Annotated in this window: 215 protein-coding genes, 7 tRNA genes, 1 other RNA gene, 1 CRISPR repeat array and 1 riboswitch (1 of these 225 cut by a window edge); of the genes, 90 read left to right on the top strand and 133 right to left on the bottom strand. The window is 54.0% G+C overall.

All coding sequences use genetic code 11. The annotated features are described in order from the left end of the window. Positions 1-407 precede the first annotated feature (407 nt). Positions 408-1,607: a tyrosine--tRNA ligase gene (gene tyrS / locus JFC11_RS10210; RefSeq protein ID WP_198349508.1), complete on the bottom strand. Its 1,200-nt coding sequence runs from the start codon at positions 1,605-1,607 to the stop codon at positions 408-410. 116 nt (positions 1,608-1,723) lie between these two features. On the opposite strand from tyrS, the gene JFC11_RS10215 reads away from it, so the two are divergent. From JFC11_RS10215 to JFC11_RS10250, 7 genes are all read left to right on the top strand, one after another. Continuing rightward, the gene (locus JFC11_RS10215) at positions 1,724-2,866 is read left to right on the top strand and encodes an anhydro-N-acetylmuramic acid kinase (protein WP_095604451.1); all 1,143 of its coding nucleotides are present in this window, start codon (positions 1,724-1,726) and stop codon (positions 2,864-2,866) included. Between the two features lie 177 nt (positions 2,867-3,043). After that, positions 3,044-3,760: a YggS family pyridoxal phosphate-dependent enzyme gene (locus JFC11_RS10225; protein WP_198349509.1), complete on the top strand. Its 717-nt coding sequence runs from the start codon at positions 3,044-3,046 to the stop codon at positions 3,758-3,760. Between the two features lie 80 nt (positions 3,761-3,840). Then, positions 3,841-4,665, top strand: a complete 825-nt coding sequence (gene proC / locus JFC11_RS10230) for a pyrroline-5-carboxylate reductase (RefSeq protein WP_038480772.1) — start codon at positions 3,841-3,843, stop codon at positions 4,663-4,665. 29 nt (positions 4,666-4,694) lie between these two features. Next, positions 4,695-5,288 (top strand): YggT family protein, encoded by a 594-nt coding sequence (locus tag JFC11_RS10235; protein ID WP_038480769.1) that lies wholly within the window; start codon positions 4,695-4,697, stop codon positions 5,286-5,288. 64 nt (positions 5,289-5,352) lie between these two features. Then, positions 5,353-6,549, top strand: coding sequence for a homoserine O-succinyltransferase MetX (metX, locus tag JFC11_RS10240; protein ID WP_038480766.1), 1,197 nt, complete (start codon positions 5,353-5,355; stop codon positions 6,547-6,549). Further along, entirely contained in the window at positions 6,549-7,142 is a 594-nt protein-coding gene (gene metW / locus JFC11_RS10245; RefSeq protein ID WP_038480763.1) for a methionine biosynthesis protein MetW, read from the top strand. Before metX ends, metW begins: the two co-directional genes overlap by 1 nt. A 48-nt stretch (positions 7,143-7,190) precedes the next feature. Continuing rightward, positions 7,191-7,652 (top strand): DUF4426 domain-containing protein, encoded by a 462-nt coding sequence (locus tag JFC11_RS10250; RefSeq protein ID WP_038480760.1) that lies wholly within the window; start codon positions 7,191-7,193, stop codon positions 7,650-7,652. On the opposite strand, the gene sfsA is transcribed toward JFC11_RS10250, so the two are convergent. Together sfsA and JFC11_RS10260 are read right to left on the bottom strand one after the other, a co-directional pair. Then, positions 7,649-8,377, bottom strand: a complete 729-nt coding sequence (gene sfsA, locus JFC11_RS10255) for a DNA/RNA nuclease SfsA (protein ID WP_038480758.1) — start codon at positions 8,375-8,377, stop codon at positions 7,649-7,651. The two genes, JFC11_RS10250 and sfsA, sit on opposite strands and share 4 nt — an antisense overlap. Beyond that, a complete protein-coding gene (locus tag JFC11_RS10260) occupies positions 8,374-9,534 on the bottom strand; it encodes an aminotransferase class I/II-fold pyridoxal phosphate-dependent enzyme (RefSeq protein ID WP_038480755.1) in 1,161 nt (386 codons plus the stop codon). The genes sfsA and JFC11_RS10260 overlap by 4 nt, the downstream gene beginning before the upstream one ends. 186 nt (positions 9,535-9,720) lie before the next feature. Here JFC11_RS10260 and dksA point away from each other — a divergent pair, with 186 nt between their 5' ends. The 11 genes from dksA (at position 9,721) to JFC11_RS10315 (ending at position 22,121) form a co-directional block, all read left to right on the top strand. Beyond that, a complete protein-coding gene (gene dksA, locus JFC11_RS10265; RefSeq protein WP_009723720.1) occupies positions 9,721-10,158 on the top strand; it encodes an RNA polymerase-binding protein DksA in 438 nt (145 codons plus the stop codon). Positions 10,159-10,319: 161 nt separating this feature from the next. Beyond that, on the top strand, positions 10,320-11,219 hold the full coding sequence (gluQRS, locus tag JFC11_RS10270; RefSeq protein ID WP_198349510.1) for a tRNA glutamyl-Q(34) synthetase GluQRS: 900 nt from the start codon (positions 10,320-10,322) through the stop codon (positions 11,217-11,219). 1 nt (position 11,220) lies between these two features. Continuing rightward, the gene (locus JFC11_RS10275) at positions 11,221-11,397 is read left to right on the top strand and encodes a hypothetical protein (protein ID WP_009723722.1); all 177 of its coding nucleotides are present in this window, start codon (positions 11,221-11,223) and stop codon (positions 11,395-11,397) included. Beyond that, positions 11,387-14,332, top strand: coding sequence for an ATP-binding protein (locus JFC11_RS10280; protein ID WP_198349511.1), 2,946 nt, complete (start codon positions 11,387-11,389; stop codon positions 14,330-14,332). Before JFC11_RS10275 ends, JFC11_RS10280 begins: the two co-directional genes overlap by 11 nt. Then, positions 14,310-15,695: a sigma-54-dependent transcriptional regulator gene (locus JFC11_RS10285; RefSeq protein WP_198349512.1), complete on the top strand. Its 1,386-nt coding sequence runs from the start codon at positions 14,310-14,312 to the stop codon at positions 15,693-15,695. The genes JFC11_RS10280 and JFC11_RS10285 overlap by 23 nt, the downstream gene beginning before the upstream one ends. An 891-nt stretch (positions 15,696-16,586) precedes the next feature. Continuing rightward, entirely contained in the window at positions 16,587-17,972 is a 1,386-nt protein-coding gene (pcnB, locus tag JFC11_RS10290) for a polynucleotide adenylyltransferase PcnB (RefSeq protein WP_038480742.1), read from the top strand. A gap of 7 nt (positions 17,973-17,979) precedes the next feature. Further along, a complete protein-coding gene (gene folK / locus JFC11_RS10295; protein WP_038480739.1) occupies positions 17,980-18,501 on the top strand; it encodes a 2-amino-4-hydroxy-6-hydroxymethyldihydropteridine diphosphokinase in 522 nt (173 codons plus the stop codon). Between the two features lie 135 nt (positions 18,502-18,636). Next, entirely contained in the window at positions 18,637-19,428 is a 792-nt protein-coding gene (gene panB / locus JFC11_RS10300; protein ID WP_095604443.1) for a 3-methyl-2-oxobutanoate hydroxymethyltransferase, read from the top strand. 29 nt (positions 19,429-19,457) lie between these two features. Then, positions 19,458-20,327, top strand: coding sequence for a pantoate--beta-alanine ligase (gene panC, locus JFC11_RS10305; RefSeq protein WP_198349513.1), 870 nt, complete (start codon positions 19,458-19,460; stop codon positions 20,325-20,327). 26 nt (positions 20,328-20,353) lie between these two features. After that, positions 20,354-20,734 (top strand): aspartate 1-decarboxylase, encoded by a 381-nt coding sequence (gene panD, locus JFC11_RS10310; protein ID WP_038480729.1) that lies wholly within the window; start codon positions 20,354-20,356, stop codon positions 20,732-20,734. Positions 20,735-20,942: 208 nt separating this feature from the next. After that, positions 20,943-22,121: an acetyl-CoA C-acetyltransferase gene (locus tag JFC11_RS10315; RefSeq protein WP_030074109.1), complete on the top strand. Its 1,179-nt coding sequence runs from the start codon at positions 20,943-20,945 to the stop codon at positions 22,119-22,121. An 86-nt stretch (positions 22,122-22,207) separates the two neighbouring features. Here JFC11_RS10315 and JFC11_RS10320 read toward each other — a convergent pair whose 3' ends face one another. From JFC11_RS10320 to rlmE, 16 genes are all read right to left on the bottom strand, one after another. Continuing rightward, positions 22,208-23,377, bottom strand: a complete 1,170-nt coding sequence (locus JFC11_RS10320; RefSeq protein ID WP_038480722.1) for an MFS transporter — start codon at positions 23,375-23,377, stop codon at positions 22,208-22,210. 88 nt (positions 23,378-23,465) lie between these two features. After that, on the bottom strand, positions 23,466-25,628 hold the full coding sequence (pnp, locus tag JFC11_RS10325; protein WP_038480720.1) for a polyribonucleotide nucleotidyltransferase: 2,163 nt from the start codon (positions 25,626-25,628) through the stop codon (positions 23,466-23,468). Positions 25,629-25,765: 137 nt separating this feature from the next. Continuing rightward, on the bottom strand, positions 25,766-26,035 hold the full coding sequence (rpsO, locus tag JFC11_RS10330; RefSeq protein ID WP_009723734.1) for a 30S ribosomal protein S15: 270 nt from the start codon (positions 26,033-26,035) through the stop codon (positions 25,766-25,768). Between the two features lie 119 nt (positions 26,036-26,154). Beyond that, positions 26,155-27,075 carry a tRNA pseudouridine(55) synthase TruB gene (gene truB, locus JFC11_RS10335; protein ID WP_198349514.1) on the bottom strand — a complete coding sequence of 307 codons (921 nt, stop codon included), beginning with the start codon at positions 27,073-27,075 and terminating at the stop codon, positions 26,155-26,157. Then, on the bottom strand, positions 27,075-27,491 hold the full coding sequence (gene rbfA / locus JFC11_RS10340; RefSeq protein WP_038480714.1) for a 30S ribosome-binding factor RbfA: 417 nt from the start codon (positions 27,489-27,491) through the stop codon (positions 27,075-27,077). Before rbfA ends, truB begins: the two co-directional genes overlap by 1 nt. A 17-nt stretch (positions 27,492-27,508) precedes the next feature. Then, the gene (gene infB / locus JFC11_RS10345) at positions 27,509-30,052 is read right to left on the bottom strand and encodes a translation initiation factor IF-2 (RefSeq protein WP_038480711.1); all 2,544 of its coding nucleotides are present in this window, start codon (positions 30,050-30,052) and stop codon (positions 27,509-27,511) included. Between the two features lie 26 nt (positions 30,053-30,078). Continuing rightward, complete coding sequence (gene nusA, locus JFC11_RS10350) at positions 30,079-31,593, bottom strand: transcription termination factor NusA (RefSeq protein ID WP_009723738.1); 1,515 nt, start codon at positions 31,591-31,593, stop codon at positions 30,079-30,081. 70 nt (positions 31,594-31,663) lie between these two features. Next, positions 31,664-32,125, bottom strand: coding sequence for a ribosome maturation factor RimP (gene rimP / locus JFC11_RS10355; protein WP_030074116.1), 462 nt, complete (start codon positions 32,123-32,125; stop codon positions 31,664-31,666). Between the two features lie 295 nt (positions 32,126-32,420). Next, positions 32,421-32,497 (bottom strand) — tRNA-Met (locus tag JFC11_RS10360). A gap of 164 nt (positions 32,498-32,661) precedes the next feature. Beyond that, positions 32,662-32,748: transfer RNA gene (locus tag JFC11_RS10365), tRNA-Leu, on the bottom strand. A 34-nt stretch (positions 32,749-32,782) separates the two neighbouring features. Further along, positions 32,783-33,142, bottom strand: a complete 360-nt coding sequence (gene secG / locus JFC11_RS10370) for a preprotein translocase subunit SecG (RefSeq protein WP_009723741.1) — start codon at positions 33,140-33,142, stop codon at positions 32,783-32,785. Between the two features lie 4 nt (positions 33,143-33,146). Beyond that, on the bottom strand, positions 33,147-33,896 hold the full coding sequence (tpiA, locus tag JFC11_RS10375) for a triose-phosphate isomerase (RefSeq protein WP_095604440.1): 750 nt from the start codon (positions 33,894-33,896) through the stop codon (positions 33,147-33,149). A 125-nt stretch (positions 33,897-34,021) separates the two neighbouring features. Next, complete coding sequence (glmM, locus tag JFC11_RS10380) at positions 34,022-35,371, bottom strand: phosphoglucosamine mutase (protein ID WP_038480703.1); 1,350 nt, start codon at positions 35,369-35,371, stop codon at positions 34,022-34,024. Continuing rightward, positions 35,368-36,285 carry a dihydropteroate synthase gene (gene folP, locus JFC11_RS10385; protein ID WP_038486484.1) on the bottom strand — a complete coding sequence of 306 codons (918 nt, stop codon included), beginning with the start codon at positions 36,283-36,285 and terminating at the stop codon, positions 35,368-35,370. The genes glmM and folP overlap by 4 nt, the downstream gene beginning before the upstream one ends. A 107-nt stretch (positions 36,286-36,392) precedes the next feature. Beyond that, positions 36,393-38,402, bottom strand: a complete 2,010-nt coding sequence (gene ftsH / locus JFC11_RS10390; protein ID WP_038480700.1) for an ATP-dependent zinc metalloprotease FtsH — start codon at positions 38,400-38,402, stop codon at positions 36,393-36,395. A 244-nt stretch (positions 38,403-38,646) separates the two neighbouring features. Beyond that, positions 38,647-39,294 (bottom strand): 23S rRNA (uridine(2552)-2'-O)-methyltransferase RlmE, encoded by a 648-nt coding sequence (rlmE, locus tag JFC11_RS10395; protein WP_038480697.1) that lies wholly within the window; start codon positions 39,292-39,294, stop codon positions 38,647-38,649. A gap of 114 nt (positions 39,295-39,408) precedes the next feature. Here rlmE and yhbY point away from each other — a divergent pair, with 114 nt between their 5' ends. After that, entirely contained in the window at positions 39,409-39,735 is a 327-nt protein-coding gene (yhbY, locus tag JFC11_RS10400; protein ID WP_038480694.1) for a ribosome assembly RNA-binding protein YhbY, read from the top strand. Positions 39,736-39,859: 124 nt separating this feature from the next. On the opposite strand, the gene greA is transcribed toward yhbY, so the two are convergent. From greA to carA, 3 genes are all read right to left on the bottom strand, one after another. Beyond that, a complete protein-coding gene (greA, locus tag JFC11_RS10405) occupies positions 39,860-40,336 on the bottom strand; it encodes a transcription elongation factor GreA (RefSeq protein ID WP_009723748.1) in 477 nt (158 codons plus the stop codon). Then, complete coding sequence (gene carB / locus JFC11_RS10410; RefSeq protein WP_038480691.1) at positions 40,333-43,563, bottom strand: carbamoyl-phosphate synthase large subunit; 3,231 nt, start codon at positions 43,561-43,563, stop codon at positions 40,333-40,335. Before carB ends, greA begins: the two co-directional genes overlap by 4 nt. Positions 43,564-43,635: 72 nt before the next feature. Then, a complete protein-coding gene (gene carA, locus JFC11_RS10415) occupies positions 43,636-44,781 on the bottom strand; it encodes a glutamine-hydrolyzing carbamoyl-phosphate synthase small subunit (protein ID WP_198349569.1) in 1,146 nt (381 codons plus the stop codon). 578 nt (positions 44,782-45,359) lie between these two features. On the opposite strand from carA, the gene JFC11_RS10420 reads away from it, so the two are divergent. From JFC11_RS10420 to guaD, 4 genes are all read left to right on the top strand, one after another. After that, a complete protein-coding gene (locus JFC11_RS10420) occupies positions 45,360-46,718 on the top strand; it encodes an NCS2 family permease (protein ID WP_083000706.1) in 1,359 nt (452 codons plus the stop codon). Positions 46,719-46,824: 106 nt separating this feature from the next. After that, complete coding sequence (xdhA, locus tag JFC11_RS10425; RefSeq protein ID WP_198349515.1) at positions 46,825-48,309, top strand: xanthine dehydrogenase small subunit; 1,485 nt, start codon at positions 46,825-46,827, stop codon at positions 48,307-48,309. Further along, positions 48,293-50,704, top strand: coding sequence for a xanthine dehydrogenase molybdopterin binding subunit (xdhB, locus tag JFC11_RS10430; protein WP_198349516.1), 2,412 nt, complete (start codon positions 48,293-48,295; stop codon positions 50,702-50,704). Before xdhA ends, xdhB begins: the two co-directional genes overlap by 17 nt. A 35-nt stretch (positions 50,705-50,739) precedes the next feature. Beyond that, a complete protein-coding gene (gene guaD, locus JFC11_RS10435) occupies positions 50,740-52,089 on the top strand; it encodes a guanine deaminase (RefSeq protein WP_051626410.1) in 1,350 nt (449 codons plus the stop codon). Positions 52,090-52,225: 136 nt separating this feature from the next. On the opposite strand, the gene dapB is transcribed toward guaD, so the two are convergent. From dapB to grpE, 6 genes are all read right to left on the bottom strand, one after another. Further along, positions 52,226-53,032 carry a 4-hydroxy-tetrahydrodipicolinate reductase gene (gene dapB, locus JFC11_RS10440; RefSeq protein WP_038480681.1) on the bottom strand — a complete coding sequence of 269 codons (807 nt, stop codon included), beginning with the start codon at positions 53,030-53,032 and terminating at the stop codon, positions 52,226-52,228. 139 nt (positions 53,033-53,171) lie between these two features. Then, entirely contained in the window at positions 53,172-53,453 is a 282-nt protein-coding gene (locus JFC11_RS10445; protein ID WP_038480678.1) for a DUF2218 domain-containing protein, read from the bottom strand. 117 nt (positions 53,454-53,570) lie between these two features. After that, a complete protein-coding gene (locus JFC11_RS10450; RefSeq protein WP_198349517.1) occupies positions 53,571-54,473 on the bottom strand; it encodes a DMT family transporter in 903 nt (300 codons plus the stop codon). 201 nt (positions 54,474-54,674) lie between these two features. Then, positions 54,675-55,829, bottom strand: coding sequence for a molecular chaperone DnaJ (gene dnaJ / locus JFC11_RS10455; protein WP_009723758.1), 1,155 nt, complete (start codon positions 55,827-55,829; stop codon positions 54,675-54,677). 110 nt (positions 55,830-55,939) lie between these two features. Further along, entirely contained in the window at positions 55,940-57,874 is a 1,935-nt protein-coding gene (gene dnaK, locus JFC11_RS10460; protein WP_038480671.1) for a molecular chaperone DnaK, read from the bottom strand. 170 nt (positions 57,875-58,044) lie between these two features. Continuing rightward, entirely contained in the window at positions 58,045-58,674 is a 630-nt protein-coding gene (grpE, locus tag JFC11_RS10465) for a nucleotide exchange factor GrpE (RefSeq protein ID WP_038480668.1), read from the bottom strand. Between the two features lie 201 nt (positions 58,675-58,875). On the opposite strand from grpE, the gene recN reads away from it, so the two are divergent. Further along, the gene (gene recN / locus JFC11_RS10470) at positions 58,876-60,549 is read left to right on the top strand and encodes a DNA repair protein RecN (protein ID WP_095604433.1); all 1,674 of its coding nucleotides are present in this window, start codon (positions 58,876-58,878) and stop codon (positions 60,547-60,549) included. A 111-nt stretch (positions 60,550-60,660) separates the two neighbouring features. On the opposite strand, the gene fur is transcribed toward recN, so the two are convergent. After that, the gene (gene fur, locus JFC11_RS10475) at positions 60,661-61,113 is read right to left on the bottom strand and encodes a ferric iron uptake transcriptional regulator (RefSeq protein WP_009723762.1); all 453 of its coding nucleotides are present in this window, start codon (positions 61,111-61,113) and stop codon (positions 60,661-60,663) included. Between the two features lie 72 nt (positions 61,114-61,185). Between fur and JFC11_RS10480 the strand changes: the two genes are divergently transcribed. Continuing rightward, positions 61,186-61,635 carry an outer membrane protein assembly factor BamE gene (locus JFC11_RS10480; RefSeq protein ID WP_038480662.1) on the top strand — a complete coding sequence of 150 codons (450 nt, stop codon included), beginning with the start codon at positions 61,186-61,188 and terminating at the stop codon, positions 61,633-61,635. Between the two features lie 22 nt (positions 61,636-61,657). Here the strand turns inward: JFC11_RS10480 and JFC11_RS10485 are convergent, their stop codons facing one another. Next, a complete protein-coding gene (locus JFC11_RS10485; RefSeq protein WP_038480658.1) occupies positions 61,658-61,969 on the bottom strand; it encodes an RnfH family protein in 312 nt (103 codons plus the stop codon). Then, positions 61,959-62,393: a type II toxin-antitoxin system RatA family toxin gene (locus JFC11_RS10490; protein WP_038480655.1), complete on the bottom strand. Its 435-nt coding sequence runs from the start codon at positions 62,391-62,393 to the stop codon at positions 61,959-61,961. The genes JFC11_RS10485 and JFC11_RS10490 overlap by 11 nt, the downstream gene beginning before the upstream one ends. A 126-nt stretch (positions 62,394-62,519) precedes the next feature. Between JFC11_RS10490 and smpB the strand changes: the two genes are divergently transcribed. The 3 genes from smpB (at position 62,520) to JFC11_RS10505 (ending at position 64,992) form a co-directional block, all read left to right on the top strand. Continuing rightward, positions 62,520-63,011 carry an SsrA-binding protein SmpB gene (gene smpB / locus JFC11_RS10495; protein ID WP_009723766.1) on the top strand — a complete coding sequence of 164 codons (492 nt, stop codon included), beginning with the start codon at positions 62,520-62,522 and terminating at the stop codon, positions 63,009-63,011. A 45-nt stretch (positions 63,012-63,056) separates the two neighbouring features. Next, positions 63,057-63,435, top strand: a transfer-messenger RNA (tmRNA) gene (ssrA, locus tag JFC11_RS10500). Positions 63,436-63,660: 225 nt separating this feature from the next. Beyond that, positions 63,661-64,992 carry a TonB-dependent receptor gene (locus JFC11_RS10505; protein ID WP_198349518.1) on the top strand — a complete coding sequence of 444 codons (1,332 nt, stop codon included), beginning with the start codon at positions 63,661-63,663 and terminating at the stop codon, positions 64,990-64,992. 83 nt (positions 64,993-65,075) lie between these two features. Here the strand turns inward: JFC11_RS10505 and JFC11_RS10510 are convergent, their stop codons facing one another. From JFC11_RS10510 to ggt, 4 genes are all read right to left on the bottom strand, one after another. After that, positions 65,076-66,338 (bottom strand): NAD(P)/FAD-dependent oxidoreductase, encoded by a 1,263-nt coding sequence (locus JFC11_RS10510; protein ID WP_198349519.1) that lies wholly within the window; start codon positions 66,336-66,338, stop codon positions 65,076-65,078. Between the two features lie 159 nt (positions 66,339-66,497). After that, positions 66,498-68,030 carry a Na+/H+ antiporter NhaC gene (gene nhaC / locus JFC11_RS10515; protein WP_038480646.1) on the bottom strand — a complete coding sequence of 511 codons (1,533 nt, stop codon included), beginning with the start codon at positions 68,028-68,030 and terminating at the stop codon, positions 66,498-66,500. A gap of 484 nt (positions 68,031-68,514) precedes the next feature. Beyond that, positions 68,515-69,456, bottom strand: coding sequence for a sodium-dependent bicarbonate transport family permease (locus JFC11_RS10520; protein WP_038480643.1), 942 nt, complete (start codon positions 69,454-69,456; stop codon positions 68,515-68,517). A gap of 259 nt (positions 69,457-69,715) precedes the next feature. Then, positions 69,716-71,455: a gamma-glutamyltransferase gene (gene ggt / locus JFC11_RS10525; RefSeq protein WP_198349520.1), complete on the bottom strand. Its 1,740-nt coding sequence runs from the start codon at positions 71,453-71,455 to the stop codon at positions 69,716-69,718. 228 nt (positions 71,456-71,683) lie between these two features. Between ggt and JFC11_RS10530 the strand changes: the two genes are divergently transcribed. The 3 genes from JFC11_RS10530 (at position 71,684) to JFC11_RS10540 (ending at position 74,313) form a co-directional block, all read left to right on the top strand. Next, on the top strand, positions 71,684-72,652 hold the full coding sequence (locus JFC11_RS10530; protein WP_095604427.1) for a LysR family transcriptional regulator: 969 nt from the start codon (positions 71,684-71,686) through the stop codon (positions 72,650-72,652). Between the two features lie 100 nt (positions 72,653-72,752). After that, complete coding sequence (locus tag JFC11_RS10535; protein WP_038480638.1) at positions 72,753-73,709, top strand: calcium/sodium antiporter; 957 nt, start codon at positions 72,753-72,755, stop codon at positions 73,707-73,709. A gap of 10 nt (positions 73,710-73,719) precedes the next feature. Then, entirely contained in the window at positions 73,720-74,313 is a 594-nt protein-coding gene (locus tag JFC11_RS10540) for a hypothetical protein (protein WP_198349521.1), read from the top strand. On the opposite strand, the gene JFC11_RS10545 is transcribed toward JFC11_RS10540, so the two are convergent. Both JFC11_RS10545 and JFC11_RS10550 read right to left on the bottom strand, forming a co-directional pair. Continuing rightward, on the bottom strand, positions 74,275-76,077 hold the full coding sequence (locus JFC11_RS10545) for a TRAP transporter permease (RefSeq protein ID WP_198349522.1): 1,803 nt from the start codon (positions 76,075-76,077) through the stop codon (positions 74,275-74,277). The two genes, JFC11_RS10540 and JFC11_RS10545, sit on opposite strands and share 39 nt — an antisense overlap. An 87-nt stretch (positions 76,078-76,164) precedes the next feature. Continuing rightward, entirely contained in the window at positions 76,165-77,142 is a 978-nt protein-coding gene (locus JFC11_RS10550) for a TAXI family TRAP transporter solute-binding subunit (RefSeq protein ID WP_198349523.1), read from the bottom strand. Positions 77,143-77,583: 441 nt separating this feature from the next. Here JFC11_RS10550 and nhaD point away from each other — a divergent pair, with 441 nt between their 5' ends. Next, positions 77,584-79,062: a sodium:proton antiporter NhaD gene (nhaD, locus tag JFC11_RS10555; RefSeq protein ID WP_198349524.1), complete on the top strand. Its 1,479-nt coding sequence runs from the start codon at positions 77,584-77,586 to the stop codon at positions 79,060-79,062. A gap of 59 nt (positions 79,063-79,121) precedes the next feature. On the opposite strand, the gene JFC11_RS10560 is transcribed toward nhaD, so the two are convergent. From JFC11_RS10560 to JFC11_RS10580, 5 genes are all read right to left on the bottom strand, one after another. After that, the gene (locus JFC11_RS10560; RefSeq protein WP_038480623.1) at positions 79,122-81,647 is read right to left on the bottom strand and encodes an EAL domain-containing protein; all 2,526 of its coding nucleotides are present in this window, start codon (positions 81,645-81,647) and stop codon (positions 79,122-79,124) included. Positions 81,648-81,733: 86 nt separating this feature from the next. Beyond that, positions 81,734-82,405 (bottom strand): glutathione S-transferase, encoded by a 672-nt coding sequence (locus tag JFC11_RS10565; RefSeq protein WP_198349525.1) that lies wholly within the window; start codon positions 82,403-82,405, stop codon positions 81,734-81,736. Between the two features lie 232 nt (positions 82,406-82,637). Further along, entirely contained in the window at positions 82,638-83,216 is a 579-nt protein-coding gene (locus tag JFC11_RS10570) for an antibiotic biosynthesis monooxygenase (RefSeq protein WP_095604421.1), read from the bottom strand. 142 nt (positions 83,217-83,358) lie between these two features. After that, a complete protein-coding gene (locus JFC11_RS10575) occupies positions 83,359-83,742 on the bottom strand; it encodes a hypothetical protein (RefSeq protein WP_198349526.1) in 384 nt (127 codons plus the stop codon). Between the two features lie 8 nt (positions 83,743-83,750). Further along, the gene (locus JFC11_RS10580) at positions 83,751-83,978 is read right to left on the bottom strand and encodes a DUF2835 family protein (protein ID WP_084183648.1); all 228 of its coding nucleotides are present in this window, start codon (positions 83,976-83,978) and stop codon (positions 83,751-83,753) included. A 198-nt stretch (positions 83,979-84,176) separates the two neighbouring features. Here JFC11_RS10580 and JFC11_RS10585 point away from each other — a divergent pair, with 198 nt between their 5' ends. Beyond that, entirely contained in the window at positions 84,177-84,710 is a 534-nt protein-coding gene (locus tag JFC11_RS10585) for a putative metalloprotease CJM1_0395 family protein (protein ID WP_370687194.1), read from the top strand. Positions 84,711-84,761: 51 nt separating this feature from the next. On the opposite strand, the gene JFC11_RS10590 is transcribed toward JFC11_RS10585, so the two are convergent. The 11 genes from JFC11_RS10590 to JFC11_RS10640 all read right to left on the bottom strand — a co-directional run bounded on the left by JFC11_RS10590 (position 84,762) and on the right by JFC11_RS10640 (position 95,983). Then, a complete protein-coding gene (locus JFC11_RS10590; protein WP_198349527.1) occupies positions 84,762-85,241 on the bottom strand; it encodes a C40 family peptidase in 480 nt (159 codons plus the stop codon). 113 nt (positions 85,242-85,354) lie between these two features. Continuing rightward, on the bottom strand, positions 85,355-85,984 hold the full coding sequence (locus JFC11_RS10595) for a histidine phosphatase family protein (protein WP_198349528.1): 630 nt from the start codon (positions 85,982-85,984) through the stop codon (positions 85,355-85,357). A gap of 24 nt (positions 85,985-86,008) precedes the next feature. Beyond that, the gene (phnE, locus tag JFC11_RS10600; protein ID WP_198349529.1) at positions 86,009-86,824 is read right to left on the bottom strand and encodes a phosphonate ABC transporter, permease protein PhnE; all 816 of its coding nucleotides are present in this window, start codon (positions 86,822-86,824) and stop codon (positions 86,009-86,011) included. Positions 86,825-86,855: 31 nt separating this feature from the next. After that, positions 86,856-87,683: a phosphonate ABC transporter, permease protein PhnE gene (phnE, locus tag JFC11_RS10605; RefSeq protein WP_095604415.1), complete on the bottom strand. Its 828-nt coding sequence runs from the start codon at positions 87,681-87,683 to the stop codon at positions 86,856-86,858. After that, positions 87,680-88,549, bottom strand: coding sequence for a phosphonate ABC transporter ATP-binding protein (phnC, locus tag JFC11_RS10610; RefSeq protein ID WP_198349530.1), 870 nt, complete (start codon positions 88,547-88,549; stop codon positions 87,680-87,682). Before phnC ends, phnE (JFC11_RS10605) begins: the two co-directional genes overlap by 4 nt. A 91-nt stretch (positions 88,550-88,640) precedes the next feature. Further along, complete coding sequence (phnD, locus tag JFC11_RS10615; protein WP_198349531.1) at positions 88,641-89,618, bottom strand: phosphate/phosphite/phosphonate ABC transporter substrate-binding protein; 978 nt, start codon at positions 89,616-89,618, stop codon at positions 88,641-88,643. Positions 89,619-89,741: 123 nt separating this feature from the next. Then, positions 89,742-91,502 (bottom strand): bifunctional diguanylate cyclase/phosphodiesterase, encoded by a 1,761-nt coding sequence (locus JFC11_RS10620; protein WP_095604413.1) that lies wholly within the window; start codon positions 91,500-91,502, stop codon positions 89,742-89,744. Positions 91,503-91,647: 145 nt separating this feature from the next. Then, a complete protein-coding gene (locus JFC11_RS10625) occupies positions 91,648-93,567 on the bottom strand; it encodes a metallophosphoesterase family protein (RefSeq protein WP_198349532.1) in 1,920 nt (639 codons plus the stop codon). A gap of 33 nt (positions 93,568-93,600) precedes the next feature. Continuing rightward, complete coding sequence (locus JFC11_RS10630) at positions 93,601-94,965, bottom strand: sensor histidine kinase (protein WP_095604412.1); 1,365 nt, start codon at positions 94,963-94,965, stop codon at positions 93,601-93,603. Continuing rightward, positions 94,962-95,636: a winged helix-turn-helix domain-containing protein gene (locus JFC11_RS10635; RefSeq protein WP_038480583.1), complete on the bottom strand. Its 675-nt coding sequence runs from the start codon at positions 95,634-95,636 to the stop codon at positions 94,962-94,964. The genes JFC11_RS10630 and JFC11_RS10635 overlap by 4 nt, the downstream gene beginning before the upstream one ends. 11 nt (positions 95,637-95,647) lie before the next feature. Then, positions 95,648-95,983, bottom strand: coding sequence for a PepSY domain-containing protein (locus JFC11_RS10640; protein ID WP_232482875.1), 336 nt, complete (start codon positions 95,981-95,983; stop codon positions 95,648-95,650). Between the two features lie 208 nt (positions 95,984-96,191). Here JFC11_RS10640 and JFC11_RS10645 point away from each other — a divergent pair, with 208 nt between their 5' ends. Further along, entirely contained in the window at positions 96,192-96,668 is a 477-nt protein-coding gene (locus JFC11_RS10645; protein ID WP_038480578.1) for a PepSY domain-containing protein, read from the top strand. Positions 96,669-96,868: 200 nt separating this feature from the next. Then, on the top strand, positions 96,869-97,876 hold the full coding sequence (locus tag JFC11_RS10650; RefSeq protein ID WP_198349534.1) for a DUF1853 family protein: 1,008 nt from the start codon (positions 96,869-96,871) through the stop codon (positions 97,874-97,876). A 12-nt stretch (positions 97,877-97,888) separates the two neighbouring features. Here the strand turns inward: JFC11_RS10650 and proB are convergent, their stop codons facing one another. The 4 genes from proB to rplU form a co-directional block, all read right to left on the bottom strand. Beyond that, on the bottom strand, positions 97,889-99,049 hold the full coding sequence (proB, locus tag JFC11_RS10655) for a glutamate 5-kinase (protein WP_231658234.1): 1,161 nt from the start codon (positions 99,047-99,049) through the stop codon (positions 97,889-97,891). A gap of 61 nt (positions 99,050-99,110) precedes the next feature. Beyond that, a complete protein-coding gene (gene cgtA, locus JFC11_RS10660) occupies positions 99,111-100,304 on the bottom strand; it encodes an Obg family GTPase CgtA (RefSeq protein WP_038480572.1) in 1,194 nt (397 codons plus the stop codon). A 141-nt stretch (positions 100,305-100,445) separates the two neighbouring features. Further along, a complete protein-coding gene (rpmA, locus tag JFC11_RS10665; protein ID WP_009097313.1) occupies positions 100,446-100,703 on the bottom strand; it encodes a 50S ribosomal protein L27 in 258 nt (85 codons plus the stop codon). A gap of 30 nt (positions 100,704-100,733) precedes the next feature. Next, a complete protein-coding gene (rplU, locus tag JFC11_RS10670) occupies positions 100,734-101,045 on the bottom strand; it encodes a 50S ribosomal protein L21 (protein ID WP_009723801.1) in 312 nt (103 codons plus the stop codon). 285 nt (positions 101,046-101,330) lie between these two features. Here rplU and ispB point away from each other — a divergent pair, with 285 nt between their 5' ends. Next, complete coding sequence (gene ispB / locus JFC11_RS10675) at positions 101,331-102,335, top strand: octaprenyl diphosphate synthase (protein ID WP_198349535.1); 1,005 nt, start codon at positions 101,331-101,333, stop codon at positions 102,333-102,335. A gap of 126 nt (positions 102,336-102,461) precedes the next feature. Continuing rightward, positions 102,462-102,538 (top strand) — tRNA-Pro (locus tag JFC11_RS10680). Between the two features lie 65 nt (positions 102,539-102,603). Here the strand turns inward: JFC11_RS10680 and JFC11_RS10685 are convergent. From JFC11_RS10685 to JFC11_RS10705, 5 genes are all read right to left on the bottom strand, one after another. After that, positions 102,604-103,386: a sulfite exporter TauE/SafE family protein gene (locus JFC11_RS10685; protein WP_198349536.1), complete on the bottom strand. Its 783-nt coding sequence runs from the start codon at positions 103,384-103,386 to the stop codon at positions 102,604-102,606. 16 nt (positions 103,387-103,402) lie between these two features. Then, positions 103,403-105,721 (bottom strand): ATP-dependent DNA helicase, encoded by a 2,319-nt coding sequence (locus JFC11_RS10690; RefSeq protein WP_198349537.1) that lies wholly within the window; start codon positions 105,719-105,721, stop codon positions 103,403-103,405. Then, positions 105,718-107,475: a VRR-NUC domain-containing protein gene (locus JFC11_RS10695; protein WP_198349538.1), complete on the bottom strand. Its 1,758-nt coding sequence runs from the start codon at positions 107,473-107,475 to the stop codon at positions 105,718-105,720. The genes JFC11_RS10690 and JFC11_RS10695 overlap by 4 nt, the downstream gene beginning before the upstream one ends. 32 nt (positions 107,476-107,507) lie before the next feature. Next, complete coding sequence (locus tag JFC11_RS10700) at positions 107,508-107,855, bottom strand: hypothetical protein (RefSeq protein ID WP_038480555.1); 348 nt, start codon at positions 107,853-107,855, stop codon at positions 107,508-107,510. Positions 107,856-108,057: 202 nt separating this feature from the next. After that, the gene (locus tag JFC11_RS10705) at positions 108,058-108,963 is read right to left on the bottom strand and encodes a LysR family transcriptional regulator (RefSeq protein ID WP_095604404.1); all 906 of its coding nucleotides are present in this window, start codon (positions 108,961-108,963) and stop codon (positions 108,058-108,060) included. 110 nt (positions 108,964-109,073) lie between these two features. On the opposite strand from JFC11_RS10705, the gene JFC11_RS10710 reads away from it, so the two are divergent. The 7 genes from JFC11_RS10710 to JFC11_RS10740 all read left to right on the top strand — a co-directional run bounded on the left by JFC11_RS10710 (position 109,074) and on the right by JFC11_RS10740 (position 116,280). Beyond that, complete coding sequence (locus JFC11_RS10710; protein ID WP_038480549.1) at positions 109,074-110,441, top strand: aminotransferase family protein; 1,368 nt, start codon at positions 109,074-109,076, stop codon at positions 110,439-110,441. Beyond that, entirely contained in the window at positions 110,438-111,139 is a 702-nt protein-coding gene (locus tag JFC11_RS10715; protein ID WP_038480546.1) for a CoA transferase subunit A, read from the top strand. Before JFC11_RS10710 ends, JFC11_RS10715 begins: the two co-directional genes overlap by 4 nt. Further along, on the top strand, positions 111,129-111,782 hold the full coding sequence (locus JFC11_RS10720) for a 3-oxoacid CoA-transferase subunit B (RefSeq protein ID WP_095604401.1): 654 nt from the start codon (positions 111,129-111,131) through the stop codon (positions 111,780-111,782). The genes JFC11_RS10715 and JFC11_RS10720 overlap by 11 nt, the downstream gene beginning before the upstream one ends. Next, on the top strand, positions 111,782-113,065 hold the full coding sequence (locus JFC11_RS10725; RefSeq protein WP_198349539.1) for an ArgE/DapE family deacylase: 1,284 nt from the start codon (positions 111,782-111,784) through the stop codon (positions 113,063-113,065). Before JFC11_RS10720 ends, JFC11_RS10725 begins: the two co-directional genes overlap by 1 nt. Then, the gene (locus tag JFC11_RS10730) at positions 113,062-114,249 is read left to right on the top strand and encodes an acetyl-CoA C-acyltransferase (RefSeq protein ID WP_120385909.1); all 1,188 of its coding nucleotides are present in this window, start codon (positions 113,062-113,064) and stop codon (positions 114,247-114,249) included. Before JFC11_RS10725 ends, JFC11_RS10730 begins: the two co-directional genes overlap by 4 nt. Before the next feature lie 62 nt (positions 114,250-114,311). Continuing rightward, positions 114,312-115,790: a Na+/H+ antiporter NhaC gene (nhaC, locus tag JFC11_RS10735; RefSeq protein ID WP_051626408.1), complete on the top strand. Its 1,479-nt coding sequence runs from the start codon at positions 114,312-114,314 to the stop codon at positions 115,788-115,790. Between the two features lie 85 nt (positions 115,791-115,875). Beyond that, on the top strand, positions 115,876-116,280 hold the full coding sequence (locus JFC11_RS10740) for a universal stress protein (protein ID WP_038480531.1): 405 nt from the start codon (positions 115,876-115,878) through the stop codon (positions 116,278-116,280). Positions 116,281-116,306: 26 nt separating this feature from the next. Here the strand turns inward: JFC11_RS10740 and JFC11_RS10745 are convergent, their stop codons facing one another. Both JFC11_RS10745 and JFC11_RS10750 read right to left on the bottom strand, forming a co-directional pair. Then, positions 116,307-116,606: a GIY-YIG nuclease family protein gene (locus JFC11_RS10745; protein WP_038480528.1), complete on the bottom strand. Its 300-nt coding sequence runs from the start codon at positions 116,604-116,606 to the stop codon at positions 116,307-116,309. Next, entirely contained in the window at positions 116,599-117,072 is a 474-nt protein-coding gene (locus tag JFC11_RS10750; protein ID WP_198349540.1) for a YchJ family protein, read from the bottom strand. Before JFC11_RS10750 ends, JFC11_RS10745 begins: the two co-directional genes overlap by 8 nt. Positions 117,073-117,226: 154 nt before the next feature. On the opposite strand from JFC11_RS10750, the gene JFC11_RS10755 reads away from it, so the two are divergent. Beyond that, on the top strand, positions 117,227-117,538 hold the full coding sequence (locus tag JFC11_RS10755; protein WP_030074158.1) for a hypothetical protein: 312 nt from the start codon (positions 117,227-117,229) through the stop codon (positions 117,536-117,538). Between the two features lie 81 nt (positions 117,539-117,619). On the opposite strand, the gene JFC11_RS10760 is transcribed toward JFC11_RS10755, so the two are convergent. Next, complete coding sequence (locus JFC11_RS10760; RefSeq protein WP_198349541.1) at positions 117,620-118,792, bottom strand: multidrug effflux MFS transporter; 1,173 nt, start codon at positions 118,790-118,792, stop codon at positions 117,620-117,622. A 158-nt stretch (positions 118,793-118,950) separates the two neighbouring features. Between JFC11_RS10760 and JFC11_RS10765 the strand changes: the two genes are divergently transcribed. Next, complete coding sequence (locus JFC11_RS10765; RefSeq protein WP_198349542.1) at positions 118,951-119,820, top strand: LysR family transcriptional regulator; 870 nt, start codon at positions 118,951-118,953, stop codon at positions 119,818-119,820. 44 nt (positions 119,821-119,864) lie between these two features. Here JFC11_RS10765 and argE read toward each other — a convergent pair whose 3' ends face one another. Next, positions 119,865-121,034: an acetylornithine deacetylase gene (gene argE / locus JFC11_RS10770; RefSeq protein WP_198349543.1), complete on the bottom strand. Its 1,170-nt coding sequence runs from the start codon at positions 121,032-121,034 to the stop codon at positions 119,865-119,867. Positions 121,035-121,235: 201 nt separating this feature from the next. On the opposite strand from argE, the gene ugpB reads away from it, so the two are divergent. From ugpB to JFC11_RS10800, 6 genes are all read left to right on the top strand, one after another. Beyond that, on the top strand, positions 121,236-122,561 hold the full coding sequence (ugpB, locus tag JFC11_RS10775; RefSeq protein ID WP_038480516.1) for a sn-glycerol-3-phosphate ABC transporter substrate-binding protein UgpB: 1,326 nt from the start codon (positions 121,236-121,238) through the stop codon (positions 122,559-122,561). A gap of 90 nt (positions 122,562-122,651) precedes the next feature. Further along, positions 122,652-123,536 carry a sn-glycerol-3-phosphate ABC transporter permease UgpA gene (ugpA, locus tag JFC11_RS10780; protein WP_038480514.1) on the top strand — a complete coding sequence of 295 codons (885 nt, stop codon included), beginning with the start codon at positions 122,652-122,654 and terminating at the stop codon, positions 123,534-123,536. A gap of 31 nt (positions 123,537-123,567) precedes the next feature. Then, complete coding sequence (gene ugpE, locus JFC11_RS10785) at positions 123,568-124,410, top strand: sn-glycerol-3-phosphate ABC transporter permease UgpE (RefSeq protein WP_198349544.1); 843 nt, start codon at positions 123,568-123,570, stop codon at positions 124,408-124,410. Position 124,411: 1 nt separating this feature from the next. Next, complete coding sequence (locus JFC11_RS10790; RefSeq protein WP_198349545.1) at positions 124,412-125,464, top strand: sn-glycerol-3-phosphate import ATP-binding protein UgpC; 1,053 nt, start codon at positions 124,412-124,414, stop codon at positions 125,462-125,464. Between the two features lie 216 nt (positions 125,465-125,680). Next, positions 125,681-126,049 (top strand): DUF1428 domain-containing protein, encoded by a 369-nt coding sequence (locus tag JFC11_RS10795; RefSeq protein WP_198349546.1) that lies wholly within the window; start codon positions 125,681-125,683, stop codon positions 126,047-126,049. 173 nt (positions 126,050-126,222) lie between these two features. Then, the gene (locus tag JFC11_RS10800; protein ID WP_167457096.1) at positions 126,223-126,363 is read left to right on the top strand and encodes a hypothetical protein; all 141 of its coding nucleotides are present in this window, start codon (positions 126,223-126,225) and stop codon (positions 126,361-126,363) included. Between the two features lie 151 nt (positions 126,364-126,514). On the opposite strand, the gene JFC11_RS10805 is transcribed toward JFC11_RS10800, so the two are convergent. Beyond that, the gene (locus JFC11_RS10805; protein ID WP_198349547.1) at positions 126,515-127,516 is read right to left on the bottom strand and encodes a porin; all 1,002 of its coding nucleotides are present in this window, start codon (positions 127,514-127,516) and stop codon (positions 126,515-126,517) included. A gap of 473 nt (positions 127,517-127,989) precedes the next feature. Between JFC11_RS10805 and JFC11_RS10810 the strand changes: the two genes are divergently transcribed. The 6 genes from JFC11_RS10810 to JFC11_RS10835 all read left to right on the top strand — a co-directional run bounded on the left by JFC11_RS10810 (position 127,990) and on the right by JFC11_RS10835 (position 132,549). Next, a complete protein-coding gene (locus JFC11_RS10810; RefSeq protein ID WP_198349548.1) occupies positions 127,990-129,201 on the top strand; it encodes a glycosyltransferase family 4 protein in 1,212 nt (403 codons plus the stop codon). Further along, complete coding sequence (locus JFC11_RS10815; protein WP_038480499.1) at positions 129,164-129,703, top strand: phosphatase PAP2 family protein; 540 nt, start codon at positions 129,164-129,166, stop codon at positions 129,701-129,703. Before JFC11_RS10810 ends, JFC11_RS10815 begins: the two co-directional genes overlap by 38 nt. A gap of 945 nt (positions 129,704-130,648) precedes the next feature. Then, the gene (locus JFC11_RS10820) at positions 130,649-130,783 is read left to right on the top strand and encodes an entericidin A/B family lipoprotein (RefSeq protein ID WP_038480496.1); all 135 of its coding nucleotides are present in this window, start codon (positions 130,649-130,651) and stop codon (positions 130,781-130,783) included. Positions 130,784-130,788: 5 nt separating this feature from the next. After that, positions 130,789-131,301 carry a YqiA/YcfP family alpha/beta fold hydrolase gene (locus tag JFC11_RS10825; RefSeq protein ID WP_084183770.1) on the top strand — a complete coding sequence of 171 codons (513 nt, stop codon included), beginning with the start codon at positions 130,789-130,791 and terminating at the stop codon, positions 131,299-131,301. A gap of 210 nt (positions 131,302-131,511) precedes the next feature. After that, positions 131,512-131,688: a DUF6435 family protein gene (locus JFC11_RS10830; RefSeq protein ID WP_198349549.1), complete on the top strand. Its 177-nt coding sequence runs from the start codon at positions 131,512-131,514 to the stop codon at positions 131,686-131,688. Positions 131,689-131,700: 12 nt separating this feature from the next. Continuing rightward, a complete protein-coding gene (locus JFC11_RS10835) occupies positions 131,701-132,549 on the top strand; it encodes a ChaN family lipoprotein (protein ID WP_038480490.1) in 849 nt (282 codons plus the stop codon). 79 nt (positions 132,550-132,628) lie between these two features. On the opposite strand, the gene glnG is transcribed toward JFC11_RS10835, so the two are convergent. From glnG to glnA, 3 genes are all read right to left on the bottom strand, one after another. Further along, positions 132,629-134,059, bottom strand: coding sequence for a nitrogen regulation protein NR(I) (gene glnG, locus JFC11_RS10840; RefSeq protein ID WP_038480486.1), 1,431 nt, complete (start codon positions 134,057-134,059; stop codon positions 132,629-132,631). Further along, positions 134,056-135,114: a nitrogen regulation protein NR(II) gene (gene glnL / locus JFC11_RS10845; RefSeq protein WP_038480483.1), complete on the bottom strand. Its 1,059-nt coding sequence runs from the start codon at positions 135,112-135,114 to the stop codon at positions 134,056-134,058. The genes glnG and glnL overlap by 4 nt, the downstream gene beginning before the upstream one ends. A 359-nt stretch (positions 135,115-135,473) precedes the next feature. Further along, positions 135,474-136,880: a glutamate--ammonia ligase gene (gene glnA, locus JFC11_RS10850; protein ID WP_038480480.1), complete on the bottom strand. Its 1,407-nt coding sequence runs from the start codon at positions 136,878-136,880 to the stop codon at positions 135,474-135,476. 471 nt (positions 136,881-137,351) lie between these two features. Between glnA and JFC11_RS10855 the strand changes: the two genes are divergently transcribed. Together JFC11_RS10855 and JFC11_RS10860 are read left to right on the top strand one after the other, a co-directional pair. After that, the gene (locus tag JFC11_RS10855; protein ID WP_095604392.1) at positions 137,352-137,975 is read left to right on the top strand and encodes a hypothetical protein; all 624 of its coding nucleotides are present in this window, start codon (positions 137,352-137,354) and stop codon (positions 137,973-137,975) included. 409 nt (positions 137,976-138,384) lie between these two features. After that, positions 138,385-138,690 (top strand): hypothetical protein, encoded by a 306-nt coding sequence (locus JFC11_RS10860; protein WP_095604389.1) that lies wholly within the window; start codon positions 138,385-138,387, stop codon positions 138,688-138,690. A gap of 78 nt (positions 138,691-138,768) precedes the next feature. Here JFC11_RS10860 and JFC11_RS10865 read toward each other — a convergent pair whose 3' ends face one another. The 7 genes from JFC11_RS10865 to cas1f form a co-directional block, all read right to left on the bottom strand. Then, on the bottom strand, positions 138,769-139,575 hold the full coding sequence (locus JFC11_RS10865; protein WP_198349550.1) for a mechanosensitive ion channel family protein: 807 nt from the start codon (positions 139,573-139,575) through the stop codon (positions 138,769-138,771). Positions 139,576-139,918: 343 nt separating this feature from the next. Then, a CRISPR array of direct repeats spans positions 139,919-146,847; the repeat unit is 28 nt; unit sequence TTTCTGAGCTGCCTGGGCGACAGCGCAC. A 129-nt stretch (positions 146,848-146,976) separates the two neighbouring features. Further along, the gene (cas6f, locus tag JFC11_RS10870) at positions 146,977-147,546 is read right to left on the bottom strand and encodes a type I-F CRISPR-associated endoribonuclease Cas6/Csy4 (protein WP_198349551.1); all 570 of its coding nucleotides are present in this window, start codon (positions 147,544-147,546) and stop codon (positions 146,977-146,979) included. 3 nt (positions 147,547-147,549) lie between these two features. Beyond that, a complete protein-coding gene (gene csy3 / locus JFC11_RS10875; protein ID WP_038480461.1) occupies positions 147,550-148,575 on the bottom strand; it encodes a type I-F CRISPR-associated protein Csy3 in 1,026 nt (341 codons plus the stop codon). 15 nt (positions 148,576-148,590) lie between these two features. Further along, positions 148,591-149,559: a type I-F CRISPR-associated protein Csy2 gene (csy2, locus tag JFC11_RS10880; protein ID WP_198349552.1), complete on the bottom strand. Its 969-nt coding sequence runs from the start codon at positions 149,557-149,559 to the stop codon at positions 148,591-148,593. Beyond that, positions 149,552-150,928 carry a type I-F CRISPR-associated protein Csy1 gene (csy1, locus tag JFC11_RS10885; RefSeq protein WP_038480455.1) on the bottom strand — a complete coding sequence of 459 codons (1,377 nt, stop codon included), beginning with the start codon at positions 150,926-150,928 and terminating at the stop codon, positions 149,552-149,554. The genes csy2 and csy1 overlap by 8 nt, the downstream gene beginning before the upstream one ends. Positions 150,929-151,152: 224 nt before the next feature. Beyond that, positions 151,153-154,497, bottom strand: a complete 3,345-nt coding sequence (cas3f, locus tag JFC11_RS10890; protein ID WP_198349553.1) for a type I-F CRISPR-associated helicase Cas3f — start codon at positions 154,495-154,497, stop codon at positions 151,153-151,155. Then, positions 154,497-155,480 carry a type I-F CRISPR-associated endonuclease Cas1f gene (gene cas1f / locus JFC11_RS10895; RefSeq protein WP_198349554.1) on the bottom strand — a complete coding sequence of 328 codons (984 nt, stop codon included), beginning with the start codon at positions 155,478-155,480 and terminating at the stop codon, positions 154,497-154,499. The genes cas3f and cas1f overlap by 1 nt, the downstream gene beginning before the upstream one ends. Positions 155,481-155,634: 154 nt before the next feature. On the opposite strand from cas1f, the gene JFC11_RS10900 reads away from it, so the two are divergent. From JFC11_RS10900 to JFC11_RS10920, 5 genes are all read left to right on the top strand, one after another. Next, positions 155,635-156,297: a hypothetical protein gene (locus JFC11_RS10900; RefSeq protein ID WP_198349555.1), complete on the top strand. Its 663-nt coding sequence runs from the start codon at positions 155,635-155,637 to the stop codon at positions 156,295-156,297. A gap of 300 nt (positions 156,298-156,597) precedes the next feature. Beyond that, positions 156,598-157,332, top strand: a complete 735-nt coding sequence (locus JFC11_RS10905; protein ID WP_038486467.1) for a metal ABC transporter ATP-binding protein — start codon at positions 156,598-156,600, stop codon at positions 157,330-157,332. Beyond that, positions 157,316-158,206, top strand: coding sequence for a metal ABC transporter permease (locus tag JFC11_RS10910; RefSeq protein WP_009723865.1), 891 nt, complete (start codon positions 157,316-157,318; stop codon positions 158,204-158,206). Before JFC11_RS10905 ends, JFC11_RS10910 begins: the two co-directional genes overlap by 17 nt. A 28-nt stretch (positions 158,207-158,234) precedes the next feature. After that, a complete protein-coding gene (locus JFC11_RS10915) occupies positions 158,235-159,254 on the top strand; it encodes a metal ABC transporter solute-binding protein, Zn/Mn family (RefSeq protein ID WP_120385928.1) in 1,020 nt (339 codons plus the stop codon). A 136-nt stretch (positions 159,255-159,390) separates the two neighbouring features. Then, positions 159,391-160,083 carry a cupin domain-containing protein gene (locus JFC11_RS10920; protein ID WP_120385929.1) on the top strand — a complete coding sequence of 231 codons (693 nt, stop codon included), beginning with the start codon at positions 159,391-159,393 and terminating at the stop codon, positions 160,081-160,083. A 21-nt stretch (positions 160,084-160,104) separates the two neighbouring features. On the opposite strand, the gene JFC11_RS10925 is transcribed toward JFC11_RS10920, so the two are convergent. Together JFC11_RS10925 and gloA are read right to left on the bottom strand one after the other, a co-directional pair. Continuing rightward, a complete protein-coding gene (locus tag JFC11_RS10925; protein WP_038480437.1) occupies positions 160,105-160,470 on the bottom strand; it encodes a DUF6164 family protein in 366 nt (121 codons plus the stop codon). A 1-nt stretch (position 160,471) separates the two neighbouring features. After that, positions 160,472-161,005, bottom strand: a complete 534-nt coding sequence (gene gloA, locus JFC11_RS10930; RefSeq protein ID WP_198349556.1) for a lactoylglutathione lyase — start codon at positions 161,003-161,005, stop codon at positions 160,472-160,474. A gap of 244 nt (positions 161,006-161,249) precedes the next feature. Between gloA and JFC11_RS10935 the strand changes: the two genes are divergently transcribed. From JFC11_RS10935 to JFC11_RS10960, 6 genes are all read left to right on the top strand, one after another. Continuing rightward, the gene (locus tag JFC11_RS10935; protein ID WP_038480431.1) at positions 161,250-161,594 is read left to right on the top strand and encodes a hypothetical protein; all 345 of its coding nucleotides are present in this window, start codon (positions 161,250-161,252) and stop codon (positions 161,592-161,594) included. A gap of 55 nt (positions 161,595-161,649) precedes the next feature. Beyond that, positions 161,650-161,745: riboswitch (TPP riboswitch) on the top strand. Between the two features lie 24 nt (positions 161,746-161,769). Then, complete coding sequence (gene thiM / locus JFC11_RS10940; protein ID WP_038480428.1) at positions 161,770-162,579, top strand: hydroxyethylthiazole kinase; 810 nt, start codon at positions 161,770-161,772, stop codon at positions 162,577-162,579. Next, entirely contained in the window at positions 162,569-163,183 is a 615-nt protein-coding gene (gene thiE / locus JFC11_RS10945) for a thiamine phosphate synthase (protein ID WP_038480426.1), read from the top strand. Before thiM ends, thiE begins: the two co-directional genes overlap by 11 nt. Then, on the top strand, positions 163,180-164,100 hold the full coding sequence (locus JFC11_RS10950; protein ID WP_038480425.1) for a LysR family transcriptional regulator: 921 nt from the start codon (positions 163,180-163,182) through the stop codon (positions 164,098-164,100). Before thiE ends, JFC11_RS10950 begins: the two co-directional genes overlap by 4 nt. Before the next feature lie 91 nt (positions 164,101-164,191). Then, complete coding sequence (locus JFC11_RS10955; RefSeq protein WP_038480423.1) at positions 164,192-164,599, top strand: DoxX family protein; 408 nt, start codon at positions 164,192-164,194, stop codon at positions 164,597-164,599. 71 nt (positions 164,600-164,670) lie between these two features. Next, complete coding sequence (locus JFC11_RS10960; protein ID WP_038480419.1) at positions 164,671-165,408, top strand: DODA-type extradiol aromatic ring-opening family dioxygenase; 738 nt, start codon at positions 164,671-164,673, stop codon at positions 165,406-165,408. Here the strand turns inward: JFC11_RS10960 and trhP are convergent. From trhP to JFC11_RS11205, 49 genes are all read right to left on the bottom strand, one after another. Next, positions 165,401-166,771: a prephenate-dependent tRNA uridine(34) hydroxylase TrhP gene (trhP, locus tag JFC11_RS10965; RefSeq protein ID WP_038480416.1), complete on the bottom strand. Its 1,371-nt coding sequence runs from the start codon at positions 166,769-166,771 to the stop codon at positions 165,401-165,403. The genes JFC11_RS10960 and trhP overlap by 8 nt on opposite strands. Before the next feature lie 171 nt (positions 166,772-166,942). Continuing rightward, the gene (locus JFC11_RS10970; RefSeq protein WP_038480413.1) at positions 166,943-167,818 is read right to left on the bottom strand and encodes a DMT family transporter; all 876 of its coding nucleotides are present in this window, start codon (positions 167,816-167,818) and stop codon (positions 166,943-166,945) included. Positions 167,819-167,921: 103 nt separating this feature from the next. Continuing rightward, entirely contained in the window at positions 167,922-169,346 is a 1,425-nt protein-coding gene (locus JFC11_RS10975) for a serine hydrolase (protein ID WP_193061469.1), read from the bottom strand. Positions 169,347-169,552: 206 nt separating this feature from the next. Next, on the bottom strand, positions 169,553-169,939 hold the full coding sequence (gene rplQ, locus JFC11_RS10980; RefSeq protein ID WP_009723880.1) for a 50S ribosomal protein L17: 387 nt from the start codon (positions 169,937-169,939) through the stop codon (positions 169,553-169,555). Positions 169,940-169,978: 39 nt separating this feature from the next. Next, a complete protein-coding gene (locus tag JFC11_RS10985; RefSeq protein ID WP_009723881.1) occupies positions 169,979-170,974 on the bottom strand; it encodes a DNA-directed RNA polymerase subunit alpha in 996 nt (331 codons plus the stop codon). Between the two features lie 125 nt (positions 170,975-171,099). After that, positions 171,100-171,720, bottom strand: a complete 621-nt coding sequence (gene rpsD, locus JFC11_RS10990) for a 30S ribosomal protein S4 (protein WP_009723882.1) — start codon at positions 171,718-171,720, stop codon at positions 171,100-171,102. Between the two features lie 12 nt (positions 171,721-171,732). Continuing rightward, on the bottom strand, positions 171,733-172,119 hold the full coding sequence (gene rpsK, locus JFC11_RS10995; RefSeq protein WP_009723883.1) for a 30S ribosomal protein S11: 387 nt from the start codon (positions 172,117-172,119) through the stop codon (positions 171,733-171,735). Positions 172,120-172,171: 52 nt separating this feature from the next. Next, positions 172,172-172,528 (bottom strand): 30S ribosomal protein S13, encoded by a 357-nt coding sequence (rpsM, locus tag JFC11_RS11000; protein ID WP_009723884.1) that lies wholly within the window; start codon positions 172,526-172,528, stop codon positions 172,172-172,174. Positions 172,529-172,651: 123 nt separating this feature from the next. Further along, complete coding sequence (gene rpmJ / locus JFC11_RS11005; RefSeq protein WP_009099023.1) at positions 172,652-172,765, bottom strand: 50S ribosomal protein L36; 114 nt, start codon at positions 172,763-172,765, stop codon at positions 172,652-172,654. A gap of 28 nt (positions 172,766-172,793) precedes the next feature. After that, positions 172,794-174,125 carry a preprotein translocase subunit SecY gene (gene secY / locus JFC11_RS11010; RefSeq protein ID WP_038480406.1) on the bottom strand — a complete coding sequence of 444 codons (1,332 nt, stop codon included), beginning with the start codon at positions 174,123-174,125 and terminating at the stop codon, positions 172,794-172,796. Continuing rightward, positions 174,126-174,560 carry a 50S ribosomal protein L15 gene (gene rplO / locus JFC11_RS11015; protein ID WP_038480402.1) on the bottom strand — a complete coding sequence of 145 codons (435 nt, stop codon included), beginning with the start codon at positions 174,558-174,560 and terminating at the stop codon, positions 174,126-174,128. It lies immediately after the preceding gene. Between the two features lie 3 nt (positions 174,561-174,563). Beyond that, entirely contained in the window at positions 174,564-174,746 is a 183-nt protein-coding gene (gene rpmD / locus JFC11_RS11020) for a 50S ribosomal protein L30 (RefSeq protein ID WP_009723888.1), read from the bottom strand. 6 nt (positions 174,747-174,752) lie between these two features. Continuing rightward, complete coding sequence (rpsE, locus tag JFC11_RS11025; RefSeq protein WP_009723889.1) at positions 174,753-175,253, bottom strand: 30S ribosomal protein S5; 501 nt, start codon at positions 175,251-175,253, stop codon at positions 174,753-174,755. Between the two features lie 11 nt (positions 175,254-175,264). Beyond that, complete coding sequence (gene rplR, locus JFC11_RS11030) at positions 175,265-175,615, bottom strand: 50S ribosomal protein L18 (RefSeq protein WP_009723890.1); 351 nt, start codon at positions 175,613-175,615, stop codon at positions 175,265-175,267. A gap of 9 nt (positions 175,616-175,624) precedes the next feature. After that, a complete protein-coding gene (gene rplF, locus JFC11_RS11035) occupies positions 175,625-176,155 on the bottom strand; it encodes a 50S ribosomal protein L6 (protein WP_038480399.1) in 531 nt (176 codons plus the stop codon). 9 nt (positions 176,156-176,164) lie between these two features. Next, entirely contained in the window at positions 176,165-176,557 is a 393-nt protein-coding gene (rpsH, locus tag JFC11_RS11040; RefSeq protein ID WP_009723892.1) for a 30S ribosomal protein S8, read from the bottom strand. Positions 176,558-176,589: 32 nt separating this feature from the next. Next, the gene (rpsN, locus tag JFC11_RS11045; protein WP_009723893.1) at positions 176,590-176,895 is read right to left on the bottom strand and encodes a 30S ribosomal protein S14; all 306 of its coding nucleotides are present in this window, start codon (positions 176,893-176,895) and stop codon (positions 176,590-176,592) included. Between the two features lie 10 nt (positions 176,896-176,905). After that, positions 176,906-177,445 carry a 50S ribosomal protein L5 gene (gene rplE, locus JFC11_RS11050; protein WP_009723894.1) on the bottom strand — a complete coding sequence of 180 codons (540 nt, stop codon included), beginning with the start codon at positions 177,443-177,445 and terminating at the stop codon, positions 176,906-176,908. 18 nt (positions 177,446-177,463) lie between these two features. Next, on the bottom strand, positions 177,464-177,778 hold the full coding sequence (gene rplX, locus JFC11_RS11055; protein ID WP_009723895.1) for a 50S ribosomal protein L24: 315 nt from the start codon (positions 177,776-177,778) through the stop codon (positions 177,464-177,466). 14 nt (positions 177,779-177,792) lie between these two features. Next, positions 177,793-178,164 (bottom strand): 50S ribosomal protein L14, encoded by a 372-nt coding sequence (gene rplN, locus JFC11_RS11060; protein WP_009723896.1) that lies wholly within the window; start codon positions 178,162-178,164, stop codon positions 177,793-177,795. A gap of 50 nt (positions 178,165-178,214) precedes the next feature. Continuing rightward, complete coding sequence (gene rpsQ, locus JFC11_RS11065) at positions 178,215-178,475, bottom strand: 30S ribosomal protein S17 (protein ID WP_009723897.1); 261 nt, start codon at positions 178,473-178,475, stop codon at positions 178,215-178,217. Between the two features lies 1 nt (position 178,476). Then, positions 178,477-178,668 (bottom strand): 50S ribosomal protein L29, encoded by a 192-nt coding sequence (rpmC, locus tag JFC11_RS11070; protein WP_009723898.1) that lies wholly within the window; start codon positions 178,666-178,668, stop codon positions 178,477-178,479. After that, positions 178,668-179,081, bottom strand: coding sequence for a 50S ribosomal protein L16 (gene rplP, locus JFC11_RS11075; protein WP_007112000.1), 414 nt, complete (start codon positions 179,079-179,081; stop codon positions 178,668-178,670). The genes rpmC and rplP overlap by 1 nt, the downstream gene beginning before the upstream one ends. Positions 179,082-179,096: 15 nt before the next feature. Further along, on the bottom strand, positions 179,097-179,801 hold the full coding sequence (gene rpsC, locus JFC11_RS11080; RefSeq protein ID WP_038480389.1) for a 30S ribosomal protein S3: 705 nt from the start codon (positions 179,799-179,801) through the stop codon (positions 179,097-179,099). 11 nt (positions 179,802-179,812) lie between these two features. Beyond that, complete coding sequence (gene rplV / locus JFC11_RS11085; protein WP_038480386.1) at positions 179,813-180,145, bottom strand: 50S ribosomal protein L22; 333 nt, start codon at positions 180,143-180,145, stop codon at positions 179,813-179,815. A gap of 18 nt (positions 180,146-180,163) precedes the next feature. Further along, entirely contained in the window at positions 180,164-180,439 is a 276-nt protein-coding gene (gene rpsS, locus JFC11_RS11090; RefSeq protein ID WP_009098993.1) for a 30S ribosomal protein S19, read from the bottom strand. A 33-nt stretch (positions 180,440-180,472) separates the two neighbouring features. Next, the gene (rplB, locus tag JFC11_RS11095; RefSeq protein WP_009723901.1) at positions 180,473-181,303 is read right to left on the bottom strand and encodes a 50S ribosomal protein L2; all 831 of its coding nucleotides are present in this window, start codon (positions 181,301-181,303) and stop codon (positions 180,473-180,475) included. A gap of 17 nt (positions 181,304-181,320) precedes the next feature. Beyond that, entirely contained in the window at positions 181,321-181,617 is a 297-nt protein-coding gene (gene rplW, locus JFC11_RS11100) for a 50S ribosomal protein L23 (RefSeq protein ID WP_009723902.1), read from the bottom strand. Continuing rightward, positions 181,614-182,219, bottom strand: coding sequence for a 50S ribosomal protein L4 (rplD, locus tag JFC11_RS11105; protein WP_038480381.1), 606 nt, complete (start codon positions 182,217-182,219; stop codon positions 181,614-181,616). Before rplD ends, rplW begins: the two co-directional genes overlap by 4 nt. Before the next feature lie 15 nt (positions 182,220-182,234). Further along, positions 182,235-182,873, bottom strand: coding sequence for a 50S ribosomal protein L3 (rplC, locus tag JFC11_RS11110; RefSeq protein WP_009723904.1), 639 nt, complete (start codon positions 182,871-182,873; stop codon positions 182,235-182,237). A gap of 150 nt (positions 182,874-183,023) precedes the next feature. Next, complete coding sequence (gene rpsJ, locus JFC11_RS11115) at positions 183,024-183,335, bottom strand: 30S ribosomal protein S10 (protein WP_009098983.1); 312 nt, start codon at positions 183,333-183,335, stop codon at positions 183,024-183,026. 159 nt (positions 183,336-183,494) lie between these two features. Then, positions 183,495-184,688 (bottom strand): elongation factor Tu, encoded by a 1,194-nt coding sequence (gene tuf, locus JFC11_RS11120; protein ID WP_038480378.1) that lies wholly within the window; start codon positions 184,686-184,688, stop codon positions 183,495-183,497. A 29-nt stretch (positions 184,689-184,717) separates the two neighbouring features. Continuing rightward, positions 184,718-186,841 (bottom strand): elongation factor G, encoded by a 2,124-nt coding sequence (gene fusA, locus JFC11_RS11125; RefSeq protein ID WP_038480375.1) that lies wholly within the window; start codon positions 186,839-186,841, stop codon positions 184,718-184,720. A gap of 167 nt (positions 186,842-187,008) precedes the next feature. Continuing rightward, complete coding sequence (gene rpsG / locus JFC11_RS11130; RefSeq protein WP_018917738.1) at positions 187,009-187,479, bottom strand: 30S ribosomal protein S7; 471 nt, start codon at positions 187,477-187,479, stop codon at positions 187,009-187,011. 141 nt (positions 187,480-187,620) lie between these two features. Continuing rightward, positions 187,621-187,995 (bottom strand): 30S ribosomal protein S12, encoded by a 375-nt coding sequence (gene rpsL / locus JFC11_RS11135; protein WP_009098973.1) that lies wholly within the window; start codon positions 187,993-187,995, stop codon positions 187,621-187,623. A gap of 198 nt (positions 187,996-188,193) precedes the next feature. Continuing rightward, positions 188,194-192,408, bottom strand: coding sequence for a DNA-directed RNA polymerase subunit beta' (gene rpoC, locus JFC11_RS11140; protein ID WP_095604371.1), 4,215 nt, complete (start codon positions 192,406-192,408; stop codon positions 188,194-188,196). A 10-nt stretch (positions 192,409-192,418) separates the two neighbouring features. After that, the gene (gene rpoB / locus JFC11_RS11145; protein ID WP_038480365.1) at positions 192,419-196,495 is read right to left on the bottom strand and encodes a DNA-directed RNA polymerase subunit beta; all 4,077 of its coding nucleotides are present in this window, start codon (positions 196,493-196,495) and stop codon (positions 192,419-192,421) included. Positions 196,496-196,846: 351 nt separating this feature from the next. Then, entirely contained in the window at positions 196,847-197,218 is a 372-nt protein-coding gene (gene rplL / locus JFC11_RS11150; RefSeq protein WP_038480362.1) for a 50S ribosomal protein L7/L12, read from the bottom strand. Positions 197,219-197,330: 112 nt separating this feature from the next. After that, positions 197,331-197,834, bottom strand: a complete 504-nt coding sequence (gene rplJ / locus JFC11_RS11155) for a 50S ribosomal protein L10 (protein ID WP_009723910.1) — start codon at positions 197,832-197,834, stop codon at positions 197,331-197,333. Between the two features lie 298 nt (positions 197,835-198,132). Next, positions 198,133-198,825, bottom strand: coding sequence for a 50S ribosomal protein L1 (gene rplA / locus JFC11_RS11160; RefSeq protein WP_095604369.1), 693 nt, complete (start codon positions 198,823-198,825; stop codon positions 198,133-198,135). 2 nt (positions 198,826-198,827) lie between these two features. Continuing rightward, positions 198,828-199,259, bottom strand: a complete 432-nt coding sequence (gene rplK / locus JFC11_RS11165; protein WP_009098963.1) for a 50S ribosomal protein L11 — start codon at positions 199,257-199,259, stop codon at positions 198,828-198,830. Positions 199,260-199,382: 123 nt separating this feature from the next. Continuing rightward, positions 199,383-199,916, bottom strand: a complete 534-nt coding sequence (nusG, locus tag JFC11_RS11170) for a transcription termination/antitermination protein NusG (RefSeq protein ID WP_009723912.1) — start codon at positions 199,914-199,916, stop codon at positions 199,383-199,385. An 8-nt stretch (positions 199,917-199,924) separates the two neighbouring features. After that, positions 199,925-200,308 carry a preprotein translocase subunit SecE gene (secE, locus tag JFC11_RS11175; RefSeq protein WP_030074218.1) on the bottom strand — a complete coding sequence of 128 codons (384 nt, stop codon included), beginning with the start codon at positions 200,306-200,308 and terminating at the stop codon, positions 199,925-199,927. Positions 200,309-200,381: 73 nt separating this feature from the next. Continuing rightward, positions 200,382-200,457, bottom strand: a tRNA-Trp gene (locus JFC11_RS11180). A gap of 141 nt (positions 200,458-200,598) precedes the next feature. After that, positions 200,599-200,673: transfer RNA gene (locus tag JFC11_RS11185), tRNA-Thr, on the bottom strand. A gap of 14 nt (positions 200,674-200,687) precedes the next feature. Further along, a tRNA-Gly gene (locus JFC11_RS11190) sits at positions 200,688-200,761 on the bottom strand. Between the two features lie 105 nt (positions 200,762-200,866). After that, positions 200,867-200,950 (bottom strand) — tRNA-Tyr (locus JFC11_RS11195). Between the two features lie 138 nt (positions 200,951-201,088). Continuing rightward, a complete protein-coding gene (locus JFC11_RS11200) occupies positions 201,089-201,928 on the bottom strand; it encodes a type III pantothenate kinase (RefSeq protein ID WP_038480351.1) in 840 nt (279 codons plus the stop codon). Then, positions 201,925-202,908 (bottom strand): biotin--[acetyl-CoA-carboxylase] ligase, encoded by a 984-nt coding sequence (locus JFC11_RS11205; RefSeq protein WP_120385937.1) that lies wholly within the window; start codon positions 202,906-202,908, stop codon positions 201,925-201,927. The genes JFC11_RS11200 and JFC11_RS11205 overlap by 4 nt, the downstream gene beginning before the upstream one ends. Positions 202,909-203,071: 163 nt before the next feature. Between JFC11_RS11205 and typA the strand changes: the two genes are divergently transcribed. The 6 genes from typA (at position 203,072) to JFC11_RS11235 (ending at position 210,623) form a co-directional block, all read left to right on the top strand. Then, positions 203,072-204,898, top strand: a complete 1,827-nt coding sequence (gene typA, locus JFC11_RS11210; protein WP_038480345.1) for a translational GTPase TypA — start codon at positions 203,072-203,074, stop codon at positions 204,896-204,898. Positions 204,899-205,206: 308 nt separating this feature from the next. Next, on the top strand, positions 205,207-206,640 hold the full coding sequence (locus tag JFC11_RS11215) for a sodium-dependent transporter (protein ID WP_120385939.1): 1,434 nt from the start codon (positions 205,207-205,209) through the stop codon (positions 206,638-206,640). A gap of 52 nt (positions 206,641-206,692) precedes the next feature. Beyond that, on the top strand, positions 206,693-207,463 hold the full coding sequence (locus tag JFC11_RS11220) for an ABC transporter ATP-binding protein (RefSeq protein ID WP_030074223.1): 771 nt from the start codon (positions 206,693-206,695) through the stop codon (positions 207,461-207,463). Positions 207,464-207,548: 85 nt separating this feature from the next. Beyond that, positions 207,549-208,277 carry an ABC transporter ATP-binding protein gene (locus JFC11_RS11225; protein WP_030074224.1) on the top strand — a complete coding sequence of 243 codons (729 nt, stop codon included), beginning with the start codon at positions 207,549-207,551 and terminating at the stop codon, positions 208,275-208,277. A gap of 16 nt (positions 208,278-208,293) precedes the next feature. Beyond that, complete coding sequence (locus tag JFC11_RS11230) at positions 208,294-209,298, top strand: branched-chain amino acid ABC transporter permease (protein WP_120385940.1); 1,005 nt, start codon at positions 208,294-208,296, stop codon at positions 209,296-209,298. After that, entirely contained in the window at positions 209,298-210,623 is a 1,326-nt protein-coding gene (locus JFC11_RS11235) for a branched-chain amino acid ABC transporter permease (RefSeq protein ID WP_198349557.1), read from the top strand. Before JFC11_RS11230 ends, JFC11_RS11235 begins: the two co-directional genes overlap by 1 nt. A gap of 108 nt (positions 210,624-210,731) precedes the next feature. Here JFC11_RS11235 and JFC11_RS11240 read toward each other — a convergent pair whose 3' ends face one another. After that, complete coding sequence (locus JFC11_RS11240) at positions 210,732-211,940, bottom strand: ABC transporter substrate-binding protein (protein WP_038480326.1); 1,209 nt, start codon at positions 211,938-211,940, stop codon at positions 210,732-210,734. A 97-nt stretch (positions 211,941-212,037) separates the two neighbouring features. Then, complete coding sequence (locus JFC11_RS11245) at positions 212,038-212,283, bottom strand: hypothetical protein (RefSeq protein WP_038480323.1); 246 nt, start codon at positions 212,281-212,283, stop codon at positions 212,038-212,040. Between the two features lie 66 nt (positions 212,284-212,349). Between JFC11_RS11245 and JFC11_RS11250 the strand changes: the two genes are divergently transcribed. Both JFC11_RS11250 and rapA read left to right on the top strand, forming a co-directional pair. After that, positions 212,350-213,153, top strand: coding sequence for a TlpA disulfide reductase family protein (locus JFC11_RS11250; RefSeq protein ID WP_120385941.1), 804 nt, complete (start codon positions 212,350-212,352; stop codon positions 213,151-213,153). A gap of 114 nt (positions 213,154-213,267) precedes the next feature. Then, complete coding sequence (gene rapA, locus JFC11_RS11255; protein ID WP_038480317.1) at positions 213,268-216,213, top strand: RNA polymerase-associated protein RapA; 2,946 nt, start codon at positions 213,268-213,270, stop codon at positions 216,211-216,213. Between the two features lie 10 nt (positions 216,214-216,223). On the opposite strand, the gene JFC11_RS11260 is transcribed toward rapA, so the two are convergent. Beyond that, on the bottom strand, positions 216,224-217,126 hold the full coding sequence (locus JFC11_RS11260; protein WP_038480314.1) for a TIGR01777 family oxidoreductase: 903 nt from the start codon (positions 217,124-217,126) through the stop codon (positions 216,224-216,226). Between the two features lie 176 nt (positions 217,127-217,302). On the opposite strand from JFC11_RS11260, the gene JFC11_RS11265 reads away from it, so the two are divergent. The 9 genes from JFC11_RS11265 to JFC11_RS11305 all read left to right on the top strand — a co-directional run bounded on the left by JFC11_RS11265 (position 217,303) and on the right by JFC11_RS11305 (position 226,262). Then, on the top strand, positions 217,303-218,367 hold the full coding sequence (locus tag JFC11_RS11265) for an NAD(P)/FAD-dependent oxidoreductase (RefSeq protein WP_038480313.1): 1,065 nt from the start codon (positions 217,303-217,305) through the stop codon (positions 218,365-218,367). Between the two features lie 221 nt (positions 218,368-218,588). Further along, complete coding sequence (locus JFC11_RS11270) at positions 218,589-219,509, top strand: MerR family transcriptional regulator (protein ID WP_174412711.1); 921 nt, start codon at positions 218,589-218,591, stop codon at positions 219,507-219,509. Between the two features lie 43 nt (positions 219,510-219,552). Then, a complete protein-coding gene (gene phrB / locus JFC11_RS11275; protein ID WP_095604359.1) occupies positions 219,553-220,965 on the top strand; it encodes a deoxyribodipyrimidine photo-lyase in 1,413 nt (470 codons plus the stop codon). A 124-nt stretch (positions 220,966-221,089) separates the two neighbouring features. Continuing rightward, positions 221,090-221,521 carry a nuclear transport factor 2 family protein gene (locus JFC11_RS11280; protein ID WP_120385944.1) on the top strand — a complete coding sequence of 144 codons (432 nt, stop codon included), beginning with the start codon at positions 221,090-221,092 and terminating at the stop codon, positions 221,519-221,521. A 58-nt stretch (positions 221,522-221,579) separates the two neighbouring features. Beyond that, complete coding sequence (locus tag JFC11_RS11285; RefSeq protein WP_038480302.1) at positions 221,580-222,365, top strand: SDR family NAD(P)-dependent oxidoreductase; 786 nt, start codon at positions 221,580-221,582, stop codon at positions 222,363-222,365. Continuing rightward, on the top strand, positions 222,362-223,717 hold the full coding sequence (locus tag JFC11_RS11290; protein ID WP_198349558.1) for an NAD(P)/FAD-dependent oxidoreductase: 1,356 nt from the start codon (positions 222,362-222,364) through the stop codon (positions 223,715-223,717). Before JFC11_RS11285 ends, JFC11_RS11290 begins: the two co-directional genes overlap by 4 nt. Continuing rightward, positions 223,714-224,478, top strand: coding sequence for a DUF1365 domain-containing protein (locus JFC11_RS11295; protein WP_038480296.1), 765 nt, complete (start codon positions 223,714-223,716; stop codon positions 224,476-224,478). The genes JFC11_RS11290 and JFC11_RS11295 overlap by 4 nt, the downstream gene beginning before the upstream one ends. Continuing rightward, positions 224,475-225,743 carry an SAM-dependent methyltransferase gene (locus tag JFC11_RS11300; RefSeq protein ID WP_198349559.1) on the top strand — a complete coding sequence of 423 codons (1,269 nt, stop codon included), beginning with the start codon at positions 224,475-224,477 and terminating at the stop codon, positions 225,741-225,743. Before JFC11_RS11295 ends, JFC11_RS11300 begins: the two co-directional genes overlap by 4 nt. After that, positions 225,744-226,262: a DUF2878 family protein gene (locus JFC11_RS11305; protein ID WP_038480290.1), complete on the top strand. Its 519-nt coding sequence runs from the start codon at positions 225,744-225,746 to the stop codon at positions 226,260-226,262. A 28-nt stretch (positions 226,263-226,290) separates the two neighbouring features. Here the strand turns inward: JFC11_RS11305 and JFC11_RS11310 are convergent, their stop codons facing one another. Beyond that, positions 226,291-228,132, bottom strand: coding sequence for a putative bifunctional diguanylate cyclase/phosphodiesterase (locus JFC11_RS11310; protein WP_038480288.1), 1,842 nt, complete (start codon positions 228,130-228,132; stop codon positions 226,291-226,293). Positions 228,133-228,408: 276 nt separating this feature from the next. On the opposite strand from JFC11_RS11310, the gene fabA reads away from it, so the two are divergent. Together fabA and fabB are read left to right on the top strand one after the other, a co-directional pair. Continuing rightward, complete coding sequence (gene fabA, locus JFC11_RS11315) at positions 228,409-228,924, top strand: 3-hydroxyacyl-[acyl-carrier-protein] dehydratase FabA (protein ID WP_038480285.1); 516 nt, start codon at positions 228,409-228,411, stop codon at positions 228,922-228,924. A 12-nt stretch (positions 228,925-228,936) separates the two neighbouring features. Beyond that, positions 228,937-230,154, top strand: coding sequence for a beta-ketoacyl-ACP synthase I (fabB, locus tag JFC11_RS11320; protein ID WP_038480282.1), 1,218 nt, complete (start codon positions 228,937-228,939; stop codon positions 230,152-230,154). 86 nt (positions 230,155-230,240) lie between these two features. Here the strand turns inward: fabB and JFC11_RS11325 are convergent, their stop codons facing one another. Then, on the bottom strand, positions 230,241-230,686 hold the 3' portion of the coding sequence (locus JFC11_RS11325) for a lysophospholipid acyltransferase family protein (protein ID WP_038480279.1). It continues 289 nt past the right edge of the window; the window shows 446 of its 735 coding nt (coding positions 290-735); its start codon lies off the right edge, out of view; the stop codon is at positions 230,241-230,243.

Below are 230,686 nucleotides of genomic sequence, written 5' to 3' on the forward strand. Positions count from 1 at the left end.
TCACCCTCATCGGCAAGCGCCCACATGAATTACCTGATCAAATTGTTAAAGAGCTGTTTTCGCTGCTGAACTTCCGAAGAAGTAACTGGCTAGCCGATGAACTGGCTTGCCTCAGCGAGGAAGGCGTATTCTACGCATTTCCTGATGTTTGTCAATCACTGTTTTGAGTGAGTGAAGCGAGTGAGCGAAGAAAGCGAGATAACGTTGCTTTCTGGCGTGGCTCGTTTCAAAAAGCGCTGAAAGACATCGCAGCGTATTGCTGATGAGTTCCTCTAACTCTCTGACAAACCGAAGGCTTTCACCTTCAATCACCGCTGGTAACGCTGTGCGTCCCCGGCAGCGGATGCGTACTTTACGGATTCGCTGCCGTCTTGGCAAGTAGTTTTTTGAGAAAATTATCAAAAACGTTAGCTAAGCGTCACACGAGCATAACGCTTCTTACCCGCCTGGATAACGTAGGCACTCCCCGTAGCCAGCATCGTGTCTTGGGCAACAACATTCCCATCGACTTTCACACTGCCGTTTTTCAACATGTCTTTGGCTTGCGCACTGTTCTTGGTCAGGCCAGAGCGATTGAGTACTGCTGCGATAGGCGCCTGTTCATTACCTTCGAAATCTACTGCTACTTCAGGCAGGTCTTCCGGTAACTCACCTTCCGCGAGTTGGTTACCCGCCGACTTGTGCGCATTAGCGGCCGCTTCATCACCGTGGTAACGGGCAATCAGCTCACGGGCTAGCTCCATTTTCACGTCACGCGGGTTAGCCCCCGCCTCTACGCTCTGCTTAAGCGCATCGATCTCTTCGTTGGATTTCAAAGAGAGCAGCTCAAAGTAACGCCACATTAAGCTATCGGGCATAGAGACGAGCTTATTGAACATAGAGCCCGGCGCTTCATCGACACCAACATAGTTACCCAATGACTTGGACATTTTCTGCACGCCGTCCAGCCCTTCGAGCAGTGGCATGGTGATCACGACCTGAGGCTCTTGGCCGAAGTGCTTTTGAATTTCTCGGCCCATCAGCAGGTTAAATTTCTGATCGGTCCCGCCCAACTCAACATCCGCCTCAAGCGCGACTGAGTCGTAACCCTGGACGAGCGGGTAGAGAAACTCGTGGATTGCGATAGATTGGTTAGCTTTATAACGCTTTTCAAAATCATCACGCTCAAGCATCCGCGCGACCGTGCTTTGCGCTGCCAACTCAATCATTTTAGCGGCGCTTAATTCACCAAACCATTCGGCGTTAAAGCGCACCTCGGTCTTTTCGGGATCGAGGATTTTAAATACCTGCTCTTTATAGGTTTCGGCATTGGCTTTTACATCGGCCTCGGTGAGCGGTTTACGAGTAATGTTTTTGCCAGTGGGATCACCGATACGACCTGTGAAGTCCCCGATCAGGAAAATAACGGTGTGCCCGAGATCCTGGAACTGGCGCATTTTCGTCAGCAGCACACTATGCCCAAGGTGCAAATCAGGTGCTGTCGGGTCAAACCCTGCTTTAATACGCAGCTTACGGCCAGACGCCAGCTTTTTCTTCAGCTCATCCTCTACCAGGATTTCATGCGTGCCTCGCGACAGTAGCGCTAACGCCTGATCCACCTCACTCATTGCCTCTCTCTCCATGTAATATGTGCCATATAGGCGTCAGATATCGAATAACCGGCGATGTTACCATGCCCTATCGCCTTGGTTGAGCCTTCACTACGTTTTGGATGAGCCGCTTTATGAAAACGCCCCACCCTACCTTACCGTCGTACTATGTTGGCTTAATGTCGGGCACCAGCCTGGACGGCATTGATGCGGCGTTGGTCGCTATAACGCCGCACTCGCCACCTGAGCTCATTGCTACGCATGCGTCGCCAATGCCCCAGTCGCTTCATAACCTACTGCTCAACCTGTGTCATGCCGAGCAAGTGAGCTTCGCAGAGCTGGCAACGGCCGAAAACGAATTTTGCCAGCTACAAGCAAGTGCCGTGAAAACACTACTGGCTCAGCAACAGGTCTCCGCAGCGCAAATTAACGCTATTGGTAGCCATGGACAGACAATTGAGCATGCTCCCGGCGGCCACCAAGGCGGCCCTGCCTATACACTGCAGCTTGATAACCCCAGCCTGTTGGCCGAATTAACCGGCTGCACGGTGGTGGCTGATTTTCGCCGACGAGACTTAGCCGCTGGTGGTCAGGCAGCGCCGCTTGCACCAGCGTTTCATCAAGCCCTTTTTGGTCGCCAGACAAGCGAGCAGCTTGTTTTAAACCTAGGAGGCTTTGCGAACCTGACGTGGCTACCCAGCGATACCAGCACTCCCGCCATTGGCTTTGATACAGGCCCTGCCAATGTGCTGTTAGATGCTTGGTTCTCAAAGCATCACGACGGACGCTTTGACCAAAATGGTACGTGGGCCTCTCGCGGACAGATCGACCAAGCGCTACTAAAACGCTTGCTAAACGAGCCTTTTTTTCATCAACCGCCGCCGCGCAGCACCGGGCGCGAACTATTCCACTTGGCCTGGTTAGAAAACAAGCTAACGGGTAACGAAACTGCTTGCGATGTGCAAACTACGTTAGCGGAACTGACCGCGATAAGCGTTGCCCAGGGTATTCAGCAATTGCCCGCGACCCACGACAGCATGACATTAATTGCCTGCGGCGGCGGAGCACATAACGCCTATTTAATGGCGAGGCTAGCGTCACACTTACCCCATGCAACATTTAAGTCTCCCACCGACTTAGGCTGGCCCGAAGACTGGATTGAAGCAGGCGCTTTTGCTTGGCTTGCCCATCAACGTTTACACGATCTGCCCGGCAACTTACCTTCCGTCACTGGTGCCAGTGGCCCGAGAGTTCTGGGTGGCATTTACGCCTGCTGATTTACGCCAACGCTCCCCATAGTAGGTAGATTAAGTCAACGGCTAACACCATCAGCACGTATCATAGGTAGAAGCCCAGCAGAAAGGTGCCGATCAGATGCATTCTGCTTTGCCGAGAACACCAGCAGTTCGGTAATATCCATCTCTCTTTTCCCAGCAGTGGTAAGGTGCTTGAGTATGACAGACATCGCGCTTCCCGAGTCACTCGCCCAGGCCCGCGAACGCCTGAGTAACGCATTAAAAAAGGCTGAACGCCCACTCGATAGCGCAACGCTGCTAGCCGTTAGTAAAACAAAGCCCGCTTCCATGATTCGCCAAGCCTGGCAGCATGGGCAGCGTGAATTCGGCGAAAACTATCTGCAAGAAGCACTGGAAAAACAAGCCGAACTGGCCGACTTAGACGATATTGTGTGGCATTTTATTGGTCCACTACAGTCCAACAAAACCCGCGCAGTGGCAGAAAGCTTCGCTTGGGTACATAGCGTTGACCGCTTAAAAATAGCCAAACGGCTTAGCGAACAACGCCCGGAACACTTACCACCACTCAACATTTGTTTGCAGGTCAATATTAGCCGCGAAGCTTCTAAGTCGGGCGTCATGCCCGATGAGGTAATGGCACTTGCGAAAGAAGTGGCCGCTCTGCCACGGCTGTGTCTACGTGGACTCATGGCGATTCCGGCCCCAGCTAACAGCCTTGCAGAACAGCGGGCGCCGCTTGCGGCCTTGCGACAACTACTGGAAACCCTTCAGGCAGCGCTACCGGATGCCCCTCTGGATACGCTATCGATGGGGATGAGCGACGATTTAGAAGCCGCTGTTTTAGAGGACGCAACGCTGGTACGTTTAGGAACGGCGATTTTTGGCGCACGCACCACTCAACACGCTACTCAATAACACTGCTAATTGAAGAGCGTAAAGACGACTGACAGCCCATGCTGCCCGATGCAGCTTTTTTACCCAATAAGGATACCCACATGGCGAGCAAGATTACCTTCATTGGTGCAGGCAATATGGCCAGCGCCATTATCGGCGGCCTCATCGATAGTGGTGTGTCTCCTAGCGACATCACTGCCACCGCACCTAATGAAAGCGAGCTAACGCCTTTAGCAGCACGCTTAGGAATTAACACAAACACCGATAATAACGCCGCCGTCGAAGACGCCGACGTGGTCGTACTCGCGGTAAAACCTCAGATTATGCGCAGCGTATGTGAAGCGATGCGGGATAACGTACAACAGCAATCACCGCTGATTATTTCTATCGCGGCAGGCCTCGATGCAGCCACAATTGATCAATGGCTAGGCGGTAATAATGCGCTGGTTCGTTGCATGCCCAACACTCCTTCATTGGTCGGCATCGGCGCCAGCGGCTTATATGCCAATAGCGCGGTGAGTGAGGAGCAACGCACGCTAGCAACACAGCTTATGGAAGCGGTTGGCATTGTGGAGTGGGTTGCAGAAGAGGGCCTGCTTGATGCGGTAACCGCGGTATCCGGCAGTGCGCCAGCTTATTTCTTTCTGATGTTTGAAGCGATGGAAGAAGCCGCTGTCAAACTTGGCTTGCCTGCCGCCACAGCGCGACGCTTGGCTATTCAAACGGCACTGGGCGCCGCCACTATGGCCCAGCGCAGTGACAAAGACCCGGCCACACTCAAACAAAATGTTATGTCGCCAGGCGGCACGACAGAACGTGCTATTCAGCACATGGAAGATGCGCAACTACGCGCCACCATCGCCGACGCCATGCAGGCCTGTGCCCAGCGCGCAGAAGCAATGTCCAAGGAACTTAGCGCCAACTAAATACGCAACTTTGCAATGGAGAGGCAGCAATGGGTAGTCAAGTGGGCAGTGCCGGGTTAATGCTTGTTAACTCGTTAATCAATATTTATTTATTCTTACTGATGCTGCGCTTTTTGCTGCAGGCATCGCGGGCGGATTATTACAACCCGCTTAGCCAATCAGTGGTTAAAATTACCCAGCCTGTTGTAGGGCTATTTCAGGGTTTCTTAGGTCCCGTCGCTGGGCGCTTTGACCTTGCCACGCTGGCCGCGGGCTTTGTGCTGAAAGTGGTTAGCATGTTGGCCATTTTCATGGTGATTGGCGTTGGCATGCCACCTATACCAGGACTACTGATTGCGGGCATTGCGGCACTGGCTAACGCCATATTAAAGATCTATTTCTTTGCCATGATTGTGATGATTATTCTGAGCTGGGTCGCCCCAAATGCTAGCCACCCAGGCGCGCTGTTGGTGATGCAGCTAGTCGAGCCCATTATGGCTCCTGTTCGGAAAGTCATTCCGCCGCTGGGCATGATCGATTTATCACCCATCGTGGTGTTTATTGCGATTAATTTGGTGGATGGCTTAGTAGTGGGGTCCTTGATCCGCGCTGCGGGTATCTCTGGCGCACTGGTTGGGCTGTAACTGCGCAACATTCCCCAGGGCCTCTTTTTAGCAGGATTTATTTTTTGCAGGACTAGCGCTTTCGATGCCTGATTCAGACACTCTCACTTTCGTTGACCGGCCGGCGGACTCCGTTGGCCTCGTCACCCCCCATGTAGCGAAATTTGATACGCCGCTGCCGCTCGCTTGTGGCAAGGTGCTGCCTGAGTACGAGCTTATCTACGAAACCTACGGCACGTTAAACGCTGAGCGTAGTAACGCCGTGTTGATCTGCCATGCGTTATCGGGACACCATCATGCAGCGGGCTATCACGGTGACGAAGACCGCAAACCTGGCTGGTGGGATGCTCATATCGGCCCCGGAAAATCTATCGATACCAACCGTTTTTTTGTGGTATCGCTAAACAATCTGGGCGGCTGCCATGGCAGCACAGGCCCTGTTAGTCACAACCCTGAAACCGGCCGCCAGTGGGGGCCTGATTTCCCCATGGTCACTGTCAGTGACTGGGTAGCCAGCCAAGCGCGTCTGGCCGATCAACTGGGCATTGAGCGTTGGGCCGCAGCAGTGGGCGGTAGCCTGGGTGGTATGCAGGTGCTTCAGTGGACAATGACTTACCCTGAGCGTGTCGCCAATGCGGTAGTGATTGCCGCCACCCCCCGGCTCTCCGCCCAGAACATTGCCTTTAACGAAGTGGCTCGTCAGGCGATTCGCTCTGACCCTGAATTCTTCGGCGGTTGGTATGCAGAGCACGACACGGTCCCCAAGCGTGGTTTGAAACTGGCACGCATGGTGGGCCACATCACCTACCTCTCCGAAGATGCAATGGGCAGTAAATTTGGCCGCGACTTGCGCAGCAACGATTTGAACTTTGGGTTTGATGTCGAGTTCCAGGTTGAGTCTTATTTGCGCTATCAGGGCGATACATTCTCCACCGCCTTTGACGCTAACACCTACCTGCTAATGACCAAGGCCCTTGACTACTTCGATCCCGCAGCCACTCAAGCAGGCGACCTAGCCAGCGCACTAGCACCAGCAAAGTGCCCTTTTCTGGTTGTTAGTTTTACGACTGACTGGCGCTTCCCACCTTCTCGCTCTCGAGAACTCGTCGACGCGCTCACCCGCGCTGGCAAATCGGTTAGCTATGCCAATATCGACTCTCCTCACGGGCATGATGCCTTCTTACTGCCCGAGCCACGTTACCACGCTCTGTTCAGCGCATTTATGACTCGCATAGCCCGAGAGCTGAATATCGAAGAAACAGCCAGGGAGGAGACCCTGTAATGCGTGCGGATCTTGAACTGATTTACGACTGGGTGCCCCAAGGGGCTCACGTGCTGGATTTAGCCTGCGGTGATGGTGCTCTGCTTGAGCGCTTAGCGCAGGAGAAAAATGTTACCGGCTACGGTTTAGAGATCGACCCCGACGGTATTACCCAGTGTGTCGCCAGGGGCGTGAACGTTATTGAGCATAACCTGGATGATGGCTTGGGTAGTTTCTGCGACAACAGCTATGATCAAGTCATTATGACCCAAGCGCTTCAGGCGCTACGCCGCCCAGATAAAATGCTTGATGAAATGTTACGCGTCGCCGAGGAAGGCATTATCACCTTTCCTAATTTTGCTTATTGGCGACACCGAATTCATCTTGGCCTACGTGGCTATATGCCGGTCTCTAAATCTCTACCCCATGCCTGGTATGACACACCCAACATCCACCTTTCTACCTTTAACGACTTCGAGCATCTGTGCCGTGAAAAAGGATTGGTGATTGTTGATCGCGCGGTAGGGGTTGGCGATCACAAAGGGCACTGGACATCCAAGTGGTGGCCCAACTTGTTCGGTGAAATTGCTATTTTTAGAGTGCGCCGTCGCTAATTTATTTTACGTTGACTAGCCATATCGACCCATAAGAGGAGAACTGCCATGGTTTATCGAGCGTTACGCAGAACAACCCTGCTTACTACGCTGCTTTGCTCACTGCTCCTCGCCACACAAGCGGTAGCTGAGCAGTTGGTACGGATAGGCGACTATGAGATCCATTACAGTGCTGTGGCCACCAGCTTCCTCACCCCAGAAGTTGCCCAAGCGCACGGCATTCAGCGCAGCGCAGGTCACGGATTGGTTAATGTAAGCGTACGCGAACGCCAAGAGGACGGCAGCACCCGCGCCGTTAACGCTAGCGTACAAGGCCACGTGACAGGCCTCACCGACGTCCAAGAATCGCTAAGCTTTCGTACTGTGCACGATGGTGATGCCACTTATCACTTGGCCACCTTTGCCCTGCGCCACGACGAGCCCACGCGTTTTAACCTTGACGTTCGCTACGACCGTAATGCCAGCCCTGAGCGGGTCAGCTTTATTCAACGTTTTTATATCGAGCGTTAAATTCGCACCGGTAGCGGTCTTGCTAATCGCACCGCTACCGGAGCTCCTGCCTGCCAATCTAGCGTAATACCGTAAGCCAACACCTCAACTCCAGCATCTACCGCTGCGGCTAGCGCCGCCGCATAGATGGGATCGATGTGGGCCGCTGGGGCTACATCGTGAATACCTTCATGGGCGACACAAAACAGCAGCACGGCCCTTTCGCCCTGCTCGGCCAGCGCGGTTAATGCATGCAAATGCTTGGTGCCCCTCACGCTGACCGAATCAGGAAAATAACCATGTCCATCGGCTTCTTTAAGGGTGACCTGCTTAACTTCAATAAAAACCTCGCCCTTATCAGGATCACTCAGCCGGAAATCGAGCCTTGCGTCACTGATCTTCACTTCCCGCTTGAGCGTTTGATAGCCTGCCAATGGCACAATATCATCGGCTAAAATGGCCTCCTCCACGATGCGGTTGGCGCGACCAGTGTGGACAGAAGCCAGCGCCAAGGCGCCCTCTGACTGTGGCAACTCAATCCATTCCCAGGTCCAGGCCAGCTTGCGCTTGGGATTATCACTCCGTGACAGCCACACTCGACAACCGGGCACATTCACCGCCTTCATTGAGCCCGTGTTGGGGCAATGGGCAACGACTTCCTCGCCACTCTCCAGCCTTACATCGGCTAAAAAGCGCTTATAACGACGCATTAACACCCCAGGCACCAACTCAGGATAGGTCGTCATAGTCGGCTCACGAAACGGCCAATGCGCTCTACGGCCTCCTGCAACCGTTCAACGCTGTTAGTAAAGGCAATGCGCACATGGTGTTCGCCGCCCTCCAGCGCAAAATCAATGCCCGGGGTGATTGCCACGTTCTCCTCAACCAGCAACCGCTCACAGAATGCTTGGCTATCTCGGCTGTAATGAGAAATATCCAACCACAGATAAAAAGCCCCTTGAGGTGGCAGGTCCGGGGCAAGCCCCAACTGCGCTAACCCATCCAACAACACTTGGCGTCGCTGCTTAAGCGTCGATCTACGCGCTTCCAAAATATCTCGACACTCTGGAGTGAAGGCGGCCAACGCCGCATGCTGGGAAGGTGTTGGCGCGGCAAGGAAGACGTTTTGCGCCAGCCTAGTAAGCGGTTCGACGGCATGTTCAGGCGCCACCAACCAGCCCAAGCGCCAGCCTGTCATGCCGAAATATTTAGAGAAGCTATTAACCACGAAGGCCTGGTCGGAAAGCGATGTCGCCGATAGCGGTGCATCGTCATAATTCAAGCCTTGGTAAATCTCATCGACAATCACGTCACCGCCTTTCGCAGCTACCGTGTTGATAACTGCGGTTAGCGCCTCAGCGCCTAACGTATGTCCCGTAGGGTTAGACGGGGAGGCCAGCATGGCTAAACTCGTTTTAGCTTGCCAGTGCTGTTCAATCAACGGCGCCGTTAACTGCCAACCGCTTTGGCGACCCACGGGAATGGCATCAATGTCTGCGCCAGCTAGGGCCATAAAGTGACGATTACACGGATAGTTGGGATCGGCCATCAAAACACGATTGCCTGTTTCGACCAGTAATTGGCTAGCCAGCAGCAGCGCTCCAGAGGCCCCAGGAGTTACCAAAATACGTGAAGGGTCAACGGTGGCATTAAAATGCTCGGCGTAATGTCTTGAAATCGCCTCACGCAGCGACGCTAGGCCTGCCGCAGGTGTATAGCGCGTTTTGCCTGTTGCCAACGCTTGCTGGCCTGCTGCTACAATCGGTGCCGGCGTCGCGAAATCAGGTTCGCCGACCTCTAGGTGAATCACATCGTGGCCTTCGGCCTCTCGAGCTTGGGCCATTTCCAATAAATGCATCACGCGAAAAGGTGCAACGTGATTTACACGTGAATTCCAGGCCATAACGGTTCCTTCACTAAATGGTAGAGAAATCATGACGCAGGTCGTTGAAGGGGCAAGACCATGGTCGAAAATGCGCTATTATGCTTGCATAGCGCGCATTTTTCAGCTAAACAAGCATCCCTTTGGCGTGAGATCGTGACACACGCTCATGGTCGATCAGCAGTCACATACGTAAGGGGCACTCCCATGCCAGTAGCGGAAAAGAAACCGGAAGCGTCCAAGTCCTTCACCCCGTATGAGCCAGCACCGGGCGAAGAGTATATGAACGAGAAGCAGCTCGCGCACTTCCGCCAGCTCCTTCTAGACTGGAAACAAGATCTCATGGAAGAGGTGGATCGTACCGTACGCCACCTACAGGAAGACGCTAATAACTACGCTGACCCCGCTGACCGCGCCACTCAAGAAGAGGGCTTCAGCCTGGAGCTGCGTACTCGGGATCGCGAACGCAAGTTGCTGAAAAAGATTAACGAAACCATCGAAAAAATCGATGAAGACGACTACGGCTTTTGTGAAGCCTGCGGCGTTGAAATCGGCATTCGCCGCCTTGAAGCCCGCCCCACGGCAACGCTATGCGTGGACTGTAAAACGCTGGCAGAGCTTAAAGAAAAACAGCTCGGTGGCTAACCAACGGCGCGAATACGCTACAAGCTGCTAGTTTGTTACAAGCTAAAGCGTCCAACGGGCACCCTTGAGGTGCCCGTTTTTGTTTGTCATCTTGTATTTATCGCTGTACTTATCATCGTAGTTAATCGCTGGCGCTATTTGAACAATTGATTCGGGCTGTCATGACCCATACCACGCACTACCGGGGACGTTTCGCTCCCACACCGTCAGGGCCACTGCATCTTGGCTCGTTAGTGGCCGCCCTAAGCAGCTATTTAGACGCCCGCGCTGCTGGCGGGCAGTGGCTGGTACGCATTGAGGATATCGACCCGCCCCGCTGCCCCGAAGGCGCTGCTGATACAATTCTGCGTCAGCTTGACGCCTTTGGGCTTCATTGGGATGAAGAAGTCCGCTGGCAGCATCACCGTGATGAGGCTTATCAGCAGGCGCTCGATCAACTGGCTGCCCAAGGTTTGGCTTACCCGTGTAGCTGTTCGAGAAAGCAGTGGCAAGCGTTTTCAATCTATCCCGGCTGGTGCCGCGAGAGCGTTCGTGATGCCACAAAGCCGGTTGCCTGGCGGCTGCGCAGCGACCTGGCAAAGCGCCCTATTACTTGGCAGGATCGGCTTTTTGGTTTCCAACAGTTCGACCCTGCCGTTTTGGGCGATGTTGTGCTGAAACGCAAAGATCAGCTTTGGGCCTATCAGCTTGCCGTCATAGTGGATGATGCTGATCAAGGCATTACCGATATTGTGCGCGGTTATGACCTGCTGGATAACACGCCTTGGCAAGGCCAGTTGCAGCAAGCGCTTGGCTTATCAACCCCCAGCTACCTACATTTACCGCTCGTGGTTACTCAAGAGGGTCAAAAGCTTTCTAAGCAAAACCTGGCCCCTGCATTAGCCGCAGACGCCGACGGCATTCGCCAACAGCTGTTTCAAGCACTGCGACTACTCGATCAGGCCCCACCTGACACGCTGGTTCAAGAGCCACCCGAAACACAACTAAACTGGGCAATAGCACACTGGTCTGTTGAAAAGCTTGTCGCTACCACCCACCGCCGCTATCAATCAGAGTTTTAATATGTACGTTTATCGCATACTGCTGTTCTTGGTGTTTGGCGGCTATTTGCTTTCGCCGTTACTGATGGACGGCTGGGGAGATCCAAGCGTTGCCTGGTATCGCCCATTTGCTATTTGGGGCGGTCTGATCGCGCTAACGCTATGGCTTGAGCAAAAAAGGAAGTTAGATGAGCGTTGAGCTTTTAGGAGTAGTACTGCTGGGCCTAGGCTATCTTGCCTTACTGTTTGCCTGCGGCATGGCCGTTGAGCGTGGCTGGGTGCCCGTGCGCATTACGCGCCACCCTATTGTGTACACCCTGGCGCTGGGCGTATACGCCAGCGCGTGGGCAATCTATGGCAGTGTGGAGCTTGCGGCGAAAGCAGGATTTGGCTACCTGGCATATTACCTCGGTGCAGCCGGGGCTTTTCTGCTGGCGCCCGTACTGCTTGTGCCCATACAACGCATTACTCGTACCTACCAGCTCTCTTCACTCGCGGATCTATTTGCGTTTCGCTACCGATCCCGCTGGGCAGGCACTCTGGTAACGCTGATCAGCCTGCTAGCCGTGATGCCGCTGCTGGGCATCCAGGTGCAAACCTTAAGCGATGCGGTCTACTTGCTCACCGGCAGCCGCTATAGCGCGGCGGCCACCCTGCTGTTTTGCGGTGTGATCGCAGGCTGTGCAGTGTTGTTTGGCGCACGCCACAGCCATCGACATCGTCACGATACGCTACTCAGCGTGATTGCTTTTGAATCGATCATTAAACTACTTGCGATGCTTGGGCTAGGTGCCATTGCACTGTGGTGGGTATTTGATGGGCCTCACGGATTACAGCAGTGGTTAGAAGGGCCTGGAGCCGCAGCCCAAGCCGCAACGCCGCAATTTGAGGCTCCCCAATGGCGTACGCTACTACTGCTGTTCTTTGCGGCCGCTTTCATGATGCCGCACCTGTTTCAGATTACCTTTGCAGAAAGCCTTTCTCGTCACACCCTGCTCCAAGCCAGTTGGACATTACCGCTATTTTTGCTACTGATGGCACTGCCAGTACCGTTGATTTGGTGGGCTGCACAATCGATAAACGAGACGGTTCCCGTTGCAGCCTACGCCGCCTTCTTGATGTCAGAGCATTGGTGGGTGGGAGCGCTAGCCTTCATTGGCGGCCTTGCCGCCGCCAGTGGCACCATGATGATGATCGCGCTGGCTCTTTCAGGCATGGTGCTAAACCACGTGGTGCTAGTGGCTCGCCCCCCGGAGGCGCGTAGCGATTTATACGGCTGGCTGCTCTGGCTACGTCGCGGTTTAGTCGTCGCTGTAATTGCGGGCGGGTGGCTATTTGCTGAAAGCGTCGGTCGCTACCATTCGCTAACAAACTTGGGGCTCGCTGCATTTGTAGGCATGGCACAGTGCCTGCCTGGCATGCTGGCGTTGTTATACTGGCCCGGTGCGAACCGCAAGGGCATGATCGCCGGGCTAATGAGCGGCATCATCATTTGGCTGTGGGGCTTATGGTTGCCGCTTTTGCTTGATCTCCCCACACTCTCGCTGCCCCTCACTCCCCTGATGTCTGCGGATGCGCCCATTTGGTATAACGTTACGCTTGTTTCTTTAGCAGTGAATATTTTACTGCTTCTCATTGTGTCGTTATTTACCCGCATCTCAGAAGGAGAACGCTCTGCGGCTGAGGCATGCTCCGTAGATGCGGTCATTCGTTCAAAACGCCTACCACTGGAAGCAGCTACGGCGGGAGACTTCCCTACTTATCTTGCCCAAGCGTTGGGCGATGAAGCTGCCAGCCGTGAAGTTGACCGCGCACTAGCAGCGCTAAACCTGACACCTCAGGAGCGTCGCCCCTATGCATTGCGCCGCTTGCGCGACCGAATCCAGGCGAATCTATCCGGTTTAATGGGGCCTTCCGTTGCGCGAGATATTGTTGATCGTTACTTGCCCTACCGCCACGACGACGCACCGGTCACTGACGATATTCATTTTGTTGAAAGCCGCCTTGAAGCTTACCGCTCTAGGCTCACTGGGTTGGCTCGGGAACTGGATGGCTTGCGCCGCCATCACCGGCAAACGCTAGCCTACTTGCCCGTAGGCTTGTGCGTGCTAGGCGACGATGATGAGCTGTTAATGTGGAATGAGGCGCTTTCATCACTCTCTGGGATTAGCGGCGATAGTGTGATTGGCTCACGCCGAGATAGCCTGCCCCCGCCCTGGCCAAATTTGCTCGGTAGCGTACTCAACGCCAGCCATACGCCGCTGTATAAACAAGCAGTGTCACTACATGGCAAGGATTACTTCCTCACCCTTCACAAAGCGGTGTTAAGCGGACACGACAGCCGTGGCGGCAGCGTGATTTTGGTAGAAGACCATACTGAAATGAAGTGGCTAGAAGAGGAACTTGTCCACGCAGCGCGTTTGGCATCCATAGGGCAACTTGCGGCAGGCGTGGCACATGAAATAGGCAACCCTATCACGGGTATTTCGTCACTGGCCCAAAACTTGCGCTACGATACCGATGACCCAGCGCTGCTGGAAACGGCTGACCAAATTCAACAGTTAACCCAACGAGTCACCAAGATTGTTAACTCGCTGGTCGGTTTTGCCCACGGTGGCCGCCAGACCCTGCCACTGCCGGCATCCCCCGCCTCGCTCTCTACCGTTAGCGAAGATGCGCTGCACTTGATCCATTTAGCGCGCTCGGGGGAGGATGTAAGCTTTACCAATGACTGTCCGGATGACATCGTGGTGCGTGGCGATGCTCAGCGATTAACCCAGGTCATGGTCAACTTACTGAGCAATGCCAAAGACGCTTGCGACGCTCAGGGCACGGTTCATATTGAAGCAGGCAAACAGGCAAGCCATGCTTGGTGGCGAGTCACTGATGATGGCCACGGCATTGACCCAAGCGTGAAGCATCGCCTTTTCGAGCCGTTCACCACGACCAAGCCTGCGGGTCAAGGAACGGGGCTTGGGCTCTCGTTGGCCTACCAAATTATCAATGAGCACCAAGGCAAAATAGAGGTTGCGTCACCACCTCCAGGAAAGCCTCGCGGCACTGCCATCACGCTTTGGCTACCGCTTTACCAACAGGATGATCACCTACCTCATGCCCAGGATACTGATTATTGAAGATGAAGCGATTATTCGCAGCGCTTTAAAGCGTTTACTCGAACGTCACAGCTATACCGTCAGCGAAGCGGGCAGCGCAGAAGAAGCACGTGAGCTGACGCCTAGCGAGTTTGATCTAGTCATTAGCGACCTGCGACTGCCAGGTGATCCTGGCACCGCCCTAATTGAGGCCGCAGCACCCGCGCCGGTACTTATAATGACCAGCTATGCCAGCATGCGTTCGGCAGTCGACGCGCTTAAGCAAGGGGCTGTGGACTATGTTGCTAAACCATTTGATCACACCGAGCTTTTAGAAACCGTCGAACGCATTCTGCATAAGCAGTCGATGCAGCAAGGCACGCCTCCGGATATCACCGATGAAGGAGGTGGGCGTCAAACGATGATCGGCAATTGCACGGCTATGCAGCAGGTTTACACGCGCATTCGCAAAACAGCCCCGGCAGACGTTACCGTGCTGATTCAAGGAGAATCCGGCACAGGTAAAGAGCTCGTAGCTCGGGCCATTCATCAGCAAAGCAAACGCGCCAAAGCACCGCTGATTTGTGTGAATTGCGCGGCAATACCTGAGACGCTGATTGAGTCAGAGCTTTTTGGACATGAGAAAGGAGCGTTTACCGGCGCTAGCGCTGCCCGAACTGGGTTAGTGGAAGCCGCCGACGGTGGCACCCTGTTTTTAGATGAAATCGGCGAGTTACCACTGGATGCCCAAGCACGGCTGTTACGCGTACTCCAGGAAGGTGAAATCCGCAAAATTGGCTCCGTCGAAACACGCCATGTGGACGTTCGCCTGATCGCCGCCACCCATAGGGACTTGCGCGCTCTGTCAAAAAGCGGGGAATTCCGACTAGATCTCTACTATCGCCTCAACGTTATGCAGATTGAATTGCCACCGCTGCGCGACCGTGAAGAAGACGTATTGAAGATAGCCGATATCCTGTTAGATAAAGCCTGCAAACGTCATGATCGCCAAGGGCTTCGTTTGTCACGGGCTTCCCGACAGGACCTACGCGACTACCCTTGGCCTGGTAACGTACGCGAGCTTGAGAATGCACTGGAGAGGGGTGTAATTCTAGCCGAGGGGCATTTGATTCACCCTGACGACCTAGGCCTTGGCCCTGTTACCAACCGACCTCACTCTTCTGCAGGTAACAGCTCCGCACTAGCCAATGAATCGTCAGCGCCGAGTGGCGATGACGACGACCTCTCGCTCGAGGACTATTTTCAGCATTTTGTGCTGGAACATCAGGATCAAATGAGTGAAACCGAGTTGGCCCAAAAACTGGGAATTAGCCGTAAAAATTTATGGGAGAGGCGCCAGCGCCTAGGCATTCCACGTAAAAAAACCGCACGCCGCCCCAATTAGGTGGCGGCAATACCTATGATTAGCCATTCACCACCTCGCCCTCTACGACTAACGTCCAATAGATTGATTTGCATAAGAAATATCCAAAACTTTCCCATCAGCCACTGTTACCTTCCCACACAACACGCCCCAAAAATCCCTTAAAAACGGGTAACACTATGCGTTGCGATTAGTTCCCTGGCATAGCCAATAAATTACAAGCCCATGAAAATAAAAGAATAAAATATGGGTGGCACAGCAAGTGCAACACTACTGGGCAAGAAGAACAAAATGGGCAGCGCGGACGTCGCTAACAAAAACAACATGACACCGCCCCAACCTGAGCCAAAACAAAAACAACAGGGCCAGGCAGAGATCATAGTACTAACAAGAACAACAGGCTTGAGTCTCACGACTTGCTAGCGCTAAGCAGAATAGGCGCAGCGAACAATAACAACAGTCAGCAAGTGCCCAAAAAAGGACGCGACGTACACAAAGAATCTGCTTCCAAACAAAAACAACAGCAGCATGTGTGTACACCCCGGAACCAATAACAACACGCCGGGAGAAAAAGTTCGCGGTTGGATTATTGTTTTGAATACGAGGCGGTCGGAATCAGACTGGTTCTCACGCCTACCGACTGCGGTGCGTATTCAGAGCGATGTGCCATCATGAAGAAAAACAACAGCATGGACGCTGATTGTCTGCTTTATAGGGGAGGCTCTTGTAGCCTCCCCTTTCCGCGTTTAAAGCAGTCGTCTTTTACAAACCCTGCTCCAGTGCTTTGCAAGCCTCAAGGGGTCGGCTACACTCAGCAACTTACCGCTAACCTTGCGGTCATTTTTTCGCTACGTTTCTCGATACTGTTTTCGATAATACTGTTTTCGATACCCTGCGAGTCGATATCGCCGCATGTTTAAAGGATTTACCCGTTTATTACATAGCCCGGGAGAGCACTTGAAATCCCTGCTCGATTCCCCAGAGAGCGCCGCTGATGCGCTCAGTCCCCGTATTATTCCGCGCTCCGAGCACCCTGTTTCTCGTCAGCAAATCAGCGAGGCCGCGTTAAAGGTGCTGTATCGCCTTAATGGCGCTGGATTTGATGCCTTCCTAGTTGGCGGCTGCATTCGTGATGCATTGCTGGGCAAAATGCCGAAAGATTTCGACGTTGCCACGAATGCAACGCCGGAACAGGTGCGCGATCTGTTTCGCAATTCGCGGCTGATTGGTCGGCGTTTTCGCATTGTGCATGTGCGCTTTGGTCGCGAAGTCATTGAAGTTACCACTTTCCGCGGCAAGCCTCAGGACGAGCACGGCGATCATATCGCCCAGCAGTCTGACGATGGTCTGCTATTGCGAGACAATGTGTGGGGCAACATCGAAGAAGACGCTCTACGCCGCGACTTCACCGTGAATGCGCTTTACTACAATATCGCTGACTTCACGATTCATGACTTTGCCAACGGCGCGCGTGATATTGAGTCACGTACGCTGCGACTGATTGGCGACCCCGTTACCCGCTATCGGGAAGACCCAGTACGTATGCTGCGTGCGGTGCGCTTTGCGGCCAAGCTCGATTTCACCATCGAGCCAGCCACTGAAGAGCCGATGTATGATCTAGCGCCGCTGTTACTGCAAATTCCTCCCGCCCGTTTGTTTGATGAAGTACTCAAGCTATTCATGTCGGGACACGGCTTAATTACTTTCCGCTTACTGAGCCATTACAACTTGTTTGGCATGCTGTTCCCCGAAGCGGAAGAAGCCATGGCGGATGCTGCTTGGGCCGAAGATCTGATTGAGCAAGCGCTCACTAACACCGATAAGCGCATTGCGGAAGGCCGGCCAGTTACGCCAGCCTTTCTGCTAGCCGCCTTTTTGTGGGCGCCAGTGGCACACCGTCAAGCCGAGCTTGAGCGCGAAGGCATGCCCGCAATTCCAGCGCTGCAAACTGCCGCCCAGCAGGTAGTCACTCGCCAGTTACAGCATATTTCGATTCCCAAACGCTTTGGCATGCCGATGCGCGATATTTGGGAACTACAGGCACGCCTTCCTCTGCGCCGTGGCAAACGGGCATTTCAAACCCGCGAACACCCACGCTTCCGAGCCGCCTACGATTTGCTGCTGTTGCGTGAACAAGCAGGTGAAATACCGCGTGGCTTAGGCGATTGGTGGAATGCCTTCCAGCAAGGTGATGAGCACGAGCAACTTCGGCTGCTGCAAAAAGTGGGAAGTGATCCGGCAAGCCAGGGGGACCGTCGACGTAAAAAACGACGCAAACCACGTAAAACAGAGCAGTAAGAACACAATGTCACTTGCTTATATTGGTCTAGGTAGCAATCTGGATGACCCCGTCAGCCACATTCGCCAAGCCCTACGAGAACTGGACACACTGCCTCTTTGCCAGTTGGTGGCCCAGTCGTCCCTATACGCTACACGGCCAATAGGGCCACAGGACCAGCCTGACTTCATTAACGCCGTGGCCGCCCTTGAAACTACGCTTTCTCCGCTGGCACTACTGGACCAGCTTCAAGGGCTAGAGCAACGCCACCGCCGTCGGCGATTGCGCCACTGGGGGCCGCGCACGCTGGATTTAGATCTGCTGCTTTACAATCAAGACACGATCGCGCGCCCTAGGCTTCAGGTTCCTCATCCCCATATGCATGAACGCGCCTTTGTATTAGCGCCTCTTGAAGAACTGGTGTCTGCTACTCAATTAGAGCCAATAGTGCTTTATCAACAGCCGCTTGCTGAGTGGCTGAAGCAGCTTGAGCAAAGTGGGATACAACGGTTAGACAATCCAAATGCTACCGTGACTGCTACCGTCTGACACAAATCTCGACACCAAGCCCCCATTCAGGTAACAATTGCCAGTTACGCCACTTCACGCTTGCAAGGATGCAACGTTAATAATGGTCGGCTGCCCACGTTGCATCGGCCCACTTAGAAACTACGAGAGCACGCCATGAAAACCGTCACCCTGAGCACTCTGCAGGCGTATAAGCGCGCCGGCGAAACGTTCAGTTGCCTGACCGCTTACGATGCCTCTTTTGCCCATGCCGCCAGCGCTGCAGGCGTTGATGTTCTGCTAGTCGGCGATTCCCTAGGCATGGTCTTACAAGGGCACACTAGTACGCTTCCCGTGACTATGGAAGATATTTGCTACCACACACGCTGCACGGCGCGTGGTAAAGGCCATAGCCTGTTGATGGTGGACTTGCCGTTTATGAGCAACGCCACTACAGAGCGCATGCTAGAAGATTCTGCCGCATTGATGCGTGCTGGCGCTGAACTGGTAAAAGTCGAAGGCGAAGCATGGATGGCCGACGGTATCCGTGAGATGACCCGCCGCGGCGTTCCGGTATGCGCCCACCTTGGGTTAACACCGCAAACGGTCTACCAGCTAGGTGGTTATAAAGTGCAAGGCCGCGAAGCCGCCCAGGCCGAACAAATTATCAATGATGCCAAAGTGCTCGTTGAGGCAGGTGCTTCCGTGATTTTGCTGGAGTGTGTACCAGCCAGTCTTGGCAAAGCGGTAACTGAAGCCTTAGACGTCCCAGTGATTGGTATCGGCGCAGGCCCTGATACCGATGGCCAAATTCTAGTCATGCACGACGTGCTAGGCGTTACTCATGGCCGCACGCCGCGCTTCGTCAAGAATTTCATGGCTGATGCTGAAAGCATTCAAAGCGCATTTGCACACTACCATGAAGCGGTTAAAACCCGTATTTTCCCAGCCGCTGAGCACTGTTTTTAAGCGCCAACTGGAACGACCACGGCCCCTTTATGCGCACTTTACGAGATATCAACGAATTACGTAGCACGCTCCGCGAATACCGCCAGCGTGGCCAACGCATTGCCTTAGTGCCCACCATGGGCAACCTGCATCAAGGCCACTTGGCGCTTGTGGCCAATGCTCGTCAGCACGCTGACGTCGTCATTTCAAGCCTGTTCGTGAACCCAATGCAGTTCGGTCCCGGGGAAGACCTGGACGCCTACCCACGGACGCTCGAGGCAGACCAAGCGCAGTTGACCGATGCTGGCTGCGATATTCTCTTCGCCCCCACCGTCAGCGCGCTTTACCCCAATGGCCTGGCTGCCCAGACTCTCGTGCATGTCCCCGACGTAGGTGAAGGGTTGTGCGGAGGCTCGCGCCCTGGGCACTTTGATGGCGTTTCTACCGTGGTCAGCATGCTATTTAATCTGGTGCAGCCGGATGTAGCTTGCTTCGGTGAAAAAGATTACCAGCAACTTGCGGTCATTCGTAAGCTGGTGAGTGATCTACACATGCCTATCGAGATTATCGGCGTACCGATTGTGCGCGCTGATGACGGCCTAGCGCTCTCCTCTCGTAATGGTTATTTAAGTGCGTCTGAGCGCGCAAAAGCCCCCATGCTATATCGCACCTTATGCGAGCTACGCGATGCGTTAGAGCGCGGCACCTCCATCGAAGAGGTACTACAACAGGGTAAAACGGCACTGTATGATGCTGGCTTTACGCCTGACTACCTTGAGCTACGTGACGCAACGCTTGCTCCTGTGAGCAGCTCGACACGCAGTGCCGTGCTACTAGCAGCGGCTAAGCTAGGCCCCGCTCGACTTATTGACAACATCAGCGTGCAGCTCCCAGACGCTGCCACTGACACTAGCGCGTAAGCTAGTTTCGCTATTTAGGAGTTTCTATGCACACGATTATGCTTAAAGCCAAGCTGCATATGGCTCGCGTTACCCACGCGGTACTCAATTACGAAGGTTCCTGTGCTATCGACGGGGAATTGCTGGATATGGCCGGTATTCGCGAAAACGAGCAAATCCAGATCTATAACGTGGAAAACGGCGAGCGCTTCACTACCTACGCGATTCGTGGAGAAGAAGGCTCTCGGCTAATCTCCATCAATGGTGCAGCCGCGCATTTAGCCTCACCGGGGCATCGGATTATTATTTGTAGTTACGCTCACTACTCCGAAGCAGAGCTTGAAAAGCATCAGCCTGCGCTTGTCTATCTGCAAGAAGGCAATCACGTTAGCCACACCAGCAATGCGATTCCTGTCCAATTAGCGTAAGCCAAGCAGTTGAGTAAGCAGCTATTTAACGGGCCGTTTTACGGCCCGTTTTTATTTGCCTAAAAAAGCGTATTGCCGCAATGCACAACCTTCCCCTATGCTGATAGATAAGTTCGACACAACATGCTAACAACAATGGAGAGTCCGCTTCCCCTGAAGCCTCTGTCCTCACTCGGAACGTTGCGTTACTTACCCAAGGAGTCATCATATGCAAGACGTGGTTATTGTCGCCGCTCGCCGCACCGCCGTAGGAAGCTTTGGTGGATCACTCGCTGGCATTCCTGCTAGCGATTTAGGTGCATTGGTTATTAAAGACATTCTCGCCTCTACCGGCGTTGCCCCAGAGCAAATTGATGAAGTGTTGCTAGGCCAAGTGCTGACAGCTGGCGTAGGCCAAAACCCTGCGCGCCAGGCGGCTATCAAAGCTGGTCTGCCTGATGCCGTTCCAGCCATGACGATCAACAAGGTATGCGGCTCAGGCCTCAAGGCCCTGCACTTGGCTACCCAGGCCATCCGTTGCGGTGACGCCAGCGTTATTCTGGCAGGTGGACAGGAAAACATGTCTGCGTCCCCCCACATCCTGCCTAACTCGCGTAACGGTCAGCGCATGGGCGACTGGAAAGCGATTGATTCCATGGTTCACGATGGCCTGTGGGATGCATTCAACAACTATCACATGGGTATTACCGCGGAAAACCTAGCGGAAAAATACAGTATCACTCGCGAAGCGATGGACGAGTTCGCGGCGGCCTCTCAGCAAAAAGCAGCGCAAGCTATCAGAGATGGTAAATTCAAAGGCCAGATCGTTCCTGTGGAAATTCCGCAGCGCAAAGGCGATCCAGTGGTGTTTGATACGGATGAGAACCCACGGGAAGTTACCGCTGAGAAGCTAGGTGGTATGCGCCCCGCGTTCAAGAAAGACGGCACCGTTACCGCCGGTAACGCCTCCTCCTTAAACGATGGCGCTGCAGTGGTGATGCTTTGCTCAGCAGAAAAAGCCAAAGAACTTGGCTTAGAGCCACTGGCGCGTATTGCCGCTTACTCTAACGCTGGCGTTGACCCAGCAATTATGGGCATTGGCCCAGCTCCGGCCACCCGCCGCTGCCTCGAAAAAGCGGGCTGGAGCCTGGACGACCTTGACCTAGTAGAAGCTAACGAAGCATTCGCTGCTCAAGCGCTTTCAGTCAACAAAGAGTTGGGCTGGGATGTCAGCAAAGTGAACGTGAATGGCGGTGCTATTGCACTAGGCCACCCGATCGGTGCTTCTGGCTGTCGTATTTTGGTTAGCTTACTGCATGAAATGATTGCGCGTGATGCTAAGAAAGGCCTAGCCACCCTGTGTATCGGCGGCGGCCAAGGCGTCGCACTGGCGATTGAGCGCCCTTAACCACTTTTTCAATACGGTTAAACGTCATGCCCCCGCTACTTAGCGGGGGCATTTTTGTTAGCTTATTTTTACGGCTTTTTTAAGGACTAGCGACGCTTCTCCCCTACAATGCTCGAAGGCGTTCGCCATACCAGTAAAGCCCCGAGCAAAAACAGCACTGATGCCGCCCACATAGCAATCGGCAGGCTAGTGCCATCAACGATACGTCCACCAAACATGGCTCCTAAACCAATTGACATATTAAAGGTAAAGGCCATCAGCGCGGTAGCAGCCTCGGTATTAGGTGCCGTACGTATAATCCAGGTTTGAATACTTACTGATACGCTGCCAAAAACAGCCCCCCATACCATTAGCAGCAGTACGCCGCTGGTAGGTTGAACTCCCAGTAGCGGGAAAATAGCCACAACTAACAGTAACAAGCTAGGAATGGCCAGCACCGCCCGATAAGGGTGACGCCCAGCAAAGATACCTGCCGCGATATTACCTAAAATCCCGGCCGCCCCATATAGCAACAACAAACTGCCAACATGACGCTGAGCCACGCCACTAATCTCCTGCAGAATGGGGCTAATAAAGGTATAAGCAGCAAAGTGCCCAATTACGACAAAGCCAGTGGTTAACACCGCGACACGCACGCCGCGATTGCTAAACTGCTGCGCTAACATACGCAACCGTACCGGCTCTCTTGGCGGCAGTGGCGGTAGCCAACACCATAGTGCAATGGAGGTTAAAAGACTCAGCCCTCCTAGCGCACCAAACGCCACCCGCCAGTTGCTCAGGTCCCCAAGCAGCGTGCCTAACGGCACCCCCAATACTGACGCAGCGGCCACACCACCGAAAATAATCGTCATGGCCTTGGCAACTTGATCGCTGGGCACCAGCCTTGGGGCAATACTGCCCGCAATGGCCCAAAACCCACCGATACTAATGCCCACCAACACACGGGCTGCCAGTAGTAACCCAAAATTGCTGGCCACTGCTGAAAGCGCGCTGCCAATCACCATCACAATCATCATCACCGTGAGCATAATGCGTCTATCTAGACGGCCTACCGCGACCGGCAACAGAGGCGCTGAGAAAGCGGCAACAACTCCCGGCACGGTCACCATAAGGCCCGCCATACCTGGTGTGACACCCATTGACGACGCCACCTGGGACAATAACCCTATAGGCAGTTGCTCAGCTGTCACCAATAAAAAAATGCCGATCATCACGGCCACTACCGCCCACCAACGCGGCGCTTGCTCCTTCTCCATGTTCTCTTCTCTTTTCCTATACTGCCTATAAAACGACACCGCCCCCGCAACTGAAAGCTGCGGGGGCGGCCGTTACGTCTACATCGCTTTAGTTAGCGACGTCCGCCTCGGCAGCGGCAAAAGCTGCTTTCTCTTCCTCGGTGATCTCTTTGATTGAGAGTTTCACACGATTGCGGTTGTCGATATCCAATACTTTCACAATCACATCATCGCCTTCATTTAAGAAGTCGCGCACGTTGTTAACGCGCTCGGCAACAATTTGCGATATGTGAACCAAGCCGTCGGTACCCGGCATGATATTAACGAAAGCGCCAAAGTCCGCAATGCGAACTACTTTACCGTTATAAAGCTTACCAATTTCCGCCTCTGCGGTAATTGCCAGCACGGTATCGATCGCTTTTTTGGCTGCGGCTTTATCTTCGGCGTAGATGCGCACGGTGCCATCATCATCTAGATCAATAGAAGCGCCGGTATCTTCGCAAATTTTACGAATCGTCGCGCCGCCTTTACCGATCACATCACGAATCTTGTCCGGATCAATTTTGATTGTCGCCATAGACGGAGCATTCTCCGACACATCGGTACGACTTTGACTGATCACGTCGTTCATCTGAGCAAGGATACTGAGGCGAGCATCATGAGCCTGCTGCAGCGCTTTCTCCATGATCTCTTCATTGATGCCTTCAATCTTAATGTCCATCTGTAGAGCAGTAACGCCCTCTTCAGAACCGGCAACTTTGAAGTCCATATCGCCCAGGTGATCTTCGTCACCCAGGATATCGGTCAATACCGCATAGCCGTCTTCATCTTTCACCAAGCCCATGGCAATACCTGCCACCGGTGCTTTTAATGGTACACCAGCATCCATCAGCGCGAGCGAGGAGCCGCACACTGACGCCATGGAGCTAGAACCGTTAGATTCGGTGATTTCCGATACCACACGGATGGTATAGGGGAAAACGTCTTCTGACGGCAGCATCGCTTGAACGCCACGGCGTGCTAAACGGCCATGGCCAATTTCGCGACGCTTCGGGCCGCCCATAAAGCCGGCTTCACCAACACAGTAAGGAGGGAAGTTGTAGTGCAGCATAAAGCGGTCTTTACGCTCACCTTCCAGGGACTCGATCAGCTGCGAATCGCGCAGGGTGCCCAAGGTAGCAATGGCGATGGCCTGAGTTTCACCACGGGTAAATACTGCCGAACCGTGTGTCTTAGGCAGTACACCCACCTCAATCGCTAGAGGACGTACAGTGGCATTGTCGCGTCCATCGATACGGGGCTCGCCTTTTACGACACGAGAGCGTACAACGCGCTTTTCAAGGCCAGCAAACGCACCTTTCACGTCATCTTTGCTGAACTTACCTTCTACTTCTTCGCCTTCAGCAGTGGCCAACTGTGCAACCGCTTCATCTTTCAGCGCTGACAGCGCATCTTGACGAGCCATTTTGTCAGTAATGCGATAAGCATCACCTACCTTGGCTTCAAAGGCATCGGCCATGGCCGTTTTCAGTGCTACATTTTCTTGAGCAGGCTGCCAATCCCAACGCGGTTTGCCAGCTTCAGCGACCAGCTCTTTAATCGCGCTAACGGCTACCTGCATTTCTTGGTGACCAAACAGCACGGCACCAAGCATTTCGTCTTCAAGCAGTTCCTGAGCTTCCGACTCCACCATCAATACGGCGTTTTCGGTACCGGCAACAACCATGTCCAGCTCTGAGGTAGTCAGCTCTTCAACGGTTGGGTTTAGGAAGTAGCCCTGCTCTTCATTAAAGCCCACGCGTGCCGCGCCAATCGGGCCGTTGAACGGCACACCAGCAATACCCAGCGCTGCCGAGGTGCCCAGTAGGGCTGCGATATCAGGGTCATGATTACGATCAGTCGACAGAACAGTACAGATAACCTGCACTTCGTTCATAAACCCTTTAGGAAATAGCGGACGGATCGGACGATCAATCAGACGTGAGGTAAGGGTTTCTTTCTCAGTAGGACGCCCTTCGCGCTTAAAGAAGCCGCCGGGGATCTTGCCCACTGCGTAGGTTTTCTCTTGGTAGTGTACCGAGAGTGGGAAGAAAGGCTGATTGGGGTTTGCTTCTTTTTTAGCCACAACCGTACACAGTACGACGGTTTCATCCATGGTCACCATAACGGCGCCAGTGGCTTGGCGAGCAATACGCCCAGTTTCTAGGGTGACGGTGCTACGACCGTATTGAAACGTTTTTTTTACCGGATTCACGGCGACTTCCTTTAACATTAATATCTACTTGTCTTTTCGCTTGGGTCGTTTTGACTCGCCACCATTCTAGGCGCTGTGGCGCCATACGGCTACCAGAAACAAAAAAACGGGCAGCCCACAAGGGGCTGCCCGTTTTTGATCGTTGCCGTTAACGCTTAACGACGCAGACCTAAACGCTGAATCAGAGACTGATAGCGTTCAAAATCTTTACGCTTCAGGTAATCCAACAGCTTACGACGCTGGTTTACCATGCGGATCAGACCACGACGAGAGTGGTGATCCTGCTTGTTGGTTTTGAAGTGGTCCTGCAGGCCATTGATGTTGGCGCTCAGCAGTGCAACCTGAACTTCAGGGGAACCGGTATCGTTATCGCCGCGGCCGTATTCGTTGACGATCTCGGCCTTCTTCTCAGCGGTTAATGCCATCTGTCTCTCCAGTAAGCAATATGCCTAAAATTGAATGGGTGAGACCACGCATATTTGCAGTCTCATGCAACTATCTTCACGTACAATTTTCGCGCAAATCGCTACGTCCTTGCAACGCTTTACGAGATAGCGACGGTACTTAACAGCCGCTTGGGAGCTACTTCCTGCGCCCCTTTTACAACGCCAAGGCCGATAAACGTCTCAGCGTAATAAAGTCTTGCCAGCGTATCAGGCTCAAGCACACCAATGGCTAAACTAGCCGATTGGCCGTGTGCAAGACGCCCGTAAGCCGTTTCATCCACCGTCAGCGACGGCAAATGATCGACCAGCACATCCGCAGGCATTAGTTCAGCCTCGCGGGTGGCTTGATCTGCCAGCGCTTCAAGGCCCTCCAGTGTCCACATTGCATCGCCGGTAAAGGGCCCCGTTTTGAGCCTTCTCAACTGGCTAATGTGGGCACCACAGCCCAGCGCATGACCAATATCTTCAGCCAAGGTGCGAATATACGTGCCTTTGCTGCAGCTGACTTCAATCTCAAAGGCAGTGCCCTCGAAAGCAAGCAGCCGCGCATCATACACGCTTACTCGCCGCGCTGCACGCTCAACGTGCTTACCCTCACGGGCAAGCTCATACAGCTTTTTGCCTTGATGCTTCAATGCCGAATACATCGGCGGCACTTGGTCAATCTCGCCGTGAAAGCGAGCTAGGACTGACTCGACATCCCCAGCCGTTAAGCGGGGGACCTCTCGCCGTTCAATGACCGTGCCTTCGGCATCACCGGTGTCTGTAATCACACCCAGTTCTACACGGGTGCGATACATCTTGTCGGCTTCTAACAGGTGCGCGGAAAACTTAGTAGCTTCCCCAAGGCAAATAGGTAACAAGCCTGTTGCCATAGGGTCCAGCGTGCCGGTATGACCGGCTTTTTGCGCCTCAAACAGACGACGCACACGCTGCAGCGCATGGTTGCTGGAAATACCCTTAGGCTTATCCAGCAGCAATACGCCATTAACCGGCAATCCGCGACGGCGACGTGCCATTAGCGCGTCTCCTCACCATTGTCATTGTCGCTTCCCTCTTCATCATCCTGCTGGCGTGCGCGGTCAGTTGAAACCGCTTCGTCGATCAGTGACGAGAGGTGCTGGCCACGTACCACGCTTTCATCGTAATGAAAGCGCAGTTCAGGTACGTGACGCAGCTTAATACGCTTGGCAATTTGGCTCCTTAGAAAGCCTCCAGCGCGCTTTAGCACCTGCAGGTTTTCTTTGATACGCGCGGGATCTTGCTCACCCAATAAGGTGACATAGATATCGGCGTAGCCAAGATCACGGCTAACGGTCGCGCCGCTCACCGTTATCATGCCCAAACGCGGGTCTTTTACTTCGCGCTGGATCAGTACTGCCAGCTCCTTTTGGAGCTGGTCAGCAACTCGGTCGGTACGCTTAAATTCGCGCATGATTGCTCCTCGCGGCCTTACAGGCTGCGCTCGACCTTCACTTGGTCAAAGACTTCGATCTTATCGTTGACCTGAACATCGTTGTAGTTCTTCACGCCGATGCCGCATTCCATGCCGTTACGCACTTCTTGAACGTCATCTTTGAAGCGGCGCAGCGACTCGAGCTCGCCTTCGTAAATCACAACGTTGTCACGCAGTACACGGATACGTTTGCTGCGCGATACGGTGCCTTCGACAACCATACAGCCAGCCACTGCACCAATTTTCGGTGCGCGGAACACATCGCGTACTTCGGCCACGCCCACGATCTCTTCTTTCCACTCGGGAGCAAGCATACCGCTCATCGCCTGCTTAACCTCATCGATCAGCTGGTAAATAACGCTGTAGTAGCGCAGATCCAGACCTTCACGTTCGATGATTTCACGAGCAGCCGCATCAGCACGGACGTTGAAGCCAACGACGATGGCCTCAGAAGCAAGCGCCAAGTTGGCATCAGTACCGGTGATACCGCCAACACCCGAAGAGACCACGGCGACTTCAACTTCACCGGTGGAGAGTTCTTCCAAGGCGCCTTTGATAGCTTCCAGCGAACCTTGAACGTCAGCTTTCAGAACGATGTTGACCTTGGCCACTTCGTCTTGACCCATCTGGCTGAACATGTTCTCCAGCTTGGCCTTCTGCTGACGTGCCAGGCGCACTTCGCGGTATTTGCCTTGACGGAAGTTAGCCACTTCACGGGCTTTCTTCTCATCGGCAACGACCATGAAGTCATCACCTGCGTCCGGCGTGCCATCCAAACCTTGGATTTCGACCGGCATAGCAGGACCAGCGGTATCCACTTGCTTGCCCAGCTCATTGGTAAGCGCACGAACGCGGCCGTAATGCAGACCAGCAAGAACGATATCGCCTTTCTTCAGCGTGCCGTTTTGTACCAGAACAGTGGCTACCGGACCGCGACCTTTATCAAGGCGCGATTCAACAACAACGCCTTTACCAGGTGCGGAAGGTACAGCCGTCAATTCAAGTACTTCTGACACAAGCTGAATAGCTTCCAACAGCTCTTCGATGCCATCGCCAGTCTTCGCAGAAACGTGCACAAACTGGGTGTCACCACCCCATTCCTCTGAAATCACGCCATGCTGCGAGAGCTCATTACGAATGCGGTCCAGATCGATGCCCTGCTTGTCGATCTTGTTCACCGCCACCACCATGGGTACTTCAGCAGCTTTGGAGTGTTCGATCGCTTCAATCGTCTGGGGCATTACGCCGTCGTCAGCAGCAACAACCAGGATAACGACGTCAGTCGCTTTAGCACCACGGGCACGCATTGCGGTAAACGCCGCGTGGCCAGGGGTATCCAGGAAGGTAACGCCGCCGTGGTTGTCTTCCACGTGGTAAGCACCGATGTGCTGGGTAATACCGCCCGCTTCGCCAGTGGCGACTTTCGCGCGACGGATATAATCCAACAGCGATGTTTTACCGTGGTCAACGTGGCCCATAACAGTGACCACCGGTGAACGAGTAATCTCTTCGCCTTCGTAGGAGATGCCTTCCAGCATTTCCGTTTCCAGCGCATCGTCCTTCACTAGCTTGACCTTGTGGCCCATCTCTTCCACAACGATAGCCGCAGTATCCTGGTCAATCGTTTGGTTGATGGTCACGGCCGCGCCCATGTTGAACATGGCCTTGATCACTTCATTGGCCTTGATCGACATTTTGTCGGCCAGCTCAGCAACGCTGATGGACTCAGGAATCGAGACTTCACGGACGATCGGCTGAGTCGGCTTTTGGAAAGCATGCTTGCCGTTGCCACTCTGGCTGGCACCACCACGACGACCGCCGCGACGCTCGGCACGTTTGACTTTCTTACCGCCACCACCGCGCTTACGTTCTTCGCGGTCGCCACGGTCCTCATCGTCACTACGGCCTTTTTTCTTAGCCGCTGCCTTTTTAGGCGGCGCTGTACGACGATCCGTGCGGCCTTCTTTCGGCGGCGCAGGCGGCAAATCATCAGGTGCCGGGGTATCGTCGATTTGCAGCTCAGGCACAGCGATATCGGGCACTTCAGCCGCTTTTGCCTTGGCTTTCTCTTCCTCGGCTTTACGTGCAGCATCTTCCGCTGCTTTCGCTTTAGCCGCTGCCGCCTTCTCTTCAGCTTCGCGGATATCGCGAGCTTTACGCTCGGCTTCCGCTTCTGCCATATCGCCTACCAGCTGACGCGGACCAGAATGCTTAGGCTCAGGCGCTTTCGGCTTATCGTCTTCGGCGCTCTTAACGTACGTTTTCTTCTTACGCACCTGCACTTCGATCGTTTTGCCACGTTCGCCCGTTTTAATACGGCTACGGGTTTTACGCGTCAACGTAATGCGGTTTTTGCTAGCATCGCTGTCACCGCCGCCATGGCTTTTTTTCAAAAAGCTTAGCAGCGTTTGCTTATCGTCTTCAGACACGGCGTCACTTTCTGACGCATGTTTTAAACCAGCTTCTTTCATCTGTTCCAATAGGCGGGGCACATCACGGCCCACCTTTACTGCAAAATCTTTAACTGTCATATCCGACATAGTGACCCTCCTCAGCCCGTGACCTTTTACTGTGTGTTCGAATCCGATACGCCATCGTCTTCAAACCAGGGCGCACGGGCAGTCATGATCAGTGCCGCTGCGCGCGCTTCGTCCAACTCCTCGATATCGACCAGATCGTCGACAGACTGCTCGGCGAGATCTTCCATGGTGACGATGCCTCGGCTAGCCAGAATGAAGGCCAGGTGGCGCTCCATGCCGTCCATGTCCAGCAGATCGTCTGCTGGTTGGGCACCGTCTAGCGCTTCCTCCGAGGCAATGGCCATCGTCAGCAGCTCGTCTTTCGCTCGTGCGCGCAGCTCTTCCACCAAATCTTCATCGAACTCTTCGATTTCGAGCATCTCTTCAAGCGGCACGTAGGCAACTTCTTCCAGGGTGGTAAACCCTTCTTCTACTAATAGGCGGGCAACGTCTTCGTCCACTTCCAGATGCTGAACAAAGGAGTCCACCAGGCTATCAATTTCCTGCTCACGTTTTGACTCAGCTTCATCTTCGGTCATCACGTTAATACGCCAGCCGGTTAGCTCAGAAGCTAAGCGCACGTTCTGGCCGCTACGACCAATGGCTTGCGCCAGATTGTCTTGAGCAACGGCAACGTCCATGGCGTGAGCATCTTCGTCAACCAGGATAGACGCCACATCGGCAGGTGCCATGGCATTTATCACCAACTGCGCTGGGTTATCGTCCCACAGCACAATATCGACACGCTCATTTTGCAGCTCTGACGACACTGCCTGTACGCGGGAACCGCGCATACCAACACACGCCCCAACAGGATCGATGCGGCGGTCGTTAGTTTTAACGGCGATTTTGGCCCGCGAGCCAGGGTCGCGCGCTGCACCCTTGATTTCAATCAGCTGTTCAGCAATTTCCGGCACTTCAATTTTAAACAGCTCAATGATGAACTCAGGACAGGTACGTGACAGCTGTAGCTGCGCACCACGCGCCTCTGGATCAACTTTTACTAGCAAGGCGCGTACCCGCTCATTCATGCGGTAGCGCTCACCGTGGATCATTTCGTTACGCGGCAAGAACGCTTCAGCGTTTTCACCCAGGTCGATAATCAACCCGTCACGGGTGGTTTTCTTGACGATACCTGCCACCAACTCGCCTTCGCGGTCAGCGTACTGACGAACCACTTCAGCGCGTTCGGCTTCACGTACCTTTTGCACGATAACCTGCTTTGCAGTTTGTGCAGCGATACGGCCAAACACGGCATTTTCAATCTTTTTCTCAACCACATCGCCTAGTTTCAGCGGCGGATCACGCTGCTCGGCGATGGTTTCTTTAATTTCATAATCAGGTGTTTCAAATTCGTCATCTTCGACAACGGTCCAGTAGCGGAACGTATCGTAGTCGCCCGTGCGGCGGTCGATATGAACGCGCACATTGGCTTCTTCTTGATCAAAACGCTTGCGTGACGCGCTAGCTAGCGCGGCCTCAACCGCCTCAAAAATAACATCGCGGGGGACGCCTTTTTCGTTAGAGATCGCGTCCACGACCATTAAAATTTCTTTACTCATGCGTTTGCCTCGCCAGAAAACCTGTCCTTTTGTGCATCATCCCGGCAGCCTGCCGGAAGCCGCCACCCGTTTATTCGTCGAATTGCGGGACGACGTGCGCAGAATCGATGCTTTCGATTGGAAAACAGTACTCTTCGCCATCCAGCTGTAGCAGTACTTCATCGCCTTCGACACCAGCGAGAAGGCCTTGGTATTTACGCCGTCCATCAAAAGCCACGCGCAATTTGAGCGCAACGTGGTGGCCTTGATAACGAATAAATTGATCCAGGGTATATAAGGGACGTGCCATACCAGGCGACGAGACTTCCAAGCGGTATTCGCCAGGAATGGGATCTTCCACATCCATAACGGCACTGACTTGGCGACTAATATCAGCGCAGTCTTCCACGCTGACGCCACTTTCGCGTTCGATATAAATTACCAGCCGCGAATGCTTGCCCTGGGAAAGATGGTCGATACCCCATAGCTCAAAACCCATGGCGGCTACGACAGGTTCGATCAGCGCGTGAAGCGCAGCGTGTTTTGTGGCCACAGACAAAGCTCCTATAGCCGTTGCATCAGGCACCTGGCCAGGAGTTGAATGAGAAGCTAGGTGGCTGATTGGCGTTACCCGGAAATGTGTCTCTGGCAATTCGGAAGACTTCCGCTCTGGAGACACTCTTGGCTCTCGAAAAGCTACTAACAAAAAGCCCCTTCACAGGAAGGGGCTTTTCGAAAGAAACCTGTAATACCACCTAACAACATGATTTGGCTTTCGCCCTTGCCCAACCAACATCAAGATTAACTAACATCAAGACTTTTTAGGCGATTAACATGTTACTAGTAAATGGTAGCGGGGACCGGATTTGAACCGATGACCTTCGGGTTATGAGCCCGACGAGCTACCAGACTGCTCCACCCCGCATCAATCTAGGTCGACGATAATAGACACTTGAACCACTTTCGTCAACCTTTCTTTTCAAGTGCATTTTTCGTCTTAGGTGCCAATCCCTACTTTTTGACAATAGCCCTTTAATGAAGCTTATTTGACAAAACAACTCTGGGAAGCTGGTAAACCAGCAAAACAGATGGTGCCGAAGGCGGGACTTGAACCCGCACGACCATACGGTCACTACCCCCTCAAGATAGCGTGTCTACCAATTCCACCACTTCGGCAACAGGGGAGGCTAAAAAAAGCAGTATCAATATGTTACTCGCTGCTTTCCTCTAGCACTGGCGCGGTATTATCCATACTTGCAGGGCCATCGTCAAGCGTTGGAATATTGCGCTGCTGTTCAATCAGGCGAGAGTCGGGAATACCCGCTTCGGGCGCTTGTCCTGCCTGGGTCGCAAAATAAGCCAATGCCATTGAGGTAACAAAAAAGCCGGCGGCTAAAAGCCCCGTTGCGCGAGACAAAAAGTTACCACTACCCCGCGAACCAAACACAGTTTGCGATGCCCCTCCACCAAAGGCGGCACCCGCTTCGGCACCTTTACCCTGCTGAAGCAGGATTAGCACAACCAAGGCGATCGCAATCACCACGTGAACCATAAGAATTGCAACTTGCATGGGATTATCCTGCTGACTGACAAATGGCGTAGAAATCGTCGGTTTTAAGTGAAGCACCGCCCACTAAACCGCCGTCGATATCCGGCTGAGCAAGCAACTCAGCCGCATTATTTGCATTCATGCTGCCGCCGTAAAGCAACTTAAGCTGCTCGGCTAGCATTTTATCAAACCCGGCCTGATAGGTACGAATACCGGCCATTACTTCCTGAGCCTGCTCTGGGGTTGCGGTACGGCCTGTCCCAATTGCCCATACAGGCTCATAGGCAATAACAACCTTAAGCCGCTGTGCCGGCTCTAAACGCGCCATTGCATAGCCAACTTGCCGCAATACAACATCCATCGTGCTACCGGCATCGCGCTCTTCTAGGGTTTCACCCACACAAAGAATCGGCGTGATGCCGACATCAAGCGCAGCGACCAAGCGGTCAAACACCTGCTCATCACCTTCTTTGTATAGCTGGCGACGCTCAGAGTGACCAACCAGCACATAGGCCACATCAAACTCTTTAAGCATACGCCCGCTGATCTCACCCGTATGCGCACCTGAGTGCTGAGGATTGAGCGTCTGCGCCCCTAACTGTAACGGCGTATTTTGGAAAGCACTTCGTGCAGCTTCCAAATAAGGAAACGGCGGAATAACTACAACGTCGATATCATTAGGCAGCTTGGACGCGGTGAAGGCGTCTCCGAACGCTTGAATCAACGCCGTGGAGCCGTTCATTTTCCAGTTACCGGCAATTAATGGCGTACGCATCGATTATCCTCACTCAAGGTGGAGCGAAATGGTATAGGAGCGGCCTTGTCAAGACAACCGCTGTTATACAGGTTAGTTAGTTGGGGCGTGGCAAGCATACTCGCCTATCAAACACATTTACCAAGCTAGCTGAGCAACGCCTGGACCTGATCGGCAAGTTTATGCGCTAGACGGTCAACATCCAGGTGAGCCCGCCCTTCCACCATCACTCGGATTAGCGGCTCAGTGCCCGACGGCCGTAGCAACACTCTACCCTGGTCACCCAGCTCAGCTTCAAGGGCAGCCACCGCTTCGAGTAGCGGCTTTGCCGTCATGACATCTTTTGCGTTGGTGCCCCCAGGCAGCCTGACATTAACCAGCGACTGGGGCACCTTTTCCAAGCCCGTCAAGAGAGACAGTAGCGGCTTTTGCTCTCGCACCATCAACGCCAACACTTGCAACGCTGAAACAATCCCATCGCCCGTCGTTTGAGCATGACCACATACAATATGACCTGATGACTCGCCTCCCAGCTCCCAACCGTTGGCAGCCATCATCTCCATGACAAAGCGATCACCCACTTTCGCGCGCTGAAAGGGAATTCCCAGCCGCTCCAGCGCCATGGCAAGCCCGAAGTTACTCATCAGAGTGCCCACCACGCCGCCTTCAAGCAACCCTCGCTCGTGACGATCTCGGGCAATCAGGTAAAGAATATCGTCACCATCCACCTCACGGCCATCAGCATCTACCAACAGCACTCGATCCCCATCACCATCAAAGGCAATGCCTAAATCAGCGCCTTGCTGAATCACCGCTGCACGCAGCGCTGCGGGATGGGTAGACCCTACTTGATGGTTAATATTCAAACCATCAGGGGAAGAGCCAATCACGCTAACATCAGCGCCTAGCTCACGAAATACGTTTGGCGCAATATGGTAGGTAGCCCCATGAGCACAATCCAATACCACTTTTAGGCCATGCAGGCTAAGACGATCAGGTAACGTCGATTTGCAGAATTCGATATAGCGCCCGGCAGCATCGTCAATGCGCGTCGCTTTACCCAACTGAGCCGCACTCGCCGTTGTCAGAGGTGCATCAAGCATCGTCTCAATGCGATCTTCAATCTCGTCGGGTAGCTTTTTACCCTCGGCAGAGAAAAACTTAATGCCGTTATCATCAAAGGGGTTATGCGACGCGGAAATCACAATCCCAGCGTCGGCGCGAAAGGTACGCGTTAGATAGGCGATCCCCGGTGTAGGCATTGGCCCCAACAACGAAACATCGACGCCTGCGGCAGACAGCCCCGCTTCCAAGGCTGACTCAAACATATAGCCAGAGATGCGCGTATCTTTACCAATTAACACACGTGTGCGGCCTTTTTCACGGCGCAGCACCTGACCCACCGCCCACCCCAGTTTGAGCATAAAATCGGCAGTAATAGGCGCTTGCCCAACCGTACCGCGAATCCCATCGGTACCAAAATAACGTCGCGTCATGGCATCATCTCCTTATTTAGCTGCGTCTCGCAGCCTTCCTGAAGCACCGCCCATGCCATATTTACGGCATCTACCGTGGGCCCTACATCATGCACGCGCAAAATATTGGCGCCCCGCTCAACCGCCATGGCTGCTAGCGCAAGACCTCCGGCCAAGCGCTCTTCCACCGGGCGACCCAACACTTTACCAATCATGCTTTTCCGCGACATCCCCACTAACAGCGGCAACTCCAGCGCCCGAAGCTCATCCATATACTTCAGCAAGCGCAGGTTATGTTCAATGGTTTTGCCAAAACCAAAACCAGGATCAATCAATAGACGGCTACGACGAATTCCAACGGCTTCACATGCCGCTACCCGCTCAGCAAGATAGTCGGCAACCACTCGCTCAACTGGCTGACCATAATAGGGCGACTGCTGCATATCCTGGGGCTCACCTTGGCGATGCATTAAACACACAGGCAGGCCGGTGCTTGCTGCAGCGCCGAGCGCACCCTCGCGCTCTAGCGCTCGCACATCGTTAATCATACCAGCGCCAAGCGCGCTTACTTCTCGCATAACGACAGGGCTACTGGTATCCACTGACACCAGCGCATCTAGCTCGTGCACTAACGCTTCAACCACAGGTGCCACACGATCTAACTCTTCTTGCTCTGATACAGGACTAGCCCCTGGCCTTGTCGACTCCCCGCCCACGTCAATCATCGCAGCACCTTCCGCCAACATTTGTTCAGCGTGGTGCAGCGCGCTATCTAGACCAACGTGTTGCCCGCCATCAGAGAAGGAGTCCGGAGTAACATTCAGAATCCCCATTACCCGTGGAAACGAAAGATCTAATGAATGGCGCCCACAGCGCAGGTGATATGCGCTATCCGCTGCCCGTGAAGGCGATGAAGAGTCAACTATCGGTTTCATGCTGCGGCCTACTAAAAGAAAAAACGTGTTTGCAATTGCTTCACAGCATAACAAAAAGGCGCCCCGTTATGGGGCGCCTTTGCTAACATCTCTAACACTCACACACGTTAAGGGCCTGCGGGACCGCCTAACGGGTCAGAAGGACGACGGCGTGGCTCGTCATCATCTTCTTCGCCATCGTCGCCAGACGCATCAGAAGGCGTATCGTCAGCCTTTTCCCCAGCCTTCTCTTCAGGCTTATCGTCGCTAACACGCGTGCCGCCGCCAGATGAATCACCGTCGTTCCAGCCTTCTGGCGGACGCGGATCGCGCCCCTCCATAATATCTTTCAGCTGATCAGCATCGATGGTTTCGTACTTCATCAGTGCTTCGGCCATCGCGTCTAGCTTGTCGCGATTATCTTCCAAAATCTGACGAGCCTGCTCGTAACACTCGTCGATAATCTTGCGCACTTCTTTATCGAGACGAGACGTTGTTTCGCCAGATTTTAGCTTACCGCCACCCTGACCGGGGCCACCAAGGAACTGGTGGGACTCATCCTCGTCGTACATGATCGGGCCCATCTCATTCGACAGCCCCCACTTAGCGACCATGTTATGAGCGAGCTCGGTAGCACGCTTGATATCGTTTGAAGCGCCCGTTGTAACACCGTTAGCGCCCAACGTCATCTCTTCGGCAATACGTCCACCAAACAGCGAGCAAATCTGACTGAGAATTTGTTGGCGAGACAGGCTGTAACGATCTTCTTCCGGCAAGAACATCGTAACACCTAGCGCACGGCCACGCGGGATGATCGTCACTTTGTAAACAGGATCATGCTCGGGCGCAACCAAGCCAATAATGGCATGACCTGATTCGTGATACGCCGTGTTGAGCTTCTCTTTATCGGTCATAACCATCGATTTGCGCTCAGCGCCCATCATGATCTTGTCTTTAGCAAGCTCCAGCTCTTCCATGGCAACCAAGCGCTTGTTACGACGAGCGGCAAACAGCGCTGCCTCGTTGACCAAGTTCGCAAGGTCCGCACCAGAGAAGCCTGGCGTACCGCGCGCAATTAGCTGCGGCTTAACATCATCCGCCAGCGGCACTTTACGCAGGTGAACGCCCAGAATATGTTCACGACCACGAATATCCGGCAGCCCAACCGTTACTTGACGGTCGAAACGACCCGGACGTAGCAGCGCAGGATCAAGCACGTCAGGGCGGTTAGTGGCCGCAATGACGATGACACCTTCATTAGCTTCGAAGCCATCCATCTCTACCAGCAACTGGTTGAGTGTCTGCTCACGCTCATCATTGCCGCCACCCATGCCAGCACCACGTGAGCGGCCAACCGCATCGATTTCATCAATAAAGATGATGCAAGGCGCTTGTTTCTTGGCTTGCTCAAACATGTCACGAACGCGTGAAGCACCAACGCCCACAAACATTTCAACAAAGTCTGAACCAGAGATAGAGAAAAACGGTACTTTGGCTTCGCCCGCAATGGACTTGGCCAGCAGCGTTTTACCCGTTCCTGGCGGACCTACCATCAATACACCGCGCGGGATTGTGCCACCCAAACGCTGGAATTTAGTAGGATCACGCAAGAAGTCTACAAGCTCTTCAACTTCTTCTTTCGCCTCGTCGCAGCCTGCAACATCGGCAAAAGTTGTCTTGATCTGATCCTGGGAAAGCAGTTTGGCTTTCGACTTACCAAAACTCATTGGACCGCCTTTACCGCCACCGGCTCCACCCTGCATTTGGCGCATAAAGAACATAAAGATGGCCAGAATAAGCAGAATCGGGAAGCTCGCAATCAGCAAGCGCGTCCAGATGCTTTGTTGTTCCGGCTCTTTACCGACAACGGTCACGTTGTTGCTTAGCAGATCATCCATCAGCTTAGGATCTTCCGCCGACGGGCGAATGGTCTGGAACTGAGAACCATCCGTACGCTCACCAATGATGGTATAGCCATCAATCGTGACACTACGTACCTGCTGATTTTGCACCTGCTGCACAAACTGAGAGTAGTTGGTGGTTTGCGGTGCGCTTTCCGTACTGAAATTGTTGAACACTGTCAGTAGAACGGCCGCGATGACCAACCACAGAATCAGGTTCTTCGCCATATCGTTCAAGGGGCTACCCTCATTACAAGAATCCGTCAGTTAACCGTTAATACTCAGACCTTACACTAGAGCTTAACGTTCAACCATTGCCAAAGCACATTTTGCTTTGGGCCATCTGTGTCACGCTCGTCCAATGTGCATAATGTGACACAATTTACGCCTGCCTGTCTGGCAATCGTGGTGATAAATCTTTGCTATTACCCGCCAGTATCTACACGCTCGCACTTACTGACGAGTACAGGGCCACGTCTCGTTAGCCTCGAAATCCTTCCGCTAAAAAATAGACTTCCCGCGAGCGCGCCCTCGAAGCATCCGGCTTGCGAGTCACAACACGATCAAAGCTACTTCGGAGCTCTTTCAAATAGGTATCAAATCCTTCGCCTTGAAATACCTTAGCCAGAAAACGCCCGCCAGGCGGTAGCGTTTCTCGCGCAAGTTCCAAAGCGAGTTCAACAAGGTACATTGCCTGTGGCTGATCAATAGCCGCCATACCACTCATATTGGGGGCCATATCAGACATCACAAGGTCTACCTGACGATTTCCTAGACGTTCAAGAATCGCGTTAAGCACGCTCTCTTCAGTAAAATCGCCCTGGATAAAGTCAACGCCGGCTAGGGCATCCATCTCTAATATGTCTGACGCTATCACGACACCCTCAGGCCCCACCTTTTCTGCGGCAATTTGACTCCACCCCCCTGGGGCAGCGCCTAGATCAATTACCGTCATACCGGGGCGAAACAGTTTATCCTTTTCATCAAGCTCAAGCAGCTTATAGCTTGCACGGGAGCGATAGCCATCTTGCCAGCGTTGTTTCACATACTGATCATCGAAATGTTCTTTCTTCCAGTTGTTGCTGGTCTTGCTCACTGAATGTTTACGGCTTGGGGGCTTTTGCTGCATGTGGGAATCTAACACTGGAATAAGAGATGGGCGCATTCACGCGATTGCTTTCACTTAACGGCATTTCACCGTAAGATGGAGCGTTAAGCGCTAACCGGGATACCGCAAGATACCATGAGCTTGTCACAGGCACAAAAGAAAGCATTTCGTAGCATTGGCCACCACCTCAATCCAGTGGTCACCGTTTCTGAGAACGGCGTCTCCGAAAATTTGCTCGCAGAACTCAGCCGCGCGCTCAACGATCACGAGCTCATCAAAGTGAAGCTCGCTATTACAGAGCGGGACGACCGTGTCGCAATGCTCAATGAGCTAGTCGCCGACAGTAACGCCGAGCTAGTACAAACCATTGGCAAAATGGCGCTGCTCTATCGCCGTAACCCAAAGGTAAACCCCAAGCTTTCCAACATCACGCGTTTTGAAAACCACCACGGACGGCATTAACCCACACGTGGCTCGTTAACCAACGCATGATACTAAAAGGCCCGCGACGTCACCGTCACGGGCCTTTTAGTGTGCCTGGATTGCAGGCGCCTTCAAGACGCCTGCCCCGCGTCACCGCGGTAAATCAGAGATGTTCAACACTCTCAATTTCGTACTCAACATCGCCACCAGGTGTTTTTACCACCACCACATCGCCTTCTTCTTTGCCAATCATCGCTCGGGCGATAGGTGAGGTCACAGAAATGCGCCCCTCTTTAATATTGGCCTCGTCTTCACCAACAATGCGGTAGGTAACGCTGGCGTCGCTATCCAGGTTCAGCAACGACACGGTAACCCCAAAGATCACCTTGCCGGTTTTTGGCAGCTTAGTAACGTCGATTACCTGCGCACCTGAAAGCTTGCTTTCAATTTCCTGGATACGGCCTTCAATAAATCCTTGCTGCTCACGAGCGGCGTGGTACTCAGCGTTCTCTTTGAGATCGCCATGTTCACGCGCTTCAGCAATAGCAGCAATAACTTGAGGGCGGGCTTCGCCCTTCAAGTGATTAAGCTCTTCGCGAAGACTTTTTTCTCCCGCTACCGTCATCGGGACCTTGTTCATTGACTTGCTCCTGCATGCAGATCCTGAAGGCGCCGCACCGTAATCTCCCTACCGTACTCAAGCGCCATGCAAACAGCATTAGCGCCCGCCAAGGTGGTCGCATAGGGCACCTTGCGCGCGAGAGCAGTACGGCGAATAATTGAAGAGTCGTTAATAGCCTGACGACCTTCAGTCGTGTTCACGATGTAGGCGATTTCGTCGTTCTTCAGCAGATCGACGATATGGGGACGGCCTTCGTAGACTTTATTGACGTGCTCCACTTCCAGTCCAGCAGCCTCAAGTGCCGCTGCTGTACCGCGCGTTGCACATAGTGTGAAGCCCAATGTTAGCAGAGAACGCGCCACTTCGATAATCCCTTGCTTGTCGGGCTCGCGTACCGAAAGGAACGCTTTACGCTCGCCATCCAATGCTGGAATGGCTTCGCCAGCGCCCAGCTGCGCTTTAAAGAACGCTTCTGCAAAGGTCTCGCCAGAGCCCATTACTTCACCCGTCGACTTCATCTCGGGCGACAGAATCGGGTCAACACCTTGGAACTTATTGAACGGGAAGACCGCCTCTTTCACGCTATAGAAGTGCGGAATAATTTCGCGCTCAAAGCCCTGCTCGGCCAGTGTCTTACCCGCCATGCAGCGCGCCGCGATCTGTGCCAACGAAGTGCCGATGCACTTAGACACAAACGGTACGGTACGCGACGCACGAGGATTAACCTCGATGACATAAATTTCGCCATCCTGCCACGCCAGCTGCACGTTCATCAGACCCTTAACGCCCAGCTCAACGGCCATTTTCTTGACCTGCTCGCGCATTTCATCCTGCACATCGGCAGGCAGCGAGTAAGGCGGCAACGCACAGGCGGAATCACCAGAGTGAACGCCGGCTTGCTCAACGTGCTGCATAATACCGCCGATCACCACCTGTTGACCGTCCGACACAGCGTCGATATCGATTTCGATCGCGGCACTCAAGAAGTGGTCAAGCAAAACGGGAGAGTCGTTAGACACCTTCACCGCATTGGTCATGTAGTTTTCAAGCTCGGAGGCGTCATAAACGATCTCCATTGCCCGACCACCCAGCACGTAGCTAGGACGCACCACCAGCGGGTAGCCGATGGCCTCTGCCTTGGAAAACGCCTCTTCAAAGCTGCGGGCAGTGGCGTTGGGCGGCTGCTTCAAGCCTAGCTTGTCGATCATCACCTGGAAGCGCTCGCGATCTTCAGCACGGTCAATGGCATCCGGCGTGGTACCAATAATCGGCACGCCTGCTGCCTCTAGCTCACGGGCAAGCTTCAGCGGCGTTTGACCACCGAACTGCACAATCACGCCAACCGGCTTCTCTTTGTCGGCAATTTCCAACACATCTTCCAGCGTCACCGGCTCGAAGTAGAGACGATCAGAGGTGTCGTAGTCGGTAGAAACGGTTTCCGGGTTGCAGTTGACCATGATGGTTTCATAGCCATCATCGCGCATGGCGAAGGCAGCATGAACACAGCAGTAATCGAACTCGATACCTTGACCGATACGGTTCGGGCCACCACCCAATACCATAATTTTTTGACGATCAGAGACGTCCGCTTCGCACTCCTCTTCATAGGTGGAGTACATGTAAGCGGTGTCAGATGCAAATTCCGCCGCACAGGTGTCGACACGTTTATAAACCGGACGAATGCCCGCTGCCTGGCGCGTTTTGCGGAACTCTTTTTCAGACACGCCCAGCAGCTTGGCCAAACGCGCGTCACCAAAGCCTTTGCGCTTAAGCTGGTACAGCTCGCGAGCAGAGAAATCGACCAGGGCGCGCTTGGCGACGGCATTTTCAGTCAACACCAGGTCTTCCAGCTGCACCAGGAACCAAGGGTCGATATTGGTGAGCGCAAATACCTCATCGACACTCATTCCAGAGCGCATGGCGTCAGCCACATAGAAAATACGCTCGGCACCAGCGGCCTGCAGCTCGCCCTGAATGATCGCCATGTTGTCTGGCGTGAAATCGGTGATGATCGGATCAAGGCCATCGTTGCCGGTTTCCAGACCGCGCAGCGCTTTCTGCAGCGACTCTTGGAACGTGCGGCCAATCGCCATCACTTCGCCCACCGACTTCATCTGAGTGGTCAGACGGTCGTTTGCCTGAGGGAATTTTTCGAAGGTAAAGCGCGGAATCTTAGTGACGACATAGTCGATTGATGGCTCAAACGACGCGGGTGTGCGGCCACCGGTAATATCGTTTTGCAGCTCATCCAAGGTGTAACCCACCGCCAGTTTCGCGGCGATTTTAGCAATCGGGAAACCAGTAGCCTTAGATGCCAGCGCCGACGAACGCGATACCCGCGGGTTCATCTCGATAACCACCAGGCGACCGGTTTTCGGGTCCATACCAAACTGTACGTTGGAGCCGCCGGTTTCCACACCAATCTCGCGCAGTACCGCGAGGCTGGCGTCACGCATGATCTGGTACTCTTTGTCGGTCAGCGTTTGCGCTGGCGCGACGGTAATCGAGTCACCGGTGTGAACGCCCATAGGATCGAAGTTTTCAATCGCACAGACAATGATGCAGTTGTCATTCTTATCCCGCACCACTTCCATCTCGTACTCTTTCCACCCCAGCAGCGATTCATCGATCAGCAGCTCGTGGTTATTGGAAAGCTCGAAACCGCGGGTACAGATCTCTTCGAACTCTTCTTTGTTATACGCCACACCGCCGCCGGAGCCGCCCATGGTGTAAGAAGGACGAATAATGGTCGGGAAGCCTAATTCAGCCTGAATTTCCCAGGCCTCATCCATGGTGTGCGCCACCTTGGCTTTCGGACACTCCAAACCAATACGCTTCATGGCTTGATCGAACAGATCGCGATCTTCAGCCATGTTAATCGCATCGGCGTTGGCACCAATCATCTCGACGCTGTATTTTTCCAGTACGCCATGCTTTTCCAGGTCAAGCGCACAGTTGAGCGCTGTCTGGCCACCCATCGTGGGTAGAATCGCGTCCGGGCGCTCGGCCTCAATAATTTTTTCAACTGCTTGCCAGGTAATCGGCTCGATGTAGGTGGCATCGGCCATGGCCGGGTCGGTCATGATGGTGGCCGGGTTGGAGTTAACCAAAATAACCCGGAACCCCTCTTCACGCAGCGCTTTACACGCCTGGGCGCCAGAGTAGTCAAATTCGCAGGCCTGGCCGATGACAATCGGGCCAGCGCCAATGATAAGAATGCTGTTGATATCGGTACGCTTAGGCATAACGGTTCCCGCAAAATAGGTGACGATGAGCGACAAAAAAACGGCGTTACATGGCGGCGATCAAGGGCAGCGTTAGCGACGCGCCTGCATCATGGCAATAAAGCGATCAAACAGCGGCGCCACATCACGCGGGCCGGGGCTGGCTTCAGGGTGCCCCTGGAAGCTAAATGCTGGGCGGTCAGTGCGCTCGATTCCTTGCAGCGTGCCATCGAACAACGAACGGTGCGTGGCACGCACGTTGGCCGGAAGGGTCGCTTCATCGGCAGCAAAGCCATGGTTTTGGCTGGTAATCATTACCGTGCCGGTGTCTAAATCTTGCACCGGATGGTTTGCACCGTGATGGCCGTGACCCATCTTGATGGTTTTGGCACCCGAGGCCAGCGCCAGCAACTGGTGGCCAAGGCAAATGCCAAATACCGGCGTATTGGTTTCCAATACGTCCTGGATCGCCTTGATGGCGTAATCACAGGGCTCGGGGTCACCGGGGCCGTTAGCCAAAAAGATGCCATCCGGATTCATCGCCAACACGTCAGCCGCAGGCGTTTGTGCCGGTACAACCGTCAACCGGCAGCCGCGCGCGGCCAGCATACGCAGGATGTTAAATTTCACACCGAAGTCATACGCCACCACGTGGTAAGGACGCTCACCTTTGGTAGTATCAGCGTAGCCCTCGCCCAACGTCCACTCGCCTTGGGTCCATTCGTAAGCCTCTTTGCATGAGACTTCCTTGGCCAGGTCCATGCCCTTCAACCCGGGAAATGCCTTCGCTGCCGCCAGCGCCCGCTCTACCGCATCATCGCCCTCTGCTTCTGCACCCGCCAGAATCGCACCGTTTTGCGCGCCTTTATCACGCAGAATGCGCGTTAAACGGCGAGTATCGATATCCGCAATGCCCAGCACATTTTGGCTTTTTAGATAGTCAGAAAGGCTTTGCTCTGAACGGAAACTACTGGCTAGCAGGGGTAAATCACGAATCACCAGGCCAGCTGCGGCAATCGATGCAGATTCCACATCTTCCGAATTAATGCCGGTATTGCCGATATGAGGGTAGGTCAGCGTGACGATTTGGCGGGTGTAAGAAGGGTCAGTGAGGATTTCCTGGTAGCCGGTCATGGCTGTATTGAACACCACCTCACCGCTTGTGACGCCATCCGCGCCAATGGCAATGCCATGAAACACACTGCCATCTTCCAGGGCCAATATCGCGGGTTTGCTCAATGCGGGGTTATTCAAGACAAGTTCTCCCATGCTGGTGGGAGCCTGTGGGCGCAGGCTCGGCGATCCGGTTTGTCGGCGTTTGTGCGTGCAAACGTCGGGTCGTAAAAAAGCGGGACGAAGCCGATAGTAAAAAAATCGGTTTCATCCCGCTTGTTGTTCTCTTCCGTGGCGAATGGCCATGGCGCAGCATTTAGCTGACTGTTTTCTCTAACCTAAGGCCAGTGCAACAAGCGCGGTGCTTACCCTACAGAGATTCGTTCGCTGCAGATATTTTGCTGCTTTTTGCAGCCACTGGGCCAAAATTTTTGGAATGTTACAGGATTTATCGACCTTAGGCTAGCCCTAAAACTACCAGCAACTTTATATGCTCCATTTTGCCCCTGCAATCAATATGCCACGACCTTCAGGTCATTGATAAATGAGGAGGGTGGAAGTCGCCCCAAAATTTTTTTGTGTACGTAATTAATATATTTGGTTGCCTTCTTGATGTTTTTTTGTCTACGCTTGCCCGAGTTGACCAAATGGTCAAACGCGTTTTTTTCGATAGCTCACCCAACAAATACAAAGAGAATATCGTCATGCCACAAAGCCCTACGCCGTATTCTGGCTCTCCTCCCGTACAAGCAACGAGCACCCTGGATAATTACTTCAATGTCAGCCGCCGCGGCTCCTCGGTGAAGACCGAAGTGCTTGCAGGCATCGCGACGTTTCTAGCCGGGATGTATATCATCGTAGTCAACCCAGCCATCTTATCTGATGCGGGTATTCCCTTTTCTGCAGCACTCTCCGCCACCGTGGTCATCAGCTTTTTTAGTAGCTTGGCCATGGGCTTGTATGCCCGCAATCCAATTTTAGTTGCTCCTGGAATGGGCATGAATGCGCTTTTCACCTACACCCTGGTGCTTGGCGCAGGGTTGTCGTGGGAAGTTGCGCTGGGATGCGTATTCTGGTCAGGGGTACTGTTCGCTATCTTGGCGCTGTTTAACGTTCGCGAAGCCATCATCGAGGCCATTCCAGCCTCATTGCGCTATGCCATCACCTGTGGGATAGGCCTATTCATCACTTTTATTGGGCTCAAGAATGCCGGGTTCATCGTAGCCAACCCAGCGACCCTGATTAGCCTCGGTGATTTAAACGCAAGTCTAATAACCTTCTTTATTGGCCTAATGGCTACCGCGATACTGGTCATTCGCGGCTTCAATGGCGCTCTGATCTTGGGCATCGCCCTAACCACTCTGTTGGCAATCCCTATGGGGCGGCTGTGGAGTGACGACGTATTGGTGGCTTGGCAAGGCCTAGCTGCATGGCCGGATTTCTCGGCGGTAATGAAGGTCGATATTCTAGGCGCCCTCAAGGTGGCTTACCTGCCATTCATTTTCGTGATGCTGTTTACTAACTTCTTCGACTCACTGTCTTGCTTTATGGCGCTATCCGAGTCAGCTGATCTCAAGGATGCCAACGGTAATCCACGCAACCTTAAGCGTTCCATGACGGTGGATGCTTTCGCATCGATGATCGCGGCCCCCCTCGGCACCAGCGCGGCACAAACCTTTATCGAATCCGGTGCCGGCGTTGCCCAAGGCGGCCGCACAGGACTCACGGCCGTCGTTATTGGCGTGTTATTTCTGCCCTTCTTGTTTCTCTCACCGTTGCTATCCCTAGTTCCCAGCATCGCGACCGCCCCAGCTCTTGTCCTGGTGGGGCTGTTCATGATGGCACCGATTGGAAAGATTGACTGGAGCCGTCTCGAGGAAGCCTTTCCCGCATTTCTAGCCATCATTTTAATGCCGCTGACGTACTCCATCACCCTGGGTATCGCCTTTGGTTTTATCAGCTTTGTGCTCATACGGCTGGCCACCGGCAAGCTGGACGAGATTAAGCCTGCGATGTGGGTCTCCGCCCTGTTAGCGGTGGTTATGCTGCTGACAGCACAATAGACGACTCTTCTCATGCTGAGTCATCAAGAAATACCCCGTTTCTCACGCACCACCTGACCGATCGGACAGCAATTAAGCAACCAATAACAACATAACGGGTAGGACTATGATTACATTTCACCTCAATGGGCAACCGCATCGCGTTACAGCGGATGTTCACCTTAGTGTTCTGGAACTGCTAAGAGAACAACTACACCTGACCGGCACCAAGGAAGGTTGCGCGTCTGGTGATTGCGGCGCTTGCACGGTAGCCATCGGGGAACCCGATGCCAATGGCGAGCTACGCTACCACAGCGCCAACGCCTGCATCATGCCCGCTCATCAGCTCCAAGGCCGCCACTTAGTCACCGTCGAAGGCCTCGCTGACGACCAGCAATACCTGCATCCCGCCCAGGCAGCCATGGTCGAATGCCATGGTAGCCAATGCGGCTTCTGCACGCCGGGCATTGTGATGTCATTGTTCACACTGCACGAAGAACAGCACACTAACCCGCTCGCCACTCCCTTCAGTCCTGAGCGCCTTGAAGCCGCACTTGGCGGCAACCTGTGTCGCTGCACTGGCTATCGCCCCATTCGTGATGCGGCATTAGCAATGAACAGTATCGATGGTCATCGCCCTGAATGGTTAGATGCAACACTGAATGATGCGCAAGATAATCAGCACGTGGCCAACCTGGACGAAACCAGCAGCCGTTTCCATCAGCCTCGTCAGTTGAATGACCTAGTACGCCTACGCGCAGCCCATCCAGAAGCACGTTTGGTTGCGGGTGCCACTGACCTTTGGCTTGAAGTCACCCAACAACTGAAGGACTTACCACGGCTTATCGATACCACGCGCGTAAGTGAGCTTCAGCAAATTGAACAAGGTCAGGATGCGAGCGGGCGCCCCGGTTGGTGGATCGGAGCAGCCGTCACCTATGCACGCTTGGAGCCTTTACTCGAGAGTGAATACCCAACCTTTGCCCATCTTCTACACCGCCTCGGCTCGGCTCAGGTACGCAACCGCGGCACCTTAGGCGGTAATGTCGCCAATGCATCCCCCATCGGCGACACCCCGCCGGTGCTGCTGGCCCTTGATGCACAGCTTCGCCTCGCAGGCCCTAACGGCTCCCGCGAGATTGCCGCCAGTAACTTCTTCATCGACTACAAAAAGACCGACTTAGCTAACAATGAAGTGTTAAGCGCGGTTTTCATCCCGGCCCCGCAAGCAGGCCGCCAGCTGAAAGTATGGAAACTCTCTAAGCGGCGTGAAGATGATATTTCTGCTGTACTGGGTGCCTTTGCCTGGCAACTAGAGGATGGATGCCTACGCGATGTACGCCTGGCCTTCGGTGGCATGGCCGGCATACCTGCCCGAGCCCGTGGAGCCGAAGCGGCTCTCGAAGGGAATCCGCCCTCACCAACCGTCTTCGAGGCTGCACGCCAAGCGCTCGCGAATGACTTTTCACCGATGAGCGATGTTCGAGGCAGTGCCGACTACCGCACGCGGTCAGCGAGTGCGCTACTTGAACGCCTACGTCTGGTCATCGAATCGTCTACCCACACCCAAACACACACTCAGGAGGTGATGCTCCATGCGTACGCTCACTGATCTGCCAGCACCACAGCCTGAGCAGAAAGCATTTCATCCAGCACAACATACCGGCCGTTTTTTTTCTGGCACCTCGGCCAATCACGAGAGTGCCATCAAGCATGTCACCGGGCGCGCGGCTTATATTGATGACCTAGCCCTTCCGGCCAATGCCCTCCACCTAGCCGCAGGCCTGTCATCTGTCGCCCACGGGCGCATTACCCGCATGGATCTGGAAGCGGTAAGGTCTGCTCCTGGCGTGGTCGATGTTATTAGCGTGGCAGATGTACCAGGCCATACCGATATTGGCCCCGTTTTCCCAGGGGATCCAATCATGGCCGACGGCGAAGTGCTCTACGCGGGCCAGGTGCTATTTGCCGTGGCGGCCGACAGCCACCGTGCGGCTCGCCAAGCAGTCGAAAAGGCAATTATCGAGATTGAAGAGCGTCCTGCGAGCCTCGACCCCGTTGCCGCCGCCAACGCAGGCGACCTGGTTCGCCCCACCCATCAACAGATCAGTGGAGACTGGGAAAAAGCCTTTGCCGACGCCGCCATTGTCGTTGCCGGCAAACAGTTTGTCGGCGGCCAGGAACACTTCTACTTGGAAGGGCAGGCCTGCGTCGCCCATCCCAGCGAAGACGAAGGCGTCATGATTCATACCTCCAACCAGCATCCCAGCGAGACGCAGAAACTGGTTGCCGAGGTACTCGGTATTCCCTTCCATGCCGTTACCGTCGAGACACGCCGCATGGGGGGCGGATTCGGAGGCAAGGAAACACAGGCTTCACCTTGGGCTTGCCTAGCCGCATTAATCGCCCGGAGAACCGGGCGCAGTTGCCGCTTCCGCTTACCGCGAGTCGATGACATGCGCGTAACCGGAAAGCGCCACCCTTTTCATAACGACTACCGCCTTGGCGTCGATGCCCATGGCGTGATTCTGGGTGGCGATATCAATGTAATCGGCGACTGTGGCTATTCACCCGACCTTTCCGACGCCATTGTTGATCGCGCTATGTTTCACTCGGATAACGCCTATTCGCTGGGTGACGTTCGCGTTACAGGATATCGAGCGCGCACCCATACGGCCTCTAACACCGCCTTCCGCGGCTTCGGCGGCCCCCAAGGTATGATGGTTATCGAAGCGGCAATGGAGGATATCGCTCGCCGCCTAGGCGAAGATCCGCTGACGATACGCAAGCGCAACTTTTATCGCGACGGGCGCAACACGACGCATTACGGCCAGACGGTGGATCAGACCGTTCTCCTGCACGAGCTAGTTGAGCAACTCGAAACCTCTAGCGACTACTGGCAGCGGCGCCGAGAAATCCGGGAGTTCAACGCCAAGAGCCCCGTCATTCGCAAAGGCTTAGCGTTGACCCCAGTAAAATTCGGCATTTCCTTCACCGCCCAGCACCTCAACCAAGCGGGCGCGCTCCTTCACGTCTATACCGACGGCAGCGTAATGATCAACCACGGCGGCACCGAGATGGGTCAGGGGCTGCATACGAAGATTTGCCAAGTGGTCGCGCGCGAGCTGGGCCTGGATCTTGATAGCGTGCGCATCACCGCTACACGTACTGACAAAGTGCCCAATACCTCTCCCACCGCCGCCTCCAGCGGCGCCGACCTCAATGGCCAGGCAGCTCGCGATGCCGCGCTCAAACTAAAAACACGGCTTTATGACTTTGCTGCCGAGCACTACCATCTCGATCGAGAAACCATCTACATCAAAGAGGGTTATCTAACAGCCGGCTTTGGCGAAAGTGAACGCCGCATCGCTTGGGGAGAGCTGGTTCAAGCCGCCTATCTATCGCGCATCTCGCTATCGGAAAAAGGCTTCTACGCCACACCATTGATCCATTATGACCGTGCCAGCGGCAATGGACGCCCCTTCTACTACTATGCCTTTGGTGCGGCGGTGGCCGAAGTTTCAATCGATACCTTGAGCGGCGAATACTTGGTAGATCGTGTCGACATCCTCCACGACGTGGGTGACTCCCTGAATCCGGCTATCGATATCGGCCAAGTCGAAGGTGGTTTCATTCAGGGGATGGGCTGGTTAACCAGTGAAGAGCTGAAATGGAATGGCAAAGGCCAACTGATTTCGAATGGCCCCGCGACCTATAAGATCCCCACTTACGGCGATCTACCCGCCACTTTCAATACCTCCTTAATGGAAGGCCACCCCAACTCCATGGCCAGCATCTATCGTTCTAAGGCAGTGGGCGAACCCCCTTTTATGCTTGGTATGTCGGTATGGGCGGCCCTGCGTGACGGCTTGGCCAGCCTAAACGGATACACCCAGGCGATACCTCTGGACACGCCAGCCACACCGGAGCGAGTCATGGCTGCCGCCGAAGCCGCACGCGCCAAACTTGACCCTGCCGCTGACAAACGACACAGCAATGGCCGTTAAGCCTTCCCCCTCTAACTATCTTCAGGAGCAACATTATGAATGAAGAGCAAGGACAATGCCTGAAACAAGAGCAGGGGCAAGCCTGGTTAATACGTGCACGGGTCTTGAGTTTCGATGCCGACCCCGGCGATGGTGACACGCCCAGAGAGGGTAGCGTTGTCTACCACCAAGACGGCGCCCTGTGGTGGGCCGACGGCCGCATTCAGGGCGTCGGCGACTATCGCACCCTGGCCCCTCAGCTGCCCGCCGATATCAGCGTCATCGACCAGCGTGACAAGCTGGTCATGCCAGGCTTTATTGACAGCCATGTTCACTACGTTCAGCTCGATATCATGGCCTCTTATGGCCGCCAACTACTGGACTGGTTGAATGACTATACCTTTCCCGAAGAGTGCCGCTTCGCCCAGCGGGCGCATGCCGACAACATGGCCGACGCTTTTCTCAAAGAGTTGATGCGAGTCGGGACCACCACCGCCCAAGTGTTCTGCTCAAGCCATCCCAATTCGGTAGATGCCTTCTTCAGCGCCGCCCAACGCCGCGGCCTGTGTATGCTCGCTGGCAAGGTGCTGATGGATCGCCACGCCCCCGAAGCACTTACCGACAAGACCCTCGGCGGCATTCGTGATACCGAGCGCTTGATCAGCGACTGGCATGGCACCGACCGCCTTGGCTACAGTGTTACGCCGCGCTTTGCTCCCACTTCCACGCGCACCCAGCTTGATGCCGCTGGCGGCCTGCTGCGCAACGATGAAAGCCTATGGCTGCAAACTCACTTATCGGAAAACCTCGGCGAACTGGACTGGGTAGCCGAGCTGTTTCCAGAAAGCCGTGACTACCTTGAGGTTTACGAGCAGTCCGGCCTGGTTGGGCCACGCAGCACCTTTGCCCATGGCATTCATCTGGACAATGGCATGCGCAAGCGGCTGGCTGAACGCAGTGCCAATATCGCTTTTTGCCCCAGCTCTAACCTCTTCCTTGGTAGCGGCTTGTTCGACCGCCACGCCGCCCATGAAAGCGGGTTAAATCTCACCCTGGCCAGCGATATTGGTGCTGGCACCGATCTTTCCGGATTAGCGACTCTCAAGGCGGGCTATCAAGTAGGGCAACTGCTCGGCCAGCCACTGACGGCCTGGTCAGGCTTCCATGCCCTGACCAGAGGCAATGCAGTATCCCTATCGCTAGATGACCGTATCGGCCGTTTCGCACCCGGCATGGATGCCGATTTTGTAGTCATCGACCTGTCCGCCTCACCGCTGATGGCACGACGTATGGCACGATGCGAAAGTTTGGCAGAGGAGTTATTCACTCTAATGATGCTAGGCGACGACCGCGCTATCTTCGAAACCTGGGCTGGAGGACGCCTACAGCACCGGCGTCAAAATTAAGCAGAAAATCAATCAGGAGGGGGGCCAAAAAGCAGCAAGCCCCCTCACCCTGCTAGCGGGTTCGGAGGCCATCCAAACAGTTATGTTCAGCAGCCAACAGAGTGCATATCGAAACGCGCCCTGTTGTACTAAAACATTACTCTAAACCTAATACATCCTGCATATCGTAACGGCCATGCGCCTTATCAGCGACCCAGCGAGCAGCGCGAACCGCGCCTTTAGCAAAGGTCATACGGCTGGAGGCTTTATGAGTAATTTCGATACGCTCGCCTTCAGTGGCAAACATCACCGTGTGCTCGCCAACAATGTCGCCAGCGCGCACGGTGGCAAAACCGATCTCTTTGTCGGTGCGCGGACCGCACTGGCCTACCCGCTCATAAACACCGTGCTCTTTTAACGTGCGGCCGATGCTCTCTGCGACCACTTCTCCCATCTTAATCGCCGTGCCAGAAGGCGCATCCACTTTATGACGATGGTGCGCTTCAATGACTTCAATATCGTAGCCTTCGTCACCGAGGGCTTTTGCAGCGGTCTCAAGCAGCTTGAGGGTCAGATTAACGCCGACACTCATATTCGGCGCGAACACCATGGCCACTTTATCGCGGTAGCTATCCAGCTCGGCCAGTTCGTCATCGCTCATGCCGGTGGTGCCAATCACAATGCGTTTGTCGTGCTCGGCGCAGAATGCCAAATTTGCCAAGGTGACTTGCGGCGCAGTGAAATCGATTAGAACATCGAAGTCGTCCACAATCGCATCGAGAGAATCGACGGCCACCACACCGCGTTTGCCAACACCTGCCAGCTCACCAATGTCCGCACCCGCCAAGGAACTACCTGGCTCAACGATACCGCCTGCAAGTGAGGCATCTGCCTGCTGTTCTACCGCATTTACTAATGTGCGGCCCATACGGCCAGCGACGCCTACAATGGCAATTCGAGTCATGAGAACTCCTGCGCGTGCGCCGTTCGGCACCCAGCTTGGTATAAGAAAAACAAGGATAAAAAAGTGGCCGAAATTATAACAGACCCCTGTTAATGATGCGGCGCTTGCTTAAGGCAGCGCGCACGCTGCTTCGAACGAGTTAGTTCTCCCAAACAATTTCCAGCGGCTCGTCTTTTGCCATGCGCATGAGATGACTTTCCACCACCCCTTCCAACTGATCCAGATGCTCTTCTTCCAAGGTTTCAAGGGACACAATCAAGCGATCCGCCTCGGCATGCATCAGGCAGGTGCCATTGGCAAATGTGATTTTGGCTTCCTGCTCATTATGCTCAATCTCAAGCTTATGTGCCCAGTGCTTGCACAAGCGGTTTATCAAGCGCTCACCAGAAGGCGTTACGATTTCGGCACGGGATAAAGGCATCGTATTTTCTCCACAAAGATAGTGAGTTAGATCTTACTAGCGTAATCCTCACAGTAGAAATCGCAAAGTAAGAAATGAGAATCCCTTGCAACAGCATGTTTCTGTTCAGGGAAACGCTTATCGTCGAAGAAGCCGTTTAATCCGGCGGCCTTCCAGTGTGGCCAGCCCGACCCCGCTAAGTAGCAACGGCAGTGCCAGCAAAAAGCCGCTAGAAACCGGCAGGCCAAACAGCAGCCAATCTGCTAACACAGGCCACACCAACGCAATGTATTCAAAAGGCGCTAGGCGTGACGCTTCGGCGTAACGCAGCGCCAGCGTCATCGCAATATGGGCCGTGCCGCCAAACAAGCCAGAAAGCACTAACAACCACACCACATCACCGTTTAGTGGTGCCCAGCCCAAGGGCAGCGTTGCCAACCCCGCTAGCGCAGAGACCAGAATAAAGTAAAAGGCAATGGAACCGGCTGTTTCGGTACGTGAAATGCGCCGTACAGTTAGCAGCGCTCCAGCAGTTAACAGCGCGCTCAGCGCCCCTAGCGCATAGCCAGCCAGTTGCCCTTGCTCGCGACTGGCCTCAAGCCCTGGCAGCACCAGCACCGCCACCCCAGCCAACGCCAACGCAATAGCGCCCGCCCGATAAAGCGAGAAACGCTCCCCCAGCAGCAAGACACCACCCAACGCCATAAACACGGGCGTCAGCTGGGCTAACAACGTAGTTTCCGCGACAGGTAACAAGGCCACCGCCGCGAACGACGCGAACATTGCCGCCGCCCCAAGCCCCGAGCGCAACGCATGCCCCAGTGGACGACGCGTCGCCAATCCCTGAGGAAACTCGCGACGAAGCATCAAAAAAACAACAATCGGCAACAGCGCAAATAACGAGCGGAAAAACACCGACTGCCCTACCGGCACCTCGTCACTCACCGCTTTAATACACACCAACATACCGGTAAACAGCACGCCGGAAAGCACCCGCAGCCCAATGCCCAACCCAGAGCGAGACTCTTCATCCGCTAGCATTTGCCCTCGTCCTTATGTGCAAATAAGTTATGTGCAAATAACCCACGCTTTAAAAGGGTATCGGTTAGCGATTAAACGATAAGCCCATCAGACCCGCTATTTTACACTATGCAACACAATGAGTTAGCGATAAGTAATCAACAAAAACGCCCCGACACTTGAAAGTATCGGGGCGCTGATGTGCTGTGAAGTGAATCGCCGTTACGGCTTCATCTCTTCAAAAAACTTCTTCACGCTGTCGAAGAAACCTGTTTTCTTCGGCGAGTGGCTGTGGCTATTGCTGCCGTCAAAGCTCTCTTGCAACTGACGAAGCAGGTCTTTCTGCTCGTCATTGAGATTGACCGGCGTCTCCAGCACCACTTTGCAAAGCAAGTCGCCAGGGGCGCCGCCACGTACCGGCTTCACACCTTTACCGCGCAGCCTGAAGAGTTTACCGGTTTGAGTTTCCGGTGGAATCTTCAGCTTCACACGGCCATCCAGCGTGGGTACTTCTAGCTCCCCACCTAATGCAGCGTCAACAAAGTTGATCGGCACGTCACACTGCAGGTGTTTGCCATCACGCTGGAAGATGTGGTGTGGCTTGATCGACACCTGAACATACAGGTCACCAGGCGGGCCACCGTTAATACCACTTTCACCTTCGCCATTCAGACGAATGCGATCACCCGTATCCACTCCCGGCGGAATCTTCACCGATAGCGTGCGCGTTTCCCGCACGCGGCCTTCACCGTTACATTTGTGGCACGGCACTTTGATGTGCTGGCCACTACCGTGACAGGTTGGGCAGGTTTGCTGAACCGCGAAGAAGCCTTGCTGCATACGCACTTGGCCGTGGCCATGGCACGTGGGGCAGGTTTCTTTGCTAGAACCAGGCTCAGCACCTTCACCATCGCAGCGGTCACATTCGATATGGCGTGGCACGCGGATATCAACGGTTGTGCCGGAAACTGCGTTCTCCAGATCCAGCTCTAAGTTGTAGCGTAGATCACTGCCACGCGCGGGGGCGTTAGGGCCACGACGACGGCCACCACCGCCACCAAAGATATCGCCAAACACATCGCCGAAGATGTCGCTGAAGTCGCCAGCGCCACCACCACCGAACCCGCCACCGCCAAAGCCGCCGCCCTGGCCGTCAACACCGGCGTGACCAAATTGGTCATACGCCGCGCGCTTCTCGCCATCGCTTAAGACTTCGTACGCTTCTGACACCTCACGGAATTTTTCCGCTGCAGTGTTATCGTCCGGGTTTCGATCAGGGTGAAATTTTTGCGCCAAGCGGCGGTAGGCCTTTTTGATCTCTTTCTGATCAGCCCCTTTTTCGACACCCAGGACTTCGTAATAATCGCGTTTGGACATGGGTCCTACGCCTCCTGGTTAGCTACGCACTTAATTAGGCGTCTACTTCGGAAACAGCAACGCGGGAGTTGTCTCCCGCGCCACCGCATTCCTTAGCAGATAGAGGTGATTTACTGTTTCTTTTTGTCGTCGTTGACTTCTTCGTACTCAGCGTCAACCACGTCATCCTCTGGCTTGGTGCTGGCATTTTCAGCACTTTCACCGTCCGCCTGCTGAGCAGCTTCTGCCTGCTCGGCGTACATTTTCTGCGCCAATTGGCCAGACACTTCGGTCAGCGCGTCCAGCTTCTGCTGGATGTTGTCCTGATCGTCAGTCTTCACTGCTTCTTCCAGCTCGCTGATCGCGGTCTCGATGGCTTGTTTCTCGTCATCGGTCGCTTTATCGCCGGCTTCCTGCACAGTTTTGCGAGTGGCGTGAATCATGCCATCTGCTTGGTTACGCAGCTGCACTAGCGCTTCGAACTTTTTGTCTTCGTCCGCGTGAGCTTCCGCATCGCGTACCATTTGCTCGATCTCTTCATCCGTGAGACCGCTGGACGCTTTAATGACGATAGACTGCTCTTTATTGGTCGCCTTATCTTTGGCCGACACGTTTAGAATGCCGTTGGCATCCAGGTCGAAGGCCACTTCAATCTGCGGCACACCACGCGGCGCTGGCGGAATGTCGGCAAGATCAAAACGACCCAGCGACTTATTCTGCGAGACTTGCTTACGCTCACCCTGAACGACGTGAATCGTCACTGCCGTTTGGTTGTCATCCGCCGTGGAGAAGGTTTGCGTCTTCTTCGTGGGGATGGTGGTGTTTTTGTCGATCAGCGGCGTCATTACGCCACCCAGGGTTTCAATACCCAGGGTCAACGGCGTCACGTCCAGCAGCAGTACATCTTTTACGTCGCCGCCAAGAACACCGCCCTGAATCGCCGCACCAACAGCAACCGCTTCATCTGGGTTGACGTCTTTACGCGCTTCTTTACCGAAGAAATCAGCGGCTTTCTTCTGCACCATCGGCATACGCGTCTGGCCACCGACCAGAATCACTTCGTCGATTTCAGATGCAGACAAACCAGCATCTTTCAGCGCCATTTTGCACGGGTCGAGCGAGCGCTGTACCAGATCTTCAACCAGCGACTCCAGCTTGGCACGCGTCACCTTCACGTTAAGGTGTTTCGGGCCAGTGTTGTCAGCGGTGATGTACGGCAGGTTAACGTCTGTCTGCTGGGCACTGGAAAGCTCAATTTTAGCCTTCTCAGCCGCTTCTTTCAGACGCTGCATAGCGAGGTTGTCGCCAGACAGATCCATACCGCTGTCCGCTTTGAACTGGTCAACTAAGTAGTTGATCAGCGCCAAGTCGAAGTCTTCGCCGCCCAGGAAGGTGTCACCATTGGTGGCCAACACTTCAAACTGGGTTTCGCCGTCAACGTCGGCCACTTCGATAATAGAGATATCGAAAGTACCGCCACCCAGGTCATATACCGCGATGGTTTTATCACCACGGGATTTGTCCATACCGTAGGCCAATGCAGCAGCGGTCGGCTCGTTAATGATGCGTTTAACATCAAGACCGGCGATACGGCCCGCATCTTTCGTGGCCTGGCGCTGGCTGTCGTTAAAGTACGCCGGTACGGTAATGACCGCTTCAGTTACCGCTTCACCGAGGTAGTCTTCGGCAGTTTTCTTCATTTTCTTCAGCACTTCCGCACTTACCTGCGGCGGCGCCATTTTTTTGCCTTTTACTTCAACCCAGGCATCACCGTTATCGGCTTCGGCGATTTTGTAAGGCACCATTTTGATGTCTTTTTGTACGACATCATCTTTGAAGCGACGGCCAATCAGGCGCTTAATCGCGTAAAGGGTGTTCTCAGGGTTGGTGACGGCCTGACGTTTTGCCGCCTGGCCTACCAGCGTCTCACCATCGTCGGTGTAAGCAATAATGGAAGGCGTAGTGCGGCCGCCTTCGGCATTTTCAATGACTTTAGCGCTGTCACCATCGAGCACTGCCACACAAGAGTTGGTGGTGCCCAGATCGATACCAATAATGCGTCCCATAGCAAAAACCTCGAATTCGGTTGTTACAAAACTGATGTTTGAAAGCTGATGTCAAAAAATCTGCTTTTTGAAATTTAAAGCGTTTGCGGGTTTTCCCGCGGGTTGCCCTTTATTTGGGGGCCGCTTGCAGCATTTCAAGGGGCTTTTTTTTGCTTTGCGTCAGCCAATGCTTAATTGGCTTTTTGGCTAACTACCACCATCGCGGGGCGAACTAGGCGGCCGTTAAGCAAATAACCCTTCTGCATCACGTCCATGACGGTATTGGGTTCAAGCTCGGGATTCGGCACCATCGCCATCGCTTCGTGAACCTGCGGGTCGAAGGGCTCACCCTGGGGTTCAACGCTTTCCACGCCAAATTTATTCAATACGCCTAACTGCATTTTGAGGGTCATGGAAACGCCCTCACGATGAACGTCAGAGGCTCCGTCTTCCATGCTCTCTAGGGCTTTTTCCAGACTATCAACAACGGGCAATAGCTCCTTAACAAATTTTTCTAAAGCAAACTTGCGCGCTTTTTCAGCTTCTTGCTCAGCTCGGCGACGCACGTTTTGAGCTTCAGCAGCGGCACGTAGCGCTTGGTCTTTAGCTTCCGCCAAGCTCTGCTCAAGCTCTTCCACCTGAGCGGCTAGCATATCGGCTTCTGGGTTTCCCACGCCGCCCTCTAACGCAGCGTCTTCCTCGATCAAGCCTTCCAGCTCACCCTCGACCAGGCGCTCTTCAGCCGCTTGCTCGGTGACTTCCGCTTCTTGCTCTTGGCGGGCCAACTCATCTTCTAATGGGGTTTGCGGTTCTTTTGCCATGCCTAGCTCCTGAAAAGTATGCAGCGGTGGCATTAACGGCCACCTCGGTTAAGTAACGAGTATTAACCACGTATGGACGCTATATGGGGGCCATAAAAGCCATCTCAAGAGGGGCATTGAAGTGAGTTATAGACTACTGTATAAAACAACAATTATTGGATAAGTATCCAGCTTCTGTGCCGCACCGCCTCAGGAGGCCTTATGCTCACGCAGCTAGCAATCCAAGATTACGCTATTGTTGACCGCCTTGAACTCGACCTAACCCGTGGTATGACGGCGATTACCGGGGAAACTGGGGCAGGCAAATCGATTTTACTCGGGGCACTTGGCCTATGTTTGGGTGAGCGTGCCGACGCTGGCAGCGTGCGCCATGGGCGTGAGCGCACCGACCTTTCCGCTCGTTTTGATATTCAACATCTACCCGCTGCCACAGAGTGGTTGACTGCTCGCGAGCTGCCTGCTGAAGAGTGCTTGCTGCGCCGTGTGGTTACAGCCAGCGGTCGCTCCAAAGCGTGGATCAATGGCCACCCTGCCACCATCGCCGACCTAAAATCGCTGGGCGAGCAGCTGATTCAAATCCATGGACAGCATGCTCATCAGGCACTTATGCGTGAAGAAACCCATCTCGCCCTGCTAGATGATTATGCCGGGCTACGTGAGCGTAGCCAGCAGTTGGCTGAAACCTTCCGCGAGTGGCGCAGCGCCCGGCGGCGATTAAAAAAACTCAGCGAAGAAGGCAGTGAAGTTGAGGCAAAGCGGCAGTTGCTGCGCTACCAAGTAGAAGAGTTAGATCAGCTGGGACTGGCAGAGGGTGAGCTGCAAACGTTAGAAGAAGAGCAGCATACTCTCGCCCATGCGGAAGAGACGCTGCGTGAAACCCAGTTTGCCGCCGATTGCTGCGCGAGCGATGAAGGTGGCGCTCTGTCGCTGTTAAATCAAGCCTATGCCCATTTAAGCGCGCTACCCGGCAGTGACAAAGGCACACTGGCCAATACCTTGGCCATGCTTAGCGATGCGCGCATTCAAGTAGAGGAGGCTTCAAGCGAGCTAAATCGTCTTGCCAGTACTACCGAACTAGACCCGGAACGCCTAGCCTGGGTAGAAGAACGGCTTGGCGATGTCCACCGTATTGCCCGCAAGCATCACGTTGCCCCGGAAGAGATTTGCGCGCTGCATGCCCAGCTCAGCCAGGAAGTCGAACTGCTAGAAGCCAGCGACGACGACCTGGAGTCGTTAAGCAACCAAGTGTCTGAATACCGCGAGCGCTATCGCAGCGATGCCAAACAACTAAGCGAGGCGCGACAAAAAGCCGCCGTTCGCTTGGGCAAAGAAGTACAACAACAGCTAGGGTTCTTGGCCATGGGTAAAGCACGTTTTGACGTGGACGTTACCCCGCGTGAAACGCCTACGCCAGAAGGCCTGGACCACGTCCAATTCCTGATTAGCGCGAACCCAGGCCAGCCTGCTAGGCCGCTAACCAAAGTGGCTTCGGGCGGTGAATTATCGCGCATCAGCCTTGCTATTCAAGTGGTGGCCGCCTCCCACTCCACTATTCCCAGCCTGGTCTTCGATGAAGTGGACGTGGGTATCTCGGGAGCGACGGCCGAAATTGTCGGTCAACTGCTACGCAAGCTCGGCGAAAACGGTCAAGTAATGACCGTCACCCACCTGCCTCAGGTCGCCGCTCAGGCGCATCAGCATCTGCATATTGAAAAACGTGCCAAACGAGATAGCACGCTGACCCATATGGCCCTGCTAGACGAGCGTGGTCGGATTAGCGAGCTCGCCCGCATGCTGGGCGGTGTAACGCTATCTGACCAAACACTCGCCCACGCCCGCGAAATGCTGCACGCTAGCCAACGGCCACCGCACTAAACGCTTTTTTTCAATCGATAACGCGCTAGCAAACGCCACATACTATAAAAAACGCCCCTAGGGCGCGAATGAGTCATCACTCGCACCCTAGAGGCATTTTATTTAGCGCGACTATTTTTTATTTGTGGGGCCGCTGTCCTGTCGGGTTACGTCCGACCCACGGGGGCGTACGTAAAGCACCAGGGCATGGTCCACAAGTTCATAGCCGTGCTCTTCGGCGATCTCTTGCTGACGTCGCTCGATGATTTCATCGACAAACTCAATGATTTCACCACTTTCTAAACACACCATATGGTCGTGGTGGTCTTCTTGAGTCATCTCGAACACCGCGTGGCCACCATCAAAATTATGACGGATCACCAAGCCTGCTGATTCAAACTGAGTCAGCACGCGGTACACGGTAGCCAAGCCAACATCCTCGCCCGCATCAATCAGTGTTTTGTACACTTCTTCTGCGCTAAGGTGGTGTTGACCCGAAGCATTTTCGAGAATCTGCAGGATCTTGACGCGCGGCAGGGTCACTTTCAGCCCGGCTTTGCGCAGTTCATGGTTCTGATCGGCCATGGTTGCTCTTCGCAGTAACAGGTTAGGTCGGGTATGATCGACCGAAACCACGATAGTGAAGAATAGGCTCAAATGCAAAAATTGACTCGTATCATTACTCTTTCCGTTGCCCTAACCGTTGTTAGCGGCTGCAGCTACGTTGGCGTTTACAAGCGCGACATCCCTCAGGGCAACTTGGTGACCGAAGAAATGGTCAGCCAATTACAGCCAGGAATGACCCGAGAGCAAGTCACTTATGTGATGGGTCGCCCGTTGCTGGAAGCCCCATTTGACACGCGAGAATGGGATTACGTTTACCGTCTTGATAAAGCGTACGCGGGTGTTGAGCAGCGGCGTGTAACCCTCACGTTCGATAACATGGGGCGTCTGGTGAACGTTGAACAGCAAGGTGATTTCTCTAGCGATCTGCCGGTCAGCACGGATACCGGCGCAGGCCCTGCAACAGAAACAGCAGATCCAATCACCGGCATCAACGCACCTAGCCAACGAGTACCTACGTCAGAAAATGCCACAGCGCCATAGCCAGTGATGTCTTCCGAATAAGTTACTCGCCTCTGGCTTGACGCTTTGCCCGCTCTAGGCGAGCAGCTTTGGGGTCTATCTCCAATGGGCGGTAGACCTCAACACGATCTCCTGGGCGCAGCGCTTCTTTTTCAGGCTGGCGCAGCGCTTTGCCAAAAATTCCCAGCGGTGCCTGTTCAAAGGTGTCGCTGGGAATCTCGGGAAACAGGCTGGGTAGATCTGCCATCACTACCGCTTGGCGTGCGGTTGTGCCTTGGCGCACCTTTAAGGCCACTAGACGCTGTTTGTGCGGCAAGGCAAAGGCAACCTCTACCGAGAACGTATCAACGGCCATAGCGCTCGTCAGCACGCTTCGTGAAGGCATCGACAAGCTGCCCCGCAATTTGCTGAAATAATTTTCCAAACGCCATGCTAAGCAAGCGATTGGCAAATACAAATTCCATTTCCAAGCTGACTTTGCAGGCGTTTTCCCCCATCGGGATAAATAACCAACGCCCTTTAAGCTGCTTGAACGGCCCTTTTACTAACGACAGCTCAATCCGCTCGGGGGCATATAAATCATTTCGAGTAGTGATTGTTTGCTCCACACCCGCACGTCCAAGGGTCATCTCGCCAATTAAATGCGCCTCGTCATGCTCTAGCAGGCGCGCACGGCGACACCCCGGCAGGAACTCGGGATAGCGTTCGAAGTCATTAACCAGATCGAACATTTGTTGGGGGGTGTGCCGCACCAAGGCGGTACGATTAACGGTTGGCATTGACCTCTCCGCTGACTTCACAGTGCCCAAAGCGTATCATGGGAAACATTTTTGTAGACCTTGAATGGTATCACGCCTCCCCACATAACGAAGGGGGTGCTACTGACAGATCAACGATGAGGTTCCATGGCCACTAAGAAAGGTAACAGTAAGGGCCCTAGCAGCAGCGTTATTGCCCAAAACAAGAAGGCTCGGTTTGAGTACCATATCAACGAAACCTTAGAAGCAGGTTTGGTACTCGCGGGCTGGGAAGTTAAAAGCCTTCGCGCTGGTAAAGCACAGCTTACCGACACCTATATTTTGGTTCGTAACGGCGAGGCTTTTTTACTAGGCAGCCATATCATGCCGCTTAACACAGCAAGCACCCACGAAATTGCTGACCCGACGCGCACGCGTAAGTTGCTTCTGCACCGTAAGGAAATTGCCAAAATTTTCTCGGTAACTCAGGACAAAGGCCACACTTGCGTGCCGCTCAAGCTCTATTGGAAACGCAACAAGGTGAAGTGTGAGCTGGCATTGGTGACCGGCAAACAGCTGCATGACAAGCGCGCCACCGAGAAAGATCGCGACTGGAGCCGTCAGAAAGGTCGGATAATGCGGGAACATAACAAGGCATAACTGGTCAATTCGCTGTGAGCACGTTAGAATGCTCATCTGTAATCAGGGGGCGACATGGTTTCGACGCTGGTGACAACCCTTGCGGTGCATGCCGAGAGCGTGATGTATCTCGTAAATCCCACATCACGAAAAATAGTCGCAAATGACGAAAACTACGCTCAAGGCGCGCTAGCAGCTTAAACACTGTTAGCTTCTTGTCTGGCCCAAAGGTGATGTGCCTATTCATCACTGATGGGATACGAGCTAAAGCTGATAGGACCGCGGTTGGTGGTGTCTTCTCATCAATCGTTAAACTTAGAAGGCTCGCGTGGCTGAATCCTGATCGTCGGAGTCAGTTGCGTTAAAGCAAATGACGAAATCTAAGCATGTAGAGCCAATAGGCGCGTGCTGGCGGACGCGGGTTCAATTCCCGCCGCCTCCACCACCTGACTATACAAATCAAGCACCTACGGGTGCTTTTTTTGTGCCTGTGGTCTGAAAAGGGCCTGTTTAGGCATAGTGTGGTCAACATTTTGGTCAGTTTTTCTTAAACGCCTCATCCCCTCGAAGCTAACCACGTGTAGCGACAGAATTCAGCACAATTGCATTATTGATACAATATAACATATCATTTTATGTGTTTAATTCTAACGTTTAAGGGAAGACACCTGTGCCACGCTCTTTATTTCTGCTTACACCGCTTGCCACTGCTCTGCTTATTAGCTCCTCTGCCTATGCAGATGATCACCATCATGGGCACGACCACGGCCATGATCATTCTGGTCATGCTCATGAGTACGACACTTATGAACATAACGACGATGGACATAGTAACGATGAGCATAGCGAGGCTGAAAACAGCATTAACGTTTCCTTAGTTGTGGAAGGCATCTACCACAATCGTTTTTCAGGAGATGCAAACTCACCTGCAGGCTTTAGCCATGAGCACGAAGGCAGTCACGATCATGAGGGAGGACACGACCACAGCGGCCATAGCCATGATCTCGACAATGGATTTAACCTGGGACACTCTGAAGTTGCCATCGAAGGGCAAACCGCCCACCTTGAGGGCAAGGCCGTTGTTTCGCTAACGGAAGACGATATCACGCTGGAAGAGGCTTTTATTGCGACGCGTACGCTGCCTAACGGGCTGCGCTTACAAGCCGGTAAGTTTCTTTCTGATATAGGCTACATTAACGGCCGACACCCTCACGCTTGGGATTTTGTTGAGCGCCCACTGGTCAATGAGTATTTGTTTGGAGAGCACGGTCTGCTCGATACAGGCCTACAGCTAACCTGGTCCCCCAACAGCACCTTGACGCTGGGTAGCGAGCTGTTTCAAGGCGAGGGAGAAGGCTTCAGCCGCTTTGATGAAGGGGGCTATGAGGATCGCGCTAGTGGCCCTCGCGTGGGCACAATTTTCGCTAAATACCGCCCAGATCTCGGTGCGAATAAGCAGCTAACGCTGGGAACGTCTGCGGGCATGAACCGTCAGTATGTGCGTGTCGATGACCATGGTCACCATGCCCATACTGCTGAAGGCGACAACTGGTTCGCAGGCTTAGATGCGCGGTTTAACTACGATGCGGAGCAGCCCGGTTACCAGGGCAACTGGCAATTAGGTGCGGAATACTTCTATAGCGAACGCGACCTGCAAGAGCATGTGCAACACCATGATCACTTTCATGCACACGACCACTACACTGAGCAACAAGATGGTGCTTACATCGACGCTATTTACGGTATTGCGCCTCGCTGGGAAGTCGGCCTACGGGCAGAAGCATTAGGGTTAACCAACAAAGTGATGGGAACCCACCCTACCGCGATCGTCTCAGAAGACACGTCCTGGCGGCACAGCGCGCAGCTCACTTGGCATGTACGCGATAACATGTTCGTGCGCACCCAACTGACCCGCGAAGACTTTGCAGGGCATGATGAGCAGTGGGTGGGAATGGTGCAGTTCAACGCAGCGTTTGGCAGTCATGCAGGACATAACCACTAAGTGCGCTAAATCATAGATAAAAAGCCCGTCTCATATTCAAGAGACGGGCCCTACCCTTAGCCTGCACACCGCGCAGCCGACAATCAACCACCAGCCAATGTAAAGCGTGATGCACTGAAAGGGCTAATATCCAACTGGCTATCACGCCCTCGTAGCATGTCAGCTACCAGACGCCCCGTCGTGGCACCGAGCGTTAGCCCTAATTGGCCATGACCAAAAGCCATCGCCACGTTTTCAAGCAATGGCGATTTATCAATCACAGGCTTGGTGTCTGGCAAGAAAGGGCGCCAGCCAGCGCCAAACTCCATACCAGCTGTATTCAACGATGGCAGTATCGTCTTGGCTTTTTCAAGAATGATCTCCGCACGCTTGAAGTTCGGTTCAGCACGGTTGCCAGCAAACTCAATCGTGCCGCCGATCTGTAGCCCTCGCTCCATAGGAATCAGGCCAAAGCCGCCATCAGCATAAAAAGTGGCATGGGTTAAGTCGACACCAGGGTTGGGTAGCAATACCTGATAGCCACCGACCTTAATCAACGGCACCTTAATGCCTAACGCTTCAAAAAACGCCGAACTGCCGTTGCCTGCAGCGACCACCGCCTGCTCGACCGGCAGCCTCTCACCGCTAGCCAGAGTCACACCAACGGCACGCCCTCCCTGGGTCTCAACACGCGACACACTATCCTGCACAAGCTTGCCGCCCTGCTCTACAAAACTGTGAGCAAGCTCGGTTAGGAAGGTTTCGGTATCGCACACCGTGCGCCAATCTGACAACAACAAGCCGTGAGAAAAGCGTCCCGCTAACGCCGGCTCCATAGCGGCAATCTGTTCGGCATTTAGCGTTTCGGAAACAAACCCTAGCGCGCGGCGTAGCTCTACATAAGTTTGCTCATGGGCCAGCCCAGCCGCATCGTCAAACAGTTCAAGGGTTGGGTGGTGGCCAATCAGATCGTCACGGCGGCACTTCGCTAATAAGGGTTCATAATCCTGAAAGGCGCAGCGCGTTAAGGACGCTAACTCATGGGCAATAGTGTCGATACGCGAACGCCGCGCATGGGTCATAAAACGCAGCATCCAAGGCAGCAGTCCTGGTAATGCTGATGGCCGCAGTGCCAGCGGCCCTTTTTGATCCAGCAGCCATCCAGGCACTTTTTTGATAATACCAGGCTTGGACTGGGGAATAATTTCGCTAACCGCAATCTGCCCGCAGCTCCACTTAGCGGTACTATCGCCGGACATAGCGGGCTCTACGAGCGTTACGTCGAGCCCCTCTTTTTGCAGATATAACGCACAGCAAATACCAACGATTCCACCACCAATGACCACGGTTGGATGCGTTGTAGTCATTATTATCCTCCTGGTTTTATTCGGGCGTGCTTGCAAGCAAACCCAAGTCGCAGCGATTCGGTTGTCGGCAAAAAAACGCCTAGCTCAAAAGACAAACACCCCGCCTTTCGCAAGCCGGGGTGCTGTCTTATCGGTAAAACACGTAACGACTAGTGACGATCAACTCGAGCTAGGAGCCGGATTCGGGCTAGTAACGGCTGCGTCAGCAGCAGCTCCCAATGCTTCGGTAGAGGCAATCGCTTCCCCCTGCTTGTCCCACAGTGCGCGCTCTTCATCGGTCGCTTTGGGCGAGAACAAGCCCATCTGCGCGTAAAGAATACCGATTAAGGGCGATAACCAGCAGGCAAAGGCCAGTGGTATATACAACAGGTTCTCGACGTTACCTTCGCCAATACCAAGTCCTAATACGCTAATGACAAAGGCACCACCTGCGTTCCATGGAATGAGCGGCGACATCAATGTTCCACCTTCCTCAACACCACGCGATAGGTTCAGGGTTGAGTAACCCAGTCCACGGTAGGTAGGCGCGTACATACGCCCCGGTAGCGCAACGGATAGGTAGGGATCGCCTGCCACTAGGTTAGTTGCAAAGGAGGTAGCAATTGCCGAGGTTTGAACGCCTTTGAACGAGCGCACCTTGGACATAATGGACTTGATGATGGTCTCCAGGCAGCCCGTTTTCTCCAACGCACCACCAAAGGCCAGGGCAATCAGTATCAACGAGATGGTCCACATCATCGACTGAATACCGCCACGGTTTAACAGGCTGTCCATGGCTTCCACGCCCGTTTCAATGGAGTAACCATAGTTAGCGTAAGTAACGATATCGTGCAGACCTACCCCCTGAACCGCCATGGCAGTTACTGCACCCGCCATTACACCAGCAAACAGGGAGGGAATCGGCGGCATTTTCTTGACGGCTAGACCAATAACCAGCACCGCTGGCAACAGCAGCCAGATAGAAATAGTAAAGTGCTCGTCTAGTGACGCAGTGATGGCATTAATGCGCTCAAAAGATGCTGCTTGATCATCAATCATGGTGAAGCCCACCACCAGATAGATGGCTAACGCGATCAGCATGGCCGGAATCGTCGTTGGCATCATGTTTTTGATATGCGAGAACACATCGTTGCCAGTAACCGCCGCCGCCAGGTTGGTGGTGTCGGACAGCGGTGAGACTTTGTCGCCAAAAAAGGCGCCGGAAACAACCGCACCAGCGGTCCAGTAAATCGGAATTTCAAACCCAGCGCCGATACCAACAAGCGCTAAACCTACCGTACCAACGGTTCCCCAGGAGGTCCCCAAAGAAACGGACACCACCGCACAGATCAGCATCGCCGCGGCAAGGAAGAAAGCCGGAGACAACAGAAGAAGGCCGTAATAGATCAGACTGGGCACGGTACCGCTGGCAATCCAGACGCCAATAATCATGCCCACTAAGATCAACACCGAAACCGAAGGCAAAGACACGTTGATAACGTGAAACGCCCCATCTTCAATCCGCTTCCAGCGGAAGCCAAGCTTGATTCCCACTAGCGAGGTTATTGCCAAGCCGATAGCCAGCGGGATATGCGGTGTGAAATCACCAAAATAGAAAATTTGTACCCCGATGGCGATTAGTGTCAGCACAACGGGCACAAGGGCAAGTCCGAGACTGGGTTTTTGACGAACCCTTTTTGGTTTATCTTCCATCTTATAGACCTCGTTATTATTGAGTTTTTAACAGGTTTATCAGCAACGATGTTTTTTGTTCAGCAGGATAATTTTTAGATTTATCATCTAAGGCGTTAGCAATAGACATGTTTTCTAGAGGTATACTGCCTTTTCATCTATACCAGCTAATTAATCACAATGCGTCATCGCACTTTCAACACTTCAACGACATTGCGATCACATCACTGTTACAAAAGAATACGAGGGTAACGATGACTTAACGTGTCCATTCCTCGGCTTTTCGTGCTGCTTCCAGGGGAAATACGCATGATCCAGCAAATAATACTGCTGAACTAAGTACGTTAAGAAACTATTCAAATTTATCTATAAAACCTTCTAAAACAGAAAAATAAACTAAAAAACGCCAGCTTTATAAGCAAGAAGCTGGCGTTAAATTTCAATCAAACAACAAATAACTCCAACAAAAGGCGAATCAAATTGAAGCGATAGCGCGACCCATTTGTTAGTTAAACAAATACTCCAGCAGCCTATGGTAAAGAGGGATCCCAAGCATCACGTTGAGAGGAAAAGTAATGCCGAGTGACGCTAGCATAGCAAGCCCAATGTTCGCTTGAGGGATAGCTGCGCGCATTGCAGCCGGCGCCGCTATATAGGAGGCACTAGCAGCCAATGCGGCAAGAATCACCACAGAGCCCACTGGCAAACCAACTAGCGTACCTACCAGAATCCCCAGCAATGACAGCAGCAATGGTGTGACCAGTGCAAAGGTCACTAAGCGCCAATGATGCCACGGCATTGGGCGCAGTGTTTGCGCGGCGGTTAACCCCATTTCTAGCAGGAACAACGCCAGCACGCCTTTGAAAGCTCCAGTAAACAGTGCGGTGACTTCCTCTCCTTGAAATGGCCCGTATAGCGTGCCGATCACGACCCCACCCGCTAACAGGATAACGCCTCGATTGGTTAAAGTTTCATGCCATAACTTGCTGGTGCTCTCTTTAACAGCGGCTCCTTGATAGCGTCTAAACAGGGCAATCGCCACCATAATCGCGGGTAGCTCCATAGCGACCAAATAGAGCGTTACTTCACTCCCCACCGCTAACTGACGTGCTTCTACATACGCCAGAGCGACCGCAAACGTACCCGCACTGACCGAGCCATAATGAGCAGCAATGCTAGCGCTGTCGGCGGCGGAAAGGCGCACCCAGCGGCGCAACACTGGCATCAGCATCAGCGGTATAAACGCTGAAAGCAGCGCTACGCCGGTAAGTTCTGGCACCAACCCCCAATGAATATTGCCATGCAGTGCCATTCCTCCCTTTAAGCCAATGGTGAGCATTAATAACAGGCTTAGGGTGTCGTAAGTAGCTTTAGGTACCTGAAGATCCGACTTCACCGCTCCGGCGACTAGCCCCAATAAAAAAAACATCACCACAATATCTGGCATCACCACTGCTCCCTAGGGTCAAAAGAGACTGCATTTTGCGAGCGATGACACTAGATAACTAATAATATATTGAAAGAAAGTCATAGATAATTATCTATGGAGCTATCATCACCCTATCACGACTCATTAATAAGCAGTGGTGATAGTTAATAGGCAGTGATGATAGTTAAACTAAGGACTTGAAAGAGTAGCTAGACGCGATGCCGGAAAGACCCCGCCCTGAGCAATCAGGGCGGGATGGTAAGAGCCTAACGTAACGTTAAAGGCCAATAGCAGATGAGGTGGATCGGCGAGGATCGGCACCACCCAAGAACATCCCATCTTTGATCATGATTGACTGAGCAGCGCCCATGGCTGACTGCTGACTGACCGTGTGGCCACGCTCTTCAAGCAAGTTAAGTGTATCTGGACTAAAGCCTGCCTCAACGCGAATCTCATCAGGCACCCACTGGTGGTGCATGCGCGGTGCGCTAACCGCTGATTGTATATTCATATCATGATCAATAACGTTCATTAACACCTGTAGCGTTGTGGTGATAATACGTGAACCGCCGGGACTGCCAGTAACCAGAAAGTTTTTGCCGTCTTGTTTGACGATAGTGGGCGTCATAGACGAAAGCATTCGTTTGCCTGGCTCGACTTTGTTGGCTTCGCCGCCAATCAATCCATAGGCGTTGGGCACGCCGGGCTTGGCTGAGAAATCATCCATTTCGTTGTTGAGCAAGAAGCCCGCGCCATCCACCACGATTCCAGAACCATAGCTGAAGTTGATGGTGTACGTGTTTGAAACTGCCAGACCACCATCATCTACAATGGAAAAGTGAGTGGTTTCATTAGATTCGTAGTCGTTCGGATTGCCAGGCGCAATGTCTGCACTAGGGGTAGCTTGATCGCCAATCTGGCTACGCAGTTCGGCTGCATACTCCTTTGAGGTGATCCCGGCTAGAGGCACATCGACAAAGTCAGTATCGCCCAGGAACTCCGAGCGGTCAGCGTAAGCACGTTTCATGGCTTCGGCCATTAGGTGCATGCTTTCAGCAGAGCCAAAACCGAGTTCACCGATGGGGTATTCTTCGAGAATGTTCAGCATTTGCACAATATGAGCACCACCGGAAGAAGGAGGGCTCATGGCGTAAATATCGTAGCCGCGATAAGTACCATGGCTGGGCTCACGGATGATGGGGGTGTAACTAGCCATGTCTTCCATGGTGATCAGCCCATCGTGACGCTCCATCTCGGCAACGATCAGCTCTGCCGTTTCTCCTTCATAAAACTCGCGAGCCCCTTGTTCAGCAATGCGCCTGAGTGTCGCAGCTAGATCAGGTTGCTTGAAAATATCGCCGACCTCGTAGGCGCTACCGTCCTCCTTGAAGAACTTGGCCATGCTCGCATCCCAGGGCTCAAAGCGTTCTCTGGTCTCTTGTAGCCCTTGAACAAAGCGTGGAGGCACCGCGAAGCCATCTTCAGCAAGACGAATGGCGGGCTCCAACGCTTCAGCAAGACTTAGCGTGCCATACTCTTCCAGGGCCAGAGCTAGCCCCGCAACGGTGCCAGGAACACCCGCGGCCAAGTGAGTAAAGCGGGAACGCTCGGTCACTGCATCGCCATTTTCATCTTGGAACATAGCTTCAAAAGCAGCCGAAGGGGCCATCTCGCGGTAGTCGATGGCAATGACTTCGTCGCTTGTTTCATCCGAGATCAGCATAAAACCGCCACCACCAATATTGCCGGAACGTGGCTGGGTCACCGCTAGCGCAAAGCCAGCTACTACGGCTGCATCAACGGCGTTGCCTCCTTCAGCAAGCACATCACGGGCAACCTCTGAGGCAAGAAAGTGGCTGGTAGCGACCATGCCATGGCTACTCTCTTGAGGATGAAAGCGCTCACCTTCCAAGATCGCTTGCTGAGAGAATGCCTGTGGAGAGACTAACAACCCGCCGATACATAAACTGGCCGTCAGCGTTTTAAGCGGACGCGAAGTTAAAAAGGGGATCAACATAGGTGGAATTCCTTATAGTTATTAGCTTACAAACACCGAGATTATCAAGGAACACTTTGCTGTCAAGCAGTGTTCTGGATCTTGAGGAGCAGCCCAACATGCATCACTTTAGTGAAACGTAGTTTAAACTCACATGCCCACACCTACCCGTCAACGGCAAGAGATAAGTCTAGCTTTTCGATGATGGCTTGCCAGGTATTCAGAGACGCCCCAGGAGTTGCGGTTGCCATGAACATTCGCCATCTGACCTTTAGGTTGCTCCAGGTATACGTAACCGTCGTTAGATGTGGCTCCATCAGCGAAGCCGCAAGACAGCTTCACCTTACCCAGCCAACCGTGTCACAGCAGTTGAAACGCCTCAGAGAAGCGGTAGGCAGCCCGTTGTTAGAACAGCATGCCCAGCGACTGACGATGACCGCCACAGGGCAAGCGCTTTATCAGGCAAGTCGGGATGTTTTGGGGCGCTTTGACGACTTTGCGGACCAGCTCAGTGATTTACAGTATGGCAGTAAGGGGCGATTTAGCATTGCCCTCGTGAACACTGCTCAGTACGTCTTACCACGCCTCTTAGGGCCTTTTAGTCAGGCGTTCCCTGATGTCGATGTCACCGTTCATATCGGTAATCGTCGACAGGTATTGGCGCGCTTTGAGCGCCAGGAAGACGATCTTTATGTCTTTAGCCATCCGCCCGCGCTTGCTCACGCGGTCGCGTCACGCTTTATGCGCAACCCCTTAGTTGCCATTGCCGCCGCCGACCACTCTCTGGCTCAACAGAAAGCCGTGACGATGGAGCAGCTACTAAGTGAGCGCTTACTGCTACGCGAGCCTGGCTCTGCCACACGCATGCTATTAGACAGCTGGCTGCAAGAGCACGGACTGACCATGCAAAAAACATTACAGATGGCCAGTAACGAGGCCATACGAGTAAGCGTGGCAGCCAATATGGGCGTTGCAGTGTTATCTGAACACGTTTTGCCTAATGAGCATCCTGACCTAGTAGTATTACCCGTTCAGGGGTTACCTATTGAAAGTCACTGGCAATTTATAGTGCGTAATGATCAGCGCCTTCCACAGTCAGCACAGCGCTTTCTTCACTACGTTCACGAACACCTGACACAGTGGATTGAACCGCGCTTTGTATGCAATGAACTAGACACCCTACTGAACGCCTACCCGACGTTTCCTTTGCGTGGATAGCGCTTCGATTCATTGACTTGCAGACGCAGCGATTCCCGCTAATGTGTGAAGCCTACGCTTGGAATAACGCCTAAGTGAGCACACTAAGAGATTAGATAGCATGCTGTATGGGATAAGTTTAGCCGTCGGTATCGTACTATTAACACTGGGGGGCGAAGCTCTCATCCGTGGCGCTGTCGCCGGGGCCAAACGAATGGGAGTCTCTCCACTGTTAACGGGCCTCGTTGTCGTTGGTTTTGGCACATCTTCCCCCGAACTGGTTGTTTCCATTGATGCCGCCATTCGCCAGCAACCAGATATTGCCGTCGGCAATATCGTGGGCAGTAACATAGGCAACATACTGCTGATTCTTGGTCTTTGCGCAGCCATTTGCCCCATGTCAGTACAGCCGCTGGCGCTAAGACGAGACGGTGTGGTGGTGGTCGGCGCTAGTCTGCTATTTATTGCTCTGGCCTGGAGTGGCGCGCTCGGCCGTTGGGATGCGGTCATATTATTAGCCGCGTTGACGGCTTATCTCATTTGGGCATATCGCACTGAACGCGCTCAACCACTTCCCGCAGCCGAAATGCATAGCGCAGAAGCAGACGAACTCACTGCAATTCCAAGCTCAACAACCATGATAGTTATGGCGCTTATTGTGGGGCTCGCGATGTTGATAGGTGGCTCGCAGCTGTTACTTTATGGTGCCATTGGCTTAGCTCAAGCCATGGGTATTTCCGAAGCAGTTATTGGCTTAACGATTGTTGCGGTAGGTACCTCGTTACCCGAAATGGCGGTATCGGTGATTGCGGCTCTTCGCCGCCACGCTGATGTGGCTGTCGGAAATATTTTGGGCAGCAACATTTTCAACCTTCTAGGCATCTTAGGTATATCAGCTTTTCTACAGCCCCTGCCTATTGCCGAGCGAGTAAGTCAGTTTGACCAATGGGTGATGCTCGGAGCAGCAGGCGTATTGCTACTGTTTCTTTACACAGGCATGCGGTTATCTCGCTGGGAAGGCGCCGCGCTACTGGGCGGCTATGTAGCCTACCTTACGCTAAGTTTTACAATCGTCTGAGGAACTAGCTGTGCAAATTGCCACCCTCGGCCCTAGCGGCAACAATCATGAATTAATTGCTCTGCGCTATTTAGCGAAGCATGGTCAGCCATCCACGAATCTTCATCTTTTCGAACAGTTTGAAGAGGCGTTTGAAGCGCTGGTTGAGGGGCGAGTAAGCCACCTACTCCAGTGCACCGCTCACTTTTCCCACAGCGATTGCGTGGGCCGCTATATGCACCGCGCCTATCCGGTTGATGTCTTTATTGCCGGCAGCAAGCCTTTAGCGTTAGTTGCCCAGCGTAGTATTGCCTCCCCTCATCATGTAGCTATTCAGCCAGCTACCCGCCACTACACGGATTTAAGCAGCTTTGGCGATATTATCGAAGCACCCACGACGGTTGCCGTGGCAGAAGGCTTGCTAGCGGGTACCTTTGAGGCCGGGATTTGCGCTGAAGAGGTCGTAAAACAAGCGCCTGAGCAACTTAAGCTGGTGCAGTCGCTGGGGCCTGCACTAGATACCTGGGTGGTGTATGCCACCACCCAATTACCGGCCACGTCGCCGTTGTTTTTAAACCATGCGCCATTAAACGAGAAAGATAACAGCCGCGCCCGCCACCACTAGTATTACGCGAAGCCAAATGGCTTTACGGGCAATGACACCAAACGAAATAGCCGTTAAACCAGCGGCTATTTTTAAACCATCGAGCAAAGCGCCCGCTGGATTAAAAGCAAGCTGAATAACGTCAGGGTTCGCGACCATCGCCAAGGGAATGATGTACAGCCCTATCCCCAGAGCCATAGCCTTAAGCGCTACTTTGAGCCAGTTTTCACCTACCATTCCAGCCGCGATAAACACTCCTCCACAGACAGGCGGCGTAATCGTCGAAAGCAGTGCGTACCAAAACACAAACAGGTGCGCCAACAACGGCTCTAATCCGAGTGATATAAGCGCTGGCCCCGCCACCGACACACAAATCACATAGGCTGCTGTTGTCGGCACCTCCATGCCCAAAATCAGGCAGGCCAGTGCGGTCAACAACAGCGCAGGCCATAGCAGGTCATTTGAGAGCGATAAGATACCCGACGTGATCTTTACGCCAAGGCCTGTTAACGAGAGCACACCAATCACCAGTGAGGCACACAAAATAATCGCGCCAATGGTGGCAATTTGCCGCCCTGCGGTAACCACCGCATCCGCTAAGCGATTTGCAAACCCAGTGATTGAGAAACGCAGCGTAACATCGACCAGCAGCAGCGCTACGCCGGCAAATATCGCAATACTAGCGGCATATTGAGGCGTGTACCCGCCGTTAAAAATACGCTCTAACAGCAGTACAAACGGCACCGCAAAAAAGAGTGATGTGATGAGCACTTCTTTGGCGGCTGGCTGCTCGCTGGCATCAATCGGCTGCAAGTCATGACGCGTTGCGTAGGCATTAATTCCCATCCATACCGTCAGAAAATAGAGCACGGCCGGTAGCGTTGCTGCTGCCATGATTTGTGTGTAGGGCGTGCCGGTTAGCTCTACCATGACAAAGGCTCCCGCCCCCATCAGCGGTGGCATTATTTGCCCGCCTGAAGACGCCACCGCTTCTACCGCGCCCGCAAACGAACGCGGGTAGCGCAAACGTACCATAGAGGGAATCGTAATCGCCCCAGTAGAGGCAACGTTCGCTGAGGCTGAACCTGAAATGGAACCCATCAGCGCCGACGAAATCACCGACACTTTAGCCGCACCACCGGTTAAGCGCCCAGCAACGGCACTCGCTAAATTCATGAAACCTTGGCCAGCTTCGCCAGCATTAAGCACCGCACCAAAGATCACAAAGATAGCCACGACACCCACGCTAACTCCCGTCAGCGAGCCCCAAAGCCCTCCTTCTGCAATCGTCAATGAGCCCACCATGCTTTGCAGCGGCAAACCAGGGTGACCAAACGCCCCCGGCACATACTGCCCGAAAGCCCCATAAAGCAGTGCCACTAGCGCAACCAACGGCAGCGGCCAACCAATCGCACGTCTTGCGGCCTCCAGGGCCAGCACAATTAAGAAAAGGCCAATCGCCATCTGCAGATGGGTATCAATAAAGCCATACTGATTCGCAAGCGTGGCTTCGTTAAGCGCGATGTAGGCGCAAGCTGCTATCCCCAATAGCGTCAGCCCCCAGCCACTAATGCGCTGAAAGGGGGTTTTAGCCATATAAATCAACACCCAAGGCAGCAGTAGCGCCATATGCAACGGCCTGCTCACCAGGGCGGGCGTTAAACCGTAAAAAATAAGTCCTAAATGAAACCCAACGCTAATGACACCTAACGCGATCCAACCAGGGGGCGCCACCGCATAAGGTGTGGCGTTATCAACCGTCTGAGACGAAAAAAGAGCATGCATGCCGAGTTGCCTATCCCTATAAAACAACGCAACGGCCTACAGACCGTTGCGTATTATCAGTGCCAAAAAACGCTGCTAAGGCAGCCTTTATCGAAGAGCGTCAGGCACATCGACTCCCGCTTCTTCATAATAACGCAGTGCACCGGGGTGCAGCGTACCGGTCATATTACTCAGCATGTCAGGCGAGATACTGCTCCACCAAGCCGTTTCTTCAGCCATGGCATCGCGACGCTCCCAGAAGGTTTTTGTCAGCGCATACGCGGTATCGTCATCCATTTGTGAAGTTGTATAGGCGATGACCGGCAGCGACGTAGTTTGAACATCCTCATCCACGCCTGGGTACGTGCCACCAGGAATCGTCTGACGAGCAGCGCCTGTTTGCGCTATCTGCTCATCGCTAAAGCTAACCAGGGTGATTGGCATGCTGGCAGCCGTTTCAATAACATTCGGGGTTGGGAAAGAGCTGGCCGTCACAAAGGCATCAATCTGACCATTTTTTAACGCATCTGGCCCACTTCCAATAGAAGCATCAGCAATACGCACTTTCTCTTCCAGCCCGAACAGCTCTAGATACCGAGCAGCTTCCCGAGCGCCAAAAGTACCTCGGCCGATTAAGATATGTTTATCTTCAAGCGCAGCCATATCGGCCACACCGCCATCGCCTGCAATCACAAAATGCATAGTGATAGAGGGAATAGGAAATAGGCCGCGGATTTCTTGGAAACGAGGATGCTGACGCTCGGCAAAAGCCCCTTCCCCAGCCATAGCCTGTTCAACTAAGGCTGGCGGCGTAGTGAATACATAGTTACCTTGCCGGGCCATCACCTCCATCACGTTCTGCACCGAGCCCTGACTCTCTTCTAGTGTCAGGATAATGGCATCGTCAGTGCCTTGGCGCACTGCCTCAGAGAGCTCAACACCCATCTGGTAATAGGCGGTTCCCGCCGATGCTGATTTGTAGGTAACCCGTGTTTCTGCTTGTACTGTCATTGCAGCAGCGGCAAGGGCAAGCGTGGCGGCCGAGATGCCTAACGTGCGATAAAGGGAGCGAATTGAATGATGCATATGAGTTCCTTAACGTGTCCAACGGCCAGCTGTGTGGCCTCGTTTTTATTGACTAAAAGCGATGACAAAAGCTAAATTCCAAGCCTTTAGACGCGACATAATGATCAACCATACCAACGCAGCCATCAATATGGTCGCGCAGGTTGCTCAGTTTTATTACAGCCTGAAGATCGACCCACAAGCAGCAAATATACCTACAAAGCAACGGAGACCAACAAATATCGTAAATCTATTATGTTTATCTGACTTATGATTAAACTCTTTACATTTATTTGACCATATTGCTATTAGCTAAACGGATAATTTCCAAAAAAAAGACGTAATAACTTGCTTATCAAAGCATTTCATTCGGTTTAATTCCGTATTGCAATGCAATATAACTTGTTAAACTAACGCCGCTTATTCCCCCTACCTTTTAACCAATATAAGGATAAACACGCCATGCCGACGTTACATAATGACCCAGGCCAGCTCCGAGTTTCTCGTTGCTGGCCTTTTTTGTTAGCAGCCTTATTATTATGCATTAGTCCTTCCGCTTTTGCAGTGACTGGAGATATCGACTTAACCTCCTCAACCGTCGGATTTTTTGCCGTAGCAATCTTCGTGCTTGCCTATGCCTTAGTAATGGCAGAAGAAAAAATCCACATGCGTAAGTCTAAACCGGTACTGGTTGCTGCCGGTATTATTTGGGGACTCATTGGCTGGGTGTACGTCCAAAACGGCATGTCTGATACGTCAGAGCATGCGTTTCGTGTGACACTTTTGGAGTTCACCGAGCTAATGCTGTTCCTACTGGTTGCCATGACGTATATCAACGCCATGGAGGAGCGCCGTGTATTTGATGCCCTGCGCTCGTGGATGCTGCGCAAAGGCTTTAGCTACCGCCAGCTGTTCTGGTTAACGGGCGGCCTTGCCTTTGTGCTATCGCCAATTGCCGATAACTTAACCACAGCGCTGCTAATGTGTGCCGTTATCACCAAAGTTGCTGAAGGAGATAAACGCTTCATTAATCTCGCCTGCATCAACGTTGTGGTAGCCGCCAATGCCGGCGGTGCCTTTAGCCCCTTTGGTGACATCACCACGCTGATGGTCTGGCAAGCAGGTATTATTCAGTTCCAGGAGTTTTTCATTCTATTCCTGCCCTCCTTGGTTAACTTCCTTATTCCTGCTGTCATCATGAGTATATTTATTAAGGATCAGAAGCCCAGCAGCGTTTATGAAGATGTCTGGCTCAAACGCGGTGCACGGCGAATTATTGCGCTGTTTTTGATCACTATCGCCACTGCTGTGTTGTGCCATACGCTGCTGCACTTGCCGCCTGTACTCGGCATGATGACTGGTCTTGGCTACCTACAGTTTTTCGGCTATTACCTACGTCGCAGCCTGCCTCGCTCACTGGAACGCAAGCGTGAACGCTACAGCCGCCAAGGCGATAATAAAAAGCTTGAGCAGTTGGGTGGCGTGGTGCCGTTTGATGTTTTCAATCGTGTCGCCCGCGCCGAATGGGACACGCTACTGTTCTTCTACGGGGTTGTTATGTGCGTAGGTGGCCTTGGCTTTATGGGCTACCTTGGGCTGCTTTCCGAAGCGCTTTACACTGGCTGGAACGCCACCTGGGCCAATATTATCTTGGGGGTTGTGTCAGCAGTAGTCGATAACATTCCGGTAATGTTCGCAGTCCTGACCATGGAGCCGGAAATGTCCCACGGGCATTGGCTGCTGATTACGTTGACGGCCGGTGTAGGGGGAAGCTTACTCTCAATCGGTTCGGCAGCGGGGGTTGCGGTAATGGGCCAAGCGCGTGGCGCTTACACCTTTATGGGCCACCTACGCTGGGCACCCGTTATTTTTCTCGGCTACGTCGCCAGTATCCTTGCACATCTGTGGCTTAACGCCGACAGCTTTGCCGTCTTTGGTTAACGAACAGCTGTAATCAGCTCAAGCCCGCATCTAGCACTAACAAGTGCTGCGCGGGCTTTTTAGTACGTCTCAAATAAATACTCAATTGGCGTCGGGCGGCCAAATAAATAGCCCTGGTAGCGGTAGCAGCCATGACCTTTAAGCCAGTCAAACTGCTCTTTTTTCTCGACGCCTTCAGCCACCACAGTCAAGCCAAGACTGACCGCTAAAAGGATAGTAGTATCCACAATCGCCGCATCGGTCTTGTCTGTTAGCAATTCACGAATAAACGACTGATCAATCTTCAACTCATCCAGCGGTAAGCGCTTTAGATAGCTCAGCGACGAATAGCCTGTGCCAAAATCATCCAGCGCGAAGCGAATGCCTTGGGAACGAAGCTTTAGCATAGTGCTGCGGACTCGCGTGGGCTCACTCATCAACAGACTTTCTGTTACCTCCAACACCAAACGGCTTGGTGGGGCCTGGGTTTGTGCTAACAAGCTTTCTACATCGCGTATGAACCCAGGTTGCTGGAACTGCACCGAACTCACGTTAACGGAGATAGTGAGTGCTGCATACGCAGGTTGCTGCGCCCATTTTGCTAACTGTTCACAGGCTAATTTCAATACCCAGTGCCCAATAGGCAGAATCAACCCGTTTTCTTCCGCCAGAGGGATAAAGGTGGCTGGTGATACCCAGCCACGCTGAGGGTGGTACCAGCGTAATAAGGCCTCAACGCCAGTAGTGACGCCTTGATGATTGACCTGAACTTGGTAATGTAGCGACAGCTCATTGCGCTCTAAGGCTTGATGCAGATCCCCCTCAAGCTTGGCCCTCTCTAGCACACTAGTTTGCATATCCATATTAAAAAAGCGCAACGAGTTACCGCCAGCCGCTTTAGCTTGTTGTAGCGCCATATCTGCTTGTTGTAAAACATTGTTTACGCTTAACCCTGAACACTTAAACAGTGAAATGCCAATACTGGCGGTAATCGGCAGTGCCCGGTCGTTACGCAGCTTAGCAACCGCTTCTAAGAGCTGCCTTGCAAGGCGTTCAGCCTTGTGTGTTGCTTTACCTTGTTGCTCACCTAATGCATTTAACAGTACGACAAACTCATCGCTACTAAAGCGGGCAACGGTTGCCTCCTGAGGCAGGTGTATTTGCAATCTTTCGGCAACATTAATCAGTAATTGATCACCACTCTCGTGGCCTTGAATGTCATTCACCAATCTAAAATTATCTAAATCAACGATAAAGATTGCGCTGAAGTTTATTGTGCAATTATTTTGATCCGTGACATCGGCTAATAATTCCATGAGACGCCGACGATTTGGGAGACCTGTTAATGCATCATAAAACGCTAGGCGATGGGTTTTAGATTGCATTTCCAGATACTCAGTAAGCTCTGTAGAGATACCGCATAAGCTAGGCGCTTCACCTGGTGCCATGGTTAACGGCATCTTAATAGAAAGAAAAGTACGTACATGCTCCTCACCCTGCAGCATACTATGCTCTTCAACCGTTACTTTTTTGCCTGAATCTAAAACATTTTGATCGATTTTTCTTGTTGCTTCGGCGCTTTCGGCATCAAAAAAATCAGCGTCACGCTTTCCAATAATATTTTCTGTGGACTGATTAAAAAGCTCACTTATTCGACGATTGACGTAACGATACTTTAGCGAGGGAGATTTAATATAGATAAAGGCATCTACACTATCTAAAATAGTCGCCAATAGCGCCTCATGAGTAGTTAACTGATCTCGGTTAATTTTCATTCGGCGCTTAAGCAGTATGTTGCCTAAAAGCGCTAAAACAAGCAGTAAAATAAGTAAACCACCCCCCCACCACATCCATGTAGGAGTTAATTGTGATGGGGTTGACTTAGCTCGCCATGCACTTAACGTTTCATAATAAACAGAGCCATTATCCTGCTTCCAGCGACGTAAAACATCATCGATATGATTAAGTATCTCATCAGAGAGTTGAGGTGAGGCGGCATAAAAAAGCCTTGCTGGCTGAAAAATAACAGGCGTATCACGCAACCCATAATCGTGAGCCCGCCAGTCGCCAAATAGGTGATTAGCGGCCACAAGGTCTGCCTCACCATCCGCAACTGCCTGAAACCCTCTGGCGAAACTACTCACGGGCAGCCAAGTGACGTTGATATCAAAACGCTCGGTTACCGCCGCCAAATAGCTTTGCTGAACGGACCCTGACACCACGGCTACACGCTGCCCCTCAAGATCAAAAATAGCGCCGATCTTAGCCCCTTCACGCTGGTAAAGCTGTGACCAGCTATGCATCACCGGCTCTTCATGAAACGAGATACGCTGAGCACGCTCTACACTCCAGGCAACGTCAGGTAATAGGTCAATGTCTCCTTGCTCTAACAAGGTAAGACAGTGTTGAAAGTCACATTGAAGACTTTCAAGCTGCCACTGCTCTTCTTTGGCAATCGCCTGCAAAAGGTCGCCTAGCACGCCTCGAGGGCGACCTTCATCGTCAGCGAAGAGTTTTGGCGGATTGTGGTACACACCAACAGTCAGTATCTCAGCCGATAAGGGGGTTGTTGCCAAACACCCGCCTAGCAGTAATGTTCCCGACATAAAGTGGGCTAGAGCGCACAACGCCCCCTTTTGAGTAGAAGATGAGCGAAGTCCGAAACAGCTCAACGTCTGGAGCATAGATAAACCTACGCACCGGGCATGGTAAGGGGGCCTGCGCGCTCAACAACCCGTTGCCAGGCAGGATCACTTTCAATACGCGCCACAAATGCTGCGATAGCCGGATACGTTGCCAACGATTGTGTCGCGGCAACGGCCTGTAGCGGAAAACTCATTTGTATATCGGCCCCACTCGGCCAGTCACCCGCAAAATTACTTCGTTTGTCTAGGTGCGATTCAATAATGGTTAGATGTTGTTTTAGTTGGGGCTGGATAAACCGCTGCTGCACCGTTGAGCTAATTCCTTTTGCTAACGGCTTAATCAGCCACGGAGACTGCTTAGGCAATTGGCTAAAGACCAGCCCCATCACTAACAGCGGCATTAACGAACCTTCTGCATAGTGGAGCCAGTAGCGATAATTCACCCACTCATTACGGTTTTCTTCAAGGAGCTGATCTTTGGCATTACCATAGCAGTTGACGAGATAATCAATAATTGTCCCTGATTCTGCCACGGTCAGCTCACCGTCGGTAATAACTGGCGACTTACCCAGCGGATGGATTTTTTTAAGTGATGCCGGGGCTAGCTGAGTTTTAGGATCGCGCTGATAAACCTCAATATCATAATCAAGGCCAAGTGTTTCCAGAAGCCATAAAATACGGTGCGAGCGGGATTTTTCGAGATGGTGAACGCGGATCATAACTACTCCATGGGGCGACTTGGTACGCTAGCATTGCACCAAAGTCAGTTATCCTTTTACTGCAAGCGTATTTAGCTTAGCACTATTGCAGCGTTGAACCCCATGAAGCTTAGCACTTATTTATCTTATTAAAGAAACGCAAAGAGCATGGCTTAAGGCATTACCAGATCAAAATTAAGCCTATGTTTTAAATCATTTTTAATAATATGAACATGCTCTCATCCATTCTGTACTACGTTCTATGTTCATGACGCCAGCGTGACAATATATCTAATGGCGACCATTTCCCTTCCAGCCAAGGGGCAAGTAGGCGCGTTGAAAGTGGAATAAATAAAAACACCATGACAGGCGTCAACATCATCGTACTGACCAGAACACGGGGCACCATGGGCCAGTCCGCCAAGGCACTGCCAAATACCCAGTTAAACAACAGTGAAATGGGGAAAAAAGCCAACCATACGGCGATGGCTTGCTTCCAGCGCGGAGGCGTCGTGCCCGAGCTAGACTGAAACCAAGCATCTAGACCGGTGGCACGGTGCTCATGAGGCGCATCATATAGCCCCTTACCTCGCTGTAGCCATGCATTCCGTGAAGCCGAATGCTCCCAGGCTGTTAACGTATCACTGCTACTAAAGCGGAAAATGATCTGATATTCGTCATCGCTATTGGGGGGTGCCAAAACACCGGACCCCAAATAACCAGGAAAGTCAGCCGCCAAGTCGCGGCCTTCGTTTAACCAACGGTTAAAATCGTGATAACGACCGCTCGCCACTCGACGGGCTACCATTAACGTAACAGGTGAGGCAGACATGATATATCTCCTAATGTAGTCACAGCGAATTGCCGGGTAGGCAAGCTGTTGGCCTTCAGGTGGGTAACCCCAAAAGCGGCACTCGCATTATACAAGCAATGATGATGCCATGTGGTGACAAGAAGTGGTGATAAGGTGATAACTAGTGGCCTGGTAGTGGCTGACGACGTTCGCCACGCTGAAAAGACCTAACGTGCAAGTAAATATCAATGGCGCTGCGAATTGCATCGGCCTCTAGGGCATCTGGTACCACGATAGGCCCTTCCACTTCGCCTCCTGAGCGCAAAACCCTATCTACATCAGCACGATAGCGTTCTAAAAGGTGTTCTATGTTGATACGCACACGATGCACTTCTAGCGAGAAAGCATGTCTTTGTTCGTTACGCTTAACGACATCCAATGGATTTTCTGCCGATTCGATTAGGCTCTCCAGCGTATTGAGCACTAATTTTTCGGCTCTATTTAGATTGGGTATAACGGCATAAATGAGCTCATGGAGCGTTAGATTTGCATCGCTATGGTGCATATGCCGAGTCAACTCTTTGAGAGAGGTTGAATGTTGATAAAACGCCCCTGGTCAGAAAATTCCAATCGATAAACACCATGAACTCCCTCTTGTCCAACTACTCGGCGCAGCGCTTCAGCAGGAAAAATGACCCAGCGGCCATCGACGCTGCGCGTTCGCACGTTCGAGTAGCGCCCTTCGTAATGCGCTAGGCACTCACTTTTTGACAGATGAATAACAACATCAATTATGGGCATGCGAATGATTAACCAAACAATAGCTAAGCGGTCGTTTTAGGCACGACGATTACGTGCTGCGATTCCTTCATAGATGCTCTATGCTAACGCAAACAGCTTATCCTTCGGTAATTGCTTATGGATCTTTCTACCCTAACCCCCTTTGTTTCTTCATATGCGTTACCGCAGCCTAAGGTAAGCAGTACACAGGCTAATCGGATGCCGTCGGAGGAACAGAAAGCTCACGCCTCTGAGACTGCACAAGCAAGTGAAGAGACGGACTCATCCGCCAGTCGCGAAACGACCGGTCCTACGCGCCCTGACGGTACGCCGCTAGCACCTGAAGAGATTCAGTACTTAGAGCAGCTTAAGCAAACTGATCGAGAAGTCCGCCAGCATGAAATGGCCCACCAGACGGTGGGCGGCCCCTACACCGGCGGTGCCAGCTATGAGTACGAAGTTGGGCCAGACGGTAAACGCTATGCAGTTGCGGGTGAAGTACCGATTGATTACGGCCCCGTGCCAGGCAACCCCACGGCGACGATTGAAAAGATGCAAACGGTCATCGCGGCAGCGTTGGCGCCGGCAGAACCCTCTTCTAAAGATATACAGGTGGCCGCTCAGGCAAGACAATATTTATTGGAAGCCAAACTGGAAGCCGCTCGCGAGCAGAGCGAAATGAATGCTGCACGAAGCGCTGGGGAAGCTACTACAGAAGAAGTGACAACAATGCCTGATGAGCAGGCAGCCTGAGCCGTTGGCTTTCCCACATTAGATTGCAATTACTCATCCTATTAATGTCGCTTAGGGTGCTGGTGAAGCAGCCCCTAAAAAACGCTGATTCCAGTAATCGACATCCAGTGGCACGCTGACCACGGCTCGACCGCTACCAGGTGCGTGGATCATTTGCCGGTTCCCACCATAAATGCCTACGTGTGTGGCTTTGGCGCCATCTCCAAAAAACAGTAAATCACCTGGACGTGGCGCATCAACCGAAGGCAGCGCGCGGAACTGATCATCAGCAGTGCGGGGCACGCGGATGCCCGCAGCGCGATAAGTCATTTCCACAAGCCCCGAACAATCCAGCCCCTCCGGAGTATTGCCACCAAAGCGATACGGTGTGCCAATCGCTTGCTGGGCATGAGAGAGAATCAACGCGCGTTCCATTGAAATGCCCGCTTGATCACTTGAGGCGGGAACGGTAGTTATCTCTTTGCTGGCACACCCTGCTAATAGCAGCAGCGTGAATAGCGTTAACAGTGGGGACAGACGGATAAATGGCATACATCGCTCCGGCTCAGCACGTTAGCAATGCTTATATCATGGCCTATGCGCAGCTTACCCGCTACTGATTCGTAGGTGGCTATTACTAACGCACTATGACTAACGCCCTATGACTAACGCCCTATCCACTCTACAAAGGTGGTTTCGCCTAACGCATGGCGCTCATGGCGCAGGCGGCTCATCGCAGCATAGGGTAAGTCCATCACTAAGCCGTTACCAAGCGGCTGCCCCAGCACTTGGCGCAGCAGCGCATTGCAAACAAACAGATGTGCAACCACCAACACGTTCTTACCGGGCGGATTAGCCAACAGCCGCTGCCAGGACTCACTAACCCGAGCATCCAGCGCTGCCAACGTTTCTCCTTCTGGGGGAGCGGCTTGGCAGGGATTAAACCAAAATGCGCTCATCGGCTCGCTGCCCTCATCGGCAAATACCTGGGCATGCGTTTTGCCTTCCCAGCGCCCCAGGTGAAGTTCCGCCAAGTCGTCATCAACTTGTACAGGCACATCAAACTCCTCGCCTAGCCACAGCGCAAATTCGCGGCAACGTAGCAATGGCGAACTGACAATCGCATCGTAAGGTGGCTTGCCCTCTACCGTGTGGCGCATGACGGCATCACTCACTTGCTTCCAGCCCGTTTCACTCAGTGGGTGGTCGGTGCTGCCACGTAGCATGCGCCCACCGACTGGCTCTCCATGGCGCATAATATCGATGGTGGTGATGTCTGCATTAGGAAAACGCATGGTTTCTGTTCCTCAACAGGCTAACTAAATGATCGCGTGGCGCACACGGGCGGAGACCCACTCGGACACCAGCACCGTGGCAAAAATCATCACAAAGATGACGCTAACTTGGTTCCAGGCAAGGCTGTTAATTGAGGCATTGAGCTGCAAGCCAATACCACCAGCGCCCACTAGACCCAGCACGGTAGACTCACGAATATTAATATCCCAGCGATACATGCTAATACCCGCAAAGGCAGGCATTACCTGAGGCAACACAGCGTAGTTCATCACCTGTAGGCGGCTGGCGCCGGTAGCACTAATCGCTTCAACGGGGGTTGGATGGATCTCTTCAATGGCTTCATAAAGCAGCTTGCCCACAAAGCCAATGGAGCGCAGCGCAATGGCGATAATACCCGCCAAGACGCCAGGGCCAAGAATGGTGACCAACAGCATGGCCCAAATCAGCGAGTTGATAGAGCGCGACGAAACAATAATAGTGAGCGCCAAGCTGCGTATCAGTGGGTGCGGCGTGGTATTGCGTGCCGCTAAAAACGCCACGGGAAAGGCCATGACAATGCCTAGCGCCGTCCCTAACGTGGCAATGTTCAAGGTATCCCACATGGGCTTCCACAGCACATTGGCATACTCCCAACGCGGCGGCATCATACGGCTGATTAAGTCGCTGCCCTGGCGGCCAGCATCTTCAACAAACACCCACATGGTGTTATCAGAAATCACTTTCCAACATAGTAGAAACAGGCTGATGCCTAGAAGCCAGGCAGCGAATTGCAGCCACTGGGCACGGGTAGTGCGCCGCTGCCAAAGCGGTGCCCCTTGGGGAGATGTTGAAACAGGCATATCGTTTCCTCTTATGACAAGTGGCGCGCCGTTACTGTGTCCAGCGGCGAACATAGCTGGAGGCATACTCACTCATCAGTACAATAGCGATGATAATCAGCAGGATGGCAGCAGATGTGCCGTACTCGTAGCGGCTCAACGAGGTATTCAGGGTGGCACCGATACCGCCAGCGCCGACAATGCCAATCACTGACGACTCGCGGAAGTTGATATCCAATCGATACATCGAGAGACCAATTAAGCGCGGCATCACCTGAGGTTGAATGGCATGATTCATGGTTTGCCACCAGCTCGCCCCGGTGGCACGTACGGCCTCTACCTGCCGCCAGTCGAGGTCTTCAATATCCTCTGCCAGCAGCTTGGCCATAAAACCAATCGTGGCAAACGCCAGGGTCAACATGCCCGCAAACGGCCCGAAGCCGAACATCACCACAAACAGAATGGCGATAATAATTTCCTGAAAGGTGCGCGAAACGGCAATAATCGCGCGGCATACGGCATAAATAGGTAATGGCGAGATATTACGCGCCGCCCCCAGCCCCACGGGAATGGCCAATAACACGCCAATCACTGTAGAGGTTAACGTCATGGTCAGACTTTCCAGCAGGCCAGCGATAATATCGCTCTGGCGGCTCACGAAGTCCGGCTGCAAAAACGCACCCAGAAAATTGAGTGCGCGTCCGGCCCCTTCCGCCACACGTGCCCAGTTAACTTCCACAGAGGCAAGTGCGAGTACCAGATAAACCATCGCGCCTAGCACCAGCCCCCAACGCACACGCGGGTTATCAATCAGTGGTAAGCGCCGCCAGTGCCCCTCACGCGCAGCCTGTTGGCGCGCCAGTGAATTGGTGCTGCTCATCGCGCGCCCCCACTCGCTAGTCTTTCTAACCGGGACAGCTCGCAACCAGTATGAAGCCGATGTGCTTCGCTCTCTTTCGTATTCTGTTCAGTTTCATCATCGTCGGAGTGTTCTGGGGTGGTATCCCAATCCTCTTCACCATAGATAGTCGTGAGAATCTCACTGGTAAGCTCGCTAGGCTGCCCGTCAAAGACGATTTCCCCAGCCCGCAACCCGACAATACGGTCAGCAAACTGCTTAGCCAGCGCGACGTCGTGAATGTTGATAATCGCGGCCAACTCTCGCTCGGCGCATAGTTCACGGATCAGGCGCATGATCTGGCGCGATGTTTTCGGGTCGAGACTGGCGGTGGGTTCATCAACCAGCAGTAGCTTTGGGCTTTGTAACAGCGCGCGGGCAATACCGACCCGCTGGCGCTGGCCACCGGAAAGCGCATCGGCGCGCTTATCAATAGCGTGGGGTAAGCCAACCCGTTCCAGCAAGCGAAAGGCTTCGGCCACGGCTTCCTGTGGGTAGCGGCGTAAGAAGCTACGCCAGAAACCTACATAACCTAGCTGGCCAGACAGCACGTTCTCCATCACGGTTAAACGGTCAACCAGTGCATACTCCTGAAAAATCATCCCCATGGAGCGGCGTGCATGGCGTAGCTGGTTACCTGATAGTTTGGTCAGCTCTACATCTTCCAAGCGAATACTGCCTTGAGTGGGCTCTACCAAACGGTTAACACAACGAATCAGCGTGCTTTTCCCTGCACCGGATGGCCCAATCAGCGCCATCACTTGGCCCTTAGGTAGCGTCAGTTGTATATCGGTTAACGCACGATCCCCAGTGGGGTAACGTTTGCCAACGCCGGTAAGAGTCAACATGAGAGTGCCTCATTTACGAGTAGTCAGGTACATAGCAATTCGGCCAGAAAGTTGCCTTCCTGGCCGATAGGGTTTCAGAACGACTGGCGTATTAATCGCAGTCGTAGGTCACGCCGTTAGCATCAGCGATGGTGCGAATGACCGACCAGTTTTCCTGATAAGTAATCGGGATAAACTGCGCTTCACCGGAATTGGCAAACTCGGTCTCAAGGGCAGTGCCTTCCCAGTCGTAGCTGAAGAAAGCATCCTGAATTTCCTCGGCCAGCTCAGGGTTCAAGTTATTGGCCAGCCCATAGGCGGTGGTGGGGAACGTTTCAGAGGTGTAGATAATCTCGTAATCACCTTCGTTGACAACGCCACGAGAGATCATCCGCGCGCCAACAGAGTTAGCAATGGCAGCAGCTTCGTAGTCTTTGTTTACCACCCCTAAAATGGAGTTGTCATGAGAGCCGGAGAACGCAGTTTCGAAATCCTCACCAGCCTCTAGACCGTACTCGGAACGCAGCAGCGCAGAAGGCGCGCGGAAGCCAGAGTTAGACGTTTCAGAGGTAAATGCCAGCTGGCTGCCTGCCAAGTCTTCAACCGACTCAATGCCGCTGCCGGGATAAGTGATGATCTCCATCTCATAGCCAAAGCTACCGTCTTCAGCAGCCATCATGGCAAAGGGACGGAAGCCGCCGCAGTTAACTGCAACCGGTACGCCGCCCGTATTAAAACCAGCCACATGCAGGCGACCTGCGCGCAGTGCTTCCTGCTGAGCCGCGTTGGACTGAACCGGGAAGAACTGCACCCGCTTGCCGGTGGCATCGCTTAGGTGTTCGAGAAAATCCGCCCAAACATCGGCGTATACGGCGGGGTCTTCGACCGGCGTGTAGGCAAAGACCAAGGTATCCGGGTCGACCCACTGAGACTCATCGCTGGGTACGTCAGCAACCATGTCACCGTCATTATCAACATAGCGCGAAGAGAGGTCAGCGGAGGCGCTAACGGCTGCTAGCGAAAACGCACTAACCACAGCAGCGCTAATCAACGTACGAGAAAACGATTGAGACAGACAGAGAGGTTGCATACATCACCTGAGCGGGTTATTTGACAATGCCGCTATGGTGGTGCCCAATCATGACAGCGAAGGGACATTAAAATGACAAGGTCATGACCCCTCAGTGACAGTTAAGTGAGTAAAAACTCTGTGCTACCTACTCCACGTTGGCACCACACAGCATCCTCGGCGCTCTACGAATAAACTGTTACCCACTATTTTTTTTGCTTGGTGCTTTAACTCGGAAAGTTGCGCGGCAATGTCTAGCGCCTTGCAGCTAGTGGTATCAGTGACCGGCTTAACAGCAATAGAAACACTTACAAAAGGAATAAACATCACCGCACCCTGGCGGTTTTCTATATGGATTCCCCCTTGCTGACGGTCTGCCTCTTCATAAAACCCGGGCGCCATCACTTCAAAAGAGTGCAATATTTGCTGGCAAACGCCCTCCCACTGCTCTAAGGGAAGCAGCATCATAAAGTCATCACCACCAATATGACCGATAAACCCGCCAGCGCTCTCTACCTGCGCCTGAAGCAGACGTGACAAGGAAATAATCACGTGATCGCCACGGGCATAGCCATAAGCATCGTTAAATGCTTTGAAATTATCTAAATCAACGTAGGCGGCCGCAAACCCTTCGCGCTGATCGAGATAAGTGACCAACGTTTCGTTTATCAGAATATTACCCGGCAATCCGGTAAGCGGATTGGCATGACGGGCCTGACGCACCTGAATGGCGGTAATTTCGCGCAATAGGTCCACAATAGTCCCCATTCCCAGATAGCAACCGCGACTATCCACAATAACGAAATCTTCCTGCTCGATATCGCGGCTATCGGTTAGCTGCTGGCTAAGCGCCTCAAGAGACAAATCTGCGTCGGCCACTAGCATTTTAGGGTCCGCAATCTCTAACACCTGACGCTTTGCATACAACGCGTGGCTATAGGGGTTGGTAAATAGCGTTAAAAACGCATTGCGACGCACCACGGCTATTGGCACGCCATCTTCTACCACCGCCACACAGCGTAGGGTTGTAACATCACGAAATCGCTCGGCAAGCTCTGGTACGGAGCACGCCGGCGACACAGCACTTATCGCGCGTAAAATAGAGTGGGCGGTGCGCCCCGCCGGGCCTTTTAGCTGCGTCGTGGCAGGCAGCAGCATGTGCAGCTGCAAGGGCGGCTGAAGACTGGGTCGTGCAAAGTAAAACCCCTGAAGCAACGCCAACCCTCGGTCTAATTCCCATAGACAAAGGTGCTCAGCGGCAGTCTCAACTCCCTCAGCAATTAGTTGGCAGTCTAAGCTGCGCGCTACATCGAGAATCGAGCGTAAGAACTCACGCTTGGCAGGCTCTTGATCAATGCCAGAAATAAAGTGGCGGTCTAGTTTGACGAAATCAGGACGTAGTTCAGACCAATGGCGCAAACTGGAATGGCCAGCCCCTAAGTCATCCAACGCTACTTGAAAGCCCATGTCGCGATAGTGGGCTACTGCTTGACGCATCAGCTCGTAATCATGAATAGGCACATGCTCAGTCAGCTCGATGACTACCCGCTCTGGGGGCAGGCCACTCTCTTGGATGAAACTCAGCGTTAAGCCTTCACGGAAGTCACGCTCAACAATCGTCAGCGGCATCACGTTCAGAAACAGCAATCCCGGCAGTTCAAGTTCTGCAAAACGCTGAATCGCTAACCGTCGACACAGTAAATCCAGTTCGACTAACAATCCTGCCTGAGTCGCCACCTCAAACAGGCGTAACGGCGAGTGTAGCGGCGATGTTTTCGGGCCACGAATAAGGGCTTCATAGCCATAAATAGCCTGTTGATTGGCATTCACAATGGGCTGAAACAACACATGCAGCTCTTCTGCTGCAATAATCTGGTTCAACCACTGTGCTTCTTGTGCGGTCATATACCTGCTGCCCTATCAAACGTCGCCTGTTCCTTTGATTGTTATAGCTCCAGCTGATTTTAAAGCGCCATCAGGAAAGCATTCGGACAGCAATCGTGCGACATTTCCATGTCGTTTGTATGACACTACGACCAACAGCAGCGGACTAAGAGCGCGGGAGTTCTGACGGTGGAAACACCACATCACCTCCATCGACGTCTAGCTGGCGAATATCCGTTGGGTGGCCCTGTTCATCCAGGCTTACCAACCCAATCCCACTGGCATTCCATAGCCGCTCTCCGGCGCTAGCCCGGTCTGGGTCGCGGGGGTGAATACTTAGCTTGCGGCGCTTGGTGAACCAGTTGAGCGGCGATAACGGCGCATAGAGCCAACGGTTCAATCGGTCAAACGTGTTCAACAGCTGTTGGGGAAACGTATTTTTGATCCCACTGGAGGTAATTTGCCAAAGATGCGGTGCCTGCTTTTGACGACGTACAACAATATCGTAGGCAAATGAATAGTGGACGTCACCAGATAAAATCACGTAGTTACCCGGCGTTTTTGAGTGCCGCCAAATATGCAGTAGTACATTGGCAGCCCCGCGATGCGCCATCCAGTTTTCAGCGTCCACCACCAACGGCTTGCCCGCCAAGGTAAACAGCTTTTGAATGATCTCTATCAGCTTGACCCCAAACATCGGGGCTGGGGAAACGATAACGGCGCTTTTAGTCCCCAGTAACGCTTGCTGCATTTCCATCAGCGCCTCCCAGTCCATTAAACCCGAAGGACGGTTAGGGTTACGCTCGCTACGCCAACGGCGGGTGCGCGTATCCAGCACGATTAGGGCAGGTGTGCCAGGCACCTGGTACTCCCAGCCCTGAAAGCGCAGTAACCGCTCGATGAAATTATCCTGGGCGCTCGCGTTAAGCGAGCTATCCTCTTCAAATAGTGTCGAGGCTTGAAGCAACAGCGGATTAAGCTTATCCGGTGCATTGCCCCATCCCTGACACAATAAATAAGCCACTAACGCATTGCCGATAATACGCTTGGAAAACGGATGGCCGTAGGCACAGCGCTCCCAGTCAGCGGTCAAGTTCCAGTCATCGGTGACATCGTGATCATCAAAGATCATCAGGCTGGGAACGTGGGCCATTAGCCGTGCGCACTGGGGCAGCCCGGCAACAAAGTCGTCAATCACCATCTGCTCTTGCTGATAGGCGTCCGTTTCTTTGTCACCCAACGCTGGCGGTCCAACAGCAATGAGTTGCCAGGGCGTTGGAGACCATACCAGGCAGTACATGGCGAGCATTTCTGCCAGTGTCACTAAGTGGTTTTGCGCATTTGCGGAGGTAAACACAGGCTTTTTAACGCCGCCAAAGAAACGCTCACGCAGCGCAGCGTTACTGGTCACATCCGGCAACAGCGCTTCACGGTGATAATAGCTTTCGGGGGCGGCGTAAAGCGCTTGACTGTCATCTACCGTGGCTCCTTCCAACTGCTCATCTACCAATCCCAAACGCTCAATCAGTGCGTGTACCGCACGCAGCATCGGGCCAGCAACATCGTCAACATAGACTTGGTCACCGGTCATCAGCAGCCAAGCTGGCCACTCTTTAGGGGTTGATTGGCGTTCGGCTAACCAGGTATCTGCCCGTACCAAACCATCGGCGCTGTTGTGATGGGGTTTACGGCACGAACCGTGCATCAACCGGTGATGCCGAGAGGCCAGCACAAAGCCTGGATACGCTTCGCCCTCATGACATAACCAGGGCGCCCAATCCGGCAGGCGTTGCCATTCGCCTTGGGTACCCTGTACCTGCAGATCGTAGGCAATTCGCTCATCGGTGGGCAGTGCGGTCGGCAAGCTCAGGTCAATAAAATGAATATAGGCGTGCTGGCCAATCGCCACGCATTGATGCGACTTATCCAATGGGCGCGTCTGGACACCCACTTGCTCAGGGTAAAGCACCAGTTGCATGGTTAGCGGCCGGGTCGCGACTAGCCACAGCACTAGCCGCGAAGGCGAAAGGCGACGCAGCAGTGGCCCCACCAGTACGTCCGGCAATGTCTTGGCGATTTGCGTCATGTCATTGTCTCTTGGTTAGGTCATGCATAGTAGCTACCGAGCAACCACAGGTAATTCAACAACCACCTCTAATCCACCCGCCTGGGCACGTTGCAGATGCATTTGCCCTTGATACAGCGCGACAAGATCCGTCACGATGGCCAGCCCAAGTCCACTACCAGAACGTTGCTCATCGAGACGTTTGCCGCGCTGCACAGCGGCTTGGCACTCCTGTGCGGACATACCGGGGCCATCATCGCTCACTCGTAGCGACAGCCGTTGGCCATCGGTTTGCAAACGAATGCTCACATCGCTTGCCGCCCAGCGAAGTGCGTTGTCCAACAGGTTACCGACGATTTCCTGAAGATCCTGCCCATCCATATGGACGCGCGCACTGCTGTCTATGTGTTGCTGCAGGCGAATATGACGGCGCTGCGCAAGACGTGTAAGCCCAGTAATCAGCGCCGCCAACGTATCCTGAACGGCAATTGGGGCGAAACGCGCCCCCTCGCCAGCAGCCGATGCCCGCGCTAAGTGGTGACGCACCGCATTGTCGATGCGCGAAAGCTCAACCTCCCAATGAGCGCGGCTTTCACTGGGCAATTGCTTAACCAGCAATCGCATAACGCTTAGCGGGGTTTTTAACGCATGGGCAAGGTTACCTGCGGTATGGCGGCTTCGCTCAATCAAACGCTGGTCACGAATAAGTACGGCATTCATTGACTCCGCTAGCATCGCCAGCTCATCCGGCAGGTGGGTGTCGAGCTGCTCAGCCTGCCCTTGCTCGACGTCCCGGAGATTAGCATTCATGCGTCGCAGTGGTGCCAACCCCCAGCGTACCTGCAGCGCTAGTACACCTAACAGCAGCGCACCCAGGCCCACCAGCCCCAGCCATAAAGCTTGTTGAAATTGTCGAATATCTTCTCGCAACGCATCATCACGGGCGGCAATGCTAACATGCAGCGGGGTTTCCAACGGGGCAAGGTAAATATCTCGCTCGACAATTCGCAACTGCTGGCCTCGCGGGCCGTTCCACGTGCGAGCCGATAGGTTTGTATTATCGACAACCGGTAGGCGCTGATCCCACAGCGAGCGCGACGTTGCCGAAAGCTGGTCATGGTCGGTAATTTGCCAATACCAGCCGGAATAAACCTGTTCAAAACGCGGGTCGCCCAGTGATCGATCGTAACTTATCTGCTGGGCAATCGGGTCAAAGGTAACCCCCGCAATGATCACGTTCAGCGTTGTCTCCAAGCGTTCATCAAAGGCATGAATTGCTGACGTACGATAATGGTGAGTGAGCAGCCAACCCGCCATAGGCAACGCTAGCAACACCATTAACAGTGCCGCCAGTAGAAGACGCAACGTAATCGAACGGGTCGACCAACGCTGAGCCCAACGGGTAATAGCTGGCTTCATGCGCCGGAAGGCTCTTCAGCGAGTAAGCGATACCCCTGACCACGCAGCGTGGCAATCCGCCATGCGCCTAATTTACGCCGCAACCGGCTCACTTGAACATCAATCACGTTGGAGTCGGGCTCATGATCACGGTCATAGACATGTTCAGAGAGCTCACTGCGGCTAACCACGCGCGGGGCAGCATGCATTAAGTAGCTGAGTAGGCGCGTTTCCTGGGCGGTTATGCTAACCGGCCTGCCCGCCAGCGTGACATGCTGGGTATGGGTATCCAGGCGTAGCTCACCCACTTTTAGCACGGGATGGGCATGGCCATGACTACGACGCACCAGGGCACGCAGCCGAAACATGACCTCGGCAGGTTCGAAGGGTTTCGTCACATAGTCATCGGCCCCTGCGGTAAAACCTGCCGCTTTATCAGCCCAGCGCTCGCGCGCCGTCAAAATCAGTACTGGCAGATCAATGCCGTCTTCACGCCACGCAGAGAGCCAGCGCGTGCCTTCACCATCGGGTAGCCCCACATCAAGGATGACCGTGTCATAGGCTTCCGTGCGCACTAGAAAATCTGCTTCCTGGCCATTTTCCGCATGCTCTACCAGCCAATCACCCTCCCGTAGCGCTTGAATAAGCTCACGGGCGAGCGCCTGGTCGTCCTCTACCAGTAAACACTTCATGAATAGCTACCTTATTGGCGGCGCATCTCGTTAATACGCACACCTTCTATTTTCATTAACTGTCCACTATGGCCATCAAACTCAAACTCAACCACTTGATTCTGAGCGCCCAGCAGTTTGATCTCATACTCTACATGGCCATCCTCACGCTCGATCTCTACTTCTATTACCTCGCCGATATAATTAGCCTCAAGCCAGTCCAAAATGGACTCTAAGGGCACGACGTCGCCTCGCTGCACTTCACTGTGCAACGCTTCCCAGGGCTGATCACCAATGGCACTACCGGCCAGTGCAATAGCAAACATCGCGACAACGACGTTAACAGGCAGCGCTTTGTGCAAGCGCATGCGTGGCAGGCGCTGCCAATAACGTGAAAGGGTTCGCGTGAGGGGCATCTTGTTCATCGTACTAGCATGCCAAAAGCAACATGAACGTTAGATGAATGGCTTTGTCAGCTTACGGAAAGAACCGCGGTGCTATAACTGTTTTGCCTTATGACGAATGCTGTCTCATTCAACAGATGACGTCATTCAACAAACCAAGAAGGAATTTGATATGAACGCTATGAAGAAAATGTTGCTGATCCCGACCTCTGCACTGCTGTTCACTGCGGCTGCAGGTAGCGTGCAAGCGGATACATTGCCGGTTGATCAGATTGATAGTGTGCTAACCCATGCCACTGACTATGGGTTCACCCATTACGAAGAGATCAGTATTAAGAGCCGTGGCCGTGCCGAGGTTGAAGGCTGGCTTGATGACGAATGGTACGCTGACATTGAATTTTCCATCGATAGTGGCGAAACACTGCAAGAAGAGCGTGAGCGTTTAATTACCGGGGCCTGGGGCATGAGTGAAGATGATATTCGCCAAGCACTCGAGGTAGCAAGCCAAGAGGGTATGAGCGAATTTGAAGATATCGACATTGATAAAAGCGGCATGATTGATGTTGAAGGCCGCGATGAAAATGGCCGTGAAATAGAAATCAGTCTACGCCAAGGCTCCTTTCAAGTAAGCGAAATTGACCGCGATTAACGGGATAGCACAAGCCAGCATTAACTAACGCAAACCATTATGCGGGCCACTTAGGCCCGCTTTTGTTGGCAGCTCATAATGTTTGATACGGCAAATAAGCGCTGTCAGTTACTTTTTTAATTAGCCAGTGGGACATTGCCAGCAACGCGTTGTAATGTGGTACGCATCATCAATAGTCATTGACTGTGTACTTCTGGGAGATGCCTTTGACGCTACCCACCACCGCAGAAGGCGTAAGCGACCGCCTAGAGCATTCGGTATTGCGTGATCTTGCCTGGTTGCTCGCCACGCCTGATTTGATTGAGCTAGCGGGGCCGACTACCTATCCAGGCAGGCCAACACGCCAGGAGCTTGGCCTAGTAGATTCAATTGATGACTGGTTGGCGAATCTTTCGTCACTAGTGAGTGCGCTAGATGGCCAACTGGCGACACGCATGGGGCACTACCATGAGCGGCTGTGGCACCTGATGTTAGATAACGCGCCTAACACACGACTGCTCGCCAAGAACCTGCGCATTACCCAGCGGCGCAATACCCTGGGCGAACTGGATATGCTCTATCGAACACGGGACAACCCCAACCCCATCCATTTGGAAGTGGCGATAAAGTTCTATCTTGGCCTACCCGAAGGGCCTGGCGATGCTACCTGCCAAAGCCGCTGGATTGGCCCTGGCGGGCTGGATAGCCTAGCGCTGAAATGTAGCCATCTGCGCCATCATCAGTTGCCAATTTCGCGCACTGCCACCGCGCAAGCGATCATCGCCCACTGGCTAGCGCCTAGAGATATAGGCCCCGCTCCACCACTCCATCATCCACTGACGCAGCGCCTAGCGATGCCCGGCGTACTGTTTTATCCCTGGCACGCAACGTTACCGCCGCCCAGCGGTGCAACGGTCGATCATCGACGTGGTAAGTGGTGTTATTTAAGGGATTGGCCGCAATTCTCAGCTCAGCGAAGCGAGACACTGAAAATGGCATGGCTAGAGAAGCCTCACTGGCTAGCACCGCCACCATTGGCTAGGTTCTACTCTGCCAAGAAACATATGGCAGACGTGACGCCCCTCATCCATCGCTACGGGCCGCAGCAAGTAGTGCTATACGACCCTCAGGCAAAAGCATTAACTGGGGAAAAGCCGCTTGAGCGGCTAGTCATCGTGCCTGATGACTGGCCACGCCAAGTACCGCTAACGCCCCGTACTCGCGATTAAACAACCAGCTCGTTAAACAACCACCAAGTTATCGCGATGGATCAGCTCGTGAGCCTCCACGTAACCCAGAATTGCTTCAATCTGGTGGCTCGGTTGGCCCGCTAACTGACGGGCTTCATCCGCACCGTAGTTAACCAATCCTTTGGCCACGCGTGCGCCCTGCTCATCCACGCACAGCACCATATCACCGCGCTTAAAGCTGCCCTGCACTTCACGTACGCCCACCGCCAACAGGCTAGAGCCTTTGCCACGCAGTACATTGACAGCCCCGGCATCCAGTACCAAGGTGCCACGCACCTGCAACTGACCTGCCAGCCAGCGCTTGCGAGCAGCGATGGGCGCTTGAGCTGGGCGCAACAGAGTGCCCAGCGCCTCGCCAGCCATGATGCGGGAAATAACGTCCGGCTGGCGGCCACTGGCAATCACCGTGACCGCACCGGAACGGGCAGCCAATTGTGCAGCACGTATTTTGGTGCTCATGCCGCCGCGGCCCAAGGCGCCTCCACTGCCAGCAACAGCGGCTAAGCGCGGGTCGTCGGCACGGCCTTCAGCAATCATTTTGGCATTGGGGTCGTGGCGAGGGTCGGCGTCAAATAGCCCCTCCTGATCGGTTAGCAGCAGCAGTGCATCGGCTTCTAACAGATTGGCTACCAGCGCGCCAAGCGTATCGTTATCGCCAAAGCGAATCTCGTCGGTGACCACGGTATCGTTTTCGTTGATTACAGGCACCACACGCATCTCAACCAAGGTACGCAGCGCTGACAACGCGTTGAGATAGCGCTTGCGGTTGGAAAGGTCATCGTGGGTGAGCAGAATCTGGGCCGTTAACATACCGTGGCGAGCAAAATGCTGCTCGTAGCACTGGGTGAGACCGTTTTGGCCTACCGCCGCAGCAGCCTGAAGCTCATGAACGGCACTGGGGCGAGCCTGCCACCCCAGGCGCACCATGCCCGCCGCTACGGCACCCGAGGATACCAGCACAACTTCTTTGCCCTGCTGATGCAGCGTGGCAATCTGGTCGACCCAGCCACCAATGGCCGGCTCATCCAAGCCTCGGCCATCGTTGGTGAGCAGCGCGCTACCAATTTTAACCACCACCCGGCGGGCGCTGCTTAACGCCTCACGGCCGGGCAACTGCTCATTGCTTTCCACGTCGCGACTCTCCCAAGCCATTCCGCTCACGCGTTTGATTCCGTTAACCCTGCTGACGCCACCCATTCGGCCGACGGATCGGTTATGGGGCGTACTCTACCTCGACATCGTAATCATCATCGTCAAAGTCGTCGTCATCTTCATCGTCGTCGTCACGCTTACGGCGACGGCCAAGACGCGCTTCCGTACGGGCCACTGATTCTTCTTCCATGCGGCGGCGCATTTCCTGCTCGCGGGCATGGGCTTCTTCATCTTCATTTTCTAGGCGCTGCTGCTCAGTCAGCCAGCGATACGCCGCCTGTACCAACTTATCAGTGCCGTCGCTGCTGATTGCCGAGATGCGGAATACCGGGCCATCCCAGTTCAGCGCTTGGATAATCGCCTCGGCGCGGGCTTCGCGCTCATCTTCCGGCAGCAGATCAAATTTATTCAGCACTAACCAACGCGGCCGCTCAGAAAGCGCCGGCGAGAACTGGCCTAGCTCGTGAATAATCGCCTGCGCCGCTTCCACGGGGTCAGACTCGTCAAACGGCGCCACATCCACCACGTGGAACAGCAGACGTGTACGGGTCAGGTGCTTCAAGAAACGCAGCCCCAAGCCCGCGCCATCAGAGGCACCCTCGATCAGCCCTGGCACATCGGCCATCACAAAGTGCTCGTGCATACCCAGCTTCACAACACCCAAGTTAGGCACCAGGGTAGTGAACGGATAGTTCGCCACTTTGGGTTTGGCCGCGGATACCGAACGGATCAGCGTGGACTTGCCCGCATTCGGCATGCCCAGCAGGCCGACGTCAGCCATTACCTTCATTTCCAGGCGCAGGTTGCGGCGGTCGCCTTCGGTGCCCGGCGTGGTACGGCGAGGCGCACGGTTGGTCGAAGATTTGAAGTGAATATTGCCCAACCCACGGCGACCACCTTCGGCCACCAGTACCACCTGACCGATATCGGTGACATCGGCGATGACCTCAAGGGTATCCTCATCGATCACCGTGGTGCCCACCGGCACTTTCACATGCAGGTCTTCACCGGCTTTACCGCTCATCTGGCGGCCCATGCCGCCCTGGCCGTTTTCAGCTTTGTAAAAACGCTGAAACTTGAAATCAATCAAGGTATTCAGTGAATCGTCACCAATCAGGTAGACGCTGCCACCATGGCCACCATCGCCACCATCAGGGCCACCTTTGGGCACATATTTTTCGCGGCGAAAGCTCAGACAGCCATTGCCGCCTTTACCTGCCTCAACAATAATCGAGGCTTCATCGACGAACTGCATTGGATTCTCCCGGCCGCTTCCGCCGCCCTAACTGCAATATCCCGCCCATTAATAACAGGCAAAAGGGATCGAAAAGACAAAAAAGCCCCGCCATGGCGGGGCTTTTATTTCGTCATCTTCGCTCTGCGCAACAGCTGTTGCTTAGGCAGAAACGATGCTAACGAATTTACGGTTGTTCGGACCTTTGGTCTCGAACTTCACGAAGCCGTCGTTCAAAGCGAACAGCGTGTGATCACGGCCCAGGCCAACGCCAGTGCCTGCGTGGAAACGAGTGCCACGCTGACGAACGATGATGCTACCCGCGCTGGCTGCTTGGCCACCGAAGAGTTTCACACCTAAGCGTTTGGACTCGGAATCGCGACCGTTACGCGTGGAGCCGGCTGCCTTTTTATGTGCCATTGCAAAATCCTCCTTAAGGGAATCGACTGCTTACGCAGAAATTCCGGTAATTTTGACTTCAGTGAACCACTGACGGTGGCCCTGACGCTTCATGCTGTGCTTCCGGCGACGGAACTTGATGATCGTTACTTTATCGCCACGGCCGTGGGAAACGATTTCAGCGGAAACTTTGGCACCACTTACTAAAGGCGCACCAACGTTGACGTCATCGCCGTCTGCAACCAACAGCACTTCATCAAACTCAATCGTTTCGCCGGTAGCGACTTCGATTTTTTCGAGCTTGAGGGTTTGACCTTCTTGAACGCGGTACTGTTTGCCACCGCTTTTAATAACTGCGTACATGTCGCTCTCCGGACTTGTCGTTAATGCCGATTACGCCCCGCGTAACCAACGCTCATCGCCTTCCGCTCTTATCGACCTGCTGCGAGTGGCGCCCCTTTTGGCAGCCATCTGACAGGGAGCATGATGAGTGGGTCGCGAATTATAGCGACTATCGCGGTTTACCACAAGACTACGGGGCATTGTCAATCACACATCGCACCACGAACGTCTATCGCTACCTTGACGCCTCACAGACAGCCCCATAGCATGGCCCCAACTATCCTACCCCCGCGATGAACGGAACCCATGACAGCCAACGTCTCTCAAACCCCGCCTGCCAGCCCAACGCCTTCACCGCTGCACGCCGTGGTGGCCGATGACTTTGACGCCGTAAACCGCACCATTGTCGCGCAGCTGAATTCCAAGGTGCCGCTGGTAGAAACCATCGGCCAATATATTATTGAAAGCGGCGGCAAGCGCCTGCGTCCTTTACTCGTGCTGCTGGCTGCCCGGTCACTGGGCTATGAGGGCGACAAACACATCACCCTGGCCACGCTAATCGAATTTATGCACACCTCCACGCTGCTGCACGACGATGTGGTCGATGAATCGCACATGCGGCGTGGCAAAAAAACTGCCAACGATGCCTGGGGCAACGCACCATCCGTACTGGTGGGTGACTTCCTCTATTCGCGCTCGTTTCAAATGATGGTGGACGTAGGATCGATGCGCATTATGGCGATTCTGTCCGGCGCGACCTGCGTGATTGCCGAAGGCGAAGTACTTCAGCTCACCAATATCGGTAACCCCAGCATTTCTGAAGCGGATTACTTTGAAACCATTCAAGGTAAAACAGCGATGCTGTTTGAAGCCGCCTCCCACAGCGGTGCCGTGCTTGCCGACGCCACACCTGAGCAAGAGCGCGCCCTGCAGTACTACGGCCGCTATTTAGGTCTCGCCTTCCAGCTCATCGACGACCTGCTGGATTACCAAGGCGACGCCGAGGCCATGGGCAAAAATGTCGGCGACGACCTGGCAGAAGGCAAACCTACCCTACCGCTCATTCATGCTATGGAGCGCGGCACACCGGAACAGGCAAAGCTAATCCGCCAAGTGATTCGCAAGGGCGGGCTGGAACAGCTCGACGAGGTGCTTGAGATCATCAATGCCACTGGCGCGCTGGAATATACCCGCGCACGGGCCGTTGAGATGGCCGATAAAGCCCTGGCCGAACTCGATGCTCTGCCACCCAGCCCCTATCGCGATAGCATGGCTAACATCGCCCGGTTAGCGGTTGATCGCAAAGCATAAAGTCAGCGCAACAAAGCAACCCAGCGCGAAAAAAGGGACTTGAAAAAAACCCTTCGCCTGCGTATGATTCGCTCCGTTGTTGAGCGCTGCTTAGCGCGCTTTTAATAGCATCGTTGCAACAATATTCGGAATATAGCTCAGCTTGGTAGAGCGCTGCCTTCGGGAGGCAGAGGTCGTAGGTTCGAATCCTGCTATTCCGACCAAAGAATTCAGTAAAAACGGCCACTTGCTCTAAGAGCTAAGTGGCCGTTTTTGTTTGCTTCTCACCCTACCCTGGCGGGTGGATCAGCCCCACCACACTGACCAAGATCAGCACGGCTCCCAGTACGCGGAAGAACAGCCCGGTGTCTGCTTTTAGCATGTAGCGGTGGGCTTTTTCGCCTAACAAATGGCCGATAAATGCGCAGGGCAGTAGCCATAGTTGATGAATCAGCTGGAGGTCGACGCCGGCGATGATAAACGACGCCATCTTGATCATCACCAGGATAAACCACAGCACAAACATGGTATCGCGCAGCTGCTCTTTAGCGACGTGAGTGGCGAATACCGCGACAATCAGCGGCGCGCCAATCAACGAGGTGCCACTGACATAGCCACCGAGAGCAAGCAGCACGATATCGACGTATTTGTTGCTACTTCTAAACGGCTTATTCAGCACATAGCCAATGGCATAAATGATCACAATGCCGAAAATAATGTTGGTCATGATCTGAGAGGGCAGCGTTAACAGCCCCACCACCCCGATCAACTTAGGCACGATCATGATTTTCAGGGCTTTGGTTAAATAGCCCCAATCGATATTACTTTCCGGCGACGTACCTCCCACGCCCGCTTTCTGCACTTGACGATGGCCGCTCCAGGCAATCCAACTGGAAAAAATCAGTAGATGAATGGCCACAATTGGCAGAAAGACCAGCGGTTCGTTTACCACCAGCAGCAGAAAAGGCAGCGCCAGCACGGCTCCACCAAAACCAAGGCTGGTGCGAACAAAGCCGCTCCAAGCAAAAATAAGCCCGATGAGAAGGTACTGGTACCAGAGCAAATCCGTCATTGCGCGTGCATGGCCTCTAAGAAGATGAGTGGTTGCCTAGCCCCCACCAGCGTGGCAGCAATGCGCGCACCTTGGTCTGGGCAAAACGGTCGTCCATTAATATCACAACCCCTTCATCCTCGGGGCTGCGAATCACCCTTCCGGCGGCCTGCACCACTTTGATCATACCGGGTATGCGGTAGGTGTAGTCGTCGCCCTGGCCGAAACGGGTGTTCATGCGCGCTTTCAGCGCTTCGTTAAAGTCGTTAAACGGTGGCAGGCCTAAGGTGGCAATAAATGCGCCGATTAGGCGCTCGCCAGGAAGGTCGACCCCTTCGGCGAAAGCACCGCCTAGCACTGCAAAGCCGATGCCCTTACCACACGGGGTAAAGCGCGCCAGAAAGGCGTCGCGCTCGGCTTCCTGCATTCCACGGGTTTGGGCAAACATCGGCACGCTAGGATGTACGTGCTGAAACTGCGCCATCACCTGCTCCAGATAAGCAAAGCTACTAAAAAACGCCAAATAATGGCCAGGTTGACGCTGATACTGGTCGGCCAGGACTTCCACAATATGCGCCACAGAGGCCTCACGGTGATGATAGCGAGTGGAAATATCGGTACGAATACGCACTTCCAGCTGGCGGGCGGCAAACGGTGAGGCCACTTCCCGCCACACGCTGTTTTCCGGTAACCCGAGTAAATCGCGGTAGTAATGAAACGGGGTCAGCGTGGCCGAAAACAACACTGCGCTGCTGGCAACCTTGAAGCGTGCCGCCAGAAAATCCGCAGGAATAACATTACGCAGCCCTAGCACTGCGTTGCCTCGGCCATAACTTGCAAGGTCGCAAAGTGAGTGGTCACCAAACCGCTCCGCCAAACGGCAGAAGGCCAATGCGTCAAACAGCAGCTCTTGAAGCTCAATGCTTGCGGCGTCGGGGTGCTCAACCAAATAATCGGTGATCGCGCCAGCCAAGGTTTGCATCGCGGCCACCAGCTTGTTGGGCAGCGCATCAAGTAAATGGTAACGCTGTGACGCCGCTGCATCGGTGGTGACTTCCTTCGTTAGCGCCTGCCACTGCCTACCGACACGGGCTAGCGGTTTAGCAAGCGCGGGAGGTGAGCGGCGACGCAGACGGCTCAAGCGCCGCTGGGAAAGCTCGGCACTGTACATGCCCCGCGCTCGCTCAACTAAGTTGTGCGCTTCATCTATCAGCAGGCCTACCCGCCAGTCGTTGGCTTGGGCCAAACCATGCAGCAGCGCATGGCTATCAAACCAGTGATTCACATCGCCCACGACTACGTCGGCCCAGCGGGCTAGTTCCTGGCCTAGATAATACGGGCACACACTGTGGGCAAGCGCCACCTCACGCAGTCCGGCACGATCTAGCCAGCGACGTGCCACCGCGGCTTGGCGAGCGGCAGGCAAGCGGTCATAAAAACCTGCTGCTAACGGGCAAGCATCGCCTTGGCAAGCGGTGCCTGGGTACTCGCAGGCTTTTTGTCTGGCCACCAGTTCCAACACGCGCAGCGGCGATGTGAGTGCAGGCGATGAGAGGGAAGATGAAATAGGCGGTGATGAACTGGAGGTAACAAGACGCGCCAGCGCATCCAGCGCCACACGGCGGCCTGGGGTTTTCATGGTCAGAAAGGCCACCCTATCCAGCTGCTGACGGGGCATTGCAGTCAGCATTGGAAACAGCGTGCCAAGGGTTTTGCCAATGCCGGTAGGGGCTTGGGCCAGTAGGCAGCGCCCGGTGCTGGCGGCTTTATAGACATCTTCCGCCAACGGGCGCTGCCCAGGGCGAAAATCAGGATAGGGAAACGTCAGCGTCGCCAGCCACTCATCGCGGCGTTGGCGATGGGCAGACTCCTGCTCTGCCCAGGCCAAAAAGCGTTGGCAGTGATCGGTAAAAAACGCCTGCAGCTCGGTGGCGCTAGCTTCGTGGGTAAGCAGCGTTTCCTGGCCGCTGGTAATCTCCAGATACACTAACGCCAGCGTGACCCGCTCAAGGCCACGCTCGGCACACAGCAGCGCGCCGTATATCTTCACCTGCGCCCAGTGCAACGCCCGCTGATTAGCCGCCATGCGATCTAGATTGCCACGATAGGTTTTGACCTCTTCCAAACGGTTGGCGCTGGGGTCAAAGCCGTCAGCGCGGCCCGCCACGCGAAGCCCCTGATACTCACCGGAAAGCGGCAATTCGGCTAGGTAATCCTCGCCCCGGCGGCTAGCCACTAACCCATGCCCTTCGATACCTTCCTGAGCGCTGGGTGCTGGCGTAAAGCGGTGGTCAAGATCGCCCTCCCGTGCAGTGAAATCACATAGCGTGCGCACCGCTACCCGGTAACGGCTCATTCGGCATCTTCTCGCTCAGACTCTTCTCGTTCAAACCTTTCTGGTTGAGACCCTTGTGCTTCAGATGCTGGCTGCCAGCGCACATGACATACTTCAACAGGCATGCCGTGGCGGCAAAAGAAGCTAATCCAGCGGCGTTGGTTATCTTGTAGACGATCCCCAGGCCCTTTCACTTCTATCATTTTGTAGCGTGGTTCGCCGGGCGGTGCATCCGGCATCAACTGAATCAGGTCAGGTAGGCCTGCACGGTTATGTTTAGGGTCATCTAATAGCCGCATAAAACAGGCACGCAAATGGGCAGGCGGCAAGCACTTAAGCGCAAGCGTTAACAGCTCTTCACTGACGATTCCCCAGTGAACAAAGGGCGAGGCGATGCCCTGTTTGGCGTGCCAGGTGCGCAGTATCGTGTCCTGATAGCGGCCATCGTCCAGCAGGGCCAGGCAGGCAGTGATATCGACTTGACGCTGAGAGACAAAATCCTCGCGGTATAAATCCGCTGGCCCGCTGTGAAACGGGTGAAAAAACGCGCCTGGCAGCGGTTTAAAAATGGCCGGCCAGAGCAGTAAGCCAAATAGCCCCGTCAGCAGGCTATTTTCAACGTAATACACCGGCGCGTTAGGGGTCGCCATGTAGTCAGCAACGGCACGCTCGACTTGCTGAGGGCCAGGTAAATGAAGCACATAGGTAGGCGCCTGGGCCGCTTGTTGATCAGCCCAAGCAGAATGATCAACCTGTTGGGGTAATTTGCGTGCTAAACGCGGCAGCAGCCGCATAAGGGCTTGGCTTTCGCCTTCATTTGGCTGCGCGCCAAGCGCGCTGATCGTGAGTTCATAAGCATCTGAATAACGGCCTAAACGCTCTAACACGCGCAGTCTGCGAATACGCGCATCGCTGTTATTGGCGTCAGCGTAAAGTGTTAACGCTAACTCTGCGTCGCCGCCGCGCTCGGCCTCGCGGCCAATGGCAAGCAGCAACCGCGCCCGCCGAGAAGCTAACCAACGGTTGCTGGAAGCTGGTGGCACCTCTATGGAAAGCGCTTGCGGCAACTCGCCGTCGTCCAAGCGTTCACGCAAGCGGTGAAGCGTTAAGTAAGTAGTCACTTCATTGCGGCTTTGGAACGCGCGCGACTCCGCGGTAAGCGGTACCTGCTCAAAGCGCTGCAGGCCCAACTCCGTTAGCACGAACTCTGCCCAGTCCTGGCGCAGATTGCCGAAAAACATCAGCCGAAGTCGATCACACAGCGCCATCACCGTTAGCTGCACAATCTGCGTCGTCGCCGTTGGCCACCACTGCTGAAGGGGGGCGGACACTTCTAGCGATGCTTCCAAAGCTGCTTGAAGCGCAGCTTTCGTGCTGTTGCGGGCTAGACCTGCATTGTTGATCTCGCCTGCCAATGCCTGGCGCAGTTCACTCAGTCGCAACAGGCGAAATAGCTCGCGGCTGCTTAATTGCGGGGCATTGTCTACCCATCCAAGCACCACCAACGGAGCCAAGGCCTGCTCGGCGTCACCGATTTCCGCATAGCTCAGTTTATCCAGACGAAATAATTCCCCTTTACGCATCACCATGCGCACCAATAGCGCCTGGGAGGCTTGGGGTAACGTCTCAAAATGACTAATAGCGTCGCGCTCAGCAGCACTTAATAGGTCGTAGTGGCGGGCTTCCACCCAGGCCAACACGTAACGAAAGTTCGTCAGATAGTAGAAGGGGTCATCTAAGGAGGCGGTCGCTGATGCGACAGGAGCACTGTTCATCTATCCATTGTAACAGTGCTTGATGAAGCAGGTTAACCCACCCGGTGCTGATAAAGTACGTCCAGCGCATCGTCATCAGCAGCAGAGGATGACGCCTTTGATTGGGCAACGGGTTTGCGGCCGCCCACCAGCACATACCATTCCGCTTCTGTTAGGTAGTGCTGACACCAGCGGCTTAAGCCCGCGGCCACATCATCGCGAATTCGTTCGCCGCTTCGGAAAGCCTGGGCGAGATGTAACAAGTCCTGGCGAGCAGTGCGAGCACGGGCGTTGCCGCCGTGCACTTTGGAAAGTGGGCAGCGTCGATCATAGGCTGCGTTGGTTAATGCATTTAACCAACGTTCCAATTCATGCGCCTGAATACCGCCGTAAACTGCCACACTGCACTCCATGCTGAATGATGATTGAAATTTAATGAGCTCCGCCCATTAGCACTTGCGAAAAAGGGCGTTAGATTGCCCGATTGTGGTGCAACTGTCATCTTCGGGTTATTCCTGGCCACACCCAGACATAGCCTAAACCAAGACGTAACGTTCTATGTCTGTACTATACCTGCTAATCGAACGAAATGATTTGTAAACGTTAGTAATTCATTAGTGTCTCTTTCGCTTTGTGTTTAAGCGACGCCAACACTTTAGACTCATGCCATTCTGGGCGATAAACAATGCCAAAACCAAACGACAACGCAGGCATAAAAGGCAGCACTTTGACATGGTCGTGGCGCGACAGCTGATCTTTCGCAGTAATCGGGTTCATTACCGTGACACCGACCTCATTAGCTACCAGCGCGCTAATCGTGCCGATATTAGCTTCCGTTTTACCTGAAATTTTAACACCATGCTCGGCGACAAGTTCTAGCAGTGGATTCGTGCTAACACTTGGCTGGTTGCTGATCACTAAATGTTGACCACGCAAATCACTGACTTCAACAACATCATGCGTGGCTAGCTCAAGCTTGTCAGGCACCAGCGCCACGGCTTCTGTCACCAGCAGTGTTTCTGTTAAGAGCTGAGGAGACGTCGCTGGCAATGTGATAAAGCCGATATCCGCATGGCTTGATTCCACCGCCGTTTGTACATCGTGGCTCGACATCATATCCAGACTAATACTTATCCGGCTGTTTTCAGCCAGTAACGCAGCGACTACCTGGGGCACAAAGCCAAAACATAGCCCGGGAATAGCGGCAATTCTCAAGCGTGATGTGCCGAACTCCTTAAGCGCCAACACACTATGGCGTAGCTCTTCAATATTGCCCATCAGCCTGAGAATCTCATCGTACAGCTCGCGTGCCTCAGGCGTTGCTAGTAAGCGGTTTTTTTCACGTAGAAAGAGCTGAATCCCCAGGTTCCCTTCAAGCTGCGCCAGCGAACGGCTCACTCCCGATTGCGTCATGCCAAGCAGGCGTGCCGTCCCTGAAGCGCTACCTACTTCATACAGCGTCTTGAAAGTTGCTAATGCTTTCAACGAGTTAATGGTGACCTCAGGCATGACTTTTACTCATTGATATTCGAAAAACGATCATATATTGAAATATAGTAACAAGCCTACCTAGACTGCAAGTGAGATTTTTCACCACACCATAAAAAACGGAAAACGTGATGACCGACTCTCCGCTGTTCTACCAGGCAGGTCCTGCCCTGCCGGAAGTCAGCCACGCTGATGGCGTTATGCTCTGGGATACCCAGGGCAAGGATTATCTGGATGGCTGCTCCGGGGCTATTTCCTGCAACCTAGGTCATGGCCGACAGGATATTCGTGACGCCATGCTCGCCCAGATGGATAAGGTGGCCTTCACCTATCGCACTCAGTTTGAAAGCGCTCCCGCCGTTGCGCTTGGCCATCGGCTAGTCGAGCTATTTGAGGGTGAACTCGGCAAGGTGTTTTTCATTTCCAGCGGTTCCGAGGCAGTGGAGTCGGCCCTCAAGCTGGCAAGGCAATACTTTTTCGCCCTTGGTCAGCCTCAGCGCCAGCGCTTTGTATCGCTGCGCCCGTCTTATCATGGCAGCACCATGGGGGCACTGGGCATGACCGGCTATCAGCCGCTGGAAGCGCCCTTCACCAGCATGACCCATGCGTCCATCAAAGTGCCGGGGCCGGATTTCTATCGTCATCAGGAGTGTGATGATGACACTCACGTTGACCGCATCCTGGCAGAGACCCGCTCCGCCATGGAAGCCGCAGGTCCTGAATCACTGATTGGTTTTGTCATCGAGCCAATCGGCGGTGCCAGCACCGGTGCACGGCTATTAGGCAAACGCTACCTGCAAGGCATTCGTGCCTTATGCGATGAATTCGGCTGCTTGCTGATTGCCGATGAAGTACTCACCGGCGTGGGCCGAACTGGCACTTGGTTTGCCTGCCAGCACTACGATGTGGTGCCGGACATCCTGGTCACCGCAAAGGGACTGGGCGCGGGCTACTACCCCATTGGCGCGATGCTCGCCCGCAGCGCTATCGTCGAAACGGTCATGGCCAGCGGTGGCTTCCAACACGGCCACACCTATGCTGGCAACCCTTTGGCCTGCGCTACTGGCCTGGCCGTGCTTGAGGCCATTGTGCGCGAAGATTTGCTGGAAAATACCCGCCAGCGTGGCGCGCAGCTGGAAGCAGGGCTGCGCAGGCTTGCCGAGCGCTACGACTGGGTCGGCCATGTACGCGGTGCTGGCCTGTTATGGGGCGTCGAACTGGTCGCTGATGGCGAATCGCGCCAACCTTTCCCTGCCGAGCAAAACCGCTTCGCCCAAATCACCGCATTGGCCAAACAGGAAGGCCTATTGATCTACCCTCGCCGCACTCTGGATGGCGTGGCCGGTGATCATTTCCTGGTCTGCCCGCCGCTGACTATTCAGCCCGAGGAAGTCGACACTCTGCTGGAACGCTTAGCGCGTGCCATGGCGCGTTTTGATCAAGCGCTTACCGCCCCTGATTTGCCCCCACAACCTTCCAGGGAGCGCTTAACACCATGACGCTGCTGAACCACAAAGCCTGTGATATTGACGCGGCTATCGCCGAGATTCCCGATGGCGCGACCATCATGGTCGGCGGCTTTGGCTCGCCGGGCACGCCCTTTGCGTTGCTCGACGCCCTGCTCGCCAGCGGTCAACGCAACCTGACACTGATTAAAAACGATGCCAATGAACCTGGTATCGGTATCGGCAAGCTAATTGAGGCAGGCCGTGTAAAGCGCTTGATCACCTCTCACTTAGGCCTCAACCGAACGGCCATTGACGCCATGAATGCTGGCGAGATGGAGGTCATTTTTCATCCTCAGGGGCTGTTGGCTGAAAAAATCCGCTGTGCAGGCGTTGGTCATGGCGGCTTTCTTACCGATATCGGCATCGGTACGGAAATTGCCGAAGGCCGTCGAGAAATCAGTGTGGAAGGTTGCACCTGGGCGATTGAGCCTGCCTTACAGGCTGATGTTGCTCTAATTCACGCTGAGCGAGCCGACCGTTACGGCAACCTGATCTATCGCGCCACGGCCAGCAATTTCAACCCCTTAATGGCCATGGCTGCCGAGCGGGTGATTGCTCAAACCTACCGTATCGACCAACCCGGCGACCTGCCTATCGACACTATTCATACGCCTTGTGCCTTTGTCAGTCATGTGGTGCAGGTCGACCGCGCGTCCAGCCAGCAAGGAGTTCGCCCCCATGCTTTCTGATCAGCAGCGTATGTTGACCCGCGCCGCCCGTGAAGTCATCGACGGCCAGATCGTCAACCTGGGGATCGGGCTGCCAACACGGCTGTTCCACTACCTGCCCGATGATATGAATGTCCTGGTGCATTCCGAAAACGGCGTGCTGGGCTGCCGCCCCCGCCAAGAAGGTGAAGCGCCCGATATCGACATGATTGACTCCGGCGGTGCGTATATCACCACCCGCGCGGGGGCTAGCGTGTTCGATAGCGCCACGTCCTTTGCAATGATCCGCCGCAGTCGCGTGGACGTTACCTTTATGGGCGCCTTCGAGGTGGATCAGGAAGGCAACCTGGCCAACTGGAAGATCCCTGGCAAATTCTCGCCTGGCATTGGCGGTGCCATGGAGCTGGCCCAGAAAGTCGCTCGACTGGTAGTGCTGTGCTCCCACAACGACAAGCACGGCAACCCCAAGATTCTCACCCGCTGCCAGCTTCCCCTGACCGCCAGTCGCTGTATTTCCCGCATTATCACCGAGAAAGCCGTGATGGATGTGACGCCAGAAGGGCTTGAGGTAGTGGAAATCGCCGAAGGGCTGAGCGTTGAAGCGCTGCGCGAAGCTACCGACGCCCCCCTGCTGATTGATGAATCACGTTTAGGGAGATTCTGATGCTCGACGCCACCGAACAACGCATCATTGCCTGCTGCAATGCCTTGATGGACGACACCCTGGAACTGACCAGTGACTTGGTGCGGGGCTATAGCGTCCTTGGCCAGGAACAGAGTGCGCTGGACACCATGGAGCGCCACCTTGAGCGCCTGGGCCTGCCAGTGACCCGTGTACCCTTGGACGCCCCCGGCTTTGAGGAGCACCCCCATCGTGCTCCCACCGAATGGCCCAGCACTGGCCGCTACAATGTCATTTCAGACCTTAACCCCGGCGCGCCAGGACCACATTTAGTGTTCAACGGCCATCTTGATGTGGTACCTGCCGAGCCTGTCGATATGTGGACCCGCCCCCCCTGGGAGCCGTGGCAAAAAGATGGCTGGCTGTATGGCCGTGGCGCGGGTGATATGAAGGCGGGGATTGCCGCCATGGTGATGGCGGTTGAGGCCGTGCGTCAGGCGGGGGTAGAGATCAACTTTCCGCTTACCCTACAAACCGTAATTGAAGAAGAGTGCACCGGCAACGGCGCGCTGGCCTGCCTGCATCAAGGTTTTAGCGGCGATTTCGTACTGATCCCGGAACCTTTCGGCGCTCAGATCTACGCTGGCCAAGTGGGAGTGCTTTGGTTTCGAATGCGCCTGGATGGCGTGCCTGCCCATGTGCTCGACCCCAGCGCCGGGCGCAATGCGATTGAAGCCCTACAGGACTATCTACCTGCTCTGAAAGCGCTGGAAGCCGAAATAAATAATTTACCCCGGCCTGCGCTTTACGCTGACCATCCTCATCCGTTCAACCTTAGCGTTGGCCGTGTAGATGCGGGCAACTGGGCCTCCAGCGTACCTGCCCACGCCATTCTGGAAGGGCGTGTTGGCTTCCCGCCCGGCATGTCACCAGAGGAGGCCATGCAGCGGGTCAGCGACACCCTGATGACCCGCCACGCCGAGCTTGACGACGCGACACCTCCACCCAAGATCAGCTTCCATGGCTTTCGCTCCGAAGGGCATGTGGTCGATCTCGATACCCCAGGTATCCGGCTCCTCTCGGAGTGCCACGAAGCCTTATTGGGCGAACCACCTGCCCACTATCTGTCCACCTGCACCACTGACCTGAGGGCCTTCCACGTTTCCGGCGAGATCAACGGCACCTGCTACGGCCCGATTGCTCAGCGCATTCACGGTGTAGACGAGTGCGTCAACATCGACTCGATCCGCCACGTGCTAACCACCTATGCCCTGTTCATCCATCGTTGGGCGCGCATGGCAGACAACCAGGAGACCCACTCATGAGAGACGTGTATCTCGCCGACTATGCGCGCAGCGCCTTCAGCCGCGCGCACCCCCGCAAACCCGAGGTCGATGCCTGGGCCGATACCCGCAGCGATGCCCTGCTAGCCAGCGTGCTCGATGGCTTATTAGCACGTAGCGGCGTTGACGGCGCGGCGGTGGAAGACCTGAGCATTGGCTGCGCCTTGCCAGTAAAAGAGCAGTGGAGTTTTGGAGGGCGTTACCCGCTGTGGCTGGCCAAGCGTTTCGGCCCCCTGGGAGAGGCATGTGCTACCCGCCAAATTGATCAGCAATGCGGCTCGGGACTTGCCGCGCTGCGCAACACCGCACGGGAAATTCAGGCCGGTGCTATCGAGGTTGGCATGGCCGGAGGCGTGGAAAACATGACCCGCGTGCCCATGGGCCCGGCACTGTTTAAGGAAGGCGTGCTGACCAGCCCTCAAGCGCTGCAAAAAGCCGACTGGCTGACGCTCGACGTGGTGCTCAATATGGGGCTGACCGCCGAACGACTGGCCAAGTCTGCCGGTATTTCGCGTGAGGCGATGGACGCACTCGCCCTCAGTTCCCACCAGCGTGCCGCCAAGGCCAACGCAGCAGGTCACTTCGACGCTGAGCGTTTGACCCTGAACAACGCGGCAGGCGAAACGGTCAGCGCGGACAGCAATATCCGAGCGGATACCAGCGCTGAGCGCCTGGCGGGGCTGGACCCGGTATTTATGCAAGGCGGCGTAGTGACTGCAGGCAACAGCTCGCCGCTAACCTCTGGTGCTGCTGCCACGCTACTGATGTCGGAATCTGCCCTGCGCCAACACGGCATTAGCCCCTTGGCACGCGTTGTGGCCATCGCCGACTGCGGCGTCAAGCCAGAGGAGATGGGCGCCGGTGCCGCCGCCGCCATTCGTCGCGCGCTGAAACAGGCCCAGCTGACACCACAGGATATCGGCGTATGGGAAATCAATGAAGCCTTCGCCGCAGTGCCGCTGCATGCCATAGGTGAGCTTTCGATTGACCCTGAAAACGTCAATATCTGGGGGGGTGCCATGGCGCTGGGGCACCCGTTAGGCGCGACCGGTATCCGTCTCGCGGGCACGCTTAGCCGACTTCTTCACTCCCGCCAGCAACGCTACGGCTGCGCGGCGGCCTGCATCGGCGGTGGGCAAGGCATCGCCATCATTTTAGAACGCTAAAGCCACTAGATGCCGTTTAACCAAGCGGCAAACAACACTAACTCCTTATAAGGAGAATAATAATGTCGACGACAACGTCAACAACAACGAACGACGAAAACAAACGACCCTCGTTTTGGGGCGCCATCATAGGCATCGGCTTCTTATGCTTCATGATGTTTGCGCAGATCTTTTTACTTGGTGAAGACTGGGTCACCCATATCTCGCTGATCTTTGCCATTGTGGTCTGCGCCATCATCGCGCTGTATTCCGGCTTCAGCTGGCAGGATGTGCAGAAAGGCATATTGTACGGCTGCGAAATCGCCATGCTGCCGATGCTGATCTTAATGATGGTCGGTGTGTTAGTCGCCAGTTGGATTGCCTCCGGCACGATTCCCTCGCTGATCTATTATGGCCTTCAACTGATCAACCCCTCCTATTTCCTGGTCACGGCCGTCATCGTGTGTGCCGTTGCATCACTGGTCACCGGCAGCTCATGGACCACCGCCGCCACCTTCGGCGTAGCCTTTATCGGCATCGGCAGCGGTCTGGATATTTCTCCGGCGATGACCGCGGGCGCAGTTATTTCCGGTGCTATCTTCGGTGACAAGATTTCACCAGTATCAGACTCCACCAACCTCGCTGCTGGGGTTGCCGAGGCCAACCTGTTCGACCACATCCGCTCGATGTTCTACACCACCGGTCCTGCACTGATCATTACTATTATTCTGTTCTTCTTTATCGGCATGCAGTTTGACGGCGAAGGGGCTGATATTTCCCGCACCGCTGAACTACTAGCGGGCATTAGCGATAATTTCTCAGTGGGTCTGCTCGCCTTCCTGCCCCCATTAATAGTGGTCGTTTTGGCCTATCGGCGCATCAACGCCCTGGCAGTCATGGTCATTGGCAGCCTATTGGGGGCGGGACTTGCTGTCGCCACTCAAGGCGTCGGACTGGGCAGCATGATGAATTACATGAACTACGGCTATGTATCGGAAACCGGTGTTGAAGCCGTCGATAGCCTACTTAGCCGTGGCGGCCTGCAAGGCATGATGTGGACGATCTCGCTGGGCTTTATCGGGCTTAGCCTGGGTGGCCTACTAGAGAAAACCCGCATGCTCGAAGTGTTATTGGAAAAGATGGGCAAACTGGTCAGTAATTCACGCGGACTAATCGTTACTCACGTTGTCTCATCATTAGCCACCAACCTGTTCTCGGCCAGCCAGTATATTGCCATCATTATTCCGGGGCGCATGTTCGTACCCGCCTACCGCAAACTCAAAATTCTGCCATCGGTATGTTCGCGCACCTGTGAGGACTCGGCCACGGTGACCTCACCGCTGGTTCCTTGGGGGCTAGGCGGTGCTTACTACATGGGCGTGCTCGGCGTGTCCGCGTGGGATTACATGGGTTGGACCTTCCTCGCCATTATCACTCCCGTGATTGCCATTGTGTACGGCCTGTTCAATATCTGCATTTGGCGTGAAGGCGAGCGTAACGACGTCAACACCTATAACCAGCCATACACCGAAAGTCTGCCGCAAGCCGAGCTAGCGAAGTAGATCGCCACCTACCAGACCAACACGTGGCTAGAGGCGACCGAGTTGTCGCCTCGCACCACTGCCTATCAACCTGAGGGCATCTCTCATGTATAAGAATATTCTAATCACAACGGCGGCAGACAATAACTCCAATATCCTGCAAAAAATCGAAGTGGCACGTAAGCTGGCAGACAAAGACAGCACCATACAGATCATTTCGGTAATGGAGCGTATTCCCCCTTATATCGCACCATCACTGCCGAGTGATTACCGCGAAACCACCGCTCAGCGCATCAAGGACGGTATTCGCCAGAAAATTGGCGGCGAGCACTACGAGATTCATGTTGTGGAAGGCAATGCTGCCCATCAGGTGGTCAAGTTTGCCAAACGCAACGGCGTCGACTGCATCATTATTTCCTCGAACCGCCCCGGCTTTCCCGACCACTTTATGGGCTCCACCGCCCTCAATGTTGTACGCCAGGCAGCGTGTACCGTGACGGTGGTTCGGTAGACCGGCCATTCGATCATCTGCGAAAGTTACCTATCCAACGCCGAGCCGGAAAAATCGCTAATCGGCCACTGAGTGGCCCATTGACGTTTTCGGCTTGGCGTTTGGCGCTTCAGCGCATATTCAGCGCGGCTGGCTTCGGCGCGATCTGCGAACGGTTGCGCGCCGAGCAGCGCTATCGGTGGATTCGCTCGGGTATAGCGAGCGCCTTTGCCGTCGCAGTGCGCTTGGTAACGTTTCGCTAGGTTATTGGTAATCCCCACATAGGTGCCGCGTTTGCACTCAAGTAAGTAGAGGAACCATTGGGTATCGGTATTGATACTACTCACCGCAACAACTCTTTATTTTTCGACCGCTACCACATAGACAGCGCTCGTTTCGCCGCGGTTTGAGGCGCTCAATGGTCGGCACGCCATCCACATACCACCAGCGCCCGTCTTCAAACACAAACCGTGAGTTTTCTTCCAGCACATGCCAGCGGTTTTGTTCACGGAAATAGGCTAAAAAATGGACTGTGCCCTGCCTCTCGTTTGCTGGCGGTGCCACCACAATCGTGAGCGCTTTCCATTGGGTGTCTGGGTCGGGCGCTAGCTGTGCTGGCCGCGTTGATGCGTGCCAAGTGGCGAGTAGGTAATCACGGCTATTCAACGCAAATGCCGTGTAACGTGAGCGCATTAGCGCTTCTGGCGTAGATGCCGTTGCACCTTGGTGATAAGGCTGGCAACACGCCGTAAATGCAGCACCACTGCCGCACGGGCAGTTGGCTGACGTTGAGACTGGCGTTGAAAGCGTCATATTGAAAGCTCTGTATTCTTTGGTTTATAGATTTGGTATACGTTTTGTTTCGGTATTGGCACAGAGTTAGATATAGTACCAGAGCTACATCATCAGACAGACGGAGTACGACACACGACCAAGCATTCTTTCCAAACCCAGTGGAGGTTCTCCTATGAAGGTTTACAAACCCGAGTGGCAGTGCACGTTTAGCGTAAACGAAGGCGCGGTAGAATCAGCAACCTGGAAAGAGCGCATCGCCTGGCGGCTTAGACAAATCGCCGATCGACTAGAAGGCGGTGGCCGTACGGTAAAAATCGACTACAACGTCTCTCCGCACGTTAGCCGAGACGAAGTTGATACCTGTTTGGGAAAAGGGTTTGAGGTGACTCAGCGGCTGCTGACCCAACTTGCCCGCCAACAGGCCTGCGAAGATGTGATGCGCCATGCGAAAGCAGAGCTTTACGAAGAGCAGCATCAGCACTAATAGCCAGTCCGTAAGCGTCTCAAGAAAACACCCGCCTATTTAATATTGGCGGGTGTTTTTTATTTCTCCCCTTAGCTGCTATTACACTACTTTCTTCCGGTACCCAGACCATGGCAAGCATGTGAGTAGCGCGAGTAGCCCAAGCGCTAGTACCGCATCGCCAAGCACACCAACTCCCGTACCGAACACAGCACTCACCCCCATCGCTACCACTGCAGCACTACCAATCTGGCAGAACCCCACCAGCCCCGATGCCGTCGCCACATGCCCGTGTTCACTGGCAACCGCTCCGGATACCGCTAGCGATAGCGAGGAACCATTAGCAAGGCTGACTAAACACATCGGGAGTATCACACTGGCTGTGCCCTGTAGTTGCAACGCGCCCACGGCCAAAAATGCCACACCGCCAAGTACGAAAAACACGATGCCTGCGGTGATGATGCGATCATAGGGCCAGCGATCGAGCAGTCGTTTAGCCAGTAGATTGGCACCGATGATGCCAGCCGTCAGAGGCAAGTACAGCCAGCCACTCTGCTCCTCGCTCAACCCTTGGCGCGCGAATAGAAAGGGCGACTGGGTTAGGTAGACAAACCAAGCACTGTAGATCGCACAGACGACCAGCGTATAGCGGCAGAAGGTCCGGTCACGCAAAACGTGGCCAAATCCGGTAAAGGGCGAGGTCCGAGTACGATCCTGGACAGGGAGCGTTTCTGGCAGCAGCGTTAGCACCATCAGTAGCGCCATAGCTCCGAAAGCAGCCACGCATAGGAAGTCGGCTCGCCATCCGAAGGTAGCGGCCAAGTGCCCTCCGATGGCTGGCGCTAACGCTGGTGATAGCGACACTAGCGGGTAGACCATCGCGTAAACCTTGGCCGATGTGCGCTTATCACAAGTGTCGGCGATCAAAGCGCGACCAATCACTAAGCCCGACGCCGCACCAACCGCTTCGAGTATGCGCCAGGCCAGAAATCCGACATAGCTATCAGAGGCCGCACAGCCCAGCGAACCAGCCATGTACAGCGTAATGCCAGCAAGCAGCAACGGCTTGCGACCATAACGGTCCGACAGTGGCCCATAGACCAACTGCGCACTCGCCAGCGCCAGCAGATAAATAGAGACCGTTTGCGGCATTTGCCAGTCGGCAACGCCGAACTCAATGGTCATGCTCGGCATCGCGGGTAGATACACGTCCGAGGCAATCAGGCCAAAGGCACTGAGCATGGCGACGGTCAGGATGAAAGATACACGAGGCATGGCCACTCCCTGCAGCAGTAGCCAACCTGCTGCGCGCGATATGGGTTAAGAAGAATCTAAATTCAGAAGGAATAAGCGCCATGGTACGAGGCAGCTTTGCATGTGAAAATGCATGAATATGCAGTGAGTGGCTGCATATTTGCAGCATGGAGAAATTCATGAACTGGGATGATGTGCAAATTTTCCTAGCGGTGTATCGCGCAGGTACGCTACGAGGGGCAGCGCAGCAGCTATCCATTGACCAGACCACCGTGGGTCGGCGCTTGACTAGCCTGGAGCGAGCACTGGGTAGTCGGCTATTCCTGCGTGCCACGGGCGGGTTGGTACTGACCGATAGCGGTCAACAAGTGCTAACCACGGCCGAGGAGATGGAGCGGCTAGCCGTCTCCTTCAAGCGACGCGGCGAGGGAGCTGACGAACGAGTCGCTGGTGAAGTGCGCGTGACCACGACTGACGCACTCGCTGTGGACTTCGTGGTGCCAGCAATTGAACGCCTGCGTACCAGCCATCCCGAGGTGCGTGTGATCTTGAGCACCACGACGCGATTATTCGACTTGGCGCGGCGTGAAGCCGATGTCGCCGTGCGTACGCTACGCCCGGAACAACCCGAGTTGATCGTGCGACAACTTGGCCGCTGGGAGGTCGGTTTATACGCGACCCAGCGTTATCTGGAACAGCATGGCGAGCCACAACCCGGTGAAGGCTTCGCAGGTCACGATATTGCGCTCTACCAAAGAGGAGTAACCGGGCGGCAGGATGACACGTTGGCTGGCGAATCAAGGCGACTGGGGCGTGTAGTCGCCGAGCTGGACTCCAGCCTGATGTTGGCAACCTTTGTACGTGCAGGCCTGGCCTTGGGAGAATTACCGGACTACTTGGCCCAGCGTGACCCCAAGCTGATACGCGTATGGCCTGAGCGCCGCCGAGCCAAGCCTTATGAGGCATGGCTTGTCTTGCACCAGGATTTAGCACGCACGGCGCGGGTACGGGTCGTTGTGGAGGCGATCGCGGAAATGTTCGCCCATTGACGTGTACAACTAGCTTACGAAGCCGCCATTATAAGTAACGACCATCATCCCAAATGGGGTGTTTCTAGCGCCAGCCCTAATCGCTGCATAAACGCCGTGCACTCATGCAACTGCGCCGTCTCAATATACTCATCGGGTTGATGCGCCTGGGCGATGCTGCCAGGGCCAAGAATTATTGTCTGCAAGCCCTGGCCTTGGAACTGCCCTGCCTCGGTGGCATAAGCGACCGCATGATTACAGCAGGCGTGTGGCAGATGGTCTTTGGCTAAGCGAAGCACTTGTTCGTTCTCGCGGTCGGCCAAGCCCGGTACTGTCACGTTTAACGGCTCGGTGGTGATTTCAACGTGCTTGCCTTTAGCCTGCAGCTCAGCGCTTAGCTGGGCGCAATAGGCATCAAAGCGCGCGTATATTTCGTCGAAGGTGTCCGTGGGCAGATGGCGAATTTCCCACTCAAACTGACACTCCCGCGCCATAATGTTGATCGCCGTACCGCCTTTTATTTTGCCAACGTGCAGGCTGGTATGAGGCACATTAAAGGCCTCATCGACGCGGCCCTCTTCCACCAATGCCGCCATGGTGTCTTCAATGAACGTGACGAGCCTCGCTGCAACATGGATAGCTGACGTGCCTTGATTCACTTGGCTACTGTGGGCCTCTTGGCCAATCACGGTAGTGCGCAGATTCGTTGCGCCTTTTTGCGCGACCACAGGCTGCATGCTGGTAGGCTCACCAACAATGACGTGGGCGGTGGTGGAGTAGTGCTCGTAAAAGCGTTTAATAAGACTCGGCGCGCCCACACAGCCAATTTCTTCGTCGTAAGAAAATCCGAAATAGATAGGCTGCTTCAGCGGCGCATTGACCCAGGTAGGCACCATGGCTAACGCACAGGCAATAAAGCCTTTCATATCACAGGTACCACGCCCGTACAGGCGCCCATCGCCGCCATCGCGAAGGGTAAACGGATCACTCGACCATGGCTGACCGGCCACCGGCACTACGTCGGTATGCCCAGAAAGCATCACCCCGCCAGGGGCGTCAGGGCCTACGCGGGCAATCAGGTTAGCTTTGGTGCCACACGGGCTCATCACCCGCTCTGAAGCCACACCATAATCAGCTAGATAGTGCTCAACGAATTCAATTAGGGCCAAATTAGATTCGCTGGAAGTGGTATCGAACGATACTAGCTTCGCCAGTAAGGTGGTCGCGTCAGTCATACTGCTCTCGTCAGTTAGGCTCTTCATATCACCCTATCACCGCCTTTCTCCTTTGCCTACTAAGCAGGCCAACGGACAGCGAAACGTTGACTGTCACGTCGAGTTCATCGTGCATTCATGAAAACGTCATCTACACTTTCTACTGTTCAGTGCACCCAAAAACTTAATAAACGTACTGCGAACGACCCACAAGGAGCCGTTATGTCTCGTTTCACATTGCACGCGCTTGCCCTAGGGGTGGCTACTGCCACGTTTAGCCTTTCTGCCCATTCTGCGACCGAAGTGACCTGGTGGCACGCTATGGGAGGCCAGCTTGGTGAAATCCTTGAAGAAATGACGGAGGAGTTTAACGCTTCTCAGGACGACTACCACGTCACACCCAGCTACCGCGGCAATTATACCGAAACGATGACCGGCGCCATTGCGGCGTTCCGTGCGGGCGAGCAGCCGCATATTCTCCAGGTTTTTGAAGTCGGCACTGGCACTATGATGAACGCCAAAGGTGCCATCTACCCCGTGTACGAGTTGATGGAAGAGCATGGCCGCGCGTTTGATCGCGAAGCCTTCCTGCCAGCGGTAGTCGGTTACTACACCGACACCAACGGCAACATGCTGTCGTTCCCGTTCAACTCTTCTACGCCGATTATGTACTACAACCGCGACATGTTTGAGGAAGCGGGTCTAGACCCTGAGCAGGCGCCGCAAACCTGGTCTGAAGTGGCCGATTTTTCGCGCCAAATCGTCGATTCTGGGGCGGCCAGCTGTGGCTTTACCACCTCCTGGCCTAGCTGGGTAATGCTGGAAAACTTCTCCGCTTGGCATAATGTGCCGCTTGGTACGCTGGAAAACGGCTTTGGCGGCATGGAAACAGAGTTCAATTTCAACAATGAGCTGGTCGCCCGCCATTGGGACAACCTCCATAACTGGCAGGAAGAGGGGGTCTTTAAGTGGGGCGGCCCCGGTTCTGGCCCTGACTCAGAGCCGCTGTTCTACTCACAGGACTGTGCGATTTTCTTCGGTTCTTCTGCTTCCCGTGCGGATGTCGCTGCTAACTCTGACTTTGAAGTCGGTTTCGGTATGCAGCCCTACTATGACGACGTAGATGGTGCGCCACAGAACTCCATCATTGGCGGTGCCACCCTGTGGGCACTACAAGGCCACACCGATGACGAGTATGAAGCCGTTGCCGCCTTCTTTGAGTACCTCTCACAGCCTGAGGTACAAGCCGAGTGGCACCAGCAAACCGGTTATCTGCCCATCACTCAAGCGGCGTGGGACTTAAGCAAAGAGCAGGGCTACTACGATGAGAACCCAGGTGCCGATATTTCGCTGAAGCAGATGACGCTAAACGAACCGACCGAGAACTCGAAAGGCCTGCGGTTTGGTAACTTTGTACAGATCCGCGACATTATCTCCGAAGAGATGGAAGCCGTGATGACCGGTGGCAAATCGGGCCAGGAAGCAGCTGACGACGCAGTGGCACGTGGCAATGATTTACTCCGTGACTTTGAAGCTGCCAACCAGTAAATAAGTACTCACTTCGCCGCTTACCCCACTGGGTAGGCGGCGATTTCGTTTGTCGATGCTTATATTTACTAACCATTTGCAGAGCTGCCCATGCAAACTAAACGCATGACCTACCCTGGTCGCTTTTTGCCCTACGCGCTGCTGGCGCCCCAGGTGATTGTGACGCTGATTTTCTTTATCTGGCCTGCTGGCCAAGCGTTGTATCAGTCGCTATTGCGCGAAGACGCCTTTGGGCTGCGCTCGACGTTTGTGGGCTTGGAAAACTTCGCTCGCCTGTTTCGCGATGGCGCTTATCTTAACTCGCTCTCCGTGACAGCGGTGTTTGCCATCGGTACCACACTCCTGTCAATGACGGTGGCTCTATTATTGGCCAGCACCGTCAACCGGATGATTCGCTCACGTAGTACCTACACCACACTGCTGGTGTGGCCCTACGCCATAGCCCCCGCCCTTGCGGGCGTTTTGTGGTGGTTTATCTTCAACCCCTCGATTGGCATTGTTCCCTATATGCTAGAAATGGTGGGTTATCAGTGGAACCACCGCAACTCGGGAAGTGACGCCATGCTGCTGGTGATTTTTGCCGCCGCCTGGAAGCAGATCTCCTATAACTTTCTATTTTTTCTAGCGGGCCTACAGTCAATCCCACAATCGCTGATTGAAGCCGCCTCCATTGACGGCGCCGGCCCGACTAAGCGCTTCTGGACAATTATTTTCCCGCTGCTGACGCCAACGACCTTCTTCTTGATGGTGGTTAACGTGGTTTACGCCATGTTCGATACATTTGGCATTATTCACGCAACTACCCAAGGCGGCCCCGCCCAGGCCACCAACACGCTGGTCTATAAGGTCTACGCCGATGGCTTCGTCGGCTTGAATTTAGGCTCTTCGGCCGCTCAGTCAGTGATTTTAATGGCCATTGTGGTCGCACTCACGGTGGTGCAGTTCCGCTTTATCGAGCGCCGCGTGAACTACTAACACCACTGGCTAATTGTTTGGGAGACTTTCAATGGTTGAAAACCGACCCTGGGCGAATTTTTTTGCTCATCTGACGTTGATGATTGGCGTCGCGGTGGTGGTGTTCCCCGTGTACGTTGCGCTCGTGGCGTCTACCCAGGCGCCAGGCGACTTGCTACGCGGTACACTGCCGATGCTACCCGGCGCCCATGGTATCGAAAACTTTACCCGTATGTGGCAGTCCGGCGTTTCCAACGCAGGAGCCCCACCAGCAGGCATGATGCTATGGAACAGTTTTGTTATGGCCATGGCGATTACCATAGGAAAACTGTCGATCTCACTACTGTCGGCGTTTGCAATTGTTTACTTCCGCTTTCGTTTTCGGATGTTCTTCTTCTGGCTAATTTTCATCACGCTGATGCTGCCGGTGGAAGTACGCATTATTCCGACGTTTCAGGTCGTTGCGGACCTCAACATGCTCAATAGCTTTGCCGGGCTGTCGATTCCGCTGATTGCCTCGGCCACCGCGACGTTCCTGTTCCGCCAGTTCTTTATGACCATTCCCGAAGAAATGCTCGAAGCCGCCCGCGTCGACGGCGCCGGGCCACTGAAGTTTTTTAAAGACATCTTAATGCCGCTGTCAGTGACCAATATCGCCGCGCTGTTTGTGATCATGTTTATCTACGGCTGGAACCAGTATCTGTGGCCACTGCTAATCACCACCGATCCTGACTACTACACCGTTGTGATGGGTATTCAACGCATGACCTCAGAAGAGAATCCCCAGTGGCATTTGATTATGGCCGCCGTGGTAATGGCCGCCCTGCCGCCGGTACTGGTGATTCTGTTTATGCAACGCCTCTTTGTGAAAGGCCTGACCGAGACGGAGAAATAAGATGGCCAGCATTACCTTGGAAGGGCTGAAGAAAACCTATAGCGGCGATGTTCACGCCGTCAAAGGCATCGACCTACAGATTGAAGATGGCGAGTTTGTGGTGCTCGTCGGGCCATCCGGTTGCGGTAAGTCGACCCTGCTGCGCATGGTCGCTGGGCTGGAAACCATTACCGAAGGCACGCTCAAAATCGGCGACCGGGTAGTAAATAAGCTAGAGCCCGCTGAGCGCGATATCGCCATGGTGTTCCAGAACTACGCGCTTTATCCGCACATGACCGTCTACAACAACCTCGCTTATGGCTTAAAGAACCGGGGTTTCAAAAAAGATGACATCGATAAACGCGTGCGCTTAGCGGCCAAGATGCTGGAGATTGAAGACTTCCTGGAGCGTAAACCCCGCAAGCTTTCCGGCGGCCAGCGCCAGCGGGTAGCAATGGGCCGAGCACTGGTGCGCGAGCCTTCAGCCTTCTTGTTCGATGAACCGCTTTCCAACCTGGACGCCAAGCTGCGCGTACAGATGCGGGTGGAGATTAAACAACTACAGCGTCGCCTAAAAACCACCAGCCTGTATGTCACCCACGACCAGCTGGAAGCCATGACCCTGGGCGACCGTTTGGTCGTGCTAAATGCCGGGCAAATTGAGCAAGTAGGCACACCGATGGAGATCTACGCCCGTCCGGCCACAATGTTCGTTGCAGAATTTATTGGCTCCCCGGCAATGAACATGTTGCCGCTGGAGTATCTGGGTACTCAAAACAGCAGCGTGCTGGAACACCTTCCCGAAGGCACCGACACCCTCGGCATTCGCCCAGACGACATGCACCTCACCGCACCCGATACGCCACATCTAGCCATCGACGCGACACTCATGCTCTTTGAGGCGGCAGGCGCGGAAAGCCATCTGTACGTTAATCTCGCCGACAGCGAGCAACCCACGGTGATTCGCACCGCTGGCCAGCCAGCCGTTCGTGAAGGTGAAACATTGCGCTTCTACGTGACCCGCGATGCTCTTCATCCTTTTAATAGCACCACTCGAAAGCGCACCGATGGTTAACACCGCTGCTTAAGAAAAATACGCATAAGAAAAGTACGTCATCGGAGACTTCATGCGCTACGTTTGAGCTAATAACAATAACTCGCTGCTCCGCTATTTTTTGCCGGTAGCGTATGGATCTCTGTGATGAATACTGGTCTATGAAGACAGCATGTTATGGCCTCGACACCTTATACCGCGATCATTCTCACCCAAAGTAAACCCAGGAGAAGCGGCATGAATACTACCACCACACCTTATGTCGATGGCTTCATCGCTGCCGTGCCGACCGCTAATAAATCTGAATTTATTGAGCACGCCCGCGCCGCCGCAGAAGTGTTCAAAGAGTTCGGCGCACAGCGAGTGGTAGAAAGCTGGGAAGACGATGTTCCCGAAGGAGAGGTCACCTCGTTCTCCATGGCGGTTAAGCGAAAAGATGACGAAAGCGTTGTTTTTTCATGGATAGAGTGGCTTTCCAAAGCGATACGCGATGTCGCTATGCAAAAAGTCATGGAAGATCCACGCTTACAAATGGACGTTAGCTCCATGCCCTTTGATGGTAAGCGTCTTATTTATGGAGGCTTTGAAAGCATCATGACTATGTGAGTACGCTGGGCCGTTTCACTCAGTAGGAACGGCCCGAAAACCCTTCCACTTGCTAGTTTACCTCTCCAAGCGCAATCCCATAGCGGCTAAAACGCATCTTAATGGCTCCTTTCATATTGATGTCATCGTTCATCGTTAGCGTGCCAGAAAGGCCTAACAATGTGGTGACATCAATGACAAACCAACCGCGCAAACCACTCAGCGACGAAGAAATCGCCTACTTAGAGGAACTGGCTAACGGCAACGCATTAGCCAAGCAGCGTCGCCGCGAGAAAAAGCGCCAAACGCCAGCGACAAAGAAACCCTTAGACTAACCACGCCTTACCAAGACTGATGTCATGTACACTTCTTAAAACCATTTAACTATTATCATAGACAGCATAATGCAAAAAGCCGATGTACTTTTAGCACATCGGCAAAACGATCTTAATAAGTGACTTAAGCGCTAAGGAAGCTATTTATTATTTAAAAGTGATAGCGGGCACCTATTGCATAATACAGATCATCTTCGAAGTTATCATTGGCATCTTTATTGGCATCATTTAGCTCGACAAATACATCAAGATTTTTAGAAACATCGTAATGCGCCGCAGCGGCCCAAGCGTCACGATCATTATCCGCATTATCGGGATCAATGTTGTAATAATCGAGATAGAAGGTCCAAGCGCCGGTGGCAAAGCTACCACCTAGGCCTACCGTATCAAAACCGCCTCCCCGCTTATCGTTATCACCACGGGTTTCATAACCTAAACGCGCAGAGAAAGCGTCATTGATGTCGTACGTGGCCGTAGTACCAAAACGTGTTTCACCGTTGCCACCGCCACGAACGGTATCTTCTACATAGCCAAGTGCTAAACGTAAGGGGCCAGTCGCGTAAACGACGCCACCTTGTGTGGCGATAACGCTACCTTCGCTAGACTGCTGCGCTTCAGTGAGGCCACGCTCAGAAAAGTGTTTTGCTGAGAAAACAGCCTGAAAACCGTTGATCTCAGGCGTTTTATAGCCAAGTGAGTCGCCACGCGCCTGAAGACCACCGCCGGCAAATTCATAGCCACGCTCTACATAAACATCGAACGGTGTCATCACGTAGTTATCGTAGTAACTGTTATAGTTACCCGCCATGAACGTACCGTACTGCTTACTTTCGAGACCAAGGTAGCTATTACGCACTTCGTCAAAGCCCGGGCGGCTGCGCTCATCCCCAGTAAAACGCCACTCTACCCGTGCAAACGCGCGCAGGTCAGCGTTGATTTGATGACCTGCCGTAAAGCGCAAACGAGAACCAAAATTACGGAACTCCTCGCCATTATCAACGCCATTTTTTTCACCACCGCCTTCAAACCCCATGGCGATGCGGCCGTAGATATCTAGCGTCGTGCCGTCTTGGTCATACACCACCGCCGCCTGAGCCGCAGAGGCACCCAACAAACCACTAATAGCTAGAGCAAGTGTCGCCTTTTTAAACATGATTGATCCCATTAAAGTAGTTAGCGCTTGTTATCAGCACTTTTAGTTACAAGAGAATTCAGATACCGAAGTCTTCTAATACAATTTCTTTTTAACCCAATATTCGAAAAAAAAGGGTCGTCATAAAAACCAAAAAATTATATTTAAGCTGCTTACTGAGCTTTTAATTGCGCATTGCGAAGGCACAATCGAGGATATGTTCACCTCGTCGTCAGCTACCTTAAAGCCGATATATGTCATTCTTCTTAAAGTTTTATTTTTTAGCGTTTTTTTTGATAATCATAAAAATGCAACCTGATCGATATCTTGATCTGCTAAAGCATCACCATTCACTAGGGGCTTCCCCATTAAAAATGGTGGCCTGTCATCCCATGTTCACCAGGCTGTATTGGCAGTGTCACTATCGCTGCGCATAGTTAATGCAACAGTGAATGAAATAGTGAGTAAAAACGTGATAAAGGGATGGATCGCCCATGCGACTCTGTATCGTTAGCGAAACATGGTCACCAGAAATAAATGGTGTTGCGCATACCTTAAATAGGCTATGTCGTGAACTCACTCGGTTGGGGGTAACAGTGGATGTTATTCGCCCTAAACCAAGCATGGCTGCCGACGCCACCAATGTTGCTCAAGAGCGTTCTCAAGAACCGTATCAGGAAACCTATCAAGAACTGTCCCAAGAGCTTCAGGTTCGGCGGTTAGCGCTACCGGGTTATAACGCTGTGCAGATTGGTCTTGCCAGCCCCTCACAACTTCGCCGTTTCTGGCAGAAGCAGCGTCCCGATTCTATTTATCTGGCAACCCAGGGCCCACTGGGCTGGGCAGCTCGGCATGCAGCACGCCAACTGAACATACCTTTAGTGGCTGGCTGGCATACTAATTTCGATCACTACTGCCATGACTACGGAGTTTCCTGGCTAGCTGCTGCCACGCGGCGATATTTACGCTATTTCCATAACGGCTGCGATCTTACCCTTGTGCCCACTCAACAACAGGCTGAAGCACTACGCGCCCAGGATATCCGCGATGTAAAGGTGCTCTCACGCGGCATTGATGGCGATATTTTTTCCCCAGCCCACCGCGACGACACCCTACGCGAACAGTGGGGGGTTAGCGAACATCAACCTGTTGCGCTGTATGTGGGCCGCTTAGCCCCAGAAAAAAACCTAGCGTTACTGCAAGAAACGCTGCAGGCCATGAGTGATGTGCGCCCCGATATGGCACACGTCATTGTTGGCGATGGCCCAGGCCGCGCTCAGTTACAAAAAGCGCTACCAGACGCTCATTTCACCGGTTTTGTGAATAAACAGGCACTAGCACGCCACTATGCCAGTGCCGATATGTTTATTTTCCCTTCTCAGTCAGAAACATGGGGAAATGTGGTGACTGAAGCCATGGCCAGCGGGCTGGCAGTCGTGGCCTATCACCACGCCGCCAGCGCTGAGCTGATCCAAAGCAGGCACAACGGTATCACCGTTCCCCCTGGCGATACGCTTGCCTTTCAACAGGCTGCCGTCGCGTTATGCCAGCACCCTGCTGACTACGCCCGTCTAGGTAGAACCGCCCGCCTACGAGCGCTAGAGCAAAGCTGGCCGGGAATCGCAGAGCAGTTCTTACGCTATTTACAAAATGCCCAGGAGACTCACCATGCGTCCGCGTCCGCTTGTCGTATTCGATCGTCTTGATGTCTTTGAATGGCAGCTTTGCCAACGGGTAACACACCTATCGCTTTACCGCCCCTGGCGGCTAACGCTGCAAACGGCAAGTAAGCTAGGAGACTGGCCTGTCTGGGTATTGTTAATCGCTGCACAACCCTGGTTACAGCCCAATGGTGCTTGGCGAATCATGCAGTACAGCGCCATCGCACTGTTCGCAGTCGCTATTTATAAGTTGGTAAAAACGCGGCTGTGTCGCGAACGTCCGTTCATCACCTACCTCGGTGGCGTCCATTGTGGTGAGCCTGCCCGAGACAAATACAGCTTCCCCAGTGGTCACACCATGCATGCGGTGATGTTTAGCGTGTTGGTCGCCGCTCATACCCCCTGGTTGCTACCTATTGTGATTCCCCTTAGTTTACTGATTGCCGTTTCACGGGTGGGGCTTGGGCTACACTATGTCAGTGATGTCATTGCTGGCGCAGCCATGGGCTATGGCTTTGCGCTACTGAGTCTTTATTGGATGGGATAACCCTTTGTGGTTGGCCGCTCAATGCCGTATCAATAAAAGCAAAAAGCCACCAACGTGGACGCAGGTGGCTCTTGGTATTGTCGATTAACTATCTCTATAGTTTTAATTATCTACATATCGGGAGGCATATCGTCACGATCCTCTATGGTGGTCATAAATGATGTCTTGAACATCATATAAAGACCGACTCCCGAAAACCCTAGAAACAGCACAAACATGCATAACATCAACACCATCGCCATAGCGCTTGTCCCTGGAAGTGTGCGGCTGCTACGTTGACGTCTTCTAACCGCTGAATTTTGGTTTACACCAGAGGATAGACCAAAATGTCACGCCCATTGATACAAAAGCTGTCCAGAAAATCTGGAAAAGATAAATATTAATAAAAATCAAAGTGTTAAAAACAATTAATTGACGCAAAAAAACCACCCCGCTTTCACGAGATGGTGATTTTGCATCAATGCTGCTCCCTGGCGGTGATGATCAGCGTTTCCTTACACTGATAAGGGTGAGCAGGCTAGTCCTTTCACATCCTTTTGCTAATATGGCTCCATGCCTTCCCTGATTACCTATTAGCCTGCTCACGCTTGTTTACTCATTGTGGCTAAAATTGCTGCGAAGCGTTTTTGGCGATTAATTTCACTTAAAAATTAGAATCACAACATTACTGCTGTAGGTAGTCAGGTTATTGCAGACAACAGGCCAAGCGCCACTTTTAACGCAAAAATATACTATAAACAACACCTTAAAAACAAAAAGCAATACCAGGCTAAGAGACAAACGCCGCTATTTAATGGCTAAAACTGACACATGCGACAAAATCACACGGCCAGCTAGCACTCAAACGATGGGAAATTGATGGCACCAACTGCCTGCAACGATTATTTTTAATGACAGCGTACCTAAAGTCTCTCTACAAGCGCTCAGCTGATGAGGATTCTTTCGATGAAGCGTGCAATGGCGATCAGTTTATTGATGATGGCGACACTTCTGGTCATAAGTGGCTGCAACACTATTCGCGGCGCAGGCGAAGATATTGAACGAGGCGGCGAAGCTATTCAGCGCTCCGCAGGTAGCTAATGGCAATGATAACTGTTTATCTTTCACACGGCCTGGAAAGCGGGCCTGGTGCCCTGAAGGTGCAAGCGCTAAAAGGGGTTGCTGAGCAGTTTGAGAACTGCGAACCGGTCGTCATGGACTACCGTGGTTTAAAAGAGCCGCAGGAGCGTTTAGAGCATTTACTTGCCGTGATTGATGAACGCAACGACACACTGGCTAACTGTGTTTTAGCGGGTTCCAGTCTCGGTGGATGGTTAAGTGCAGCGGTTAGTGCCCAGGAACCTGTGTTAGGTTGTTTTTTATTAGCCCCTGCTCTTGGCTTGCCAGATTACCCGCAAACCTCAATCACACTGCAAGCACAACACACGCATATCATTCATGGATGGCGAGATGATGTCGTACCGCCAGGCCCTGTCATTGAACATGCCCGCTGTCAGCGACTTTCACTACGCATGATTGACGATGACCATCGCCTGCAGAACAGTCTCGATACAATACTTTCCGATTTCGAGCGGTTTTTAGAGCTGTGTCTTCAATAGTGATGTCTTTAAAAACTATGTCTTTCAAAACTATGTCCTTAAAAACTGTGTCCTTAAAAAACATACCTTTGAAAATAGCGCTCTTAAAGCCGCGCTATTTAGCTCAACATGGATCGCAAACGTACTTCTGATAACGAAGTGTTACAACAAATAGTCGACATACACCAAACAAAGCTATACAAGTAGTGTACAAACCATAGGAGAATGCTCATGTTTGGTCTATTTAAGCGCGATCCCAAGAAAAAGCTCCAGCAAGATTACGAGCGTAAATTACAGGCAGCAATGGAAGCTTCACGCAATGGTGACATGAGAGCGAACGCGACATTGACGGAAGAAGCAGAAACTATTCTGACTGAGATCAATCGCCTTAAAGCAGAAGAACGCTAGGACACAACGCCCATGCGCCATCATTTCATCGCTGCCATGGCTCTAGGCTGGCTACCTTTAGCGGCTCATGCTAGCTGCCCTATTCCCGGCCAGTGGTGGCAATCGCAACATGCTGTTGCTAACAGCGCTGTTTTAGCCCAAGCAATACAGCATCAGGTTGTCCTATTGGGCGAGCAACATGATGCCATTGACCACCACCGCTGGCAGTTGCACACCCTAGCGGGGCTTTACGCGCTGCGTGACGATATGGTTATCGGGTTAGAAATGCTGCCCCGGGAAGCGCAACCCGTGCTCGATGATTGGGTTGCGGGCTTGTTATCCGAAGAAGCGCTGTTGGAGCAGTCCGGCTGGGAGGAGAACTGGGGGTTTGATGCTGACCTTTACTTACCCATTCTCCATTTCGCGCGTGTTCAACAGATTCCTCTGATCGCCTTAAACATTACTCCCGAGCTGCGTCAGCGCTTAGCTCGTGACGGCTTCAGCAGCGTGCCTGCCGACCAGCGGCATCATATACCTGCACCGCTACCGCCAAGCGCAGGCTATGAAATGCGCTTAAAAGACGTATTTGACCAGCATGCAATGGATGACGACGACCCCGCTATGCTGAGACGCTTTTTACAGGCCCAACTTAGCTGGGACGTCGCGATGGCTGAAGGGCTGGCTAACGCCGCCGTAGAGGGTAAATTGGCCGTTGGCTTAATGGGTTTAGGCCATGTGATTTATCACGATGGTGTGCCCCACCAACTTGATGGGCTAGGGGTGGATCACACCTTCAGCTTACTGCCCTGGTCAACAGAAACCTGTGAGCCACCCGACCCTGCATTAGCAGATGCTGTTTTTGTACTGCCAGCGGCGGAGTAACCGCTAACAGTTTGGTTGCGAATAGATTGATCGCGAATAGATTGGTCACTAACAGGTTATTTGTTAAAAGCATGATCGGTTAGGCATCATCTGCCAGCGCAGGCAGCAGCGTTTTCAATTTACGGGTAAGTGTATTGCGCCCCCAGCCGAGTAATTCGGCGGCTTCCCCTTTGCGTCCACCGGTATGTTTCAGTGCCGTTTCAATCAGAATGCGCTCAAAATCCGGCACGGCTTCCTCCAACAGGTGGGTATGGCCTTCCGCCAGGGCGTGGTCAGCCCAATCCCTGAACGCGGAACGCCAATCGCCATAAACACTACCTTCGGAAGCGTTGACCGAGCGCAGCTCTGGGGGCAAGTCCTCAATGAGAATTTCGCGGCCAGAAGCCATTACCGTTAGCCAACGGCAAATATTTTCTAATTGACGAACATTACCCGGCCACGGCAAACGAGTAAGGTGCGCTTCTGCTTCGGGCGTTAACACTTTGATATCTGTGGTCAGCTCTTTGGCAGCTTCCGCTAAGAAATGACGGGTTAAACGCGGAATATCCTCCCGACGCTCGGAAAGGCGCGGCAGATGAACGCGAATCACGTTTAAGCGGTGGAACAAGTCCTCCCGGAACCGCCCATCGTCAACTAACGATTCTAGGTTCTGATGGGTAGCGGCAATAATACGTACATCGACTTTTACAGGCGTATGGCCGCCCACGCGATAGAATTCACCATCCGCTAACACACGTAGCAAGCGCGTTTGCGTTTCAGCGGGCATATCACCAATTTCATCGAGAAACAGCGTTCCGCCATTAGCCTGTTCAAAGCGACCTTGGCGTTGTTGCGCTGCCCCTGTAAACGCGCCCTTCTCATGGCCGAATAGTTCAGACTCAATCAAGTCCCGGGGAATCGCTGCCATGTTCAGCGCAATAAACGGCTTGCCCGCTCGTGGGCTATGTTGATGGAGCGCCTGAGCAACACGCTCTTTACCGGTGCCAGACTCACCGTTAATTAACACCGTGATGTGGGAGTGGGAAAGCCGCCCGATGGCGCGAAACACTTCCTGCATAGCAGGTGCTTCACCAATAATCTCAGCACTCAACCCTTCCGGTACGCTGACCGGGCGCTGACGCTCTCTTGCATGAGCGACCGCACGACGCACCAGCGCCAGCGCTTCGTCCACATCAAAGGGTTTCGGCAGGTATTCAAAGGCACCCCCTTGGTAGGACGCCACGGCGCTGTCGAGATCCGAATGCGCGGTCATCACAATCACAGGCAGGTCAGGGTGTGCATCACGCACTCGGGACATTAAATCCAGCCCATCAATGCCGGGCATACGAATGTCAGTCACCAGGACATCCGGTGGATTTTCTAACAGTCGCTCCAGCGCGGTATCGGCGCGTTCAATACACTCTATATCCAGGTCTGGCTGCGCTAAGGCCCGCTCTAATACCCAACGGATGGCGCGGTCATCATCGACAATAACCACTCGTGCTACATCGGTTTGTGTCGCCTCAGTCATGACGCTTCTCCGGTGAAATTAACAACCAATGGAATCAGTAAACGAAATTCGGTATGTCCTGGGCGTGAGTCGCATTCGATCAATCCTTGATGTTGGTGCAAAATCGATTGAGCAATTGATAGCCCCAGGCCGCTACCTTCAGCGCGCCCAGACACCATGGGATAGAAAAGCGTTTCACGTAACGTTTCAGGTATGCCAGGGCCATTATCAATAACCCCCACTTCACTGACTAAACGATGGCGTTCAGCCCCCAGCGTAAATTGGCGGCGTGCGCGGGTGCGCAACATAAGCTCCGGCGAAGGCGTTGCTGCATCACTCATGGCCTGTACCGCGTTACGTGCCACATTCAACACCGCTTGGATCATTTGAGATTCATCGCCAGAAAGATCCGGCAAACTCGGGTCATAATCACGACGGACCTCAACATGCGGATGCTCGGCAATCAGCAGCGCTCGCACCCGCTCTAACACCTTATGGATATTGACCGGCTCATGTTTGACGATGCGATTGGGGCCCAACATGGAGTCGACCAAATCTCGCAGCCGATCCACCTCTTCCACAATAATATGGGTGAATTCACGTAGTGCAGGATCGTCCAGATCGCGCTCCAATAATTGGGCAGCACCGCGAATCCCGCCCAAAGGGTTTTTAACTTCATGAGCCAAGCCCCGCGCCAACACTTTGATTGTCTCTTGCCGGGTGGTCAGCGCTTCTTCCCGGGAAATCTGCATTAGCCGATCACGGGGCTCTACTTCGAGTAATAGTTCATCGGCTGAAAGCGGGGTCACGGTGTAGTCCACCGTTAATGGCTCGCTGTTCAGCGGCGTAATACGTGCTTCGCGTTGGGTATAGGGATGAAAGGCATCTCGCGCTTTAGCGAGGACATCATCAATACTCTCATCGCCCCCTAACAGCGTGTCTAAACTAATGCCCTGCACACGGCTAAAACTCACCGCTAGCAACGCTTCCGCTGCCGGATTCATCCAGCGAACGCGGAGTTCACCGTCTAGCAGTAAGACTGCGGTGGTGAGGTGTTCAAGTAAGCGCTGGTACATGGCGTATCCTGAAGCGTCGCTGTAAAAAATAGCGTTATCGAGCGTATGAAAGAGAAACTGCAAAAAGCGCGCCAATTGACAACTTGCACGGCTAATGAGCAGGAGGCGAGGATGTAGCGAGCCGTTATAGCGCAGTCCTAGCAGTCAGCTTGTCACTTATTGCACCATTATAGTGCGCATGACTCATCGTCAATAAAAATACTCACCGCATCAGTGCGGTGCCGCAGACAGCGCTCTCCCCTTGCAAACAGACCTCTTCAACTCACTATCCAATGGTATAAAAAAACCCCGCCGAAGCGGGGTTTTAGGCCAGTCACACCCGAGGAGGTGGTACTAGCTGCTGTGCTTAGCAATCGCTCTTAACAGCTGTAGTACATATCGAACTCAATCGGGTGAGTGGTCATGCGAATGCGCTCCACTTCTTCCATCTTGAGGTCGATGTATGCATCGATCATATCATCAGTAAACACGCCACCTTCGGTCAAGAACGCGCGGTCTGCATCGAGTGCTTCCAACGCTTGGTCCAGGCTGTTGGCAACGGTCGGTACTGACTTACCTTCTTCAGGCGGCAGGTCGTACAAGTTTTTATCCATGGCATCGCCAGGATGTATCTTATTCTTAATACCGTCGATACCCGCCATCAGCAGAGCTGCGAACGCCAGGTAGGGGTTAGCAGTCGGGTCAGGGAAACGTGTTTCAACACGCTTACCTTTCGGGCTCGCGGTGTACGGAATACGGATAGAGGCAGAACGGTTACGAGCGCTGTAGGCCAACATAACCGGCGCTTCAAAGCCTGGCACCAAACGCTTATATGAGTTGGTAGACGCGTTAGTGAAGGCGTTCAGAGCACGAGCATGCTTGATCACACCGCCAATGTAGTAAAGCGCCATTTCAGAAAGCCCAGCGTACTCGTCACCCGCGAACTGGTTCTGACCATCTTTCCAGAACGACTGGTGTACGTGCATACCAGACCCGTTGTCACCAACAAGCGGCTTCGGCATGAACGTAGCGGTTTTGCCGTAAGCGTGAGCCACGTTGTGGATCACGTATTTCATTTCCTGAACTTCGTCAGCTTTCTTCACCAACGTGTTGAATTTAACGCCGATTTCGTTCTGACCCGCGTTAGCAACCTCGTGGTGGTGAACCTCAACAGTCTGGCCAATCGCTTCCAGGGTGTTACACATTGCACCACGAATGTCGTGGAAGCTATCAACCGGGGGAACCGGGAAGTAGCCGCCTTTAACGCGCGGGCGGTGCCCCAAGTTGCCGCCTTCTACCTGATTACTGGTCGCCCAAGCGCCTTCATCAGAGGTAATTTTGTACATGGAACCCTGAATGTCAGATTTCCAATGGACTTCGTCAAAAATGAAGAACTCAGGCTCAGGGCCAAAGAAGGCTGTGTCGCCTAGGCCGGTGGACTGCAGGTAAGCTTCTGCGCGCTTGGCAATAGAACGCGGGTCACGGTCATAGCCCTGCATAGTGGCAGGCTCGATGATATCGCAACGCAGGATCAGGGTAGCGTCTTCGGTGAAGGGGTCGAGGAAACCAGTACCATCTTCAGGGCGAAGAATCATGTCGGATTCGTTGATGCCTTTCCAGCCCTCGATAGAGGAACCATCGAACATCTGACCATTTTCGAAAAACTCTTCGTCCACGTCCCGTGCCGGTACGGTGACGTGCTGCTCTTTACCGCGCGTGTCGGTGAAACGCAGATCTACCCATTTAACATCATGTTCTTCGATTAGCGCGAGAGTCTTGGCTGACATAGTGTCCTCCGGTATGAACGTGGCTTAAGCTTTTGACAGTAAGCTACCGATAAAAGAGTTATTAAACAAACCGGCTATCGTTGTAGCACGCCGAGAGGCATCTGCCTACGACCCGCTAGCCGCTGCCTAATACTAAGCACGGAACATGCCAACCTTGCACCAATATGGCATAAAAAAACAACAAGCAGTTGTTTTATAAAAGATAAAAAATAAAATACTGTGCTTCTTCATGTAGCATAATGCTCTACGAAAGAACGAACTTAGCCCTAAAAAGGCACTTAGCTCAGAAAAACGCACCAATAAAGACCAACCAGAGGCCCACAAGCACCAACATGGTGCATATAAAGCATCTATTATTTTCCTCATCACTGTAAACTTTAGCTTGATACCAAAAGAAACTCACACCTACAATTGATTACAAACAGATAGATTTAATAACAAACAGGTTTCACAACACAGGAAGCCACTCACATGGGCACGGTCTGCTTTATTGTTGATGCGTCAGTCACAGGTGCCCTTTTACCACGTCACCTGCGCGCTATTCGCCAAACAGCCTTTGCAGACCACACACTTCCCATTATCGTGACCAGCGCCACCACCGATCCACGCATGCAGGACATTGAGCAACGCTACCGCGCACACTTTCTCGTTACCCCTTCTCAGCCACTGGGCGCAAGGATCAATCAAGCAGCATATCTCAGCCAAGCTGATTGGTTACTGATTGCAATGCAGCAACGGCCGCTAGCAGCCAAACTATGGTGTTTACTTTATCCCCAGCTAGACACGTACACGCTGGATGCTTTTTTGATTGGCAGCGAACCACCCCGCTTATCCGAACGATTACTCCAGTGCTTTTTAGGCGCAGGCGTCGCTGTTCCTCCCTACATAGCAATCAGGCGCACGTGGTTAGAACGCTTAGGCGGCTTAGACCCAGAGCTAGATGAAGCAGCGCTTGCTGATTTACTACAGCGCCTTTACGCATGCCCTACCCGTTTACAAACGTTCAGCCTGGAAGCATCAGGGCTTACCCGTGACTCGCCATCAAGGAGTAACAAACCCTACCGACCTCCCCCCAACTCGCATACGGATACTTAACGTCTCTTATGGCCTAGGATCTCCTGTTGGTTAAACGCTCAAACACTTACCCAATAGCATTGCCCCCGCCGTCATAGTGTTAAACATACTATTCAACACGATTGAGCCAAACAAATACCAAACGAGTACGCATGGATATAACGCACCCAGCGTGGCGCTTTACGACCTTTTAAGTAATGCATTAACCAACGTGCAAACAGCACACAGAAAGGTATTACCCCCACTTTTTTTGAAGATAAGTTCTTTTGAAGACAAGTTTTTTTGAAGAGGAAGCTATTCAACCAGCGAATGTAAGTGCAGTGGATCCACGGCACCTCAATACTTCAGCAGTGATTGGCTCGATCACGCCAACGCACACTACACTTAAACATCACGCTATATGATACCGCTCAACAAAAGGACACTGACAATGCATCAGCATATCGAATGGGACGAACCTGGCAGCGCAAGCGTTGTAGAGTTTTTTAAGAATGACCCCGACCACACGCCGCCCTACCCAGGCGCCATGCTCTCCGCCCGTTATCTAGGCCGCATTGTGCGGGTAAAAGTAGAAGCCTATCGTGAAGAAGATGCCGTCAGCATCGGCAGCGTTGCCGCCATTCTTGACCGTCACGGGCAGCATCACGAATCCCACCACAAGCTTAACGTAGGCGATATCGTGCGACTTCCCGATGACAAACGCGCTATGGAACGCTGGGACGAGGAAGATCAATAGTAACCACCATCACAAACTACGAAAGCAAGGCGCGCCCTTTAAAGGGCGCGCCTTGCCAAACCGTATCAACGGAAAAGTTCACCCCGCTTTCTGAATTTCTACTGAATGCGGGTAAGGTATTGAAACACCTTGCTTATCAAAAGCTTCTTTGACAGCTTTCGTCATATCAAATTTCACATCCCAATAATCCGCAGCATCGACCCAAAGCCGCACGGTAAGGTCCACACTACTGGCCCCCAGGTTAGTGACTTTTATCCAAGGCGCGGGATCACCATGGATACGGTTGTCAGCCTCGGCCAGCCCCCTGATGATCGCCATGGCCTGATCTGCATCATCGTCATAACCAATCCCGAACTCAAGATCAACACGGCGTGTCGAGTGATGAGAGAAATTAGTGATAATAGCCCCCCAAGCCTGCCCATTAGGCACAATAATTTGCACGTTGTCAGGCGTCACTAACTCGGTCACGAACAGATTGAGATCCTTAACCGTACCGGATGTGCCCCCAATATCCACAAACTGACCCAGCTTGTAAGGACGAAACATAATCAGCATAAACCCCGCCGCTAAATCACTGAGCGTGCCCTGTAACGCCAGGCCAATAGCCAGCGTGGCAGCCCCCAATACAGCAACCAGAGAGGTAGCCTGAATACCAAACAGACCGAGTACCGTAATCAATACAACCAGTAGAATGACCCACTTCACCAAGGCTGCAAGGAAGTTGCCCAGAGTTGGGTCTATACGCGGTATCGCATTCACCCGCTTACGCACTAAGCTGCTGACTACCCCTGCGACAACCCAGCCCACAATCAACACCAACAATGCTTTCACGGCATTGATGATCAAAGGAACATAAGCCCCAAATTGCTCAAGAAAGTTTTCCACGACGTAATATCCTCTAGATGGCAGTTACCGAAACACACAGCAATTATTATCTTAAAGCAGTTTTATTTTGGAACATTCTCGTCCTCATCATATTTAACAATTCAAGCACCATCGTGCTAATAACGCCGAAACTGAGAGAGTATTCACAACTGTTGAGCGCTGAATTACCTGGATGGCAACATCTAACTTACTAATTAATGAAGGTAATGCACATTTCGAGTAGCGCGGCGTAAGCGTTAGCGCACCCGCGAAAGCACTGCACAGCGATACCAGTTTCAGGTAGCACCAAAGCTGCCTGGGCAGCAGCGCACGAGAGATTGTCATCCCACTCGGTCACGGCAGCTTTCTGAGCTGCCTGGGCGGCAGCGCACTTGGTCGGGACGATTGTTGGCGTTCAGTCTTGTTTCTGAGCTGCCTGGGCGGCAGCGCACAAACAGCGTGGCCAGCGGCGTAAACGATTCACTTTCTGAGCTGCCTGGGCGGCAGCGCACTCGTTAAAAGAAAAAAACGTTGCCATTGCAAATTTCTGAGCTGCCTGGGCGGCAGCGCACTCGTTAAAAGAAAAAAACGTTGCCATTGCAAATTTCTGAGCTGCCTGGGCGGCAGCGCACTCGTTAAAAGAAAAAAACGTTGCCATTGCAAATTTCTGAGCTGCCTGGGCGGCAGCGCACTCGTTAAAAGAAAAAAACGTTGCCATTGCAAATTTCTGAGCTGCCTGGGCGGCAGCGCACTCGTTAAAAGAAAAAAACGTTGCCATTGCAAATTTCTGAGCTGCCTGGGCGGCAGCGCACAATTAGAATACATCTTAACAAACTCACGAACATTTCTGAGCTGCCTGGGCGGCAGCGCACGCAGCCTCACCCGTAGCGCGCCCCGTGACAACTTTCTGAGCTGCCTGGGCGACAGCGCACTTCTCATGATTACTTTAATTACTGGTACACCTTTTCTGAGCTGCCTGGGCGGCAGCGCACGCAGAGCGCGACGCGTGGACAACTGAAACCGATTTCTGAGCTGCCTGGGCGGCAGCGCACTAATACTATTTTAAATGATCTTGATGTTTTGGTTTCTGAGCTGCCTGGGCGGCAGCGCACCGACAGCAGGCGCAACGCCTCTTGAAGGCTTTTTTCTGAGCTGCCTGGGCGGCAGCGCACAAAACTGACGAGCGGGCGCGCGATGCTGCTGTTTTCTGAGCTGCCTGGGCGGCAGCGCACCTTGATGTTCTTGAGGCTATTTCAGGCACTCATTTCTGAGCTGCCTGGGCGGCAGCGCACGGCTACCAGCTTATTGGCTTGCTCGTTAGTCATTTCTGAGCTGCCTGGGCGGCAGCGCACCCGGGCTGTTGGATGCGTTGCCACCATCGGATTTTCTGAGCTGCCTGGGCGGCAGCGCACCTCGCCAAACTGTTGGCCACCGCTTTCCTGCTTTTCTGAGCTGCCTGGGCGGCAGCGCACGCGTTAGCAGTAGACTAGTCGGCACTGAGGCGTTTCTGAGCTGCCTGGGCGGCAGCGCACGCCCTCGCCGTCATCGACAAAGGCGAGTGGATTTTCTGAGCTGCCTGGGCGGCAGCGCACCAGGCCTTTTGTGATTTGTCCGGCGACAGGCATTTCTGAGCTGCCTGGGCGGCAGCGCACAACGTCGAGAACGTCGGCTGTGTTGGGGGCGGTTTCTGAGCTGCCTGGGCGGCAGCGCACACTCAGGGTTCCCTGATACCGTGGTAGGCATTTTTCTGAGCTGCCTGGGCGGCAGCGCACCTGGCGACATCGACAGAGCGCACCATCTATGCTTTCTGAGCTGCCTGGGCGGCAGCGCACCAAGCCGCAATGCTTAATGAGCTGTGCCGCTATTTCTGAGCTGCCTGGGCGGCAGCGCACCTCTCCTAGTTCGTATGAGCCGAACTCCACTATTTCTGAGCTGCCTGGGCGGCAGCGCACATGAAGGTAAGGAAATACAGGAAGGCCTGCGCTTTCTGAGCTGCCTGGGCGGCAGCGCACTGTCATGCCGAGCCGTTCACCCCTCAGTTTCTTTTCTGAGCTGCCTGGGCGGCAGCGCACAAGATCTTCCCTGAATTGCCGAGCGCGTTGCATTTCTGAGCTGCCTGGGCGGCAGCGCACTCCGGGAGCTTATCCGGCTAACAGGCCTTACTTTTCTGAGCTGCCTGGGCGGCAGCGCACCCCACTAGGATGCGATCCGGCCGCAGGCGCATTTTCTGAGCTGCCTGGGCGGCAGCGCACTTATATTTAGCTTTCAGTTCGGCGAGTGTCATTTTCTGAGCTGCCTGGGCGGCAGCGCACGCTAGCCTGTTCGATGCTATCAATATCGGATTTTTCTGAGCTGCCTGGGCGGCAGCGCACGCTGTTTGATCGACTAACGAGCCGTTGACGTATTTCTGAGCTGCCTGGGCGGCAGCGCACAGCCTGGCCCGCCGCGACCTGATTAAGCAGGCTTTCTGAGCTGCCTGGGCGGCAGCGCACCCAGCGCAAGTGGCACAGGACCACCTGCATCGTTTCTGAGCTGCCTGGGCGGCAGCGCACCCAGCGCAAGTGGCACAGGACCACCTGCATCGTTTCTGAGCTGCCTGGGCGGCAGCGCACTATATAAACTCCCGAAAATGAGGACACCAGTTTTTTCTGAGCTGCCTGGGCGGCAGCGCACAGTTAGGGGGCGGCCAGTTGTCAGCGTGTACATTTCTGAGCTGCCTGGGCGGCAGCGCACACATCGCCCCCCATTCCATCCATGGCACGATTTTTCTGAGCTGCCTGGGCGGCAGCGCACGCGTTAAAATTGAAGCGGTGCAATCACTGTATTTTCTGAGCTGCCTGGGCGGCAGCGCACTTGGCTATCATCGACAAACCCACACATCAGCATTTCTGAGCTGCCTGGGCGGCAGCGCACGGGGTGATCAACGGCAATGGCCATGCCCGCCTTTTCTGAGCTGCCTGGGCGGCAGCGCACCGAACGACTGCACGCCGCCCGCAGCGCGATCATTTCTGAGCTGCCTGGGCGGCAGCGCACTTTGATTACTGAGCCGGGCAACATCCGCTCTTTTTCTGAGCTGCCTGGGCGGCAGCGCACGCGCCTTGCTCGTCACCCATCAATTCCAGCAGTTTCTGAGCTGCCTGGGCGGCAGCGCACCCAGAGCGTTCATTCCTGCGTGTTCCGCTGAGTTTCTGAGCTGCCTGGGCGGCAGCGCACATATTCAGGATTAGCGCAGAGAGCGGGATGGTTTTCTGAGCTGCCTGGGCGGCAGCGCACTATTGTTGTATCCAGTTGACCAGCGAATTAATTTTCTGAGCTGCCTGGGCGGCAGCGCACATCGACCACCAATTCATGGCCGAAGAGGTTTATTTCTGAGCTGCCTGGGCGGCAGCGCACTGAAGAAGGACGGTATGTCGTACCGAGCCATTTTTCTGAGCTGCCTGGGCGGCAGCGCACGTGAAGTTGGCTTCTACGATTGCCCGGGCAAGTTTCTGAGCTGCCTGGGCGGCAGCGCACCACATGCGCCGCTGCGGTGGCGCTGTATTGCTTTTCTGAGCTGCCTGGGCGGCAGCGCACACAACCCAAAAGGGTCTAAGTGGTCTTGTGAATTTCTGAGCTGCCTGGGCGGCAGCGCACATCAGCCATTATAAAAAGCCCTCGTCTCTAGTTTTCTGAGCTGCCTGGGCGGCAGCGCACCACCGTGCGTACTGGCCTGCCTTCCGGCACATTTTCTGAGCTGCCTGGGCGGCAGCGCACCGCTAACGGAATAGTCAACGCCTTGCGTTAATTTTCTGAGCTGCCTGGGCGACAGCGCACCTTCCATTGGCAGTGGTACGCCTTCAGTTACCTTTCTGAGCTGCCTGGGCGACAGCGCACAACCATGACAGTGTACGCGGCGCTCTGCGAGCTTTCTGAGCTGCCTGGGCGACAGCGCACCCGACCGCGCCACCCATGCCCTGGTGCGCGATTTTCTGAGCTGCCTGGGCGACAGCGCACGGAGCGGGAAGGTTTCAGGCATATCATGACACTTTCTGAGCTGCCTGGGCGACAGCGCACGTCATGCGTCTAATTCGCCAGTGGGGTGCCTTTTTCTGAGCTGCCTGGGCGACAGCGCACTAATGAGGTTTTCCGGGAACGTATCCGCATGTTTTCTGAGCTGCCTGGGCGACAGCGCACGGTTGAACCTAAAGGGGGTGGTCGATGAGCGATTTCTGAGCTGCCTGGGCGACAGCGCACGAAGCACGGCCTGTTATGCGTGATATGCGGACTTTCTGAGCTGCCTGGGCAACAGCGCACGCCGAGGCACCGCCGTAGAGCAGTGACAGGATTTTCTGAGCTGCCTGGGCGACAGCGCACCAGAAGGACGGGGAATAACCCCCTTCCCTTTTTTTCTGAGCTGCCTGGGCGACAGCGCACGCCTGCCTGGTGGCATTCAATCGCATGGCCTGTTTCTGAGCTGCCTGGGCGACAGCGCACAAAAAAAGCCGGGGATTCCCGGCCGTGTCCTGTTTCTGAGCTGCCTGGGCGACAGCGCACGCCCAAGTCAGTGCCATTGTGCGCTGCTGTCTTTTCTGAGCTGCCTGGGCGACAGCGCACAACTACGCGCCGAAATGGCCAGCTACATGCTGTTTCTGAGCTGCCTGGGCGACAGCGCACAATAAGAAAGCGCGTAGCGGTGCCGGGGATCGTTTCTGAGCTGCCTGGGCGACAGCGCACCCCTGATTGACCAGGAACGCCGTTATCAGTTTTTTCTGAGCTGCCTGGGCGACAGCGCACCACCGTTCGCGTGAACAGTGGCCACCCCTCCGTTTCTGAGCTGCCTGGGCGACAGCGCACAGCCATTGCGCGGTACTTGCCGCCATTGTCTGTTTCTGAGCTGCCTGGGCGACAGCGCACAGCTTTACTCGTTCGACCAGAAGCAGCGGATTTTTCTGAGCTGCCTGGGCGACAGCGCACGCAGGCGCGTCTCTCCTGCCTACCCTGCTTACTTTCTGAGCTGCCTGGGCGACAGCGCACCCACGCTAACCGTAGAATTTTACGGAATCACTTTTCTGAGCTGCCTGGGCGACAGCGCACATCCCGTGCCGAATAGCCCTTTTGCTTGGAGATTTCTGAGCTGCCTGGGCGACAGCGCACTAGGCGAGTGCGCGCATACGTGCTGCAGCGCTTTTCTGAGCTGCCTGGGCGACAGCGCACTGGGTTGAAGGTCATCAGCGTGGTGCATTTCTTTTCTGAGCTGCCTGGGCGACAGCGCACCAGCCGACCGTAAAGAGATATTGGCAGGTATGTTTCTGAGCTGCCTGGGCGACAGCGCACAAACGCAGGCGTAAAGAAGTGCGCCTTGATTCTTTCTGAGCTGCCTGGGCGACAGCGCACGGTGTGCCAAGCCAGGCGATTGAACGCCACCATTTCTGAGCTGCCTGGGCGACAGCGCACTCACTAAAGCCATTAGCGGCCTTTTCGGTGGCTTTCTGAGCTGCCTGGGCGACAGCGCACGGTAGCGCTGCAACGGGTGCAACTGTTGGCTCTTTCTGAGCTGCCTGGGCGACAGCGCACTGCATGTATCAGCCACGCCAGACCTTGCTCCATTTCTGAGCTGCCTGGGCGACAGCGCACCAGGAGGCGGAAGCCGCACAAGCTAAGGCAGATTTCTGAGCTGCCTGGGCGACAGCGCACATGATGCATTGTCGAATAGCGCTGCTATACGATTTCTGAGCTGCCTGGGCGACAGCGCACTTCAGCCTCAGCGACCATTTGCGCGGCGTCCTTTTCTGAGCTGCCTGGGCGACAGCGCACCTGGCCGCCCCCTAACTGTGCGCTGCCGCCCATTTCTGAGCTGCCTGGGCGACAGCGCACGATTCGTCGAGCCGCCAGGCGAGTAAGTTGGTTTTCTGAGCTGCCTGGGCGACAGCGCACACACCGCTGCTAGCAGAATTGCGCAGCTTGCTTTTCTGAGCTGCCTGGGCGACAGCGCACGATGAGCATACCGCCCGCGACGGTCACGCCCATTTCTGAGCTGCCTGGGCGACAGCGCACTTCACGCTCACAACCGGCCAGCAGATCCGGCCTTTCTGAGCTGCCTGGGCGACAGCGCACAGAAACAGCAAAGACTTCTCAGGAAGCTACGCTTTCTGAGCTGCCTGGGCGACAGCGCACTCCAGCGTCGAGCCAATATTCTGGTCGTGGGTTTTCTGAGCTGCCTGGGCGACAGCGCACTAATCGGCTTATGCTCTACCGGCCAGCGAAGTTTTCTGAGCTGCCTGGGCGACAGCGCACGCCGCACCGCCGAGCTGTTCACCGGCCAGCTTTTTCTGAGCTGCCTGGGCGACAGCGCACGGGCAACGCGCACGCCGACCCGATACGTCCCATTTCTGAGCTGCCTGGGCGACAGCGCACTGGATTGAGCGGCACGGCGAGGGGATGAAGCGTTTCTGAGCTGCCTGGGCGACAGCGCACAGAAACAGCAAAGACTTCTCAGGAAGCTACGCTTTCTGAGCTGCCTGGGCGACAGCGCACGGTTGGCTCGCGGGCGCTCCGGCGCTCCTTTTTTTCTGAGCTGCCTGGGCGACAGCGCACTCTCCCGTGAATGAATGGCCCCGAGCGCAAACTTTCTGAGCTGCCTGGGCGACAGCGCACGCCTGCCCGGATGACCGCCTGGTTATCATCGATTTCTGAGCTGCCTGGGCGACAGCGCACGGCAGCACATGCACCGGGCCGGTGTCGTTGGTTTTCTGAGCTGCCTGGGCGACAGCGCACACACTAGACAGGCGATCCTCGATTTCCAGCAGTTTCTGAGCTGCCTGGGCGACAGCGCACATTATGACACCGGCTCAGTGCCAGGCCATCCATTTCTGAGCTGCCTGGGCGACAGCGCACCGGAAGCCTAAGAGGCTTTCCGTACCGTCATCTTTCTGAGCTGCCTGGGCGACAGCGCACTTCATTACCCAGCATCAACCAGGCTTCATCCATTTCTGAGCTGCCTGGGCGACAGCGCACTCTGCTAGCAGCGGTGTGTGCGCTGTCGCCCATTTCTGAGCTGCCTGGGCGACAGCGCACGGGTTGATTTCGGTTTGCCGTGCGATGAACGTTTTCTGAGCTGCCTGGGCGACAGCGCACGTGAATATTCATGCTGCCCGTAACCCGCCCCATTTCTGAGCTGCCTGGGCGACAGCGCACGGAAAGCGCACGCTGTGTGCCACTGGCTCTCGTTTCTGAGCTGCCTGGGCGACAGCGCACCGTTGCTGGAGAGCTATTACATCGCGCCTGCATTTCTGAGCTGCCTGGGCGACAGCGCACTAGAGCATATCAAAATTAATGTGCTGATTGTTAAAGAGCTTCGATGGAAAAAAGCGGTATCACCCTTTTTTGAGCGACACCGCTAAGTGGTTGATTATTGGTTGCCTATTTTCATACTGAAAAAAAGGGTCAAAACCACGGCACGGTAGCGTTACTGCTTAAACCATAGTGGTTAAACGCACCCGCCACTGCGTTTTCATGAGCTTTGCTATGTTCTATAAACAGGCTGAATCGCTGTTGAGTAGAACGGCTATTGATCTGTACAAAGGGTAGCTCTATACGCCGTTCAGCCAACTTGGCATAGATCTGCCGTGCCTCATCTTCTGAGATGTTATGCCGTTTAGCGTAGCGTTTTGCGCGGCTTGGGCTGCCCGTATTGAACTGTTTGCGCGCTACGTTGATGTGCTTTGCACTTGCAGGCACTGCCAACGCTTCGCTGACGCTAACGTGGTCTCGCATACCGGTTAGCCAGTCAGCGCCCATCAGTTGCTTCAGCCGCGCATGTGGGCCATGCAAACGCAGGTGGTCGCCTAACGTTCGCGCTCGGATACCATGCTTATGACCTGGGAAGCTGACGCCAACATCATTGGCCTCTAGGTCGAAAAGCGCCCGGTGCAACTTGTTGTAAAGCGCGCCCATTAACATCGGCTCTGGAAAATCCGGGTCGGGCCTTAAACGGATATCGATATAGTGATCCATGGCTTACCCCGCTTCGCCGAACACGCCGCCACGGATCAGGGTTGCCATCACAAAGTGCTGGTTCTCCTCAGAAGGCACTTGGTCTTTGATCATCCAGTTATCTAGCAGTGAGTAGAAGTCAGCTTTCTGCTTGGGCTGGCGATACGCTTTGCCCTGGGTGGTCACCGAGCCATAAGGCTCGACAGCAATAGGCCCCAGATCTTCATCGTTTTCATTGGGGTACCAAGTGTCGATGGTACGGATAGCGTTACCCAGCTTCTGCGAATGAATACCGGCAATCTCGCTGACGTGATAAAGCGTTTTGCTCTTGTCGCCACGGCCTCGATCAAGAATCAGCTCTTGAGAAGGAAACACCTCTTGTCCGCTACCCATGCGGACATAAGCCACCACCTCTAGCAGTAAGTGCTGCTCGCCCGCCAACGCGGAGGCGATTACACCCGCAAGTTCTTTAAGCTCAGCGGTGTACTCAAAAGCCCGCAACGAGAGCGACAGTGCATCAAACGTCCACTCTTTGGTGGCTTTGCCTTGAGCCAACTGGCGAATGCTGACCTCGACTTGCTCTGCGCCCATGCGGTTACGCCACAGAAAGCGACCATTAGCGAGGTTATTGGCATAACGATGCGCCAGCTCATCGAAGCCTTGCGCCTGTTTATATTCGGCAACTGCCTGTTCAAGCTTGGCTTGGTACTCAGCGTTATTACAAGCTGAGGGCGTTCCAGCACCGGCCAAAACACGTAGGGTGAAACGTGCAACTAACGTATCCGCATCATGGGGCAACGTGGCTACATCCACCGTTTGCAGGTTGGGATTTTCAATCTGTGCATCCAACTTGGCAGGATCTTGGTCTTTCGCCTTCAAGCGGTTGGAAATCGTGCCGCGCACCGACTTTTCACGCACCACCACCGGCTGCCACTGCTGTTCATCTTGGCGCTTATCCCAATGGCTGGCGTACAGCAGCGCATCGGAAGGGTCGAGCTTGCGCTCAAACGCGAGGACAGAAGCGGTTTTGAGGGTGTCGTTTTTAGCCATGATAAAGCTCCTTGTTTACTGTGCTGAGGCGCGAAGGTGATAGTCGTTATTGAGACGGTAGAGGCCCGCTTCTTCGTCGTTATCAACGTACCAAAGCAGGTCTTCAGGTTGCTTCATGCGGTGCGGGCTAACCCATTCCCCCATGGAGTAGAGGCTTTCGACAAAGCGGAACGGGGTCTTGGTATCGCGGGCGTTGGCCACTTCTCCAGGCTTAAAAAGATCAGAAATAGCGCCATAACCCACGGGGATAGGCACCAGCCAGCCGCGATAGGGCCGCTGGGCCTGCCAAACAGGCTTCTCGTTCGGCTCGCCTGCATTTTCTAACGTGCAGTAATGGTTAAGACGAGAAAGGTCTAGCCACGCATCCAGCAAGCTGGCATCGGGGTTGTGCTGTTGCAGCGTTTGAAGGTGCTCGGTGAGGTAATCATCCCGAAGGGTGAGGGCAAAGCCCGGCAGCCAGCGCCGCTTTAAGCGCGCGAACTGCGTTTGACGCCGCTCTTCATCGTCATCAAGCGTGACCCATTGCGGGCGTTGTTTATGGGTTGGCACCGCACGGTTAGGGATGACACTGCCTCCGGCAATGCGCATGCCCGCTACAATCTCTCCGATTTGTTTAGCGATATTCTGATGCTCGCTTTCTACAGAGCCGGTATCAATCGAGAAGATCAGCGTAATATCCAGATGGATACGCCCTTCTTCTACAATCGCTGCCGTACCGCCTGTCTTATCCACCGGATTACGCGTCAAGTGAAAGCCACGGATGTAACCACCCTCAGTGGCCTGGGCTTCAAAGTCATGGCAAATAACCCCAACGCGGTCTAACAAAACGGGAAGACTCGCCCCTGCTAACTTCCGCTCCAGAGCATGCATCAAACCTACAAATGCACTCATGGCAGGAAAGCCCCAGGTCATTGGGCTGGAAATCGCGTTGGCGTTTTGTACACGCAGGCGCGGCAGAACTAGGAGGTTTTTTACTTCACTCATCGTCATCACCTCCTGGCAGGTTGGTTAAGTCTTCCGTTAGGCTTTCCATCCAGCGGCGATCACGATCCTGCAGGCGTTGATGGGTCGCATCGTTCGCGAGCGCTTTCTTCCAGTGGCGGAACTCCACATCACCCAACGGCAGTTTTCCGTCTAACGCGGTATTGAGCCAGCTAGCAAAGCGGTGGCGAATATCGTCTGCCCACTCCACGCTGTTTCGGGCTTCACGAAAAGCGATATCCTCTTCGGCGCGACCAGGGTCTAGCCAATAAATTTCTTCTACTGATAATTCGCACTTTTCATCGTCGCTCCAGCCCGCAGGCAGGCTATGCATCTGCATGGCAAACAGCGCCAGCTCGTCCATCAACATGGCGGTGTAGTCATCGCGCAGGTCGCGGGTATGCATGTCTGACGTAGGGTTCGTTTCAAGAAACTGTTTGAGGTCTTTCACCAGCGAGCGCACGTCTGAACGACTGTCAAAGACGCCAGGGTGAGAGAAAACCGATGCGACTTTCAGTGGTGGGCGAATATCGCGCACATTCCAACTGGGTGGCATGGAAGCTAGTAAATAGTTATTGCCGCCCCGCTCGCTATTCAGCTGCGAGATATTTTGTGGCTTGGTACCACCCATTTTCTGGGCGGCCAAGTTGGGATAACTGTGCACCGAGTGCTCAGCGTATTTGCCTTCCCGTTTGGCTTTACGTGCCTCTTTGGCCTCTTCGCTAAAACGGTCATGGTTAATGGTTTGAAAGACAAGGTGCGCCAGAGAAGTGGCGTAGAGCGGTGCTAGCAGATGGAAGTTCTCAGCGTCATTTTCTACGTCTGCAGCGTCATCCCCCACCAGCCAGTAGAGCTGTTTGCCTCGGGTATGCGAGGCGTGCTCACCACGCGGTTCGGTAATCGCCGCAAAGGCGCTGATCCACGCCTGAGCTTGCTCAGGATTATCGCTTAACGCTTTTGCCAGCTCAGTGTCGTTTTCCAGCGCCCGCTCAAGTAGCGACTTTCCCTCAAATTGCAGCTTCAAGAACTTATAAACATCCAAGGCGGCAGCGTTCCCTACGACATCGCCCGCAAAATCAGCGGGTAGCGTGTGGCTGCCGACAAGAGAGTGGTTATTTAGCGATTCAGGTGGGGCGTAAAGATTGGAGCCTTTGGCATCGGGATGGATAGGCTTGAGGGAGTGGGTGACGACTTGTAGTTGACCGACCCGCTTTGCGGCACTCTCTATCCAGTTATCGAATTGAAACTGCTCAACTAGCGCTTGATATTTAGGATCATCAGAGGCTAGTTTGTCCGCTCTGGTATCGAAACGCTCTTTTAAGAAGGCTTCAATCCCAGAGCGTATTTCTGGCGCTCTACTATTATCTGCCATACATTCTCCTTGTCGTTATCCCACCCTGCTGGCATAGAAATAATGATAAATCACAGCGACCACATCTTTAGTATTCTTTGGTCTGAAGAAGATCAACAGTTTGTAGGTTTATGCTCTCATTTCCCAAGTCTTTCCTGGCTTGCTAATGACAGCTCGGATGCGCTTGCTGGCATCAAAACGCTTGTACACGAAACGCTCGCGGATACTAACGAGCATGCTTAATTTCATTTGCTCCGCCAAAACCCCAACACCGGGTGATACCCCCACCGCTGGCTTCTAGCCGAGGCCGTTACCGTGCCGAAGGTACGGGCGGCGCGATCCAGGGAGATATCCAGGTCTTCAGCCAAGTCGGCCAGAGCTGTTAAGTAGTTGCTTGCGCCCCAGGGTTGTATCCGCTCGCCCTGCTCTTTTGCCAGGTCTACCCGCACCAGAAGACTCTCTTCCACCGGAACGTAGAGTTTTTCACCACGCCTTGCGCCATCGTCTACGCGGTGTAGCGTCCAGGTTTCACCGCTCTCATCAGGCAGCAACGCTAGCGTTATTTCAGATTCGAGCTGCTTGCGAAATGGGTCGCGCTGTATCAATACACCAGTTAAATGCAGTTGCGGCATCACATGCCAGCTATAGGCTCCTAAGGGTGGCGGCTTAGGCGTTTTGCCGATTCGTAGCTCTTTTTTGGTTAACGGCTCGGCGGGCTGTTCGATCATTAGTTGGTGTAGCCGTTCGTGCTCCAGGTCTACCAGGCTATCTTTGGCGTGCAACGTTTCCCTTGCCAGCACACGGGGGCGGGCATCAATCACCTTGTACTCATCTTCCGTTAACAGCTCACTAAGCGAGTGGCTACTCAGACGCCATTGAAGATCTGTTTCAAAGCCAGGTTTGTGGAAGGCAGGCTTTCCAGATTGCTCTAAATGTTTGAGGTTAGTATCGAGCAGCAAAATATTGGGCGATTCACACACCTGCTCGCGGTGTCGGCGTACTCGGCCCGCCAGCTGGATAATCGAGCGCATAGAAGAAGGCTCCACTATGGCCCAATCATAGTCGTGGTCGCGGCCCACCTCCGTCACCGGCGAGCCTAGAACGATAAACAGATGATCCTGCTCCTTGCTGCTATCTAGCAGGCGACGAATATCCGGTTGCTGGAAAACGCGATCAGGCTCCGCCCGTTGCAGTGTTTTGTCTAATCGGCGCTCAATGCTAGAGCGCATCACCAACGGGTGTCGGGAGTGGTAAACGCAGAGGTGGATGCGTACACCTTCCGGCGCACCCTGCTGAAACAGCGCCCTGGCGACATCCACTAAGGGATCAATATTAGCCATGCGAACCAAGCCAAAGCTGACCCGTTTACCCGAATGTAGGTCAACGGAGTGATGCTGCTGGTGGAGTGCTAGCGCATTCTCACGCAGTAGGGTCGCAATGGCTGGCCTTATCTCTTCAGGGCGTTTGCCCAGCGGCGGCAACGCTAAAATATCCGCGCGGCGGCGTACTGGGCTTTTGGCGAGGCGCTCTAACCGATGCTTGGCAAAGACCTGATGCGCGGCCTTGAAGGTCTCGCTACTGGCACAGTTTTCATGCTGGCGGTCGTGCTCGTCGAACCAGGCGCAGCAAATATCCACCGTCAAACCCGGTTCGCCCCGGTGGCGCTGAAAGGCTTCCCGACCGCTGCGATAGGCTTCATACAAACCTTCCACCAGCGCAGGCGGCAAGGTGGCCGATGACAGCAATACCCGTGAACCTAGCAGCCCCGCCCAATTGACTAGCCGGGTAAGCGCCGGCAGGTCGTTGATATCGAAATCGTCGATTTCGTCGAGCACTAAATCGCTGCTCATCAGGCGCAGCATGGGCACGATCTGCCGCCCGCCGCGTGTGCTTTCCGTGGCAGGCACTAGATGGTCAACGGTACATACCAAAATGGGCGCGGCGATCAGCGCGCGAGTGCCCGGCTCATCGCTCAAACGACGCAGTACCGGGTGGCTATCAAAATTGCCGTCAAACACCACGTGAGCATCTTCTTCGATCAGCGCTTGCTTAGACGCCGAGCCACTAGCTTCGGCTTCTTGCTCGTAGTGTTCAAACAGGGCTTTATTAGCGCTGCCACCCACGCGCACGGCAAGTTCGTCTTCACCCAAATGCAAACGATCACGTAGAGCCTGGCCAGTTTGAAGGGTTAGCGTGCGCAGCCCCAGCGCGATGCTAAAGCGCGCGCCCTGCTGGGGGTCGGCCAGAGCATACATAATACGGCCATTGGCGAGGGTTTTACCGCAGCCGGTGGACGCCATGTTAATGCCAAAAAAGCCTTGGCGCTGGCTGCGCTCCCTTAGCGATTGAGCAAGGTCGAAAGCTTTATCCTGCCAGCGAAAGCGTGGGTGGCTACTGCGCTTACGGAAGCCTTTATGGCGCGCTAAACGGGGTAAGTGGCTGTCTACGCTGGGTAGTGCACGGGCAACCGCTGCCGCGTGTTTCTCAACTCCTAAAATATGCTCGTCTAACGGCTGATTGGGCTGCCCTGTCTTGCGCACGGTATTGGCAATTAACGGATAGTTGGGTTCGCCGCGCACACGATGCTGTAAGTCTTCAAGGCTTGAGTAGTGGTGGTCGGCCAGCATTAAGCTAAGCCGGGCTAAGTGCATAACGTAGCGGCTTTCCAGCAAGTTCCCGCTTTGTGGCAAACGCGCCAGCAGTCGCTTCGCGATTACCGCTGTCCGCTTTTGCCAGCGCGATGTTGTGACAGGCAATCCGCTGCTGAATCGCCAGTAAGGCGCGATGCGTTTAGGGTCTTGCGTCTCAGGAATCTCGTTCCACTCGGCATGAATAGAAGCAAATAAGCCGCCCAGCTGTTCTGCCTGAAGTGGTGAGTTTCCTCTGCCCCAGCGCATTTCTTTTTCACCATCTTTTTCCGGCGGTTTTAAAGGTAGCCGGTGGTGGCTAAGCACCAGCCAACCCAGCACAGCAGCCAGCGGAGGTAAACAACTAAACACTGTAGACGTGGATTTATCTATCCCGTCGCGTTCTAAATTTTCTAGCCACTGCTGTTCTTGGTATTGGCCTTCGGCTAAGCGTGCAAGCCACGTGGCGTCGTCGTCACCCCCTACAAACGCTTGGAATAGGCGTAGTGATATCCACTCATGGCGGTATAAATTACGCCCTTCCAGCTTGCCTTTCAGCCGCTGCTGAAAGGCATCGCAGGCTTTTCCCAGATCGTGGAGTAACGCAGCCATTGCTGTGAGCAATAAAATGTCTTCACCGTTATGCCAGTCGTTTTCATCGCGGCGGCGAAGGATATCTCTTGCAGTGGTATTAGTTGGTACTGCGCCATTGATGTTAAACCGCGACGCATCCCCCACTACCCACATCAGTTCGCTTTGATCGTGGCCACGAATCCAGTGGCAGGCAACAGCGGTATTTTTACGGGCAGTTTTACGCAGCAGTTTGCGCAGCGTATCCAGCCCTGCCTGAGTAATCGGTGTTTGCCAGGTGCGGTCACCGCGGCGTTCGGCAAATTGATCGAGAACACGGCGAGTTTGCTTGAGTGCATTTTTATTGCACTGGGAAATCAGCAGCACGTTCATTACTCGCCGCTCCTCAACTCTTGCCCCAGCTCCTGGGCGACTTCCTTTAGCGTATCAATCATAAAGTCGAGAGATTCGGTGCGCGTTAAGCGCTCAATACATGCTTGGCGAAACTCCTGCTCTTCGTCCCCGCGCATGGCGGAAATAAACGCTTGGGGCAGGATCACCGCGTCTTTCACCAAATCCGCTACATCAAACACCAACCCACCCCGGCGGGTTTTACCGTGCAGTACCGCAAGCCCGTGGGGAATGCCCAATACCCAGGTGGCGGTCGCCGCTAGGCCATAGGCGAGGTAGTTGCCGTGATCAAGAAAGCGGTTGGCAGGATCAGTGCCTGCGCCACGCTTGGCGCGGGTGAAATCACCGTAGTCGACAGCATTCACGGCCAGCTTGAAAAGCGTTTTGGTGAGCCGGGCCTCAAGGGTAAGTAAATCGACGGTGCTCGGTGCTTTGCTGATCGCTTCACGGTGGTGGGCAAGTGCGCTGTGCAGGTGATCAGTGGCAATACTAAAGCCAGCGTCTTTCATCACGCGATTTGTCCAGAGCGCTTCAATGCGAGTAAGGCGTGCCTGCTGAAATGCCCTGGCGGCATCCAGACGCTTGGCATCGTCAAACCAGAAGCGCACCCAATATTGGAGATACTCCGTGGGCCGGTACTCGCTTTGCGGGGTCAGCCAAGCAACATCCACATCGACTTCATTGGCAGCAAATAGTGGCGTGCCGCCACCACCGCAAAACCCAACCAGCACACCTGCCTTGGCAAGTTCACGCATGGCCGCTTGTGTTATCGAAGTGCCCGTTCCCAATAGTAGTGAGGTGGTATTGGCAATGGGGATATTCCAGTAGCGGGATTTGCTGCCTTCGTCGGTGACGTACTCTACGCGGCCACCGTTCACCAATACCCGACAGTGCTGGAGGTAGTAGAGATTGGCACGTTTGGAGTGAAGGATGGTTTTAAGATCTGACGGTGAGAAATCATCCATGACAGCGCTCCTTTTTAGTTTCCTCCCATCTAACCATTCTTTACCCAACCTCGCCATTGACCTTAGTCATACTTAGCCCACACCGATTCCACGCTAGCGCCTTTGGCTCAACGTGCTACGCTGCGCGTTACTTTTCTTATTTGGGTGATTCGCTATGCCGATGTTTCGTGTGTTGGCGGCTTCCGCGCTGGTGCTGCTCACGCTGTTTACGCAAGCTCAGGCGCAATCGTCTGCTGACTGGTCGGCTTACGATGAGGTGTTTGAGCGTGGGGCGAACCACGCAGCGTGGTGGGAAGCAGGCTGGACGGGCATTTATGCGGCGAGTTTTGCGCTGAATGCTTACCAATCCAGCGAGGCTAGCAGCCGCGATGATCGTTTTGATGCGCGGGTGGGGGTGGTGAAGTCGGCGCTGGCTCTCGGGGGTATGCTGACCGATCGGCAGCCGCATCAGGCGGCACTGGTTGAGTACGAGCGCTTGAAGGCACGTGGTGAGTTAAGCGGTGTACAGGCACTCGGCTTAGAGCTTGCTCAGGCAGAACGTGAGCGCCGTGGGTTTGATGCACGCATTAGTTCACTGGTGGTCAATAGCCTGGCTGGGGCCGTGATTGCCGCCGATGGTCGTGAACGGGATGGTGCCGTGAACTTTGCCACCGGCATGTTGGTAAGTGAGCTACAGATTTGGACGCAGCCCAACCAGGCTTCTAGCGCAATTAACCGTTTTCAGCCTGCTCGATTCTCGGTTGGGCCTGTCACGTTGAACGGTGAATACGCCCTGCTTGTCTCACCCCAGCAAATTGGCGCTGCTTGGCGCTATTAGCCGCGTAGTAATCGCCGCACACCATGGTCATGTTAAAAACATTGTCAGTGCAACAGGATTGTCAGCACACCAGGAGCGCGTAAAATATCGGGCTCTTTTTTGGTTTTGCCAATTGTTATGTTATAACTTATTTATTGGTTAGCGAGGACACTCAATGAGTGAGCATATGCATCGCCATAACAAGGAAGGTCCTTGTCATTTTTCGCTGATGTCATTATCTGCCGCGAAGCGGTTGGGTCTAGTGGCACTGCCGCTGCTGGGTTTATGGGGTTTAGTTTTGTGGGCAAGTGGGTGGCCGCTATGAGTGAACGTTCACTTTCACGCCTGCAACTGCATGATTTGCACCTTGCCCAAGGCGGGCGCACGGTGCTTGAGCATGTCGATGGTGACATAAAACCTGGTGCTATTACGGCGCTTATCGGCGCCAACGGGGCGGGCAAAAGCACGTTGATCCAAGCGATTATGGGTGAACTGCGGCCTATTAGCGGCAAAGTGATTTGCACCGTTGATAAAGCACGCCGCGCATGGTTACCGCAGCAACTGGCTCTGGACCTTACCTTTCCGATGAGCGTGGAAGAGTTGGTGATGACCGGCAGTTGGCCAAGCCATGGGGCGCTGAAAGGCTACTGTGCGGCGCATTATCGCAAGGGTCGCGACATCATGGCGCGCTTAGGCATTTCTCATTTGGCCCACCGCCCTTTGGGTGAGCTTTCCGGTGGCCAGCGCCAGCGGGCGCTGATTGGCCGTACGTTGATGCAGGAAGCGGAGCTTTTGTTACTGGATGAGCCGTTTGCCAACGTAGATAGCGATACGGTGGATATCTTGATTCGTATTTTGCGCCAAATGGCTGATGAAGGCGTGACCATCATTATTGTGCTGCACGACATGGATCATCTGAGCCGCCTAGCTGATGAAGTTTTGATGCTAAGTGGTGGCCATGGTCGCTGGGTCGCGCCTAGTGCGCTTAGCCACCAACATGCATCGGCCAAGGTAGTGCCGTTTGCTTTGGGAGGTCGTCATGCTGGCACTGCTTGATGCATGGTTTGTTGCACCTTTTGATTATGGCTTTATGCGACGTGCGGTCGTGGGTGGCTTGGCACTTTCGCTGGCTGCCCCGCCGCTGGGCGTGTTTTTGGTGCTACGGGGCATGAGCCTGATTGGCGATGCGATGGCCCACGCTATTTTGCCTGGGGTGGCGCTGGGCTTTTTACTCGCAGGGTTCTCTCTGCCGGTGATGAGCGCCGGGGGCGTTCTGTTCGGCGTGATGGTGGCCTTACTTGCCGGTGCAGTGTCGAAAATGGGCGGCCAGCGGGAAGATGCGGCTATGGCGAGTTTTTTTATTATCTCGCTAGCGGCCGGAGTATTACTCATTTCTATGGGTGGCAGCAGCGTGGATTTAACCCATGTGCTGTTCGGCTCAATTTTGGCGATTAACTCCACTGCGCTACTGCTCATTGCCTCTATCAGCACACTGATTGTGATTATTTTGGCGATCATTTTCCGCGCGTTGGTCGTGGAGTGTTTAGACCCGCTGTTTTTACGCGGGCAAAGCCGCCGTAGCAGCTGGGTACATAGCGTTTTTTTAGGGCTATTGGTGCTTAATTTAACCGCGGGTTTCCAAACCTTGGGCACGTTAATGGCGGTGGGTTTAATGATGCTGCCTGCCACTGCGGCGCGGTTTTGGAGCAAGCGGCTGGAAGGCTTGATAGGTATTGCCGTGGTATTGGCCATGATCGCCAGTACCGGCGGGCTATTGATTTCGTTTCATCTTGATACCCCGTCAGGGCCGAGCATTATTCTGCTGGCTGGGGTGGGTTATCTACTGTCGGCACTGTTCGGCCGCTATCACAGCTTAGCCGCTAAGCTGCGGCGTAAGACAACGCCGCTGGCGCTTGAACAGTCGTCATAACTCTTTGTTATTTTTGTAGGAGCGTTATATGTCGCTTTTCTCTTCATCGCGCTGGTGGGTGGGTGTTTCGGCCATGCTGGCATTGCCTGCGGCAATGGCTAACGACCGTGTCCAGGTAGTTACCAGCTTCTCTATCTTGGCTGATATGGTCGAAAACGTGGGCGGCGAGCACGTTGACGTAACGTCGCTTGTCGGCCCTGACGGCGATGCGCATGTTTATTCGCCAAGCCCAGGCGACGCCCGCGCGCTGGCCAGCGCAGATGTGGTGGTCTTTAACGGACTGCTGTTTGAGGGCTGGATGGAGCGTTTGATTGAGTCTAGCGACTATACGGGTGCATTGGTCACCGCAACCAACGGCATTCAACCCCGCGCCTTTGCCAAACACGATCATGAAGAACACGGCCATGACGATCATGGCCACGACGATCATGGCCACGGGCACGACGAGCACGATCACAGTGAACATGACCATGGTGATGACGACCCTCACGCATGGCAGGATCTACAGCAGGCAAAGGTCTACGTTACCAATATTCGCGATGGCTTAATCGAAGCAGACAGTGCTAATGCTGAAAGTTATCAAGCGAATGCTGAGCGCTATTTAGCGACAATAGACGAGGCTGATCATGAAATTCGTGATTTGCTGAGCGATATTCCCGCTTCTGCCAGCGTGATTACCGGCCATGATTCGTTTGGCTATTTCTCAAACGCTTATGGGGTGAACTTTCTTTCCCCTGTCGGCCTTTCTACCGAGGCTGACCCCAGCGGTGCCAGCATGGCCGCGCTGGTGGATGTCATCGAACAGGAAAACGTGCAGGCGCTGTTCCACGAGAACATGACCAACCAAGCCATCATTAATCAGCTTGCCGAAGAAACTGGCCTGCCGATTGCTGGCACGCTGTATGCCGATGCACTGGCCAGCGAAGGCGATGCCAGCACTTACCTAGGCATGATGCGTCATAATGCGAACGTGCTGCACTCAGCATTAGCTGAACCGGGTCATGACGATCATGCTCATGAACACGATCATCATGGTCATGAGCATTAAGCCAAAAAGTTAACTATTGAATACCGCCGCAGGGCGGTATTTTTTTGCGTTGCATTTTGTCCCAGGGATGGGGAGACTTGCACTACTGCTGTAAATTTTCATCTCTGTAAATTCCCCCCTGCAAAGAGCCAACACCATGCGCCTGAACGCCGATTTTAGCCACTTTGCCAGTGTCACGCCGGATCAGTACCATTGGGTGGACTCCCCCAGCGCGGGTGTAGAGCGCATGATGCTAGACCGCATTGGCGACGAAGTCGCCAGAGCCACTAGCTTGGTACGCTACGCGCCCAACAGCCAGTTCAACCGCCATACTCATGGTGGTGGTGAAGAAATTTTAGTGCTGGAAGGTGTCTTTGCCGATGAGCATGGCCGTTACCCGGCAGGCAGCTACTTACGCAACCCGATTGGCACTGGTCATACCCCGCAAATAGGGGAAGAAGGCGCACTTATTCTGGTGAAGCTACACCAGTTTGATGAAAACGATATTCTGCAACTGGCCGTGCCTGCCCATAGGCTGCCCTGGCAGCCCGACCGACGGCCAGGTATTACTTACAAAATGCTGCACACCTATAGTTCAAAACAGTATGGCCCAGAACGAGTCAGCCTAGAGCGCTGGGAAGCCAATACACTAGTGTCTTATCCACCGCTTGCCGGTGGTTTAGAGCTGTTTGTACTGGAAGGCTCTCTGCTCAGTGATGAGCAGGAATATGCTACCGGCAGTTGGTGCCGCTACCCAGTAGGTGCGGCACCTCAGTTACGCGCGGGTAATGAAGGCGTGCAGCTTTATCTAAAACGCGGGCACTTAGCCACTGTTAAGCTACCCAGCTAATCTACAAAACTGTTTACAAATCTAGCCTACCAAGCCAATAAACGGCAGCAGCGTTAATAGGGCGATCAGCACCACGGCAACGATTACCAGTACGACTTGCACGGGGTGGGCGAGGAAGCGCCGCCATAATGTTGGTGCATTGCCACTGGCAACCGCTTCTTCGTGCTCTCGCCGTGCTTTAGCTTGACGCTTTTCCTGATACGCCGCCAATGCCGCTTCAGCGGCCTCGCGCTGAGCAGTGTTACGTAGCCAAATTGCATCGACACCCAGGCGAAAAAAGCCCGCCTGGGTTTCATAGACATCAAAGCCCTGCTCATCTAGCAATTGGCGTACTTCTAACGCCTCTTCATCGGTCACGTGGCGTAGCCGAAACAGCAAGTGGGCCATATTAGTCGCCCATGGCTGCCATGCGGTCTGCCTGAATCACTTCGATCCAGTAGCCATCTGCATCTTTGACAAAGATAACGTCTTTCATCTTGCCCTGGTCCGCGCGCTTGATGAACGTCACCTCATGCTCATCAAACCATGCTTGAGCAGCTTCTAAGTCAGGCACACTAAAGCAGATATGACCAAACCCTTGAGGCTCAGCGTTACCGTCATGATAGGCAAAGTCCTGCTGATCTTCTGTGCCCCAATTATGCGTCAACTCCAGCAAGCCTTTCTGACTGAAGGTCCAGGCAGTGCGTGCTTGACTGTCTTCTGGCACGTTATCGCTGCTTTCGAGATTGGCTAGGAAGTAGAGCGAAAACTGCATCTCTTCGAAATCCAATCGGCGTAGCACCTGCATTCCAAAAACCTTAGAGTAGAACGCTAGCGCACGTTCGGGATCCTTCACCCGCAGCATGGTGTGATTTAAGCGAAACCCTTGGGTTTGCGGCGCTACGGGCGCGACGCCGGAATGTTGTTCGCCTTGAAAACTCATTTTGCTCTCCTGTCGCTAATGCTGATCATTGAATCCATTGAGCCTCACTTACCGCTTACCATGGGGGCTTTAGAGCCATAATACCAGCCCTTACAAGCATGTAGGATTCACTAACGCAGTGTCACATTAAGCACACTGGCAATACTAAACAAAACCCCTACACTTATTATTCATAAACTTTACAAAAAGCAGTTCCCGCAACATGAGCGATGCCCCACCTTTGAGGCGCCCACAGGAGTTTTCCATGACCGCGATTGATATGACCCTCGGTGACCACATAACGTTAAAGCAGTTAGCCCATGCCATACACAATGGCTTTTCACCGATTGTGGAAGTTGAATCAATGGATGGTATCTATAAGGTTCGCTTCCATCACGCGAACGGTGTTTCTGATTTAACCAGTGCTGAGGGGCATGTCAGCACGTTTTTGGGCACCGGTGAGATTCGCGACACCCTTGGACAGCTGGGCCTCACTCATGGCGTGCTTACGTTTGCCGACCAGTGTGGCGATGAAATGATTGGTGTTGAGGGTAAGGCGATAACGCCTGATGAGATGCTCACCTACGGAACACGCATCTCGTTTCGTTGATATTTGCTCATAGCGTTTCCCAGGCTTTACAGATTGATCTAAGCCAAGGATAGTACCATCACGACAGGGGCGCCCTTGCTTAACGGGCTGAGAAGCACCCTTTGAACCTGAACCGGATAACACCGGCGTAGGGAGTCGTGGTGCAACTGCATCACCTCCCAGCCGGGAGGATATTATGCCTTCACGCCCACTCGGCGATTATCTCCGCGATCTGCGCGCTGCCACACCGCTGGTACATTGCATTACCAACTATGTGGCGATGAATAGCACCGCTAACTTGCTATTGGCGACAGGTGCTTCCCCCGCCATGCTGCATGCTCAAGAAGAAGTGGCGGAGTTCACGGCTATTTCTGGCGCGCTGTCCATTAATATTGGCACCCTCTCTTCCCCTTGGGCTGACGCCATGGCAGTCGCCGCGCGCACTGCTCATGAAAACCATATTCCGTGGGTGCTTGACCCTGTGGCTGTTGGTGCTACCACATTTCGCCTGCGTGTTTGCGAGACGCTGCTGGCTTATCAGCCTAGCGTTATTCGTGGCAACGCCTCAGAAATTCAGGCACTTAACGGACTCGCCAGCCAAGGGCGTGGAGTCGATGCGACTGCTAGCACCCAAGAAGCTACAACCGCAGCCATTGCGTTAGCACAGCAACATCGCTGCGTGGTGGCGGTCACTGGCGAGAGCGATTTCATCACCGATGGCACGGATCATTATCGGCTTAAAGGTGGGCACGCACTCATGCCTCGCGTGACTACCTTGGGCTGCGGATTGAGTGCGCTGGTGGCAAGCTTTGTGGCCGCAAGCCGCGAGCAGCCGCTGGAGGCCAGCTTGGCCGCCTTGGCGTGTTTCAGCATCGCTGGAAGCCGTGCAGGCGAGCAGGCTCAAGGCCCTGGCAGTTTCCAGGTGGCGCTATTGGATGCGCTGTATCAATTATCCCCTGACGACCTTTCGACTCTTGCTCAATGGGAGGCGGTGCATGCCGTTTGATCTTTCACTCTATTTAGTCACCGATGCTGGTCTGTGCGCTGGCATGGGTCTGGAAAAAACCGTTGAAGCTGCTGTGCAGGGCGGCATTACCATGGTGCAGCTACGCGATAAACACGCTAGTGACGAGCACATGATCGCCCAGGCCAAACGTCTCAAAGCGATGTTGGCTGGCAGTGGTGTCCCTCTGATCATTAATGATCGCCTGAACGTGGCGTTCGCCAGCCAAGCGGATGGCTTACATGTCGGGCAAAGCGACACAGCTGTTCAAGCAGCGCGAGCCACTCTTGGCCAACACGCCATTATCGGGCTTTCGATTAACACCCTAGCCCAACTTCAGGAGGCACCTGTCGAATTGCTCAATTACGTCGGTTTAGGGCCCGTGTTTGCAACTGGCAGTAAACAAGACCACGCCCAGCCAATTGGCTTTGATGGGCTGGCACGGCTTGCCAATGCTTGCCAACTTCCCAGTGTCGCGATTGGCGGACTAAAAGCTGAACACATGGCTCAAGTGAAAGCCGCTGGGGCAAACGGTGTTGCGGTTATTTCTGCTATTTGTGGTCAGCCAGACCCCCGCCTGGCTGCACAGGCATTCCACGCGCAATGACCCAGCTCGACCATATCGCGGCGTTTGTAAAGGTCGCTGAGCTGGGTAGCTATACCCGCGCGGCCGAGGCGCTAGACCTTTCTCGCACGCGGGTATCTCGCCAAGTGATGGCGCTTGAAGAGGCATTGGGTGCTCGGCTTATTCAGCGCACCACCCGGCGGCTGCACCTCACTGAAGCGGGAGAACGCTATCTCGTTCGTGCGCAAAGCATTCTGATCGCTTTGGACGAGGCAGCGGCAGAAATCGGCAGTGGCACCAGTACGGTGAGCGGGCAGTTGCGCATCAATGGCCCGATGAGCTTCGGCACACGCTATCTTTCACCGCTGGTTGCACAGTTTATGCAAACGCACCCTGGGCTTGAGGTGCGTTTGGATCTAAACGACCGCCGCGTTGATTTGCTGGAAGAGGGCTACGATGTCGCCATTCGTATTGGCAACCTGCCCGACTCTAGCTTAGTGGCGCGACGGCTCACCCAGTGCCGGATGCTGTTTTGCGCATCACCTGATTACCTCGCCCAGTATGGCACGCCGCTGACTAGTGAAGACTTGGCATCTCACCGCTGCCTTCGCTACCGAAGCGGCCAAAACAGTGGCGATTGGCGGATTGGTCATCAACTACTTAGTATTTCTGGCCCCCTAGAGAGTAATAATGGCGATATGCTGACGCATGCAGCTGAAGCAGGCTTAGGGATAGCGCAACAGCCCAGCTTTTTAGTGACTGATAGCATTGCGAACGGGCGCCTAGTGCCGATTTTGCAGAATCTGCCGCCTGCGTTGCTAGACATCCATGCGCTTTATCCAGCCCGACGCTATTTACCTGCCAAAGTAGAGCGCTTTATTGAGTTATTAGCGGCGGCGTGGGGTGACCCACCAGTATGGGAAATTGAGCTCGGATTGTCGCCTTTATCGCAACAGTGAAGTGCATTAACAGTGGATTATCTCAGTGGCTTTCATCTGTAAAGTGGCACTATCGCATCCAACGTGATGCTCGCGACTAAGAGAGACGGCTATGACCACTGCTAATACTTCACCACTCACCCTCCATGCCACCGCCTTGCTACGTATCAGTTTAGGCGTAATGGCCTTAGCTCACGGCTTGCTTAAGGTGTTTGTCTTCACCCTGCCAGGCACTGTCAGCTATTTTGAATCCCTGGGCTTACCGGGTGTTCTTGCTTACTTAACCATTGCTGCCGAAGTAGGTGGTGGCCTAGCACTTTTACTGGGCATCTATACTCGTTGGGTAAGCCTTGCTCTAGTACCCGTGCTGCTAGGTGCAGCCTCGGTACACCTGGGTAACGGCTGGCTGTTCTCAAACCCGGGTGGTGGCTGGGAATTCCCTATTTTCTGGGCGATTGCTCTGGTGGTACAGGCAGGCCTAGGTGGCGGTAGCGCTGTTGTCAGCCGCAAATTCGCTTAACCGCTCTGCCCGCATTGGCTTCGGCTTGTGCGGGCATCATTAGCCCGCTATAGGCTAACGGAGGTACTAAAATGCTACCCAGCCTGTTTATTTCCCATGGTTCCCCCATGTTGGCGCTGAATAAAACGCCGGCCCACGCTTTCCTACGCGAGCTGGGAAAACGCCTCTCCCCTCGCGCGGTGGTCGTCGTATCAGCCCACTGGGAGAGCCTCACGCTCAAGGTCAGTACTAGCGCACAACCAGAAACGATTCATGATTTTGGCGGGTTTCCACAAGCCCTTTTTGAGTGCCAGTATCCGGCCCCTGGCAACCCTGAATTGGCGGAACAAATTGCAGTATTATTGGGTGCTGAGCGCGTTGAGCGCGGCCTTGATCACGGCGCCTGGGTACCACTTTCGCTGATGTTTCCAGAGGCCAATGTACCGGTCGTTTCCCTGTCGCTACCTGTGCGCTGGGAAAATGACGCGCTAGTCACGCTCGGCGAGCGCCTATCGGCATTGCGAAAAGAAGGGGTTCTGATTATTGGCTCGGGCAGCCTAACCCATAACTTATATGAAACCCTGCCCCAAGGGAGCCCCACCCCCGCCTGGGTAGATGAGTTTGCCCAGTGGGTTAGCGAACATATTGAAGACAATGATCGCCAGGCATTACTTCACTGGGAGCGTGCTCCAAAAGCGCTGGAAAACCACCCGACCCCAGAACACTTCCAGCCCTTACTGGTGGCCATGGGGGCAGGCGGAGATGGAACTCAGTTACACCACAGCGTGGAACATGGCGTACTGGCGATGGATGTCTACGCGTTTAGCTAATAGCAGTGCCTAACGATACAAATTGAGCTTTTCGGGGTGGATCAAGATCGCGCATTAAAAGCGCAAATTCACTCTGCTCCGGGCTAATGCTAACACCTGGCACGGGGAGGCGAACTCGGTGCCCTGAGCCAGGTGCAGCGCGCTGGGCTTCGCCGCGAACGTTCTCCATGTGTTCAAGCACGAAGCGGTGATTGCCACCTGGCAACATGAGTTCCATGCTATCCCCCACTTCGAAGCGGTTTTTAACCTCGATGTCTAACCAGCCACGAACAGGATCGTAGCCCAGCACTTCACCGACAAACTGTTGGTGCACACCGATGGAGCTACCCTGCTGATAACTTTGAAATTCATCGTGAACATGGCGGCGATAGAAGCCTTCGGTATACCCTCTGTTCGCTAAGTTCTCCAGCTCATCCATTAATCCCATATTAAAGGGGCGGCCAGCAACGGCATCATCGATGGCGCGGCGGTAAACCTGTGCGGTCCGTGCGACGTAGTAATGAGACTTTGTCCGCCCTTCGATCTTAAGCGATGCTACTCCCATTTCTGTCAGTCGCGCCACGTGCTGTACTGCACGCAAATCCTTGGAATTCATAATGTAGGTGCCATGCTCATCTTCATACACAGGCATCAGCTTGCCAGGGCGAGTGACATCCTCGATCAGCGCTGAGAGCTCGTCCTGGTCGGCCACCGCCGTTTCAGCGACGTGCTGAGCTGGCAACAGGTCACCCGTATCATCTTGAGTGGCTGCTATGGTGTTATATTTCCAACGACAGGCATTCGTGCAGGTGCCTTGGTTGGGGTCGCGGTGATTAAAATAGCCAGACAGCAGGCAGCGTCCTGAGTAGGCAATACATAGCGCACCATGAACGAAGGTTTCGATCTCTAAGCCTGGGCACTCTGCGCGTATTTCGCCAATCTCTTCAAGGGATAGTTCCCGCGACAAAATAATGCGGCGAATACCTTGGCGCTGCCAGAATTGAGCGGCGGCCCAATTGACGACATTGGACTGCACCGACAGGTGGATCTCTTGATCTGGCCAGCGATCGCGAACCATCATAATCAGGCCCGGGTCTGACATGATCAACGCATCGGGACCGGCCTCAATGACAGGCTCCATATCCCGTAGGTACGTTGTCAGCTTGCTGTTGTGCGGAGCAATGTTGGAAGCAACATAGAATTTCTTACCTCGCGCATGTGCGTACTCAATACCACGATGCAAATTATCGATTTTAAAATCGTTGTTACGCACCCGGAGAGAGTAGCGCGGCTGACCTGCATAAACGGCATCTGCCCCATAAGCAAACGCGTAACGCATATTTTTAAAGGTACCGGCAGGCGAGAGTAATTCGGGAGCTTGCATAGACAGTCACCGTTATCAGGACGATGGCGCGCGTGCGCAGTGATGAAAGAGCCGGATTATAACCAGCTCAAACAGCCTGTCTTGCTCAGCTATCTACTTTGCTGACCCAGATCAAAAAGTAACGACCACAAGCCTCTTTTGACACATATGACGATTAATAACAGCCGCGTTTTACGCCGTTGGGCGGGGTTTCAGCGTCGTACGGCGGTCATGGTAAGCAATTGCTAATCCGCTGCCCATAATCAGCACACTGCCCACCCATACCCACAGATCTGGCAGCTCTCCCCAGAACCACCAGCCAAGCAGCACCGCCCACAGCATTGCGGTGTAATCAAATGGAGCAGCAATCGCGGCAGGGGCAAAGCGGAATGCCAGGGTAATAAACGCGGTCGCGCCAATACCCAAAACACCCGAGACCAAAAAGCCAAGCCAGTGCCAGGGCTCTGGGGTTTGCCAAACCCAGGGCAAACTCAGAGCAGTGACGATAAAGGGCACTAACGTCATGTAGAACACCATTGCCCACAGGTGCTCCCTAGCACCGTAGCGCCGCGCAGTAATCATCATCAGTGCATAAAAGAAAGCCGCTCCCAAGAGGGTTAGCGTGCCGAGCTGGAACGCATCACCGCCGGGGCGAACCACAATCAGCACGCCAGCAAAGCCAACTAACGACGCTATTAATACGGGTGGATCGATTCGCTCGCCAAGCAACGGCACTGAAAGCAGCGTTACAAACAAGGGCGCCACAAAAGCGATTGCCGTGGCCTCTGCGAGTGGCAGCAGGGTTAGCCCCCAGACAAAACACACCATCGTGGCGGTATAAATCAATCCTCTGAGAAGGTGTACACGGGGGCGCTTGGTATGCAACTTGCGCAATCCGCCTGCAAAATGCGCCAACAGGGCAATGAGCGGTAATGACACGAGCGTACGAAAGAAAATAATCTGTAGCGGCGAATGGACCTCGCCTAGCCACTTCGATACCGCATCACCGAGCGCTAAGAACAGAACTCCTAAGCACATGCACAGGATACCTTTTAACGACGTTGTCACGACGCTCTCCTTTTGCCCTTTGGACACTTTATCAGCCGGGATTAACAACTAATAAAAAACCCCGCCAATGTGTCACTGACGGGGCTGCGGATCTAACGTGGCTTTACAAACTTGCGTTGACCACCATGCACTCCATCCCCTGCGCCTGGAGCGTTCTACAAGCGCGTCTGGCGCGTGCTTCGTCCAAGGCGACAACCCTGGCGCGGAATACCGGCGTTTGACCAGCTAAAGTATCGATAGCAACCCGCCCCCCCACTTCATGAGGCAGGCGCTGCGCTGCCTGACGTGCCAACTGCTCTGCTCGCGCTGCCTGGCTAAAAGCACCTACCTGGATACCCCAATCACCAGCAGTAACAGACCGTTGAGGCGTAGCTGCCAATTCGCGCTCACGTTCAATAAAAGCGTTCACCGGGTCTGGTCTACGGGTGACAGGAACTTCTGTCGGTGCCTCCATTGAGCGCGCGAGACGATCTTCAATTTCAACAGCCGGTGCAGACGCTGGTGAAGGAGAAAGGGTTGTCGCTGCCAAATTATTCGAAGCCGCTGTATTATTCGAAATCGTTACATTACTGGCCATGACAGGGCGATTAGAGGCTGGCGGTGTCGACATGGGGCGTTGGCTAGGCGCGTTAGAGCCAGAGAAAGCCATAAACTCTCTAGAAAAAGTGGTATTGGCCAGCCACGTTTGCTGGTCACGCAGCGCTGCACGAGCAAAGCTACGGTCTAACAGGTTGGCCATATGAGAATCACGAGATGACCCACTAAAGCCACCCATAACAACGCCCACCATACGGCGATCCCCGTGGACGGCCGTTGTCGCTACATTGAAACCAGATGCACGAATGAAGCCGGTTTTAAGGCCATCTGCACCGGGGTAGTTTTTCACTAAGCGGTTATGGCTGGTGTGCCGGGTACCACGATAGGTGAACTCCTGGAGCCCAAAGTAGTGGTAGTACTGTGGGAAGTCCTGCATCACGCGCACAGAGAGTGTCACCATATCCCGTGCCGTGGTGACCTGCTGATCATCAGGTAGACCCGAGGCATTGCGGAACGTGGTGGCATTCATGCCTAGCTCGCGCGCTTTTGCGGTCATCAGCTGAGCGAAACGCTGCTCGCTACCACCTAATGCTTCAGCCACCACGACGGCAACATCATTAGCAGAGCGCACTGCCAACGCACGAATAGCAGAATCAACAGGAATGGTACTACCTGCAGAAAGCCACAGTTTTACAGCAGGCATGGCGGCAGCTTGAGCAGACACAGGAAGCGGCTGATTAAGACTGAGCTGGCCACTCTCCAATGCTTCAAATGTAAGATAAAGCGTCATCATTTTGGTTAACGATGCGGGGTAGCGACGCTCATCGGCATTCTCGGCGTACAGCACCTCTCCGTTTTCCAAATCCACAACAATCCCAGCATAACGCGGATTTGCATGAGCACTCGATATCGTGCTTAGCAGCAATACCATTAACGACAGCGGAAGCCACCAACGCGCGACGATCGTTGCGCATATTCCCCTTGTTGCCATACATGCCCCTTTCTTGTTTTGCTGTGATGTCACACTACCAACCATTAATCTACTTGCCACACTAAGAAATCTAAGACTAGCACGGTAACTCTTCAAGTGAATTAAGAAAGCAGTATAAAAGTTGAAAACGCAATGAAATGAATAGACCAAAAAAAAACCGACCCTAAGGGGTCGGCTTTCATTTTGTTGAGCAACAACGCAGAGACTTACTCTTCTGCAGCTGCTTCTTCAACAACCGGACGGTCAACCAGCTCAACGAACGCCATGGGCGCGTTGTCGCCTGTGCGGTAACCGCACTTGAGGATGCGGATGTAACCACCCGGACGCTCGGCATAACGCGGACCTAGCTCGTTGAACAGTTTGCCGACGGCTTCTTTGGAGCGCGTGCGGGCAAATGCCAAACGGCGGTTTGCAACGCTATCCTGCTTGGCTAGGGTAATTAGCGGCTCGATAACGCGACGCAATTCCTTGGCCTTAGGCAGGGTTGTCTTGATGACTTCATGTTCGACCAGCGAGACAGACATGTTCTTGAACATGGCCTGACGATGCGAGCTGGTACGATTCAGATGACGACCACTCTTACGATGACGCATGGTTGTAATTCCTTACCAAACTGGGACTCGAGTCGACACTCACGCGGAGGCCTTGTCGTCCTTCAGGCTAGCGGGTGGCCAATTTTCCAGCCGCATGCCGAGGGACAAGCCGCGCGCTGCCAATACGTCTTTGATTTCATTCAAAGACTTTTTACCAAGATTCGGTGTCTTCAGCAGCTCAACTTCAGTGCGCTGGATAAGATCACCAATGTAGTAAATATTCTCGGCTTTTAGGCAGTTAGCGCTGCGAACTGTCAACTCAAGATCGTCTACGGGGCGCAATAGGATAGGATCAACAAGATCCTCTTCCTCTTCGACTTCCTGCTCTTTATCAGCTTCCAGGTCGACGAAGGCGGCCAGCTGCTCTTGCAGAATGGTCGCACTGCGACGGATAGCCTCTTCCGGATCCAGTGTACCGTCGGTTTCCAGATCGATAATTAACTTATCGAGGTCGGTGCGCTGCTCAACACGAGCGGCTTCAACCGAATAGGAAACACGGCGAACAGGGCTGAAGGTGGCATCCAGCTGCAGGCGGCCAATTGCACGTGTCTCTTCATCAGAGCCACGAGCGTCAGCCGGTTCGTAACCACGACCCAGCGCTACCTTAAGCTGAATTTTCAGCTCGGCACCTTCATTGACATGAGCAATGACGTGATCCGGGTTGACGATTTCGACGCTATGATCAAGCGCAATGTCGCCAGCGGTGACGACAGCTGGGCCCTGCTTGTTCAGCGAGAGCACCGCCTCATCGCGGCTGTGCATCTTGATCGCAACATCTTTCAAGTTCAGGAGGATTTCGATGACATCTTCCTGCACCCCTTCGAGCGCACTGTATTCGTGCTCTACACCGGCAATTTCAGCCTCTACCACGGCAGCGCCGGGCATGGACGAAAGCAGAATGCGACGAAGTGCATTCCCCAGGGTGTGACCAAAGCCGCGCTCGAACGGTTCGAGAACGATTTTGGCATGATGTGCGCTGATTTCTTCGACCTTGATGTCACGAGGACGAAGAAACTCTGTCACTGAACGCTGCATATGAACACCTTTCAGGCTGCCAAACGGATACTGAGTACTCTAGAGCACACTACTCAAGAGCATCTGGGCGGTTAGCTTTGCTACCCCGCCCAGGTCTCAAGAAGCAGAAATGTAAATCAAACTGCTTACTTGGAGTACAGCTCGACGATCAGGTTTTCGTTGATGTCGGCAGTCAGGTCACCGCGTTCAGGCAGAGCCTTGAAAGTGCCTTCCATCTTCTTGGCGTCGATTTCGATCCAAGCGATATCGCCACGGTTGGCCGCAATGGTCAACGAGTGTTGAATACGTGCTTGGTTCTTCGCCTTTTCGCGAACAGAAACAACGTCACCGGGCTTCACTTGGTAGGAAGCAACGTTAACGGTGCGGCCGTTCACGGAAATCGCCTTGTGGCTGACCAGCTGACGCGCTTCAGAGCGAGTCGAGCCAAAGCCCATGCGGTAGACGACGTTATCCAGTCGGGATTCAAGCAACTGCAACAATACTTCACCAGTCGCACCTTTCAGGCGAGCGGCTTCTTTGTAGTAGTTGCGGAACTGCTTTTCGAGTACGCCATACATACGGCGTACTTTCTGCTTCTCACGAAGCTGCAAGCCGTAGTCGGAAAGACGCTGACGACGCTGGCCGTGTACACCCGGGATCTGCTCGGATTTACACTTTTTCTCGAAGGGAGTAACACCGCTCTTTAAAAAGAGGTCGGTGCCTTCACGACGAGACAGTTTGCACTTCGGTCCAATATAACGAGCCATGAATCTGTCTCCTTAAACGCGGCGTTTCTTAGGCGGACGGCAGCCATTATGAGGAATGGGCGTCGCGTCAGTGATGCTTTGCACGCGGAAGCCGGCGGCATTGAGAGCGCGCACGGCGGATTCACGGCCTGGACCGGGGCCCTTGACCAGCACGTCTACGTTTTTCACACCATACTCGGCTGCAGCAGTTGCTGCACGCTCACTTGCCACTTGAGCAGCGAACGGGGTGCTCTTGCGAGAACCACGAAAACCCGAACCACCGGCTGTCGCCCAAGAAAGAGCGTTGCCCTGGCGGTCTGTGATCGTCACGATCGTGTTGTTAAAAGAGGCGTGGATATGCGCTACGGCGTCCACTACCTGCTTTTTAACCTTTTTACGGTTACTACGCGGGTTAGCCATGTTGATGTCTATTCCTGTCTTAACGTCAGCTCTCTATTAAAGAGCCTGCGTGTTATTTGCGGATCGGCTTACGCGGGCCCTTACGGGTACGCGCGTTAGTCTTAGTCCGCTGACCACGCAGCGGAAGACTACGACGATGACGCAGACCACGGTAGCAGCCTAAGTCCATGAGACGCTTAATGTTAAGCGTAACATCACGACGAAGGTCGCCTTCTACGGTGTACTTACCAACTTCAGAACGCAGGGTATCCAGCTCATCGCTAGATAGATCCTGGATCTTGGTAGTAGGCGCGATACCGGCAGCAGCACAAACGTGCTGAGCGCGGGTACGGCCAATCCCGAAGATATAGGTCAGCGAGATCGCCGCATGCTTGTTGTCCGGGATATTGACGCCTGCAATACGGGCCATCAGCTTACTCCGAAATTTGAGCGGCTTGCTCGTTTGTTCATCTACAAAAGGCGCAACAGCATACCCCTTTATAAGCCTTATGGCAAGGGGTATGCCGGCACCCGCTTAAAAACAACCCAGGTATTAACCCTGGCGCTGTTTGTGCCGCGGTTCGATACAAATGACGCGGACAGCGCCATTGCGTCGAATGATCTTACAATTACGGCACATCTTCTTTACGGAAGCTCGAACTTTCATCGTTCTCTCCAAATCGCAACGGCGCGCCTCAGCGCATAATGCCGCCGCTACCGTAGCCTTTCAGGTTGGACTTCTTCATCACCGAGTCATATTGATGCGACATGAGATGCGACTGCACCTGGGCCATGAAGTCCATGATGACCACAACCACGATCAGAAGCGAAGTTCCGCCGAAGAAAAACGGCACGTTCCACGCAACGATCAAGAACTGGGGCATCAAGGAAACCGCAGTGATATACAAGGCACCGAACAAAGTAAGACGAGTCATTACTTTATCGATATAGCGAGCGGTCTGCTCGCCGGGGCGAATGCCCGGCAGGAAGGCGCCTGACTTTTTAAGATTGTCAGCCACATCCTTGGGGTTGAAGACCAGCGCTGTGTAAAAGAAGCAGAAGAATACCACTGCCGCCGCGAAAAGCAAGATGTAAAGCGGTTGGCCGGGGCCTAACGCTTGTGATGCACGCTGTAACCACTCCATTCCTTCGCCAGCACCCACCCACTGACCAATAGAGGCCGGGAAGAGTAAAATACTGGAAGCGAAGATTGCTGGAATAACACCAGCCATATTCACTTTCAAAGGCAGGTAGCTGCTTTGGCCTGCATACATCTTATTGCCGACCTGGCGCCTGGGGTAGTTCACTTTCAAGCGGCGTTGACCGCGCTCAATGAACACCACAAACGCAACGGTAGCAATACCTAGCACTGACAGCGCTAACAGCGGAAGAACATTCCAGGCACCTTCATTACGAGCAAGCTCGAACGCTTGCCCAACGGCACTGGGCAGCCCAGCGACGATCCCCGCGAAGATCAACAGCGAAATACCGTTGCCGATGCCCTTCTCGGTGATCTGCTCACCTAGCCACATCATAAACACCGCGCCTGATACAAATGTAATCACGGCGGTGAAAAAGAAGCTGAAGTCAGCGCTGTATGCGATGCCTTGGCTAGCCAGACCGACGGACATACCGGTAGCCTGGACGAAAGCCAGTATCACCGTGCCGTAGCGCGTGTACTGGCTAATCTTGCGGCGGCCAGCCTCACCCTCTTTCTTGAGCTGTTCAAGATGAGGGGAGACCGCAGTCATGAGCTGCATGATAATCGACGCCGAAATGTAGGGCATTATGCCCAGGGCGAGGACGCTCATGCGCTCCAGGGCGCCACCCGAGAACATGTTAAACATGCCTAGAATGGTGCCCTGTTGCTCCCTAAACAAGGCAGCAAGCTGGTCAGGATTGATACCGGGAACGGGAATGTGGGCACCAATACGGTACACCACGATGGCGAGGAGCACGAAGCGCAAACGCGCCCACAGTTCACTCAGACCGCTGCCCATCGCCGGCATATTTCCTGACTTGGCCATTTAGTCCTCTACCTTGCCGCCGGCGGCTTCGATCGCTTCACGGGCACCTTTGGTGACCTTGATACCACGAACGGTAACCGCCTTTTTCAGTTCGCCAGAAAGGATGATCTTCGCATGAAGCGTCGCATCCTTTAGCACGTTGGCTTGCTTCAGAGTTTCCATAGTGACTTCGTCACCGGCAACCTTAGCAAGTTCAGCCAGACGTACTTCTTCAGATACCAATGACTTAGCAGACGTAAAGCCGAACTTCGGCAAACGACGCTGCAATGGCATCTGACCGCCTTCGAAACCAGGCTTGACGCTGCCGCCACTGCGAGATTTCTGACCTTTGTGGCCACGGCCACCGGTCTTACCAAGACCGGAGCCGATACCACGACCAACGCGCTTTTCAGCGTGTTTGGAGCCCGGTGCTGGGCTCAGGGTATTGAGTTTCATGGATTACTCTCCCTCAACGCGCACAAGGTAGTTAACCTTGTGGATCATGCCGCGTACGGCAGGGGTGTCTTCCAGCTCAACCGTATGACCGATGCGACGCAGACCCAGGCCCTTCATAGTAGCCTTGTGCTTGGGCAAAACGCCGATGGTGCTGCGGATCTGGGTAACCTTGATCGTTGCTGCCATGGTGCCTTACCCCGTGATCGCTTCGACAGACAGACCGCGCTTAGCGGCAATGTCTTCCGGTGCTTGCATGGAGGAGAGACCTTTAACAGTCGCTCGCACCACGTTAACCGGGTTGGTGGAACCGTAGCACTTGGCCAGTACATCATGGACACCAGCGAGCTCTAGTACAGAGCGCATGGCGCCGCCAGCGATGATACCGGTACCTTCAGAAGCCGGCTGCATGTACACCTTAGAAGCACCATGACGGGCTTTTATCGGGTACTGAAGCGTATGGCCTGCAAGGTTAACCTTGACCATGTTGCGACGAGCTTGATCCATCGCTTTCTGGATCGCAACAGGCACTTCACGCGCCTTGCCACGACCAAAACCGACACGACCTTTACCATCACCAACGACGGTCAGCGCGGTGAAGCCGAAAATACGACCACCTTTGACCACCTTGGCGACGCGGTTGACCTGCACTAACTTCTCTTGCAGATCACCGCTTTGCTGTTCGTTCTTCGCCATCGTAAAACCCTTTAGAATTCCAGGCCGCCTTCACGTGCGGCGTCGGCCAGAGCCTTAACGCGACCGTGATACTTAAAGCCAGCACGATCGAAGGCCACCTGGGTGATGCCTGCTTCTTTAGCGCGTTCAGCAATCAGAGCGCCAACCTTAGAGGCGGCTTCTGCGTTGCCAGTCGCACCCTCGCGCAGTGCTTTGTCCAGCGTAGAAGCACTGGCTAGCACTTTGCCACCATCCGGCGAGATAATCTGCGCATAGATGTGACGCGGGGTACGGTTGACGCACAGGCGATACACGCCCAGCTCGCGGATCTTTGCGCGAGCGCGGCGGGCACGACGGAGACGAGATTCTTTCTTCGCGTTCATAACCCTGCCTTACTTCTTCTTGGCTTCTTTGCGACGCACCTGCTCGTCGGCGTACCGAACACCCTTGCCTTTATACGGCTCAGGGGGACGGAAGGCGCGGATTTCCGCGGCGCACTGGCCGAGCATCTGCTTGTCCGCGCTTTTCAGCACGATCACGGTGTTCTTCGGCGTTTCCGCTGAGACACCCTTAGGCAGTTCATAGTCGACCGGGTGCGAGAAGCCCAGTGAAAGATTGAGCGTCTGGCCCTTAGCTTGGGCACGATAACCGACGCCTACAATTTCGAGAGTTTTTGTGAAACCCTCGGATACGCCCGTTACCAGGTTCTGAACCAAGGCGCGGGTAGTACCGGCCATTGCCCAGCTCTTGGCAGACTCACTCGGGGCGAAGGTCAGCTGGCCATCTTCTTGACCAATCACCACGTCCTGGTGAATGGGCATAGATAGCGTGCCCTGGCCGCCTTTGGCGGTCAGCTGGCCAGCGTCGATTTTAATCTCGACACCAGCAGGCACTTTAACCGGATATTTCGCTATGCGGGACATTCCAGCCTCCTAGAATACGGTGCAGATGACTTCGCCACCGACGCCTGCTTGGCGCGCGGCACGATCGGTCATGACACCATTAGAGGTGGTGACAATCGCGATACCCAGACCATCGGCGACCTTAGGCAGGTTGTCTTTGCCCTTGTACTGGCGCAGAGACGGCTTGGAAACCCGTTGAATGTGCTCAATAACCGGCTTACCCTCAAAATATTTGAGAGTAACGGTCAGCTCGGGTTTAACGCCTTCAGCCACCGTAAAGTCGGTAATGTAGCCTTCTTCCTTTAACACGCGGGCCACTTCCACTTTCAGCTTGGAGGACGGCATGGTAGCCGTCTCCTTGGTGGCCATCTGCGCATTGCGGATACGGGTAAACATATCCGCTAGAGTGTCTTGCATGCTCATTTAATGTGCGCTCCTGATGATTCGACGTGACGTTACCAGCTGGACTTTTTCAGGCCAGGGACGTCGCCACGCATGGCGGCTTCACGCAGCTTGTTACGGCCAAGGCCGAACTTGTTGTAAAAACCGTGCGGACGGCCAGTCACGCGGCAGCGGTTACGCTGACGCACCGGGCTTGAGTCGCGCGGCAGTTGCTGCAGCTTCAGCGTCGCCTCGAAACGTTCTTCTTCAGAAGCGTTCACGTCCGAGATGATTTTCTTGAGCTCTGCGCGCTTAGCCGCATACTTCTCGACTAGCTGAGTACGCTTGAGCTCGCGCTCTATCATACTTTTCTTAGCCATGATCCAACCCTTATTTCTTAAACGGGAAGTTCAGTGCCGCTAGTAGCGCACGACCTTCCTCGTCGGTGTTGGCGGTAGTAGTGATAGTGACGTCCAGCCCCCGGATGCGATCGATCTTATCATACTCGATCTCCGGGAAGATGATCTGCTCACGCACACCCATTGAGTAATTGCCGCGACCGTCAAAAGACTTCGGATTGAGACCACGGAAGTCACGCACGCGGGGAATCGCAATGTTCACCAAACGGTCCAGGAAGTCCCACATACGCGCTGAGCGCAGTGTTACTTTGACACCGATCGGCCAACCTTCGCGCACCTTGAAGCCCGCGATGGACTTGCGTGCCTTGGTCACCAACGGTTTTTGACCGGAGAGTTTCTCCAGGTCGCCGATGGCATTGTCGATCAACTTTTTATCGCTGACCGCTTCGCCGATACCCATGTTCAGAGTCACTTTCGTGATCCGGGGTACCTGCATTACGTTGGCGTAGCTGAACTGCTCTTTGAGCTGAGCCACGACCTCGTTTTGATAACGTTCTTTCAAGTTCGCCATTTTGCTACCCGACTCGCGTTAGGCGTCGATCTGCGTCTGCGTCGACTTGTAGATACGTACCTTGGTACCGTCTTCCTTAACTTGGAAGCCGACGCGATCCGCCTTACCGGTCTCCGAATTGAAGATGGCTACGTTGGACGCGTGAATCGGAGCCTCACGCTCGACGATACCGCCCTGATTTCCCGCCATGGGATTAGGCTTGGTGTGACGTTTAATCATATTCACACCGGACACCACGAAGCGGTTTTCTAGTACCCGCTTAACAGTGCCACGTTTGCCTTTATCCTTCCCGGCGATGACGATGACTTCATCGTCACGTTTGATCTTTTGCATATCCGCCTCGCTCCTTACAGCACTTCAGGCGCTAGGGAAATGATCTTCATGAACTTCTCATTACGAAGTTCACGAGTTACCGGCCCGAAGATACGCGTGCCGATCGGCTGTTCGTTGGTATTATTCAACAAAACCGCCGCATTTCCATCGAAACGGATCAGCGAACCGTCACTACGACGGACGCCACTACGGGTGCGAACGACTACCGCTTTCAGCACTTGGCCTTTTTTGACCTTACCGCGCGGAATCGCTTCCTTCACCGTTACCTTAATGACGTCACCAACGCGAGCGTAGCGACGGTGTGAACCGCCTAACACCTTGATGCATTGCACCCGGCGCGCTCCGCTGTTGTCAGCGACATCCAGCATTGTCTGAGTCTGAATCATCGGTTTTCTCCAAACCTAATCTGACTGCACTGATCGGCAGACTTTAGGTATTAACCCTTAGCCTGCTCAACCACCTCGACCAGCGTCCAAGCTTTCTTCTTGGAAAGCGGACGGCACTCCTGAATGGAAACCGTATCGCCTGCCTTAGCCTGGTTCGCCTCATCATGGGCGTGCAGCTTGGTGGAGCGCTTGACGTATTTTCCGTAGATCGGGTGACGCTCACGACGCTCGATCATAACGACGATGGATTTATCCATCTTATCGCTCACCACCTTGCCGGTGAGCGTACGTGTTTTTTTCTCTTCGGCCATCTTATTCACCTGCCTTCTCGTTGAGCATAGTCTTCACACGGGCGATATCCCGGCGGACCTGCTTGAGCAGATGAGTCTGGCTCAGTTGGCCAGTGGCCTTCTGCATGCGCAGGTTAAACTGCTCGCGGAGTAGCTCGAGGAGTTGCTCTTGCAGCTCTCCTACGGACTTTTCACGAATTTCCTGGGCTTTCATCACATCACCGTCCGTTTAGCAAAGGTGGTGGACAAGGGCATCTTCTGTGCGGCCAATTCAAATGCTTCACGGGCCAACTCTTCGGATACACCTTCAATTTCGTACAGGACCCGACCCGGTTGGATCTGGGCTACCCAGTACTCAACGGAACCTTTACCTTTACCCATACGAACTTCGAGCGGCTTCTTAGAGATCGGCTTATCAGGGAAGACGCGGATCCAAATTTTACCGCCACGTTTAACGTGACGTGTGATCGCACGACGGCCTGCTTCGATCTGGCGCGCAGTGATGCGGCCACGACCCGTTGCTTTGAGACCGTACTCCCCGAAGCTGATTTTGCTTCCGCGATGCGCCAGGCCACGGTTGCGGCCTTTCATCATCTTACGGAATTTCATACGCTTGGGCTGTAACATCGACTCGCTCTCCCCTTACCTGGAACCTTTCTTCTTGGGCGCGTTGCCGGCAGGCTGCTGTTGCTTAGCCTTGGCACGTACTTCCTCAATACCACCGAGGATTTCACCCTTGAAGATCCACACTTTGACGCCGATGACGCCGTAGGTGGTGTGAGCTTCGTAAGTGGCGTAGTCGATATCCGCACGCAACGTGTGCAACGGAACGCGACCTTCGCGGTACCATTCGGTACGTGCGATTTCGGCACCACCCAGACGACCTGACAGCTGAATCTTAATGCCGCCAGCGCCAAGACGCATTGCGTTCTGTACCGCGCGCTTCATAGCACGACGGAACATTACGCGACGCTCAAGCTGACCCGCTACGTTAGCAGCGACTAGCTTGGCATCCAGCTCCGGCTTGCGAACTTCTTCGATGTTCACATGAACCGGAACACCCATCATCTCGGTTAGATCGCGACGCAAACGGTCGACATCTTCACCTTTTTTGCCAATCACGATACCCGGACGGGCAGTATGAATGGTGATGCGGGCATTGTTAGCCGGACGCTCGATGTGAATGCGGCTTACGGAAGCGTTCTTTAAACGCTGATCCAGGAAGCTGCGCACTTCGAGATCGTTATTGAGCTTATCGGCATAAGCGCCGCGCTCGGCATACCAGACAGAAGCATGGTCTTTGACGATGCCCAGTCGAATGCCTGTTGGATTGACTTTCTGACCCATCTGGTCGACTCCTACTTCTCGGCTACCTTGACGGTGATGTGGCAGGTGCGCTTCAAGATACGATCCGCACGGCCTTTGGCGCGCGGCTTGATACGCTTGAGCGTCACGCCCTCATCGACACAGATGGTCGAGACACGCAGCTCGTCGATGTCCATGCCGTTATTTTCTTCCGCATTCGCGATGGCGGACTGAAGCACTTTCTTGACCAGTTTGGCAGCCTTCTTCGGTGAGAAGGTCAGCAGGTCAATAGCTTCGGCGACCGGTTTACCGCGCACCTGGTCAGCCACCAAACGGGCCTTCTGTGCGGATAAAGCAGCGCCACTCAGCTTAGCTGTGACTTCCATCTCTTAATCCTCTCTGGCTTACCGTTTGGCTTTCTTGTCCGCAGCATGCCCGCGATATGTGCGAGTAGCAGCGAATTCGCCAAGTTTATGACCCACCATTTCCTCGGAGACGTGCACCGGGACATGCTGGCGTCCGTTATGGACCGCAATAGTCAGACCTACCATGTTGGGCAGGATCATCGAACGACGCGACCAAGTCTTGATTGGTTTGCGATCGTTCTTCTCCACTGCAGCCTCTACCTTCTTCAAAAGATGAAGGTCAATGAAGGGACCTTTCTTTAGTGAACGTGGCACAGCCGTTACCTCTTAAGTTCTTGGCAATTTCGATTAACGCGTCTTGTTACGACGACGGATAATCAGCTTGTCGGTGCGCTTGTTCTTACGCGTCTTGTGACCCTTAGTCGGCACACCCCATGGGGATACCGGGTGACGACCACCACTGGTGCGGCCTTCACCACCACCGTGCGGGTGATCCACCGGGTTCATCGCGACACCGCGAACAGTCGGACGCACGCCTCTCCAGCGCTTCGCACCGGCCTTGCCAAGTTGACGCAGGCTGTGCTCGGAGTTGCTCACTTCGCCCAGAGTTGCGCGGCACTCAGCCAACACTTTGCGCATTTCGCCAGAGCGAAGACGTAAGGTGGCGTAGTTACCTTCACGAGCAACCAGCTGAGCGCTAGTACCGGCACTGCGAGCAATCTGCGCGCCTTTACCCGGCTTCAGTTCGATACCATGAACGGTAGAACCAAGCGGAATATTGCGCAGCGGCAAAGCATTGCCTTTTTTGATGGGCGCGTTTACACCAGATTCCAGCACGTCACCCGCGCTGACACCTTTCGGTGCAATGATGTAACGACGCTCACCATCTGCATATTTCAGTAGTGCAATATGCGCACTACGGTTCGGATCGTGCTCAAGACGCTCAACGGTGGCTGGAATGCCATCCTTGGTGCGTTTGAAGTCGATCAACCGGTAGTGCTGACGGTGACCACCGCCCACGTGGCGGGTGGTGATGCGACCGTAGTTGTTACGGCCACCGGACTTGGACTGTTTCTCCAAAAGCGGTGCATAAGCACGGCCTTTGTACAGTTCCTCACCAACGATCTTAACGACGTGGCGACGACCGGCGGATGTGGGTTTGGTCTTGACGATTGCCATTATCCGTACTCCTGCCCTTATTCGGCGCCAGAGAAGTCTTCGAGCGTTTCACCCGCAGCCAGGGTCACATACGCTTTGCGGTAACCCTTACGCAGGCCAACGCCGTGAGCAGTACGCTTAGTTTTCCCCTTCACGTTCAATACTTGAACGCTGCCGACCTTCTTGCCGAATAGTGCTTCAACGGCTTTCTTGATCTCGGGTTTGGTAGCATCAGATGCCACCTTGAAAACGTACTGGTTGCGCTCGGCTGCCATCGCGGCCTTTTCGGTCACGTGCGGTCCAAGCAGAACCTTAAATACGCGCTCCTGGTTCATGCCAGCTTCTCCTCGAATTTACGCAGGGCGGAGACGGTGACCAGAACCTTATCAAAGGCTACTAGGCTCACCGGATCAGCTGCAGCGACATCCACCACGTCAACGTGGGGAAGGTTGCGTGCGGCCAGATAGAGCTTCTCGTCAATTTCTTCGGTGACGATCAACACTTTCTCAAGGTTGAGCTCTTTCAGCTTGGCAGCTACCTGCTTGGTCTTCGGCGCTTCAACGCTGAACTCTTCAACAGCGACAAGACGCTCTTGACGTACTAGCTCAGACAGGATGGAACGCATCGCCGCACGGTACATTTTGCGGTTTACTTTCTGGCTATGGTCCTGAGGACGCGCCGCGAAAGTCACACCGCCGCTGCGCCATAGCGGAGAGCGGATAGTACCGGCACGTGCACGACCGGTCCCCTTCTGACGCCACGGCTTCTTACCACCACCACGTACGTCGGAACGGTTCTTTTGAGCGCGGGTACCTTGACGGCCACCAGCCAAATAGGCGGTTACCACCTGGTGAACCAGCGCTTCGTTGAATTCTTTGCCAAAAGTGGCATCGGCTACTTCAACGGTACCCGTGCCTGCAGCAAGATTCAGATTCATTGGTAATTATCCCCTTCAGCGAGCTTTCACGGCGCTGCGAACGATAACATCGCTACCGGTCGCGCCCGGAACAGCACCTTTGATCAGCAGCAGGTTACGCTCGGCGTCGACACGGACGATCTCAAGGCTCTGCACGGTGCAACGGGCATTACCCATTTGACCGGCCATTTTCTTGCCTTTAAATACGCGACCCGGAGTCTGACACATGCCGATAGAACCCGGCGCGCGGTGCGACAGGGAGTTACCATGCGTGTTGTCTTGGGTACGGAAATTCCAGCGCTTAACAGCACCCTGGAAGCCTTTACCCTTAGAGGTGCCGGTCACATCAATCATTTGACCAGCTTCGAAGAGGGATACGGTGAGTTCGCCACCCACTTCCGGAGATTCTTCGCCTTCTGCAAGACGGAATTCCATCAGTGAACGACCAGCCTCAACACCCGCCTTGGCAAACTGACCAGCTTGCGCTTTGGTGAGGTGCTTGGCTTTACGAGAACCTGTGGTGACCTGAACCGCTGCGTAACCGTCAGACTCAAGAGTCTTAACGCGCGTCACACGGTTAGGATCAACTTCAATAACGGTCACGGGCACGGAAGCGCCATCTTCGGTAAAGACACGGGTCATCCCGGCCTTTTTACCGACTAAACCGATAGTCATACTCAGTCTCCTATAGTGTACGGGGCTATCACCCGCTATGGCTGCCCTTTCCAGAGCATTCCACTAGCACATTGTGTGGCGCCTCACGGCGCGGCGGCTGCTGCTCATTCTAAAAATTAATGAGCGCTGGGCCGCAAGTGTCTAGTGTAATTAGTCGAGCTTGATTTGCACGTCTACGCCAGCGGCGAGATCGAGCTTCATCAGCGCATCAACAGTTTTCTCGGTTGGCTCAACAATATCGAGCACACGCTTGTGCGTACGAATCTCATACTGGTCACGCGCATCTTTGTTAACGTGCGGTGAAATCAGGATGGTGTAACGCTCGCGGTTGGTCGGCAGCGGGATCGGACCACGAACCTGAGCACCAGTACGCTTAGCGGTTTCAACGATTTCCGCTGTGGACTGATCAATCAGGCGATGGTCGAACGCTTTCAACCGAATGCGAATCTTTTGGTTCTGCATTTGCCCTAAACTCCAATGGATGTCGACGGCGCGAGCCGTCTACCCACGCATTCAAAGGATGCGCATTATAGGCACGCCAAAAGCCCATGTCAAACATTTGCTATTGGTGCGCAGAAAAGGGGGCTCGCAAGAGCCCCCTTGATCAATCATCAAGCAAGCTTACTTGACGATTTTTGCAACAACGCCAGCACCAACGGTACGACCGCCTTCGCGAATTGCGAAGCGCAGACCTTCGTCCATAGCGATTGGAGCAATCAGGGTAACAACCATCTTAACGTTGTCGCCCGGCATTACCATTTCAACACCTTCCGGCAGTTCACAGGTACCTGTTACGTCAGTGGTACGGAAGTAGAACTGGGGACGGTAGCCTTTGAAGAAAGGCGTGTGACGACCACCTTCTTCTTTGGACAGTACGTAAACTTCTGCTTCGAAGGTAGTGTGCGGGTTAATGGTGCCCGGCTTAGCCAGAACCTGGCCGCGCTCGACGTCATCACGCTTAGTACCACGCAGCAGGGCGCCAACGTTCTCACCTGCACGACCTTCGTCGAGCAGCTTACGGAACATTTCAACACCGGTAACGATGGTTTTAGTGGTGTCGCGGATACCCACGATTTCCACTTCTTCGCCTGCTTTAACGATACCGCGCTCTACACGACCGGTAACAACAGTACCGCGGCCAGAGATAGAGAACACGTCTTCGATCGGCATCAGGAACGGCTGGTCGATAGCACGCTCCGGCTCAGGGATGTACTCATCCAGAGCTTTGATCAGATTCGCAACAGCAGTAGTACCCATGCCGTTCTCATCTTCACCGTTCAGAGCCATCAGCGCAGAACCAGTGATGATCGGCGTGTCGTCGCCCGGGAAGTCGTACTCGTCGAGGAGTTCGCGAACTTCCATCTCAACCAGCTCAAGCAACTCTTCGTCATCGACCATGTCCGCTTTATTCAGGAACACAACGATGTACGGAACGCCAACCTGACGAGACAGCAGGATGTGCTCACGCGTCTGCGGCATCGGGCCGTCAGCAGCAGAACATACCAGGATTGCGCCGTCCATCTGCGCAGCACCGGTGATCATGTTCTTGACGTAGTCAGCGTGTCCTGGGCAGTCAACGTGCGCGTAGTGACGCTCTTCAGACTGATACTCAACGTGAGACGTAGCGATGGTGATACCGCGCTCGCGCTCTTCAGGAGCGTTATCGATGGTATCAAACTCACGCCAGTCGCCGCCGAAAACCTCAGCAGACACACGAGTCAGAGCCGCTGTCAGAGTCGTTTTACCGTGGTCGACGTGACCGATGGTGCCGACGTTGACGTGCGGTTTGGAACGTTCAAATTTTTCCTTAGCCACTGCTATAACCTCTTTACGTTAGCTAACGGTTAACCGTTTTGGTTGATGACGGCTTCTACGACGCTGGAGGGCGCCTCGTCGTACTTCGCGAACTCCATAGAGTAGCTCGCACGGCCCTGGGTCTGAGAGCGCAGATCGGTTGCGTAACCGAACATCTCACCCAGCGGCACCGTTGCGCGGATGACTTTGCCGGAGCTGGAGTCATCCATGCCCTGCACCAGACCGCGACGACGGTTCAGGTCACCCATGACGTCACCCATGAAATCTTCGGGGGTCACGACCTCGACCTTCATCACCGGTTCCAGCAGCACGGCCTTGGCCTTCCTGGCACCTTCTTTAACCGCCATGGAAGAAGCAATCTTAAACGCAGTCTCATTAGAGTCCACGTCATGGTAAGAGCCATCGTACAGCGTGACTTTAACGTCAATCATCGGGTAACCCGCGATGACACCGTTCTTCAGCTGTTCGTAGGCACCTTTTTCTACTGCCGGGATGTATTCCTTGGGAACCACACCACCAACAATTTCGTTGACGAACTTGAAGAAGATTTCTTCATCGCCTTCGCCCTTCTCTTCAGCAGCAAGCGGCTCAATGCGCAGATGCACGTGACCGTATTGTCCACGACCACCTGACTGGCGCACAAACTTGCCTTCTTGCTCAATACTGCCACGGATGGTTTCGCGGTAAGCAACCTGCGGCTTACCGATATTGGCCTCAACCTTAAACTCGCGACGCATACGGTCGACAAGAATATCCAGGTGCAGCTCACCCATACCAGAAATAATAGTCTGGCCGGTTTCTTCGTCAGTTTTCACCTGGAAGGAAGGATCTTCCTGGGCCAATTTACCCAGTGCAACACCCATTTTTTCCTGGTCAGCTTTCGACTTAGGCTCAACGGCAACAGAGATAACCGGATCCGGGAACTCCATACGCTCAAGTACGATCTTGTGATCGATATCACACAGGGTGTCACCTGTAGTCACATCTTTCAGACCGATACACGCTGCAATATCACCCGCTAGTACTTCTTTAATCTCTTCACGAGTATTGGCGTGCATCTGAACGATACGACCAACACGCTCTTTCTTCTGCTTAACGGAGTTATAAACACCGTCACCAGATTTAAGAACGCCTGAGTAAACACGAATAAAGGTCAAGGTACCAACGAAGGGGTCGGTAGCGATCTTAAACGCCAACGCCGCAAACGGAGCACTGTCATCCGCTTCACGAGTTGCTACGGTACCATCCTTGTCGTCCAACTCACCTTCGATTGCTTTAACTTCTGTCGGTGAGGGCAGATACTCAACAACCGCATCCAGGACTGCTTGAACACCCTTATTCTTAAAGGCAGAACCACAGGTCACTAGAACGATTTCGCTAGCCAGCGTGCGCGCACGAAGACCTGCTTTGATTTCTTCAATGGTCAGTTCCCCACCTTCGAGGTACTTATCCATCAATTCATCAGAGCCTTCAGCTGCGGCTTCGATCATTTGCTCGCGATATTTTTCAGCAGTTTCTTGTAGCTCAGCAGGAATATCGACAAGCTCATACGAGGTGCCTAAGTCTTCCTCATTCCAGAGGATAGCCTTCATCTCGATCAGATCGATAACACCTTTAAAGTCTTCCTCTGTACCCCAGTTAATCTGGATTGGCACAGCGTTAGCACCTAAGCGCTCCTTCAACTGGTCAACAACCATGAAGAAGTCTGCACCGGTACGGTCCATCTTATTGACGAAAACCATACGCGGAACTTCATACTTATTGGCCTGGCGCCATACTGTTTCGGTCTGCGGCTGAACGCCGGAGGAGCCGCACAGTACAACAACAGCACCATCAAGAACACGCAAAGAACGCTCAACTTCGATAGTGAAGTCAACGTGCCCCGGGGTGTCGATGATATTAATGCGGTGCTCATCAAACTGGTGATTCATACCTTTCCAGAAGGTAGTAACAGCAGCCGAGGTGATAGTAATACCACGCTCCTGCTCTTGCTCCATCCAGTCAGTAGTCGAAGCACCTTCATGGGTTTCGCCCAGCTTGTGGTTTACGCCAGTGTAAAACAAAACACGTTCTGTCGTGGTTGTCTTACCTGCATCAACGTGGGCAACAATACCCAAGTTGCGATAGCGATTAAGCGGTGTTTTGCGTGCCACGGTGAAGCTCCCGTTAGTTGGCAATGCTCGTTAATTCAGCAGTGTTCATTTTGCGTATCCCACCGCCGCCACCTATAAAGATAGCGGCAGTGTGTTGCAGCATGGCGAAAAAACTCTTTAGCGCAGCACAACCAGCAAAATCAAACACAAACTCAGAAACGCCGAGTTTAGAAACGATAGTGAGAGAAGGCCTTGTTGGCTTCTGCCATACGGTGCACATCTTCACGCTTCTTAACAGCCGAGCCTTTGCCTTCAGCGGCATCCAGCATTTCACCTGCCAGGCGCTGAACCATCGTTTTCTCACCGCGGCGACGCGCAGCGTCCACCAACCAGCGCATTGCTAGGGCTTGGCGACGCGAAGGACGAACTTCGACCGGCACCTGATAGGTCGCACCACCAACACGGCGCGACTTTACTTCAACCATCGGCTGGATAGTTTCCAGCGCCTTGTCGAAGATTTCCAGCGGCTCTTCACTACTACGCTCGGCAACCTTGTCCAACGCACCGTAAACGATGCGCTCAGCTATGGACTTCTTGCCGCTGACCATCAGGTGGTTCATGAACTTCGCCAGACGCTCACTTCCGAACTTAGGATCCGGCAGGATTTCGCGTTTAGCTACAACTCTTCTTCTAGGCATGATAAGCCCTCAATTAAGGATCCTTCAGGTAAACCCGGGACTAATTGCGCTATTCGCGCCGCCCGACCTTACTCTTATCAGACCGTCATATTCATATTAAGGTAACAACGCCAGCGTCATAAGACGCCGCAACAAGACGCCTTAGGACTTCGGACGCTTGGTACCGTACTTAGAACGACCCTGCTTACGGTTCTGTACGCCAGAGGTGTCAAGGGCGCCACGAACGGTGTGATAACGCACACCTGGCAAATCCTTTACACGACCACCGCGAATCAGAACAACAGAGTGCTCTTGCAGGTTGTGACCTTCACCACCGATGTAAGAAGACACTTCGAAACCGTTGGTAAGGCGCACACGGCAGACCTTACGAAGGGCCGAGTTCGGCTTCTTAGGGGTAGTAGTATAAACGCGCGTACAAACGCCACGTTTCTGCGGGCATGCCTGTAGCGCAGGTACGTCACTCTTAGTGACGGGGCGCTTACGCGGCTTGCGCACTAGCTGATTAATCGTTGCCATGGTGTTTAGCTGACTCCAATGGTTGCCTGGCCTTTCAACAAATACTAGCAGCAGGTGCGGGCGCACCCACCCCACTGTTAAAGGCTGCGCATTCTAAAGGCTGACCCTAGGTGGCGTCAAGTCTTGCTGGCGGTTTAACCAGCAAGACTGCGCCATAAGGGCCAGCGACTCGTTGTTACTCGTTTTCCTTACCGTCGATTACAGCTCGTCGTCTGAATCAAGGGCGGTTAACTGAGCACCAAGCTCCTGTTCAACTTCGGTAGCCGAGGGATTGAACAGACGCTCAACGTCTTCGCGCTTGCGACGACGCTCTGCGTGGTGAGTCAGACCGGTACCTGCCGGAATCAGACGTCCAACCACCACGTTTTCTTTCAGGCCGCGTAGATAATCGCGCTTGCCGGTTACCGCTGCCTCGGTCAATACACGTGTCGTTTCCTGGAACGACGCCGCTGAAATGAACGACTCAGTGGCCAAGCTGGCCTTAGTGATACCCAGCAGCAAGCGTTGATACTTGGCCGGGAATTTACCTTCTTTCTCGAGACGCGCATTCTGTTCTAGCACGCGGACGAGTTCAGCTTGATCGCCAGTAATAAAATCAGAGTCGCCTGAATCAGAGATCTCTACCTTACGCAGCATCTGGCGAACAATAACTTCGATATGCTTATCGTTGATGCCTACACCCTGGAGGCGGTAAACATCTTGCACTTCGGCGGTGATGTATTTAGCCAGTTCCGCCACGCCCAATAACCGCAGGATATCGTGGGGGTTGCTCGGACCATCCGAGATTACTTCACCCTTCTCAACGGTTTCACCCTCGAAGACAGCGATTTGACGCCATTTCGGGATCAACGCTTCAAACGGGTCGCCAGACTCTGGGGTAATCGTCAAGCGACGCTTACCCTTTGTCTCTTTACCGAAACTGACCACACCACTGATTTCAGCCAAGATTGACGACTCTTTCGGCTTACGCGCCTCAAACAAGTCGGCAACACGCGGCAGACCACCGGTAATATCTTTGTTACCAGACGCCTCTACCGGAATACGTGCAACAACCTCACCTACACCAATGGTAGCGCCATCATCGACGGAGATAATCGAGTTGCCCGGCAGCAGGTACTGTACCGGCGTATTCGATCCAGACACCGACACATACTCGCCAGCAGCATCTTTGAGCATCACCATCGGGCGCTTATCGCGGCCTGCCATCGGACGGGCTGCCGACTCGATAACCTCAATAGACGACAGACCAGTCATTTCGTCGACGCTACGGTGCATGGTGACACCTTCGTCAAGGTCGATAAACTGCGCCTTACCTTCTACCTCGGCAATGATCGGGTGAGTGTGCGGATCCCACTTCGCGACAATCGCACCGCCATCGACGACATCACCGTCACGAACAGACAGCTCGGCGCCGTAAGGCAGCTTGTAGTACTCACGCTCGCGGCCATGGTCATCAGCAACAGCAAGTGCACTGGAACGAGAGACAACGACCAGCTTGCCGTCGGCCCGCTCTACATGCTTGATGTTGTGGAGACGTACTTTACCGCCATGCTTGACCTGAACGCTGTCGACTGCCGATGAACGCGACGCCGCACCACCGATGTGGAACGTACGCATGGTCAGCTGGGTACCCGGCTCACCGATGGACTGTGCGGCGATAACACCGACAGACTCACCAATGTTGACCTGATGGCCACGCGCCAAGTCGCGGCCATAACAGGAGGCACACACGCCGTGGGCGGTGTCACAGGTAATGGTAGAACGAACGATGATCTCGTCTACGCCCATGGTGTCTAGCGATGCACACCACTTTTCGTCCAGCAATGTGCCGCGCGGAATAAGCACTTCATCATTACTTGGATCAATAACATCAATCGCAACGACACGACCAAGTACACGCTGAGACAGCGGTACAATGATGTCGCCACCTTCGATGATCGGGTGCAGGGTCAAGCCGTTTTCGGTGCCACAATCGGTCTCAGTGATGACCAAGTCCTGGGCAACGTCAACCAGACGACGGGTCAGATAACCGGAGTTAGCCGTTTTCAGAGCCGTATCCGCAAGACCTTTACGTGCACCGTGGGTCGAGATGAAGTACTGGAGTACGTTCAGACCTTCACGGAAGTTGGCGACGATCGGCGTTTCGATGATCGAGCCATCCGGCTTAGCCATCAAACCACGCATACCCGCCAGCTGGCGGATCTGGGCGGCAGAACCACGCGCACCGGAGTCAGCCATGATAAAGACGCTGTTGAACGAGTCTTGCTCAACTTCGTTGCCTTCACGATCGATGACGGTCTCTTTAGAGATACCTACCATCATCGCCTTGGCAACTTTATCGTTGGCCTTCGACCAGATATCGATGACCTTGTTGTACTTCTCACCGGCGGTTACCAGGCCAGAAGAGAACTGATCTTCGATCTCTTTAACTTCCGCTTCTGCAGCGTCGACAATCTCGGTTTTCGCATCAGGAATAACGAAGTCGTTAACACCGATAGAGGCGCCCGACCACGTTGCCAAACGGAAACCGGTGTACATCAGTTGGTCAGCGAAGATAACCGTCGGCTTCAAGCCTGCACGACGGTACACCTCGTTGATCAAGCTAGAGATCGCCTTTTTCTTCATCGGCTGATCGATTAGCGAGAACGGCACACCTTCCGGCAGAATGCGGAACAGTAGCGCACGACCAACCGTCGTATCGTAGATGCGACGATGGAAACTACGCTCGCCGGTCTCTTCTTCGACATCGACTTCGTCCAGACGCACTTTCACGCGAGCGTGCAGCGATACTGACTGAGTACCAAAGGCGCGCTCTACCTCATTGAGGTCAGAGAACACCATGCCTTCGCCTTTGGCGTTGATCTTTTCGCGGGTCATGTAATACAGACCCAGAACAACGTCTTGCGACGGCACGATAATCGGCTCGCCGTTAGCGGGCGACAGCACGTTATTGGTGGCCATCATCAGCGCACGTGCTTCAAGCTGGGCTTCCAGGGTCAGCGGTACGTGTACCGCCATCTGGTCACCGTCAAAGTCGGCGTTGTAGGCGGCACATACCAGCGGGTGCAGCTGGATCGCTTTACCTTCGATCAACAGCGGCTCAAACGCCTGGATGCCAAGACGGTGGAGCGTCGGTGCACGGTTAAGCAGTACCGGGTGCTCGCGGATAACATCGGCAAGGATGTCCCACACCTCGGGCAGTTCGCGCTCAACCATTTTCTTCGCTGCTTTGATCGTTGAGGCATAGCCCAGCGACTGCAGCTTGGAGTAGATAAACGGCTTGAACAGCTCAAGCGCCATTTTCTTAGGCAGACCACACTGGTGCAGACGCAGAGTCGGACCAACAGTGATTACCGAACGGCCGGAGTAATCGACGCGCTTACCTAGCAAGTTCTGACGGAAACGACCCTGCTTACCTTTGATCATATCGGCAAGGGATTTCAGCGGACGCTTGTTAGAACCCGTAATGGCACGACCACGACGGCCGTTATCCAACAACGCATCAACCGCTTCTTGCAGCATGCGCTTCTCGTTACGCACGATAATATCCGGCGCATTGAGGTCAAGCAGACGCTTCAGACGGTTGTTACGGTTGATGACGCGACGATAAAGGTCGTTCAGGTCTGAGGTCGCGAAGCGGCCGCCGTCCAGGGGCACCAACGGACGAAGATCCGGCGGCAGCACGGGCAGCACTTCCATGACCATCCACGCCGGCGCGTTGCCGGAGTGGTAGAACGCTTCAAGTAGCTTCAAGCGCTTTGAAAGCTTCTTAATCTTAGTTTCAGAGTTAGTCTGCGGAATCTCTTCACGCAGGTGATTAATCTCTTCTTCCAGATCAATATCTTTCAGCAGTTCTTGGACAGCTTCAGCACCCATGCGAGCGTCGAAGTCATCACCGAACTCTTCTAGCGCTTCAAAGTACTGCTCATCGTTGAGTAACTGACCACGCTCCAGCGTGGTCATACCGGGATCGATGACGACAAAGCTTTCGAAGTACAGCACGCGCTCGATATCACGCAGGGTCATATCGAGGAACATGCCGATACGCGACGGCAGTGACTTCAAGAACCAAATGTGAGCCACTGGCGATGCCAGTTCGATGTGGCCCATGCGCTCACGGCGCACGGCAGCCTTGGTGACTTCAACGCCACACTTCTCACAAATGATGCCGCGGTGCTTCATGCGCTTATACTTACCGCACAAACACTCATAGTCTTTGACTGGGCCGAAAATCTTGGCGCAGAACAGACCATCCCGTTCCGGTTTAAAGGTACGGTAGTTGATGGTCTCGGGCTTCTTCACCTCGCCAAACGACCAGGAGCGAATCATGTCCGGCGACGCCAGGGTAATCTTGATCGCGTCAAACTCTTCGGACTGAGATTGCGATTTGAGTACTTTCACCAAATCTTTCATGGGACGGCTCCTAGCTCTCTAACTCGATATCGATGCCCAGCGAGCGGATTTCCTTCACGAGTACGTTGAAGGATTCCGGCATGCCTGCCTGCATGGTGTGGTCGCCATCCACGATGTTTTTATACATCTTGGTGCGGCCTTCGACGTCGTCCGACTTGACGGTGAGCATCTCTTGCAGCGTATACGCGGCACCGTAAGCTTCCAGCGCCCACACTTCCATCTCACCAAAGCGCTGACCACCGAACTGCGCCTTACCACCCAGCGGCTGCTGAGTCACTAGCGAGTAAGAACCGGTAGAGCGCGCGTGCATCTTGTCGTCTACCAAGTGGTTCAGCTTGAGCATATACATGTAGCCAACGGTCACCGAGCGGTCAAACGCATCGCCAGTACGGCCATCGTACAGCGTCATCTGGCCAGACTCAGGAATGTCAGCAAGCTTCAGCAAGTGTTTGATCTCGTGCTCTTTAGCACCATCGAACACCGGCGTTGCCATGGGCACACCGCCTTTGAGGTTTTTCGCTAGCGCAATGATTTCTTCATCGCTTAACGAGTCGATATCCTCAACACGGGTTCCCGGCGTGTTATATATCTGGCCCAGGAAGTCACGAATTTCAGCAACTTGCTGACCACGGGCATCACGTAACATCGCGTCAATCTTGACACCCAAACCACGGGCAGCCATACCCAAGTGTGTTTCCAGGATCTGACCAACGTTCATCCGCGACGGTACACCCAGCGGGTTCAACACCACATCAACCGGCTCGCCCTTCTCATCGAATGGCATATCTTCGATGGGCATGATCGCCGAGATAACACCTTTGTTACCGTGACGGCCTGCCATCTTGTCGCCAGGCTGAATACGACGCTTAACCGCCATGTAAACCTTGACGATTTTAAGCACGCCCGGTGCGAGATCATCGCCCTGGGTCAGCTTGCGCTTCTTATCTTCAAAGCGCTCGTCCATCTCTTTACGACGGTTTTCGAGCTGCTCATCGGCCTGGGCCAAGAGCTCGTTGTAAGCCTCATCCTGCATGCGCAGCTTGAACCACTGCTGACGCGGTAGCTCGTCGAGGTAAGCCTCGTCAAGCACATCGCCTTTCTTCAGGTTCGGGCCGCCATTAACAGCCTGGCCTTCCAACGTACGCTGCAAACGCTCAAAAGTAGCGTCTTCAGCGATACGATAGGTTTCCTGAAGATCTTTACGCACTTCGTCCAGCTGCATCTGTTCGATAGCAAGTGCACGAGAGTCTTTTTCAACGCCGTCACGGGTAAATACCTGGACGTCGATGACAGTACCCTTCATGCCGGTCGGCGCACGCAGCGAAGTATCTTTAACGTCAGATGCTTTCTCACCGAAGATAGCGCGTAGCAGCTTCTCTTCCGGCGTCAGCTGGGTTTCACCTTTCGGTGTTACCTTACCGACCAGGATATCGCCGGGGCCAACTTCAGCACCGATGTAAACAACACCCGCTTCGTCCAATTTACCCAGCGCGGACTCACCAACGTTGGGAATATCGGCGGTGATCTCTTCCGGCCCTAACTTGGTATCGCGGGATACACAGGTCAGTTCCTGAATATGAATCGTGGTGAAGCGGTCTTCTTGAACCACCCGCTCAGACAGCAGGATAGAGTCCTCGAAGTTGTAACCATTCCAGGGCATGAACGCGATGCGCATGTTCTGGCCGAGCGCCAAATCACCCATATCAACAGACGGGCCGTCGGCAAGGATATCGCCACGGGCCACACTGTCGCCAGGCCGCACAATGGGGCGCTGGTTCATACAGGTGTTCTGGTTTGAACGGGTGTACTTGGTCAGGTTGTAGATATCAACACCGGCTTCACCGCCGATGATCTCATCTTCATGTACCCGCACCACGACACGACGTGCGTCAACGGAGTCGATCACACCACCACGACGTGCCACGGCACAAACACCGGAGTCACGCGCTACGAAGCGCTCCATGCCAGTACCCACTAGCGGCTTGTCAGCGCGCAAGGTTGGTACCGCCTGACGCTGCATGTTCGCCCCCATCAAGGCGCGGTTAGCATCATCGTGCTCCAGGAACGGAATCAGTGCGGCCGCGACTGAAACAACCTGGCGCGGAGACACGTCCATTAGTGTGACCTGCTCAGGACGCATAAACGTGGTTTCACCACGGTGACGCACCTGAACCAAGTCGTCACTCAGCCTGTTGGACTCATCCACAGTAGCTGACGCCTGGGCAATAACGAAATCACCCTCTTCGATTGCCGACAGGTGAACGATATCGTCCGTCACTTGACAGGAGTTGACCTTACGGTACGGCGTTTCGAGGAAGCCGTAGCTGTTGGTGTGACTGTACGTCGCCAACGAGTTGATCAGACCGATGTTCGGACCTTCCGGCGTTTCGATCGGGCACAAGCGACCGTAGTGCGTAGCGTGTACGTCGCGCACTTCGAAACCGGCACGCTCACGGGTCAAACCACCTGGGCCGAGTGCAGACACACGACGCTTGTGAGTAACCTCAGAAAGCGGGTTGTTCTGATCCATAAACTGGGAAAGCTGGCTAGAACCGAAGAACTCTTTCACCGCTGCCGCTACCGGCTTAGCGTTGATCAGATCTTGCGGCATCAGACCTTCGCTTTCCGCCATGGAAAGACGCTCTTTCACTGCACGCTCTACGCGAACCAAGCCAACGCGGAACTGGTTTTCAGCCATTTCGCCAACACAGCGAATACGGCGGTTACCCAGGTGATCGATATCGTCAACGTCACCAAAGCCGTTACGGATATTGATCAGCTCGCGCAGAACATCAAGGATGTCTTTGCGATCCAGCACACCAGAGCCCGTGTCGGTATCACGACGCAGACGGCGGTTAAACTTCATACGACCGACGCCTGACAGATCGTAGCGATCTTCGCTGAAGAACAAGTTATTAAACAGCGTCTCAGCAGCTTCTTTGGTGGGCGGCTCACCAGGGCGCATCATGCGATAAATTTCGACCAACGCTTCAAGCGCGGAGCCGGTGGCATCCAGCTTAAGCGTATCGGAAATAAACGAACCACAGTCGAGATCGTTCGTGTAGAGCGTTTCGATATGGGTGATGCCACCCTGCGCCATACGCTCAAGTACTTCTGGCGTAATTTCGGTATTACACGGGCAGATCAGCTCGCCAGTTTTAGTATCGATCTGATCTTTGGCCAACGTTTTACCAAACAGGTACTCCATCGGTATTTCCAGACGCTCCAGGCCGGCTTTTTCAAGCTGACGGATGTGCTTCTGGGTAATACGACGCCCTTCTTCAACAATGACATTACCTTCGCCATCTTTAATGTCGAAAGTCGCGGTTTCACCGCGCAGACGTGACGGTACTAGCTCTACGAAGAAGCCAGTTTTTTCAATGCTAAACTTGCTGGTTTCGAAAAACTCTTCAAGGATCTCTTCGGTGCTCATTCCCAGGGCACGCATCAACACCGACGCTGGCAGTTTCCGGCGACGGTCAATACGTACGAAGACGTTGTCTTTAGGATCGAACTCGAAGTCCAGCCAGGAACCACGATAAGGAATCACTCGGGCAGAATAGAGCAGCTTACCAGAGGAGTGACTCTTGCCTTTATCGTGATCGAAGAACACACCGGGCGAACGGTGGAGCTGAGAAACGATAACCCGCTCAGTACCATTGATGACAAAGGTACCATTCTCGGTCATCAGGGGGATTTCCCCCATGTAGACTTCCTGCTCTTTAATATCCTTGATTGCCTTGTTCGAGGAGTCGCGATCATAGATGATCAAGCGAACCTTGACACGCAGCGGGGCGGAATAGGTCACGCCACGCAGCTGACACTCCTTTACATCGAACGCCGGCGTGCCGAAACGGTAGCTGACATACTCCAGCGCCGCATTCCCAGAGAAGCTTTCGATCGGAAACACGGACTTAAACGCCGCGTGCAGACCAATCTCGTGGCGCTCGTCGGGCGAACGATCCTGCTGGAGAAAGTCGTAGTAGGAATCAAGCTGGATGGCCAGCAAGTAAGGCACATCCATCACTTGGGGCAGTTTGCCGAAATCCTTGCGGATGCGTTTTTTCTCAGTATATGAGTAAGCCATCTGTATTCCCCAGCTTGTTCACCATGGGTGACCGATGCGTGGTCATCTGCCCCGCGGGCGTTTCAGACGCAGACAGCAAGCTCCTAAATCGGTAGCTCGCCGTCAAAAATCTTGATAGATAACAGTGTTACAGTAGTGCTGCTAGCGCTTCGTTATCACTCGCGCTTCACAACTTACGCTTCACAACTTACGCTTCACAACAACGGTCTTACTGTTTTGCTGCTTCTTACCGCAGCCTTCCTGCTGTAATGCTGCCAAGCAACATGATACAACAGAAAAAGGCCGGCAGCGGGATAAGCCCGCCGCCAGCCGTGGAAGCTTACGCAGCGCGTAAAGCCGTCAGCACAAGAATTACTTGAGCTCGACGCTTGCGCCCGCTTCTTCCAGCTTGGTTTTAGCTGCTTCAGCGTCTTCTTTAGACATTGCTTCTTTGATGGTAGCCGGCGCGCCATCAACTGCACCTTTGGCTTCTTTCAGGCCAAGACCAGTGATTTCACGAACTGCTTTGATGACGTTAACTTTCTTGTCGCCAGCAGAGGTCAGTACCAGATCAAATTCAGTCTGTTCTTCAGCAGCTGCTTCGCCGCCGCCAGCCGGACCAGCCATTACAGCTGCTGCAGCAGAAACGCCGAATTTCTCTTCCATTGCTTCGATCAGCTCGACAACTTCCATTACGGACATGTCGGCTACAGCATTGATGATATCGTCTTTGGTCAGTGCCATTGTCTCATTCCTAACTTTGCGGGAGCCTCGGTCTACCGAGTGCTCAGGATTCATTGCATGGTTCAAGCAGCGCCCTGCTTATGCAGCGCAGACTGCTTGCAAAAAGGCCTGCTTATGCAGCTTCTTCTTGCTTCTGGTCGCGCAGAGCGGCCAGAGTACGAACCAGCTTGCCAGCGGAGGCTTCTTTCATTACCGACATCAACTTAGCAATTGCTTCGTCGTAAGTCGGTAGGGTTGCCAGACGATCGATGTCAGCAGCCGGAATCAGCTCACCTTCGTAGGCCAGCGCCTTCACTTCGAAGTTCTGATCTTGCTTCGCAAACTCTTTGAACAAACGAGCGGCAGCGCCCGGGTGCTCAGTAGAGAAAGCCAGCAGAGTAGGACCAACAAAGCTCTCGTTCAGGCACTCCCACTGAGTACCTTCGAGGGCGCGGCGTGCCAGAGTGTTGCGAACAACACGCAGCTGGACGCCATTCTCACGCGCTTGCTTACGCAGGTCGGTCATTTTACCGACTGTAACGCCGCGAGAATCGGCAACTACGACGGAGAGTGCGCCCTTGGCCGCTTCACTGACCTCGGCAACAATCGCTTTCTTGCCTTCAAGTGCTAGTGGCACAGTGATCACTCCTTCGTGCCGGAACCCACAACAGGCTCCGGTGGTTACCATCTCTTCCAGACGATAAATAAATAACGCTGGAAGCCTTAGGGGATGGTGCTCACCAGAAAGCGGTTTGGCTAAAAACCTCAACCAACTGGCGGCCACACCATCTGCGCAGGCGCTTTAAGGGCGATTAAGCCGCACCTCTAAAAGATGCGGCACCTGCGGTCTTTGACGATGCCCTGCCTGGCTTGCGCATTAACAGGGGACCGCAAAGTTCTTGCTCGGTTCTTACAAAAATCGTACGACTACCTGCTTATACCAGCGCAGAGTGGTCGATAGTCAAGCCTGGGCCCATGGTAGTGGACAGGGTGACTTTCTTAAAGTAGACACCTTTAGAAGAGCTCGGCTTGAGCCTCTTAAGGTCAGCAACCAGTGCTTCCAGGTTACCCAGAACAGCGGATGCTTCAAAATCAGCTTTACCCAATGTTGTGTGGATAATGCCATTTTTGTCGGTACGGAAACGTACCTGGCCTGCCTTAGCATTTTTAACCGCAGTGGCAACGTCAGGTGTAACGGTACCAACTTTCGGGTTAGGCATCAGGCCGCGCGGACCAAGAATCTGACCCAGCTGACCGACAACACGCATAGCATCTGGAGAAGCAATCACGACGTCAAAATCCATCACGCCTTTCTTGACTTGCTCAGCCAAATCTTCCATACCTACGATGTCAGCGCCTGCTTCTTTAGCAGCATCGGCGTTAGCACCCTGGGTAAAGACCGCTACGCGTACGTCTTTGCCAGTACCGTTAGGCATGACAGTAGCGCCACGTACAACTTGGTCAGATTTACGCGGATCAACACCAAGATTGATCGCCACATCCAAGGACTCTTTGAATTTAACGGTGGACAGCTCAGCGAGCAGCGCAACCGCTTCTTCAAGAGAGTAAGCTTTGTTCGGGTCTACTTTCTCGCGAATAACTTTCGCGCGCTTAGTTAGTTTAGCCATGATCAGAGACCCTCCACGTTTAGGCCCATGCTACGAGCACTGCCAGCGATGGTGCGCACCGCGGCATCGAGATCAGAAGCCGTCATATCGGGCTCTTTGGTCTTAGCGATCTCTTCGAGCTGTTCACGCGTAACGGTACCAACTTTCTTCTTGTTCGGCTCACCAGAACCAGACTTGATGCCCGCTGCTTTTTTCAGCAGTACGGCAGCAGGCGGCGTCTTGGTGACGAACGTGAAGCTACGGTCAGAGTAAACGGTGATCACGACAGGCGTCGGCAGACCAGGCTCAATCTCTTGAGTAGCCGCATTGAACGCCTTACAGAATTCCATGATGTTCACGCCGTGCTGACCCAGCGCGGGACCGACGGGCGGACTAGGGTTGGCTTTACCTGCAGCAACCTGCAGTTTGATATAAGCCTGTACTTTCTTGGCCATGTTAAATACTCCAGTTGGGTGATAGCGCCTTACGGCTCCCCGGTACACATAAAGCAGCGCTTAGCTGCTTCACATAATGCAAGGATGGCGTGCAATGCACACCACCCCGCCACTCAATTAAACTTACTCTTTCTCTACCTGAGAGAACTCAAGCTCCACAGGCGTTGCCCGCCCGAAGATCAGCACGCTGACCTGCAAACGGCTCTTGTCATAGTTCACTTCTTCAACGACACCGTTAAAGTCAGCAAACGGACCATCAACAACGCGAACCGACTGACCCGGCTCAAACATGGTTTTGGGCCGCGGCTTATCAGTACCGTCTTTCACGCGACGTAAAATAGCATCGGCTTCACGCGAAGTAATAGGTGCAGGCTTCTCTTTCGTGCCACCAATAAACCCCATTACACGCGGAGTTTCATTGACGAGATGCCAAGTTTCGTCGGCCATTTCCATCTCGACCAGCACGTAGCCTGGATAGAATTTGCGCTCACTCTTACGGCGCTTTCCGTCACGCACTTCAACGACTTCTTCCGTCGGCACGAGAATTTCGCCAAAGCGATCTTCCATGCCATACATTTTCACGCGTTCGATAAGCGAACGCATGACATGCTTTTCAAAGCCGGAATAAGCGTGGACGACATACCAACGTTTGGACATGAAAGCTCCTAACCAATGACGCCGGACATCGCCCAGCCAAGAAGAGTATCAATCAACCACAGCATCAAACCCACCACCACCACAGCCGCCAGCACAATGGCTGTAGTCTGAATGGTTTCGGGGCGAGTCGGCCATACAACGCGCTGTATCTCTTTCTTGGCGCTGACGGCAAGCTCTACTAAATCGCGACCTTTAGCGGTGGTCAGCGCGATCAAACCCGCAATCGCACACAACACCACCACACCTAATACGCGGTAGAGCAGGCCAATATCAGCGAAATAGGTATTACCAACAACTGCAACAACAAGCAGCGCCACAACCGCCGCCCACTTGAGCCCGTCATGGCGCGACTGTTGCACCTCTTCGCCATGTTTTACGGAACTAGGCTTCATAAAAACGAGACTCCCAAGGGTGCAGCGAGCGACAAAGGAATTCTAGAAAAAGACATACCAACCTGGGGAAGGCTGGCAGGCCAGGAGGGAATCGAACCCCCAACCTGCGGTTTTGGAGACCGCTGCTCTGCCAATTGAGCTACTGGCCTGTATCGTCATGTGCGCAAACAAATGCTTACGCAACAGCGGGCGCCATAATAGCGGATAACTTTCCGCCTGACAACCCTCAACACTCATCAAACTGACAAGTGAAAACAAAAAAAGCGAGCTTAGCTCGCTTTTATGCAATATGGAGCTCATGGACGGAATTGAACCGTCGACCTCACCCTTACCAAGGGTGTGCTCTACCCCTGAGCTACATGAGCTAAATACATCAAACTGGAGCGGGCGGCGGGAATCGAACCCGCACCATCAGCTTGGAAGGCTGAGGTTCTACCATTGAACTACGCCCGCCGAACTTGCCTATGGAATGACAACCCGTTGCACGAGATACAGTAGCTAAGCCCGCTTACCGGCCTTTCATTCCCAAGCAATGACTCAGTCACTGCTCGATAAAACTGGTGGAGAGGGAAGGATTCGAACCTTCGAAGCTTTCGCGGCAGATTTACAGTCTGCTCCCTTTGGCCACTCGGGAACCTCTCCAGCTGTGGCGGCACATTATGCCAGCCTCCAAAGCCATGTCAAGCTTACAAACTCTTTATTTATCAAAGCTTGTGAACTTACCAACACTTGCGCACTAATTTTTAAAGTGGCTTATGCCTTGGAACGCGCTGCATTCTGTCAAAGTAGCATTGAGAATGCAAGACCTGCGCGAATTTTTTCTAACGAAACAGGTTCAGGCACCCCTGGTGCGCCTGACATTTTTCCAGCACGTTCCGCAAAGGTCAGCGGAAAGCTGGCTTCCAACCCCCCGTAGACCATATCAGGCCATACCGCATGGGGCACTTGAACACCCCGCGAAACCACTCTGGCATCACCACCCGTCAACAGCACTGGCAGTGCAATCCCCTGTTGATCGCATACTTCACTGTAAATTCTGTTAATCGCACTGACCGCCGCCATATAGATACCGTGATTAACAGCATCTACCGTGCGCCTCCCCGGCTCCAATAACGCATCAGCTTCACTTTCTGGATCAATGGCTACGTTGCGGGTGCCTAATTTGAGGCTCTCTTTCATTAATCGTAACCCGGGTACGATAAATCCGCCGAGATGGACACCACCCGGCAATACAAAATCAATGGTGATCGCACTACCACAATCGACTGCGCAGCAACCGCCAGCCAATTGATAGCCTGCCAGCGCCCCCATCCAACGATCGACGCCCAGTCGCCCAGGCTCTTCATACCCGTTGACGACACCCAGAGCCTCAGGAGTTGAGCGCGCAACATACACTTGGCGCACCTGGCGACGCAGCAAGGCAACGGTCTCCTCCAGCACGGCAGCTCTAGCGACACTGGAAATGCGCACCGCCTCGACGACATCAAGATTCGGAATATCTGACCCAGGCCGCCACTCTTCCCGTGTCCACACAGCACCTCGTGAACGTATTTCACTACTTTCGGCATCTTTTAAACGCCATTTCGATAGCGTATTGCCGATATCCAAATCCAAAATCATAGGCGCCTGCGTACACTGATCTCACCGCCCGACAGGCGTCGCGAGTGATCATTTTCGGTAACCCAAAGATTACCACTCTCATCTACCTCTCTAGCCACTGCATCGCTTGAGCGTTCACCCTGAATAATACGAATCGGCAACCCTGCATAGGCATGGCGACTATTCCATTCATCTCGCCAAGGGGCAAACCCTTCGCTTTCGAAGCCTGCCAGCATATCCAATAACTCAGACACCATATCCGCGGCTAACTGATTGCGCGAAATGCCCGCTTTTGCATCAAACAGCGCTGCCACAGGCTGATCAATAGCGGCACGCAGGCTATCGGGTAGCGATAGATTCATGCCAATGCCAATGACCACTTCACAGGGGCCCGCTGCATCCCCAGTGACTTCAATCAAAATACCGGCCAGCTTGCCAAGCTCACTACCTTTCTCTGCCAGCAGTATATCGTTAGGCCATTTTAATTTTGGTGAAACCCCATACTGCTCCAGCACTTGAGCAACCACCACGCCAACCGCAAGACTCAACCCCTCCAGCGCGTTAACCCCTGATTCAAAACGCCAGCCAAGCGAGAGCATCAAGCTTTGCCCCCAAGGCGTAGACCATACGCGCCCGCGACGGCCACGACCTGCGGTTTGTAGCTCAGCAAAGCATACTTCACCGTGCCCGGCTCCCTGCGCAAAGCGTTCGCGCACATATTCATTGCTCGATGGCAGCTGGTCTTCAATGAATAGCCTGGTTAAGAGATGGCGAGCACTAGCGGGCAAACGCTCTACAATTTTTGCCCCATCAAGCGGCTCTAGCGGATAGGCAAGTCGATACCCTCGACCTTTCACAGCCACCAGTTCAACGCCCAGTGCGTCTAATTTTTTTAGTTGTTTCCATACGGCGGCTCGGGAAACGCCCAGCGCTTCACCTAATTGTTCACCGGAATGAACCTCGCCATCGCTCAACAAACGCATCAGGTTACCGATGGTCATGTGCTTGCCCCAACTGGGAAAACGCCTATCTTAACGGAAGCACCGCTGGAGCGAAAACTGCCATGTTTAGGTTATTGACTTGCACCTTTATTTAAGACAGCACTGGTAGTGGACCGCGCCCAGACCCTATAATGCCGCCCTATTTTTCTAGCAGGATCGCGTCGTGATCGAGAATCTTCGCAACATTGCCATCATCGCCCACGTTGACCACGGTAAAACTACCTTGGTAGACAAGCTGTTAAGCCAGTCTGGAACGCTCGACCGCAAGGCCGAAGGCCAAGAGCGCATCATGGACTCCAATGACCAGGAAAAAGAGCGCGGTATTACCATCCTGGCCAAAAACACTGCTATTCAGTGGCAAGATGGCAATGGTAAGGATTACCACATCAACATCGTGGACACCCCTGGACACGCCGACTTTGGTGGCGAAGTCGAGCGGGTTATGTCCATGGTGGACTCGGTACTGCTTCTGGTAGACGCCGTTGACGGCCCTATGCCGCAGACTCGCTTCGTTACCCAGAAAGCATTTGCCCAGGGCCTGAAGCCGATCGTCGTCGTCAATAAAATTGACCGCCCCGGCGCACGCCCGGACTGGGTTATCGACCAGATCTTTGATCTGTTTGACAACCTAGGGGCTTCTGATGACCAACTCGACTTCCCGATCATCTACTGCTCGGCGCTAAACGGCATTGCCGGCATGGACCCTGAAGAGCTGTCCGACAACATGGACCCCATGTTCCAGGCAATTGTCGATATCGTTGAGCCGCCCGCGGTTGAGATCGATGGCCCATTCCAGATGCAAATCTCCGCACTGGATTACAACAGCTACGTTGGCGTTATCGGCCTTGGCCGCATCAAACGTGGCTCGGTGAAGCCTAACCAGCAAATCTCGGTCATCAGCGTTGATGGCTCTACCCGCAAGGGTAAGATCGGCCAGGTCATGACCCATATGGGTCTTGAGCGCGTCCAGACAACGGAAGCAACAGCAGGCGATATCGTCTGCGTTACTGGCATTGAAGATCTATCAATTTCTGACACGCTGTGTGACCCGAGTGCCATTGAAGCGCTGCCGCCGTTGTCTGTTGACGAGCCGACCGTTTCGATGACGTTCCAGGTCAATGACTCACCGTTCGCCGGAAAAGAAGGTAAGTTCGTCACCAGCCGTAATATTAAAGATCGCCTGGAACAAGAGCTTATCCACAACGTGGCGCTACGCGTTGAACAGGGCGAAACCCCTGAGAAGTTCAAAGTTTCTGGCCGTGGTGAGCTTCACTTATCAGTGTTGATTGAAACCATGCGTCGCGAAGGCTTCGAGCTGGCGGTTGGCCGCCCAGAAGTCATCATTAAAGAGATCGACGGCGTTAAGCAAGAGCCCTACGAAGAAGTCATCATCGACTGTGAAGAGCAGCATCAAGGCTCGATCATGGAAGAGCTTGGCTACCGCAAGGGTGAAATGACCAATATGAACCCCGATGGTAAGGGTCGTGTGCGTCTCGACTTTATCATCCCGGCGCGCGGCTTGATTGGTTTCCGTGGTCAATTCTTAACCTTGACCTCTGGCACCGGCATCCTGACCAGCCGCTTTGATCACTACGGTCCGCTAAAGCCTGATGCTTCCATCGAGCGTCGCAATGGCGTACTGGTCTCAATGGTTGGCGGCAAAGCCCTTGCTTATGCACTCTACGCCCTGCAAGAACGCGGCAAGCTGATTATTGATCACGCCACTGAAGTATACGAAGGTATGCTGATTGGTATTAATAATCGTGCCAATGACATGGTCGTTAACCCGACCAAAGGCAAAAAACTCGATAACATGCGCTCAACGGGTAACGATGAAAACATCGTGTTGACGCCGCCGATCAAGTTTACTCTTGAGCAGGCTATCGAATTCTTGGATTCCGATGAACTGGTTGAAGTTACTCCCAGCCATATTCGTCTACGCAAGAAGCACCTGACCGAAAACGAGCGCAAGCGTGCTAGCAAGAAGTAAGCTCTTGCCAGTCAATGCTCGATAGTAAGTATCCCTAAAGCCCGCCATGTGCGGGCTTCTTTTTTTGGCTTCGGTTAACGATCACCCCTCACTCATTTCCTGCCTTCGCATTACCCCACACGCCCCGCCCCCTGCGCCAAGTGGCTTCATAAACGCAGCCTTAACGCTAGCAGGCTGGTAAGCGTAGGCGTTCTATCGCAAAGTAGCGCTATTAACAGTGCGCCCCTAGGCCGCTGGCAATCTACAATTCATACAAGTGTTTGGATAGTTACCCTCATCCTTCCACTACCACACGGACACTCCTCCACATGAGCGGTCATAACGTCTGGACTCACAAAGGCACTTTTTTGCTGGCAGCGGTAGGTTCAGCCGTCGGCTTAGGCAATCTCTGGCGCTTCCCCTATCTCACCGGGGAAAATGGTGGTGGCGCGTTTATTTTAATTTATGCACTGACCATCTTTGCTGTCGGCATCCCCATTTTAATTGCCGAAACAATGCTTGGGCGTACCAGTCGTCAAAGCCCTATTATGGGGATGCGCCATTTAACTAAAACACACAAGACCTCCCGTGCCTGGGAATCCATTGGCTGGCTGGGCGCTGCTTCCGCCTTTTTAATTTTGAGTTTTTATTCTGTCATTGCAGGCTGGGCACTGCATTACACGTGGCTGATGCTAACCGGCTCACTCGTGGGTGCCGATGCAGCAACGATTAGTGCTGGCTTTGATGCGTTGCTGGCGTCTCCGGGCCTGATGACGCTTTATCACACGCTGTTTATCGCCTTCTCGGCATTAATTGTCGGCATGGGGATTCATAAAGGGATCGAGTCAGGGCTACGCATCATGATGCCAGCGCTGTTTGTTATTCTCATCGTGGTGCTTATCTACGGCGTCATCAATGGCGACGTAAGAGCGGCAGCCAGCTTTCTGTTCACGTTCAATATTGCTGATCTCAGCTTAGAAGGCTGGTTACAGGCGATGGGGCAATCCTTCTTCACCCTGAGCCTTGGGATGGGTGCCATCATGGCCTACGGCGCTTATATGTCCAGCGAAGCCTCTCTAACCCGTACCGCTATTGCCGTGGCATTTGTAGATACTGCAGTTGCCATGGTGGCAGGGTTAGCAATTTTCTCGCTGGTATTTGGTGCGGGGCTCGAAACCGGCCAAGGCCCGGGACTGATGTTTGTCACTCTGCCGCTAGCATTTGCTGACATGCCGTTTGGTGCTCTGGTGGGCGGGGTCTTTTTTATTCTGGTGCTAGGGGCCGCGATTAGCTCGTCTATTTCATTGATAGAGCCGGTCGCTGCCTTCCTGGTTGAGCGTTTTGATATGACGCGCCCTCAGGCAGTCACCATCATGGTCGTCGCGGCTTGGGCGATGGGCTTACTGACAGTGGTGAGCTTCAATATATGGGCCGAAGGTACGATTTTCCACGCTCTATTTGGACGCAGCGCTTTTGAATTCATTGAGCTGTTGACCAATATCTTTATGCCGCTGGGCGGGCTAATGATCGCTCTATTCGCGGGCTGGGCACTGACTCAAAGCGAAGTAATGAAAGAGCTTGGCACCAACATCACTTGGTTTAAAACCTGGCGGTTCCTGGTGCGCTTTGTTGGCCCTGCTGCGGTGTCGTTTGTATTTTTACGCACTATTCCACAGGTGGAAGGCTACGTTGTCCCAACCCTCGGCGCACTGCTCATTGTGGGTGTATTTGCCTTGAGTCAGCGACTGCGTAAGTCTGCTTAATATAATTCTAATAACGCGGGTGGACAAAGGTCGCCTGCGGCGCGAGGACACGATGACTCCCCTTATTGAGGTACAACACGTCAACAAAGCCTTCGGCGGGCTGCACGTTATCAATGACTGCTCAATCCGGGTTGAAAAGGGTTCGATTACCGGCATGATCGGCCCCAATGGGGCAGGTAAGTCGACGCTTTTCAATTTAATTGCGGGCGCACTTACGCCAGATAGTGGCCGCATTCTGTTGGACGGTGAAGACATTACGTCGCTGAGCGCTGATCAACGTTTCCACAAAGGATTACTGCGTACCTTCCAAATCGCCCATGAGTTCAGCCAAATGAGCGCGCTGGAAAACTTGATGATGGTGCCACCCAACCAAGCAGGGGAGCATCTATTTAACACCTGGTTCAAGCCTGCTCTGGTCCGCAGCCAGGAGGCTGAGGTGCGCCGCCGCGCACTGGAAGTCATTGAGTTTGTTGGTTTGCATCATGTACGCAACGAGCTTGCGGGCAACTTATCGGGTGGTCAGAAAAAATTGCTAGAGCTTGGCCGCACGATGATGACCGATGCCAAAGTTGTGCTGTTAGACGAAATCGCCGCCGGTGTAAACCGCACGCTACTCGGCGACTTAATGGGCAACATCGAACGTTTAAATCGCGAAATGGGCTATACCTTTCTGGTGATTGAGCACGATATGGATATGATTTCGCGGCTCTGCGATCCAGTGATTGTACTGGCACAAGGCAGCGTTATGGTTGAGGGTTCAATTGAAGAAATACAAAACAATCCGGCCGTTATAGAAGCCTATTTCGGTACTGATGCCGCTTGATAGCGCTGAGTTTGTCACCGAAACAATAGCCACAACAACATGGTCGCCATTGTTCACCGCAGTGCGACCCAGCTGAGACGCGTTTATGTCATCCACACCGTCATCCCCACAGCCACTGCTCGAGGCACGCGATGTGCACGGCGGTTATGGCAGTATGAATATCCTTAACGGGGTCAATATGACCCTGTATGCCGATGAAGTCGGTGTCATTGTTGGCCCTAACGGGGCTGGCAAATCCACTATGCTAAAAGCAGTATTTGGGCTGCTGAACGTTAATCAAGGCGAGATTTTGCTTAACGGTCAGCCGATCCATAACCTGCCGCCGAATCAGTTGGTTGAGCGTGGAATGGGGTTTGTCCCCCAGGAGAAAAACGTTTTCCCCAGCCTGACGGTGAAAGAAAACCTGGAAATGGGCGCCTATCTAAAACCTCAAAACGTAAAGCGCATGCTGGAGCAAGTTTACGACTTCTTCCCCCCTCTCGTTGAGAAGCGCCACCAGCCCGCAGGAGAGCTTTCCGGTGGCCAGCGCCAAATGGTCGCCATGGGCCGTGCGCTAATGGCTGAACCTAGTCTGCTGCTACTGGATGAGCCAACCGCTGGCTTGTCGCCTCTTTACATGAATGAAATTTTTGACCGGGTTAAAAAAATTAACGCTGCCGGCGTGGGCATTTTGATGGTGGAACAGAATGCTAAACAGGCCTTAGCCATTGCCGATAAAGGCTTTGTGCTGGCGGCCGGACAAAACCGCTTTACAGACACGGGGGCTGCGTTACTGGCTGACCCTGACGTCGCCAAAAGCTTTTTGGGCGGCTAGCCCGGGGGAGAAACGCGTGAACGAACTGGTCTTTTTTATCAATAATGTGGTGATTGCAGGTAGCGTCACTGGCTCTATTTATGCCATTGGCGCCATTGGCGTCACGCTAATTTTTAGCATTATGCGCTTTGCCCACTTTGCCCATGCCGACATCATGACGTTTGGTGCCTTCATGGTGCTGCTCCTGACGACCGCCTTCCCAGCGGTGGGCGCCAGTATTGGGGTGCCGACGGCGCTCATCATGCTGCCGCTAGCGATGCTGCTTACTGCAGCACTGGCAGTAGGCATTGATAAGGCGTTCTATAAGCCGCTACGCGCCCATGGCGTCAAGCCTATCGTGATGGTGATTGGCTCGCTGGGCGTGACACTTATGCTCCAAGGGCTTATCCGGCTATTTTCCGGTACCGGTGGTCAAAGCTTATACGTCGATGACCGCAAGGAAATTTTCCGCCTCGCGCTGCCTTTCGAGGGAGTTCGAGCCCCCATCGTGATTACTGAACCACAGATTTATCTGTTTGTGATTACGCTAGTGGCCGTGGTCGCCCTGCACCTATTCCTCAATCGCTCACGACTTGGTAAAGCCATGCGCGCCATGTCAGACAACCCAGAACTTGCTCAGGCATCTGGTATTAATACCAACACTATCGTGGCCGTCACTTGGGTGATTGCAGGCGCACTGGCGGCAATTGCGGGCACCCTACTGTCACTAGACGTCACGTTTAAACCCGACCTAAGTTTCTTCCTACTACTGCCTATTTTCGCGGCGGCCATTGTCGGAGGCGTAGGCCACCCCTACGGGGCCATTGCAGGAGGATTTGTCGTCGGCTTTGCAGAAACCCTGGCAGTATTTAATTGGAATGTTCTCCTGCGCCCTTTCCGCGACAGTCTACCTACTTGGTTAGAGCTCCCCTCCAACCTCGCCTTTGTAGGCACTGAGTACAAAATTGTGGTGCCGTTCTTTATTTTGGTAGCCATCTTAGTGTGGCGTCCTACCGGCCTGTTTAAAGGCAAGGTGATCTAATGAGCCATTCCACAAAAAACCGTAATCCTGCTTACACGCCCAAAGATGCCACTCCTGAACGGCGCTTTCCGTTGCGCGAACTGGTGCTGTTTGGCGCTCTATTAGCTGCCGTGCTAGCGGTTTATGCCGCTATGGGCGCAGCGTACAGCACGCGTATGCTGGTAGAGGCTGCTTGTTACGCCATTCTTGCCCTGGGCCTAACGATTCAATGGGGCTATGCCGGGCAGTTTAATGCTGGCGTCATGGGCTTTGTCGCGCTCGGCGGTTTCTGCGCCATGCTATTTAGCGTTCCGGTGAATGACGCATTCTGGGGTACCGAACTACCGGGAGAACTTGGCCAAGTTCTGCTGTATGGCATTGCGGCAACCCTGATCGTCGTCGGAGTGACGAAGCTTGACCGATTCGGCGTGCCGAAAAAGCTACGCACCGTGCTCGCCATCGTGATCGGAATCGTACTCTATTTGATTGTCATCAGCCTGCTGCGCGAAGTGACCAGCCAAATACAGTCTCAAGCGGGCTTTATTGGCGGATTTGGCTTGCCTGCCTGGGTGGGCTGGATTGTAGGTGGCGCGCTTGCTGGCGGCGTTGGTTACTTTATTGGCCACGTTTGCCTTGGCCTACGCAGCGACTACCTCGCCATTGCCACCCTGGGTATCGCGGAAATCATCAAAGCTTTTTTGAAAAATTCCGACTGGCTGACACGCGGCACTGCCACGGTATCGCCTCTCCCTTGGCCTACCCCCGGCCCGGCTGAACTCGGCTTTACGCTTTCCCGAGCAATTTATCTCTCAGTGACAGCTGTCGTGATCGCAGTGATTTTCTTTTTACTCCATCGGGCTTACCACGCCCCCTGGGGAAGAATGATTCGCGCGATTCGCGATAACGAAGTCTCATCAGCGGCCATGGGTAAAGATATCAACAAGCGGCGCTTGGAGATTTTCGTATTAGGCTGCATTTTGATGGGCCTTGGCGGCGGCATGTTAGGCACCTTTAACAGCCTGTTTGACCCTCAGGGTTACTTGCCTCTCAACCACACCTTCCTGGTGCTGGTCATGGTTATTTTAGGTGGCCCAGGTAATAACCTTGGCACCATTTTTGGGGCGGTCGCGGTTTATATCATTTGGATTATGTCAGAACCGCTGGCGCTATTCTTAATGCAACTAGCGGTCACGCTGGGGGAAAATGCCTTCGGCTGGGAAGCGCCTAGCAATATGGATAGCCGAGCACTGCAAGCAAGGGTTCTAGTAATCGGTATGTTGATTACCCTGGTACTACGCTTTGCTCCGAAAGGTCTGTTGCCAGAGAAAATAAAAACCCACGGTTAACGTCCTCACAGTGCTAAAAATTCACCGTGCTAAAAACTTACAGTGCTAAAAAAACGCCCCAGGCTCGCTTGGGGCGTTTCGGTTATTGCTTCAGTAGCGTCATTTTGACTAGAGGTCAACCAAGCCCTTGCCGGTGAACGAGCCGTCTTCTACCACCATTTCCACAACAACCCCAGGCACGTCGCCGTTTTCATTAAACTCATGAGAGCCAGAGGCGCCTTCGTAGTTGATTTCGGTACCTGCTGCGATCAGCTCAAGCGCTTTTTCCCACTCACCCGGCAGTATCACTTCGCCTGGCGCACTGGAAACACTGCGTAGCGCTTCAGAAAGCCCTTCACGCTCGGCACTGCCATTTTGCTCAATAGCCAACGCTACTAGGAAGGCCGCGTCATAAGCCTGGGCAGCAAACACGGCACTAGGATCAATGTCTGCCGCAGTAGCCGCTTCATTAAAGATGTCCGTGCCGGGGAGATCAGGGCTACCAGGCCGTGTGGCGATCATGCCGTCTAGCACGTCTGCGCCAATCGCTTCTATTAAGCTATCACCCACCATGCCATCGGCACCCACATACTGGGTGAACATGCCGCTTTCGTAGGCTTGGCGCAGCACCGTCTGACCAGAGGTATCGGCATAGGCCAGCACGACCAGCGTGTCTGCGCCACTTGAAGAAAGCGAACCAAGCTCAGAGCGGTAGTCGGCACGGTTATCTTCGTGTGCGAGGTTTTCGGCTATTTCGCCACCGCCCGCTTCAAAGGCGCCACTGAAGGCATCCGATAAGCCACGGCCATAGTCGTTGTTAACGTAGGTCACCGCGACAAAGTCGATACCTTTATCAAGCAGTAGCTTAGCAAGCATTTCGCCCTGGAAGGCATCCGATGGTACGGTACGGAAAACCAAGTCGTTATCATCCAACTCAGAAACGGCGGGCGCCGTTGACGCGGGTGAGACCATCAACACACCGCCTGGAATGGCTGCGTTATTAGCAGCAGCAATCGTCGCCCCAGTACATAAAGCGCCGACAATCGCGGTGACTTGCTCAGAGTTCACCATACGATCTGCGGCGTTAGACGCCGCCGATGCATCCGAGCAGGTGGTATCCCCTGAAGGCATTTCCAATGTTTGCCCACCCAAGATACCGCCCTGCTCATTTATCTGCGCAACGGCAAGCTGAGCACCTGCAAAAATGGGTGGCGTCAGGCTTTCAATTCCCCCGGTAAAGCCGCCCAAGAAGCCAACTTTGACCTCCGCCTGGGCCATGCCCGCTAAAGCGAGTGATGAGGCCGCAACGGCGGTGGCTAATGTGCGCTTATTAATCATATTATTGGTCGCTCCCAGTATATTAAGTGCCCCGACTGTCCAGCGCGGGACTCCTCTTAATCTGGAACCGTAACGCCAAAAACACAAGCAACGCTTTCTAACGCTCCTCTTCTTCATCAGCATTTTGGCGACGTTCAGCCACCTGTTTTTGGTAACGCTTATTTTGATACAGTCGCACCAACGCAATCGTAAGCGCCGACGCCACCATGAGAGCCAGCACAACTCCCTGCCAGGGGCGGGCAGCATCGCCCATCACGGTTTCCAACGTAATAATCAGCATTAAACCCAGCGCCTGCGACCCAATGGCCAGCGCCCGCAGTATGTCGAAAGCGGGTTGTGGCATAGACATCTCCGTAATGTTTAACGTGCGTGGTATGGTTCACCAGTGTACCTGCTTAACGGAAAAATCATGAATGCGATTGCCATTGGACCACTGCTGATCTCCACCCCTAGGCTATATGCCCTAGGCTGCGCGCTACTACTGTTATTGGCTAGCCGCTATCTGCTGGGATTAACGTCTTCTCAGCATGGGCGCTGGTTCAACGGGCTATTGGTGGTATGGCTACTGACGGCCCGGATTGTTTTTGTCGTGCTCAACTGGGAAAGCTACAGCTCAGAACCGCTTGAGGCGTTCAAGCTATGGCAGCCCGGTTACAATGCGCTGGGTGGCCTAATCGCGGGGTTAGTTTGGACAGTCTGGGCACTGCGCGAGCGGCTTCTGTCGCTCATCGGCGGCCTTGCCATGTTGGTTGGCACGGCAAGCCTGTGGCTAGTCTTGGTAACGCTTGCCCCCTTGGGCAATGAATTTGCTATTGACGCGTTGCCGGAGGTGACTTTAGACGATGTGGACGGCAACGCAGTGCATCTACCTTCGCTGGCCGAAAGCAGTGATCTCATTATCGTTAATCTATGGGCGACCTGGTGCCCACCCTGCCTGCGGGAGATGCCGCTGCTTGAAGAAGCAGCAAAGCGTGAAGGTGTCAGCGTGGTAGTCGCTAACCAAGGCGAAGACTTACTGCCGATAGTGCGCTATCTAGACGAGCAGGCACTGGATTTTCGCTACGCACTGCGTGACCCAAGCCAAACGCTAATGGCGCAATTTCAAGCGCCAGGCCTGCCCACCACGGTACTTTTTGATCGCCAGGGCAACACGTTGGATGTCCACGTTGGCGAGTTAACCCGAGCCCAGCTGGAACGCTGGTTAAAAGATTGACCACGATAGACCTTAATCCCCCCGCCGCTTTGCGTTAGAATCCCCCGCCCTGTTGCCACCGGAAACCTGCCCCGGTGGCGTACAACCTGTTTCTGTAGACTTCCTCGAGGCATCATGAGCGATTTTTCTCCCGGCCAGCGTTGGATTAGCGACGGCGAGGCTGAGCTTGGACTCGGCACCGTGCTTAACTGCGACGCCCGTAGCGTTACCATTTTGTTCAGTGCCAGCCAGGAAACCCGTACGTACAACACTCGCCAAGCCCCCTTAACTCGCGTCATGTTCGGCGGTGGCGACCGCGTGATTTCTGCTGATGGCTGGCAGATGATCGTAGACGATAGCAAAGAGACCAGCGGCTTAATCACTTATATTGGCGAAGATAGCGACGGTAATCCTCGTGAGTTATCCGAGGCAAAGCTTGCCGATACCATGCAGTTTGATCAGGCGCGCGACCGGCTGCTGACTGGCCAGGTTGATCGCAATGATTGGTTTGATCTGCGCTTTCGCACGCTACACCACTATCAGCGCATCGAGCAGCACAGCGCCCTGGGCTTTGCTGGGCCTCGTATCGACCTGATTCCCCACCAGCTTTATATCGCTGATGAAGTGGCAGGCCGCCATGCGCCACGTGTCTTGCTTGCGGACGAGGTTGGGCTGGGTAAAACGATCGAGGCTGGGTTGGTTCTGCACCGCCTCCTCCTGGCCGGCCGAGTAGAACGCGCATTAATTTTGGTGCCTGACAGCCTTACCCACCAATGGCTAGTAGAGCTTTTACGCCGTTTCTCACTCAAGGTCAGCTTGCTAGATGAGCAGCAAAGTCTCGCCCACGGTAGCGCTAACCCATTTGAAAGCGCCCAAATAGTACTGGCCAGCCAAGGTTGGCTATTCGCCAACACACATCGTCAAGAACAGGCCCTAGCGAGCCACTTTGACCTGCTGATCGTCGATGAAGCCCATCACCTCGACTGGAGCCCTGATGGCAGCGGCCCAGGCTATCAGTGCGTCGAACAGCTTGCTGCTGATATTCCTGGTTTATTGCTGCTGACGGCTACGCCAGAGCAGATGGGGGTGGAGAGCCATTTTGCTCGCCTGCGCTTGCTAGATGCCGAGCGTTACCACGATATCGAACGCTTTAAAGACGAAGAGCATCATTACATTGCTGTCGCTCAAGCCATTGATGCCTTGGATGAGCTACCCAATACCTCCGAGGCACGTGAACGGGTCGATAATGTCGCGGACGACCGCGATAGTCAGGCGCTGCTAGCAACGTTATGCAACCCTGAAGCAAGCACCGAACAGCAGAATGCTGCTCGCGCCCAGTTACGCGATGCTCTACTTGATCGTCACGGTACCGGGCGCGTCATGTTCCGCAACAGCCGCCGTCATGTGGGCGGGTTCCCGGAACGTCGCCTGCACCTAGCTCAGTTGGAACTCCCATCGGCCTATCGTCGCGTGCTACGTCGCTTGGAACGCGATGAGGACTACCTGGATGAGTTGCTGATTGAAACGGGCATGGATCACCCGGACGTATTGATCTATCCAGACACGATGTACCGTGAGCTCAGCAACGACCCACTTAACACCGAATCCTGGTGGCATATCGACCCACGAGTAAACTGGCTGCTGGAAAAACTTAGCGACGATAGCGATAGCGGCTTTGCCAACGACAAAGTGCTGATTATTGCTCACCACAGAGAAACCGCTGAAGGACTTGCCGAAGGGCTGCGCGTCCTAGGCGGCTATCACGCACCGGTGTTCCACGAAGGGCTATCGCTGGTGGAGCGTGACCGGGCCGCAGCGGCATTTGCCGATGAAGAAGACGGCTGCCAAGTGCTGGTGTGCTCTGAAATTGGCTCAGAAGGCCGCAACTTTCAGTTCTGCCGCCACTTGGTGATGTTTGATATGCCACAGCATCCCGACCAGTTGGAGCAGCGTATCGGCCGCCTCGATCGGATAGGGCAGCGCCACGCAATTGAACTCCATGCCCCCACCTTCACTGGCAGCCCAGGCGAGCGCCTGCTGCGCTGGTACCACGAAGGCATGGATGCTTTTAGCGCGCCTCACGGCATTGGCAGCGACCTCTTTGATGCGTTTGGCGATGCTCTGGCCGATGCGTTACTCGATGATGAAATGCTCAATGAGATCATCGATGAAACCCGTGAAATGTTCACCGCCAAATTGGCTGAGCGGGACGCAGGTCGTAACCGACTGCTAGAACTAAACGCCTGCCGCCCTGCCCGTGCTCAGCAGGTAATTGATGCGGTGCGTGAGCTGGATGAAGACCCAGCGCTGCCGCGTTTTGTAGAGCGCGCCCTGGATATTTTTGGCGTAGACAGTCAAGAGATTGGCAATGGCTTGCTTTATTTACAGCCTAGCCAACACATGCTGGATGGGCTCCCCGGGCTAGTGAAAGGTGAAGAGGGCTTTTCGGCCACTTACAGCCGTTCGCTAGCGCTTGCACGAGACGATATTCAGCGACTCTCTTGGGAACACCCGCTGCTGCGCGAAATGATGGAGCGCATTCTAGATGGCACGATGGGGAACACTGCGTTGGCGCTATTACGCCACCCAGCCATTCCCAGCGGCCGTTTAATGGCTGAACTGGTGTTCCGCACCCAGTGCCCTGCACCTAAATCGCTGCACCTCAACCGCTTCCTACCGCCTACGGCAGTGCGCGTCCTGCTTGATGAATCAGGCGCAAACCTAACCAGCAAGATCTCCTTCACTGGCCTTGGCAAGAATCTGCAGAAAGTTAACAAATCACTGGCACGAGATTTGATCAAGAGTCGCCATGACCAGCTACGTACGCTCCTCATTCAGGGGGAAGGTGAAGCCGAACGTGAACTGCCCAGCATCGTGGAAAGCGCTGAAACACGCATGCGAGCTCAGTTAGATGCAGAACTAGCCCGCTTGACCGCCCTGGCAGAGCACAACCCAGCTGTTCGTAGTGAAGAGCTTGAGGCGCTGAAGCAAGAGCGCCAAGCGCTCAGCGACGCGATAGAAAACACTCGCTTACGGCTTGATTCCGTGCGAGTGATAATCACCGTCGACCCCAACGCCTAACGCGGAAAGACTAAAGAATCGCCTCTAACGCCTTATCAAGGGTCGGGTACTGAAAGGTAAATCCAGCCTCGGTAAGGCGTGCAGGGCGCATATCGGCCCCGGTCAGCAACAGCTGCGACATTTCTCCGAAGCCCGCTTTCAGTACAAAAGCGGGCACGGGGAAAATCGCCGGCCGGTGAAGCTGCTTAGCCAGCGTTTTCGTGAACTCAGCATTCGTCACTGGGTGCGGCGCACTGCCATTAAACGCGCCTGAAAGCGTTGATTCGTTCATCAGAAACATAATCGCTGCCACAAGATCATCACGATGAATCCAGGGCATAAACTGTGCGCCGCTTCCAAAACGCCCCCCAAGTCCGAGCTTAAAGGGTGGCAGCATCTTCTGCAGCGTACCGCCCCCTGCCTCAAGCACTAAACCAATACGCAGTATCGCTAAGCGAACGCCCATCGCCTCAATCGGTTTTGCCGCTGCTTCCCACTGCGCACAAAGCTGATGAGCAAACTCATCGTTGGGCGGCGTTGTTTCATCCACCACCTTGTCGCCTTGATCGCCGTAATAGCCCATCGCAGAGCCGCTAATCATCACGCTGGGTAACGCTTGCCCGTTGGCTTCGAGCTGCTCACAAAGCGTAATCAGTTGCTGCGTACTGTCGATACGAGAGCGAATTAGTGTCTCTTTTTGGCTATTACTCCAGCGCTTTGCAGCAATCGATTCACCGGCAAGGTTCACCAACACCTCCGGAGGGGTGTCCATAAATGCCTGAGCGCTATCACGAATATCGCAGGCTTTTGGCAACCTACCACGCACCTGATACGGGGCCCGGGAAACCACCTGCACATCATGCCCTTGGGTGAGAAGTTGTTGGCAGAGCCGCTGACCAACAAAGCCGCTACCTCCGGTGATTAATACCCGCATGGTGTCACTCCTATGGTTGGTTAAGATGGCTAGCGTATGCCCGCGTCGACGCTGAACTGCAAAGCTGGGAATAGCCGTCAGCTAAATGATCATTGCATAATATTTTATTGTACGATATCTATACACAAATGCTACATGCTGACCATTGCACATTTCATTAGCCGTTGCGAGTTCCTATGCTTGAATCATTGCCTGAGTCTTTAACACTTTCCGACGCTCACTCAGTGGCAATTATCGGTGCAGGTCTGTCTGGCCTTGCCTGTGGGCAGCAACTTGCCACTCAGGGAGTTAAGGTGGCGTTGTTTGATAAAGCGCGCGGCCCTGGCGGCCGTATGTCCAGCAAGCGACGTCCCTCAGCGACGCTGGACCTAGGTGCTCAAGCGTTCACTGTACGCAATCAACGATTCGCCAATAAAGTAGCCGAGTGGCAAGCCGCTGGTTGTGTCGCCAGTTGGCCCACAGCTCGTTATCAGGCTAGTGCATCCGGCTGGCAAACACACAATGACGATCAGCTACGTTATACCGGCGCGCCCCGTATGAGTGCCGTCACCCGTCATCTAGCCGATACACTTAACGCATTACCTAATGCCTCCATTACGCTTGAAACCCACATTACAACGTTTGATAAGACGGCTGCGGGCTGGCAGCTCCACGATACCCGCGGCTCAATACACGGGCCTTTTGACGTGGTGGTTATCACTGCCCCGCCGCCCCAGGCCAAGGCATTATTAGCAGAGTGGGAACCGACACTGGCGGCTGCCTGTGAGGCAAAGCCCCAGCGTGGATGCTGGGCAGGTTGGGTTATTTTCGAGGAGCCATTACCCCCCATGGCGAAGGTAGCATCAGCGTGGCACACCGTTCACACACAGCATCCGGTGCTTCGTCTAGCGTCACGCAATCACACCAAGCCTGGCCGTGAACATCAGCCGGAAAGTATAAGCTTGCTTGCTCAGTTGGATTGGAGCGATGTACATATTGAGAGTGGCAGTGAAAGTGTCGCCCAACAATTGCTCGCAGCATTTGTATCGCTGCTGCCCGATGATGTAGAGCTACCGAATGTCATTGAACTCGGTGCGCACCGCTGGCGCTATGCTCAGCCAGCACAGGCAGGTCATCAGACATACTTATACAGTACAAGTGGCCTAGCACTCTGTGGTGATAGCTTTAAAGGTAGTCGTGTCGAGGATGCCTGGTTATCAGGTGATGAGCTGGGCCAGGCCCTATTAGGCCGGTCGGTCTGAAATTAGAAACTAAACTTAACTTTTCCACACCTACAGGAAAGGTTGTACCCAGAAGCCACAAGTTGTACAAAGGTGGCTATAATAGCGTTTAGCTATCTATACGATTAATAACGACCCGATTATGTGGCCAAACCGCCGGTCAGGCGCTGAAGCATCGCCACGACAATTATTGACAGATCCCTGCACGCTTATTTGCAGGCAACCAAGAGGCAATGGCGCCCATGAGCATCAAGGCGACCCACCCACCCGATACCCCGCTTTATCCGATTAGGGAAGTTTCCCGCTTGACGGGTGTGAACTCGGTCACTCTTCGTGCCTGGGAGCGTCGCTACGGTTTAATTCGTCCACAACGCACCCCCAAGGGCCATCGTCTATACGCGCAAGACGATATCACTCGCATTGAACGCATTTTACAATGGCTAAACCGCGGCGTTCCAGTGAGCCAAGTGATTGACTTACTTGATCAACCTGAGACGGTAGAAACACCATCGCCGAATACTGGCGACTGGGCAAGTCAACGGCATTTGTTGCAGTCCACCATAGAAGCGGTCGACCTTCCCAAGCTGGAAGCGCTGTACCACCAGAGTCTGGCGCTATATCCATTAAGCGTCGCGATTAATGAGCTCTGGCAGCCCGTTATTCTTACGCTGGAAGCCAAATGGGCCAGCCAGCCCGATGACCTTGTGCGCCGCACCCTTGAAGCCTTTCTGCGTAGCCAGGTAGGCATTCGCCTGCACTATGCCAATCAGGCAACGCGCGGCCCGTTAATCCTGCTAAGTGCGATGCCTGATGACCCTGGCCCGCTATGGGTTTTAATGTGTGCGCTAATGGCCAGCGAACAAGGCTACCGCGTACAACTGTTTGACCGTTCATTAGCGCTGGAGGATCTTCCTCAAGCCGTATCCCGATTGCACTCATCGATGGTACTGCTTTCCAGCGGCCAGCGAGAAAGCGACGACTACATTGGTCGCGCACTTCCCCAGGCCGCAGAAGCGCTAAATGTTCCTATTGGGGTGTGTGGGGAGGTGGCACGATTAAGAGAAAATGAGCTGCGTGACGGTCCGGTGCAGATGTTAGGCGACGACCTGCCGCAAGCCATTTCACGACTTCGCCCCTTGTTGCGCGAATCGGGAATTCTCTGAGATATCGGATGCTATTTAACGTTACCGATGATAAGGATATCGCATGAATCTGCAGCTCGTTTGGCTGCGTAGCGACTTACGCATTCACGATAACTCCGCGCTTGCCGCTGCAGCTGCCAACGGCCCTGTGGTGGCCGTTTTCTTACGCAGCGTGGCTCAATGGCAAACACATGGCCACGGGGCGACTAAACTCGATTTCTGGACACGCAGTGTTGCGGCGATCAAAGCGTCGCTTAACGGGCTTAATATTCCACTTTTGCATCGTGATATTGATCACTATAACGAAGCGGCTCAGGTATTGCTCGATATCGCCCACGAGCACCAAATTACTCAACTCCACTTTAACTATGAATATGCGCTGAACGAGCAACACCGCGATCAGTCGGTGCTTGATGCTTTTAAACAAGCAGGGATCGCCGCGCAGGGTCACCATGATGCCGTAGCCTTCGCCCCTGGCAGTTTGTTGACCGGAAAAGGCGATTATTACGGCGTATTTACACCGTTTTCGAAAGCTTGGCACAAGCAGGTGACTGCACAGCAACTTGCCTTACGTGATACACCAGGCGTGCAATCTCCGCTAGAGATCGATAGCGACCCACTGCCCGCACTTCCATCGCTGGATAACGACCCCGTTGATAAACGCCTATGGCCTGCTGGAGAAGAGGCGGCTAGTGACAATCTCGAACGTTTTTTACGCTTTCGTGGACGGCACTATAACCAGCAGCGAGACTTTCCAAACGTTCGCGGCACCAGCGAACTTTCGCCCTATCTGGCGCTGGGCATGATCTCCTACCGCCAATGCCTTCAAGCCGTGATGAGCGAAAATGATGGCCACCTGGCCGATGGTGATGCGGGGCTGACCACCTGGGTAAATGAGCTTATTTGGCGTGAATTTTATCAGCACGTAGCGGTAGGCTTTCCCCAAGTTTGCCGTCACCAACCTTTTCAAGAGCACACCAAGCAGCTCCGCTGGCGTGACGATGACAAAGGCTTTCAAGCGTGGTGTGAGGGCCGTACCGGCTATCCGATTGTCGATGCGGCCATGCGCCAGCTAGTGACTACGGGCTGGATGCACAACCGCCTGCGCATGATCACCGCGATGTTTTTAAGTAAGCACTTGCTGATTGACTGGCGGCGCGGTGAGGCATTTTTTATGCGCCATTTAATCGACGGTGAGTTTTGCGCCAATAATGGCGGTTGGCAGTGGGCGGCATCAACAGGCACGGATGCAGCGCCCTATTTTCGTATTTTTAACCCCACTACCCAGTCAACGCGCTTTGATCCAGAGGGTGAATTTATTGCCCATTGGCTGCCCGAGTTAAAACCGCTGCCTAAAAAAGCTCGTCATGCGCCCCCCCAAGACATGCTAAACCCAACGGGTTACCCTGCCCCTATCGTTGACCATAAAGCAGCGCGCCAGCGTGCCCTGGATGCTTTTAAAGCGCTTTCTAAATAACAGCCCCCCTCTTTTGCATCGCCTATGTTAAGGCGATGCAAAGTTAAGGCGATGCAAATCGACCCACTGACGGCTCCTCGCTTCATCGCTTGCTTATTTTTCTTAACCACCACAGGACTGCGTGATGCCTAACGATCAAGCTTTGGCGAACTTCTGCGCCTTTTTTAATAAACTAGACAATACCTGTACAGAAAAACTATACGAGGTATATACTGGGGAAGTTGTCTTCAACGATCCGCTACATCACATTGAAGGACGGTCGGCGCTAGAGCGCTATTTCGCCACCATGTACGAAAATGTTGAACGTTGCCAATTTACTTATCACACGCAACAACAGGTGGTTAATCAAGCATTTGTAACGTGGACAATGGAGTTCGTTCATCCCCGACTAGCCCAGGGAAAACTGATCCGTGTCGCGGGATGCAGTGCCCTAACATTTGCAGAGGATGGTCGGGTTTCAAAGCACTGCGACTATTTCGATGCAGGCGCCATGTTGTATGAACACTTACCAGTCATGGGACGTGTTATACGTTGGTTAAAACGGCGCATTCGCTGATATATGCCGTTTATTTGCATACAGGTTGCATGCTAACAGGCCATTACAGGAGAGCATGATGAGCACATGGAAAACGCCCCAACGCATTTGGCTCACAGGTGCTACGTCAGGCATTGGTGAAGCGCTTGCCACAAAGCTCATCGCCCAAGGTCACCATGTTGTGCTTAGTGCTCGAAACCAAGAGGCGCTCGATGATTTATGTGACGGTCATCCCAATGCTTATTCGCTCCCCGTTGATATCAGCGACCACCAAGCAGTGATTGCAGCGGGTGAACAGATCAGCACATGGCTGGGCGCACTGGATATTGCCTTATTCAATGCAGGCACCTGCGAATATCTAGACGCGCAGCATTTTGATATGGCGCTGATTGAGCGGGTTTTCACCCCAAACCTGTTTGGTACCCTGTATGGCGTGGAAGCAGCCCTGCCATTATTAAGAGCTGCTCGCAAAGAGGGTAAACCTGCTCGCCTAGCCGCCACCTCTAGCGCATCTGCCTATTTACCGCTGCCCAGAGCCGAAGCCTATGGCGCCTCAAAAGCGGCTATCAGTTACTTTTTGGAGTCATTACGTCTCGACCTCGATCAAGAAGGCATTGATGTCAGCGTCATTCACCCAGGCTTTGTTAAAACCCCGTTGACCGATCGCAATGATTTTCCAATGCCCATGCAAGTCACCGCGGAACAAGCGGCCGATGCCATCATTGCCGGTCTTGTCAAAGGAAAGTTGGATATTCACTTTCCACGTCGCTTCACCTATCTGGTGAAATGTTTAGGAATTTTACCGCCTGCGCTGCGTCGTCATATCGGCCTACGCATGACAAGACGTCAAGAGGAGCAACAATGAGTGGCATAGCTTCACAGCGTATCGCAATTATCGGCAGCGGTATTAGCGGCATGGCAGCGGGTTGGTACTTATCCTCCCAGCATGAAGTCACTCTGTTTGAAGCAGACGGGCGTCTTGGCGGGCACACGGCCACGATGGACGTGGAGGTCGGTGGGAAGTCCTACGCTATCGACACGGGCTTTATTGTTTTCAATGACTGGACCTATCCCCATTTCCAACGCTTACTAGAAACGCTCGAAGTGCCTAGCCAAGCCACCGAAATGAGTTTTTCGGTGCATGAAACCAATGTTGATTTTGAATATAACGGCCATACGCTAGGCTCGCTGTTTGCCCAGCGGCGCAACTTGCTTAGCCCCGCTTTTTATCGTCTGTTAAGCGACATCTTGCGCTTTAACAGACAAGCAACGGCTGACTTAGAGGCCAAGCGCCTTCCTAGCAACACAACGCTAGGCCAATACCTTGACCAACATGGCTACGGTGAAGCTTTTCAGCGACGTTATCTGCTGCCCATGGGGGCCGCCATTTGGTCTGCGAGCATTGGCGATCTACGCGCCTTTCCACTGACGTTCTTCGTCCGTTTTTTCCGCAATCACGGCTTGCTGTCGGTTAACCACCGCCCTCAATGGCACACCTTAGTTGGCGGCTCGAAACGCTACATCCCCAGCATGACAGCGCCATACGCAGCGCGCATTCATCTGAATACGCCTGTAACGCGCATTGAGCGAAACGCCACCGGCGTAATGATCACCACGGCACAAGGCACACAACGCTTTGATCATGTCGTGCTGGCTTGCCATGCCGATCAGGCACTAGCGATGCTCGGCGACCCGACACCCGCTGAGCAAGACATTCTTGCCGCCATGCCTTATCAAGATAACGAGGTAGTGCTGCATACCGATACCTCGCTGCTGCCCCGGCGGCAGCGCGCCTGGGCTAGCTGGAACTACCGCTTAGATGGCAGAGGAGCAGACGAGCGGGTGTCTGTTACCTACAACATGAATATTTTGCAGCGATTGAAAGGGGCCGAGACTACTTTTTGCGTCACGCTTAACGACTCAAACAGCATTGACCCTGCGAAAGTGCTCGGACGTTATACCTATGCCCACCCCCAATTCACACTGGCAGGACAGGCAGCGCAAATGCGTCATGACGAGATATCCTCGGTTGCTCGGCGTACTCACTTCTGCGGTGCTTACTGGCGCAATGGTTTTCACGAAGATGGGGTATGGAGCGCGCTGCGGGTTGCCCAAGCACTAGGTTGTGATGAAGCCGCTGCGCCGCCAACAACGCCCACAGCACTCCCGGCTCATGACCTTATGCCCACTAACAGCGTTGGGGAGGGTCTCGGATGATTACTGCGCCTCGCTCGCGTATTTACCGCGGCACCTTGCGCCATCGTCGCTTCACTCCTAAGGAGCACGCTTTCAGTTACCGCGTTTGGATGGCGTGGCTCGACTTGGATGAGTTGCCGACCCTGTTTGACAATGTGCCTTGCTTTAGCGCCCGAAGGCCAGCACTAGCACGCTTTCGTCGCGAAGATTATCTCGGTCCTATTGATAAGCCATTGCGTACAGCGGTACGCGAGGAGCTAGTTCGTCAGTTGGGTAGTGCCCCCAGTGGCAAGATTTACGTACTGACCCAATTACGCACCTTTGGCACTGTCTTCAATCCTGTTTCGATGTACTACGCCTATGACCATCTTGGCAGGCTGGCGGCTGTCGTTGGTGAAGTCACTAATATGCCCTGGAAAGAGCGTACCTGCTATGCCTGTCGGATCGACCCTGCTCGTCATAGCCATCATGCAAGCTTTGACAAAGCCATGCATGTATCGCCGTTTAACCCCATGGAAATGACCTACCGTTGGAAGCTCAATGCACCCGGCGATCAGCTCTATCTGCACATGGAAAACTGGCAAAGCGGGCAGCGTCATTTCGACGCCACGCTCACGTTAGAGGCTGCGCCAGCGACACGCGGCGTTCTATTAGCAACGCTTGCACGTCAGCCCTGGATGAGCCTGAAAACAGTGGCGGGAATTCATTTTGAAGCGTTTCGCCTCTGGCTGAAGCGCATCCCCGTTTATAACCACCCTAAGCGCAAGGAAACTTCAAAATGACAACCCTGCGTTCTACGCCCCCTGACATACAACCAGTTAACCAGGATCGTTTCACTCGCTGGTTGAAGCCTCGCCTGATGACTCAATTAGATGCCTTCCAGGGTGGCCGTATTACCTTAATTGAAGGCAACCAGTGTCACCACCTGGGTCAAGAAGGGCCGCTTCAAGTGACCGTCGTGATTCGTCACTCCCGCGCCTGGAAAAGGCTCGCGTTTGGTGGCACAGTGGGCGCAGCTGAATCCTATATGGATGGCGACTGGGATGCTGATGACTTAGTGGCCTTGGTGCGTTTGTTCGCGGCCAATTTGGATCACGTAAACGGTAAAATGGAAAACGGAAGCGCTCGTTTCGCCCGCTGGCTGCTTGGCGCTGCCTATCGCTTCCAACGTAATAGCCTTTCCGGTTCAAAGCGTAATATCTCGGCACACTACGATATTGGCAATGACCTTTTTGCCACGTTTCTTGATCAACGCCACTGGATGTACTCGAGCGCTGTTTTCCCTTATCCAGAAGCCAGCCTGGAAGAAGCGTCTACCTACAAACTCGATATCATGCTCGAAAAGCTAGATGTACGCCCAGAACATCACTTGCTAGAAATTGGTACTGGCTGGGGTGGTCTTGCAATACACGCCGCCAAAACTCGTGGCTGCCATGTCACTACCACCACCATTTCTGAAGAGCAGTACGCCCATACCGCCCGGCGCATTCAAGAAGAGGGGCTCGACGATAAAATCACCCTGCTAAAGCAGGATTATCGTGAGCTGACAGGTCGCTACGATCGACTGATCTCTGTTGAGATGATTGAAGCCGTCGGCCACCAGTATTTGAACACCTACCTTGAAAAGGTCGACAGCCTGCTGACCGACGATGGCCAGGCTATGCTGCAAGCCATCACTATCCGAGACCAACGGTTTGAAGAAGCCAAGCGGGATATGGACTTTATTAAGCGCTATATTTTCCCCGGTGGTTTTTTGCCGTCTCATCACGCCATGCTAACCAGTGTGATGCGCAAAACCTCACTGAACGTAGTCGCGCTTGATGAAATTGGCCAGCACTATGCCCGCACTCTACGCGAGTGGCGCCATCGCTTTGAAACCAGCCTAGAGCAGATAAGGCAACAAGGGTACGACGAACGGTTTATTCGCATGTGGCGTTACTATTTGTGCTACTGCGAGGGGGGCTTTATTGAGCGCTCTATTGGTACGTGCCACTTGTTGCTAGCGAAACCAGCCGCCAAACCCGAGCCGTTAACGGGCGCACTATAAATGGCTAGCCCACGCTGGCAAAGCTTGCTGTTCAACGCACTACGCTTCGAAGTGGGCTGGCTGCTGTGCGTTCTGGGGGGATCATGGGTAGCTGCCATTATGGGAAGTGCGCTGCTAGGCTGGCATTTCTGGCGCTGCGCCAAGCCCGGCGAATGGCGTTTCATTGGTGTGTTTGCGCTATTGGGGTTAGCGTTGGACGGAGGCCTTCATTTGGCAGGAGGTTTCGACTTCGGTGAACACACCTTGGTGGCTGGTTTACTGCCACTGTGGCTTTGGATGTTGTGGCCGCTGTTTGCAACACTAGTATTTCACTCGCTTGCTTGGCTGTGGCAATACCCAATGATTGCGGCGGTTTGCGGTGCGGTCAGCGGGCCACTGTCCTATGTTGGCGGCGCAACGCTCACCGGCGTTAGCTTAGCCCCCTGGTTACTGCCGGCACAGGCCATTATTTGGGCAGTGCTGTGTTTGTGTATCAGTCGTTACGCTAACCACAAAGTCGCTGCTTCTGGCGTTCATTAATACTTGCTTCTAGCATGGCGTTTAGCATTTACGAAGGCATTGATTCAGCCAGTATGCGCGGCACCCAACGTTGCTCAAGCTCCGCAGCAGGTAAGGGCCTAGCAAAATAGAACCCTTGCACTGACGTACAACCGGCGTTAATCAGAAACTGACATTGCGCTTGAGTTTCTACGCCTTCGGCGACCACTTCCAGTCCCATCCCCTCTGCCATCGCCAACACAGCCGTGACAATAGCGGCATCTGCTTGGTCATGAGGCAGTTCACGAATAAACGCACGATCTAGCTTAATTTTATCTACCGGCAATCGCTTCAAATAACCAAGCGATGAATAGCCAGTACCAAAATCATCGATTGCAATCGCATAGCCTTGGTTACGCAGCGCCTGCAGGCGAGGCCCCATATCCCCGGCACGCTCGTCCAGCAAAACAGATTCTGTCAATTCCAAGCCAATTTGCGACGTTTTTAGTTGGTAGCGTTCTAAACAACTAGACAGCTGAGTTTCTAGGTCTCCCTGAAAAAGCTGCAGCGCAGAAATATTGACCCATACCGTCACTTTCGGCATACCGCTGTATTGCCAGTGCGCCTGCTGGGCACAGGCTTTTTCGATCACCCAACTACCGAGTTCGGCCATCAATCCATGACGTTCAGCAAGCGGTATAAAATCGCCCGGAGAGATCATGCCATCCTCAGGGTGACGCCAGCGCAGCAGCGCTTCCATACCCACTAAATCGCCAGTTCCTGGATGATGCTGCGTTTGGTAATGCAGCTCCAGCTGATCACCGGATATCAACGCGGCCCGCAAATCGCTCACCAGAGCAAGCTGGGGATTATCTTGTTTATCCAGCGCGGGGCGAAACCGCTGGCTAAGATTACGCCCTAAGCGTTTGGCACTGTATAAGGCAGACTCTAGCCGCTGAAAAAGCACGCCGGAATCACTGCCATCTTCAGGGGCACGACAGCTACCAATCGTTAACCCCAGACGTAGCGATTGATCTTTTATTTCGAATGGTCGGCTCATGTGCTCACGCAGGGTCGCTACCCACTGATCATGGTCATCAAAGGTGGTCGTGCGAATCACCATAAATTCATCACCACCCAGCCTACCCACTGCGCTGCCAGCCATATAACCCGTTAATCGTTGGGCAAAGCGCGCTAACAAACGATCCCCCTGCTCGACCCCTAAGCTGTCATTCACCGATTTGAGCCCATCAATATCAATCAACGCCATATCCAAACTTTCACCTGCTCGCAGATGGCGCAGCCGAGAGGACATCAGATCGTGTAAGCGCCGCCGGTTTGGCAATCCCGTTAGCGGGTCTTCATAACCAATTCGGCGCAGATCACGCTCGCGTGCTTTTTGGGAGGAAATATCGGTAAAGAGGCTGATAAAGTGAGTAATTTTGCCACGCTTGTCGGTAACCGCACGGACCTTTAGCCACTCAGGGTACTCATCACCGTGCTTGCGGCGATTCCACATCTCGCCCTCCCAACGGCCAGTCGCCTTTAACGTGCTCCAAAACGTCTGATAAAACGCTTTATCGTGACGCTGAGCCGCCAACGTCTCTAGCTTACGGCCAATCATTTCCTGGCTTTCGAAGCCGGTAATTTGAGTAAAGGCGGGGTTGACCGTCAAGACGCGGTTATGCACATCGCTGATGACAATGGCGTCACTCGCCAACCCTATTGCATCTTGCGAAAGACGTAGCCGTAAATGTTGTTGGCGTATTTGGTTCCAAGCATCCCACATGCCAAATGCAACCAAGCTGGCCGCCACCATACGTAACGCCGAGTCAGGCACCCACACACAAGCGGGCAGCGCTATTAGCGCCAACCACACCAGCGGACGATTAAGAGAAACAGACAGCCACATGGCGGTTTAGTGTGTCCTATAAATGAGCCAAATAGGGCATGGGTTACAGATCTGGCATCATGCCGCTTAACAAAAAAACATGGATACACCATATTACGTCAATAGGGCGTTTATTGTGCAGAATCGCGTATTTGAAATAACGAAATACTAACAACCTCTATCGGCAGACAGGTAAAAAGCTGTAGAGAAAACACGATAAGTGCCCAACAACGTGCATTCAGAGGTTTCGGGAAGTAGACTAGACCCAACTACCATCTTGATACTCGGAACGATTCAGTGACCAAGCAACATTCCTTTGATCGCGAAGAACTACTGGCCTGCTCGCGCGGTGAGCTATTTGGCCCAGGAAACGCACAGCTTCCGGCACCCAACATGCTGATGCTCGATCGCATCATGCACATTCACGAAGAAGGTGGTGTGCATGGTAAAGGCGAGCTAATTGCCGAACTGGACATCACTCCGGACCTGTGGTTTTTTGATTGCCACTTCCCCGGTGACCCAGTCATGCCAGGCTGCTTGGGGCTAGATGCCATGTGGCAGCTTGTGGGTTTCTACTTGGGTTGGCTTGGCCACCCAGGCCGTGGACGTGCACTGGGCTGTGGCGACGTTAAATTCAGCGGCCAGATTCTACCCGACGCGAAAAAAGTAACGTATCACATTAATGTGAAGCGCATTATTACCCGCCGACTTATTCTAGGCATCGCCGACGGCACTGTGTCCGTCGACGGACGCGATATATACCAGGCTAATGATTTGCGCGTTGGCCTATTCACCTCCACTGCGAATTTCTGACAGGAGGCTCCCATGCGACGAGTGGTAGTCACCGGCCTTGGCATCGTATCGTGCTTAGGCAACGACCAGCAACAGGTCTTAGACGCGCTCAAAAACGGGCGCAGCGGTATTCGTTTTAAGGAAGAGTACGCCGAACGCGGCTTCCGTAGCCATGTCGCGGGTAGCGTCGACATCGACCTTGATTCTCTCATTGACCGCAAACTTCGCCGATTTATGGGCGACGCGGCAGCGTATGCCTATGTATCTATGGCACAAGCCATTGAGGATTCGGGGCTCTCTGAAGAGCAGGTGTCCAACGAACGGACTGGGCTTATAGCCGGGTCTGGCGGGGCATCCAGTGCGAATCAGGTAGAAGCAGCCGATGTCATGCGCGAAAAAGGCCTACGCCGTGTGGGGCCATACCGTGTTACCCGCACGATGGGCAGCACCGTGTCAGCATGCTTGGCAACGCCATTTAAGATAAAAGGCGTTAATTTTTCTATCTCCTCCGCCTGTGCGACGTCTGCTCACTGCATTGGTAGTGCGATGGAACAAATCCAGCTTGGTAAGCAGGATATCGTGTTTGCCGGTGGTGGCGAAGAAGAGCACTGGACCCTTTCTTGCTTATTTGATGCGATGGGCGCCCTTTCAACTCATTACAACGATACGCCAGAGAAAGCCTCTCGCCCTTATGATCAAGCACGCGATGGGTTTGTCATTGCTGGTGGCGGTGGCATGTTAGTGCTTGAAGAGCTGGAGCATGCTAAAGCCCGTGGCGCCAAGATATACGGCGAATTGGTGGGCTACGGCGCCACCTCCGACGGCCACGATATGGTTGCCCCTTCCGGGGAAGGTGCGACGCGTTGCATGCGTCAGGCCATGGCGACGGTTAAGGGTGATATTGATTATATTAACACCCACGGCACGTCTACGCCGGTGGGCGATGTGGCTGAGCTGAAGGCGATCCGTGAAGTGTTTGGCAATACCACACCTGCTATGAGCTCAACCAAGTCGCTTACCGGCCACTCGTTAGGCGCAACCGGCGTTCAAGAAGCGATTTATTCGCTGCTAATGATGCAAAATGACTTCGTCGCTGCCTCAGCTAATATCGAGAATCTTGATGAGCAGGCAGATGGGTTCGACATCGTTAGAGAGCGACGTGATGGCGTTACCATCGACCGAGTGCTCTCCAACAGCTTTGGGTTTGGCGGCACTAACGCTTGCTTGGTTTTTCAGCGCTTTAATGGCTAATTCCTAGTCATGCAGTGCATGTGCAATACGCTATAAAAACGGCGCCTTAAGGCGCCGTTTTTATGTTCATCGAAAGGTTGCTTAACTTAACGAGAAGCTGGCCGAGGCACCTCTGAAATCTCTTGCAACTGCCCTTCAATCCAGGCTTCAACATCCACCAGTACCTCATCGGGTGTACGGCCTGCAGTTTCTATAGGCGCACCAATGCGAACCCGAAGCACGCCAGGGTGCTTTACCCAATGGCGACCAGGCCAGCGTTCACCAGCATTATGCGCCACTGGCAGTACCGGTACGCCTGCTCGGCAGGCCACTACGCTACCACTCTTGTTGTAGCGCTTTCGGACCCCTGGGTCGACACGCGTTCCCTCTGGAAAAATAAGCACTGAAAGCCCCGTTCCCAGTCGCGCGACACCCTGCGTCAACACCTGCTTCATAGCGCGGGCAGGCTTCGAGCGATCCAGACTAATCGGCCGCAACAGACGTAATCCCCAACCAAAAATAGGCAGTCGCAATAACTCCTGCTTTAATACCG

Source organism: Vreelandella alkaliphila, assembly GCF_016107625.1.
Lineage (GTDB): Bacteria > Pseudomonadota > Gammaproteobacteria > Pseudomonadales > Halomonadaceae > Vreelandella > Vreelandella alkaliphila.

Excerpts from the sequence above, each read along its gene's own strand:
- secY (WP_038480406.1), bottom strand. The coding sequence starts at position 174,125 with ATGGCCAAGTCAGGAAATATGCCGGCGATGGGCAGCGGTCTGAGTGAA.
- JFC11_RS10710 (WP_038480549.1), top strand. The coding sequence starts at position 109,074 with ATGACCGACTCTCCGCTGTTCTACCAGGCAGGTCCTGCCCTGCCGGAA.
- pcnB (WP_038480742.1), top strand. The coding sequence starts at position 16,587 with ATGTTTAAAGGATTTACCCGTTTATTACATAGCCCGGGAGAGCACTTG.
- cgtA (WP_038480572.1), bottom strand. The coding sequence starts at position 100,304 with ATGCAGTTCGTCGATGAAGCCTCGATTATTGTTGAGGCAGGTAAAGGC.
- JFC11_RS10685 (WP_198349536.1), bottom strand. The coding sequence starts at position 103,386 with ATGACGGATTTGCTCTGGTACCAGTACCTTCTCATCGGGCTTATTTTT.
- phnE (WP_095604415.1), bottom strand. The coding sequence starts at position 87,683 with ATGAGCAGCACCAATTCACTGGCGCGCCAACAGGCTGCGCGTGAGGGG.
- JFC11_RS10545 (WP_198349522.1), bottom strand. The coding sequence starts at position 76,077 with ATGCATGCTCTTTTTTCGTCTCAGACGGTTGATAACGCCACACCTTAT.
- ispB (WP_198349535.1), top strand. The coding sequence starts at position 101,331 with ATGACAGCCAACGTCTCTCAAACCCCGCCTGCCAGCCCAACGCCTTCA.
- JFC11_RS11285 (WP_038480302.1), top strand. The coding sequence starts at position 221,580 with ATGAGCACATGGAAAACGCCCCAACGCATTTGGCTCACAGGTGCTACG.
- nusA (WP_009723738.1), bottom strand. The coding sequence starts at position 31,593 with ATGAGTAAAGAAATTTTAATGGTCGTGGACGCGATCTCTAACGAAAAA.
- JFC11_RS10645 (WP_038480578.1), top strand. The coding sequence starts at position 96,192 with ATGAACGCTATGAAGAAAATGTTGCTGATCCCGACCTCTGCACTGCTG.
- JFC11_RS10960 (WP_038480419.1), top strand. The coding sequence starts at position 164,671 with ATGCTACCCAGCCTGTTTATTTCCCATGGTTCCCCCATGTTGGCGCTG.
- JFC11_RS10715 (WP_038480546.1), top strand. The coding sequence starts at position 110,438 with ATGACGCTGCTGAACCACAAAGCCTGTGATATTGACGCGGCTATCGCC.
- dapB (WP_038480681.1), bottom strand. The coding sequence starts at position 53,032 with ATGACTCGAATTGCCATTGTAGGCGTCGCTGGCCGTATGGGCCGCACA.
- JFC11_RS10765 (WP_198349542.1), top strand. The coding sequence starts at position 118,951 with ATGAACTGGGATGATGTGCAAATTTTCCTAGCGGTGTATCGCGCAGGT.
- JFC11_RS10315 (WP_030074109.1), top strand. The coding sequence starts at position 20,943 with ATGCAAGACGTGGTTATTGTCGCCGCTCGCCGCACCGCCGTAGGAAGC.
- JFC11_RS10925 (WP_038480437.1), bottom strand. The coding sequence starts at position 160,470 with ATGGCCCACTTGCTGTTTCGGCTACGCCACGTGACCGATGAAGAGGCG.
- panB (WP_095604443.1), top strand. The coding sequence starts at position 18,637 with ATGAAAACCGTCACCCTGAGCACTCTGCAGGCGTATAAGCGCGCCGGC.
- rplK (WP_009098963.1), bottom strand. The coding sequence starts at position 199,259 with ATGGCCAAGAAAGTACAGGCTTATATCAAACTGCAGGTTGCTGCAGGT.
- JFC11_RS10640 (WP_232482875.1), bottom strand. The coding sequence starts at position 95,983 with ATGCGCTTGCACAAAGCGCTGCCTGTTAACGTCGTTGTCGCGATGTTT.
- JFC11_RS11310 (WP_038480288.1), bottom strand. The coding sequence starts at position 228,132 with ATGTGGCTGTCTGTTTCTCTTAATCGTCCGCTGGTGTGGTTGGCGCTA.
- JFC11_RS10905 (WP_038486467.1), top strand. The coding sequence starts at position 156,598 with ATGAGTGAACGTTCACTTTCACGCCTGCAACTGCATGATTTGCACCTT.
- yhbY (WP_038480694.1), top strand. The coding sequence starts at position 39,409 with ATGAGCTTGTCACAGGCACAAAAGAAAGCATTTCGTAGCATTGGCCAC.
- JFC11_RS10935 (WP_038480431.1), top strand. The coding sequence starts at position 161,250 with ATGACCGCGATTGATATGACCCTCGGTGACCACATAACGTTAAAGCAG.
- JFC11_RS10280 (WP_198349511.1), top strand. The coding sequence starts at position 11,387 with ATGAGCGTTGAGCTTTTAGGAGTAGTACTGCTGGGCCTAGGCTATCTT.
- JFC11_RS11280 (WP_120385944.1), top strand. The coding sequence starts at position 221,090 with ATGCCTAACGATCAAGCTTTGGCGAACTTCTGCGCCTTTTTTAATAAA.
- JFC11_RS10835 (WP_038480490.1), top strand. The coding sequence starts at position 131,701 with ATGCGCCATCATTTCATCGCTGCCATGGCTCTAGGCTGGCTACCTTTA.
- JFC11_RS10550 (WP_198349523.1), bottom strand. The coding sequence starts at position 77,142 with ATGCATCATTCAATTCGCTCCCTTTATCGCACGTTAGGCATCTCGGCC.
- rplE (WP_009723894.1), bottom strand. The coding sequence starts at position 177,445 with ATGGCGAACTTGAAAGAACGTTATCAAAACGAGGTCGTGGCTCAGCTC.
- rpsO (WP_009723734.1), bottom strand. The coding sequence starts at position 26,035 with ATGGCATTAACCGCTGAGAAGAAGGCCGAGATCGTCAACGAATACGGC.
- rplX (WP_009723895.1), bottom strand. The coding sequence starts at position 177,778 with ATGCAAAAGATCAAACGTGACGATGAAGTCATCGTCATCGCCGGGAAG.
- rpsK (WP_009723883.1), bottom strand. The coding sequence starts at position 172,119 with ATGGCTAACCCGCGTAGTAACCGTAAAAAGGTTAAAAAGCAGGTAGTG.
- JFC11_RS10625 (WP_198349532.1), bottom strand. The coding sequence starts at position 93,567 with ATGACGCAAATCGCCAAGACATTGCCGGACGTACTGGTGGGGCCACTG.
- pnp (WP_038480720.1), bottom strand. The coding sequence starts at position 25,628 with ATGTTAAAGGAAGTCGCCGTGAATCCGGTAAAAAAAACGTTTCAATAC.
- JFC11_RS11260 (WP_038480314.1), bottom strand. The coding sequence starts at position 217,126 with ATGCGGGTATTAATCACCGGAGGTAGCGGCTTTGTTGGTCAGCGGCTC.
- panC (WP_198349513.1), top strand. The coding sequence starts at position 19,458 with ATGCGCACTTTACGAGATATCAACGAATTACGTAGCACGCTCCGCGAA.
- JFC11_RS10950 (WP_038480425.1), top strand. The coding sequence starts at position 163,180 with ATGACCCAGCTCGACCATATCGCGGCGTTTGTAAAGGTCGCTGAGCTG.
- rpsJ (WP_009098983.1), bottom strand. The coding sequence starts at position 183,335 with ATGCAGAACCAAAAGATTCGCATTCGGTTGAAAGCGTTCGACCATCGC.
- JFC11_RS10810 (WP_198349548.1), top strand. The coding sequence starts at position 127,990 with ATGCGACTCTGTATCGTTAGCGAAACATGGTCACCAGAAATAAATGGT.
- rplR (WP_009723890.1), bottom strand. The coding sequence starts at position 175,615 with ATGAACGCGAAGAAAGAATCTCGTCTCCGTCGTGCCCGCCGCGCTCGC.
- JFC11_RS10630 (WP_095604412.1), bottom strand. The coding sequence starts at position 94,965 with ATGAAGCCAGCTATTACCCGTTGGGCTCAGCGTTGGTCGACCCGTTCG.
- glnG (WP_038480486.1), bottom strand. The coding sequence starts at position 134,059 with ATGACTGAGGCGACACAAACCGATGTAGCACGAGTGGTTATTGTCGAT.
- JFC11_RS10225 (WP_198349509.1), top strand. The coding sequence starts at position 3,044 with ATGACAGACATCGCGCTTCCCGAGTCACTCGCCCAGGCCCGCGAACGC.
- JFC11_RS10590 (WP_198349527.1), bottom strand. The coding sequence starts at position 85,241 with ATGCCATTTATCCGTCTGTCCCCACTGTTAACGCTATTCACGCTGCTG.
- rplC (WP_009723904.1), bottom strand. The coding sequence starts at position 182,873 with ATGACTATCGGTTTAGTCGGTAAAAAGGCCGGGATGACCCGTGTCTTT.
- phnE (WP_198349529.1), bottom strand. The coding sequence starts at position 86,824 with ATGCCTGTTTCAACATCTCCCCAAGGGGCACCGCTTTGGCAGCGGCGC.
- JFC11_RS10535 (WP_038480638.1), top strand. The coding sequence starts at position 72,753 with ATGCTGTATGGGATAAGTTTAGCCGTCGGTATCGTACTATTAACACTG.
- JFC11_RS10955 (WP_038480423.1), top strand. The coding sequence starts at position 164,192 with ATGACCACTGCTAATACTTCACCACTCACCCTCCATGCCACCGCCTTG.
- rpmD (WP_009723888.1), bottom strand. The coding sequence starts at position 174,746 with ATGGCAGCAACGATCAAGGTTACCCAGATCCGCAGCACCATCGGCGTT.
- JFC11_RS11245 (WP_038480323.1), bottom strand. The coding sequence starts at position 212,283 with ATGCCACAACCCGCTTTCGACATACTGCGGGCGCTGGCCATTGGGTCG.
- JFC11_RS10565 (WP_198349525.1), bottom strand. The coding sequence starts at position 82,405 with ATGATCCGCGTTCACCATCTCGAAAAATCCCGCTCGCACCGTATTTTA.
- JFC11_RS10575 (WP_198349526.1), bottom strand. The coding sequence starts at position 83,742 with ATGCACCATAGCGATGCAAATCTAACGCTCCATGAGCTCATTTATGCC.
- rplW (WP_009723902.1), bottom strand. The coding sequence starts at position 181,617 with ATGAACCAGGAGCGCGTATTTAAGGTTCTGCTTGGACCGCACGTGACC.
- ugpA (WP_038480514.1), top strand. The coding sequence starts at position 122,652 with ATGCAAACTAAACGCATGACCTACCCTGGTCGCTTTTTGCCCTACGCG.
- infB (WP_038480711.1), bottom strand. The coding sequence starts at position 30,052 with ATGTCGGATATGACAGTTAAAGATTTTGCAGTAAAGGTGGGCCGTGAT.
- nusG (WP_009723912.1), bottom strand. The coding sequence starts at position 199,916 with ATGTCCAAACGTTGGTATGTCGTCCACGCTTATTCCGGCTTTGAAAAG.
- JFC11_RS10730 (WP_120385909.1), top strand. The coding sequence starts at position 113,062 with ATGAGAGACGTGTATCTCGCCGACTATGCGCGCAGCGCCTTCAGCCGC.
- JFC11_RS10595 (WP_198349528.1), bottom strand. The coding sequence starts at position 85,984 with ATGCGTTTTCCTAATGCAGACATCACCACCATCGATATTATGCGCCAT.
- rpsC (WP_038480389.1), bottom strand. The coding sequence starts at position 179,801 with ATGGGTCAGAAAGTCAATCCAACAGGCATTCGACTGGGCATCGTCAAA.
- nhaD (WP_198349524.1), top strand. The coding sequence starts at position 77,584 with ATGCCGACGTTACATAATGACCCAGGCCAGCTCCGAGTTTCTCGTTGC.
- JFC11_RS11215 (WP_120385939.1), top strand. The coding sequence starts at position 205,207 with ATGAGCGGTCATAACGTCTGGACTCACAAAGGCACTTTTTTGCTGGCA.
- JFC11_RS11290 (WP_198349558.1), top strand. The coding sequence starts at position 222,362 with ATGAGTGGCATAGCTTCACAGCGTATCGCAATTATCGGCAGCGGTATT.
- carB (WP_038480691.1), bottom strand. The coding sequence starts at position 43,563 with ATGCCTAAGCGTACCGATATCAACAGCATTCTTATCATTGGCGCTGGC.
- rpoC (WP_095604371.1), bottom strand. The coding sequence starts at position 192,408 with ATGAAAGATTTGGTGAAAGTACTCAAATCGCAATCTCAGTCCGAAGAG.
- JFC11_RS10805 (WP_198349547.1), bottom strand. The coding sequence starts at position 127,516 with ATGTTTAAAAAGGCGACACTTGCTCTAGCTATTAGTGGTTTGTTGGGT.
- metX (WP_038480766.1), top strand. The coding sequence starts at position 5,353 with ATGCCTGATTCAGACACTCTCACTTTCGTTGACCGGCCGGCGGACTCC.
- rplF (WP_038480399.1), bottom strand. The coding sequence starts at position 176,155 with ATGTCCCGCATAGCGAAATATCCGGTTAAAGTGCCTGCTGGTGTCGAG.
- JFC11_RS11300 (WP_198349559.1), top strand. The coding sequence starts at position 224,475 with ATGACAACCCTGCGTTCTACGCCCCCTGACATACAACCAGTTAACCAG.
- JFC11_RS10580 (WP_084183648.1), bottom strand. The coding sequence starts at position 83,978 with ATGCCCATAATTGATGTTGTTATTCATCTGTCAAAAAGTGAGTGCCTA.
- JFC11_RS10260 (WP_038480755.1), bottom strand. The coding sequence starts at position 9,534 with ATGGCCTGGAATTCACGTGTAAATCACGTTGCACCTTTTCGCGTGATG.
- xdhA (WP_198349515.1), top strand. The coding sequence starts at position 46,825 with ATGATTACATTTCACCTCAATGGGCAACCGCATCGCGTTACAGCGGAT.
- rpsD (WP_009723882.1), bottom strand. The coding sequence starts at position 171,720 with ATGGCTCGTTATATTGGACCGAAGTGCAAACTGTCTCGTCGTGAAGGC.
- JFC11_RS11235 (WP_198349557.1), top strand. The coding sequence starts at position 209,298 with ATGAGCCATTCCACAAAAAACCGTAATCCTGCTTACACGCCCAAAGAT.
- JFC11_RS10720 (WP_095604401.1), top strand. The coding sequence starts at position 111,129 with ATGCTTTCTGATCAGCAGCGTATGTTGACCCGCGCCGCCCGTGAAGTC.
- recN (WP_095604433.1), top strand. The coding sequence starts at position 58,876 with ATGCTCACGCAGCTAGCAATCCAAGATTACGCTATTGTTGACCGCCTT.
- nhaC (WP_051626408.1), top strand. The coding sequence starts at position 114,312 with ATGTCGACGACAACGTCAACAACAACGAACGACGAAAACAAACGACCC.
- folP (WP_038486484.1), bottom strand. The coding sequence starts at position 36,285 with ATGAAACCGATAGTTGACTCTTCATCGCCTTCACGGGCAGCGGATAGC.
- JFC11_RS10900 (WP_198349555.1), top strand. The coding sequence starts at position 155,635 with ATGCCGATGTTTCGTGTGTTGGCGGCTTCCGCGCTGGTGCTGCTCACG.
- JFC11_RS10860 (WP_095604389.1), top strand. The coding sequence starts at position 138,385 with ATGCATCAGCATATCGAATGGGACGAACCTGGCAGCGCAAGCGTTGTA.
- rplD (WP_038480381.1), bottom strand. The coding sequence starts at position 182,219 with ATGAATCTGAATCTTGCTGCAGGCACGGGTACCGTTGAAGTAGCCGAT.
- glmM (WP_038480703.1), bottom strand. The coding sequence starts at position 35,371 with ATGACGCGACGTTATTTTGGTACCGATGGGATTCGCGGTACGGTTGGG.
- metW (WP_038480763.1), top strand. The coding sequence starts at position 6,549 with ATGCGTGCGGATCTTGAACTGATTTACGACTGGGTGCCCCAAGGGGCT.
- tyrS (WP_198349508.1), bottom strand. The coding sequence starts at position 1,607 with ATGAGTGAGGTGGATCAGGCGTTAGCGCTACTGTCGCGAGGCACGCAT.
- JFC11_RS11270 (WP_174412711.1), top strand. The coding sequence starts at position 218,589 with ATGAGCATCAAGGCGACCCACCCACCCGATACCCCGCTTTATCCGATT.
- ugpE (WP_198349544.1), top strand. The coding sequence starts at position 123,568 with ATGGTTGAAAACCGACCCTGGGCGAATTTTTTTGCTCATCTGACGTTG.
- JFC11_RS10790 (WP_198349545.1), top strand. The coding sequence starts at position 124,412 with ATGGCCAGCATTACCTTGGAAGGGCTGAAGAAAACCTATAGCGGCGAT.
- argE (WP_198349543.1), bottom strand. The coding sequence starts at position 121,034 with ATGACTGACGCGACCACCTTACTGGCGAAGCTAGTATCGTTCGATACC.
- rplA (WP_095604369.1), bottom strand. The coding sequence starts at position 198,825 with ATGGCTAAACTAACTAAGCGCGCGAAAGTTATTCGCGAGAAAGTAGAC.
- JFC11_RS10755 (WP_030074158.1), top strand. The coding sequence starts at position 117,227 with ATGAAGGTTTACAAACCCGAGTGGCAGTGCACGTTTAGCGTAAACGAA.
- JFC11_RS10705 (WP_095604404.1), bottom strand. The coding sequence starts at position 108,963 with ATGCCTGAGGTCACCATTAACTCGTTGAAAGCATTAGCAACTTTCAAG.
- JFC11_RS10815 (WP_038480499.1), top strand. The coding sequence starts at position 129,164 with ATGCGTCCGCGTCCGCTTGTCGTATTCGATCGTCTTGATGTCTTTGAA.
- JFC11_RS11295 (WP_038480296.1), top strand. The coding sequence starts at position 223,714 with ATGATTACTGCGCCTCGCTCGCGTATTTACCGCGGCACCTTGCGCCAT.
- secG (WP_009723741.1), bottom strand. The coding sequence starts at position 33,142 with ATGCAAGTTGCAATTCTTATGGTTCACGTGGTGATTGCGATCGCCTTG.
- rplP (WP_007112000.1), bottom strand. The coding sequence starts at position 179,081 with ATGTTACAGCCCAAGCGTATGAAATTCCGTAAGATGATGAAAGGCCGC.
- panD (WP_038480729.1), top strand. The coding sequence starts at position 20,354 with ATGCACACGATTATGCTTAAAGCCAAGCTGCATATGGCTCGCGTTACC.
- JFC11_RS10480 (WP_038480662.1), top strand. The coding sequence starts at position 61,186 with ATGCAAAAATTGACTCGTATCATTACTCTTTCCGTTGCCCTAACCGTT.
- proB (WP_231658234.1), bottom strand. The coding sequence starts at position 99,049 with ATGGCTTGGGAGAGTCGCGACGTGGAAAGCAATGAGCAGTTGCCCGGC.
- JFC11_RS10445 (WP_038480678.1), bottom strand. The coding sequence starts at position 53,453 with ATGCCTTTATCCCGTGCCGAAATCGTAACGCCTTCTGGTGAGCGCTTG.
- JFC11_RS10485 (WP_038480658.1), bottom strand. The coding sequence starts at position 61,969 with ATGGCCGTTGATACGTTCTCGGTAGAGGTTGCCTTTGCCTTGCCGCAC.
- JFC11_RS10915 (WP_120385928.1), top strand. The coding sequence starts at position 158,235 with ATGTCGCTTTTCTCTTCATCGCGCTGGTGGGTGGGTGTTTCGGCCATG.
- ggt (WP_198349520.1), bottom strand. The coding sequence starts at position 71,455 with ATGTTGATCCCCTTTTTAACTTCGCGTCCGCTTAAAACGCTGACGGCC.
- JFC11_RS11205 (WP_120385937.1), bottom strand. The coding sequence starts at position 202,908 with ATGACCATCGGTAACCTGATGCGTTTGTTGAGCGATGGCGAGGTTCAT.
- smpB (WP_009723766.1), top strand. The coding sequence starts at position 62,520 with ATGGCCACTAAGAAAGGTAACAGTAAGGGCCCTAGCAGCAGCGTTATT.
- JFC11_RS11265 (WP_038480313.1), top strand. The coding sequence starts at position 217,303 with ATGCTTGAATCATTGCCTGAGTCTTTAACACTTTCCGACGCTCACTCA.
- guaD (WP_051626410.1), top strand. The coding sequence starts at position 50,740 with ATGAATGAAGAGCAAGGACAATGCCTGAAACAAGAGCAGGGGCAAGCC.
- JFC11_RS10795 (WP_198349546.1), top strand. The coding sequence starts at position 125,681 with ATGAATACTACCACCACACCTTATGTCGATGGCTTCATCGCTGCCGTG.
- rpsH (WP_009723892.1), bottom strand. The coding sequence starts at position 176,557 with ATGAGCATGCAAGACACTCTAGCGGATATGTTTACCCGTATCCGCAAT.
- JFC11_RS10820 (WP_038480496.1), top strand. The coding sequence starts at position 130,649 with ATGAAGCGTGCAATGGCGATCAGTTTATTGATGATGGCGACACTTCTG.
- phnC (WP_198349530.1), bottom strand. The coding sequence starts at position 88,549 with ATGTTGACTCTTACCGGCGTTGGCAAACGTTACCCCACTGGGGATCGT.
- rpmJ (WP_009099023.1), bottom strand. The coding sequence starts at position 172,765 with ATGAAAGTTCGAGCTTCCGTAAAGAAGATGTGCCGTAATTGTAAGATC.
- phrB (WP_095604359.1), top strand. The coding sequence starts at position 219,553 with ATGAATCTGCAGCTCGTTTGGCTGCGTAGCGACTTACGCATTCACGAT.
- truB (WP_198349514.1), bottom strand. The coding sequence starts at position 27,075 with ATGGCACGTCGCCGTCGCGGATTGCCGGTTAATGGCGTATTGCTGCTG.
- fur (WP_009723762.1), bottom strand. The coding sequence starts at position 61,113 with ATGGCCGATCAGAACCATGAACTGCGCAAAGCCGGGCTGAAAGTGACC.
- JFC11_RS10250 (WP_038480760.1), top strand. The coding sequence starts at position 7,191 with ATGGTTTATCGAGCGTTACGCAGAACAACCCTGCTTACTACGCTGCTT.
- JFC11_RS10510 (WP_198349519.1), bottom strand. The coding sequence starts at position 66,338 with ATGACTACAACGCATCCAACCGTGGTCATTGGTGGTGGAATCGTTGGT.
- JFC11_RS10695 (WP_198349538.1), bottom strand. The coding sequence starts at position 107,475 with ATGAACAGTGCTCCTGTCGCATCAGCGACCGCCTCCTTAGATGACCCC.
- JFC11_RS10620 (WP_095604413.1), bottom strand. The coding sequence starts at position 91,502 with ATGACCGCACAAGAAGCACAGTGGTTGAACCAGATTATTGCAGCAGAA.
- rlmE (WP_038480697.1), bottom strand. The coding sequence starts at position 39,294 with ATGCAGCAAAAGCCCCCAAGCCGTAAACATTCAGTGAGCAAGACCAGC.
- cas6f (WP_198349551.1), bottom strand. The coding sequence starts at position 147,546 with ATGGATCACTATATCGATATCCGTTTAAGGCCCGACCCGGATTTTCCA.
- gluQRS (WP_198349510.1), top strand. The coding sequence starts at position 10,320 with ATGACCCATACCACGCACTACCGGGGACGTTTCGCTCCCACACCGTCA.
- rapA (WP_038480317.1), top strand. The coding sequence starts at position 213,268 with ATGAGCGATTTTTCTCCCGGCCAGCGTTGGATTAGCGACGGCGAGGCT.
- trhP (WP_038480416.1), bottom strand. The coding sequence starts at position 166,771 with ATGCAAGCTCCCGAATTACTCTCGCCTGCCGGTACCTTTAAAAATATG.
- secE (WP_030074218.1), bottom strand. The coding sequence starts at position 200,308 with ATGAAGCCTAGTTCCGTAAAACATGGCGAAGAGGTGCAACAGTCGCGC.
- JFC11_RS10975 (WP_193061469.1), bottom strand. The coding sequence starts at position 169,346 with ATGGCAACAAGGGGAATATGCGCAACGATCGTCGCGCGTTGGTGGCTT.
- JFC11_RS10855 (WP_095604392.1), top strand. The coding sequence starts at position 137,352 with ATGGGCACGGTCTGCTTTATTGTTGATGCGTCAGTCACAGGTGCCCTT.
- JFC11_RS10490 (WP_038480655.1), bottom strand. The coding sequence starts at position 62,393 with ATGCCAACCGTTAATCGTACCGCCTTGGTGCGGCACACCCCCCAACAA.
- JFC11_RS10420 (WP_083000706.1), top strand. The coding sequence starts at position 45,360 with ATGCCACAAAGCCCTACGCCGTATTCTGGCTCTCCTCCCGTACAAGCA.
- phnD (WP_198349531.1), bottom strand. The coding sequence starts at position 89,618 with ATGCAACCTCTCTGTCTGTCTCAATCGTTTTCTCGTACGTTGATTAGC.
- rpsL (WP_009098973.1), bottom strand. The coding sequence starts at position 187,995 with ATGGCAACGATTAATCAGCTAGTGCGCAAGCCGCGTAAGCGCCCCGTC.
- csy1 (WP_038480455.1), bottom strand. The coding sequence starts at position 150,928 with ATGGCAGATAATAGTAGAGCGCCAGAAATACGCTCTGGGATTGAAGCC.
- proC (WP_038480772.1), top strand. The coding sequence starts at position 3,841 with ATGGCGAGCAAGATTACCTTCATTGGTGCAGGCAATATGGCCAGCGCC.
- JFC11_RS11220 (WP_030074223.1), top strand. The coding sequence starts at position 206,693 with ATGACTCCCCTTATTGAGGTACAACACGTCAACAAAGCCTTCGGCGGG.
- rpsQ (WP_009723897.1), bottom strand. The coding sequence starts at position 178,475 with ATGGCCGAAGAGAAAAAAACACGTACGCTCACCGGCAAGGTGGTGAGC.
- rpoB (WP_038480365.1), bottom strand. The coding sequence starts at position 196,495 with ATGGCTTACTCATATACTGAGAAAAAACGCATCCGCAAGGATTTCGGC.
- JFC11_RS10320 (WP_038480722.1), bottom strand. The coding sequence starts at position 23,377 with ATGGAGAAGGAGCAAGCGCCGCGTTGGTGGGCGGTAGTGGCCGTGATG.
- rpmA (WP_009097313.1), bottom strand. The coding sequence starts at position 100,703 with ATGGCACATAAAAAGGCAGCCGGCTCCACGCGTAACGGTCGCGATTCC.
- glnL (WP_038480483.1), bottom strand. The coding sequence starts at position 135,114 with ATGTACCAGCGCTTACTTGAACACCTCACCACCGCAGTCTTACTGCTA.
- csy3 (WP_038480461.1), bottom strand. The coding sequence starts at position 148,575 with ATGGCTAAAAACGACACCCTCAAAACCGCTTCTGTCCTCGCGTTTGAG.
- rplU (WP_009723801.1), bottom strand. The coding sequence starts at position 101,045 with ATGTACGCAGTTATTAAAAGCGGTGGCAAACAGTACCGCGTTCAAGAA.
- grpE (WP_038480668.1), bottom strand. The coding sequence starts at position 58,674 with ATGGCAAAAGAACCGCAAACCCCATTAGAAGATGAGTTGGCCCGCCAA.
- thiE (WP_038480426.1), top strand. The coding sequence starts at position 162,569 with ATGCCGTTTGATCTTTCACTCTATTTAGTCACCGATGCTGGTCTGTGC.
- JFC11_RS11305 (WP_038480290.1), top strand. The coding sequence starts at position 225,744 with ATGGCTAGCCCACGCTGGCAAAGCTTGCTGTTCAACGCACTACGCTTC.
- JFC11_RS10520 (WP_038480643.1), bottom strand. The coding sequence starts at position 69,456 with ATGCCAGATATTGTGGTGATGTTTTTTTTATTGGGGCTAGTCGCCGGA.
- JFC11_RS10760 (WP_198349541.1), bottom strand. The coding sequence starts at position 118,792 with ATGCCTCGTGTATCTTTCATCCTGACCGTCGCCATGCTCAGTGCCTTT.
- rpsM (WP_009723884.1), bottom strand. The coding sequence starts at position 172,528 with ATGGCCCGTATTGCAGGCGTCAATATCCCGGACAACAAGCATGCGGCG.
- cas1f (WP_198349554.1), bottom strand. The coding sequence starts at position 155,480 with ATGGATGATTTCTCACCGTCAGATCTTAAAACCATCCTTCACTCCAAA.
- JFC11_RS11240 (WP_038480326.1), bottom strand. The coding sequence starts at position 211,940 with ATGATTAATAAGCGCACATTAGCCACCGCCGTTGCGGCCTCATCACTC.
- JFC11_RS10690 (WP_198349537.1), bottom strand. The coding sequence starts at position 105,721 with ATGAGCCGTTACCGGGTAGCGGTGCGCACGCTATGTGATTTCACTGCA.
- JFC11_RS10560 (WP_038480623.1), bottom strand. The coding sequence starts at position 81,647 with ATGTCGGGAACATTACTGCTAGGCGGGTGTTTGGCAACAACCCCCTTA.
- JFC11_RS10650 (WP_198349534.1), top strand. The coding sequence starts at position 96,869 with ATGCCTTTGACGCTACCCACCACCGCAGAAGGCGTAAGCGACCGCCTA.
- JFC11_RS10285 (WP_198349512.1), top strand. The coding sequence starts at position 14,310 with ATGCCCAGGATACTGATTATTGAAGATGAAGCGATTATTCGCAGCGCT.
- tpiA (WP_095604440.1), bottom strand. The coding sequence starts at position 33,896 with ATGCGTACGCCATTAATTGCCGGTAACTGGAAAATGAACGGCTCCACG.
- JFC11_RS10215 (WP_095604451.1), top strand. The coding sequence starts at position 1,724 with ATGAAAACGCCCCACCCTACCTTACCGTCGTACTATGTTGGCTTAATG.
- xdhB (WP_198349516.1), top strand. The coding sequence starts at position 48,293 with ATGCGTACGCTCACTGATCTGCCAGCACCACAGCCTGAGCAGAAAGCA.
- JFC11_RS10920 (WP_120385929.1), top strand. The coding sequence starts at position 159,391 with ATGCGCCTGAACGCCGATTTTAGCCACTTTGCCAGTGTCACGCCGGAT.
- JFC11_RS10585 (WP_370687194.1), top strand. The coding sequence starts at position 84,177 with ATGCCGTCGGAGGAACAGAAAGCTCACGCCTCTGAGACTGCACAAGCA.
- JFC11_RS10635 (WP_038480583.1), bottom strand. The coding sequence starts at position 95,636 with ATGAAGTGTTTACTGGTAGAGGACGACCAGGCGCTCGCCCGTGAGCTT.
- dnaJ (WP_009723758.1), bottom strand. The coding sequence starts at position 55,829 with ATGTCCAAACGCGATTATTACGAAGTCCTGGGTGTCGAAAAAGGGGCT.
- JFC11_RS11200 (WP_038480351.1), bottom strand. The coding sequence starts at position 201,928 with ATGATTTTGGATTTGGATATCGGCAATACGCTATCGAAATGGCGTTTA.
- rpsE (WP_009723889.1), bottom strand. The coding sequence starts at position 175,253 with ATGGCGAAGAACGAACAGCAAAGCGGTGATCTGCAAGAGAAGTTAGTG.
- JFC11_RS10570 (WP_095604421.1), bottom strand. The coding sequence starts at position 83,216 with ATGTCTGCCTCACCTGTTACGTTAATGGTAGCCCGTCGAGTGGCGAGC.
- nhaC (WP_038480646.1), bottom strand. The coding sequence starts at position 68,030 with ATGGAAGATAAACCAAAAAGGGTTCGTCAAAAACCCAGTCTCGGACTT.
- JFC11_RS10830 (WP_198349549.1), top strand. The coding sequence starts at position 131,512 with ATGTTTGGTCTATTTAAGCGCGATCCCAAGAAAAAGCTCCAGCAAGAT.
- rplL (WP_038480362.1), bottom strand. The coding sequence starts at position 197,218 with ATGGCACTGACCAAAGACGATATCATCAATGCTGTAGCCGACATGTCC.
- JFC11_RS10275 (WP_009723722.1), top strand. The coding sequence starts at position 11,221 with ATGTACGTTTATCGCATACTGCTGTTCTTGGTGTTTGGCGGCTATTTG.
- JFC11_RS10910 (WP_009723865.1), top strand. The coding sequence starts at position 157,316 with ATGCTGGCACTGCTTGATGCATGGTTTGTTGCACCTTTTGATTATGGC.
- rpsN (WP_009723893.1), bottom strand. The coding sequence starts at position 176,895 with ATGGCTAAGAAAAGTATGATAGAGCGCGAGCTCAAGCGTACTCAGCTA.
- JFC11_RS10530 (WP_095604427.1), top strand. The coding sequence starts at position 71,684 with ATGAACATTCGCCATCTGACCTTTAGGTTGCTCCAGGTATACGTAACC.
- JFC11_RS10750 (WP_198349540.1), bottom strand. The coding sequence starts at position 117,072 with ATGACGCTTTCAACGCCAGTCTCAACGTCAGCCAACTGCCCGTGCGGC.
- glnA (WP_038480480.1), bottom strand. The coding sequence starts at position 136,880 with ATGTCAGCCAAGACTCTCGCGCTAATCGAAGAACATGATGTTAAATGG.
- fabB (WP_038480282.1), top strand. The coding sequence starts at position 228,937 with ATGCGACGAGTGGTAGTCACCGGCCTTGGCATCGTATCGTGCTTAGGC.
- JFC11_RS10825 (WP_084183770.1), top strand. The coding sequence starts at position 130,789 with ATGATAACTGTTTATCTTTCACACGGCCTGGAAAGCGGGCCTGGTGCC.
- folK (WP_038480739.1), top strand. The coding sequence starts at position 17,980 with ATGTCACTTGCTTATATTGGTCTAGGTAGCAATCTGGATGACCCCGTC.
- rpsG (WP_018917738.1), bottom strand. The coding sequence starts at position 187,479 with ATGCCTAGAAGAAGAGTTGTAGCTAAACGCGAAATCCTGCCGGATCCT.
- rplV (WP_038480386.1), bottom strand. The coding sequence starts at position 180,145 with ATGGAAGTCACAGCTAAGCTGAGTGGCGCTGCTTTATCCGCACAGAAG.
- JFC11_RS10235 (WP_038480769.1), top strand. The coding sequence starts at position 4,695 with ATGGGTAGTCAAGTGGGCAGTGCCGGGTTAATGCTTGTTAACTCGTTA.
- JFC11_RS10800 (WP_167457096.1), top strand. The coding sequence starts at position 126,223 with ATGACAAACCAACCGCGCAAACCACTCAGCGACGAAGAAATCGCCTAC.
- dksA (WP_009723720.1), top strand. The coding sequence starts at position 9,721 with ATGCCAGTAGCGGAAAAGAAACCGGAAGCGTCCAAGTCCTTCACCCCG.
- JFC11_RS10985 (WP_009723881.1), bottom strand. The coding sequence starts at position 170,974 with ATGCAGCGTTCAGTGACAGAGTTTCTTCGTCCTCGTGACATCAAGGTC.
- JFC11_RS10450 (WP_198349517.1), bottom strand. The coding sequence starts at position 54,473 with ATGCTAGCGGATGAAGAGTCTCGCTCTGGGTTGGGCATTGGGCTGCGG.
- rbfA (WP_038480714.1), bottom strand. The coding sequence starts at position 27,491 with ATGCGCGAATTTAAGCGTACCGACCGAGTTGCTGACCAGCTCCAAAAG.
- dnaK (WP_038480671.1), bottom strand. The coding sequence starts at position 57,874 with ATGGGACGCATTATTGGTATCGATCTGGGCACCACCAACTCTTGTGTG.
- JFC11_RS10725 (WP_198349539.1), top strand. The coding sequence starts at position 111,782 with ATGCTCGACGCCACCGAACAACGCATCATTGCCTGCTGCAATGCCTTG.
- cas3f (WP_198349553.1), bottom strand. The coding sequence starts at position 154,497 with ATGAACGTGCTGCTGATTTCCCAGTGCAATAAAAATGCACTCAAGCAA.
- thiM (WP_038480428.1), top strand. The coding sequence starts at position 161,770 with ATGCCTTCACGCCCACTCGGCGATTATCTCCGCGATCTGCGCGCTGCC.
- rplB (WP_009723901.1), bottom strand. The coding sequence starts at position 181,303 with ATGGCAATCGTCAAGACCAAACCCACATCCGCCGGTCGTCGCCACGTC.
- JFC11_RS10740 (WP_038480531.1), top strand. The coding sequence starts at position 115,876 with ATGTATAAGAATATTCTAATCACAACGGCGGCAGACAATAACTCCAAT.
- rplN (WP_009723896.1), bottom strand. The coding sequence starts at position 178,164 with ATGATTCAGACTCAGACAATGCTGGATGTCGCTGACAACAGCGGAGCG.
- JFC11_RS11250 (WP_120385941.1), top strand. The coding sequence starts at position 212,350 with ATGAATGCGATTGCCATTGGACCACTGCTGATCTCCACCCCTAGGCTA.
- JFC11_RS11225 (WP_030074224.1), top strand. The coding sequence starts at position 207,549 with ATGTCATCCACACCGTCATCCCCACAGCCACTGCTCGAGGCACGCGAT.
- rpmC (WP_009723898.1), bottom strand. The coding sequence starts at position 178,668 with ATGAAAGCCCAGGAAATTCGTGAAAAGTCCGTAGGAGAGCTGCAAGAG.
- rplQ (WP_009723880.1), bottom strand. The coding sequence starts at position 169,939 with ATGCGTCATCGTAAGAGTGGTCGTCATCTGAATCGTACCAGCTCGCAT.
- ugpB (WP_038480516.1), top strand. The coding sequence starts at position 121,236 with ATGTCTCGTTTCACATTGCACGCGCTTGCCCTAGGGGTGGCTACTGCC.
- csy2 (WP_198349552.1), bottom strand. The coding sequence starts at position 149,559 with ATGAGTGAAGTAAAAAACCTCCTAGTTCTGCCGCGCCTGCGTGTACAA.
- greA (WP_009723748.1), bottom strand. The coding sequence starts at position 40,336 with ATGAACAAGGTCCCGATGACGGTAGCGGGAGAAAAAAGTCTTCGCGAA.
- gloA (WP_198349556.1), bottom strand. The coding sequence starts at position 161,005 with ATGAGTTTTCAAGGCGAACAACATTCCGGCGTCGCGCCCGTAGCGCCG.
- rplO (WP_038480402.1), bottom strand. The coding sequence starts at position 174,560 with ATGAAACTCAATACCCTGAGCCCAGCACCGGGCTCCAAACACGCTGAA.
- sfsA (WP_038480758.1), bottom strand. The coding sequence starts at position 8,377 with ATGACGACCTATCCTGAGTTGGTGCCTGGGGTGTTAATGCGTCGTTAT.